Origin of the sequence: Romboutsia sp. 1001216sp1, assembly GCF_039841805.1 — a bacterium.
GTDB lineage: Bacteria > Bacillota > Clostridia > Peptostreptococcales > Peptostreptococcaceae > Romboutsia_C > Romboutsia_C hominis.
The window spans coordinates 173,015-403,700 of record NZ_JBDPHA010000001.1; the positions used below are offsets into that span (position 1 = coordinate 173,015).

The window sequence follows — 230,686 nt, forward strand, 5'->3', positions numbered from 1 at the left end:
GTCCTTTCGGGTTCAGGTTCTAACATACTCATATCTCCTTTAAATATAAATTTTTAAATGATTTTATCACAGTTAATTATATAAGTCAATTTACCTATAGTATATACTATGACTTATGTCTGTATAAGTTGTTAGACAAATATTTACTACGTCTATACTTATATCTTATAATTTTATTTTATATTAAAATTAAATATTTTAAAACCAATTTTTATAAAATTTACTTTGAACTTTTATTCATATATTTTACTTAATAAATTCACTTTAGGATTGTTTCATCCTACAAAAATAATTCATTATACATTTTTTACTTTTATACCCTAATTTACTTAGAATAAACATTTTCCTTTACAACTTTTTTAATAAATACACTTTTATTTATCTTAATTTACATACCATATTAAATAGTATAAAATTATATTAGGGGAAAATTTTAACACATTAAACTTTTTAGGGGGTATCCATGTTCATAAAAACTACTAATCCTGCCTTTAAAAATTTTGGGGAACTAGTTTGTGAAAATTTAGATAGAGATTTTTCAAAAGATATAAATATAAAAAATAAAAGTATTAAGAAATTAAAATTAACATCTGATAACTCTACCTTTTTAAAAGTAAATAAAGGTGTTGTTATGATACTAGTTTCATTAGATGGAAAAGATATAAAATCTTTTATAATAAATAGAATAATTAACTTAAAAAAAGGAATATATTTCAATTTAATATCAATTTCAGATGAAAGTGAAATAAGCATAATATCTAAAGATGAATTTAAGTCTATAAATCTAAAAGAAGAATATACTTATACTAAAATTTCATCTTCCCTTAATATTGATCAAATTTATACTAAGTTTTATCAAGAAAAGGGGACTAACTATTCTTTTGCTGGTGAATCTCACCCTTATTGGGAGCTTACATATGTTGATAAAGGAAACCTATCTACTAATGTAGATGGTAAAGAATATAATTTAAAACAAGGCGATCTCATATTTTATGCTCCATTTCAATTTCATACTCAAGCTACTTCAGATAATATTAGCTCTTACTTAACTATTAACTTTAAAATGGACTCTAATGACTATGAAGTACTTTGTAATAAAGTATTTACTTTAGAAAGAGAATCCTACAATATTATAAGTAAACTTATAGAAGAACTTTCAAACGACGATATATACTCCAATGATTTATCTATTTGTTACTTAAAACAGCTTATTATACATACTGCCAGGCTAAAAAATACCTACTTTCAATCTAAACCAACGACTCACATGCGACAAACTTATGAAAACAGCTTATTAAATGAAATACTTTCATTTATAGATGAACATATATACGAAAAATTATCTATAAATACATTATGTAGTCATTTTTGTATAAGTCCATCTATGATACACTCATTATTTAAAAAGAATATGGATAATACTGTAAAAAATTATATAAATGAATTAAAATTATCAAAAAGTAAAGAACTTATTAAAAACACTTCTTATACTATTAGTGAAATATCTGAGATGCTTGGGTTTTCTTCTATTCACTATTTTTCTAAAAAATTTAAGACATCATTTGGTATTTCTCCAACTGAATACTCAAAGTCAATATATGATTAACCTCATTTTTATTAATTCTAAACAATTTTATACTTAACATAAATTCTATATATATGAAAAAGCTGGCTTATATGCCAGCTTTTAATTTATCTATTGATTACATTTTGATCTTTTAAAATAATTTAATCCTACTCTAACTAATACTCCTATTATTCCTATAAATAAAAATAGATATCCTATAGGTATTAAGAAAAATGGCTCTACTAAAGTACCATCTGGTGCTACTTCACTTCCTATAAAATTAAAACTTACAAAACATCCTATACTTATAATAAATGGTATTAAATTTAAAATATATTTTTTCATATTTCCTCCATACACGATATATAATTATTGTTTTTCGATAAATAGATTATATAATACATAAAGATATATTCCAATACTTTTTTATTGTTTTTCGATATTTTTTTATTACATATTTGCAATTATATTATCTAAAATATTTATATAACCTTATTAAAAATTCACAAAAGTTTAATAAAAATAAATAATACCAATGACTATTAATAATCATTGGTATTATTAAAAAATATTAATTTAAGGAATATCTATTTCTATTTTTTCATCTTCAAAATATTTAGTATTATTTTCCGAATAGATTACAGGAATTATGGTAATCTTCTTTTCGCTACCTTTACGTTCAAAATTATGGTATATACCATTTCCATTTGAATTACCAATTCCCCCACCAAATAATCTATTTCCACTTTCATCTTTTACAGAGACATCTGCATTATGTATTAAGGATGTTACATTGGACTGATCTCCTTCTAATTGTGTTTTAATATTCACTGAAGTAGGAGAAATTCTTACTTGATCAATTTTAAATTTAACTCCTTTACCTATATCTATAACTTTGTTAATATCGACAATTTTTAAATCACTAGATATATTAGAACTATTTATAGTTGTGTTAAACTCCCAATTGCCAAAACTTTTACTTAATAACCTTCCTTTTTCAGTCTTTGATTCCCCTATATCAAAATCTTTAAATTTAATTTTTAAATTATAATCTTTATTTTTTTCTAGATTATCAAGTATCTCAAAGTCAGTATCCACAAGTCCATCTCCGTCAGTGTCAATACTAGTTAAATTAACAGTATATAAAAACTCTTTTTTATTTTCAGCTCTTAAATCTCTTTGCATGATTCCCCCACCTTGACCAGGGAAAGACATATTTCCTATAGTTACTATTGGTATATCTGGTATAAAATCTTTTTTATTAATGCCATACTCTTTAAAATCAAAATTAGTATAATCCATACTTAAACTTATAATTAATTGTCTATCATCAAGCATTACATCTCCTAGATTAAGAACTAATCCATTATCTTCTATTGATTGATTCCCTTCAAATTTGTACTTCTCAAATTCACCATAATCTCTATCTAGGAAAGATTCAATATGATTTACTAATCTATCAATATATGCCCATGTAGTTTCATTAGTTAGAGCCACAGAGCCTAGTATAAGTGTTGCTGATATACTTGCTGCTATTAATTTTTTATTTACTTGTTTTCTTGACTTTAACTTAGATTTCATTATATTTTTCATTTTTTCGTTATCAGTTTTTACTTCATCATATCTATCAAATTGAATTTTTTCATTATTTAATACTTTATATTTATCTATCATATTATTTTCCTCCGTCATTTAATAAAGCTTTTCTTATTTTCGCCTTACCCCTAGATAATTTACTATGTATACTTGAAATAGCTAACTTTTTATCATTTGCTATATCTACTACACTTTCATCATCTAGATAATATCGTCTAAATATTTCTTTGTCTTCTTCTGATAAGAAGTTTAATGTCTCATTTAATTCCTCTTGAATTTCTACCTTTAGTAAATTTTTGTCTATATAATATGTTTGTTCATCTAAACTAGATGTCTCTATCTTATTTAGATATTTTCTTTTGCAGTCAATTGCTTTATATTTAGCTATTGCACATATCCAGTTTTTGAAAGAGTTTTTATCTTTTTCAAATCCTTCTATATTATCCCAAATGGCTAGTAAAGTATCACTAACACATTCTTCTTCGTAATTAATAAGTGTACCTAAATGATATCTAACTACTGAAGTAATAAGAGCATTATACTGGTCTATTAAAATTTCCATTCCTTTTTGATTTTTCTTTTTGATATATTTAATCATTAATTTGTCTTGCAAGTTACTTCCTCCTAACTATAAAAGCTTTTACACTAATTAATTCGTAAATAAAATTAAAAAACTTGCATGTTTAAATATTTTTTTATTTAATTATTTATTTGTTATATAATCAAAATTTTGACACTAACTAAATTACTCTAGCAAAATCAATACATTTAACAGTGCCATAAACTATTAATTTATAGATTTTATCACAAAGAACTTTATACCAAATGATTTATAGATACGCAAGTGTAAGTAAAAAACACAAGAATGTATTATTGATTTTTATACAGATAAGTCACTTAGAAAAGAAGTTAAAAATATTTTAAATAAAAAGTTGATATTTTTGGAAGGCATTTATTTGAAGGTTATAATTAATAATATATAACTAAAAATGTACATAAATTAACACCAACTAATATCAGAATAAATTCTATGATATTACTTGGTATTACTTATCTTTAATAAAGTTTTATAGTTTTTGAAAAATATTTAATAATAGATATTTACTATAAATATTTTATAATTTTAGCAGGATTTCCACCTACTACTACATTATCCAAAACATCTTTTACAACTACAGCTCCTGCTGCAACCACTACATTATCACCAATTGTTACCCCAGGCGCTATAACTGAATTTCCACCAAGCCAAACATTATTTCCAATAGTAACTGGCTTACCATATTCTAAGCCAGATATTCTTAATTCTACATCTAATGGGTGAGTTGCAGTATATATGCATACTCTTGGAGCCATCATACAATTATCTCCTATTGTTACTTTACAAACATCTAATATAATGCAATCATAATTTGCAAAGAAATTTTCTCCTACATAAATATTGTATCCATAGTCACAACGGAAAGTAGGTTTTACACAAAAATTTTCACCTGTTTTTCCAAATAGAGATTTTAATATTTCACTTCTATTTATATCTGAAGAATTGTTAAATTCTCTAAGAATGCTTTGAGCTTTCTCATGTTCTTTTTCTAATTCACTATCTAAAGCACAATAGAGTTCTCCTGATAACATTTTTTCTTTTTCTGTTTTTTGATGTATTATTTTCTCCTTCATTACAAATATCTCCCTAACTAATTTTGATTATAAATTTATCTGTTTTTCCATTCTTATATCACTATACCAATTTTCATTGTAATACACAAAATTTTCAGATTTTCCTATTGCTTTATATCCATTTTTTTCATAAAAGTTTATAGCTTTAGTATTATATTCAAATACACCTAACTCTATTTTATTTTTACCTAACTTCATTACCTTATCTTCTAATAGCTTCATTACTTTTAGCCCTATACCTTTCCCCCTACATTTATTATCCCCTACACATATACTAATCCAAGCAGTGTCATCACTTTCATTAAATAACATTTTAAAATTTGTATTAATAGTTACAAATCCAACCTTTTTATCATTTTCAACTATCATGTATGTATGCTTGTATTCATTTATTCTAGTTCCTTCTATTAATTCCTCTAATGTTATATCTTCTATTTCTCCTTCTTTAAAATTAGGTCTAAGTAAATACTTTATACTGTTGTCATTATTCCATTTTTGTATTAATTTAAAATCATCTATATCTTTATGTGTTATCTTTTTTAGTTCTACATCCATTAATTTTTCTCCCCTTTATATAAATAAAGTATATAGATAAATCTATATACTTTTAATTCTATTCTTTATAAACATAATACAAACAATCATTTTCAAAATTAGTTAATGACCCATATTTGTTTTCTTTTAACTTACTTATTAATTCATCACTTGGATTATGTATATATATTTCAGCTTCACTAGAATTTTCTTTTAATAAATAATAATTTACACAGTCATTAATACCTTCAAAAGTATTATCTATACATATTATAGAAGGATTTCCTTTTACTTTAACTATACATCTATGACCATTTACCATTACTAAAGAATTACTTTCAACTAACTCATCATATATTTCTTTACATAAATTAAAATAAGTAAATCCATAAGTTATTCTATTTTTATTTTTCTTAAAATAATCTAAGTTTTTAAATTCTTCATATGATATGTCCCATTTTTCAATATTAATATCATTTATATCTTTATTGTAATTATCATTTTCTTTAAATACTACCATACAACTATCTTCTAAATAAAAATTCTTTGCCTTCATCATATTTATGCTAGCTACAGTATCTTTATGAGTGCACATTGCTATATTAGTTATCTTATTATTTCTTAAATCTTCTCTTGCTAAATTAAACAGCATATCGCAAATTGCATGTGCATATTGTCTCCCTCTATAATCAACATGTACTCTAAGCCCTTCAAGCCATCCTTGTCCATCTATTAGAATACTATATTTTCCTACTGCTACCACCTTATCATCTACAACTAGCCCTAAAAAACACCCATCTTTTTCATCTACCCATTTGTGAAATACACTAGGTAAATAATCATTTCCTTCCCAAATATTTCTTGATATATCTACTATATCGTCATAATCTTCATGTGTAAGTATTTTATAATTCATTTTTTCACCCTTTTTACTTCTTTGTTTTAATAAAATTGATTTATTTTAATTATACATCTTATTTACTTATTATTAATACATAAATATATTTTATCCTAGGAGGAACGTTTCGTTCCTTCTTCTTTAATCATGAAAATGTGTCCACGATTTTATAAATACTTATATATTATTTTGACTACTTCACAAGGCTTTATATATTCTTAAAATCAAATAAACAATAAAAAGAGCAGTAATTTTAATCTTACTACTCTCAATATAATAATTTTATTTAAATAGATAAATATTACTCCTCAATATTTTTATATAAAGTATATCCACTCATCAACATCCCTAATCCACCTATAAAAGAAAAAACAAATCCACCTGTTCTAAAATTATCTATATTAGATTTAACAATCATTTCATATTGAGATGTTTCCATTCCTCCACCACTAGCTTGAATTGCATCATATCCCATTTTTAGCCCTATAGATGTCGATAAAAATATTAATATCATACCGATAATAAACGAAATTACCATACACTTTAATGAACCAATTAAAAATTTATTTTTCATACTTCCCCCTTAGTTTAATATTGACTGCTAATTTAATTATAACACACAACATTTTTAACGCATATTCATTCAAACAGAGGTTTTGTATTTATATTATTTTATAATTAAAAAAGCTATAAAATTTAGTATCTTCCCTAATTTTATAGCTTTTTAACTTATTTTATTTTTTAGTTTACATAACCTAATTATATTAGATTCTACTATACTCTAATACTTCTATCTCTTTAAATAATTTTTCAACTTCATTTACATCTATAAATCCAGTTTTAATATTCATAGCATTAGACATTCCACAAGCATTAGATAATCTTAGACAGTCTTTTAATGAATAGTCATTTAATAATCCATATGCAAATCCTGCTATTGATGAATCTCCACTACCAACTGTATTTTCTATTTTTATACTTGGTATTTTTACTTCATATATACTATCCTTATTTACAAGAATCATCCCATCTTTGCCCATAGATATACATATATTTTCTATATTATATCTTAATAATTTATAAGCTTCTTTTATAGCATCTTCTTTATTATTTATATTACACTTACATAAAGCCTCTAGTTCATCTATATTAGGTTTTATCATATATATATGACTATTTATTGCACTTTCAAGGTATTTACCGCTAGTATCTAATATAAATTTTATATTTTTAATCCTACATATTTCTCCTAACAATCCATAATAATCAATTGGCAATCCTTTAGGTAAGCTTCCACTAGCTACTAGTATTTTAGTTTCTTCTAATATATTTTCTAAATGTCTTTCAAACTTTATCATGTCGTTTTCTTCTACTGTAGGACCACTTTCAAGTATTTCTGTACTTACTTTATTTTTATCTATTATATTTAAACAAACTCTAGTTTCACCATCTATTTTTATAAATTCATCTCTAAGACCAATCTTTTTTATTTCATCCTTTATATAAAGACCATTGTATCCACCTACAAAACCCATACATATAGGATTATGCCCTAATTGATTTAGTACTCTAGCTACATTTATACCTTTTCCACCTGCACTTTTTTTAACATCCCCTGCCCTTTGAACCTTTCCTATTTCAAAAGATTCTAGTTTGTAAAGTGTATCTATTGATGGATTAAATGTTATAACTGTTATCATAATCTTTATCCTCACTTTTACACATTTTAATTTTATTTACTACCACATCATACATTGCTTTCTTTGTAGTCATTCTTTTTTGTTCTCTTAGTCGCATTTGCTGTATTAAATCCACTACGTTCATTTAATATATCAATTTCTATACCTAATAAATTGCTCTTTATTTTTTCCATAATTATTTCTTCCTTTTATGATTACACTAATATTATATAAATTTACTTTATTTATGTATTTGTAATTTCATTTGATTAATTTGTTATTTTCTTCTTCATATTTAATATATTTTTCATATTGTTGTTATAAAATTTTTAAGTTCTATAAATTATTTTATTTGTCATAATTTCAAATTGATTTTTATAAATATTTGTCCTACACTTAACTTGAATACAGTTAGCAATACAATCTAAATTTTTAGGGGGAAAAGGGAATGAAAAAATTAGTTGTTACAGACAGATCTCTATGTCAAAATTGCTTAGCTTGTGAAATGACTTGCTCAAATGCATTTTATAAGCATTATGGATTAAACACTCCATGTATAAAAATAGGATTAAAGAAAGATGATTCTTTAGATGTTAAGGCATGTAATCAATGTGGTCTATGTGCTAAAAAATGTCCTCAAGGAGCAATAACTCAAAATCCTAAAGGTGTTTATATGATTAATAAGAAAAAATGTAATGGTTGCCTTACTTGTGTTGATGCCTGTCCTAAAGGCATAATAGCAAAAGTAGATGATAAGCCTGTGCCATCTAAATGTATAGCTTGTGGACTTTGTGTTGATGCTTGTCCTATGGGAATTCTTGAGATTAAAGAAGGTTAATTTTATAATAAAATACATCAATAACCCCTGTTTAATATAAAAACAGGGGTTATTGATGTATTTTATATTTAATAAATATTCTTTTTTAATATATAATAGTTATTAATAACAGATATACAATTTTATCTACCTAAAGGGGGATTTTATGAATCATTTAACAATTTTAATAAAGCCTAGTTCTAGTGCTTGTAATTTAGATTGTAAATATTGTTTTTATAAAGATATATCAAAAAATAGGGATGTTTATACTAATGATTTTATGGATATTTCTACACTAGAAAATATAGTTAAAAATGCTTTAAGTAAAAATGTAGATTATATAAACTTTATATTTCAAGGTGGAGAGCCTACTTTAGTAGGCATTGATTTTTATAAAAAGCTTATAACATTACAAAATAAATATAACAATAATAATATTAATATTGTAAATTCTATTCAAACTAATGGTATAGATATAGATGATGAATTTGCGATTTTCTTTAAAGAAAACGATTTTTTAGTTGAAATATCACTAGATGGTTTAAAAGAAACTCACGATTTATATAGGACATATAAAAATGGCTCTTCCACTTTTGATGAGGTTATATCAGCTATTAATATATTAAAAAAATATAAGGTTAATTTTAATATACTATCTGTTGTAACTAAAGAAAGCGCTAAAAATATAGATGAGATTTATGAGTATTTTAAATCTAATGATTTTCCATATATACAATTTATACCCTATATAAAAAACTTCGAGATAGATAATCAAAATAAATATATAGAAAATGAGTTTAAAAATTACTTAGACACTACTAGTTTTTATATATTTTTAGATAAATTATTTAATCTTTGGTATAAAGATATTAAAAACGGTAAGTTTGTAGAAATAAGAAACTTTATGGATTATATAACTGTTCTTAAAGGATATAATCCAACTAGCTGTGGTATGAATGGATTTTGCAGTCTTAATATAGTTATTGAATCCAATGGTGATGTTTATCCTTGTGACTTATACTGCTTTGATTATTGGAAATTAGGTAACATTAATAAAGATTCTTTAGACGAACTTATGGCTTCTTCTAAGGCATTAGAATTTTTAAATCGTTCTTTATACATACATAATACTTGTAAAAAATGTAAGTACTTTAAGCTTTGCGGTGGTGGATGTAGGCGTAATCTAGAGCCTTTTGTTGATAATATACCTTCTTTTAATTATCAATGTAAAGCCATAAAACAATTTTTAGATAAAAACTTAAATAAATTAATATCTATATCTAATATGTTTGATTGAATATCGTTTTATTTAAAAATTTTAAAATTTAAATATATAAAAATGTATCCTATGTAAGTAGATAATTTAAAAACTACTCTATAGGGTACATTTTTTTAATTTACTTATACATTAATTTTTACATATTTAATTAGGCTAATATATTTTATAGATTATTTTAATCTTCATCTTCTATTTTTATCTTTTTGCTAAGATAGTGCCAAGAGTTCCAAACAGATACCAACTTCCATCCATCACTTCCATATTTATTTAATATTTCAGCTGTCTTTTTAGCATTTTCATTTATTACTACACATTTATATTCATATGTTTTTTTGCTCATAAAAAACCCCCTTAAATATACTCTTATAATTGATATATTTAAGAGGGTTATAATATATGCTATTTTTACAAATTTTTAAGTTAATTTTGTTTGCTTAAATTGTCTATGTTATTTTATTTTTGTTATCATCACTTTGTATATAATATAAGCTATAAAAATATCCTTTAAGGTCGATTAATTCTTTAAAGCTTCCTTTTTCTATAACCCTTCCTTCTTTCATAACTATTATCTCATCATAATTTATTAATATATTTTTTATAAGCTTGTGAGTTACAACTATCATCGTTAAATCATTAAGACTTAACAGTGATGTTTCTAAGTTATAAGCAGTTTCATTATCTAATGCAGATGTAGACTCATCTAGTATAAGTATCTGTGTATTATTTATAAGGGCTCTGGCTATAGCAATTCTTTGTTTTTCTCCACCTGATAACTTATTTCCATTTTCTCCAACATGTGACTCTATTCCATTTTCAAGTTTATTTATAAGAGGTAATATCCCTGACCTTTTACAACTTTCTAACACTTGTTCATCGCTATAATTTGCAAATAATTTTATATTTTCCTTTATAGAATCATCAAACATAAATACATTTTGTTGTATCATTGATATATTTTTATATAAATCTAAACTGTATATTTCTTTTAAATCTTTATTATCAAAATTTATACTTCCTTCATAGTCTGTATAATACCTCATAAGTAATTTTATTAAAGTACTTTTACCGCATCCACTTTCTCCAACTATTGCATACTTTTTATTTTTCTCAAAAGTTAAATTTATATTATCTAAAGCTTTTCTATCACTAGTATATGAGTAATTAAGGTTTTTAACTTCTATAGAATTTTCAAACTCATTAAGCTTAACTTCTTCTATACTTTCATTGGATGTTTCAAGTATTTCTTCTATTTTATCTGCTATAAGAGATACTGATTTTATTTGATTTATGAGAGATATACTTGTTTTAACTGGAGATACTATATGAGTACTTAATTGTATTATTATTATGGCAGTACCTACTGATATACTTTTTTTATACATTAAATACCCACCTAAAATTAATACTCCTAGGTATATAGTTACACTAAAAGATAGAGAAAATCCTTTTATTATTGCTTCAAGTATTGCATATCTTCTTTTACTACTTTCTACTTTAATCGAACTCTCTTTAAATATTTTATTTATCTTATTACTTATATTAAAGCCTTTTATAACTTCAAATCCTGTAAATAAATCTTTCGTTAATGAAGTTATTTCTTCTAGATTTTTTGAGTATTCATTCTTTTCTATAACTAACTTCTTAGATAAAGCATTTGGTATTATAAATCCAAGTGCTCCAAATACTGCTATAAATACAACTATAGATGGACTTATAAAAAATAATACTCCCAATGATATTGTAAAAGATATTAATGATGATATTATTAAAAATATATTATTTAAAAAATTATCTTCTATCATTTTTACATCATTGTATAATACTGATATGTACTTACCACTGTTATCTAGTGAAAAGTCTTTTATATCTTTATTTATTACTTTAGAAAATATATCACATCTTAAGTAATTTACTGTATTTTTTATATATTTAGACATTACAAGACCATCTAAATACTCTGTTATAAACATTATAATTATTAATCCAATTGTTGCCACTATTATTGGTATAAATTTATTTACATCCCCACTTGCAAATATATCTACTATAAATCCCATCATAAAATCAAAACATATACTAGCTAATGCTACTAAAGATATCGTAGCTATTCTTGTAAAAAACTGCCCTTTGTATTTTAAAGCATATTTCAAAAGCATTTTCATAACTATTTCTCCTAATATTAACAATCACTTTTTAACTTATCTAAACTATTTTAATTTAAACTTTAATATAAAAACTGTAGTTTAGACTACAGTTTTTATATATCTATATTATTTAATAGTTCTTTACTCCATCCTGAAGTTGTACTAGATATCACTCCTATTTCTTTAACTATATCGTATTTTATACTTGCCATAATTCACATCTTTACCTTTATTATACAATGATTATACCACAAAAATGATTGTATAATACTTATACAAACAGTATATTGTTATATGGAATTTGTGTAATTTATTACTCACTACAAGATTTTAAAACTTCCTGTAATGATATTTTTTCTATTTTTTTCTTAGCTGCATATGTTCCTAGCATAAATATAAATAATATTATAATTAAGCCAACTATACCTTGCCATATTTCAAATTCAAATGGCATAACCATTCCAAACTCACTAGCTAGGTATCTAATGCCAAATCCTAACCCAAGTACAGTTATTGGTATACTTACAATATATGAAATTATAGAATAAACTAGGTAACTACTTAACATCATAGAATTAACTTCTTTTTTAGAATATCCCATTACTTTAAGTAAAGATATTGAATAATAATTATCTTCTACAGTCATAGTTGTAAGCACATATAAAACTATAACAGCTATAAATACTGCAGTAATTATCATTGAATATATAGCTACTTTTACAAATCCTTGCATTGATTTTGTTTGTTCTAATATATCATTTTTATTTATAACTGATAAATAATCACCTTTATCCAATTTATCTTTTGAATATACACCAGTATAAAAATCATCTTTATCTATATTTTTAAATGCTTCATCTTTAGTTATTATATTACTTAGATTATTTCTATCCATATATACTTTAGGCTCACCATAATCCCTAGATATCCCTACTATCTTTTCTTTATATACTTTATCATTTATAGTTATATTTATAGATTCACCATTTTTTACTCCATAAGTTAAATAAAAACTATTATTTACCACAATACCATCTTTTAATTTTTTAGTTATATCATTTTCTTTTTTATCATATATTTTATGTAATTTATTATCACTGTCTATTCCAGTAATGTTTATATTGTCTTCTTTGTATATTCCATTAGGTAAACTTATAAATTTCTCATCATCATTGTTAAGCTTTGGATATTCTTTAGACATATCGACAATTCCCTCATATATATATCCTACTGATTTATAATAATCTACACTCATTTTATCAAAGAAATCAGACATCATAAGACTCATTATTATAAGCATTGATGAAAATACTATTCCTAAGAAAAATACTATAAATTTATTAGTATTTGCAAGTATAAATGAGTATTTAAATTTTGTTTGAGGTTTAGCATTTTTTAATAATTTACTAACTAATTTATTAAGTTTTCCTACCTTTTCATTATCACTTGATTTTATAAGGTTTATTGCCTTTTTAGAAAGCATCTTATTTATAAGTATAGTTGAAAGTCCTATTATAACTACTAATGGTACTACTATTGCTACTAATAATACACTTAAATTAGTTTTTATTTCTCCACTAGGTATTAAATAAAACTCTAAGTAAAAATTACTCATATATGGTGCTGTATATACCCCTAATATATATCCAATAAGTAAAAGTGGTAAAGATATTATTGTTAGTATCATTATATATGGTTTAAGTATTTCATATTTTGAATATCCTAGTGCTTTTAAAACTCCTATTTGAGTTTTTTCATTTTTAACTATTCTATAAGTTATCATAAGTACTATTAAAACAGCTATTGTACTAATACTTACACTTATACCTATAGTCATAGCTTGACCGCCCTTTATTTCTTCATATATTGCTCCACTTTTCATTTGATTTTTTGTAAGTACTATACTAGTTATATACTTTAAATCATTTTTATCCTTATATGTTTTAATAATATCTTCATTGAAGTTTTTTAAGCTTTCTTCATTATTAGAAACTCCAGATAAATAAAAATCTTCTTTTCCCTTTATACTTTCATATTCTGTATTATTTACTAATCCTAAAGTCATTTTAGAATTATCTATATTAAAATCTGTTCCACTTATAGGCAGTGTATTATCTGCAAACAATACAAACCCTGTTATAATGTAATTCTTTCCGTTTATGTCAATACTATCGCCTATATCTAAGTTATTTTTCTTAGCATATATATTAGTTACTGCTATTTCATTATCTAATTTAGGCTTATTTCCTTTTTCTATATATGATAGGTTTATATTTTTACTATCTTTAAATAATGTTATCTTATTACTTTTACCATTATTTTTAAAGTTTACTTCTTTGTAAGATCTATTTTCTAATTTAAAACCTTTATAATCTTTTTCAAATGCATTTATTCTATTTTCTATTATCTTATTATAAATATTAATATCTGACTTTTTTATATCACTTAATGTATATATAAGCATACTACTTGCTTTCATTTTTTCTTTATCTGATAAATTATTAATATCAAATTCTGTTAAACCATTTATCATACTTATAGAAAAATCTTCTTGATTAGTTTCATTAATAAAATTTTCCAAAGGTGTTTTTAAGCTATCAATAGCATAAAACATGGTTGTATATAAAAAAGAACTAAGTGCTATTATTATACCTATGGCAAGAATTTGTAATTTCTTTTTCTTAAATGTATTTAAAGTATTTTTAAATAAAACTCTTACCCCCATTTTATTTCACTTGCCTTTCTTTTTTTGGTATTTAAGATTTCTTCGACTATTTTTCCTGAATTCATTTTTATTACTCTATCAGCCATAAATGCAATATTTGGATTATGAGTTATAACTACTGTTGTTGTTTTAAATCTTTCATTCATATTTTGTATCATTTCTAATACTTGCTTTCCGGTTTCTTCATCTAATGCACCAGTTGGTTCATCACAAAACATTATCTTTGGATTTTTAGCTATACTTCTAGCTATAGAAACTCTTTGCTGTTGCCCACCACTTAATTGGTATGGATATTTATCTTTTTCATTTTTCATACTTACTGCATCTAACACTTCATCAATATTTAATGGATTTTTTCCTATACTTGAACCTATTTCAATATTTTCTTTTACTGTAAGATTTTGAAGTAGATTATACTGTTGAAATATAAACCCTAAATTATTTCTTCTAAATTTTGTAAGCTTATCTTCATTGTAATCACTTATTTTTTCATCATTATAATAAATTTCTCCACTACTTGGTTTATCTAATCCACTTATAACATTTAACATTGTACTTTTTCCACTACCACTTGGACCTAATATAACTATAAATTCACCATCCTTAATTTCTATATTTATATCTTTTAATGCTACTGTTTCAACTTCTCCACTTTTATAAATTTTCCCTACATTCACTAATCTAATAGACATAACAAAGCCCTTTCATTTTTAAATTTTTTATAATTAATTATACTCATACATTTTTAAGTACTTTTAATAAAGTTATTATATATTCTCAAATTTTATTATATAAAACATCATGTATAACTTTAAACATTAAAATTATTAAATAATAAAAATCACATTTAATGCTTTGTTCATATGCTATATTAGACGCTAAAAATTACTAAATTTCAAAGGAGGTGTTTGGTATATCATACTACCAAGACAATGAATATAATTGCAGCTGCTTATCAAAATATAGTATAGTTGGAGCTAATTCTTTAGATATTGATGTTGACTACTGTGAGCCTGAAATAAGATCAGACATTGTTATGCCTGAGTACAAATCAGTTAGACTTTGGGGGCAAATAGTAAATCATAAAGGAGAGCCAGTAGAAAATGCCTTAGTAAAATTGTTAGGAGTTGAATGTTATGACGATCAAATTTACTATAAAGGAATAGCTCATACTATAAGCGATTGTGAAGGATTTTATCAATTTGATTTATCTGACTATGAAGATAAATATTCTAGTTTCAAATTATTAGTAAACAAAGCTACTTATGATTCAGAAAAGGTAGTATCACTTGAATCTAACAACTGTGATTCTTGTTGTAACCAAAATTACTTCGATGATTACTCTAAGTGTGATATTTCATCATTTAGTTCTCTAAACTATTACCCTAGAAAATTTTCTACTTTTTATGAAATAAAAAGTAATTTTAATTGCATGTGTAAAAAAAATCATAACTGCAAAAACAGGATAACTTGTAACAAAAAACATGATAAAAATATCTCCAAAAGCTAGTTTGCTTTTGGAGATATTTTTTGTGTATAAAATTCTATCTTAAATCCATCATAAAATAAAAACATATAAATATGCTAAGCTATCTAAGTTTTTACTTCAATATAAAAAATATATAAACTAAAATTTCTATATATCCATATTATTTAGTAATTCTTTAAGAGATTTTAATTCCTCTGCTGTTAAAGTTATTCCTTTTCCCATTTTTTCATGTTCTGCTGACCAATCTCTTAAATCATACTTAGGTTCCCTATTGTTCCAACTTATAATATTTAATTCTTTTTTCCACCCTGAAGTTGTAGTTGATATTATTCCTACCTCTTTTACTATATCATATTTTATACTTGACATGATTTCACCTCTTTATGTTTGTATATATAGTAATTATACCACGAAAAATTTTATATAAAACTTTAATAAATAATTTAACAAATGCTTTAATTTACTTAATTTTTATTAAAAATATCAATCTTTATTAATTAAAAGTTATTAAGTTACTATAAATGTATATTTTATTTATTTTGGTAAATAATCCTAATAGCAATATTTTATTAAAGGAGTATAATATGAGTTTATTAAAAGATAGTAGAACAAAAGAAAATTTAATGAGGGCTTTCGCTGGAGAAAGTCAAGCTAGAAACAGATATACATTTGGAGAAAGTTTAGCTAAAAAGCAAAATTTATATGTAGTTCAAAAAGTATTTAATTATACAGCAGAACAAGAAAAAGCTCATGCTTGGGTTTTTTATAATCATCTAAAAGAACTTTCTGGCTCTTCTATAACTATAGATGCTGGATATCCTGTTGAAGTATATGACGATTTAATTAAAACATTAAAAGATTCTCAACATAATGAATACGAAGAATGGGATAAAGTTTACAAAGAATTTGCTAAAACAGCTCGTGAAGAAGGTTTCTTAGAGGTAGCTAATAGTTTTGAGAAAATATCTGAAATAGAAAAAATTCATGGAGATAGATTTGGAAGATTTGCTAGTGACCTTGAAAACAATACTCTATTTAAAAAAGATACTGAAGAAAAGTGGATTTGCTTAAACTGTGGTCATGTTCATACAGGTACTAAAGCTCCAATGGCTTGCCCAGTTTGTTCATATCCACAAGGATATTTTATATTATATTCTAATTCACCATTTGAAAATTAATAAAAATCCCTAGTTATTCTAGGGATTTTTATTATCTACAATTACATACACATTTACAATTTAAGTTACACCCGCAGTTATGATCATTTGAATTACACCCACAGCTATGATTATTCGAGTTACATTCACAGTTATGACCATTTGAGCTACATCCATCATTCTCTTCATGACAATTTTTATGACATTCATCACTTTGTTTCATAAGTCTTCGAGCTTCACACATTAACTCTTCACCCTCATTTGATATTCTTCTACAATCATTCCATAATCTACGAGCTCTTTCACATTCTTCCATAGCTTGTCTTTTTAATTCCTCTGCTCTTCTTTCTGATTGTTGTGCTTGTTGTGCAGCTTGATTTGCTCTATTTATTCTTTCATTCGCTTCATCACATTTTCTTTGAGCTAAACATTTAAGTCTTCTACATTCTGAGCAATCAATATCATGATCACATTTACATTTATGATTTTTTTCACACTCTTTTTTATTTATATTTATGCCTTTACAACAAAAATTTTTATGACATCCACAATTATGCTTTTTATAATTTCCTTTTTTGCATACCATAATATCCACCCTTTTTTTTTATTAGACATGATATATTAAATATCATCTTCTTAATAATATATATATGCAGTCTTCTACAAAATGTGAGTTAACTTTTATAAATACTTATATTTTTTTGTACTTAATAACTAATTATATAGAGGAAACTCTATATATTATAAAGAATACTTATATAATCTTTTAATTTGGAGGTTTTTATATTATGAGAAAGTTATTTATGGCTTTTTTATTATTTTCATTAAGTATGTATTTAATAGGTTTTAATTCTTTTGATAATAATATAGACCCTAATTTGAAATTTGAATTTTTAGGTTATATAAATGATAATAATTGCACAAAAATAAATATAAGATTAAAAAATGAATCGAACGATGAATTTATAGATCCAGATATTAGCTTAATATTAAGCGATAAATACGAAAAACAATATAGCTATACTATAAAATCTAAAGATATAAATAATATTACTCCAAATAGTTATGTAGATTTAGAATTTGTTTTTGAAAATAAATTCAATTTAGAAAAGTATAACCTCAAAGATGGAAATGTAATATTTAAATCTTTTATAAAAGATAAGTCTCCTTCAAATTCTATTAATATGCTTTTTAGTATAAATTAGGTATAAAGTAAAATATGAGATAGTTATAGTATAATTTAAAACACTACTATCACTATCTCATATTTATTAAATATTTTTAATTATAATAACATCATCCCTATTGATAATATAATAGCTGATGATATATATATACAAATGATTATCTTACTTGCAAACTTAACCCATGTACTATATTCAACCTTTGCTATAGCAAGTCCCCCCATTATAACTCCAGATGTTGGTGTTATAAGATTTACAAGTCCGCATCCAGCACCAAGAGTTGATATAATTAATTCTGATGGAAATCCTAAACTTTTTGCTAATGGTCCAAATATAGGCATTGATACACTAGCTAAGCCTGATGTAGAAGGTATTAAAAATGATAAACCTATATATATTAAAAATGCTATGTTTATAAATAATATAGGTGACATTCCACTTAATGCATGTGATGCATTATTAAGAACATAAACATCAAGTCCTGTACTACTCATTATAACAGATACTCCTCTTGATATACCTATTATAAGCGCAACTCCTACCATCTCAGATGCTCCGTCTATTATAGCTGAAACTATTTCTTTTTCTTTTAATCCATATACTACACCAATTACAATAGCCATTAATGTATACCATGTAGCAAGTTCTGAAAACCACCAGTTTCCAAGTGCATTACCTGTTAAAAAGTCAGTATGCTTAAATATAGTTATTCCAAACTTTTCCCAAGGAATAACTCCACATATCATAACTACAAATGATAATCCAAATAAAGCTAATACTATTTTTCTCTTAGTTGTAAATTCTAAAGTCTCTTTTTTTGAATTTATAAATGCACTTTTAGCTGATTCTACTTCTTCTTTTGATAATAAAGTTGCATTAGGATTTTCTTTAACCTTTTTAGCATGCTTCATAACAAAGTATATAGATATTAATAGTGATGACAACCAAAGTGCTGCTCCAATTCCCATAACTACCGCTTGATTAACTTCAACTCCAACACCTTTAAGAGAATCTATACTTATTGAAACCACAAATGGGTTTACAGTTGAACCTAAAACTCCACATCCAGCACCAAATAATATAGTAGCAACTGCTGTTAAAGAATCAAATCCAGCAGCTAACATAGTAGCTGTTATTAATGCATAAAAGGCTAATGTTTCTTCTGACATACCAAAGCAAGTTCCACCTAATGAAAATGTAAACATTAGTATTGGTATTAATATAAATTCTTTCCCATTTAGCTTTTTTACTATTGAACCTATTCCTGCATCAAGTGCCCCTGTTTTTGCTACAACACCTAAAAATCCACCCATTAAAAGCACATATAAAGATACATCTATAGCATCTTTTAATCCTTTTATAGGAGACATTACAACGTCTGATATCCCTGCTTTATTAACCTGTGGTATAAACTGTGTAATTATACCTATTACTATAATTATAGAAAACAATATAGTATATGCAGTAGGCAGGTTAAACTTCTTTTTGTCAGTTTGTCTTCCCATAACTTCCTCCGTATATTTTTTTTCTAAAATAGTTATAGCATACTTAATAATAAATTAAAATACTTTACTTTTAAATTTATGTTATATTCAGTAGTTTTTTTTAATATTTTGTCATATCTAATTAGTAATAAGTTTTTATATTTTACACAACCTATATTTATATAATTTATTTAAAGGATATGGTTAATTTGGATTTTAAAAATATTTTAGAAAAATTAATAATTATTTTACAAGGTTTATCTACAATAGTAATAATATGGGGTATAGCAATTCAATTTGCTTTATGGTTAAAATCAGAAATTGTATCTAAGACTAGAAAGACTGCTGTTGAAAATGTTACTACCATCAAAAACTTTTTGGGCACATACATACTATTTGGCTTAGAAATTCTAATAGGTGCAGATATTATAGAATCAATATTAGACCCTAGCCTTAATCATATATTAGGCCTTGCTGCCATAGTTATAATAAGGACAATTATCTCTTATTTCTTAAATAAAGAAATTGAATCTATTAATAAAAACTAATATATTAATTTTTAGTATTAAAAAAAAATATTGACATAAATAAAAAATAGATTTATTATTTAAAACAATAAAGTTAATTACATAACTAAATGCAATGATAAGAAATAGTAAAAGTAAGTATCTTTAACAGAGAGTTACCGGTTGGTGAGAGGTGCAATTGATTTTACTTTGAACACATCTTTAAGCAGAGCACCGAAAAGATATCTTAGTAGGCTGTTTCCGGATTCCCTGCACCCGTTATAGTGCTAGAGTATAAACAATTTTTTGTCGTACTCAAAGAGGTTAGTGTCGTGAGGCATTAATAAATAGAGGTGGAACCACGTGAGTTAACTCCCGTCCTCTAGCAATAGCTAGAGGCGGGAGTTTTTTTAGTTTATTTCCTTATGCGCGCAAAGAAATACACTTAAAAAATTAAATTTACTATAAGGAGATATTATATGAAAAATATATTAAAAAAATTTAGTTTAATGATATTAATTATAATCCCTCTAATATTAATTGGAGGTTGTGAGAAAAAATTTACTAATTATAAAAATAATAATCAAGATAATACAGTAGTTATAGGGTATGACAATACCTTTGTACCTATGGGTTTTTTAGATGAAAATAATGAAGTTGTAGGATTTGATATAGACCTTGCTAAAGAAGTTTTCTCTAGGCTTAATATGAATGTAAAATTTCAAAATATAGATTGGAGCATGAAAGATACAGAGCTAGACTCTGGTAATATAGATGCTTTATGGAATGGTTATACGCTAACAGAAGAAAGAAAGAAAAAAGTAGAGTACTCTAATTCTTATCTAACTAACAAACAAGTTATAGTTACTTTATATAATTCTTCTATAAAAAATAAATCTGATTTAAAAGGAAAGTTACTAGGAACTCAACAAGGTAGTGCTGGCTTTGATGTTATAGAAAAAGATACTAATCTAGTTAATAACTTACAGGATAAAACACCTATACTTTATGATAGCTTTGACAATGCATTTAGAGACTTAGAGTTTGGTAGAGTTGATGCAGTTGTAGCTGATGAAGTATTAGCAAAGTATTATATAAGCAATTCAAATAAACAAAATTTTGTAATCTTAAAGGATAACTTTGGGGAGGAAAGCTTTGTCATCGGATTTAAAAAAGGAAATACTTCACTTTCCAATAAAGTAAATAAAGCTTTAACTGAAGTTAAAGAAGATAAAACTTTCGATAAAATTTATAAAAAATGGTTTAACTAGATTTAGGAGGATTTAATATGTTACAAGGATTAAAAATAGTGTTTATTGTATTTATGCTAACACTTATAATATCAATACCTCTAGGTATAATTATTTGCACATTAAGATTATCTAAAAACAATATTTTAAATGGTATTTCAAAATTTTATATATTAATCTTTAGAGGTACTCCACTTTTATTACAACTAATATTTATATTCTACGGACTTCCTCTTTTAGGAATTGTATTTGATAGATTTACAGTAGCAATACTTGCCTTTTCTCTAAACTATAGTGCATATTTTGCAGAAATATTTAGAGGAGGCATAGAGTCAATAGATAAAGGTCAATATGAAGCCTCTTTAGTACTTGGATTTGACAGATTAACAACTTATAAAAAAATAATAGTACCCCAAGTAGTAAAAAGTATTTTAGCTCCAATGTCTAATGAAGTTATAACATTAATAAAAGATACATCTTTAGTTTATATATTAGGACTTAACGATATACTAAGACTTGCTCAGATAGCTTCTAATAGAACTTTAAGTTTAATTCCCCTACTTAAGGTTGGTCTTATATATTTAGGATTAATTTTCATACTAAGTAGTGTCTTTAAAGCTTTAGAAAATAAGTATTCATATTATAGATAGGAGTTTTTATATGTTAGAAATAAAAAATTTAAATAAATCATTTGGTAAAAATAAAATATTAAATAATATATCATTTAATATAAATAAAGGTGAAATTGGAGTTTTACTTGGAAAATCCGGTGCTGGTAAAACAACTTTACTTAGATGTATATGTGGACTAGAAGATTTTGATAGTGGAAGTATTGTAATAGATAAAACCACTATGAAAAGCTCTATGGATATACTAAAGTTAAAAGGTCAAATTGGAATGGTATTTCAAAATTTTAATTTATTTCCACATATGTCTGTACTTGAAAACATTACCTGTGCATTAGTTAATGTACTAGGTCAAAGTGAGAAAGAAGCTTTAGAAAAAGCTACTAGTATTTTAGATTTAGTTAACTTAAAAGATAAACTAAATTCATATCCTTTTGAACTATCTGGTGGACAAAAACAAAGAGTAGCAATCGCTCGTGCAATAGCCATATCCCCAAAGATATTATGCTTTGATGAACCTACATCTGCACTAGACCTAGAATCTATAGAGGATATAATAAATATCATGTATAAGTTAAAAGAAAATGGTATGACTATTTTAATAATTACTCATGACTTAGATTTTGCAAATAAAATTTCCGATAAAAGCATAACTATAAAAAATGGATTAGTTGATAATTTAGCCATACTTTAATAAAAAATTTCCTTCACTTGAACTACGTATAGGCAAAGTGTTTCATATCACCGACAACTACTTCCGTTAATCAAGTTTAGCATTTAGTATTAAAAAAAGTATATCTTAACAATTGTTAAGATATACTTTCCTTAAAATGCAGTATTCGTAGCAATTATTTCGTAGCTATCAAAATCATCTTTTTCACATAATATTTCAACTTTTCTTTTTTCTCCTGGTGCTATATCACTTTCATTAGTAAAAGATTTTTCTATAACAGTACCATCTTTTCCTAATAGCTTATAATCAAACTGAACATAATCTATCATTTCATTACTTGTATTTTCAAAAACTCCAACTATTTTAGTCATGTAATCTTCTTTTTTTATTTCCCAAGTAATATTTTTAGCCATCTCTTCTATTTTCTTATTTTCTTTTTCTGATTGTGATTGTGTTTCTTCTATAGCATGGTTAACACTAGATGCACCTTGTGCAAGCATTAGAGCGCAACCTCCTATTATAACTACAAATCCTATTATAACTCCTAGTAAAACTTTTTTCATAAATAACCTCCATAATAACTATTTCATTATTTATTATAAAGTTTATTTATAGCCTATTGGTATGCTCATAGCATACAACTACCCTACAATATAAGTTAATGGTATACCTAGGCTCCAAAATATTATATTAGAATATAGTACATATCCAAGTATCTTTATATGTAATTTATTACTTTTTATAATTGGTAACTTGTTTTTTATATCTAGAAAATTAGTATATAATAAAAAATACATTAAAAGCATTATTACTACTATTAAGTTTTGTATTAATTCACCAATGCTACTTCCAACAAATAGTCCTATTATTAAAAATATATAAAATACTGTAGATAGTGTCATATTGATCCTATTTCCATTTCTAAACCCTGGTATATACTTAGATTTTAACCTAGTGTTTTTATTAATTTTTTTAGTTTTAATATTTATAGGTTTACTACTATCTTTATTTATAATTTTTTCTTTTAATTTATATCCTATTTTGTTTATATTTTTTTCTTTACTGGCTTGTGTTTTATAAATTAATTTTATTAAATCACTCTTTAGTGCTGATACATCTTGATACCTATCATCTGGAGATATCTTAGTACATTTCTTTATAACATTTTCCAATAATCCTTTATTTTCAACTTCTTTTATATGCTTTCCTGTAGTTAGCACATTCATCATAATACCCAATGAGTATATATCGCTTCTACAATCACTTTGTTCAAATCCAAATTGTTCAGGAGATGCATAACCTTTAGTTCCTAGTAAAATTGTATCCATATTTTCTCCATATTTATAATTTCTAGATATATCAAAATCAATAAGCTTTAATACATTATCATTACTTATCATTATATTAGATGGCTTAATATCTCTATGTATTATTGGTGGATTTAGATTATGTAATATATTTAATATGTCACATAAAGATATTATATAATTTATAACTTCTATTTCTTCTAAATGATCTGTTTCTTTTAATTTTTCATGAAGAGTTTTACCATTTACAAACTCCTCTATTACTACCAACTTATTGTCTATTTCAAATACTTCATATATTTTAGACATATTTTCACTTTTTATATTCTTTAAAGCATAGTATACATCTTTATTACATTCTTTTAATAATCTTTTTATATATAATTTGTTTTTTATATTATTATGAACAAGTATTACTTCACTTTTACTACTTTTATGTATTGTTTTTAATTCTTCATATAAAGACAACTCTAGTTCTGCTTCTAAATTCAAATTTAATCCCTCTTTATCTACATTTTTCAGTAAAAATTATATCATACATAAATACTATTTTGTTAAACTTCTAATTTAATGATAATATTATACTATCTATAAGGAGGTTTTATATGAACGTAAAAACTATATCCCCTTTTTCTATATTATCAAAATCTATAATTTTATTTATACTAGGACTTATTATGTTATTTAGCTCTGATTTTATAGGGCGTATAACAACTGATATGATACTAACTTTTTTATTAGTTATAGGTGCATTATCTATGCTAACTTATATTTTTAACAAAGAAAAGCGCCATATAAGTACACTAGTTGAAGGTATTCTTTGTATTTCTCTTGGGCTTTTTATTAAATATAATCCTGTTTTTTTAACGGTATCTATTATAAGAATAATAGGTCTGTATGCATTATTAAATTTTGTAGGTAGAATTACTGCAGCTATTATTTTATACAAAAACAATGTAAAAGAATGTATAAGGGGCTTTATTTTTAGCTTAATATCATTAGGATTTGGTGTTGTTTTATTATTTTATCCACTAGATTATATATCTATAGTAGATAAAATATGCAGTATATATGTAATACTAATATCTCTTACACTTTTTTCTGATTTTTTAAGGGAGATTTTAGATATTAATACCTTTAAATCTAATTTAAAAAGGAGATTTAGGATTACACTACCAATAGTTTATGCAGCATTTATACCTCAACATCTATTAGACAAAATTAATAATTTTATCAAGGTAAATCCTAATAATAAAGTTTTAGTTGAAAGTAGTGACTATGATAATCTAATAGATAACTCTTTTTCAACAATAGATATATTTATTCATCTAGCTCCTGATTGTGCTAATGGATTTGGTCATGTTGATATATCTTTTGATGGAATAACTTATTCATATGGAACTTATGATAGTAGTTCTAATAGATTATTTACACTTGTTAGCGATGGTGTTTTATTAGAAGCTGATACTAAAAAATATATTAATTTTATAAATTCTAAATGCAATCGTTCTCTAATAGGGTTTACTTTAGCATTAAATAAAATTCAACATAATGCTATTAAAGATAAAATATCATCTATTAAAAACAATTGTATTCACTGGGAATGTAATTCAAAGAAAGATCCATTTAAGGAGTATACTGATGAAACAAATCTAATGTTTTTAGATACTAATTGTAAATTTTATAAATTCAAATCTGGGTATTTTAAAACATACTTTACTCTAACAGCAAATTGCGTAAGACTTGCAGATACTATCGTAGGTTCTATAGGTTTAGATTTAATAGCAATAAATGGTATAATAACACCTGGTACTTATTATAATTATTTAGATAATTTATTTAAAAGAAAAAATACTATAGTTGTAAAAAAACAACTTTATATGAAACAATCTTCTATATAAATTGGAGGTAATAGCTTGAATAATGAAACAATAGAGTTAATGAGCGTTTTAAAAAATATAAAAGATGAAAGCTGCTTAGATGAGTATCTAGTAGATATCTATGATAAATATAAAGGCTTAGAGTTCAAAACATTTTTTGAAGATATTTTAAAACATAAACAAATTACTAAAAGTGAACTTATAAAAAATGCTCGTATAGATAGAACTTATGGTTATCAAATTTTAAATGGAAGTAAAAAACCTAGTCGCGATAAAGTTATCAAACTTTGTATCGGAGCAAGTCTAGATATTAAAGAAACTAATAAAGCTTTAAGACTTGCAGATTGCGGTGAGCTATATTCTAAAAATTTAAGAGATGCTGTAATTATATTTGGTGTAAACAAAGGAATCGATATTCTAAAATTAGATGAACTCTTATACGATAGAGGTTTGGCTTGCTTAGATGATTAATATTTTAAAAGGTAATAAGTTTATGTTAGTACATACTTATTACCTTTTTTATATTTAGGATTAAATTATATATTTTATTTATCTATACTCATTTTTATTTACATTAGCTTCTTCTTTTATTTCACTACGCATATTACTAAGAGATTCCTCTCTTCTTTTATTTTTTTCCTCTAATTTTCTTCTTTCTTCAGGATTATCTACCTTTTCAATCATTTCATTTGCTAATCTAATATTTTTTAGAGTATGATTTATATTACATTGTATTTTCTCAACATTGTCTCTTCTATCGTCTGGATTTGGTTTCATTTTATATCTCCTTTTAATTAATTTTCATTAGTTATATTGTTCAATACACATATTTTTATTCTAGTTTGATTAAGTCAAAAAATATATATTATAGAAATTATCCTAAGATTTTAAATATCTAGTTTATATAGCTAAAGTGTTTAATTTTATTTTTTTTGATTTGACATTTGATATTTTTTTTTGTACTATTATAGAAAATGCAATAACAAATCAATACCCGATTGAAGCTTTATAGAAGAGCTGTCATTTTGACACACCGAAGGAGTCGCACTCTCAGGTACTTTTATAAGTAGGACTGTAAAGCTTAGGGAACTCTGGAGAGACCTATATAGGCGCCGAAGGGGCAAGGCAATTTTGCTCAATCTCTCAGGCAAAAGGACAGGGATTATGTACTATACTTACTTTTTGTATAGTTTTATAGTTGTAGTTTATCCAGAGCTAAGTCTTAAGACTTGGCTTTTTTTATTCAAGCAATTATTATTCTTATTATTTAGAAAATTAAAAATTTCTAAATATCTTATCTTCCTGTCAATTAATTCATTTTCCTTTATTGATTTATTAAGGCATAAAATTCACTTCGCTTAAAAAATAAGCGAATATATAAGGAGTGTATTTTTATGAATTTAATTGATGTTTTATCTCAAATTAACTCATTTATATGGGGACCACCTTTACTAATACTATTAGTTGGTACTGGTATATTATTTACTTTTAAACTTGGATTTTTACAAATAACTAAATTACCTACTGCTTTAAAATTAATATTTAAATCAGAAAATAATGGTAGTGGAGATATTTCAAGCTTTAGCGCTTTATGCACTGCTCTTGCTGCTACAGTTGGTACTGGAAATATAGTTGGTGTTGCTACTGCTCTAAAAATAGGAGGTCCTGGTGCATTATTTTGGATGTGGGTTGCAGCATTTTTTGGAATGGCTACTAAATATGCTGAAGGAGTACTTGCTATAAAGTATAGAACTAAAAATGAAAAAAACGAAATTTCTGGTGGTCCTATGTACTATATAGTAAATGGTATGGGATCTAAGTATAAACCTCTTGCTATTTTCTTTGCTATAAGTGGTATTTTAGTTGCTCTTTTAGGTATAGGTACATTTACTCAAGTTAATTCCATAACTGATTCTATTAATGGAAGTGTTGGAATTAATCCTAAAATAACTGGAATTATATTAACATTAATTGTAGCCTTAGTTATATTTGGAGGTATTAAAAATATTTCAAAAGTAGCATCTACAGTAGTTCCATTTATGTCTTTTGTATATATACTAATGTGCTTTTTAATTATTTTAGGCTCATTTAATAAAATACCATCTACATTTATCTTAATACTAAAAAGTGCTTTTACACCTACATCTTCTATAGGTGGATTTATGGGAGCTAGTGTATCTATGGCTATTAGAAATGGTATTGCTCGAGGTGTATTTTCTAATGAATCTGGACTTGGTAGTGCTCCAATTGCAGCAGCTGCTGCTAAAACTAATCATCCAGCTGAGCAAGGTCTTATATCTATGACTGGGACATTTATAGATAGTTTGATAATCTGTTCTCTTACTGGATTTTCTCTTATATTATCTGGTGTATGGAAAGGAGATTTAAATGGTGCTCTTATGACTCAAAGTGCATTTGAAAGTGTTCTTCCACATATTGGACCTTTATTTTTAACTATTAGTTTAAGTTTATTTGCTTTTACTACTATACTTGGTTGGTGTTATTATGGAGAAAGATGTTTTGAGTTTTTATTTGGTATTAAGTTTATAAGCGCTTACAGGGTTGTCTTTGTTTTAATGATACTTATTGGGTCATTTTTAAAACTTGAAATGGTTTGGATAATTGCGGATATTGTTAATGCTCTTATGGCTATACCTAACCTTATAGCTCTAATTTATCTTACTCCTGTAGTTATAGCTGAAACTAATACCTATATGAATTATTTAAAATTAAAAAAAGAAGATTCTTATGCTATTAATATATAAATAAATTACATTAATAACTTATATTTTATATGTATTATTTTAAATAAAAAACCTGTATCAATATTATTGATACAGGTTTTTTATTATTATATCTAAAATTATATTATACATTCTATAAGTTCTTCTTTGTTCACTCGATAGAAATACTTATTTATATCAATATTTTCTAATATATCTAATATATCTTTTTTATTATATCTACATCCATATAGTAAATTTGATATATCCTCTATTTCGCCTTCTCCAAAAAAGTCTCCATTTATTTTACATTCTTTTATTATACCTTTATCTACATTAATCCTAAACTCTACTTTCCCACCATCTAATCTTTTTCCTTTAACAATCTCAAATTTAGGAGATTTTCCGTAGTTCCATTCCCAAGTTTCAAATTTTTCTTTAGCTATTTCTTCTACTCTCTTTATATCTTCTTTTGTTAAATTATAAACTCCACTAGATTCTTTAAGTAAACTCTCTAGCATTATATCTTTAAACTTTAAACTATCCATATCTTCCTTTAAATAGTTTTTAAGATTTGCAACCCTATCTTTAACTGATTTTATTCCTTTAGATATTATCTTATCTTCAGCTACAGTTATACTTCTTACCATTTCCTCTATGTTAGTATCAAATAGTATAGAACCATGGTGTAATTTACATCCATTTTTAACACATTGTGCATTTCCAGAGAATTTTTTGCCATCTACTAATAAATCATTCCTACTATTAAAGTATGCATCTATTCCTTGACTTTTTAATGCTTCAATAATTGGCGTTGTAAATGTTTTAAAGTCTATTCCATTTCCATTATAATTTTTAGTTATAAAGCTAAATTGCCATCCATTCATATCCGTATATATAGTTCCGCCACCTGTTATACGTCTAACTACATTTATATTATTATTTTTTACATAATCTTCATTAATTTCTTCTATTGTATTTTGGAATTTTCCTATCATAAGTGTTGGATTTGTTCTCCAAAACATAAATATAACATCATCTTTTAAGTCTTTCTCATTTATAAGATAATACTCTAGTGCAAAATTAAAGTATGGATTAGTTGAATTATTTTCTACATATATCATGGTTTTATCCCCTTTTGTCTATTTAATAGCTTCTTGTGCATTATACGAACTTCTAACTAAAGGACTACTTGCTATATACTTAAATCCTTTCTCTACTCCAACCACTCTATATTCTTCAAATTTTTCTGGTGTTACGTATTCATAAACTTCTATGTGTTTGTTTGATGGTCTTAGATATTGACCTATTGTAAATATGTCGCATCCTACCTTAAGTACATCATCCATAACCTTAAATACTTCTTCATCACTTTCACTAAGGCCAACCATTATACCAGTTTTTGTTAATATGTGAGGTGCTACTTCCTTTACATATTTTAAAACATCTATACTTCTTTCATATATTGCTTCTGGACGAACTGTATCATATAATCTTTCTACAGTTTCGACATTATGATTTATTACATCAGGATTTGCTTTTATAACTATATCTAAATTTTCTTTGATACCTTTTAAATCTGGTATTAGCACTTCTACAGTAGTATCTGGATTTAAACTCTTCACAGCTTCTATAGTTTTTGCAAAGTGACTAGCTCCACAATCCTCTAAATCATCTCTTGTTACACTTGTTATAACTGCATGAGATAATCCTAGTTCTTTTACTGCTTTTGCTACATTTTCTGGTTCATTTATATCAAGATTTTGAGGTTTACCATTAGTTACATTACAAAACCTACAATTTCTAGTGCATTGACTTCCCATTATCATAAATGTAGCTGTTCTTTTTTTATAGCATTCACCTAAATTAGGGCATTTTGCTTCTTTGCATACTGTATTTAATGATAACTGTTCCATCATAACTTCAATCTCTTTTATAGATTGACGTTCATAATTTACTCTTAGCCACTTTGGCTTTCTTCTTACTTTTGTTTTTTCCATATAATCCCCCTGATAAACGTTTGTCATATACCTTTCTTTATACAATATTAGATATTAACATATAAATTCCTTCATACTTATTCAAATTTTAAATAAAAGCCCTTAAAACATTAATATCATTTTAAGGGCTTTTATTTAAAATTTAATATAATTTTTATAATTAAAAGTTCATTACTTTTTTAATTATATATACTATATCTATTTCTTCCATTATTTTTAGACTCATACAATGCCTTGTCTGCTTTATCTATTGCTAAATATATATCTTCTTTCATATTTTTCTTTTTAGTATATATACCTATACTTGTAGTTACTATGTCATTAACTAATGAATACTTATGTTCTATTGCCTTATTTTTTATATCTTTTTGTATTTTTTCTACTATTTCTATGGCTTCATTTTCACTAGTGTCCTCTAGTATAATAACTATTTCTTCACCTCCAAATCTTATTCCTATCCCTTTCTTTCTAATATTCATAAGAACTGAATTTGATACTTCTTTTATTACTTTATCTCCTTCTATATGTCCATAATTATCATTATATTTCTTAAAGTAGTCTATATCTAGTAATACTATAGAAATTTCCTTTTCTTCTAGTTTCTTTATATTTCTCTGTTCATAATCATCTAGATATCTCCTATTATAAAGACCTGTCATACTATCTTGATAGTGTAATTTTTTTAATGCTTTCACACGAACTATTCTTGCTATTAAAATAATAATTAATATTACTACTATACATGTCATAATTAATACTTTTATTTGTTCGTTTTTCTCTTTCTCTTTTAATACTTCATTTTCATATGCCTTTATTGAATATTCAATATAATCATTTTTTATAATTTCATCTAAAGATTCTTTCTTTTCTTTTAGTATTTCATTGTATTTTTTATATGATTCTAGATCTCCTATTTTACTGTATATTTCAGCTATATCAGAATAGATATCAATTTCTATATATTTAGCACCTTCATTTTTTAGCTTTAGTATTTTATTATATATATCTAAAGCTTCTTTATAATTTCCTTCTTCTTTTAATATACTTGCATATGATAATCCTAAGAAAATATCTTTATGAATAAAATATTCTACTTTATCTTCTTTTAATAACTCTGAACCTTTTTTTATATATTTTTTAGCTTCTTCATAATTTCCTTTATGTATATTTATATTGGCTATATTATAATTTAGAAGAATTTCTACATCATCTTGTTCATTTTTATCTAGATATTTTATATATTTTTTTGTCTCATTTACTACATCACTACATTTATCGTAATCACCGATACTTAAGTATGCATGCATCTGATTTATATATGTATTTACCTTTGCTTCTGCATTGTTTAATTTATTTGGTATTTTTATATTTATTGCCATATCATACCAATCTATAGCTTCTTTATGCAGACCTAATTCATATACTATATTACCTATAAAAGTATATGCTTTAGCTTCATACACACCAGCTTTATCTATATTTGGATGTTTCTTTGCTAAATTTATAACATCTAAATAATTATATATAGCTTTGCCATACTTTCTATCCATAGTATATATTATAGCTAAATTTCCCCTTAATGCCATTTTAGTCTCTATATCTAAATTGCTAGTTTCTTCTATATATGATTTTAGTAATTTTATTGATTCATCCTTAGTTTTTGCATTATAACTTAATGGAAATATTACTTCCCAAACTACATTACTATTATTTTTATATGACTTATCTTCCTTTATATATGTAATTGCCTTCTTAGCATTAGTTATTAAATTTTCACTTTTGCCTTCTTCTAAAAGACAATTATTTAAAAGTATATAATTGTATACTTTTAAAAATGTATCCTTAGAATTTTTTATATCCTTTGTGGCTAATTCAAAATTTTTTATTGCACTTTTATAATCATGTATACTATAGTCTATATAACCTTGTATAAAGTAATATTCACTGTCTTTTACTTCACCCTTTAAATTAGCCCTAACTTTGTTTATATAGTTTTTTTCTAATTCTTTTTTATTATATGTACTCTCTATACTATCTATTATGCTATATTTACTCAAATTACTATCATTTAGTTTTTGTGCATATACACTATTATTTTTTATTGATACACAAATTATAAATAAAATAGTAAGAAGTAAAAAAATACTTTTTATATTTTTTATCATTATATTTTTTCCCCTCATTTTCTTACTTAGATATTTTTTGATATTAACAATTATTTGGTTATTAAATATATATTTAACTATTTTTTTATTAAATTGTACAAATTAAAACACATAATTAGTAACATAGTATATGTAAAAAGATTTTTTATATTGTTTTTCTTCATCTTTCCTAATAAATAACTTCCTATAAATCCTCCCATAATACCACCTACAACCATGAAAGGAAGTACCTCTAAGTTATATACACTAAATCCTTCTGATAAAAACACCGATAAAAGTTTAGACCCTTGTGAAAAAAATATTATAAATATAGAATGTATAGAGCTTTCCTTACTTCCCATACCTAATATATACATTAATGCAATTACATTTATCGGTCCTCCACCTATTCCTAAAAATGAAGAAATTATACCTAATATAATACCTATCAATGCACAAAATCCTATATTATTAACTCTAAAACCTTTAATTTTACCTTCATTAATATATAAAATTAAAACTACACCCATAAGTATAAATAATGTAGTTGATTGTATTTTTTGGCCTAGTAAATTGTTGTTTAAAGCCGCTAAAAATAAGGTAAATAAATTTTTACCTAATATCCCACCTATTATAGAACCTATTGCTAGAGATATAGTTCTCTTTCCATCTAATTTAACTTTATTTTTTATGCTTTTTAATAAAGCTACTATTGACATAGAAAACACAGTAAAGCTAGATAATATACTTATCGTACTTATATCATAATTTCCTAATGTATCAAGTACTGGCTTTATTATAACTCCTCCACCAATTCCTGATATTGCACCAATAGTCGTCGCTATTATTCCTACTAAAAAATATATGATATTCATTAATTCCCCTCCCTTATGCAAAATATCTTAATTTATGGTCTATAGTCATATTTTATCATAGTATTATTTATTTTTTATGATAAGTTTATAATACCATTTCAATGAATCCTTTGATTTTAGCCAATCTGTATTATTATTTATCTTCATCTTTTTTCATATTTTTAAATTAATCTTATCTTATTAATTCTTGCAGTTTTTACAAAAAGTACATATAGCAATTCAATCGCTTTAGCTGTATCATTTATAACCCCTCTTATTATGGGCAGCGCATTCTTCTTTTTATTTAAAGGAAGTAAATTTTGTTGTTCCTATGAAAGTAGCAATTCATTTGAAAGATAGGTAAGTTAACTTTGTGTAATATGTCTAATACATTGATGTTTAAAAAATACAAACTACAAAAACTTAATAAATTAAATAATATTGCTATATAATTATAATCATGTTTATTTACTGCATCTAAAAAAGTAGATATATCAAATATTTTTTATTACTTGATATATCTACTTTTTTTAAGATTCTATACATTACTTTTTGTAAATTAAAGCATATAAGATGTATATTTTATATTCTTTAATTATTATCAGTAAACTCCATATTCCATTTATTTTCTATCTAATTTACTATAAATACATTTATAGTCTGCGTAAGCAACTATACAAAGCATCGATAATAATAATATAATTCAAAAAAGGTTTTCACTTTAGCTAGTGAAAACCTTCATGGTTTATAATTAATTATTCATTAATTTATTATATATATTTTTAAATATTATATATATCTGAAAACTCTATATTACACTTTTCTATTTGTGAATCTCTTAAATTTTTATCTAATATAGTTACTTCTTCATCTTCAATTAAAGATACAGGTATTTCAAATATAAATTCACTTCCTATATTTAATTCACTTTCTACCCTTATAGAACCTCCATGCATTTCTACTAAAGATTTAACTAAGGATAAACCAATTCCACTACCTTCTCTTCTTTTTATTAGTGCATCATTTACTTGTCCAAATCTATCAAATATAATTCCTATTTTATCCTTAGGTATTCCAGTTCCATTATCTTTTACAGATACTATTACTTTTTTACCATCTGATTTTAAACTTACTATTATTTTTCCATATTCTCCTGTATATTTTATTGCATTTGATAATAAGTTTAGCATAACCCTCTCTATTTTATCAGGGTCACATGCTAATATTTCACACTCTGTATCAGTATCAAATATTAAATTTATATTTTTACACTCTACATAATTTACAACTGATAGAGTTATATCCTCTATTATATTAACTATATTATTATTAGAAAGTTGTAATTCATAGTATCCTGTTTCTATTTTACTTATATCTATAAGATTATTTACAAGTCTTAAAAGTCTATAAGAATTTTGCTTTATTGTACTTATATGATTAATAAGTTTTTCAGTAGTTATGCTATTTTTATATATACTTTGATTTAATAACTGCATGCTCCCAAGTATTATATTAAGTGGAGTTTTAAATTCATGTGATATATTAGAGAAAAACTCATTTTTCATACTCTCTATTTCAATAGCTTTTTCTAGTTTTTTAGTTTGTTCTTCAACATACATTTCTTTTGTTATATCTCTTCCTGTAACTAAAAAATGCTTTTCTTCCTCTACATACTTGCTACCTATATGTAACCATATATATTTGCCATTTTTGTTTAAATATCTATACTTAACATTTTTTCTAAATTTAGAACCTTTTTTAAAATCTTTAACTGGTAATACCTTTTTCATATCTTCAGGATGTAGTAAATTTTTTAAATTAATGTTTAGTAATTCTTCTTCTGTCCATCCTAGTACTTCACTCCATTTTGAGTTTGCTTTTTTAAAATATCCATCTTCATCTATAACCCCTACTAAATCAACTGCTGTTTCTAAAAACAATGCCAATTCTTTTTCTGTATTGCTTCTTTTTTTATTTTCTATTTTTATTTCATTAGTAAGTTTTAAGTTTTTGATTAATATAGCCATTTGACCACATATGGCCTTTATAAAATTACTTTGGTCATATTCTGGTGGTTTATTATTATCTTTATAATATATAGTTAATATACCTATAATATCATCTCTTAATTTTATTTTATAAGTTCCTATGTATTTTACTCCATCATTTTCCATTTTTTTATATGTACTTAGATGCTTTACTTCATTTATATCCCTTAAGCCATCTGATATATTATTAAAAACTTCCCACTCTATTGTATCTTTACCTAGCTTTATTATCCCTTCATGCTGTGATATAGTAAAATAACCTCTTCTTATATATGATTTTAATTCTTTTTTATCTTTATCATACAACCATACTGATATCCCATCACTATTTAAATATTTTGAAAATTCGTCACAAGTATCTTCTAATAATCCTTTTATATCACAGCTAGTTCTATTTAAAATATTGTGTAAAGTCGATACTTGATTATGGTTATTAAATACCTGTTTTTCTATCTTTTTTCTCAAGCTTATATCTCTTGTAGCTCCTACCGTATAAATTACATCTTCATTTTCACCAAGTATAGGTGCCTTATACGATTCAAACTCTTTGCTTATTCCATTTACTATTATAGCTTCTTCAAATAGCCTTGGCTTTTTTGTATTTATTACCTCTTCATCTACCTCTTTATATAAATGTGCATATTCATCTTTAAAATTATCTATATCATAATTTCCTATCATATTTTCTTTTTCTTTGTTGGCAAGACTTGCTAGATATCTATTTGAGTATAAATATTTACCATCTATATTCTTAATCCATAATCCTATCGGTATACTATCTAGTAGATTATCTAAGTCTTCTATTGTATATGATTTGCTTATTTCTTTACATAATATAAAAATTACTTCTTTTTCTTCAAAAAAATCTATTATTATATCACAGTTAAATTTGACAATGTCTTTTGTCTTTCTATAAAACAACAAATCTATATTTTCTTCTTTTTTTATACAATCAATATCTTCTATATTATATAAAATATTATTTATATTATTTTGTATTATATCCTCTTGTTTATACCCTAATTTTTCTAATAATACTTCATTACAAAATAATATATCTCCTTTATTATTTATAATTATTATATTCTCATTTAATTTATTAAATATCCTTTTCATCGGTATATTTCCCCCTGTTATATCTTTCCCTATTATAATTATATATAACTTATACCTAAATTTAAATAAAATTTTAACACATATATATAAAGTTTTTTATAAAAAAATAGCTATTTTTACATATAAAAATAACTATCTTTTATTTTGTATTAAGATATTTGACCTTCTAATTTAACTTCTAATTCTACAGATTTTTCTTCTTTTGGAAGTACTATATTTAAAACTACTGCTATAATTGCAACTAATACAAGTCCTGAATCTCCAAATATTAATTGTATAGATTCTGGCATATTAGAAAGAACTCCTGGAACAAATGATAATCCAACGCCAACTCCTAATGAAAGTGCTACTATTGTGCTATTTCTATTATTAAGAGGCTCACTAGTTATAAGCTTTATCCCACTAACTGCAATCATTGCAAACATCATTACACTAGCTCCACCTAATACACTTGAAGGCATTAAAGATATTATTGCTCCAAATTTTGGAAATACTGCTGCTAATATTAAAAATACTGCACCTGTTGCTACTACATTTCTATTTATAACTTTAGTCATGGCTATAATCCCTACATTTTGGCCAAACGAAGTATTTGGAAGTACACTAAACATTGCCCCTATAACACTTCCTATACCATCTGCCATAACTCCACCTGCTATTTCTTTATCAGTAGCATCTCTTCCTATCCCTGAATGGGCTATTGATGTTATATCCCCTACTGTCTCAACAGCTGAAACTATAAATACACAAGCTACTGCAAATATTGCGTCTAGATGGAATTCAAACCCGAATGTAAACGGCATTGGAACAGATATCATAGACATCTGAGATAGTTGCGAAAAATCTATCTTTCCCATTGGTATTGCTACTATATATCCAACTATAAGTCCTATAAGTATTGATGCTAAACTAGTTATCCCTTTAGTATATTGATTAAAAATTAATACAGTTAGTAAAACTACTGTTCCTAATATAAGATTTGATATTGAACCAAAGTCACTAGCTCCTACTCCACCTGCAAAATAATTTATACCTGTTGGAAGTAAAGATATACCCATAGCTAAAACTACTGTTCCTGTTACCACTGACGGGAAAAATCTCCTTAATTTTTTCATACTTTGACCAAACATTACTTCTATAAGCCCACCTACTAGACATGCTCCAAGTATCGTTTCATATCCATACTTAGCACCTATTGCTGTAAGTACTGGTACAAACCCAAAACTAGTTCCCATAACTATTGGTAACCTCGCTCCAAATGGACCAACTTTATAACATTGTATTAATGTTACTATTCCAGATACAAACATAGCACATTGTATTAAAGAAGTTTTATCAGCTAATGACAAGTTAAGTATATTAGAAATTATTATAAGTGGTGTAACATTTCCAACAAACATCGCTAGTATATGCTGAAGACCTAAGGGTATAGCTTCTGTTAATTTTGGCTTACCATCTAGTTGATAAATAACCGAACTTTGATTCTTCATTTTATATTTCCTCCCCTATAAAACCGATTATTATTCCATAAATTTATTTAATAATTCGTATTTATAGGTTAATTATAGCATAACAGGATTTTTTTTCAATAATTTATGAACTTTTTTTAAATTTTATCTATTTAAGTACGATTTAGTAAGTACTTTATTCTTAATATTCATATTAATTTCTATTTTTTATACTAGTTATTCTTCATTTATTTCTAATTTAAGTTTTTTTAATGTTAAAAGTCCGAATGCTCCTATAAAAGATGCCAACATAACTACTATCCACCCTATAGATATAGAGCTTGAATCTATAATTTTCCCCATTATCATAGGTCCCATTGCATATCCCATTCCAGTAATTAATGGTATTACAGAACTTATCCTTCCCCTATGAGATATAGGAGTATTGTTCGCTATAAAAGCCGAACTATTAATAGCTATTAAAACTTCGCCTATAGTTAATAATGTTATTGCTAGGAAAAATAATGGCATCACTTTTGAAAAACTAACCACTAAAAAACATAACCCATATAAAATTCCTCCTATAGACATAATGTTCATAGATTTATATTTTTTAGTTTTACTAGTTAATATAGGAGTTAATATAATTACTATAAATCCATTTAATCCTCCTAATAATCCATACAATCTTGCCCCATCCTCTTTAAATATTTCTCCCATTTGAAGAGGAAGAGAAAATCCCCATTGAGAATATGAAAATTGATATAATAGCATTATAATAGGAAATGCTATTAGTATAGGTCTTTTAATTAATACTTTTAAAGTAGAAAAATCTTTATATTCATCATCATATATCTCTTTTGAGTCTATTACATTGCTTTTTTTAATTTTTGTTGGCTCTTTTACATAAAATATAAATAGTGTTAGGGCTATTAAGGTAGTTATAGCATCTCCTATAAATATTAAAAATAAATAATCTTTATATAAAAATCCACCAAGTATTGGACCTATAGAAAAACCAATATTCACTCCCATATACAATAGTGAGTATGATTCTTTTCTATTTCCTTCATTAGTTAAATCTGCATTTAACGCATCATAAGCAGGTGATGATATTGAATAAAAACATGATGATAATATCATTATCTTAGCTGTTAATACAGTAGTATCCATAAGCCCACATATAATTAACATAAGTGCACCTAAAGCTTGAAATGTTATTATAACTTTTCTTCTTCCAATCGTATCACTTAACTTTCCTCCAGTTATCATACATGGAGCCTGAAATACTGCAAGCATTGTCACAAATTGACCGGCTTCAAAAGCTGACATTCCTATTTTTTGTGTAAGTATCAATGACATAAGAGGATGTACAAAAGAACCTATACTATTTACTATTTTACCTATAAACAATATGTATATCTCTTTTGGGAGTCCTTTATATGTATTAAGTAATTTATTAATAATAATCCCCCCTAAACTCTATTACCTCATTCATTAATAATTAATATTAGTATTTCTATTTATATTTTTCAATAATTTATATATCTAAATGCGCCTACTTAAATAATTTATTCAAATAAAATAGTAGGTTATTTAATATAAATATTAATTAACCTACTATTTTATAACTATATTATTGTGTTACTAATTTAATTATCACTTACTTTTTTATTATCGTCTTCTTTTTCTAATTCATTTATATTCTCAGCTATTTCTTTTATAGAGGAACTATTTGAAAGTATATATTTTGCATACTCAATTGCGTCTTTATAATGTCCATTTGAAAATTTATTCTCCATTAGTTTCCTCCTAAATTTAATTTAACATGGTGGGAAATGATGTTTTTTAGCTAATCTTTCGCCTACTATGTCACCTATTTTTTTATTAGTACTTATTTCTTTTGCAATTTCCATTCTATTTTTATTTTCTTTTAATAACTTATCCATATGTGGATTATTATCTGACCTTCCTTCATTTACTTTAACTTCTTTTTTCATAACTTTATCCTTTCTTTTAAATTGTGCTTACTTTTAAGTTATCCATATATTGAAGTTTTATTATTATAAGTTTTTTTATATTTTAGATAAATTTGTTTAAACTAATACTCTAAATATTTCATATACTATTACATAACTATAAATAATTAAAAGCGCTACTTAAAATTAAGTAGCGCTTTTAATTATTTATTTTTATAAGTCTAATTTTTTTATATTTTCTTTCATTATCTTTATAGAGTCATTTAACTTTTCTTTTTCTGTAGCATCAAGTGGTAAATGTATCACTTCTCTTACTCCATCTTTATTTACTATACTTGGAACTGCTATATACACGTCTTCATTTCCATATTCTCCATTTAAATATGATGATACTGTAAGTACTGTATTTTCATTTTCAAGTATAGCTTTAGTTATCTTAGTTAAAGCCATTCCTATACCATAATATGTCGACTTTTTACAATCAATTATTTTATAAGCTATATTTCTAACTTCATCTTCTATTTTTTCTAAATCATCAAAATCTATATTCTTATCTTTTCTAGATGCTATTTGATATATTGGTTGTAATCCACAAAGTGCATAACTCCAAGCTACAAATTGAGAATCTCCATGTTCACCCATTACATATGCATTTATATCTTTAGGATTTACATTTAATATTTCACCTAATGTATATCTAAGTCTAGCTGAATCTAGTGTCGTTCCTGATCCTATGACTTTCGATTTATCATAACCAGATAATTTCCATGATACATAAGTCATTATATCAACTGGATTTGTAGCTATTAATAATATTCCTTTAAAGCCTGTCTTTTTTATTTCTCCTATTATAGACTTCATTATTTTTGTATTTTTATGTAATAAGTCTAATCTTGTCTCTCCTTCATTTTGTATAGCACCTGCTGTTATGCATATTATGTAGGCATCACTACAATCGCTATAATCCCCTGCATATATCTTCATTTTTCTTGGTGCAAAGCTAAGTCCATGATTTAAATCAATAGCTTCTCCTTCAGCTCTTTTTTTATCTAAATCTATAAGTACTAATTCTTCGCATGTTCCTTGGTTCACCATTGAATAAGCATAGCTCATTCCCACCATTCCTGTTCCTACTATTACAACTTTACTTTTATTCATTTGGCCCCTCCTAGTTAGTCTTTTCATATTATATACCATTTTTTGCAAATTTTAAATCTTTAAAATTGTTTTTATAATAGATTTCACTTTTTTGGATATACATATTCTCATATATTAAAATAAAATATTTATTTTTTAGTAACTATAGATATACTTACTTTTAACTCAAAAAAAGGTCTTCTATTTAAATAGAAGACCTTTTTTTTTATTTCATATAATTTTTTATATTAGCATTTTCATCTATAATACCTTCTATAGTGTCATCTTTACAAGTCATTATAACTGTTACCCCTGGCCCATGACCTGATTTCACACAATCACTATGAACTACAACTCCTATACTTACAGCACCTTTTAAATATCCTACACCATATGTGTTATCACAATCTTGAAGTAATACTAAATCACCAAATTTTAACTTATCAAGCCCTAATCTCTTTATTTCTTCCATATCAGCTGTCATTATGTCATAATCACCATCTGTAGCAGCACTTTTAGAACCTATACCAGACCCCATTAAATATGCTGGAACTTTTCCTACAACATTAACTTTAAGCTTTCCATTTTCTTCTTTTATGTTTAATTTTTCAAATAAATTAGGATCTATATTCATTATGTGTACATTTTCATAATTATTTAACTTAAGCCCTTGTCCATATGCTTTTACCATTATTTTATCATCGATTGCTAAATCTTCTAAAGTTTCATCATCGAAATATATTAACACATGGTCTATACCTCCATGCATGCCTGTTACATATCCCTTTTTACCTTTAGCATCCCCTGATACTATTTTAGCTTCATTTCCAATACATGCAAATGTCATTAATGCTGCATTTTCTGAACTATTTTCATTTCTTATAGATACACCTGGCTCTACATGGTCACCTGCCCAATTAAAAACACTATCACCAACAGATACATTATATGATATTCCACCTGTTGCTGGAAGTATCATAGGTTTTCCATCATAACTTATTCTATAGTTTCCACCTATTGGATGATGAATTTTACCTTGTACTGACCATTTAACTACATGTTCTTTATTAGTATTTAACATATATCCCCCTACTATTTTTAGATAATTTTTATTTTCATTTATTTTATATTATAGCTATATTTTGGTAAAAGTTGAACAACAAAAATTGACTTTACTCATACTACCTACACTTTTTCTTAGTATTCACTAAGAAAAACCTTCGCTTAAATCTTTTAAAATTAATAGAATTTAAAATTCACTATATTATAAATAAGGATACCTAAGTTTAGATATCCTTATTATTTTCTAAGACTTTCATTTATTCCATCAGCTACGAATTCAACTTTCGTACCAACTATAACTTGAGCACTAGTCTTGTTTAATTTAACAACACCTTTTGCCCCCAATAATTTTAAACCTCTTTCATTCATTTTATCAGTATCAACTAATTCTAGTCTTAGGCGAGTTGCACAGTTTTCTACCTTAATTATATTATCATCTCCACCTAGATATTCTATATATTTTCTAGATAATTCATCTTCACTAGTTACTGCTACTTCACTATTTTGTATTGGATTTGAACTAAGTTCATCATCATCTTCTCTACCTGGAGTTGGTAAGTCTAGCTTAACTATTAAGAAGTAAAATACTACAAAGTATAAAGCACCAATTCCAAGTCCTACTAGTAATATATATATTGGATTAGTAGCTAAATTAAAGTTTAGTAAATAGTCTATCGCTCCTGCTGAAAATGTAAATCCATGAAGTACTCCTAGAGAATCTGTAATAAACATAGATATTGCTGTAAGTATTGCATGAGCTACTAATAATGCTGGTGATAAAAATATAAATAAAAATTCAAGTGGCTCTGTAACACCTGTTAATAAAGCTGTAAGTCCTAAAGAAAAAAGCATACCTGCTACTGCTTTTTTCTTTTCTTTCTTAGCTGCACAGTATATAGCAAATGCTATTGCTGGTAAACCAAACATCATTACTGGGAAAAATCCTGCCATAAAGTGTCCTGCTGTAGGATCTCCTGCAAAGAATCTGTTTAAATCTCCTGTTGTCCCATTAAAGTTTCCTAATTGGAACCAGAAGAATGAATTAAATACATGATGAAGTCCCATTGGTATTAATAGACGATTAAAGAATCCATATAATGCTGCTCCCATAGCTCCAAACCCTGCTATAGCTGCTGATATATCTCCTAAAAAAGCTTGAATACTAGGCCAAACTATAGCTAAAGGTATAGCTACTATAGCTGATATTAATCCAGACATTATAGGAACTGCTCTTCTTCCACCAAAGAATGCTAAAAATTCTGGCAGTTGAACTTTTCTATATCTATTATATGATAATCCACCTATTAAACCTGCTAGTATACCTCCTAAAAATGATATATTTAATGTTGATGCTATTTCTGGTGCAAAATTTATACCCCAGTATTTAGTAGTAACATTAGTTAAAGTTAAATAAGATATAACACCTGCTAGAGCTGATGCACCATTTTGATCATCAGATAAGCCAACTGCAACTCCTAGTGCAAATAATAATGGTAAATTATCAAATAATGCAGACCCTGCTGCTCCAAAAAATGGAAGTACTTGAGACATAAATGGCACTGCATACAATGCTTTTATTACATCAGGTTGTCCAATTCTTAGCATAATACCTGCTATTGGTAGTGCCGCTATAGGTAACATAAGTGATTTACCTATACGCTGTAAAAATTTAAGCATATAATTTCCTCCTGTTGATGTCATTATTTATTTTAATTTAATTTTATTACATATAAAAGGTCCTTAGATATATCTAAAGACCCCCCTATTTGTTAGTTATTTAACTATTTCTATTCTATTTTCTTCTTTAGCTTCTACAGCACCTGTTACAATTTTTACAGACTGTCCATCTTCTAAACTAGTAAATATTATAGGACTTATATCCGATGTTGCATTATTTTTTATAAAGTCAACATCCATTTTCATTATTTTATCTCCTGCTTTAACTTTATCTCCAACATTTGTGAATATCTCGAAACCTTCACCTTTTAAATTCACTGTATCTATTCCTAAATGTATAAGTAATTCTAAACCATCATCAGTTTTTAACCCCATAGCATGTTTAGTATCAAATATCATCTCAACTGTTGCATCTACTGGTGATACTATAACCCCATCATTTGACTTTATAGCAAATCCATCTCCCATAATCTTGTTGGAAAATACCTCATCTGGTACATATGATAACTCTAATATTTCACCATTTGTAGGCGATAATATAATACTGCTTTTATTTTTCTTTTTGAAGATATCAAATATTCCCATTGCTCTTTGCTCCTGTTCTTTTGTTAATTTAATTTTCTTTTTAGTTGTAGTTTACCATAAATACCGTCAAATTTTATACTTTTTTTATATTTTTTTTACTTTTTATGAAATATTCCCCATTGAATTTAAATTTATATTTTAATACTTATTTATTATTATATATACTAAAAAACTATAAAAATAAATTTATTTTTATAGTTTTTTAGTGTACTCTAAGTATTTTAATTTTTATTTCTTACTTTTAAATCTATTCCAAGCTTATTTGCTAACACTTTTGACATTTCTATTTCTTCTTGCGATATTTCATCTACAACGGAAAAAGCTACTTCACTTATATACTCTTTACATTCTTTTGCAAAATTTATCATATATTCAAATGATACTTCCCCGTATTTAGGTCTTGTAACCTTTGTATAAACCTCTTTATTTGGAGCATTTAAGCTAATTGATATAGAATCTATATTATCCTTTAATAGTATTGCTGTTTTCTTTTTATGAATCAAATCACTTAAACCATTGGTATTAACCCTAACTTTTACATTACTTTTTTCTTTTATAAACTTACTAATTTCTATTACTTCGTCTAGTCTAACTAAGGGTTCTCCATATCCACAAAATACAACTTCATTATAATCGCTTAAATTATAATTTTTAAAAGCTTCCTTTATTTCGTCAATACTTGGTTCATGTTCTAGCCATAAACTTCCACTTTTTTCAATTTCATCCTTCTCATCTCTTATACAAAATATACATCTACATGGACATTTATTAGTTAAGTTTACATAAAGACTATCACCTATTGTATATAATATATTCATATCTATCTCCTTTTTATTAAAATTTTTTCTTTATTTCTAATTTATCAAAAGTACTTCCAATTAATAAAAACACTATAAAGCTTCCTATTGGTTGTACAAAACCTACAAGAGACAATACAAATGCACCTACAAATGTACCTGATATAATTCCCCCTGCTATCATATATAAAAACCATCCTACAAATCCCGCAATAAAGCTTCCTATTATATTTCTTTTAGTTATTATTTTTTCGCTATTTGAGCTTATAAATAATACTAATATTGGCTTTATTATTATTGTTGGTATTAGCCATATAGCTGCACCACTAACTAAATCTGCCATTCCAGCTCCTATTGCTGCACAAATCATTGCGTAAGGAGTAGGAAGTATAGCTGCTGCTAAATATATAAATGAATCCCCTATATGAACATACCCTCCATTAGCTCCTACTGGAATATGTAATATATATGCTGTTGTTAAACAAACTAGTGCGGCAAATAAAGATGATGTCACTAAAAATTTTGTTTTAGTTTTACTTACTTCATTCATTCTATCCATAATTATTCCTCCACTTTTAATGAATCCTAATTAAATATTACTACCTAACCCATACAATTTCCATATATGGATCTTAAATATATAATAAATATAAAATGTAATGATACAATTTTATTTAAATATTAAAAGAGCTAAATAATTTAGCTCTTTTAGGTATTTATTTATGTTCTTTTTCCATTTGTTTTTTTAAATTTTTAGCAAATTTTTTTTCTTTATATCTTTCCATTCCATCTTCCACTTGATTTTCCATATTAGCCATAAATCCTAGTACATTTTCTTTTACATCTTCTGCTTTTTCTTTAGCTCCATCAAGTCTTTTTTCCATATCATTTTTCATATTATTCATATAATTTTTCATAGTAGTCATATATCCTCCTTTATTTATATTATTTTTTGCATTTTATTAAAAATTATTACTTTCTTTTTTTGTACAAAATCTAATTTATTATTTTATAAATTATACATTTTACTTACAATTAAAAATATCCCCTATATAAAATATAGGGGATATAAATAATGGCAACCCATAGGAGGATGTGAGGGAGTGTTGCCATTATTTTAGGGTATTATATTATGGTTTTTAAGCTAGTCTTTCTATACTTATATATTAACTTTTTAATATGAATTTAATATGAGTTTTAAGTGAATGAACTTTGAAAGTTTAATTAAACTCTATAGTAAATATTACTGAATTCTCTTTATTTTTTATGTTATGCTTAAATCCATGACTTTGAAGTATTTTACTAACTAAATATAACCCTAGCCCACTTCCTCCAGTTTTTCTAGATCTTGATTTTTCTACTCTAAAAAATGGCTTAAATATCTCATTTAGATATTTTTTATCTATAGTAATGCCTGTATTTTCGACTTCTAAATATATTTTTGAATCAGTTTTTCTTCTAGCAATTTTTACACTTTTAGTGTACAGCTTCACTATTATAGTTTCTTTATTTGGTGAATATTTTATAGCATTGTTTATTATATTACTTATTGCTTTTTTTATTCTATCTTCATCACATTTTACATACAAATCTTTTTCTATATCTATTACTGTATTTAAATTTTTATCTTCTATTAAAAATGCTTGTCTTTTTATTATATTTTCAACCATATTGCTTAAATTAACAGTATCTAAAGTCAAATCAGTTTCTAATATTTCACATTTTGATACTTCTATCATCTCATTTACCAATTCTTTTAACTCTTGTGTAGTATCATATGATTTTTCTAAATATAAATCTCTATCTTTATATTTCCCTATATTATAAATCATACCTTCTAGTTGTCCACTTATTATAGTTATTGGCGTTTTTAGTTCATGAGATATAGTAGCTATAAATTCTTTTCTTTTATTTTCAGCTTCTCTTTCAGTTTCTATTATATCTATCAAAGGTTTAGTTATTACTTTTGTATATATGTATGCACCTATTATAGCTATTAATATAGCTACCCCTATAATATATGGCATAAGATTTCTTATAACCTCAGTAGCTTCATCTATAGGCTGAAGCGGCATTACTATACTTAAATTATATGGGAGTATTGAATCTTTAGTATATATAGTAATATTCTTAGGGTATTCTCTACTATTATTTATTATATATTTACTATGATTAAGTATTAATAATTCTGTTCTACCATAAATTCTTCTTCCACTTTGGTTAGTTAAAAGAACAGATAGATTTTGACTCGCTTCTAGTTGATGTAGCTTCTCTTTTAATTCATCCGTTGTATAAAATACTGATTCTTTCTTAAGTCGTGCTACACTTTTTTCGAAATTCCCTATTTTATACTCATAATAATATGTTGGTAATAAAAAATATAAGATTAGGTATATTATTATAGCTAATGCTAGTAATAACCCTGTTGTTATTGTAAATAGTTTATACTTTATATTTAATTTTTCCCATTTACTAAATATCTTTTTCAAGAGTATATCCTATACCTTTTACTGTTTTTATATATGGTAATACTATTTTTTTTCTTATATTTTTTATATGTGCATCAACTATTCTTGTATCTCCATAATAGTCATATCCCCATATACTATCTAATAAACTTTCTCTAGTTACCACTTGTGGATATTTTTCTATTAAAGTCTTAAGTATATTAAATTCCTTTAAAGTAAGTTCTATAGTTTCTTCTTTTATTTGTGCTGTATACGTATTTAAATCTAATTTTAAGTCTTCAAAGATTAAACAGTCACTACTAGTTTGTGATGTCCTTCTAAGCACTGCTTCTACTCTTTTTATAAGTAACTTAAATGAAAAAGGCTTTGTTATATAATCATCACACTCTAAATCAAACCCTTTTATCTGATCTGATTCGTCAGTTAATGCTGTTAAAAATATTATAGGTACATTTGAATTTTTTCTAATCATTTTACATACTGAATGTCCATCTAAATTTGGCATCATAATATCAAGTATTATTAAATCATATTCTTTTTCCTTAAACTTTTGTATACCTTCTACTCCATCATTAGCTGAGTCTATTTTATATCCCTTAGAACCTAAAAACTCAACTATGAGTTCTTGTATATCTGAATCATCTTCAATAACTAATATAGATTCACTCATTTTATCAACTCCATTTGATCTTTATTTATATTTAATTTTATCATAATTAATTTATAACTATATGAATTTTTTATGAAGTATATAATTTTTTCCGTAATTAAAAATAAGGAACTATCAATTGATAGTTCCTTATTTTTATAATTTGTGTACATTTATAGCTGACATTCCTTTTGGAGCCTCTACCATATCAAAGCTAACTTCTTCACCTTCATGTAAATTCTTTTCATCATTTTCTTCTTTTATATTTGTAAAGTGAACAAATACGTCTTCACCAGTATCACAAGTTATAAAACCATATCCTTTTACACTATTAAACCACTTTACTACACCGTTGAACTTTGCCATTTTGTCTACTCCTTTAATATTATTTTAATTAATAATATTATTTCTTTACTTATATATTTTATACTATTAACTATTTAAAGTTCATCTTGTTTTGATTTACTAATACCAAATAATAGCTTGTCTAATTTATAAACTTTATTTTCATCACTTTGAACTATTTTAAATTAATTTTTTATATTTCTATATTTTTATAAACTAAAAAAGAGTTACTTTAAGTAACTCTTTTTTATTATTTATATGTTTTAAAATTTTTTAGTCTAAGTGCATTACTTACTACTGATACTGAACTTAAACTCATCGCTGCTGCTGCAAACATTGGATTTAGTAGCGGTCCTCCGAATATATAAAGTAGCCCTGCTGCTATTGGTATTCCTATTGTATTGTATCCAAATGCCCAGAATAAGTTTTCTTTTATATTCTTAATTGTCTCATTACTTAATTTTATTGCATTACATACATCAATTAAATCGCTTTTCATTAAAACAATATCTGCAGATTCCATAGCCACATCTGTTCCATTTCCTATAGCTATACCTACATTAGCTTGAGCTAGTGCTGGTGCATCATTTATACCATCTCCAACCATAGCTACAAACTTACCTTCATTTTGAAGATTTTTAACCACATTTGATTTATCTTGAGGTAATACTTCTGATACTACTATATCTATTCCAACTTCTCTAGCTATAGCATTGGCAGTCTTTTTATTATCTCCTGTTACCATAGCTACTTTTATTCCCATTTCATGTAGTTTTTCTACTGCTTTTTTACTATTTTCTTTAACAGTATCAGCTACTGCTATTATTCCAGCTATCTTATTTTCTATAGCTATATACATAGGTGTTTTTCCTTCTTGTGCTAACTTATCAGATTTTTTATGTAGAGATTCTAGGCTTATATCTCTACTTTCCATTAATCTTTTATTACCAAGTAATATATTTTTATTATCTATGTTTACTTCTATACCATGTCCTGGTATAGCTTTAAAGTTTTTGACTTCTACAAATTTTATTCCTATTTCTTCACCATACTTAACTATAGCTTCCCCTAATGGATGTTCTGATGTTTTTTCTGCACTTGCAGCTATTTGTATTATAGATTTTTCATCTATATCATCAGTTACTATAACATCTGTTACTTTTGGCTTACCTTCTGTTATAGTTCCTGTTTTATCAAATATTACAGTATCTACTTTATGTGCAAGTTCTAAAGCTTCTCCACCTTTTATAAGTATTCCATTTTCTGCCCCTTTTCCTGTACCAACCATTATAGCTGTTGGTGTTGCAAGTCCTAATGCACATGGACAAGCTATAACTAATACAGATATAAATATTGTTAAGACAAACTCTAAATCTTTATTTCCAAATAAAGCCCAAGCTGCTGCTGACACTATAGCTATTATTATAACAACTGGTACAAAATATCCTGACACAGTATCTGCAAGTTTTGCAATTGGTGCTTTTTTGCCCTGTGCATCTTCCACTAATTTTATAATTTGAGATAAGGCTGTATCACTACCTACTTTTTCTGCTTTAAATTTTATACTTCCATGTTTGTTTATACTAGCTCCAGTTACCTTATCACCAATATTTTTTTCAACAGGTATACTTTCTCCTGTAAGCATTGATTCATCTACTGATGTATTACCATCTACCACAACACCATCTACTGGTATTTTGCTACCTGGTTTTACTATTATTATATCTCCAACTTCAACTTCATCTATTGGTACTTCAATTTCTTTATCATCTTTTAATATAAGCGCAGTTTTTGGTTGAAGTCCCATAAGTTTTTTTATTGCTTCGCTAGTTTTTCCTTTTGATCTTGATTCTAAATATTTCCCAAGTAATATTAGAGCAATTATTATTCCCGCACTTTCATAGTATAACTGATGATGTCCGTGAGACATTTGACCATTATAAGTTGCTATTTTAAATGTTGTATATACACTATATAAAAATGCTGCTGATGTACCTATTGCAACTAGAGAATCCATATTAGGACTTTTTGTTAGTAATGCTTTAAATCCATTTACATAAAATTTGTACCCAGCTCCCATTACAGGTATAACAAGTAACATTTGAATTAGTGCATAATTTAAAGGGTTTGTGTTAGGATTTATTATGCTTGGTACTGGTAATGGACCAAAAGGTTTTGTTATCATAGGCCCCATTGCTACATAAAATAGCGGTATAGAAAATCCTACAGCTATTATAAACTTAGTAAATAAAGTTTTCATTTCTTTTTCTTTTCTTAATTTATCTTCATCTATTTGATTTTTATCTTTATTATTCTCTAATACTTCATATCCTGACTTTTTAATAGCTTCTTCTAATTTAGATAATTTAATCTTGCTTGGATCATAACTTATTGATGCTATTTCTGTAGCTATATTCACACTTGAACTTTCTACTCCATCTAATTTCTTAGTAGCTCTTTCAACAGCTTTTGCACATGCTGCACATGTCATTCCACTAATTTTTAAATCAACCTTTTTATATGTTGTATCTTCTAATATATCATATCCTGATTTTTGTATAGCTTTTTTAAAGTCTTCAAAACCAACTTTACTATCATCGTATACTATTTCTAACTTTTCTGTCACCATGTTTATACTCTGACTTTGTACTCCATCTAGCTTTTTGACGGCTCTTTCAACAGCTTTTGCACATGCTGCACAAGTCATTCCTGTGACTTTATACGTTTTTGTAATTATATTACCCATGTCATTTGGCTCCTTTATTTTTTAATTATATTTTTTCTATACCCTGTATAGGTATATTAAAACATTTTTATAAGTCTATAAATTTTTAAGTGTTATCACTTAACAAATAAAAAATATACTTTCCTAATATCATAATAATTTCCTCTTATACTTAAAATATCCATTTTATAACCTATTTTTTATCAATACTTTTATACTAAAAAATCCTTATCTGTAAAAAAATAACCTATGTATAGACTTATTATCTACCATAGGTTGTTTTTTCTTTACTAATATTAATCTCCGTCTCTTCTATTTTTTATAAAATCTATTGCTATATATAACACTACTACTATAGTTAATATAACTACTAGCTTTACTATCCACGAACTCATTGAAAAACTATAAAACATTCTTCCAAAAGGACTAAATCCTCCGCTATAATATCCTCCTCCAAATATAGGCCTACTTGATTTAGGCTCATCATAGTCATAATATTTTTTATTGGTATTAGAATTATTTTCATTACTTTCATTTTTAGGCTTTGTAGAAAAACTTCCTGAGTCTGGTTTTATAGTGCTATTTGATTTGCTATCTGTTTTACTGTCTATATTGCTGTTATCACTTGGCTTAGTCGTAAAGCCTCCTGAATCTGGCTTTATAGTACTTTGTGATTTGCTACTTTTACTGCTCTTTAAGCTACTACTTGGTTTACTAGAAAAACTACCAGAACTTGGCTTTATACTCTTTGGCTTAGAGTAACTTTTACTAGAACTACTTGAATGAAAAGAGCTCCTACTTCTTGAGTAAGCTACTTCACCTAAATCTTTCCCATAGGCCTCTGATTTTATCATTGAGAGTGAATTAAATGTAACTAAAAACGTAAATAAAGCTACTAATAATAGGGGAAATAATCTTAACTTATTTTTCTTCACTATACTGTAAGCCCTAGTTCTATAAATTTATTATTAAGTCTTATAAGTTCATCTTGACTATCATCAACTATTACAGAATCATAATTTTCTTCCCCTTTAAATTTAGAGTATCTTAATAAATGTTGATTATCATAGTCTTTTGAATCAATTAAATATACATATCTAAATATATTGCTATCACTTTTTTCTATTAAGTATCCTGCTACATTAAATATTATTTCTTTATTACCATCGTATAAAGTCACAGTTTCCTTTGTTTTAGTAAATGCATCAGTTTTTTTATCACATCCATATACATATTCTTCTTCTCTACAATTTAAACAAGAATTAACCATGCAATTTGATGCACAATTTATACACTTACATTTGCTACACTTTTGTAGTTTATCTATATCCCTTTTTTTATCTATAGTTAAATAATTATTAATTTTTGATTCTATATCATCACTTTTACTGAATAATTTTTTAAAAAAGCCTTTATCTTTTTTACTTTCACTTTCTAATCTATCTAAAAAGTCCATATAATCTTTTAATGTTTCAACTTTATTTATAAATGTTCTTTTATTTAATTCATTTTCATCTAACATTTGTCTTAAGTCATCATAAGAAAACATTATATCTGAGTAAATCTTTTTATATTTGTCTTTTTCGCTTTGTATTATTTCATTTGCCATAACTTTGCACCCCTTACATTAACTAATAAAAAAAATTTGCTTCGTCTATATAACCAACTTTTATGATTTGGTATTTAAACGAAGCATTCATCTACAAATATTTAAATAGATTAATATAATCTACTTATTTTTTCATTTGTTCTTTTATTCTTTCTAATTCTTTAGCTACTTCATCATCAACTGATGGAGAACTACTTATATATTCATCTAAAAGTTCATCTTCGTCTTTAGGTTTTAAATCTTCTAATGCTTTACCATAGCTTTCCTTTTGAGCAACTTTCTTTTCTAGTTCATCTAAGTTTATACCATGATCATCATTTAAACCAGCTAATGTCTCATTTATATCATTATTTATTTCAGCAACATCAAGTCTTGTAGCTAATTCTTGCTTTTTAGATTTCATTTTAGATATTTCTATTTCTAAGTCTGATATTTTATTTTTTACAAGTTGTATTTTTTCATCTTGTTCTTTTATTCTAGCTTCTGTTTGAGTTAATTTTCCTTGAAGTTCTAATTTTTGTTTTACAAAGTTTTGCGCTTTTTCATTGTCTTCCTTTTGTATAGCAACTTTAGTGGCTTCTTCATATTTATCTATTTTTTCTTGTATATCTTTTTTCTCATTTCTAATTCCATCTACTGATGCTATAAAGTTTGCACATTGTTTTTTAGCATCTTGTAATAACTTTTCTTTTTTAGTTATAGATAGTTCTAACATTTCAATTGGATTTTCATGCTTATCTAACGCTTTGTTAGCCTTTGCATCCACTATATTTTTTAGTTTTTTAAAAAAGCTCATTTTTCATCCCATCCTTTTATTATTGTGATTATACATTGATAATCATAACCTTATAATATATTGTATATTTATATATAACATGTGTCTATACTATAATTGGTATAAATACTGTAACCTTTTAACTTAATATATAAATATATGTTGTATTTCATTTTATAATATTTATATGAATTCTTTATGAAATATTTGTTAAAAATTAGTATAAATATACTTGGAGGTAAACATTTGAGATATGTAATAGTTAGTGTTTTAAAAAAAGATGCAGGCAAATTTAATAACACTTTAAGAAAAGATGTCTTTGATAAGTTTGGTGTTAAATCTTCTAAACTGCCTGCTCACTTTACTATAAAATCCCCTTTTGAAAGTGATGATATTTCGCAATTAGAAAAAACATTAAATATATTTTCTAATTCTAATGATGCTACACCTTATGAAATCCATGGATATGATCATTTTGATGATCGAGTTATATATATGAAAGTTTTTATGAGTAATGATGCTAAATTTGTTCATGATAAACTTATAGATGAACTTTCCTCTATAAATTATATAAACTTTGATAGCCATGATGGTAAGGATAAAATATTCCATGTTACAATAAGTTCTAAAAAAATAAGAAGTAAGTTTAATGAACTGTGGGATTATGTAAATAATATCCCTTGTGATTTCTATTGCAGTTTTGATAATATTTCAATATATAAGTGGATAGATAATAATTGGATACTTCACAAAGAATATATTCTCAAATAAATATATTTTTATATAAAATTCCCCTTTAAAAAATAAAGGGGAATTTTATAATTATATACAGTTTCTAATTTTTGGACCACCAACTCTATCTACTTCACTACTTTCGTATAAGTTTACTATCGTATTAAATCCTTTTGATATCTTAAAATATATATTATCTATTGATAGATTTATATTCATTCTTGCATTTTAATTTTGTAGTACTACAAATTGATCAACATTTGAAGTTTTAGTGGAGCTACATCCTACCAACATAAGTGACGAGATAAATGTAATTCCAAGAACTGTTTTTGCCTTCTTTGTTCATATTACCCACACTAATATTTCCCATGTTTTTGTTTTAATTTATATTGTATATTTATAGATAGATTTTTTTATCGATTTTCTGAATTATATATATTAATTAATTTATATATATCCCTTTCCTTTTATATATGATAAAAAATTTACTTCGCCTAAGCGACGTGTCAGAGAAACACTTCGTGTCGCCAATGACTTCATCAGTTGCTCAAAATATCTTTTTTTCGATCAACTAAACTTATTGGTATTACTTGACTACAATAATTATACACAGTTTTTAAAGTATCATAATTTCCTTAAGCATAAAAAATACCATGATTAATCATGGTATTTTTTTATTTTTTTATCATATCAAATAGCTCTTTTTCTGTTTGCTTTATAACAAGATTTCCATCAATCTTAGCTACAGCCTCTTTTGAATACATTCTACAAACACCTATACATCCTGTACTTACATTTTCTTCTCCAGCTATTTCTTTTAATTTATTAACATCAACGTTTGAGCAATATGGACACACTCTAATCATTTTCATTCTCCTTATTTAATTAATTATTTTAAATTATTATTACCCTATAAAAATATACAGTAAACATTTGTATATTTTTATAAATTTTATTCAATTTGAATTTTTTTGAATTTTCTCTTGCGTTTTTGTCAATAAAGATGTTATTATAGTTTAGTCTTTGTTATGAATAAAGTATATTGTATACAAAGATGAACTTATATAATTATAAATAAATTTTTTTGGAGGAAATCATGAACGAAACTAAAGTTAAAGTTGTAACTGCTGATCCTTCAGCATTAGGGCTTTTTGGATTAGCAATGATAACATTAGTTGCATCATCTCAAAAGTTAGGATTAACTTCTGGTGTATCTTTTGTTATCCCATGGGCAATATTTTTAGGAGCATCTGCCCAATTAATGGCAAGTATAAACGATTTTAAACATAACAATACATTTGGAGCTACTGCATTTGGTGGATATGCATTTTTCTGGTACTCAGTTGGATTAGTATGGTTAATTCAAAATGGAGTATTTGGACAAGCTTTAGCTTCTACTATAGATGTTAAGCAATTAGGTTTTGCATACTTAGGTTACCTAATATTTACTTTATATATGACTATAGGTGCAATGGAGACACATAAAGTATTATTTATAATATTTGTACTTATAGACTGCTTATTTATAGGGCTTACTTTAAGTTCATTCGGTATAATGTCAGAAGCAACTCATACATTTGCTGCATACTCAGAAATGCTTATAGCAGTATTCTCATTCTATGGTTCTGCTGCTTCAGTACTGAATGCTCATTTTGGAAGAGTATTTTTACCTGTTGGTAAGCCATTTGGAATATTCAAAAAATAATTTAATATTAACTAAGATTTTTAAATTTATATTATAATAATTTTTAGACATATTTTAGACATTAAAATCCTACCTATATAAATAGGTAGGATTTTTTCATTTAATTAATATTTTTTATTTGTATTTATTGATTTCCTCATTGTTATTTTCATTAAACTAAAAAATGCAATCTAAATTCTATTCAAAATTTTTAATACATATCTACCCTTTACCACAAACATTTTCCCTTAGATAAAAAAACTAACTTTTATTTTTTATCTTTAAAATTAACTTTAAATTATTTTTTTTTACATAAAATATATTCATTGTTATACTTTTATTTTAAGTTTTAGTATCTTGTATACACAGTTATACTGTGCTATACTAAATAAGTTATTTTAATGCGAAAGGAGCATATTCAATGTCAAAAAACAAAATAATAAACATAGCGGTTATAGCCCACGTTGATGCTGGTAAGTCAACTTTAGTTGATGCTTTCTTACATCAATCTGGAACATTTAGAGATAATGAAGTAGTTAAAGACTGTGTAATGGATAGTAATGACCTTGAAGCAGAAAGAGGTATAACAATATATTCTAAAAACTGTTCTATAAACTATAAGGACTACAAGATAAATATAGTAGATACACCAGGACATAGTGACTTCTCTTCTGAAGTTGAACGTGTTATAAAGACTGTTGATACAGTTATATTACTAGTTGATGCTAGTGAAGGACCAATGCCTCAAACAAGATTCGTTTTACAAAAATCTTTAGAAGCTGGACTTAGACCAATACTTTTCATAAACAAGATAGACAAGCAAGATCAAAGAGCTGAAGAAGTTGTTGATGAAGTATTTGACTTATTCGTTGACTTAAACGCAACTGATGAGCAATGTGAATTCCCAATAATATACGGTATAGCTAAACAAGGTATAGCTAAGAAAGAAATGGACGATGAAAGTACTAACTTAGCTCCATTATTTGAAACTGTTGTTGAACATGTTGAAGCATACCCTGATTACAGTGAAGAACCTCTTCAATTACAAATATCTGCACTTGCTTATGATGACTATGTAGGTAGACTTGGAATCGGTAGAGTTTACAAAGGAACTATAAAAAATGGTTCTCAAGTTTCTATATGTAAAGCTGATGGTTCAGTAGCTAAAGGAAGAATATCTAAGCTTACAGTTTATGAAGGATTAAACCAAGTTGAAAAAGATGAAGCTTATGCTGGAGATATAGTTGTTATAGCTGGTATAAGTGATATATCTATAGGTGAAACTATATGTGATAGTGACAATCCAATTCCAATGGAAATGATACACATAGAAGAACCTACTTTATCTATGAACTTCTTAGTTAATGACTCTCCATTCTGCGGAAAAAGTGGTAAGTTCGTAACTACAAGACACTTAAAAGATAGATTAGACAAAGAATTAGAAGTTAATGTTGGTCTTAAAGTTGAGCCATTAGACACAACTGATGGATACAGAGTATCAGGACGTGGAGAGCTTCACTTATCTATCCTTTTAGAAAACATGAGACGTGAAGGATACGAAATAGGTGTTTCTAAACCAGAAGTTTTATTTATAAAAGAAGATGGTAAGTTATTAGAGCCAATGGAAAGAGTTATAGTTAACTGTCCAGAAGTTTACTCAGGAACTGTAATAAATAAATTAAACCTAAGAAAAGCAATGATGGAAGCTATGGAAATAGAAGGTGACTATGTTAAAATAACATTCATCGCTCCAACAAGAGGATTACTTGGATACAGAAGTGAATTCATAAACGATACTCGTGGAGAAGGTTCTTTAGTTAGATCATTTGAGAGATATGAAGAACATAAAGGTGAAATACCTGGAAGAACTAACGGAGTTTTAATAGCTCAAACAGCTGGTACTACTATGGCTTATGCTCTTAATGCATTAAGCGAAAGAGCTCAAATGTTTGTTGACCCTGCTGTTGAAGTTTACGAAGGTATGATAATAGGTATGAACTCTAGAAAAGATGACATGACTGTTAACCCTTGTAAAAATAAGAAATTAACTAACGTTCGTGCTTCTGGTACTGATGAAGCAGTTAAGTTACAAGCTGCTAGAACATTCACATTAGAAGAAGCTTTAGAATTTATAGAAGATGATGAGTTAGTTGAAATAACTCCAGATGCTATAAGACTTAGAAAGAAATTCTTAAATGAGCATGATAGATTAAAATACAACAAATCTAGACAAGCTAATAAATAGTTTATAAAAAGAACACTTTAGTAATTCTCTAAAGTGTTCTTTTTTATATTTCTAAAATATTAATTCTAGATACTATTTATTATTCAACATTTTTAACTTTATACACTTTAGTCATATAGAAATAGAATGGTACAGCTATTAGTAATCCACCTAGTCCCCATACTATCTTCATAGGGTCACTAATTCCTGCTTCTATTAATAGCCATAAACTAATTAATACTGCAAATATTGGTACAAATGCTCCACCTGGTATTCTAAATCTTACTTGCTTATCTTTATATTTCTTTCTAAATACTAATACTGCTATACATGTTGGTATATATTGTATAAATCTAGATATAACACTTATTTGTAATAAAAATTTAAATGAACCTGACCAAGCTATTAAAAGAGTTCCAACAACTGTTATTATTATTGCTATATATGGAGCACCTTTTTTATTATTTTTAGCTATGCACTTTGGAACTAATCCTTGTTCAGCTAATGCAACCCCTGATCTTGGTGTTAAGAAAGATGCTGCTATATTTATACCACCAACAGATATTACTGTTCCTATTGTTATTATATAAGTTCCAATATTACCTACCATTGATTTAGCTGCATCTGCTACAGGTGTTGCTGCTCCACTTAACTTAGGACCTAATACACCAACACTTATAGCTAAAACAAACACATATACAATTGATACTATTGCCATCACTGTAATTAAAGCTTTTGGAACGTTTTCCCTAGGATTTTCCATATCCTTTGCTGCAACTGCCAAAGATTCAAATCCTGTAAATGCATAAAATAATGATATTGCAGCTGCAACAAATGCTGTTGTTGTAGCTTCACCAGATGGTACAATTACAAACGGTTTAAAGTTACCACCTTTTACAAAGAAAATTCCTACAACTATAAAGAATATTAATGGAACAAGTTTACCTATAGTTATTATATCATTTAAAACTTTTGATGCTTGTACACCCATTATGTTTACTATTCCAAGACCTATTAATACTACACCTATTATAACATTTTTAGTAAATGGATCTGCTGCTTGAGGCCAAACAGTAGAAATCGTTATTGCAAAAAAGTTTGCCATAGCTGCCCAAGCTATCATACCTATAGCCCACTTCATAAATCCAACTTCAAAACCTATAAATTGACCAAACGCTTCCTTAGCATAAAGATATGGTCCACCATTTTCATCAAACCAACTTCCTGCCTCAGCAAAACAAAGCGCTATAGATACTGCAAGTACTGTACAAAATACTAGTACAACAATACTTGCAGGTCCTATCATTTTATATGCCTCTCCTGGCAATCCAAATATACCTGAACCTATGATTGAGTTAATGCCTAGAAGTACTATACTCCAAAAACCTAATTTTTTACTACTTTCCATAGTCTTCCTCCACCAAAATATATATTTATAATTATTTAGTTGCTTCTGTTATTAATGCCTTAAATAGCTTTTGCATGATAGGATAATCCTTTGTCATCATTTCTGGATGCCATTGAATTCCTAATACAAATTCTTCTCCTTCTTTTTCTATAGCTTCAATTACTCCATCTTTAGATTCTGCACAAACTATATATCCATTAGCTAACTCATTTACAGATAAATGGTGAAAACTATTAACATGTATCTCACTTTCTCCTAATATATTATGTAACTTCGTACCTTCTCTTATTATGGCTGTATGTGTAGCTACATTTGATAAATGACCTTGATTATGCTTTATATAACATCCATCTATTAGAGATAAGTCTTGATATAAGCTACCTCCTTCACATACATTTATAACTTGTTCTCCTCTACATATACCTAAAATTGGCTTCTTCATTTCTAAGGCATATTTTAATAATTTAAAATCATAAGCATCTCTTTTAGGTAGTATTCCACCTAATTTTTGATGTGGTTCTTCTCCCCAATTTAAGGGATTTACATCATGCCCTCCAGATAAAATAAGAGCATCTATATTTTTTACTTGTTCTCTTATTATTTCATCATTATAAACCATTGGAACTATGTAAGGTACACCCCCACACATAGCGACTGATTGAACATAGTCATTATTTACATATGCTCTTTCGTATCCTGGAAACATTCCTCCTTCATCTATTATAAGGCTACCTGATATACCTACTATAGGCTTTTTGTTTGTCATAAATTAATGCACTCCAATTCTTCTATTATTTTTAGATTATAACTATAATCTTTTGTACATCAATTACTTTAAGCAAACACTATGCCAAATTTGTATTTTATTTTTTTATATTTAGATATTTTGTATAATTTTTAAGTCCATTAACTTAATATATTTTTTAATTTTATACATTTTCAGATGTTCTTCTAATAAAGGTATACACTCATTTTATGAGTTAATTTAGTCTAGTTTCATGAATATTTTCAATAGAAAAATAGCAATAATCATAAAAATTTTTTCAATATTTGTTTTAGGAAAACTTTTACTTTACTTATTAAATAATACATAATGTTAAAATATATTTATAGGTTAAATAGGCAGTTAAATCTGCCTACTTAACTGCCTATTTTAATAACTTAAGCACCTCTATTCCCTTTTGACTTAATTCGCTTCCTTTCCTACCACTTTTTGATACTACAATATTTCTTCCTTTTAATACTTCTAATATATGTCTAATTTCACCTTCACTTATTAGTATATCTTCTTTTATAAGTTCTTTAAGTATAGCACTTCTTCCTAATGATTTATTTAAGTCATTATGATTTTTGATACATTTCATTACCTTTACTGTCTTTTCTAAAGATGTTCTATTTTTTATATAATCTATATCTTTTTTATAATCCTTTTTTATATTAGTTAGATTATGAGGTAAATCATTTGTAGTAACTTCATCTTTTGATGCCATAGTATCTATATACATAGCTGTATTTCTTAACTCTCTTATATTACCTGGCCAATCATAATCATTTATTATAATTTTTACATCTTCACTTACCTTAATTTTTCTTTTTATAAAATGTTTAAGCATCATATCTATATCTTCTTTTCTCTCTCTAAGTGGAGGTATGTGTATAGGTAATACATTTATTCTATAATATAAATCTGCCCTAAACTTTTCTTCTTTTATCATTTTAAGCAAATCTCTATTTGTTGCTGCTATTACTCTAACATCAATATCTATTACGCTTTGTCCTCCAACTGGCATAATTTGATTTTCTTGAAGTACTCTAAGTAACTTTGTTTGAAGATACATAGGCATATCCCCTATTTCATCTAAAAATATAGTTCCATTATGAGCTTGTTCAAATAGTCCTTTTTTACCACCTTTTAATGCACCAGTAAATGCTCCTTCTTCGTATCCAAATAACTCACTTTCTAATAAATTTTCAGGCATAGCAGCACAGTTTATAGCTATAAAAGGTTGTTTACTTCTATTTGAATCATTATGTATAGACTGAGCTAACAACTCTTTTCCAGTTCCACTTTCACCAGTTATTAAAACTGTATAATCTGATTTAGATATCTTTCTGGCTAACTTTTTTGTATTTTCCATATTTATAGAATTAGTTTTAATATCATCAAAAGTATATCTAGCTACTTGACCTTTATCTTTAAGAACTTTACTTAAATTTTGTTCTAATTTTTTTATATAAGTTACCTCTTGTATACAAAAATATGACCCTATATTTTTACCAAAGCTATTTATTGTGTGCTTGTTTATTGTTATATACTTATCTTTATATTTAATAACATTATCATCTTTTGTCTTATCTTTATTTAATATATCTTTTAATTCTTTATCATCTAAATTTTTAATGTTTTTACCTATTATATCTTCTTTTATATCTAAAATATTTTTCACACTTTCATTAAGGACTTTTATAATACCTTCATTTGAAAGTAATATCATACCATTTTTAGATAACTTTATAATAGATTTTAGCTCATCATTTTCTACTGTAAGATTTTTATAGGTATGATTTATTCCTGAATGTATACTAATAACTTCTTCAGAGTATTTTATTAGTCTTTGTGTTACTTCTTTTTCATCGATTTTTAGTTTGGTTATTATTTGTAGAAATGTAGATATGTCTATAAATCTATGCCCTATATCAATTACTTCTTCTATATAATCAGGAACTAAGTGTGTTTCACCAGGAGTTACACAAACTTTAATATCCTTGTATTCTTTTTCTTTATCATAGGGAATTAAATTTAAGTGATTTATACCTATGTGGTATAGCATGGATATAGTTTCAAGTATTGTTTCCTTGTTATCGTTTACAACTAACACATCTATATTTTTAGGTAGTGAAAACAGTCTGTATATATCTTTTTGCTTTACACTTCTATTTATTATTATTATTTTCTTGCTATCATCTATATAATTTTTTAGTTTTATAGACCTATCTCTAAGCATGACAAGAATTATATCATCATCGATTTTTTGACCTTTTTGTAGATTATTAAAAAAATAATTGTTTATTTTTAATTTGTCTTTGAATATCATCTTTATATTGTTGTTTAAAAAGACCTCTAATGTGGATAATCCATCTGTAACTATACCTATTGTTTTCATATTAAGTCTCCCTTTTTACTTTGTATTATATATTTTTTAATTTTTGTTATCTAATTATCCACTATTATATCTAATTTATACTTAATTTGTCTTTTATAAAAAAGAAGTTTGCTATTTTTATAGCAAACTTCTTTTTTATGTTTATTCTATATCTATTTAATATTTTATTTTATGTCGTCTATTGGTTTATATCATCTAGTATGTGATTCTCGCTTAAACATGATAAGAATGTTAATCCATACATAACACAAACTATTACTGCTGTTATAAGTATTATACCCATATCTATCACTCCTTTGCTTATATTATATCTTTAATATATGAAGTATTTATGAATTTATTTTGAAATTTCATGTATATTCATTAGTTTTTCCTATTTTTTACTATGTATACATTATAGTACTTTTTTATTATTTATTTATAGTTTAAATATTGTAACCTTTTTAAATTTTTATAATATATCATTATACAATATCTTTATTTTTCTAAAAATTTACTTGTTATTTTCTTACAATTTATTATATAATATTATTAGTACCTGGTATTAATATTTGATATAATTTTTTTATATTAAGGAGGCGTTTTTTATTAAAGCATTAAAAATTGGAGATTTAATAGCTAAAGTTCCTATAATACAAGGTGGAATGGGTATAGGAGTATCTAGATCTTCCCTTGCAGCTGCTGTAAGTCGTGCTGGTGGTATAGGAGTTATATCTGGCGTACAAATTGGCTATGATGAAAAAGATTTTGAATATAACCCTCTAAGAGCTAACTTATCGGCCCTTAGAAGTCATATAATAAAAGCTAAAGAAAATTCTAATAAAGGAATAATAGGTGTTAATCTAATGGTAGCTATGAACTACTACGAAGAACATGTAAAGGAAGCTATTTCCTCTGGTGTTGACCTTATAATATCTGGGGCTGGTCTTCCTATTAAATTACCTTCTTTAATTAAAGGCTCTAAAGTAAAAATTGCACCAATAGTCTCAACTGCTAAAGCTTGTAGTGTTATCCTAAAAATGTGGGACAAAAAAGACAAAACTACAGCTGATTTAATAATAGTTGAAGGTCCAAAAGCTGGAGGTCATTTAGGTTACAAAAAAAGTGAACTAGAAAATATAGATAGCATTAATTATGATAAAGAATTTGTAGATATACTAAAAATTACCAAAGCTTATAGTGTTAAATATAATAAAGAAATACCAGTGGTAGCCGCTGGCGGCATATTCAGTGCTGATGATGTTTTAAAATATATAAATCTAGGTGCTAGTGGTGTACAAGTAGGTACAAAATTTGTTGCAACTTATGAGTGTGATGCATCTTATGAATTTAAACAAACCTATATAAATTCTACTAAAGACAATATAAATTTAGTTGTAAGTCCAGTTGGAATGCCTGGTCGTGCAATACACAATAAATTTATAGAACGTAATTCTATATCATCACCTAAAATAACTAAATGCTATAATTGTTTAATTCCTTGTAATCCTAAAACTACTCCTTATTGTATATCAGAAGCTCTTATAAATGCAGTAAAAGGAGATGTTGATAATGGATTGCTATTTTGTGGTGAAAATGCCTACAAAGTAGATAAATTATCTTCTGTTGATGAGGTTATAAGAGAATTAACTTCTAAGTTATAGATAATTAAATTTTAGCTTTAATTGTATTTAAATGCTCTTACACTCCTAAATCTAGGGCTATTTCCTAATTCTAAAGCTAAAAATTTAAAATAAAAATAGACTAACATATGTTAGTCTATTTTTATTTTCTAAAACTAATATATTTTTATCATTTAAATGTATCTTTAACTTCTTTTAACTTTTCTATTATATTTATATGTTGAGGACATTTCTCTTCACATAATCCACATTCTACACATTTTTTTGCATCATTTCCCGACCCTACTAAAAACATATTGTATTGTTCTTTATTTTTTCCTATATCATTAAACATGAATGCATTATTTAATAATTCAAAGCAGTTTGGTATTTTAACACTGTTTGGACATGGTATACAATATTTACATCCAGTACAATTTACTCTTATTTTGGATTTAAACATATCTCTAAGCTCTTTTATCGTTTCTTTTTCATATTTACTCATAGATTCTTTTATACCTTCCTTAGAAGCTATATTTATATTCTCTACAACTTGTTCTAAACTTGACATTCCACTTAAAACTACATCTATCTCTTTCTTATCATATAAAAACTTAAAAGCCCATCCTACAGCATTTCTACTAGTTAAGCTATTATTAATTATATTTGTTATATCACTAGATAAATTATTTACTAATGCTCCTCCTCGAAGCGGTTCCATTATAACTATACCTAATCCTTTTTCTCGAGCATACATAAGTCCATCTGTACCTGCCTGATAATCTTCATCTATGTAATTATACTGTATCTGGGCAAATTCCCAGTCATAGTCATCTACTATTTCTTTAAATACATCTAATGTATCATGAAATGAAAAACCAATATGTTTTACTATTCCTCTTTCTTTTATATCTTTTATAAAATCAAATAACCCATTTTCCTTTAATCTAGTATAATCTTTCTTATTTAGATTATGTATTAAATAAAAGTCTATATAGTCAGTTTGTAATTTTTCTAATTGTTCATATATATATTTATACATATCTTCTCTTTTATTTACTAGCCATGAAGGTAGCTTTGTCGCTAATTTAACCTTTTCTCTATATCCATCTTTTAATACTTCTCCTACAAATATTTCACTTTCTCCATTATGATATGGGTATGCTGTATCTATATAATTTATACCGTTATCTATTGCATATATAAGCATTTCCCTTGATTTTTTCTTGTCTATTTTATTATCCTTTAATGGAAACCTCATACACCCAAATCCTAATATAGACACTTTTTCACCAGTATTTCCGATTTCTCTATATCTCATATTACTTCCTCCCCCTCTAAAAATATTATCTACTTATATTATATTTAATAATTTTTCCTATATATTACAATTTTTTATTATTAATCAAATAAATCATGCTATATTCTTTATTTTTTTAATATATTTTTAACTGAAAACTTGATTTATGTTTGATAACAAGGTATCCTATTTAAAGGATATAAAATTTTTAATATTATTTTTAATAGGAGAGTGATGGAAAATGGATCAAAGTCCTTTGGGGGATATTGATTTAAAAAGCATCACTTATTATTATCTTTTAAATGGCTAATTTACTTATCTTCTTATATAAATCAGTCATTTAATTAATAATACTAAGTGATAAGATTTATATAAAATTGAATAAAGGATGTGTTGCCATGATAAGATACTATAAGACTATTGACAACAAATTAGAAAAGTTAAATTCATTTGAAAATGGCTGTTGGATAAATCTTGTTGAACCTAATCAAAATGAAATAAGTGAGATAGTTGATTTATTAAATATAGATGAAGATAGTGTAAGATCTGCTCTTGATGAGGAGGAACGCTCTAGAATAGATGTCGAAGATAATCATACACTTATACTTATTGATATCCCAGTTGATGAAAGTGATGTAAATTCAACTCATTATACTACTATTCCTATTGGTATAATAATGTGTGAAAATGCAATACTTACTGTATGTTCTGCTCAAACTAAAATTATAAATGATTTTATTGTAGGCCATATAAAAGAATTTTACACTTATAAAAAAACTAGGTTTATACTTCAAATTCTTCATAAAAATGCTAGTTATTATTTATATTATCTAAGAAAAATAAATAAAATAACTACCGTTATAGAAAAAGAAGTTACTAAATCTATGAAAAATAAAGAACTTATACAGCTTCTAGAACTTGAAAAATCATTAGTTTATTTTTCTACTTCTTTAAAAGCTATAGAACTAGTTTTAAATAAAATGGTTCGTACTACTAGTATAAAAAAATACTCTGACGATGAAGATTTGCTAGAAGATGTTATAGTTGAAAATAAACAGGCTTTAGAGATGGCCACTATATATGGAGATATATTAAGTAGAATTATGGATGCTTTTAGTGCTATTATTAGTAATAATCAAAATAATGTTATGCAGTTTTTAACATCTGTTACTCTTATAACTACTATACCTACTATTGTATCTGGTTTCTTTGGAATGAACGTTGGAGGTATTCCTTATGCAAATCATATTAATGGATTTTGGATTGTAATGGTTATTACTGCTTTAATTTGCTTAGTTGTTACATTCTTTATGTCTAGAAATAAGCTATTATAATATAACAATTAATTTTAATATATTCTATAATATAATTTTCATATATTATAGAACCCTTGTAAAATAACTTGATTAACAAGTTTTTTATAAATCAAGACCTTCGAGGCAGACATGCTCTACCTTGGAGGTTTTTTATTATAAAGTTGCGTGAACTTATATTTACTTATTTATTTTTGGGAGGTAATTGTATGAATTACATATTACTAATTTTCGGTTTTTTACTGCTTATAAAAGGGGCTATCTACTTTGTTGACGGTTCATCAGATATTGCCACTATACTAAAAATTCCTCCAATTTTAATTGGACTTACTATTGTAGCTTTTGGTACATCATTACCTGAAGTTTCAGTTAGTATAATAGCTTCTATAGATAATCAAAATGGTTTATCTCTAGGAAATATTATTGGCTCTAATATATTTAATATATTGATGGTTTTAGGTACAACTGCTTTTATTAAAAATTTACAGGTTAGAAAATCAATAGTAAAAAAGGAGATGCCAATACTTATAATTACCTCTATGATAGCTTTATACTTGTCAATAGACTTAACTATAAGTCGTATTGATGGTATGATACTTTTATTGTTATTTTTACTATTTTTATATGATATGATAAAAGAAGCATTAAGAAATAGAAACTTGTCACTAAAAGAAAGTTATGAATTTTTAGAAGCAAATACAAATATAGCCTCTATATCTATAGATAATTCTTTAGCTAAGTCTTTATTAATTTCAGGAGTTGGTCTTATAGCTATTATAATTGGTGGGAAAATGGTTGTAAGTTGTGCAACTAATATAGCTTATTCCTTTGGCGTAAGTGATCACTTAATTGGTATCTCAGTTGTAGCACTTGGTACTTCTTTACCAGAATTTATTACATCTGTTATTGCAGCCACTAAAGGTGAAAACGATATTGCTGTTGGGAATGTAATTGGTTCTAATATATTTAATATTTTATTTATTTTAGGTGCATCAGCATTTATCTCTCCTTTATCTCTAGAGCCTGCACTAATATTGGATAGTATATTTATGATATGCGCTATAATACTTTCTTATATATTTGTTGTTCAAGATAAAGAAATAACAAAGTACGAAAGTTTATTTTTAATAACTACATATTTTATATATATGATATATTTAGTTTCAAGGTAAAAATACCTCAAAGTAATATATTTTACTTTGAGGTATTTTCTTCTATTATTTATCTATTATCATTTCTTCTAATGGTTTTTCAAATTGTAATTTTAAATTCTCATCTTTTTCTAATATATATATTGGTACATATTCTTCTTCTTCCTCATTTAAATCAATTTCTTTAAATGGCGGAGTAAGTACTTCATCAAAGTTTATGCTCAGATCTGGCATTGTCTTTAATATTTGCTTAGAATTATCATATTCTTCTTCTGCTAGACTTTTATACATATCTAAACTTTTCTTATAATATATACCAGCTAGCATGTATTCACATTTTTTATTTCCTAAATTAAAACCTTCTTTATAGTATTTTTTAGCTTCTTCATCTTCATTTAATTTTAAACTTAATTGCCCTAAGTTATATATAGATTCTTCGCACTTTTGGTTTCTAGCCTTTTCGTACCAATACTTTGAATTTGTATAGTCTTTATAGAAAATATCATATATAAGACCTAGCATGTGTTGTGAATATATATTTGAATCATTCGCTGGTGTTTCAAACATTTTCTTTGCTTCTTCATAATTTTCTTCTGCAAAGTATATTCTACCTAAATGTATTCTTGAATTTATGTGATTTTTTAATATGGCAATATTAAAATACTTCTTAGCATTTTCTATATCATTATTAGCTTCATATATACATCCTGCTTTATAGCTAGATTCTACATCTTGATTTTCACTAGCTCTTTTATACCACATTAAAGCTTTCTCAAAATCACACTTATCTTCATATATCTTCCCAAGCTTAACTTGACATGATAACTTATTTTCTATTTTTCTATAACAAGATATGGCACTGTCTATATCATTTATCTTATGATATAAATCACCCATATTCTCAATAGATTCTATTAATCCTACTTCTATACATTCCTCATAATACTTTTTCGCTGTTTCATAATCCTCTTCTTCAAAATATAAACCTGCTAAATTATTTTTAGCTTCTATTATATCTGAATTTGATGCTATCTCATAATACTTTTTAGCATTTTCTATATCATTATTTCTATTATATAAGTTTCCTAATCTATAGCTTGCTAAAGCACATCCATTTTTTATACTTTCTTCATAATACTCTATAGCATTTTTATCATCTTCATCTCTATCATATATATATGCCAATCTATATTGAGACTTTGTACAACCTTTGTCAGCACTTTTTATATAATATCTTTCGGCCTCTTCAAATTCTTCATTAATCTCCATTATAAGGCCTATATTAAAACATCCTTTTAAATTTCCTACTTTATGTAAATGTTTATATAAGCTTATTGCTGACTTATCATCACCATCTATATAGTTTATTATCGCTAAATTATACTTAGATTCTTCATTTAATAATACTGAACCCTTCTTATAATATTCAATAGATTCTTCTTTTTTTCCTAATTTTTCATAAAGTATACCTAGATTAAAGCAAGCTAAACCAAAATTACCTTTAGCTGCTTCTTTTAACCACTTTTCACATCTTATATAATCTTTAAGCTTATAATGAACAACTCCTAAATTGTTTTGAGCTTGTAAATCTCCTAAAGTAGCCAATTTTTCATACCAATAAAGTGAATATTCATAAGCATTAGATATAAAATATATATTGCCTAGATTAAGAGCAGCTTCTTCTTGTCCATTCCTAAATGCCATAGAATACCACTTTTCTGCTTCATTGTATTGACCTCTAGATTCAAATATATTACCTAATGCATATTGAGATTTTACATATCCTTCTTCTGCAGATTTTATATATACTTCTATAGCTTTATCTATTTTACCCATTTTCTCAAGCAAACTTGCTTTAGTATGATGTATTGCTGGGTCTTTTGGAATATTTTTTATATTTTGTATTGAAAATTTTGTACTTCTCATATTTAACTCCCTATTTAAACTTTACTTTTATTTTAGTAATCTGTTTTAATAATTATATATTATATAACAAACTTACAATTTTTAGCTAATTTTTTGTCTTTCTGTAATAATATTGTAATAGTAGATATATTTAATTAATTTTTATGTAGTATATAGCCATGCATACTAATATCTTATCTAATTTATGTATAAATGATATTTATTATGAGTTTAAGTGGCTTGTTCATTTATGTATTAACATTATAATGCTTTTTAATAAATATTTATAACTTAGTAAGTAGGAGTGATTTTATGAATATAGATTTAATTTTTAAAATAGTTATGGCTATTGTATTAATTGGTATTACTATAAAAGCAATTAAGTTTTTAGGTGGATTAGTCTTTAAGATAGCACTTGTGATATTTATAATACTTTTAGTTTATAGAATGTTTATCTAAAATAGAAAATACCCCACTTGATTTACTTTAAGTGGGGTATTTTCTATTTTAATGTTTTTAAATCTATATATGCTTCAATTTGAGGTATATACAACATATGATTTACTTTTATATGTGTATTACCAAATTCCTTAAGTTCTTTTCCTTCTTTATCTTTAGTTATTTTGTATCTTACAACTTCATTACCTTCATTTATACTTGCATTAAAAAACATTCCTTCATACTGCTTAAATCTAAAATTAAAATTATCTCTTGTAAGTTTTATAGTTATTTCTGCCATAACTCTTCCTTTCTTTATATATTTTAATTTTGTCTTATTATATCATAATTATAAATCATAAAAAAGAGCCATCTAATATTAGATAGCTCTTTTTTATATTAAAAATATAGCTCTTTAATCTTCATAGCATCATTTGTCCAACCATTGTTTTTACGTATTAATTTTAAATTTTTACCTTTACTTACTAATATTGTAACTAACTCTTCTTTCCCCTTTTCTTCTACAATAAAATCCTCAACATTTTTTAAGGGTATCTTTGATAAATTGTTTACCTCGGATAATCCCCCTAATGGTACATGATATATTCCTTCTAAGTATAAATTTTTATCTGTTAATGTAACTATGTATTCATTAACGATTTCTCCTGCTGCAACTAGTGATTGACTCGCTACAAACATATTGGTTAAAAAATTTAATACTAATTCAGTATTGCTTACTTTCCTATAACACTTCATACTAGCTCTTACTATTTCGTTGTCTTCTAATTCTAACTCCCTACTCATAAGACTTTTCCTCCTAATGATGTGATTATTATGATTAATAATTTATAGCTAAGTACTCTTATATAAAATAAGCTTTTCCTCCATTATACAATGTATAATTGACTCAATCAAGTAAATTATTTTTTTATGTATATTTATATTCTTTTTGTCAATAATATAAATGTTATTACGTTACTCTCAGAATTTATAACATTTAAGAGGCTGTTGCAAAATGATTAGATTTAATCATTCTACAACAGCCTCTTTGCATTACATATATTTTTCTGTATCTTCTGGCAGCCCTTTTTTCTTTAATCTATATTCCACTATCTCTTTTACTATAGAGTATAGCCAAGCAAATAAAGGAACGCCTATTATCATTCCAACTAATCCTAATAACTTTCCTGCTACTAATAATGAGAATAATATCCAAAATGCTGATATTCCTATTGAATCTCCTAATATCTTAGGTCCTATTACATTACCATCTAATTGTTGTATAATAATTATTATTAATATAAACCATAATGCTTTAATTGGAGATACAAACATTATTATTATAACTGAAGGTATAGCTCCAAAGAACGGCCCAAAGAATGGTATTATGTTAGTTATACCTATTATTACTGATATAAGTAATGTATATGGCATTTTAAATATTGTAAGTACAATGAAAGTTAATACACCTATTATAGCTGAATCTATTATCTTTCCACTTAAAAACTTACCAAATGTATCATTAGCTCTATTTGTTAACTCAATAGCTTTGTCAGCACGTGCTTTATTAAATATCGCATAAGTTACTTTTTTGCTAAGTCCACAGAACTTTTCCTTATCTATTAACATATAAATAGATATTATTAAGCCTAATACTATATTCCAAACACCTGATGCAGTAGTTTTTAACATGCCTCCAAGTACCGGAATTAAATTAGATATTATTTTTATAGTATAGTCTATAAATTCGTTCCACTTACCTACAGCTATAGTCATATATTCATTGTTTAAATCTATATTTTTAGTTAGACTTTCTATGAATACAGTTACATTATTTACATATGTTGGTATGTCATTAACAAGTCCTACCACACTGTCTACTAACTGTGGTAACACAAATTGTATAAATAAATAAAGTATTATAAAAGCTGTTGTGTAAGTTAATAATAAACTTATAGCTCTTTTACCTTTTTGTTTCATGTTTTTAATTGAATCAAACACTAAAATTTTTTCTTCAAAAAATACTAGTATAAAGTTAAGTAAATATGCTATTACAAATCCTATAACAAAAGGTTGTAATGTTGACATAACCCAACTTAAGTTTTCAGTAAATGCTGGTAGTTTGTCTAATATATTAAAAAACAATAAACTACAGCATATAACTATAATCGCATACACCGATATAGTAGTATATTTGTTATTCCATTCAACTTTCATTTACTTTGTGATTCCTCCTAATTAAATTTACCTTCTAATAGATGATTATTTTTTACCTATCATATAATTATAACCAATATAACATATTTATTGTCAATAAATTGATATATTTAATATGAATTTATCTTCATATTAAAATTTAATCTTAACTACATAGTGTTTCATCTTTGTCTGTTTTAGTAAGACCACTTATATATTTTAATATTATTGATTTACCCACATCATTTATTCCAAGTAATGCTGTTATCTTTCCTTTTTATATATTTTCGTTTTATGTTGAAATACAATAAATTCGACTTTTGCTTTTTTACTAAGCTTAATTTATATATTAGTAATTTGTTAAATACTTTTTGTATAATTTTAAATATTTTTGTCGAAATTAGTAACTTTTTCTGTATTTAGTACATATTATTTATTAGATATATGAAAATATATCTTTTGATTTAAATCTTAAATAATAAAAATATAGTGGAGGTTTTAATATGTTTGGAAACGACTTTAATGGATTTGGAAGAAATAATGGTTTTTGTGATGATAACTTTTTAATAATATTACTTTTATTACTTTGTAACGATGGATTTGGCTGCGGTCACGGTAGAGGCCATGATGGAGACAATTGTGAAGATAACAATAGAAGATGTAATAATAACGAATTCTTTATATTTATAATAATCATTTTATTCTTCTGTAATAAAAAAGGACATGGTAATTGCTTAAGATAATGTAAGTTATAATATATATTAATTAACAAAAGGCACCTATTATAGGTGCCTCATTTATATATATATTTATTTTTTATTTAAATTAATTACATAATTCATTAATTTACTCCAATCACTTTGTCGAAATTAGTAACTTTTTCTGTGTTTTATACATATTATTTATTAGATATATGAAAATATATCTTTTAATTTAAATCTTAAGTAAAAATATAATGGAGGTTTTAATATGTTTGGAAATAATATTTTTTGTAATGATAATTTTTTAATAATATTACTTTTATTACTTTGTAACGATGGATTGGACTGCGATCATCATAATGAATGTAATCACCATAATGAATGTGATCACCATGATAAATGCAACGATAGAAATGTATTCTTTATATTTATAATAATAATTCTTTTATTCTGCTGTAACAAAAAAAGACATGATCATTGTTAAGATAATATAACTTATAATATCTATTAATTAAAAAAAGGCTCCTATTATATCATAGGTGCCTTTTATATACAATTTTTTATATTTTTAATTGATTTAATTACATAACTAATTCACTCTATTTTTTTGTCGAAATTAGTAACTTTTCCTGTATTTAGTACATATTATTTATTAGATATAAAAAATTATATCTTTTAATTTAAATCTTAAGTAAAAATATAATGGAGGTTTTAATATGTTTGGAAAAAATAATTGTTTTTGTGATGATAACTTTTTAATAATATTACTTTTATTACTTTGTAACAATGGATTTAACTGCGACTTCGACTGCGATGATAATAATAAATGCTTTATATTTATAATAATAATCCTTTTATTCTTCTGTAACAAAAAAGGACATGATCATTGCTAAGATAATATAACTTATAATATATATTAATTAATAAAAGACACCTATAATATTATAGGTGTCTTATTTATATATGCAATTATTTTTTAGATATCTTTTTTATCATTCCCATAATTTCTTCCATAGACTTTCCTTCTACTTCTTGCTTTAGTTTATTTATATCTATGTCTTCTAATATATTACTTATATCATTATTCATATTTGGTTTGCTTTTATCATTTTGTACATCATCAAAATCTATATTTGATGCTATTTTTTTAGCCATTTCTACAATTTCTTCCATAGACTTTCCTTCTACTTCTTGCTTTAGTTTATTTATATCTGCATCTTCTAATATATCACTTACATCATTATTCACATTTGATTTATTTTCTTCATTTTGTCTATTATCGAAGTTTATACTTGATGATACTTTTTTAGCCATTTCTATAATTTCTTCCATAGATTTTCCTTCTACTTCTTGTTTTAATTCATCTATATTTACGCTTTCTAGTATTCTTTTTAAATTTTCATTTATATCTTCATTATTTTTATTACTTTTTTCATTTCCATAATCTGGTTCCATTTTTGATATTCCTCCATTCATTAGTTTTATAATTTCGCCAATTGAATTATTATTACTTTCGTTTAGTTTATAATCACTCATTAACATATTTGATAATAAACCATCTAATACATTTACACCTTCTAAATTAGATTTTGAATATATATTTTCATCTAAACTCATTATGGTTAATGGATTAATTTTATTATTATTAATATATTGTAGTAATAATTCTACCAACTTGTTTGTGTTAATTTTCTTGCCTGACTTTTTGTTGTGCTCTTCTCCTTTATGATTTTTATTACCATTAATTCTAGTATTGTTATGCAAGCCTGTTGCTTTATATCTATTGCTACTCTCGATTGACTTTTTATTGTTCTCTTTTTCTTCTTTATCATTTTGATTTACATTACTTTTAGTACTGTTATTTGATTCGGTTACTTCGCAGTTATCACTACTCTCGTCTGACTTTTTATTATATTTTTCTTCTTCTTTACAATTTTTGTTGTACTTTCTTTCAACACTCTTGTTCAAATTGTAAAAAGGAGATCTTTTAGAAATGCTATCCATTAACATATAATCTTCATAGTCTTCATAACCTTCTATTCTATTATTTTTCTCTTCAGAGTTCACAAAATAAGCCTCCTTTTATTAATTAAAGTATCTATACGACACCTTACATCATTATATGTATTAAATTTCTTAAGGGTGACTTATTTAAAATGCTTGATAAAATGAATATCTCTTATATTTTCCCATCACTTATTGTATATATATTTTACTTATTTTGGTGACTTATTGTTTCCTTTTAAATGTTTTTATCATATATGTATATTATGTAGTATTACTACTAAATTAAAATATTTGACATGGGGTGTTTGTATGCATAAAGATTGTATGAATAAAACTAAGAAGTGTAAAAAGTACTATGATTTAGATGATTGCCATTGTGAAAAAGAATATAAAAAAGATAAGGGTGCAAATTTAAAAATGTCCCCTATGTTTGTATATCCTGTCGATTTGTGCAACTGTGAAATATTTCATATATTATGTAATTGTATAGGAAGGATTGTTGGATTAAAGTTAGTAGATAATAATTGTATATTAAGACTTTGTATATGTGATGTAAATAGTTGCGGAGTTGTTGGTAAAACTCCATCCGGTAAGGGACCTATATACGTAAAACTTAATGCCATTCAATATATAGATTTTGGTAAAGAAACCTATGTTAATCCTCTATGTGGTACAAATTTGAGTATAGGTGTACAAGTACCTAAGGGTGAAATGGGACCTATGGGGCCTGCTGGTCCTAAAGGTGAAATGGGACCTATGGGACCTTCTGGACCTAAAGGTGAGATGGGACCTATGGGACCTTCTGGATCTAAAGGTGAAATGGGATCTATGGGACCTGCTGGACTTAAAGGTGAAATGGGATCTATGGGACCTGCTGGTCCTAAAGGTGAAATGGGATCTATGGGACCTGCTGGACTTAAAGGTGAAATGGGATCTATGGGACCTGCTGGTCCTAAAGGTGAAATGGGATCTATGGGACCTGCTGGTCCTAAAGGTGAAATGGGTCCTATGGGACCTGCTGGTCCTAAAGGTGAAATGGGACCTAAAGGATATGAAGCTCCTGGTAAAAAAGTAAAAGAAAAATATATGCCTCCTAAGAAGATCCCTTATAAAAATTAATATAAAATATATAAAGAGGAAGCTTGATTATTTTAAAGCTTCCTCTTTATATATTTTATATTCTTCTTTATCTTCTAATTCATTTACAAACTCTTCATTATTTTCTATTAGCCAAAGCTTTTTATTTCTCGAAAGTTTTTTTATATAACTTTCTAATTTCATAGCTTTACTTTTCGTATCACTTACAAAACATACTTCTAGTTTTAAAAAACCCCTTGACCGTGTATATTTAGAATTTATACCTTTTTCATGTTCTTTTATACGTCTTATTATATCGGTTGTATACCCTGTGTATAAAGAATTATCTCTACATCTTATTATATATGTAAAATGCATAAAATCATCCATCCTTAATTTTTAACTTTATAATATATAATAACATGTTTTAGATATATTATGTTACTTTTTAAAATTTTTTTATCTTCACTACTTTACCAGGTATTCCAACAACTGTAGCTCCATTTGGTACATCTTTTAAAACAACTGCATTTGATCCTATTTTTGAATTTGATCCTATATTGATAGGACCTAAAACTTTGGCTCCTGCCCCAATTATTACATTATCACCAACAGTTGGATGTCTTTTTCCCTTTTCTTTTCCTGTTCCACCTAAAGTTGTTCCATGATATATAGTTACTCTACTTCCAACCTCAGCAGTTTCTCCAATAACTACCCCCATACCATGATCTATAAGTATTCCTCCACCTAATTTAGCCCCAGGATGTATTTCTATACCTGTTAAAAATCTTGAGATTTGTGATACTAACCTTGCTAAAAAAAATCTCTTATGACTATATAAAAAATGAGAAATACTATGCCCTATCCTTGCATGTATAGATGGATAAAGTAAAAATACCTCTGTTTTGCTTCTTGCTGCTGGATCATTCTCCATTATATACTCAATATCTGCTTTAATTTTCTCAAACATATAATCATCCCTCTATGATTTAATTAAATATATTCAAAGACATATATTTATCTAACCCATCTGGTGATACTGTAACTATTTTCTTATTAGGAAATCTCTTTGATAATTCTAGTGCACCATAAACATTTGCACCTGATGATATTCCTACTAATATCCCTTCTTTTTTAGCCATTAATCTTACTCCTTCATAAGCCTCTTCATCACTTACTGTAATAACCTCATCTACTATACTATCGTCATAATTTTTAGGTATAAATCCTGCTCCTATACCTTGAATTTTATGAGGTCCTTTAATATTTTTAGATATTACAGGTGAACTTTTTGGCTCTAATGCTACCACCTTAATGTCTTTATTTTTTTCTTTTAGGTATCTTCCTATTCCTGTCAATGTTCCTCCTGTCCCTACACCACAAGCAAAAATGTCTATATCTTTAACATCATTTAATATTTCAACTGCTGTTGTATTGTAATGAGCATATGGATTATCTTCATTTTCAAATTGATTTAAACTTATATAGTTTTCATTATTTTCTATTAACTCTTTAGCTTTATTTATAGCACCATCCATACCTAGCTTGCCATCTGTTAATATTAATTTGGCACCATAACATTTCATAAGTGTCCTTCTTTCTTCACTCATAGTGTCTGGCATTACTATTATAACTTCGTATCCTTTTAAAGCTCCTACCATTGATAGAGCTATACCTGTATTCCCACTTGTAGCTTCTACCAATACACTTCCATTTTTTAATATATTTCTTTCTTCTAGCCCTTTTATCATATTTAAAACAGCTCTATCTTTTATACTTCCTCCTGGGTTGTATTTTTCTAGTTTTACATATATATTTTTATTACCTATATTGTTAAGTTTTATCATAGGAGTATTTCCTATTGTAGATAGTATATTTTCATTAATCATAATTTGCTCCTTATATTTTAGTATTTATTTCTATTATTTTATAATATATAAATATAAATCCCATAAATATATATATTTATACTATAAAAAAAATCACTTACTTAATCTTAAGAATATCTGCCTATAAAATAAGTTAAGCTATATCATAAACTTATGATACATCTTAACTTATTTTATAGGTAATTAATTCTATGGTCTTCTGGCTCCTCTATAGTGTTTTTCGTAATAACCTGTTAGTTTAGATTTTTTAACTCCATCTTTTGGATTAGATGCATGTATAAATTCACCATTTCCTACATACATTCCCACATGACTAACTCTGCCTTTATTCATAGTATCGAAAAATATTAAATCTCCGACTTGTAAATCCTTTTTGTCAATAGCTTTGCCAAACTTACTTTGTTCATAGGATACTCGAGGTATATCTTTACCTAGTGCATTTTTATAAACATATTGAACTAGCCCAGAACAATCAAAAGATTTTGGTCCTGTTGCCCCCCATACATATGGCTTTCCTATTTGGCTTTCTAGCAATTTTATTGCATCATCCATCTTATTATTACTTTTTTGAGCATTATTTATATTACTACTATTATTAACTTTACTTACGTTAACATTACTTAAAAGTGTATCTAAACCATTAAGTTTATTTTGATTCTCATTACTACAGCTACAACTACAGCTACATGTTGGACTATCATTAAGTATACTATTAAATGTACTTTGTAATACAAAATCAAATACATTTGAATTATTGTTTGTACAAGCTTTATTTTTTGAATTAGATTTGCTTATAGCATTTAAAAGCTCTATCATAACTATTTGGTTAACATTCATACTAAATCTCCCTACTTACTTATATATAAAAAACCGTACATTAAATAATACGGTTATCATATATATATATTTAGTATTTATATAATATAATTAATGAAATAGTTTTTCACCTAAGTTTATAAACATTTGAAGTAGTAGATATGATTTTATATCTATTTTTTCTCTTCCGTTTATTATTTCTTTAGCTTCTTCCTTTGATACTAAAAATGCTTCTATATCTTCATCTTCTTCTAAAAATTCTTTACTTAAATTGCCATCACATAAACAATATACAAATGCTACTGATTCATCAGTCATTCCTGGAGATAAATATAATTTATCATTACTATTTATATTATTTATACTTATAAGTTCTAGACCTGTTTCCTCTTTTAATTCTCTTTTTACCGCTTTTTCTATACCCTCTTCATTATCCACAAGTCCTGCTGGAAGTTCATATATATAACTATTTATAGGTACTCTAAATTGTTTTATAAGTACTAACTTCTTTTCGCTTTTATGATATGCTGCTATTACTACTGCATCTATTTTATCTTCTTTATCGTTTATATATATTTCCTTTAAATTATTTTCATCTTTTCTTGATGCTACCATCCAGTGTCTTATGTCATTATTTTTATTTTCATATTCAACATCATAAAGCCCTACAAATTTAGTTTTAACTAATGTGGTTACATCTTTTATTTTAGTCATGTTTTACACTTCCTTTTTATTTATTCTATGTTAATATTATACTAATGTATAATATATTTTTATAGTATATAAGTTATTATATTCATTTACGATTATTAATATTTTAATTAAAAAGAAAGGATTATATATGGAAAATTTATTTTTATTTTATATGTTAATTATAAATATAGCTTCTTTTTATTCAATGTATATAGATAAGAAAAAGGCCATAAATCATGAATATAGAATAAGCGAAAATACTCTTATGATGCTATCATTAGTAGGTGGCAGTTTAGGTATATTAATTGGAATGTATAGATTCCACCATAAAACGCAAAAAAACAAGTTTAAAATAGGAGTTCCAATAATTTTAATTATTCAGATGCTAATTTTAACATAATAAAAAAGCCTACAAGGTAATAAATACCTGTAGGCTTTTTATAAAATTAAGATAATGTTTTAAATTCATATCCATTTGATTTGAAATATTCTATTATTTGAGGTAATGCTTTTGCAGTAGCTTCTTTTCCATATGTATCATGCATTAATACAACTACCATTTCTTTACCTTGTGCTGTCTTTTTAGCATATTCTACTAATTGAGCTGGAGTTTTTCTTCCACCTTCTGCATCTCCACTTAAAGCATTCCAGTCTATAGATGCCATTTTATTTTCGTTTAAATACTGATCTAATGGTTCCATACCTTTCCATGACATATGTCCACCTGGACATCTTATAACTCTTGTTGAGAAGTTTGGACCTAAAGTATCCTTTAATATCTTATCAGTTTTTGCAAAGTCACCTTTAAAATTATCTAAATTTAAAACTCTATTAGGATAAAGTATTTTATAATCATGGCTATAAGAGTGATTAGCTATTGCATGACCCTTATCAAATTCTTCTTTTATAAGTTCTTTAGCTTTTGATCCACCACGTTCAATATTTTCTCCTGTCAAGAAAAATGTTGCTTTAACTCCGTACTCATCTAATATTTTTAATATTTGTGGAGTAACTGTTGTTGATGTTCCATCATCAAAAGTTAAAAATACTACTTTTTCTCCATTGTTGCTATAATCGTATTTCTTTAATTTGTCAGCCACTTTTAATGCATCATAAGTATATTTTTTACCTTCATGATTAACTCCGACCATTCTCTTTTTAGCTTCTTCTTCTTCTTTACGCTTCTTCTCAGCTGCTAATCTTTCTGCCTCAGCCTTTTTTTGCATTTCAATTTTTTCTTGCTTTTGTTCAGCTATAAATGATGCTGTCGCTCCGACTAACTTATAGCCTCCAAATATTATGACTATTGATGCTACTGAAACTAATGCTACTTTTTTAACATCAACGCGACCTTTTTTCTTAGAACCAAAGTTTATATTGTTCTTTTTCGGCATAAAAAATTCCCCCGTTCTGTCTTTTATTGTCTATAATTGTTCTACATTTAATTATATAGCACTTATTTGTAAAAAACCACATGATAAAATTTACAATTTTGTATCCAACTATTTTATACTAATGGTTTTTAATTTATCAAATAATGGTATCAAATTTCTTTAATTTTCATTATATCTAAATATTTTAAATTATAGAAATCTTACTATTTTATTCCATATTGTTTACAAAAATTTTTTTTAGTGTTATATTGATGTTGAAAACTTAACAAAACGTTTTCAAGAAAATTGTAAGACACTACTATTTAATCAAATTTAGGAGGGAATTACTATGGAAAACTTAAGAGGGAAAAAATTTGCTACAAAAGCTATTCACGGAGGACATCATAAAGATCCAGTATCTGGTGCTTTAACTACACCAATATTCCAAACATCAACTTTTGTATTTGATAGTGCTGAACAAGGTGGTAGAAGATTTGCTCTTGAAGAAGGTGGATACATATATTCTAGATTAGGAAATCCTACAAATTCTCAATTAGAAGAGAAAATGGCTTTACTTGAAAATGGAGAAGCTTGTATGTCAACAGCTTCTGGAATAGGTGCTATAAGTTCTGCTCTTTGGACTGCTTTAAAAGCAGGAGATCATGTTGTTGCTTCAAAAACATTATACGGTTGTACATTTGCATTACTAAATCATGGTATAAGTAGATATGGTGTAGATGTAACTTTCGTAGATGCATCTAATATAGACGAAGTTAAATCTGCTATGAGAGAAAATACTAGAGTTGTTTATTTAGAAACTCCAGCAAATCCAGATTTAAAGATAATGGATATTGAAACTATATCTAATATTGCACATGAAGTTAAAAATTGTATAGTCATAGTAGATAATACATTCTGTACTCCATACATACAAAGACCTCTAGAATTAGGTGCAGATGTAGTTGTTCATTCAGCTACTAAATACTTAAACGGTCACGGAGATGTTATAGCTGGTTTTGTAGTTGGTAAACAAGACTTTATAAATCAAGTAAGATTATTTGGAGTTAAAGATATGACTGGTGCTGTTTTAAGCCCATTCGATGCTTATTTAATACTTAGAGGTATGAAAACTTTACAAATTAGAATGGATAGACATACTCAAAATGCTATGAAAGTTGCAGAATTTTTAGAAACTCATGAAAATGTTATAAAAGTAAATTATCCAGGACTTAAAAGCTTCCCTCAATATGAACTAGCTAAAAAACAAATGGATATGCCTGGTGGTATGATAGCCTTTGAAGTTAAGGGTGGATTAGAAGCAGGTAAGAAATTATTAAATTCTTTAGAATTATGCACTCTTGCTGTTAGTTTAGGGGACTGTGAAACATTAATTCAACATCCAGCTTCAATGACTCATTCTCCATATACTCCAGAAGAAAGAGCTGCAGCAGGAATTTCAGATGGATTAATTAGAATATCTGTTGGGTTAGAAGATTGTGATGATATAATAGCAGATTTAAAACAAGGTCTTGATAGACTATAGTAATTTTTCTTTAATATAACTAGAGAGGTAAACGCCCTCTCTAGTTTTTATTTAGATAACTTTTATAATTTAAATACTAGTTGCTTACCATTATCTATATAATTTTTATTACCATTTTCTATTTTTTCTTTAAGCTTATTTATATCACATTCATCATTTATAACTATACAATTTTTATTATCTATAATCTCTACATTTCGCTTAATATTTATACAAGATAAAATCCTATTTTGATTTATGCAAAAATTAATGGTATGATTTGTACCAGAATTTTCATTTGTCTCACATACTATTAAAGCATTGCTTAATCCACTTTGAAGTCTATTCCTTCTTATAAAATTGCTTTTATGTATATTACTTCCTAATGGATATTCGCTTACTAAGCACCCTTTATTATCTACTATATCATTTGCTAACTTTACATTACTTTTAGGATATATATTATCTAAAGGACATGGTAAAACCGCTACTGTACTTCCAAATGCATCTAAGCAACCTTTATGTGCTTGTTCATCACAACCTTTAGCTAGTCCACTTATAATACTATATCCATCTTTCCCTAGTAAATAGGCCATATTGTAAGATGACTTTAGCCCTTTTACACTAGCTTTTCTACTTCCTATTATAGCTATTGATTTATTATTTGTCATAGCACTATAATTTCCTTTATAAAAAAGTAATAATGGTCTATCATTTATGTGTCTTAACTTTTCAGGATAGCTACTTTCTAGTATGCTTACAATTTTTATATTTTGTTTTATACAAGATTCTTTAATTTTATATGTTTTATTAATAGCTATTTTTATATCATCTAACGTATATATTCGTTTTGTTTTACCTTTCAAATTTGCCTCTTCCAGTAAATGTAAAATCTCTTTTTCATTATGTTTTGTACTTTTGCTAATATGTAGTATGTATTCTATTGTTTTATTTCCTATGTATTTTAAATTAAGCAGCGTAAGAATTAAATCATTCATATCTTTCTCCTGATTTATCGTTTTAATTAGTTTAACCAATCTAAATAGTAATTTTTGCTTTTCAGCAAATTTTTTTGCATAGTTGCTTATTTTTTTGCAATAACGCGTTTTATATTTTTATAATTTTTTTAATTTTTAGATAATTTTCTAATTAATTACATATATAATACTTTTTTATTTATTATCATATACATCTGGCATATTATTTGCTTTATTTAATTGTAATCATATTTTTATTTACTTCTAGTGAAAATTATAAATTTCTAAGGGGGACTTTTATTTTATGAGTAAAAGAGAAAAAAAGCAAGCTACCTTAGTTGATGCATTAATACCAATTGTATGTTTAGCTTTATTTCTAGGTATATCTATATTTAAATACGGAGCTTCTCCTCATGTTCCTTTAATCGGTGGAGCTATAGTCGCTGGCTTAGTAGCTGTTTACAGACTTGGATTTGAGTGGAGCGAATTAGAGGAAAGCATGTTTTCTTCTATAAAAATGGCCATGCAGGCTATTCTTATCATAATGATAATAGGTGTGCTTATTGGAACTTGGATAATTAGTGGTGTTGTTCCATCTATGATTTATTGGGGATTAAAAATCTTATCTCCAGGAATATTCTTAGCAGCTACTACTATTATCTGTGGTATAGTTTCTTTAGCTACTGGTTCATCATGGAGTACTATGGGAACTGTTGGAGTTGCTCTTTTAGGTATTGGGCAAGGTCTTCAAATTCCAGCACCTATAGTTGCAGGAGCAATAATATCAGGTGCTTATTTTGGAGATAAACTTTCTCCTCTATCAGATACAACAAACTTAGCTCCTGCTATGGCTGGTGCTACTTTATTTGAACATATAAATTATATGCTTTATTCAACTATACCTTCTCTTTTAATATGCCTTGTACTTTACAGTATAATAGGTATGAGATATGGAGGACAAGAATTAGACATGTCTAATATTAATTTAATAAGAGATACTTTGGCTAGTTCATTTAATACTCTATCACCTATATTATTTATACCTCCAATAGTGGTTATTGGTCTGGTAATATTTAAAGTTCCTGCTATACCTGGGCTTATATTTGGTGCTATTTTAGGATTTGTATTTGCTATAGTATTTCAAGGTGCATCAGTTGGAGATATAATAAGTGCAGCTCATACTGGTTTTGTTTCTAATACTGGTGTTGCAGAAGTTGATGAATTATTATCTAAAGGCGGATTAATGAATATGATGAGTACTGTTTCTTTAACAATATCTGCTCTAGCTTTAGGTGGAATACTTGAAAAAACTGGTATGTTAGAGGCTTTAGCTTCAGCTTTACTTAAATTTGCAAAAGGTACATTTGGAGTTGTTTTTTCAACTATGGTTACATGTGTAATGACTAATACAGTAGCTGGTGAACAGTATTTATCTATAGTTATACCTGGAAGAATGTTTAAAGATGAATACGCAAAAAGAGGTCTTCATCCTAAAATGCTATCAAGAGCGCTTGAAGATAGTGGGACTATGAGTTCTGCCTTAGTTCCTTGGAATACATGTGGAGCTTACATCTATGGTACATTAGGAGTTAGTACTTTTGCCTATCTTCCATATGCATTCTTAAACTTAATAAATCCTATTGTTTCACTATTTTTGATAGCAATTAAATTTAAAATAGCTACAATCCCTAAAAAAGAAGTAAATAAATAAAATACTAAAAAATAAAAGCATCCATATGGATGCTTTTATCTATATATATCAGAAAATTCTATATTACACATTTCAATCTTACTATTTTCTGATATAAATTTCTTTATATTTGTTTTGCTTTTTACTAACTTGCTTGGTAAATAAAATTCAAACTTACTACCTTTTCCTACCTCACTTTTTACACTTATATCTCCGCCATGAAGATTTACTAAAGATTTAACTAGTGATAAACCTATTCCACTACCTTCATAACTACTTGCTATATTACTCTTTACCTGTGTAAATCTTTCAAATATACTTTGTAATTTATTACTATCTATACCTTCTCCATTATCACAAACAGATATATACACTCTATCTCCTTTGCTTTCTACATTCACATAAATACATCCATTAATACTTGTATGTTTAATAGAATTAGATAATAAATTTAAAAGTATTCTTTCTATTTTTTCTGGATCAAATGCAAGTATCATTTCCTCACAGTTTGTATCAAATACCAAATCAATTTGTTTATTTTTAGCATAAGGAGTTACAGATAAACTTATCTCTTCTACTACATTTACTATATTATAGTTTCCAAGCTCTAATTCATAATATCCTGCATCTATTTTTGTTATATCTATGATATTATTTACCAATCTTAGTATCCTATATAGGTTTTGCTTAAATAATTTAATATAATTTTCTAAATCTATCTTATCATTAAATTTTATATTTTCTTTTACTATATTAATATCTATTAACTGTATTATTCCAAGCATAATATTAAGCGGTGTCTTAAATTCATGGGATATATTTGCGAAAAATTCATTTTTCATTGACTCTAAATATATATTTTGCTCTAATTTTTGCCTAGCTTCTACATCTTCTTTTTCTTTATCTATATCTCTTACAGAAAATGCTATGATATCTCTTTCTTTTATATATTTTAAGTGCCATCTCACCCATTTATAGCTATTATCTTTACATATCATTTTATTTTCTATTACCTTTACATTTCCATCCTTTAAACTTAAGATATTTAAAAATTCTTCTTTATGATCATCATATATTTTATCTATTATACTAGTTGATGTTAATTCTTCTTCATTAAATCCTGTTATTTTATTACATTCTTTTGTAAAAAGTTTAATGTAAGCATTTCTATCTATAGCTCCTATTACATCTGCAGATATACTTAAGAATACCTCCAAATCCTTTTTTATAAATTCTACTTTTTTTATTTCATCTATAAAGTTAATTATAGTACCTTCTAAATCTATATTTTCTAAGATTTTATATATATCGCTGTCTTTTTTTATTTCATCTAAGATAGCACTCATATCATATATTAATTTCTCTGAATTTTTAAACTCCCTTTTTCTATTGTTATCTATATTAATTACCATATTATCTATATTATTGTCAGTTATATCTCTTACTAATATATATGTACCATTATCTTTCGTTTTAGTTATATTAGTGCTTAATTCAAATTCTCCATTTGATGTATTTAGTTTTATACCTATATCGAAGTAGTTTTTAAACTCTAATTTTTCTATTTTTACTTTACTACTTATATCTATGTTTAAGGAATTAATGTCTTTTTCATTTATATACTCTAATAACTTATTGTTACAAAATATTATATTAAAATCTTTATCTAATATAAATATACTATCACTCAAATTATTAAAAAACTCTTTCATTCTTATCTCCCCCAAATATAACCCTTAATAAGTATTCTACACTTTTAGGCAATTTCCTTGAATTGTATTACCTTTTTAGAATTTAATTTATAATAAAAAAGAAGATACTTTTAAAAGCATCTTCTTTTTTTATATTATATTACATCCATAAATTTTTTAGTTTGACCATATATATCATCATATTTTAATATCTCTGATACTATTGCATATCCATCTATATTTTCATTTTTTAAAGCAGATATATTAGATAGATTTATACCACCAATACATACTATTGGTATATCTATATTTTCTTTTATACTTCTTAATTCTTCTATACTCACATGTTTTGCATCCAATTTAGTAGTTGTAGTAAACATTGATCCTACACCTATATAATCTGCACCATCATTTTTTGCCTTAAGTGATAATTCTAAATTTTGAGTAGATACCCCAATTATCTTATCATTCCCTATTAAATGTCTAACTTCACTACATGGTATATCACTTTGTCCTATATGAACACCGTCTGCACCTACTAACATTGCTATATCTACTCTATCATTTATTATAAAAATTGCATTATATTTTTTTGTAAGTTCTCTTAATTTATAAGCTTTTTCTAAAAATTCTTTTCCTGATGCTTTTTTCTCTCTTAATTGAACTGTTTTTACACCTGCTTTTAATGCTTCTTCTATAGACTCATAAAAATCTCTACCTTTTAAAATATCTGAGTCTGTAACTAAATATAATTTTAATTTTTCTCTCATCTTTATCTCCTATATTAATTTTTTAGTATTTATTGGCTAATTGATATATTTAAAACCTTACTAAACCTCTTTATAGGTATAGATAATATTAATATGCTAGTTAATAATCCTTCTACACCTGCACTTGATATATTATATACACATGAATATACTATAGGATTCATTCCTTTAGGTGCATATTGTGCAAAATATAATACTCCTGATATTATATACATTAAAACACTAAGGCTAGTTGCTAATATGCATCCTGCAAATATATTAAGTTTTTTATCTCTTCCAAATATTCCTGCTAACCCTAGTACCATCATTGGAAGTATATAATCTAATAAAAACTGAGCTGGATGTATTATTGTTGGTCCACTTATTAACTTTATTAAAGCAAAAACTAAACCTGCAGTTATCCCAACTTCTTTACCGTAAAGTATAGCAAGTAGCATTGTAGGTAACATTGAAAATAAAGTTATTCCCCCGCCTTGAGGATATTTTATAAATTGAATCATAGAAAGTATATAAGACATTGCTGAAAACATACCGATTAGTACTATTTCTTTTGTGCTTAATTTTCTATTTTTCATATCTTTTAGATACAAGCAAAACCATCCTATACTAACGATTAATATAACTATTCCTAATATATTATTTAAACTAGACATAAGTCTCCCTCCTTAGTTTCTTTATAGGCCATATTCCAAAATTCTAATTCATGTAAACTTGATTTTATAAATATTTCTTTTAAGTTTTCTCTTTCTTCATTACTTATATCTCTACATAAATAGTTAACATAATCTAACCACTCCCTTAGATTCTCGTCAAATTTTCCTTCAGAGTACATATCTATCCATTCTTTGTAGTAATTTCCTTCTAATGTCTCTTTGTAATTATCTAGTAGATAGTGTCCTATATAATTATAGCTCCAGTTACAAGGCATTGTAGAGATTACAATTTCTCTTAAATTTCCTTTTAAGGCTATAGCTTGCATATAACTAGTATAATTATCTGTTGTTATTTCATATTTACATGTTTCTGCTATTTTTGGTGGTACTCCTAATTTGTTCATATAACTAACATGTACTGCTGTTTCATATTCTATCGATGCACTTATGGCTCTACTGAAAAAGTTCATTTCCTCTATAGTCTTTGACTTTATTAAGCACATTGCAAATACTTTACCAAATTCTTTAAGGTATAAATAATCTTGTACTAAATAATTTTTAAATTTCTCTTTAGGTAAAGTACCTTCTCCTAGTTCTTTTATAAATGGATGTTCTAAGTATTCTTGCCATATATTTTTAACTTCTTCAAATAAATAATCTGTAAATTTCATTATATAACCTCAACCTTTCCAAATTTATTTAGCTTTTCTTCATCTAGGTCATATATATTATTCATAAGCTCAACTTTGAAGTCTCCTATAGATATATTTTCTTTATCAGCTAGCTGTCCGCATAAACTCATCGTCATTATCCCCATAGAGATAGCCTCTAAAGTTTTATCACTACTCCCAAGATATGATCCCATTAAGCTAGCACACATACACCCTGTACCAGTTATATACTTTAACTTAGGTGTTCCATTATATATTTTAATTATTCTATTTCCATCAGTTACACTATCTACTTTTCCAGTTGCACAAACTACACATTCTAATTTGTTAGCAATCTTTTTTATAGCTTCATCAATATTTTTGTCATCATCAAAAGAGTCAACACCCTTGCCTTTAACATCAAATCCACCTATATATTTAATCTCAGCTACATTTCCTTTTATTGCAGTAAATCTTACTTCATTTAATAATCTTTTTACAAAATTTGCCCTAGTTTTTGTAGCAAATACTCCTACTGGGTCAAGTACAACAGGTTTATTGTACTTATTGGCCATTTTACCTGCTTGTAAAAATAATTCTAAGTTAGAAGATTTCATAGTACCTATATTTATAACCACTGCACTTGCTACCTGAACAATCTCTTCTACTTCTTCATATGAAAAACTCATTAAAGGACTCGCTCCTAGTGCCAATGTTATATTAGCACAATCATTTATAGTTACTTCATTAGTATAATGAAGTACTAATGGATTAATTTCTTTAACTTTATTTATTAAACTATACATATTCTCTACCCCAATACTATATTTTCTTATTTTCTATTTCATAGAAATGATGAACAGGTCCTACTCCACTTCCTATATCAAAACTATATCTTATTGCGTTTGTTATATACTCCTTACTTCTTTTTACGCTTTCACATATATCATATCCTAATGCTAAGTGTGCAGCTATTGCTGAAGATAGTGTACATCCTGTTCCATGCGTATTTTTTCTATATAGCCTTTCACTCTTATATACTTTAAATATATCTTTGCCTATAAGTATATCTACAGCATCACCGTCTAAGTGTCCCCCCTTCATAAGTACAAACTTCGGACCTAATTCTAATATTTTTTGACCTGCTAATTTCATATCCTCAACATTGTCTATTTTAATACCTGTTATTTCTTCTGCTTCTGGTGTATTTGGTGTTATTATGTAGGCCATTGGTATAAGATACTCTATCATACTTTGCTTAGCTTCTGGCTTAAGTAGTGAATATCCACTCTTTGATATCATTACCGGATCAATAACTAGATTTTCTGGTTTGTATTTATCTAGAGTTTTTGCTATTTCTTTTATTATTTCTTCACTAGATACCATACCTATTTTTAAAGATTTTGGACGTATATCATCAAATACAACTTCTATTTGTTTTTTAATTATCTCTTTGCTTAAATCTTCTACCATAAATACACCTTTAGTATTTTGGGCTGTTATAGCTGTTATAACACTCATCCCATAAGTTCCTATTGCACTAAATGTTTTTAAATCAGCTTGTACACCTGCTCCACCAGACGAGTCTGAACCTGCTATTGTCAGTGTAGGTATTTTGTAGTTTTTCATATGGTCTTCTCCCTTTTATTTATTAAATATTTAATTTGCTAAAGCTTGTTATCTCCTCAATTAACTTCAATATCATATATTTTTGCAATTAAAAAGCTATACCCCAACATTGGAATATAGCCTTAATTTCTAATTTAATATATAATATAATAATATATTATCAAGCTTTCCTACGCTGGTATTATCCAGATCAGGTACAAGGGTTAACGTTTCGTCTCTCAGCCTTTCGGCACCCCTAGCAAATATTTTATTTTATACTTATAGTATATTTCTATAATCTAAATAAATCAACTTTAATTATAATTTATAAAATCTTCTGTATATTTATAAATACTAACATTTACTTAATACCCATTAATATATAAAACTAACATTAATATTTTATATTAATAAATAATATTATTAGTATTAATTATAACTATATGATATTATTTATTAATACGGAAAATATAAATAAAAAGTTTACTTCGTTTAAGCGACATTCAGGATAACTATTTCTATGTTGCAACGATATAACGTTCACTAATGCTTTAAGCAACGTGTTGGCAAACTATTTCGGTCAAATCCGTTGCTCAAATTATAAAGATATTAAGAGGTAATATATAATGAATTTTGAAGAACTTGGAATTAGTAAAGATTTAGTAAATGTACTAAAAAATAGGGGAATTAACTCTCCTACACCTATACAAAAAGAAAGTATTGGATTTATAAAGTCTGGAAAAGATGTTATAGCAGAAGCTCAAACTGGTACGGGAAAAACTCTAGCATTTTTACTTCCTATATTTGAAAATATTAATCCAAATGCTAATTATGTTCAAGCACTTATATTGTCACCAACAAGAGAGTTAGCTATTCAAATAACTGAACAAGCCATTGAACTTTCAAAAGGTAAGAATATAAATGTATTATCAGCTTATGGTGGAAAAGATATAGCAGGTCAATTAAAAAAGTTAAAGGGAAATATACACCTTATAGTAGCTACACCAGGAAGACTTTTAGATCACTTAGATAGAAAAACTGTAAATCTTAGTAAGTTAAAAACTTTTGTACTAGATGAAGCTGACCAAATGTTATTTATGGGATTTAAAAATGAAGTTGAAGCTATATTAAAGGAAGTTCCTAAAAAGCGTCAAACATTGTGTTTCTCCGCTACTATGAACTCACAAGTTAAAAAATTAGCTTATAGATATATGACTGATCCTGTTGTTGTATCTATAGAAAAAGAAGAAATAACACTTGAAAATATAAATCAAGAAGTTGTAGAAACTACAGATAGAAGAAAACAAGATGCACTATGTTCTGTACTTGATAAAGATAATCCTTTTTTAGCTATAATCTTCTGTAGAACCAAAAGAAGAGCAGATGCTTTAGATGAATCACTTTGTCAAAGAGGGTATAATTGTGCTAAACTTCACAGCGACATCCCTCAATCAAAACGTGAAAGAATTATGAAATCTTTTAGAAATGCAGATATACAATATCTTATAGCTACTGATGTTGCATCTAGAGGTATTGATGTTACTGGTGTTACTCATGTATATAACTATGATATACCAGAAACTTCAGAAGACTACATACATCGTATTGGTAGAACTGGTAGAGCTGGTGAAAAAGGTTATACTTGTCTATTTGTTGCCCCAAAAGATGAAAGATATTTAGAGCAAATTGAAAATGCTATTCAATATACTATCCCAAGAAGAGAAATAGATAATAACTAATAGTAATGTTAATAAAAATACCTAAAGGAATTATTCCTTTAGGTATTTTTATTTTCTATATCAATATTCTCTAATTCTTCTTTAGTCAATATCCTCTTTCTAGATATAAGCATATTGCACTCCATGCAATAATAATTAATAGTACCTCATCCATCTAGTACATCTAATTTAGATTTACAGTATGGGCAATAATAATCCTTGTTCATATTGTCACTTCCTTAATGTTTATTATGATTATTATTTTACTAGTCATGGAAATGCTATTCAATATTTATTTGTTAAATAATTACCATTATTTATAACTATAAACCAGACTCCTTAAACTTATCATTCATAAATTCAGTTATATTATGGAAAGTTTTCTTAAATATGACTAATGATATAAATATTACAAAGAATATTGCTAACATAGATAAATCATAATATACAGCACTCATGCTAGGTCCTGCTATAGCTTCTCTAAATCCATCTATAGCATAAGTAAATGGCCAATATGGTTGTAATATTTCAAATATCTTAGGGTTAGTTTGTATAGGATATATCCCTCCAGAACCTGCTATTTGGAAGACCATAATAACTATAGCTATAGCTTTACCTAAGTTCCCAAATAAAGAAACTAATGTAAATATAATTGTAGTAAATAGTATAGAAGATACTATAGTAAATAAATACATTAAAGGTATACTAACAGGCTTATCAAATATAAATATATTGCCTGTTGCAATTATTAAAGACTGTATTAATGATACTGTCATAAATGTAAGCATTTTACCAAAATGTTTTTGAACTAAATTAGTCTTTTCTCCCGCTAATTCTTCACACTCTGTTGTAAGTAGTGATGTAGATAAAAGTGCCCCTACCCATATTGCAAGTACTGAGTAAAATGGCATTAAAGCGACTCCAAATATACCTGCCTTATATAACTCTTCTGTCTTAACATTAACAGGTGATGATATAAAAGATGCTATCTCTTTTGAATTTTTATCTAATATTGAAATTAACTTGTCTAAATTTTTATCTGTTAATATCTTAGTTTTCTCTACTAACTTATCTAAGTCATCTTCAAACTTATTAAGTTCTTTTGATATATTACCTGCTTGTTTTACAAAAACATCACTACTTGATATTCCATAAGTAGAAAGTGCATCTATTTGAGGTATTATAACATTTATACTTTCTAATATGTTGTTTATATCAGAAGAGCTAGAAATCATAGCATCTCCTACACTATCTAAAACATTAGATACATCAGAAGTAAATATAGTATTTGTTAAATTTAACTTATTGTTAAATGAATTTTCTAATCCTGATAAAGAATTAAGTTGTTCATCTATTTGTTCTTTAGTTCCACCACTTTCAATTACTGATTTTAACTCACTTAATTTATCTTTTTCTGAAGAAAGTATAGTTTTTAAAGTATTAAGTGAATCTATTATATTTTGTGTCTTAGAACTTTCATGTTTGCTATTTATATTTTCAAGATCACTTATAACTTTATCTATCGTATTTTCCATAGTTGATATCAATTTTAATACCGACTCTATCGTATTTTCTACATTTTCAATTGAAGAACCATCATTTATATTTTTTAAATTATCAATTTCATTTTGTAATTTAGTATTTATATTATTTATAGTATTCATATTATTATTCATATTTTCTGATGCATTATTCACACTATCCTTTGTAGCTAATACTAAATTTTTGCTATTTTTTACTACATCTTGAAGACTATTTATTTCTTTTTTTATCTGAGGAAGATTTCCCTTTGTATTATTTAAATACTTTTTAAGTGTATTTGCATGAGAATTTGCTTCTTTTACATAATTATTTATTTTCTCTAAATTATTATATGTACTATCTAAAGCATTTTTTAATTCTATTATCTGCGGTTTATTGTCTTCTAACTTAACTCCTAATGTTGATAAAAATGAAAAAGCTTCTTTATTTAAAGTATCAACAAAATTAGCTTTTATTTCTTCTACTAACTTATTTTTAGCAACATCTGTTATTTTAGTAGCTATTGCATTAACTTTTTCATTAGCCTTATATATAATATTTGGCTTTTGAGGGTCTTTCGTTGTAAGTGTTGACAAATCTTTAGAAAAATCAGGTGGTATTTCAATTAATGCATAAAATTTTCCTTCATTTAACTGATAATTTCCTTGCCACTCATCTACAAACTGCCACCCTATGTCTTTATTCTTTTTAAGCTCTTTAACTATTTCATCACCTACATTTATAAACTTTCCATCAACGGAAGTTCCCTCATCTTGATTTACTATAGCTACTGGAATATTTCCCGTGTTTGAATAAGGATTCCAGCAAGCCTCTATATTAACCCACGCATATAACGATGGTATCAAACAAAGCCCTCCGATTATTATAAAGGCTGACTTAATAGTTAATATATTTTTTAAATCTCTTAAATAAATTTCAAAAATCTTTTTCATATGTTCACCTCTATAATTATTCTGATAAACCAGATTCTTTAAATTCTTTTTCAAATTTTCTAACTGATTTATTAAGCTTTTCTTTAAGTAAATATCCTATAAGTATAGTTACTACTCCAAACACTATAAGTATAGACACATTAAACATAACTGTACTTAAAAGTGGACCTGCTATAGCTTCTCTTAAGTTGCTTAGTGTATATGTAAATGGGAAAAATGGTTGCATTATTCTAAATATTAAAGGGTCTACTTGTATAGGATAAGTTCCTCCAGATCCAGCAATTTGTATAACCATAAGCACTATACCTATTGCTTTTCCTATATTCCCAAATAGAGAAACCAATGTATATAAAATAATTGCAAATGCTGCTGATGAAAGTACTGTAGTAAATATAAATAGTCCTAGATTTTCAGTTTGAACGCCAAGTACAAATTTATCTCCAAGACCTACTATAAAACCTTGTATCATTGCTAAAAATACAAATGTAATCATTTTTCCAATGTATTTTTCTTTTATACTTAATTCTTTAAATTTATCCACTTCAGTTGTAAGAAGTGATGTAAGTACTAATCCTCCAACCCATAGTGAAAGTGTTGTATATATAGGTGCCATACCAGATCCATAATTTTCAATAGGATATATTGGTTCTGATTTTAAATTAAATGGATTAGATATATAATTTCCCATAAGTTGTGGCTTACTTTGAAGTATTGATATTATAGAATTTAAATCATTATCACTAACTTTTTTTAATTCTGTACTTAATATATGTATAGTATCTTTAAATTGATTTAATTTAGAGTCTAAATCCTTAGACATTTCTGCAGTTAAACTACTCCCTTTAGATACATACCCTAGCATATCATTTAAAGCTTGAACTAATCCCTTTGAGCTATCTACTAATGTAGCTGCATTTTTAGCTGCATTTACTAAACTATCCGCAGTATTGTTTAGTGCTGGTCTAACCTTAGAATCATAGGAATTTATTGCATTATTTACATTACTTGATAAATTACTTGCAGTTGAATTTATAGAGTTTAATGTATCTTTCATAGATTCTATTGATCCATTTAGTTGATTTTTAAGATTCCCTATGTTTTCTTGCTGTTTACTTAATTCATCTTTTATTATATTTAATTCATTAATTAATTTATTTATATTTTTATTAGATTTAACTTCATTAAATTCTTCTAAATATTTAATAATTGAATCTATTTGGTTTTTAGTACTATTAATTTGATTATTTATCTGCGATATCGCTGATGCAACATCTGCTTTTGAAATATTACCAGAATTATGACTAATACTATTTACTATATCCTTTGTCTGATTATTTTCATTATTAATCTGGTTTAAAGTTGATTTAATACCATTAAATGAGCTATTTAAATTATCTTTTATGTTTTCTATATTTTTACTTGTATTCATATTATTATTAGATACTGCATCTAGCCCACCTGTAACTTGTGGTAGTGTACTTTGTATACTTTTTAAATATGTAGCTAAGTTCTCAGAATTATTATTGACACTATCAAGTATAAAATTAATAATATCCATGTGTTCATCTAAACCTATCACAGCTTTTTTTAATTCTAATATTTTATCTTTACTATCTTCAATATCTTTTCCATATGTATTTAATGAAGAGAATAAAGTTTTATTTACAGTGGCTATAAAATTTGAATTAATCTCATTTACAAGTGTTTCCTCAGCAACCTCTGTTATTTTACCTGCTACTGGATTTGATTTAGTGTTTACTTTATAAATAATGGTTGGCTTTATAGGTTTTCCACTTGTAACACTAGTTAAGTCCTTTGAAAAATCGCTAGGTATTTCTATCATTGCATAATAGCTTCCATCTAATACACCCATATTACCCTTTTTAGAGTCAACGAATTTCCATCCAATGTCCTTATTTTTCTTAAGTTCACTTATGACATCGTCTCCAACATTTAATTTTTTGCCATCTAGAGTCGTTCCCTTATCATTATTTACTATAGCAATTGGAACTGTACTAGTATTTTCATAAGGGTTCCAACAAGCTTTTATATTTACCCATGCATATAACGATGGTATGAAGCATAATCCTATCACTATTATTAGAGCTATAGGATTTTTAATTAGATTCTTCATATCTGTTTTAAAAATTTTAATGGAATTTTTCATATTTACCTCCATTTTAGTTTGATTCCTAAACATACTTCATGTAGTATTATATCACTTTTCACGTTATAATTAAATTTTTTTAAAATCATAAATATACTTATTCTATAAACTTAAAAGCCATTTTTATATAAAATATTATAAAAAAAGCTATCTTTAAAGATAGCTTTTTACCTATACAAGTTGTATTTGAGTACTTAAGTTATATACTACTTTTTTTTCTACATAATTACTTGTGCAAGCTGTTAATATTCCACCATAGCTAGTAACTACAAACCCTAGTATATCTCCTATATTATATATACTTTCACTATTTGTTATATCTAGTATCATATGGTCAGAACTTGCACCTATTATCTGTATATTTTCATCAGTTGGAAATATTGATTCAATATCTATATCTTGCTTTCCTATGCCAACTATTGCTCTTTTCATTATACCCTTATCCTCATAATGAGGCACTTTTCCAAAGGCATCTTTACCTATTTCTCCTATTGGCATTGACGGTTTATCTTTTATTTCTATAATTTCACAATATAATTTAAAACTATCATGATATGTTTCTTCTATGAAGTTTCCATATGCAGTTTCTTTTCCAAGAAGTATGGCTTCTCCTAGTCTTAGATTTGTTATACCTTTTGGCAGTTTTCCTTCTTGAAGTAAATATATAGAACTTGAATTTCCACCAGATATAAATTCTAATTTTATATTATGTTTATCTTCTATATTTTTAGCTATTTTTACTAACCCTCCTAAATTTTCCTGTGATGGAAGTATAGCTCCATAGCAAGTTAAATTAGTGCCTATCCCTATAAGTTTTATATTTTTTAGGTTTAATACGTTATCTACTACATTATATAGCTCTTCTTCATTAAAATATCCTTCTCTTAAATCCCCTAAATCGACCATTAAAACTATATTATGAACTTTATTAATGTTTTTAGCTTCTTCATTTAATCTATATATAGTTTCTATTTCAGAATTAAAACTTATATCTGAGTATTTAACAACTTCTTTTGATTCACTTATCATTGGTATTCTAAGTAATATTTTAGGAAGTTTTAGACTTTGAAGTTTCTTTAAATTTTTAATTCTTGAGTCAGCTATATAATCTACATATTCGTTACTTATTTCTTCTACGACTTCAGGAATTGCACAATATGCTTTTGTTACTATAGCCATTTTTAAGTTCTCTTCATTTAATATACTTTTAAGCCTACATACATTGTGTTTAAGTTTAGTTATATTTATTTCTAATCTTGGATACACAAAGTTTCCTCCTTAAAATTTAAACTCTTTAACATAAGCTTAAGAGCTGCATCTTCGTATTTTTTAGATAATACTCCAAGAGATGCCATTATATAGTCATTATCTACTAATACCTTTACAGTTTCTTTTGGAAACAATAAGTCCTTATTTTTGTTGTTTTTAGGTATTTCTTTCATTATTTCAACTCTGTTAGGAAGCCTAGTTAAAGCACCACCAGTTCCTACAATATATCTAACTTCTGTTAAGTCCTTACCTTCAGCTATCCTACTTTTACCACTAGTAGAATATATACTCCTTATAATTCCTGAATGTCTTTTAGTGGCACGAAGAGCTGCTTCTTTAGTAAGTCTTTCTACTAAAATTATTTGTTCTTTAGTTTTCGGTATTGGTAAATAATTTTCTATAACTTCATCTAAGTTTATATCACTTAATTCTTCCTGTAGATTTTCTTTTCCTATGGTATTTACTATATTTCTCATATTAACGTAAACTCCTAAGTCACCTTCAACACTTCTTTTAGCTATTGGTTCTGGATTTACAAGTATTCTACTTATTCCATCATTTCCTTCTGTTACAGAATGTATATCAGTAGTTGCCCCTCCTACATCTATAACCATCAAATCTCCTATATTTTTTCTAAGTAGCTTTGATGCCTCCATAACAGCCCCTGGTGTTGGTGTTATGTGAGAATTGACTAATTCTTTTATATGTTCCATACCCGGCGCATTAGTTATATGTTCTTCAAATACATTTTGTATGACGCATCTAGTTGGTTCTATATTTAGATAATCAATTTTAGGATATACGTTGTCAACTATATATAGCTTATAGTTTGTATCTTCAAATATTAATTTTATTTCTTCTATATTTTCAATATTTCCAGCATATATAACAGGTATTCCTAGATTAAGTCCTGCTATTAATTCTGCATTATAAATTGCAGTATCTCGCTCTCCATAGTCTACCCCACCAGCTATAAGTATTATATTAGGACTTATCTCTTTTATTTCTTTTAAATCTGTTCTTCTTAGTTTTCCCGCTGTTACTTTATGTATAACAGCTCCCGCTCCAAGTGCTGCTTCTTTAGCAGCTTTAGCCGTCATATCATATACAAGTCCATGAACAGTCATTTTAAGACCGCCTGCTGCACTAGATGTAGCAAAAAAGTCATTATATTCTATACTGTCTACTCCTAACTTCTTAGCTAAATCATCTATTGCTCCATTTAGTCCATTTCTTACATCTCCACCTTCAAATACAGTTGTTGGTGCTTGACCTTGACCAATAAATTTTGGACTGTCTGTATGTATGCCGAAAAAGGCATTTACAACAGTTGTTGTAGAGCCTATTTCAGCAACTAATACATCTACTTTCATGTTTAATTATTTCCTTCTAGTGCTAATTTTTCTCTTCTTTTTTCAACTAAGAACGTAGCTACGTTAACCCCTCTATCACTTCTTCCAAATCCAGCATCCATTCCATTTTCAACTGCTATATCAGGCGTTACTTGAGTTCCTCCTGCTGCTACCATTACCTTATCTCTTATTCCCTTTTCTACACAATATTCATGTAGTTTTTTCATATTTTTGTAGTGTATATCATCATGACTTATTATAGTTGATGCAAGTATAGCATCTGCATTTAACTCTATCGCTGCATTTACTAATTTTTCAACTGGCACTGATGTTCCTAAGTAGTGGCATTCTATACCATATTTTTCTATACCACCATGTTTTATGTCTATAACTTCTCTAAGTCCAACAGAGTGTTCATCTTCTCCTATTGTTGCACAAACGATTTTCATAGGCATTTTTTCTATATCTTCTCTTATTTCATCATCTGTCATTACCTTTTGCTCTTCTGGTATATCAAGTTTAGCTATATCTATGCTAAATGGAACTTTACCTTTCAACTCTATTCTAGTTCCTTCTGCACTATGCATAACTTCTCTGTGGATAACTTCTACTTCTTCTAGATTCATTTTCTTAGCAAATTCTATAGCTGCAAATTCAGCAGTTCTCTTATCTGTTGGTAGCATCATAGTAAGCATTACTGTACCATCTGCACACCATTCCATTTCTGGCTTTATATTAGTAGAATTTCTAAATTCTTCTACCTCTTTAAGTCTTACGTTTACATTATCCATATCATCTAGTTCATCTATATATATTATTTTATCTGGTTCTTCAAAAGTACATCCATCTATCAACTTAGAAGGATTATCTACTAAAGTTTCATCATATTGAGCTACATTATTGTATCCAAAGTGAGCTGTAACTGGAGCTAGATAATCTTCATCTCTTTCATATACACTTCCTGCTCCTACTCCTTCTCTTATCTTTCTACTTATTCCGTCTCCATTTCTTTCTGGGTAGTTACCAGAATCAACAAAGAATCCTTTTTCAACAGCTTCGAAATATCCACCTTCTTCTAATATTTCTTCCATATATAATACTGCTCTTTCTTTTAACTCTCTTGCTTTATCTCTAAGTGGACCTGTTTTTTTAAGTTCTATCATATCCATAAGTCCATCCATACCAACAAGTGCTTGTTTTGCAGTATCACAAGCTTCTATGTTGTACATATGCCAAGGAACGTTTCTTCCTTCGTCTGGAGTTATAGTAGATTGTATATCAGCTCTTGTTAAAACTGAAGTCAATAAGTTAAGTACATGAGTTACTGTTGCTTCTCTAGTTGATGAATCCATATATTTAGTATTCATTTGTGCTCTCATTTTATAGTCACTAAATAACTCTCTTAAAGCTACTGCATAAGGTAGGTCTAGTGTTAAACATGGTGCTGGAGGTGCTGTTGGTGGTACTGTTGATAGGCATATATTGTCTTTATTAATTCCTACTTTTTCTGAGAATACTGAGTTTAGTGCATGTTGAACCATAAGTTCAGGCATAACCTTCCAAGCTTCTCTAGCTGTTGCATTTGCATTGTGTGCTCCATCTATTTGAGCCATATTAGCAAAAGCCATTATATTTTTTGCTTCACAAGCATCAACAAATGATCTTATCATATTTATATTTCTATATAATACGTTGTATTGTGGGTCTTGATGAGCTCCGTTTATTCCTTCTTCTGCAAACATTACAGCAACCTCAGGTCCTGCAACTCCACTTACATAAGAATGATAGTTTATTGGTCTTCCAACTTCTTCTTCTATAAAATCAAGAGCTTTTCTTTGTGCTCTAACTTGCTTTCTTGTTATAGGAACTCCTCCTATTCCCTGTGGTGTTCCTTCTATTAATCCATCAAAGTGAGATTGACCAGCCGTTCTTATAACCATTAAATGGTCTGCTCCATGATGTGCTGCCATTCTCATTCTTCTTATATCATCTTCAAATCTTCCTGATGCTATTTCTGTTGTTATAACTGCATTAGGTTGAGGGTCTATATTATTAAAGTATTTAGCTGAAGGAAGTGCTACACTTTCTTTTAAAGGTGCTGAACAATCCTTATATTTAAAAGGTCCCATTTCTAAATCTTTTTCATTTTCTCTCCATGTCCAGCCTCTTCTTTTTGGTCTATAATTTTCTAGATCTTTTAATATATATTCTATATCTAATTTTTTATTTTCTTTTAACATTGTGCTCCCTCCTTCGCAAATAAACTAACTGCTTCATCCCAATACTTATTTTCTATAAGCATAAGACCAGCTTCGCGAACACTTATATTTTTTTCTTTGGAAAATTTATAAACAACATGCCCCGCACCTTTTCCTATAAGTCCATTTTCAAGTACACCATTTACTATTTCTTTAGCTTCTAAAGAAGAAAATCCCATTCTTAGTAGTACTGATCTTTCTATTGATGGTGTGGTATTTTTTCTTCCTAGTTCTATCATCGGTTCAACTATTTCACTTGCTAAGCTCCAAAATCTATTCTTTAATTCTTCATCACTTAAATTTGCTAGATGAACTCTTCTTTCATTAAAATCATCATTTCTCTTTTTCATACGTCTCCCCCTATTCTCTATTACTTTCTATTTATGAATCTCTATATTATAATTTTAAACCCTAATTTTTAGTTTTTTATACTCTATACTAACTAATCATGATAAGTGAAATAATTAGTATGTAAGGCTATTTCCCTTTAACTAGTATTTCATTAGCAACATTTTTTACAAACTCTATATCGCACTTACAATCTTTAGCTAAAAATTCTATATCTTCATTATTTAACTTACTTACATTATTATTTTTTATTGCATTTTTTATATAAGATTTTTTTATCTTATTCATGTCTAAATCAACTGCTTTTATCATACTTGGATGTGATGGTAATATTAAATTTTCTCCACAAACTTCATCTTGTGGATTTCCGAACTTAATTTCTATCCCATTTTCACGCGCAAATGTAAGTTGTGGATTTATATGTTTTCCAGCTCCTGTATACTCTGTTTCTTGAACTACTATTATTTGGTCTTCATCTAGTTCTCTAGCTAAACTAAATGCTACTGCCAAAGATGTATTTCCAGCTGGACCTCTCTCTATACCTTCAAGTTGTGCTAGTAGTTCTGTCATATAAAATACTTCCCCTTGACTTACTGTTAAGTATCTATCCATATATCTTAGTGGTCTTGCAGCTGATCTTGGTACATCTGAACGGTCTGGCCAAGTACAAAATGGTATTCCAAACCCAGTGTGCCCTGTAGTAAATGATTTTTTATTAAATTGAGTATCACTAGCCATATGAAGTCCTTTTAGGTTGACGCTTGCACCTACTACTTTAACATCTGTAGCCCCAGCTTTTTTTAGTCCTCTAGCTGTTCCCGTTAAATTTCCTCCCCCTGCATTAGTGCATACTACTACATCTGGATCTTTTCCTAATTTTTCTCTACACTGCATAGCTATTTCATATCCTAATGTCTCAACACCAGCTATCCCAAATGGAGAATAAAGTGATGCATTAAAATATCCTGTTTCTTCTAATAATGTTAAAAATGTATAAAATAACTCAGGTCCTACAGTTAATTGAACAACTTCTGCACCATAGGCTTCACATTTTCTTGCTTTTTCTATTATTTCAGGCTGACCTATTCCATTACTGTCATAACACTCCTGAACTATTATACATTTAAGGCCTTGTATAGCTGCTTGAGATGCAACTGCTGCTCCATAATTTCCACTAGTTGCTGCAATTACTCCCTTATATCCCATCTTTTTAGCATGATATACTGCTGTTGCTGCACGTCTTGCTTTAAAACTTCCAGATGCATTACATGCTTCATCTTTTACAAATATCTTTGCACCTTTTCCCTTTGGCGATACTTTTCTAGCAAGTTTAGTTATATTTTTAAGCTCTATTAATGGAGTATTTCCTACTGCGAAATTTCCTTGGATTTTTTCTATTTCGCTTAAAGAATATCCTGTTTCTTTCATCATTTTTTCATAATCAAAGGATATTCCTTCGTTTTCAAACTTTGTATAGTCTATCCCTATTGCATTTTTCATTATTTCATTTTTTCTACTCATTACAGCACTATAACTATTATCTTTCATTTTCTTCACCTCCAAATAGTATATTTCTTGCCTGTAAACCTATTTGAAGTAATTCTGGTATACACTTTCCATAATCATGTTCATAATATGGTTCTACTTTTAGTAATTTTCCACTTACATTTCTTCCTGTTATAGTTTTTATATTGACTAGTTCCCCAATATTAGCATCTTCTTCTATAAATCCTTTAACCCACATTTCAAGAGGATGTAATTTTGTATCATCTGGAACTTGTGGCGCCCTTTGGCTAGATTCTAATACTATGTTGTGAATTATTACCCAATTTCCACGCTTAGCATCCATAAATCTACTCTCCTTTTTTTCCAATACTAGTAAAATTAATTTACTAGTATTGGTTTGTTATATTCTTTATTTATAAATTTATATTTAAGCCTTAACAGTTTCTTTTAAATTAACTAATTCTCTCATATCGCCCATTATTGCTCTTGGAACAGGTATATCAAGCATTGTTCTAAGTCCTGGTATTGCATTTATAACATGTGGTATAGAATTTACACACATTGCTATAGTACCTATCCCTCCTGGTATCTCTGGAGTTATTTGTAAATTTATATTTGGAGTACCTTTTATAGTTACATAATCTCCTGTTGATTGCCCTTCTAAGTGAGGTAATATTTGTTGTGGATGTTCCATTTCTATTTTAACTTTTCCATCAACATATCCATATCCACATTGTCTACAACCTGCAACATTTCCTGCTTCTACCTCAGCGTACTCGCTCTTTCTATATACACTACTCATTATTGGTTCTCTAGTTTCCTCTACTTTTTCTAAATTCCATCCTATACCATGTGTTATCATGTTTATAGATTCAGGAAAACCTACATGACCTGCTATTGATCCATCTTTAACTCCATTTTCAAATTCATCTTTTGTAACTCCAACCCCCTGTTCTATCATAACTGCTTTACCAAATGGAGATAAGTCATTTACTCTAGCAGCCTTTATATACTCTACTTCTTCGCAAGTTCCAGTTAAAGCAAGTATTAGTAAATCAAGTACAAATCCTGGGTTTATTCCTGTACCAAGTACACTTACTCCATTTTCTTTAGCTATCCTATTTAATTCTTCAGCTAATTCTGGTTCTTGTGCTTTTGGATAAGACATTTCTTCTGCTGTTGATATAACGTTTATTTTTCTTTCTAATATGTATTTTATCTTATCAAATGCTCCTTTAGTGAATGAGTCAGTTGCAAGTAACACAACATCTGCACATTCATCAGTGAAAGCTTCTTTATAATCAGGCTTTATTATAACTTCTGGCCTTTCTCCTCTTTCACACCCTAGTACATCATATACACTTTTATTTACTCTTTCTGGATGCATATCACAAACTGCAACTATATCTACTCCATTTTTTTTAAGTAACATTTTTGCCATTCCACTTCCCATTGCTCCAAATCCCCATATTCCAACTTTTATATTTCTCATATATACTTCCCCCTTATATTTATTTTTTATGCTTTATATATAAAGCAAGAGTAATGCCAATTTTTTAATTTTTCCTATTTTTTAAAAATTTATCTATTTTTCCCCTCGTAATTTTTTATACATAGGGTATCTTTCCTTTTTTACATGCAAGAATTTTATATTAATCATAAAACTGTTGATACCTTATACAAATGATATATATCAATAGGTTTGAAAATAAAAAAAAAGAGCATTAAATTTTGCATGTACTGCAAAATTTTTTGCTCTTATACTATCTATTAATTCTTATATTATATTTTTTCATTTTATACTGAAGGTTTTGCCTTGTTATTCCAAGTATAGCAGCTGCTTTTGTTACATTTTCTCCCGATTTTTCTAAAGCTTCATGTATATATCGTTCTTCTATATCTCCTATTATCCAATCTAAAGGCTTTGAGCCTATATCTATTATATATGTATTTTCTGATAAATTGGTTTTATATTCATTTATATTTATCATATCTTCATCTAAAACATCTTCATTTTCCATAAGGCTCATACTAGAGTATATAGTATTTTCTAATTCTCTTACATTTCCTTGCCAAAAGTGATTTTTAAGTACCTTAGCTCCCTTTTCAGATATACCAATTAAGTTTTTATTTAATTTATAATTATATTTTTTTATAAATTTATTTGCAAGCAATATAATGTCTTCACCTCTTTCTCTAAGAGGTGGTATTTCTATATAAATTACATTTAATCTGTAATATAAATCTTTCCTAAGTTTTCCTTCATTTAATATATCTACAGGATTTTCATTAGTTGTAGCTATTACCCTTACGTCAACTGGTATATCCTTTGTTCCTCCAACTCTTCTTACATATCCTTCTTGAAGCACCCTAAGTAGCTTTGCTTGAAGTTGAAGTGGCATAGAATTTATTTCATCTAAAAGTATTGTACCCTTATTAGCTTGTTCAAATAAACCTGGCCTATCTATTGCACCTGTGAATCCTCCTTTTACAGTTCCAAATAGTATTCCTTCTAATAAGCTTTCGGGAAGTGCCGCACAATTTTGTGCTATAAATGGTTTGTCTCTTCTTTTACTTTCATAGTGTATAGATTGACTTATAAGTTCTTTTCCTGTTCCTGTTTCCCCATATATAAATACTGTTGCATCACTTTTAGTTGCTTTTTTTGATATGTTAATTGCTTTTTTTATACATTCACTTTCACCTATTATATCGCTAAAATTATATCCTTCTTTTGTCTTATTTTTTCTATTATTTTCCTTAATATCATTTAATTTTATAATCTGTTCTGATAATGTTTGAATTTGAGTCATATCTTTTGAAACTTCTAATGCGCCAATTAGCTCCCCATTAATTTTAACTGGTATTGTCGTATTTATAGTAGTTATTTCTTTTCCATCTTTGTTTAAGTATTTTTGTACATTATCTTTTATCTCTTTTTTATTTCTAATAACCTTAAGTAGCGTACTATTTTTTATTTCCATATTTTTTAATACGTCTTTGAAAGATTTATTTAATACATCTTCTTTATTCATATGTTCTAATTTTGCCATAGCATTATTATATATTAATGTTTTTCCATTTTTATCTATAAAATGTATACCTTCATCTATGCTTTCTATTATTTTTTCTATAACTTCTTTATATATATTATTTTGCATAGCCCCTCCACCTAAATATCTATTTTATAATATAAAAATTTTTTGTATCAAACTTTTTCTTAAAATTACAACATACTTTTAAGAATTTAACTTTTGCACCCTATTTTCCTTTTTTATCAAATATATTTATTAGATATATAATTTTATATTATTTCAATTATTTATATATGTGTTATAAAATATCTTTCTATTTTTGATGTAGGTATTTATACTTTTTTCTGCTATAATTTCTATATAATTACAATTTTTTTCAAAAGGGTGTATAAAAATGTTGAATAAAGTTAAAAATAATTTTAGGTATTTAATATTACCTACATTAATAGTTTTATTTTGTCTAAATACTACAAATACAAATGCAATTTCAACAAAAAATGTATTATTCATCAGTTCATACTCTCCAAGTTTTATAACATTTGATGACCAATTAAATGGTATCTGTGATTCTATCGATAGTAACTACGAAGTTCAAATAGAATATATGGATATAAAAAAATTTAATGATGAAGAATTCAGAAAAAATTTCTATAATTTAATAAAATTTAAAACTAAAAATTATAGAAAATATGATGGCATTATTCTCGGGGACGATGCTGCTTTAGATTTTGCACTAAATAATTTAGAGTTATTTAAAAATACTGCTGTGGTATTTCTTGGTATTTCAGATGAAGATAATATAAAAAGGGCAATGGAGAGTAATATAAATGGGGGTGTTATAGAAAATCCATCTATATCAGAAAATTTAAATCTAATACATAATTTATTTAATGAAAATAAAAACTTAATCTTAATAAGTGGTGATGAAAGTAAGTATAAAAAAGAGATTGATGAATTTTATAGCTTTAAATCTAAATACAAAAATTTTAATTATAAAAATATTGTAATACCCGATAAAATTGATGAATCCTTTTTATCTAAGCTATCTAATATAGATAAAAATAAAGATGTTGTTTTGTATCTACATCCATATATAATTAACTCACCTAAAGACTTATATATATATGAATCAGTTGAAACAATCTCTAAGTATATAGATGCACCTATGTTTACAACCTTAAACTATAATCTTTATGATAATATGGTTGGTGGGAAAGTAGTAAGTCATTATGAACAATCTACTCTTGCAAGTAAATTACTTAAATCGATATTAGATGATAAAGTAAATACAAAACAACTTATAACCAGTGATGAGGCTAATGTATGGTGTTTTAATTATGATAATTTAGTTAAATATAATATACCAAAAAATAAGCTTCCAAAAAACTCAATAATAATAAATAAACCCATTCCATTTTTTGAAAAACATAAGGAACTTATTTTTCCTGTTACTTTGACTTTAATTGGACTAGTATGTATAATAATTGCTTTACTTATACATGCCCATAAAACTTCAAAACATAAAGAGGAATTAAATAAATCTAAAAAGATTGCTGAGGATGCTAATATTGCAAAAAGTAATTTTATAGCTAATATAAGTCATGAACTTAGGACACCAGTTACTGTTATTTCATCAGCTAATCAACTTTTAAGTATATTATTATCTAAAGAAACTTTACATAATGATGATAAAATACTTAGCAACTTAAATATTATTTCTCAAAATTCAAATAGACTCATTAGACTTATAAATAATGTTATCGACGTAGCTAAGTTTGACTGTGGGTTTTATAACTTAAAACTTAAAAATATCGATATAATATCATTTATAGAAAATACTGTTTTATCTGTAATTCCTTATGCTAAATCTAAGAAACTAAATATAATATTTGACACTAATGTAGAAGAACTTAACATGTGTGTTGATCCTGAAAAAATTGAAAGGATAGTACTAAACCTTCTTTCAAATGCTATCAAATTTTCAAGTGAAGGAGAAGATATATTTGCAACAATAATTTCAGATGAAAATAATTTTAATTTTATAGTTCAAGATAATGGTGTTGGTATAGATGAAGCTAACTTAAATAAAATATTTGAAAAGTTTACTCAAATAGATAGTGTATTTACCCGACAAAATGAAGGAAGTGGAATAGGACTTTCTATTGTTAAATCATTTGTAAAACTTCACCAAGGTACTATAAGTGTTAACTCAAAATTAGGTGAAGGATCCTCTTTTATAGTATCATTACCTATAAATTCTACATTAACTACTTGTGATGATTTAGAAATACCTTCTAACTTAGATGGTGCTAGCATTGAACTATCTGATATATTTAAATAAAAAGATACAAGTTAAAACTTGTATCTTTTATTATATTAAAATTTCATCTATATCTCTTATAAGCTCTAATTTCTTAGTGTCACTTATTTCTTTATTAACTTCTATTTTCTTTTTTAGTGCTAACAATTTCTCTTTTTTTATATCTAGTCTAGATTTTCTTATGTCCATTTCATCAAAACTTTTACTTAACATATTTATAAGAGACGCCATTTCATCAGAACTTCCTGCTATTCTATTTAATAACATTAAATTTTGTTCTAATAACTCTGGTATTTCGCTTAATGAATATCTAAGTTGATGATCTATTTCTCCATATCCTTCTTCAAATATAGTTCTAACTTGTATCTCAGATATAACTTTTTGCGTCGTAGGGTAAGATTCTATAAGATAATGTACTGACCTATACCCTGATATTCTTGAACACACTTCTATACCCAATTCTTCAAATTGCTTAGTATTATCCCCTTCTCTAACATTTGCTACTATTTCATTAACACGCCACATAAGGCTTATAAAATCATGTATTTCTTTCCAATCTTCCTTAAATATATGTATAACTCTTATTCCTAATAAATCTGTTATTTCTTGTTTATAGTTTGATACAGTAAAATTAAAATCTTCTCCATACTTTTTTCTTCTGTCTGGTGTTTTTCTTATTACTTTTTCTAATAAGTGCTCTTCATCTTTAACCCTAGTTTTAACTGAGTGTACTTTTTTATGTGCCCTTAATATATTTGCTATTAATTCAGCTTGCGTTTCATAACTTTTTCTATAATTTTTAAAATCCTCATATATATCTACTAGATCATTCCAATTTATATTATTTTCAATTAAAAAATCTTCACTTATATTGTAACTATTTAAAAAGTCTGTTTTATTAATCATTTCAGCCTCCACTTAAGTTCGTATAAATAATATTATAACCTATAAAAAACTTTATTTGTAAGCAATCTTTCTATAGGCTAATAGATATATTATTTTGATTGTCTATAATAAATCCATATTTTTTATATAAATTTCTTAAATCCTTTTCACTTATAATATTCTCATCTGCTACTAATAGACCTTCTATAATTTTTATTTCCTTTAGATTATTCTCTTTAAGTACCTTATTAATATCTCTAATTATATCTTTTAAATTAATAAGTATCTTTCTACCATATCCTTTTTTTGATTTAATAGCTCTAAAATTATTTATGTATAAACTAGATCTTTCTTTGTATTGATAGTATACACATTCCATATATGCCTTATTTTTACTGCCACTTAATGTTTGTATATTCACAGGTATACCTACAGATATAGTATTTATATCTATACTAATAATAATATACATTAGTCTATCTAAATTATCTTTATATTCTTTAATTATTATATTTTTTTTATCATTTGATTTTATATACCTTTTTAAATTTCTTAAAAATTTAACATAGTAATTATACTCATCAATATATTTAAAATCATCTTCATTTAAATTGTATTTATTATTATCTTTAATCACACTAAGTTTTAGTTTGTTTATAGCACTTATATCTTTAGTATTTATATATTGTTTCATTTTATTTATCTTAATATCTAAAGTTTCCATATGCTCCCCCCCTAAAAATAGTATTTTTACAATTTTATAGGAGTATAAAACAAAAAAGAACTTACTCATATGAGTAAGTCCTTTAATTTATTTAATACTATTTATATTTTTGAGCTACTATAATATGCTTATAAGTATTGCACCTTTTGAAGTATATGTTCCCATAACTGATCCAACTTCACTTATAGTTATATTTTTAAAATCATATTTATCTTTCATTATCTCTTTTATTTTTTCTGCTTTTTCTATACAATTTGAATGTGCTATTGCTAATGATTTTTTATCATCATTTATATATTTACTTACACTATCTATTACTTTTTTTATACAATTATTATCTCCTCTTGCTTTATCTACTGGTTTAACTACACCATCTATTACCTGTATTATCACCTTAAAATTAAGCACATTTATTATTTTTCCAGCTAAAGGATTTACTCTTCCTCCCTTTATAGCATTTTCTAGAGTATCTAGTGCTCCAAAAAATATAACTTCATTTTTTAATTTTTCAATTTCACTAACTATTTCCTCAAGAGATTTCCCTTCCTCTGCTAATTCACATGCTTTAACAACTAATAATCCTTGACCAATTGAGCCATTTAATGTATCTATTATTTCAATCTTTTTGTTATTTTCTTCTAAAAACATATTTTTAGCAAGCAATGCTGTTGAGTATGTAGCTGATAATTTAGATGTTAATGTAAGTACTAAAATTTCCTCTTCCTTGCAGTCATAATGCTTTACAAACTTTTCAGGAGATGGACAAGAAGTTTTTGGAAGTTCATTAGAATTGTCCATCCTTTTATAAAATTCACTTTTTTCTATATCTCCATCTTCATAAACATCTTCTCCAAAAGAAACATTAAGTTTTACTATGCCTATATCATATTTTTCTATTGTATCTTTATTTAAATCACATGAGCTATCTGTTATTATTTTTACCCTTTTCATAGATCTTTCCTCACTTTATTATTTTTAAATTCACCATAATATTAGAAATATAAATCAGTCGGTCGGTTGACTGATTTATATTTTCATTGTATATTTACTATATATAAAAGTCAATAGTTAAAATATATTATTGAGATCTTCTCAATTATATGATTTATTGACAATAAAATTTTATGATATTATAATTTACTTGTTATAATAGTAGTATTTGAAAGGGATATCACATGAAACCAAATAATATGAAAGAAAATATTTTGCTTACTGCAACAGATTTGATGATTAAAAATGGTATTAAAAATACAAGTCTAGCAGATATAGCAAAAGCTGTTGATATAAGTAAAGGAACTTTGTATTATCATTATTCTTCTAAAGATGATTTAATATCAGATATAGCCAACATGCATTTAATGGCTATTACAAATGCTGCTCTTGATTGCGTATGTAATATAGATTCTGATGCTTCTAACGAGCAAATGATAAATCTTATAATGGATAAAATATCAACTATTGAAGGAAGAGGCAGAATTCACATGTATATACTTTGTGAGGCTATAACTAGTAATGATAATTTAAGAGAAGAAATAAAACTTAAATATATTGAATGGAGAAATACTATTAAATCAGAACTTATAAAAACTAATAAAAAAGATGCAGAAGCCCTTTCTTTTTTACTAGTATCTATAATAGATGGTTTAGTTGTACAAGGTTTATTAAAAACTGAAAAAATACCATATGAATCTATAGCTAACTTTTTAGTTAGTCGTTTTATATAAAAGACATCTTAAATTTAAGATGTCTTTTTTATATAATAGTGATTTTCCTATATTTAAAATACTATTTTTATATTAAGAAAATAATCTTACATTATAGTATAATAGTACTCTCGTCTTCAAATACTATAAGCTTGTCTAGATTTTTTATATCACTCACTAATCTTTGTAGTGCTAAATCTTTTTTCTTAGCCTCTATCATTACATCTACATCCTTATTTACATTATCTTTTATTAAATATATAAACTTTAAGAATTCTTTAGCATCTATATAATCAGAATGTCTTCTATCATTTTCAAATTCTCTAGGCGTAGAAAAATGTATCTTAGGTTGCAATTTTTCATTTTTCCACGTATTAAATATATCATTTAACAATCTATCTATATTTTCGCCATTATTGTTACAATTATGATGATGTATGTCTAAAACCATAGGTAAATTCAGTATTTTACATATATACAAAACATCTTTTACAGTAAATATTTTATCGTCATTTTCTAAGATTAACTTATTTTTAACTATAACTGGAAGTTTATTAAAATTTTCTATAAATCTTTCTATAGCTTTTTCTTTTCCTCCCTTTGCTCCACCAATATGAATAACCATCTTAGCATCCTTACAATTTATATCTTCTAAAAAATTAGCTTGCATAGTTAAATTCTTAGATGTATTTAAAAATACACTTTCTCTATCAGTATTTATTACATTAAATTGGTCTGGATGAATATCAATTCTTAAGTTATTATCATTTATGATCTTACCTATATATTCAAAATCTTTTTTAAAATACTTTCTATAGTCCCACATAACTTCTGGATGAGTTGCTAATGGTATAAGATTTGAAGTTATTCTATAAAAGTGTATATTGTTTTTTATATTATATTTTAATATTTTCTCTAAATCAATTATATTTGAATATGTTACTTTTTTTAATTTGTTCAATCTTTCTTCATCACTATTCATACTAGAATATCTTTTAAATGTAAGAGTACTTGACGAAGTTACTTTTGGTAAATTAAGTGCTATAGCAACATATCCTAGCCTTATTCTCATATCTATTCTCCTTATCACCTTTTATATTTACTATTAATTTTTGCTTTTTTTTTAATTTTATTAATAGATAATATTTACTATTAATTTTTCATATATATATACATGTCTATATTAATATAATTATTTTTATAGACTATATATTAACTTAATGAGGAGATAAATTTTATGAACATAGTTAAAAGAAGAAAACTTTTAATAAATGCGTTTATTTTAACGTTTACCACCGTTACACTGGGGTTTATAAATACTGGATTTCGAGTGTATATTTCTAATGAAATTGGTGCTGAAGGTATGGGGTTATATCAACTTATAATGAGTATTCATATAATGACTTCTACTTTTGCCATATCTGGTATTAGAGTAACTACCACTAGGCTTATAGCTGAAGAACTTGGAAAAAATAACAGAGCTAATATAAAAAAAATTATGAATAGAGCCTTTGTATATAGTCTTTTCTTTAGTTCTTTAACTACATTTATAATTTACAATAGTTCAGAGTTTATAGCTATAAAATTTATCGGAGATGAAAGAACTATATTCCCTCTAAAAATATTAGCTTTAAGTTTACCTTTTATCGGTATTTGCTCTTGTCTTCATGGATATTTCTATGGAATGAGAAAAATTGTAAAAAGTATAACTTCAGATATTCTTGAAGTATCTTCATCAATGATAATAATAATAACTTTTTTAGGTTTATATTTGCCTAAAGGTCTTGATTATACTTGTATTTTAGTAGCTATAGCTATGACTGTGGCTAATATACTAGCAGCTGTTTATTCTTACATTCTATATTTATTTGAAAAAAAATCCGGATTTAGGCGCATTGATAGTACTAGTTCTAATTGTAGTTTATTGACTATTTCCAAAATAGCTTTTCCTATTGCTTGTAGCGCTTATATACAAACAGGCCTTAGGACTTTAGAAGATATTTTAATACCAAATGCTCTTAGACAATTTGGTTCTACTACTTCTGCTTCTTTATCTATATTTGGTATGATTAAGGGTATGGTACTTCCTATTCTCTGCTTTCCATCTATATTTTTAGCTTCATTTTCTACGCTAATAATACCTGAAATAGCCGAAGCTAAAGCACTTAATCAAACTAATCGAGTAAATAGTATAATATCTAGAGTTTTTAAATTTACACTTATGATAGCAGTGTTTGCATCAGGACTTTTTATTATATACTCTAAAGAAATGGGCATTACTATATATAATAGCGCTAAAGTTGGAGATATGATGAGAATTCTTGCTCCTTTGATACCTTTTATGTATCTAGATAGAGTTGTTGATGGTAGTTTAAATGCTCTTGACCAACAAGTTAGTACATTAAAATATAACCTTATAGATATGAGTGTTAGAATTGCATTAATATTTTTTGTAATCCCTAAAAAGGGTATTGAAGGTTTTATATTAGTATTATTTGTTGGTACTTTACTAAATGCAACTTTAAGTATAAATAAACTATTAAAAGTTACAAAACTTGATTTTCTTATAGGTGATTGGATTTTAAAACCAGCCATATCCGTTACTTTATCTGCTACTATAGTAAAATATATTTTTGATGTTACAAATATAAAGACTCTAATTATACCACAAGTATTGTTAGTTATTTTGTTTTATTTTATATTTTTAATATTGTTTAAATCTATAAGAAAAAATGATGTTATGTGGTTTATAAATGCTTTTAGAAAGGATATAAATCCTACTAAAATTAGTGACGTAGGTTTTTATAAATTTTACAATAATATGTAAAAATAAAAATACTATAGGATTCCTATAGTATTTTTTGTTTAATTTATCTCTTTTAAGAATTTAATTATACTCTTAGCAGTTTTGTTAATTTGCTCTTTTTCACTTATTAATGCTTCATTATCTCCATTTTGAAGTCCATAATCTCCAAAATAGGAATGATTAGCACCTTCTATTTCTACATAAGTAGTATTGTTAGGTAAATCTTTTTTAGAATCTATTAGTGATTCAAAGTTTACTACACCATCCTTACTTCCCCATATAGACACTACGTCTTTTGTCATATTTTTTAACTTATCAGTCATAGGATATGATGAAAGTAATACAACTCCATCTACTAAGTTGTTTTCAGCTGCAAAGCTTGAAGCAACCACTCCCCCTAAAGAATGTCCTCCTACTACCCAATGTGTTATATTTTTATATTCCTTCATTACTTTACTAGCTTCATTTTCTCCCAGAAAAGCTATATTAAGTGGCATTTTTAATATAACTACTTCATACCCAGCCTCTGCTATCTCTTTGCATATTGGTGCATAAGCTTCTGGATTTATTTTAGCTCCTGGATAAAATATAAACCCTTTAGTTACATCCTTATTTTTTGGAGTAAACACTATATTTTTATCTATTTTAACTTCTACATTCTTATCACTTATTAACGCTTCTTTTGCCAATGTTCCTGGTTCATATGTATTTCCTATCCATATAAAAAATCCTAAAAATGATATGCCTAATATTATAGCGATTGTTATAAGTATTTTTCTTTTGATATTTTTTCTTCTTAATTCTTTTTCCTTTTGTTCAGTATGCTTATTTATCTGATCTATTATTAGTGGTCTTTCTAATTCCATAGTTATGCTAAAAGTATCGTCTGATATTCTTTCTTTTCTGTCTTTTCCCATATGCTCCCTCCATAACTCAAAATACTATTATAGTTTATCATATATAAAGTATATTTTCATTAAATTAAGTAACTATTTTTTATTAAATTATCCAGTAAAATCTTTTATCCACTCTTTTATAGACCTATCCATTTCTATTGAAAATTCTGAACTAATTTTATTTTTGTATATTAATTCGCCAAAGTTTTTAGCATTTTTGGGGTTATTTTTTATCATTTTTTCTTCTTTATATTTATACATTTTATTTAAATCATCTTCATTTAATCTTTGGTATTTTTCTTCAAAAACAACATATTCTTTTTCAAATCTATCTCTATAAATCTTTTTAAAATTATCAGGATAATAGCCTAGTGTTATCATACAAGCTGGGAATGTATAGCTTGGTAAATCTAATATTTCTTTATGCTTTTCATAATTTTCCATAATATCTCCTATATAGCAACTTCCTATACCTAGGCTTTCAGCCGCTAAAACTGCATTTTGACATGCTATTATAGCATCATTTACTCCTAACATAAAATCATTTATTCCAGGTGATTTTATATCTTTAACATCACATATATTAAAATAGTCAAACCATTTTCTCATATCTGCTAAAAATAATAATATTACTTGTGCATTTTTTATAAATAGCTGATTATCACAAGTTTTACTTAATAATTCTTTAGTATTTTTATTTGTTATCTTTATAATAGAATACATCATCATATTTCCTGCTGTTGGCGCTTTTATTGCACTATTTATTATTAAATCTAAATGTTCTTTCTCTATCATTTTATCCTTGTATCTTCTTAATGACACTCTTTTATTTATAGTATTTATTACTTCATTCATAATATCCCCTCCCTATATAATTATATATCTATATGCAATTTATATTAATAAAAAATAAGCACCACGTAAAATTTACGTGATGCTTATTTTTTAATTTATTTTATTTCCACAACATGTACAATATATGGAATCTATATCTATATTCATATTACATATTTCACAAGTTATATATTCTTTTTCTTCTAGCTTAAGTTCTACTTTTTTGCCACATTCTGCACAGAATTTAGCACCTTTACTTATTGTGTTTCCACATTCACATATACTCTCTTCCATAGATTTATTTAAAGCTTCTATTATTTTCATATTTTCATATATTATTTTATCTATTTTTACTATCTCATTACTTATCTCATCAAAATCAGTATCTACGATTTCATTTTTTCTTATTTTATCATAAATTAATATCCCCATATCTAAAAATAGCCTTGATTTTAATTCTTGATTTTCATTTATAATCTTATTTATACTATTTTTTTCTTTTATTAAGTCTACTTTATTTTTACTCTTTTCTATTTTATCTTTAATCTTTGATACTTCACCTTCTATTTTCTCTTGTATATTTTCCATATTTATCCTCCAACTATACTTATTCAAAGTTATAAAGTTTATATCCTATAAAGGCTAATATATAGCTATATATAAATGAACTTATAATTGTAATTATAATAGGTAGTCCAAATGTAATAACATTATGATTATTTGCATTTGTAGTTAACATTCCCATACCAACATCAATTTTACTTAACATAGATATTAATGCCATAACAAAAGAATACATTATACTAAATATAAGTAATACATTTTTATCATTATTTTTAAAATGTTTCTTTAAATTACATCCAGCTATTAATATTATAAGACTTACTAATATAAATACTATTATAAATATAAGCTTAGTATCAAAAAATAAATTAGAATTTAATATATTAAATATAGATATTGTATAATCACCTATAACCATAGGAATTAAATTTGCAAATCCCCACATATAAACAGATAATTGACTTACAATTATTCCTGTGTTTATATATTTCATATATTCAGATATACCAAACTCGTATAAATATGTACTATCGGATATAGTAAGTATACCAACAATTATAAATACTAATATGTAACCTATTATAAATATATTTATAACTTTTTTAAATATATTTATATATATGTTTTCTTTGCCTATTCTTTTTTTATATCCTATAGTAAATGTAGATAAAAATCCTATTAAAAAACTATTTATAAATATACTTGTTGTAGCAAACTTTACTTTAAGTAAAGTAGCTATGTTCATCATATCATATGAGTTTAATTCAATTTTTGATATCATACTTATAACTGCCATAAATAAAGCGTAAACTATTCCAACCCCTATAGAATTTATAATGAGTTCATTAGGTGTGTTACTTTTATTTTTCATAAATAATATATTACTTATAACTAAGGATATTATAGGTGCTATTAATAAAGATATTACTCCTAAATGTACGCTTACTTCACCTACACCTATTAAAGATGATGATGTTATATTAATACTACCTAAATTCATACCTAGCATTGTATGAAGTGGACTTATACTAATCCCTAATTTTCCTAAACTTATATCCATCATACCATTAAAAATTACAGATAAAATAAATAAAATCAATATAGATGATACAGAGGTTATAAATATATTAGTGCTACTAGCATAGCTTTTTATATTATTAATATTAAATTTACTTTTTTCTCCTATATTAAATAAGTTTTTATCTACTACTTTAAAAAGCTCATTGCCGCATTGTTTACAATAATTACTTCCATATTTACTTTCAGTATGGCACTTAGAACAATTCATTTCATTATTTATTTCTAGTCTATAATAATTTGAAATTTTATTTAAGATTTTCCCATCCTCTTTTGAATAATTACTATATTTTTCTTCTGTATTCATTATTACCTCCAATACAAGCATTTAACTTATTTATTGCTATATTCATATTATCAAGTATACTATAAAACTCTAGCTAAAAGCTAGAGTTTACAATCCAATTATTCCCTTTTCTAAATTATATAATTTGTTGAATCCTTCCATATGAAGTAGATTACATGCTGTTATACTTCTATGTCCACTTCTACAGTAAACAATAACATTTTTTTCTTTGTATTCTTCTAATTCATCTATCTCAAATAATAAATTATTTAATGGTATATTTATAGAGTTTTCTATATTATTATCTTCATATTCTTCCCTTGTCCTTATATCAATTAATATAGTATCCTCTTTTTTCATTAATTCTTTTAATTTTTTATTATCTATATTTATATAAGCCATATTATCCTCCTTAAATCTTTAATCTATCTATTTAATACCCTGAATATTTTGTTAAAAACATTGTATTAATTAACTTTTCTAGATTTCATAAGCTTAATATGTCTTATTATAAATGATATTTCCATAGTTATAGCTGCACAACTTATAAGCCTTTGAACTATATCTGTTGTATCAACTGCATAGTTATAAAAATATATAATTAATAAAATATCTATTATCAACATTATATTGTCAAGTATCTTTATCATTTTGCCTCCAATTTTTATTATGATTAATAATTATAACATAAAATATAATCTATTTTTCTATATTTTATTAAATTAGGACTTATACTACTCATATATTATTTAGATAATTTGTTAAATTTTTCTGTATATAAAGTTCGCTTATATTTAGTAACGTTTAGATAATTCGATTTAAAGCCGAATAATAAAATTAAAAGCTTAGGATATTCCCTAAGCTTTTAATTTTATTATTCAATTGTTATTGCACTTACTGGACATCCTTCACATGCTTCTTGTGCACTTTCTTGTAAATCCTCACTTATTTCTCCTTCTATAGCTACTGCTAATCCATCATTATCCATATCAAATACTTCTGGGCATATTCCTACACATGCTCCACATCCTATACATACGTCTTTATCTACAAATGCTTTCATTTTAAAGCCTCCTATTTAATTTGTTTACATTATGTATATATCCATATTGTGATGGTCTAAACAGATTTTTTTATATAACTAATTTTTTATTTATTTTTTAAATATTATTATAATATAAAAAGCACTAAACATAAGTCTAGTGCTTTAATATATAAATATTAGAATTCAGCATTTTTAGGAGTTCTTGGGAATGGTATTACGTCTCTTATATTAGACATTCCTGTCATGTACATTATTATTCTTTCAAATCCTAGTCCAAATCCTGAGTGAGTAGCTGTTCCGAACTTTCTAAGTTCTAAGTACCACCAGTAATCTTCCTTGTTTAATCCCATTTCTTCTATTCTTTCTAATAGTTTTTCTTCTCTTTCTTCTCTTTGAGAACCTCCAACTATTTCTCCTACTCCTGGAACTAATAAGTCCATTGCTCTAACAGTCTTTCCATCTTCATTCATTCTCATATAGAATGCTTTTATGTCCTTTGGATAATCAGTAACAAATACTGGAGCTTTAAATATTTGTTCTGTTAAATACCTTTCATGTTCGGTTTGAAGATCATCTCCCCAATTAACTGGGTATTCAAATTCATGTCCGCTTTCTTGTAATATTTTAACAGCATCTGTATAAGTAAGTCTCTTAAATTCAGAGTTTACTACGTTGTTTAATCTATCTAATAATCCTTTGTCTATAAAGTTATTGAAGAATTCCATTTCTTCTGGAGCATTTTCCATTACGTAGTTTATTACGTATTTTATCATGTCTTCAGCAAGTTCCATATTGTCTTCTAAGTCTGCAAAACATATTTCAGGTTCTATCATCCAGAATTCTGATGCATGTCTTTGAGTAAATGAGTTTTCAGCTCTAAAAGTTGGTCCAAATGTATAAACATTTCTAAATGCAAGTGCCATTATTTCTGCATTTAATTGACCACTAACTGTTAAGTTAGCTTCTTTCCCAAAGAAGTCTTTAGAATAGTCTATATTTCCTTCTTCATTCTTAGGTATGTTGTTTAAATCCATAGTAGTTATTCTAAACATTTCTCCTGCACCCTCACAGTCACTTCCTGTTATGATTGGAGAATGTGCATACACGAAGTTTCTATCTTGGAAGAACTTATGTATAGCGTATGCTGCTAAACTTCTTACTCTAAATACAGCAGAGAAAGTGTTACTTCTTGGTCTTAAGTGAGCTATTGTTCTTAGATACTCTAATGTATGTCTTTTCTTTTGTAATGGATATGAAGAATCTGATTCTCCTTCTACTACTACTTTAGTAGCATGTATTTCAACTGGTTGCTTAGCACCTTCTGTTGATACTAATTCTCCTTCTACAAGTATTGATGAACTTATTGGTAATTTAGATATTTCTTTGAAATTCTCTAATTTATCTTCTGCTATTACTATTTGCATGTTCTTAAAGAAACTTCCATCATTTAACTCTATAAATCCAAAGTTTTTAGATGCTCTAGATAATCTTATCCATCCAGCTACATTTACAGTTTTACCTACATACTCTTCTTTTTTTCTGTACAAGTCTTTAATTTCTATAAATTCTTTTTGCATTTTGTTTCCTCCATATTTTATTTTTTATATTACTTATTTTATTTATTACTAAAATATTTATTATTTTGTATTAAAAAAGCCCTTCATCCCTATAAAAAGGGACGAAAGGCTGTTGCTCTCGCGGTACCACCCTAATTGCCAAAACTGGCCTCTTAGTAAGCATTGCTTATAGTCTGTAACGGGACTTCCCGTCTAAGTCTACTCTCTTTCAAGATTTCGGTTAGAAACTCCGAGATGTTCTTCAATATAAACTTCGTATTGAGCTTTCACCATCCTCAACTCGCTATGACTACCTTTTATATTTACTCTTCTCTTCACAGTCTATTATTGTTATATTATTTCAACTATTTAAAAAGATTATACCAACTTATATTTTTTTAGTCAATAATTTATTTTCTAAATAATTATCACAAATGTTTAATACTATATTTATTTATCAATAATATTAGCTAGGAGGTGCATTGCTTGAAATATCTATTTATATTTTTATTTATAATAACATTTATATCACCATCAGTTGATAAAGGATATTCTTCTAATATCATACGCTCATCTGTTTATAATTATATAACTTCTCTAGATAGAGCTAAAGATTATTTTGTAGAAAATGTTTCATTTTTTTCAAAGCTATCTAAATTAAGCTATAAAAAAGCATACGATAATGTCATGAAAGATAGAATATTAGTTAAACACTTAGTTTTATCCGGCGAGACTTTAGACGATATAATAAAAATTTATAATTCTGATATTGAGAATATTGAATATTTTAGATTAGTAGCTCTTAATGAAAATCCTGATACCATTTCCAAAGATTATCAAATATCTTATGGTGATTATATACTCGTTCCTAGTGAATAATTTATATTTTATGTAGACCTATTAAAATAGGTCTACTCATCTTAATATTTTAGCTAATTGTATAAATGTGTTTTTTAAATCAAGTACCCCATAACCTCTTGTTACATTTGGATATATATATAGATCTTTTTTTCTTGCTCCAAGCATTAAGTAAGTTTTTAAAACTTCTGTGAATAATAAATTTCGGCTAAATGCACTTTGACTTGTTATATATTCCATAAGTATAGCTACAACTCCACTTACCATAGAACTGCTTACTCCTGTACCCGTTGATGTGGTATAGCTTCCATTTTTAGATGGAGATATTATATCAACCCCTGGTGCTAATAAATCTGGCTTTATAGGTCTACCTCTTACTGGGCCTTTTGATGAACCTATCCATACACTATCAATCTTATCATCATATGCTCCTATAGTTATTGCATTTGAAATTGCACCAAACAAAGTTATGGTTACAAATGAATTTGGATCTGTAAATCTAGTATCGTTAGAGATTAAGTTTTTATTGGGTAAATACACATCGTACAATCCATCTATAATAAATTCTGGAAATAACCTTAAAGTCCATACTCCTGGTTTAACATTATTTAATTTTATTGTTAATTCTTGAGTCGCTGATTTTATCCAAGGATATAGATATCTAATTTCATAAGATGTATCTTCTATATTAAATTTACCTTTATATGTATAATCATCTGGAGCATATACAACTTTATAGCTTATTTCACCTGATGGTGATATTATTGAAGCTGCTATTTTATCAGGACCTGCAACACTTAATGTTATATCTAAATTTTTTTGCTCTCCAACTTGAATTGGTATATCTTGAATATCATCTATACTATTTATTTTTCCTTGGTAGTGTATATCAGTATTTCCTTCGTTTCCTGCCCCACTAACTACTATTACACCCCTTCCTCTTAAATCATTAAAAGTATCTAGTAATGTAGCTACTACTACAGACCTTGATCTTTCCCCTAAAGTTAAATTAATGATCATGTTTTTTTCTTCTTTTCTAGCTATATCTATAGCATATTTTACTCCTGCTAAGAAGTCTGATAGTTCATAATTAATTTTTCCTTCTTTATAAGTATCTTTATATGATTTTAACTTTATTACTAATAATTCACTATCTACTGCTACCCCTTTGTATTCTCTATTTAAGTTTCCCCTGCCACATGCTATTCCTGAAGCCACAGTACCAGTTCCAATATTATCTTTACTTAAACTTGGATCACTATTTCTTATATACTCATTTATAATATCTTTTTTAAACTCGCTTCCAAATAATAATCCTATTGGAGGGTTCCCCATTTGACTTTCTTGATCCCATATAGATACTATTTTTGTAGTACCATCTGAGTTTATAAAATCAGGATGTAGATAGTCTATGCCAGAGTCTATAATTGTAATTATACATCCTTTTCCTGATGTTTTTATATATGGGTTTTTATCAACATAATCAATACCTGATGCTATTTTTACACTTATTCCACTTTCTAAATTATCAGTTATATCAATTAATGAACTCATAGGTACTGATGGTATCCAATCTGATATGCTTTTTATACTTTTTAATGTCTCTTCTTCAAAACTTTCATCAACATAAATTGATGCTATTTGATTATTTAATATAATATATTTATCTATGTTATATAAATTTAAATCAGTCTCTAAACGTTCTAAATTATCATAAACAATCACATATGATTTTTCCATATAAATATATTCTCCCTAAAATTACCTTAATTGTTCAAACAATCCTCTTATATCTAACTCTCCATATCCATAACTATAATTAGGATATACAACATCTTGATTTCTTCTAGCTCCTGCAGTTAGATATGTTCTTATCTTTTGTACGAATGCTTTATTTTCATAATTCCCATTTACTTGTATATATTGAAGAAATAATGCGACTGCTCCTGATGTGTATGCCGATGCTATGCCAGTTCCTGTCCCTGTTGCATATGTTTTATTTATATATGGACCTATTATATTTACGCCAGGTGCTACTATATCTGGCTTTAACAATGATTCTATGGTAGGTCCTCTTGATGATGGTGCCCATAGACTATTATTTATAGTATCATATGCTCCTACACTTATTACATCATCTAATGTAGATGGATAGTTTATTGTACTTGATGGGTCACTCTTTGAAAATTTAGTTCCTGGTTTGATGAATTTTCTATTTTCTAGGTACATATTATATATTCCATTTGTTATATATGCTCCTATTAATCTAATTTTCCAAATTCCTCTTTTAACATCAGTTAAATTTATTACTGTTCTTTGCTGGCCTGAGTAAGAAAATGGATACGAAAAAGATATTGTGTATCTAGTATTTTCTAAGTTAAATAATCCACTTATAATATTGTAATCAGAAACAAAAGCAACCTTACTTTCATCTCCACTTGGAGATATTATATATAAATCGATTTTATCTGGTCTATTTACCCATAACTCTATATTTAAAATTTCCTCATCTTCCTCTACGTCTATCTCTACATCTTGTATTTCTCCATTAAATCCTAATTTTCCTGATGCATGCGTCTGTGTATTACCTTCATTTCCTACTCCTATTACTTGGCATAATCCATGCTCAAAAAATAACTTATCTGTAGAAAGCCTAGAGCTCATCCCTACTAAACTATTATTTCCCAAAGAAACATTATTAACAAGAGGTTTTCTTTCTTGTCTCGCTTTTTGATACATATATTCCATGGCCGCTATTAAATAGCCATTATTATAATCATTTTCTATTTTCTTTAATTTTACTATTATTAGATCTGATTCTTCTGCTACTCCTTTATACTTAGGGTTTATATTTCCTAATCCTGTGCATATTCCACTTATCATGGTTCCTGTACCTTCTTCATCTACTGATAAAGAAGCATCTTCTTCTAAAATTGCTTTATTTATATCTTCTCTGTTATATTCTGTACCTATATAAAATCCATTTGGTGCTTTTCCTTCTTTTGTTTGATCCCATAGATATAAAATTTTAGATGTTTTATCTGGATATATAAAATCTGGATGTAGATAATCAATCCCAGAATCTGCAATACCAATTATAACTCCTTTGCCACTTATTGATATATTAGGGTTATCTTTAATAAAATTTGCACCTATATCTTCGTTAGCCACAACACCATTAAAAGTTCCTAGATTTATATTTATTAATGATGCTAATCGAATACTAGGTTCTAATCTATATAACGATTTTATATCAATAACATCACTAATATCACTAATATCACTAATACCATTAAGTTCATTATTCTCCGCGAATAATATTCCAAAGTTTTCTGAAATTTTTTCAAACTTAAATTTATCTCCAAATTTTTTTAAATCATCTTCAAAACCTTCTCCATAAATCACATTTCCTACTAAAGTGTAATTTGCTCTAAATTCTTTTTTCATAGTATTTATATCACCCCCATATATGTCAATATTTTATTATTAAAAGTTTCTAAATAAAATTTTTTAATCATCTTTATAAAAAAGTATGCTTTAAATTCTTAAAGCATACTTTTTTTATTATAATCTACTTCCATTATCAACCCACTCTTTAGCATTTTCTACATTATTTAAAGATGGGATTGATACATTAGTTACTTCTTGTAGTTCCTGTGTATTTGCCCAAGCAGCTGTGCTCTCTTGATTTGTTGGCCTATTTGATTTTAATCTTTTGTTATTTTCTCCACTTAATGCTTTACTTTTTTCATTTTGCAAAACTATCACCTCTTTTCATTTTTAGTTTTTGCATTATTTCTTATAAAATACGCTTTATTCAAAGTTATTTGAAATAGAAATAATGGTATCTTTGAGATTTAAAACTCCATATCCTTGAGATACATTTGGGAATGTATATATCTCATTCTTAGTCGCACCAAGCATTAAATATGTTTTTAACTGTTGAGTATATAATGCTTCTTCATACTCATTAGTTTGTTCTTTTATAAACTCCATCATTAATGCTAATACTCCACTTACTACTGATGAACTTACTCCAGTACCTGTCGCTGTATTATATGACTTGTCTTTGTATGTGGAAATTATATCAACACATGGCGCTATTATATCTGGTTTTATCCCCCCATTTTTTACAGGTCCTTTTGATGAACCTATCCATAGGCTATCAGTCCTTCCATTGTATCCACCTATTGTTATTACACTTTCTTGTGTTGCATACATAGTTAGAGTTGCTACTGAATCTGGATCTAGAAATCTAGTATTTTCAGACATTAAATTTTTATTTGGCAAATATAAATCATACTCACCTCTAATTATAAATTCAGGTGCAAGTCTTACATTCCATATACCAGGCTTAACGTCTAGTAGTCTTATTATTAATTCTTGATGTCCTGATTCTAGCCATGGATAAGTAAATTTCATTTCATAGGCTGTGTCTTCTAAGTTAAACTTTCCTCTATATACGTAAAAATCTGGAGAATACATTATTTGATAGCTTACTTCTCCGCCTGGAGATATTATTGATGCCCCAATCTTATCTGGACCAACTGCCACTATTGTTATGTCTAAATTTAACTGTTCTCCTACTTGAATTGTTATATCATTTTTTTCTTCTAAAGATGTAATTATTCCTTGATAATGTATATCTGTATTTCCTTCATTTCCTGCACCACTTACTACTATAATTCCTGGTTTATCTATATCCGAAAATGTTTCTAACATAGTAAGATTTACTATTGATTTTGACATAAGACCTACTGTAAGATTTATTATTAATTCTTTTTTCTCTTTTTTAGCTATATCTAAAACATACTTTATTGCAGCTAAAAAATCTGTTTTTTCATAATTTGTTGTACCTTTTTTGTATCTATCTTTGTATTCTCTAAGTTTTACTATTATTAGTTCACTATCTACGGCCACACCTTTATATTCTCTATTTAACCTTCCATTACCTGATGCAATTCCAGCTGCCATTGTTCCTGTACCCATATTATCTTTAGTTAACGTATCATCATTTTCTTTTATAGCTTGATTTATTTCATCTCTTGTAAATTCACTTCCATATAATAATCCTTTTGGAGGATTTTTTTTCATACTTTCTTGGTCCCATATCGATACTATCCTTGTTGTACCATCTAAATTTATAAAATCTGGGTGTAAGTAATCTATTCCAGAGTCTATTATAGCTATTAATATACCTTTTCCTGTAATATTTATATACGGATTTTTATAAATATAATCAGTTCCAGCAGCGCTAGTAGTACTTTCTCCTTCACTCATATTATTTGTTATATCTATTAATGAACTCATTGGAGCTGAATTTTGCCACCATGCAATAGTATCTATTTTAGTTAATTTTAATTCATCAAAATCTATAGGAACATATATTACTAATATAGTATCATTTAATATTATATATTTTTCTATTTGATTTTTTAATAAATCATTTATTACTTCATCTAAACTACCTTGATACACTATAATATAAGATTTTTCCACAGTGATTTTACTCCCTATCTAACTTTATTTTAATTGATTAAACATTCCAATTATATCTAGCTCTCCATATCCATAACTTTCATTTGGATAAATTATTTCCTTATTTCTTTTTGCACCTGCCTGAAGAAAAGTTCTTATCATTGTTGTGAATGATTTTTGTTTATAATAGCCTTCAACTAATGTGTACTGTAAGTAAAAACTAACAGCTCCAGATACATACGCAGCTGATGCTGCAGTTCCAGTTATAGTGGCATACTTATTATCTGGGTATGTTGATATTATGTTTACCCCTGGAGCTATTATGTCTGGCCTTAACAAACCATTTATAGTTGGTCCTCTTGAAGTAGGTGGCCATAAACTATTATTTATTATGTTATATGCTCCTACTGATATAACATCACTATATGTAGAAGGATAATTTATAGTATTATTTGGACTTGAATCTCTAAACTGAGTCCCTGGTTTTATAAGCACTCTATTTGGTAGATATATATTATAGATTCCATTACTTATGTATTCTCCTCTTAATCTAATCTTCCATACACCTTTTGTTACATTCTTTAGTCTTATTATAGTTTTTTGCTGACCTGAAAACGATGTTGGATATATATAAGTTATTGCATACCATGTACCTTCAAAATCAAATATTCCCGTTACTTCATTAAAATTTTCAACTTCAATGAACTTACTTACTTCTCCACTTGGTGATATTACTGCTACACTAGCCTTATCTGGTTTATTTATCCATAAATTAATATCAAGAAATTCTTCATCTTCAGCAAGTTCCAATTCTATATCTTGCTCATCTCCATTAAAATTAATCACTCCTGTAGCATGAGTTCTAGTATTGCCTTCATTTCCAACTGCAGATACAAGGCATACTCCTCTACTAAATAATGGTGTATCTGATAATATCCTCTGTGTAGCTCCTACTACGTCATTACTTCCTAAAGATATATTTATTACCAAAGGCATTTTCGCTTCTGCTGCTTTTTTATAGGCATAATCCATCGCAGCTTCTACAAGTGCATTATTATAATTTCCATCAATTTTTTTTAGTTTTACGATTATCAACTCTGCATCTGGAGCTACACCTTCATATCGTTTATCTATATTTCCAAGTCCTGCACATATACCACTTAACATTGTACCTGTTCCCTCTTCATCTACTGACAAAGACTTATCATTTTCTAAAATTGCTTTATTTATTTCTTCTCTTGTATATTCTGTACCTATATAAAACTCATTTGGTGGTCTACCATCTTTAGTTTGATCCCATAAATATAATATTTTAGATGTTCTGTCTGGATATATAAAATCTTCATGTAAGTAATCTATTCCAGAATCGATTATAGCTATTAATACACCTTTACCGGTTAAATTTATATTTATATTATCTTTAAAAAAATTTGCACCAATTTCCTCTGTGGCTACAACTCCGTTCTCTATCCCTCTAGTTATAGTTCCTAGTGAGTTCATTGTTATTATAGGTTCTGAGGTTTTATAAGAGCTTAAACGTTTTATTGTACTAATCTTATTTTGTTCTCCTAAAGGTATCATTAATATTCCATTTTTATCACTTATAGGATAAAACTTATAATCTAAATTTGTTTTTTTTAATTCTTCTTCAAATCCAGGTCCATGAAAAATTTGAATATATGTTTTTATATCGTCTGGAATTTCTAGTCTTCTAAGCTTTTTCGCTTTTTTTTTATTACTTCTATATAAAAAATCGTATTCATTATTCATTTGAGACATACTACTCAAATCTACATTTGATAAATCAAAAAGGCCGTATCCCATAGAGTTATTTGGGTATCTATATACAGGGTTTCTTCTAGCTTCCTTTATAAGAAATGCTCTTAACTTTTGACCATAAAAAAATAAATCATTTCTATTTACAATTCCCCATTCCATTAAGAGCGCTGCCGAGCCAGTCACATGTGGAGTAGCCATACTCGTTCCTGTTAAAGCACCTAAACTCCCACCTGGTAATACTGATAGTATATCTTCTCCTGGAGCTAGTAAGTCTGGCTTAATTACATTTCTTTCTATATCCCCTTCTCCTGAGAATACAGATACATTGTCAGTTCTTGAGTTAAAACTTCCAACAGTTATTACCTTACTTGCAGTTCCTGGAACAGTTACAGTCAAATTTTTATCTGCACCTAAAAATCTAGTATCTTTGCTTATTCCTTCTGACGTTGGTAGGTATATATTTACATTTCCTACGACTACATCTATAGGCGTAAATACCAATTTCCATATTCCCGCATTTATAAATGTATTCGATGTCATTTGAAGAGTAACCCTTCTTATAAGAGAATATGGTGCTATAGGGTAAAAGTATCCTTTTATTCTAGTTGCACCTATTATATTTCTTATTTCTCCTGATGTTAATGATATTTCTTGCGTTTTAGCGTTAGATGGACTTACCAACCTAACACTAAAATTATCAATAAAGTCAGGCCATATATTTATATTTAGTATCTTTTCTGAATCACCTACTACAAATTCAACTTCAACTTCTCTATCTTGCTTTATGTTTATATTTCTATGTCCGCCTTTGTCTGCATTATTTCCAGCTGCAACAACTATATTATTCTTCCAAAATGAACACATATCATCTATATATTGTTCAAATAACGATAATCCTCTATGAGATCCTTCATTACTACCATAGCTTATATTTATAACAATTGGCATTAATAGTTCTAATGCTTTATTTAATACAAATTTTATAGCCCTCATAAACTCTGTACTTCTAGAAAAAACATCAGTTGATCTATTTCCAACTCTTACAACTATTAATTTAGCTTCATTTGCAATTTGAGCGCATATCCCTGCTACATGAGTTCCATGGGCACTAGTTGCAGATACCGGTATTATCTTTTCTCCTCTTATTGCACTATTTATATCTTCATTTGTATAAAGAGTACCATTTCTAAATCCTTCTGGAGGGTTTCCCTGTATTGATTGGTCCCAATAATAAAGTATTTTTGAATTTCCCTGATTATCTTTAAATACATCTAAATTGTAATCTATCCCCGAATCAATGATACCTATTATTGTTCCTTTTCCACTTAGATTATTTAAATTCTTAAACCTAGTTATTCCAGTTCTCGAAAAACTTTGTACATCTTGAGTGGTTAATATAAATGGTTTTTCTATAAATACTATTTGAGGATAATTAAGTAGCGCATCAATTTTTTCTGCACTATCAGCTGTTATTATGGCGTAATTATATTCTAAAATTTCTACGAATACCCCTAATTCTTGTTGTATAAACGAAATATCTCCATTATATCTGACAATTACTTCAAATTCGATAAAAACACCCCCTATGCTTATACCTATATTTATTTTTGCTATTTCTAATATTTATAATATATATGTATGTATTTATGCTAAATTTATTGTATAATACATATATTGATTTATTTTAAATCAATTAAGATAAAATATTAGATTAGAAAGGATGTATTAATTTGAAAAATAAAAAAATTAATCTAAGTCTCGTACTTACATTAGTAGTTTCTTATATAATAATAAAACTTATAGATAATTATCAGTACTTCTTAGGTATTTTGAAAGTTTTATTTTCGCTTTTAACTCCATTTGTTATAGCATTTGTATTAGCATATATATTCACTCCTATTGTTAGTTTCTTAGAAAATAAGTTTAAGATTAAAAGGATATTTGCTTTATGTATAACATATGGATTTTTACTTCTTATAATAGGTTCTTTCATATTCATTACAGTACCTATATTAATAAGTAGTTTAGCAGATATAATAAGTCAAGTTCCTTTATATGCTGAAAAGACTCAAACTTTTCTTATACAGATTGGTGATAGCTTAAAAAATGTTGATCCAAATACTTTAAAATCAGTAGGAGATAAACTATTTTCTGCTATGCCACAAATAAGTAATTTACTAATAGGATATTTAGGACAAGTATTTTCAACTACATTCTCAATATCTAAATTTATTGTACAATTTGTATTAGCGTTTATAATATGCTTTTACATTATTCTCGAAAAAGAAGATTTCTTTTCATTTTATAAAAAGACTCTAAACGTAATATTTGGTCAAAAGTTTTGTAATTTAACTTTAGATATTGGAAGTACCTTAAACGAAAATATAGGTAAATATTTCACAGGAAAAATAATAGATTCTGCTATAGTTGGTTTAATATCAGGTATAGGTCTTCAGCTTATTGGGTCTCCATATTCTTTATTATTTGGAGTTTTAATGGGAGTTACAAACTTAATTCCTTATTTTGGACCTGTTATTGGTATGACACCAGTCGTATTAATAAATATATTTTATAACCCTAGTATAGCAATATTTTCATTAGTATATTTAATGCTGGTTCAACAAGTTGAGATTGCCTTTATAGAACCTAAAATAGTCGGTGGTCAGCTAGGGCTTAGTCCATTTTTAACTATACTTGCTGTAACAATTGGTGGCGGTTTTTTTGGTATACCAGGTATGATTTTATCAGTTCCTATAATGGGTGTTATAAAGATATATCTTAATAAATTTTTTGATTATAAACAAAATCAACTAAATATATAAAAAATGAGTAGCATATGCTACTCATTTTTTATATATTTACTGTTTATGTATAAATTAATTACGATATTGTAATCATAAGTAACAGGGGTGTAACTATTATATTTTGATAATTATGTTAATATTTAATTATAGAAATAATATTTATATAATTAAAATAATTTATGAAAGTTGGTGTATTATGAAAAAGGCAATTATAGTTTTATCTATCTTATGTGGTTGTTTAATTATTCAACAACCTTTACAAAAAGTTGTTTTTGCTCAACCTGCTATCACAATTTCAAATAATCAACATGAACTTACTAAAGAAGATGCTAAAAACCTTCTTATAAAATATAATGATAAAGTAGATTATATATATCAAGGAGATGCTAGTAAATTCGAATATCTAAAATCTAAAAATCTTGAAGGATATGTATTCTTACCAGATGTAGAAACAGATATTGGATATTTTGTTGATAAAAATACTAGTGATATATACTATTTCCATCCAAGTGGATATTTAGAACTAGTAAATGATATAAAAAAATAAAAGGAGTGGATACCCACTCCTTTTATTTTATGAATTTTCTTCGATTTTTTTACTAAGCCTAGATAACATCTTCTTAGAAAAGTCTGATATATCTTTTGGGATACATGTATACGTAGATAATATTGAATAGATTTCAATGGCTCTTTTGTAGTCTCTTTTGCCTGCATATGACTTAAAAGCTTCTTCTGCTAAGTCTTTTGAAGCACTGCTTATTTGTTCATATCTTCTTCTCAAAACCATCTCTCCTCTAATAAAGTATATCTACTTATATGTTTTTTATTGATGATTTATTACTGGTTCTTCTATATCCACATCTTCATCGCTAACTTTTCTTTTTATAATTTCAATATTACTATGTTTTGAATATTTGTCATCTTTATTAGCTTTTACATAAACTTCTAGGTCTACATTTTCATCAGAAAGTTTTATTGTATATTTATTACTTTCTATATTGCTTTCAAAAAGCACAAATCCTTCATCTTGATTTAAGTTGTTTTTAACGTAAATACTGTATTTAACATTTTTTATATCTAATTTATCCCAAGTAAGTGTTGCTAAATTATTATTATTATCTATAGATGCTTTTAGATTTTTAACTTCTACATTCTGTATATCTTCATCTATTGGTTTTATATTTATAGTGTTACTTGGATTTGTCATACCATATTTAGTCTTACCAGCTACGTATATGCTTATATTTGGTATTTTACCATCTATTAAATCTATTTCTATATTTTTGTGTACAGTATTTGAATCTAATTTATCCTTTTGTACTTTTATTGAATCATATAAATTAAAATCTGGATCATTTAATGAATTATTTTTTAAGTATATATAATATTCATTTACATCATCTATATAATCCCAAGATAATTTAACTAAAAGTTTACCATCTACTATCTCATATAAAGCTTTTATATTCTCTACTTTGTTGCTTGTAACTGACTCCTTACTAACATTTATAGTTACTATTTTTTCTTTTTCACCACAGATTATTCTTATCTTTTCTTTTCCTTCTTTTATTCCAGTTATAACTCCTGTGTTTTTATCAAGACTTATATTTCTGTCTACTCCTAATTTATTTTCAACTAGTTCATATCTTATCTTAGGATGTTTAAGTCCAACAGGCATAGTTATTATATCTGGTTTTAACTTTTTACTTTTTTCAAGTCCTACTTCTATAGTACTACTTATAGATATTTCTGCAATCTTTGCTTGTATATTATACTTTAAAGTTTCTACCATATCTTTAGACTTTATATACACCTTAGCACTACCTACACCCACAGCTTCTATTTTATTGTCCTCTATTTTTATAACATCTTCATTACTACTTTCATAAAATACTTTCTCTTTTTCCTTAAATTTGTCATAGTCTACTTTAACTTCTGATGTTATAGTAGCAATATCTCCTACATACTTTAAATTATTATCAACATCATACGTTATATCCTCAACTTTCGGATCTATAACTCTTACATTAACTTTCCTTAGTACTCTTTGATTTTTCATAACACCTATAGTTGATATTCCTTCTTTTTTACCTATTAATTCATTTCCTTTTATCTCTAGAATATTCTTACTATCTAATACATTAAACCAAATATCAGGTTTTTTTGCATAAGATGGTATACAAATATAATCTCCACTAGATAGTTTAACTTTATCATTTAATTTTATAGTATATTCATCTATATCTGTAACATAATCTCCATTTACTACTTTAAGTTCTATACCTCTTACAATAGGACTTAAAACTCCAAATTTAAAAAGAAAGTACTGCAAAAATACTAATATAGGTAAAGATACTAATATGAATAACCACTTGCTGTTTTTACTAACTTTCTTCATTTAACCACATCCTTTATGACAATTCATTTTACCTATGATTAAATCTTAGTGTACTAATATCTATATTAATTCCATATGTTTACTAAAATTCCTTTAAAACACCTTTTATTATCATATTTGATTATTATCCATAAAGTTAAACTCTAATCATTCTTGCATTTAAGTATAACTTTATAGTTAAATAAAAAAATTTTACAATAAATAAAAGCTACAGATTTAGGAATACCTATATCTGTAGCAAAATATTATCTATCTTTTACTTGGACATTATACTTTTCTATTAAATTATCGACAACATTACTTTGTTTTTCATATGATAGTTTATACTTTAATTCTTCTTTTATATCATCAAAGTTTTCTTGCTTTTCATCAGTCTTTTTTATTATGTGATATCCAAATTGAGTTTCTACAGGTTCTTTGCTTATTTCACCTACTTTTAAAGCAAATGCTTCTTTTTCAAATGGCTCAACCATTTGACCTTTTGTAAAGAAATCAAGGTCTCCTCCATTGTCTTTACTACTATCTTCAGAATATTCTTTTGCTAATGTAGCAAAATCTTCTCCAGCTTGAGCCTTTTTAAGTATTTTATCTATTTCTTCTTTAATCTTTTTCTTTTCATCTTCACTTACATCATTTCCATCTTTATCTGTAGTTTTAAGAAGTATGTGAGATGCTCTAACCTTTAAGAATTCATCTTTGTTTTTATCATAATAGTTTTTAGCTTCTTTATCACTTACTTCTGAAGCCTTTTTTATATATTTAGTAGCTATAATTTCTTTTTCTAAATCTTTTTCAGAATCTTTCTTGCTTATTCCAAATTTATTTATATATTCTTCTTCTGATATTCCAAATTGTTTACTAATACTTTCCATTAAAGATTTATATTCAGCATCTATTTCTTCTTGTGTAGCTTTTATACCATCCTTTTTACCTTCTAAATATAATACTTCTGTTGTAGTCATATAATCTATCATGCTATCTTCATAAGCTTTTATTTGTTCATCCGTCATTTCTGTTTTACCATTTATATAAAATAAAGGTTCCATCTTTTTTTCAAGTTCTTTTCCCGTTATTTTAGTATCTCCAATTGTTGCTATTACCTTATTATCGCTATAATTTTTGTGTGTTGCTGGTAACTTTCTTCCAACATTTTTTCCTGTAGTAAATCCTACTCCTATGCATAATATACCTACTAATGAAGTTATCATAGCAGTTTTTACTATTCCTTTATTTTTTTTAGCTGGCTTTACTTCTTTTTTTTCTCCCTTTTCATTTTCAATTTCATGTTCATCTAAACTATTTATTTTCTTATCTTCAGACATTTACATCCTCCCTAATACCTATTTTTTATAACTATTTATATTTTACATTATTTGAAATGTAAATAAAATTAAAATTTAATAAAGTAATATACTCTTATTTCTGTCATTAATTATTTTAGTATATATAAGTGAATGGTAATTGAAGTGCTTATGAATTTATTATGAATTTAAATATTTCTTAAACTATATCTTATTTCATATCTACCTACTTTTGTATTTTTTTCTTTTAGCATTTTAACAACTTCTTTTTTATCTTTTTTTAAATGATTCGCACATTCATCTAAAGACTTAAATATCTCTATTACTTCTCCTTTTGTGTCTATAAGTTCTACTTTCTTTTTCCCCCCTCTTTTAATTATTGATTTATATTTATTAAAATACTCATCATACTCTTCATCTATACACTCAAATATATAGTGCATTTTCACAGGGTCTAATTTATCACTACATAATATTTCTTCTCTTTTTTCCTTTGATATTTTTGAAGTAAATATTTTATTATTTAATATCGTTAAAATCTGAGAGGGCTTTTTATTACTATCCAAATAACTTTCATACTCTTTTTCAAGATTTAACTCTTTACTTAAATACTTTATAGCTCCTCCTAGATAATCAGTATATCCATACTTTAGGTTTTCCTTTATATACTCAATAGGAATTCCTAGATTTTTAGCACACTCTTTATGTGTCTTAAAAACTCTCTCTTCTTTTGTATATACATCTATAGCTTTAATAGACATACCTCTTTTTATTTTTATATCTTTTATATAACATTTATCGTCTTCACTAACAATTTCTATACTTTTATTTTCAATTTTTTCTTTTTTATGTTCTTTACTTTCATTATAAGTCCTATCTTCATTATGTATTCCATCTTTTTTAACTTCTTTTATTTCACTTATTTTATTATTTTTATCTGGTTTTACAATCTCTTCTTTATATACTACTTTATCTTTTTTATGTATTTTTGAGTTATCTTTATTTTGTTCTACTAAATGTTTTACCTTATTTATAAATTTCTTTAACAACACTTTTCCTCCCTAAAATTGTCGATATTATATGTATTATGCCTTATAATATATTACTAAAATATACGTTATTAGTAAACTAATTCTATAATTTTATTAATTAATTATTTAACACAGATTTTTGGGTATCATGTAATAATTTCTGTATATAATTATCCTTTTTTCTGTTATAATATAACATAATATAACTTATTTCGAGTTAATTAGTGTACTTTATATTTATATATAATATACCTTTAATATAATTTAGTACATCATATTTTATATCATAATATAATAAAGGGTGGTAATATAATGCTTAAAAACTTAAATGAAGCCAACAAATGTATTAATTGTAAAAATGCAAGATGTCAAAATAATTGTCCTATAAATACTCCAATCCCTCAAATTATTGAGCTATACAAGGATGGTAAAATAAAAGAAGCTGGTAAAATACTATTTGAAAATAATCCTTTATCAGCAATATGTGCCATAGTATGTCCACATGAAAACCAATGTAGAGGTAATTGTATAAAAGGCATAAAAGGTGAACCTGTACGTTTTCATGATATTGAACATGAAATATCTAGCGAATATTTAGAAGATATAACTCTAAAAAAACCAAAACAAAATGGTGTTAAAGTTGCTGTTGTAGGTTCTGGTCCTGCTGGTATTACAGTTGCACTTAACTTAGCTTTAAGAGGCTACGATGTTACTATATTTGAAAAAAATGAAAAAATAGGTGGAGTATTAACTTATGGTATACCATCTTTTAGACTGCCAAGAACTAATATTGATTTATTAGAAAAAAGACTAAAAGAATTAGGCGTTAAAATAAAAATAAACTCGCTTATAGGTCCTGTAGTTACTTTATCTAAACTATTTGAGGATGGATATAAATCTATATTTATCGGTACTGGTGTTTGGAATCCAAGAAGACTTGATATAAAAGGTGAATCTCTTGGACATGTTCACTATGCTATTAACTATCTAAGATCCCCTGAAAGTTATGACCTTGGAAATAAGGTTATAGTAATAGGTGCTGGTAATGTAGCAATGGATGCTTCTAGAAGTGCAAAATACTTTGGCTCAGATTGTGTAGAAATATTCTATAGAAGAGACTTTGATAGTATGAGTGCTACAAAGCATGAAATACATGAAGCTCAAAATGAAGGTGTTTTATTTAAAACTTTCAAGGCCCCTGTTGAAATAGTTGATGAAGGTATAATATTTGAAGATACTGAAGTTGTATTAAATGAAGATGGCACTGAGTCTTTAGTTTCTATAGAAGGAAGTCAAAAGCTATATGAATGTGATAGCATATTAATAGCTATTAGTCAAATTCCTAAAAACAATATAGTTATAAACAATAAAGGTCTTGATACTAAAAATAATGGACTTTTAATGACTAACGAGTTTGGCCAAACTACAAGAGAAGGTGTATTTGCCTGTGGGGATGTTACAAATGGAGCTAAGACTGTTATAGAAGCTGTTGTAGATGCTAAAAAAGTTTGTGATTCTATGGATAACTACCTTAAGCAATTTATTAAATAAAAAAAAATTCCTAGATATCTAGGAATTTTTTTTTATTTAATAAGATTTAATTTCTTATAACTACTCATTATTATAGGGATCATAACTAAAGAACCAATTAGAGCATCTATCATATCTATAACTGTATCCTTAAGCCCACCTACTTGCATATTAGTTCCTATAAAAGTATCTAATAAAAATTCAATTATTTCCCATAAGCTCGCTACCCCCATGCTAAACATAAATAGGTATATAATTATAAATATTTTGCTTATAGATTTTATTTTGTTATCATTAAAAAATAACAATAATGAATATGCTACACTACAACTTATAAGACCTGACCAAACATGTAAAAAATCATCATAATGATTTATGTCGTAAAAATCATAGCAAGAACCTAATAAAGAAGATATCATTATAAATAAGGCTAATACTAAATATAAATTGTCATTTATAAGCCTTTTATTCTTTTGATTTATCTTATGAAGCGCTATTGTAGCTATCAAGCAAAAAGATGCTATACCTATGTTTCTTATTTCACCATTTTTAAAAAATAATATAAGAGATATTGAGTATAAAATATATAAAGCATATGTTGTATATTTCGTTGATTTTTTATTACCCATAATAATCACTCTTTTCCTATTATTGTATTATTTATATATTAATTTTAATATGTGTTTATAACTTACTATTTTAACATTTTTTATTATCCATTATTAATTACATTTTTATCTATAAAGTTAAATATTCTATTAAAATATTCATCTCCTAATATTTCATATCCGTTTACATGCCCAACATTATCTATAAGCCATAATTCTTTTTTATCATGCGGTATATTTTCATATATTATCTTACTACTTTGTGGTGAGCATACCTTATCTTCTTTTCCATGTATTAAGAACATTGGAGTAGTTATATTTTGAACTTCTTTATAAGGTTTTACATCTTCATAGGAAAATCCTGATTTTACTTGTGTGTATATATCTCCCATAAATTTTGCATATCCTACAGGAAGTAGTGGTATATTTTCAGCCTCTATTCCAAGTCTTATTGCATCAGCCATTTCATGATATGGTGAATCTACTATATAAAAGTCTACATATTTATTTTTTTCATTTAAACTAGAGTGCATAAGTGCAGTACCTGCTCCCATTGAATGTCCATGTACCCCAAGTAAACCATTAGGGTATCTTTCATGTATAAATTTAGCTACATTTTCTAAATCATATCTTTCATATAGTCCAAAAGTATAATCATCTCCTCCAGTATTTCCTGTATGTCTTTGATTATATATAACTGCATTGTATCCTTTTTCTAAGTACTCATATGCCTTATCTAAATATTCATAATAATAACTTTCTATACCATGAACTAATATAACAGTCTTATCTGTTTTTATGTTTGACTTTATAAGCTTAGCTTCTATTTTATAACCATTTTCTGGTGAATCTATAAATACATCTTCATTTTCATAATTTTTAAGTCTTTCTAGTGGCTTATTTTCTCTACTTGAAAATACTTCTACAACATCTTCATTTTTTATTTTCTGACTAGAACCTACCGAACCATCATAAACTAAATATCCTATAAATGTAGATACTCCTATAAATACTGTCAAAGACAATCCTATTACTTTTAATCTTATTTTATTGCTTTTATTCATATTTTTCTCCTTTGTTACCTAGTACTAAAACCTAGTATACAATATTTTTTATTATTTTTCTACATGTTTACAAGTTTTTTATTTTAAATTAAAATAAAGCATCTTACTATGTTTAGTAAGATGCTTTATTTACTATAGGTAATAATTTATAAATTCTTTAATATCTACACTTAGTATACTATTTCTTTAACTTAGCTAAAGCCTCTGCAAATGGATTATTAAATACTTCCTCATTTTTGTTTTGATTTTTTAGATACTTATTAATATCTTTTTTAGATGCTTTATTTTTTTCTTCACTTTTTCTTTTGTTAAAGGCACTTAACTTTTCTCTATGCCCACAGCTACAAACAAAAGTCTTTCCTTCTCCTTCTCCACGAAGTTCTAATCTCTTATGGCATACTGGACATCTTGCATTAGTAGTTTGGGATATAGTCTTTCTAGTATTACATTCTCTATCTTCACATACTAACATCTTTCCTCTTTTACCTTTAACTTCAAGCATATATTTTCCACATTCTGGGCATTTATTTTTGGTTAAATTATCATGCTTAAATTTACTATCACTATCCTTTATTTCTCTAACTATATCTTTTGAGTATTCTTTCATTTCATTTATAAATACATTTTTATTAAGCTTTCCTTTTGATATATCTGTAAGCTTAGTTTCCCATGTTGCTGTTAATTCTGGTGTTTTTAATTCATTTGGTACTAATTCTAATAATTGTTTACCCTTTGATGTAATATGTATTTCTTTTCCTTTTTTCTCTACTACAAACGTATTAAATAATTTTTCTATTATATCTGCTCTAGTGGCTACTGTTCCAAGATTACTTTTTTCCATAAGAGTAAGAAGGCTTCCTTCATTTAGATATGATGGAGGATTAGTTTTTCCAATAGTTTTATTAATATTTGATATACTTAAAATTTCGCCTTCTTTTACTACTATTACATTACCATAATCTTCATCATCATCTAAGTCTTTATAGTTTTCTCTATATCCTAGATTTATCACTCTATTTCCTTTAAATATAAAGTGCTCATCTTCAATACTAGCATTTATTAACGTTTGTTCATACTCAAATGGAGGGCAAAGTACTGATAAGAACCTTTTAACAACAAGGTCATATATTTTTCTTTCTTTGTCGCTTAACTCACCTAAAAATACTCTTTCTTCTGTAGGTATTATTGCATGGTGGTCTGTTACTTTTTTATCATCTACAAATGATTTATTTGCCTTTATATTAGACTTTAGTATTTTATTACATACTCTAGAGTAATCACTTATACTAACGGCCTTAACTCTATCTCTTAAGGTTTCTACTATATCAGATGTTAAATATCTAGAATCTGTTCTTGGATATGTAAGTACTTTATGGTGTTCATATAGCTTTTGCATTATAGATAGCGTTTCTTTAGCAGAATATCCATATATTTTATTTGCATCTCTTTGTAATTGAGTTAAATCATATAATCCTTGCGAATATTTTTTATTTAAAGTTTTATCTACCTTTATTATCTTTAAATTTTTTCCTTTTATTTTGTTTATTATTTTATCTATCTTTTCTTCATTAAAACTACTACTTTGATTATTTTTATCTATCCAAGTAAATAAAATATCTGAATTTCCTTTATTGGATTTTAGATTTATTCCATAATAATTTCTTGGCTTAAACTCTATTATTTCTTTTTCTCTTTTATATATCATTCCTAATGTTGGTGTTTGTACTCTACCACAAGAAAGCTGTGCATTATACTTTGTTGTGAGTGCTCTAGTTGCATTTATACCAACTATCCAATCAGCTTCTGCTCTAGCTATTGCTGAGTAGTATAAATTGTCATATTCTTTTGCATCTTTTAATTTGTTAAATCCATCTTTTATAGCTTTATCTGTATTTGACGATATCCATAAACGCTTTAAAGGCTTTTTGACTTGTATTTTATCTATTATCCATCTAGCTACAAGTTCTCCTTCACGCCCTGCGTCTGTAGCTATTACTATCTCACCTACATCGTCTCTTATCATTTGAGATTTTACTGTATTAAATTGTTTGCTAGTCTTTTTTATAACTACTGTTTTCAAATATTTTGGAAGTATTGGTAAGTCATCTATATTCCATGATTTATACTTTTGACCATAGCTTTCTGTATCTGCTAGCGTTACTAAGTGTCCTAGCGCCCATGTTACTATATATTTACTTCCTTCTATATATCCATTTTTATCTTTATTGCATCCTAATACCCTAGCTATATCTCTTCCTACTGAAGGCTTTTCTGCTAGTACCAATGTTTTTTTCATATTTATTTCCTTTCTTCTAGGCTAAATTTAAATAAGCCTCTACGTTGTTCTATTTATAATATTACCATATTTTATACATAAATAATAAAAATAAGTAAAGGATAGTTAACTTCTAGCTAACTATCCTCTATATTATATTTTTAGTTTATCTATAAAAAATTTCTTCAAATGATGCATGATCAAAAACTTCTTGTTTTTTACCATCTATTAAAACATTCACACCCTTTATCCACTCACCATCATAATCTCTTTGTAGTAGTGTTTCTACTATTGTCTTTTGATTTATATATCCACCTGTTGAACCCTGGAAGTGTTGTCTCCAAGAATTTTCATCTACTAGGTTTATTGTAGCTATCCCATCATTTATTGACTCTAATTGTATATTTGCTTTTTCATCTTTAAAATAGTCTTTCTTTAAAGATGATAATAAAGCATTTATTTTGTTTTCTAGCGTATCGTCTTTATCTATATTATGTATGTCTTTTAGTACTATCCTTTTATCATTATCTTCAGAGTCAAATGTGTATAATTTAAAATCTATTACTCCTTTAGAATTTTCAATATTTATATTTTCCTTATTGATTTCTTCTAGATTTTCAATAGATTCTTCTTTTTCTGTATTTATACTATTATCATTTTTATCACTATTTTCTATTCCTTCTTTATTAATTTCTTGTTCTTTATTATCTTTATATGTATCTTTATTTTCCTCTATACTAAGTTTGTTTGTACTATCATTATTTTCTATTGTTGCGTCTGAACATCCTACTAATGTTATACTAAGTGCTAATGCTAGTAACCCTATTTTGATTTTCATATGTATCTCCCCTTTTGGTTATATTATTTATACTATCATACCAAATTTTATGCATAATATGATTACAATAAAAAAACAAAATAAAAGACAATGGATTTAATGGTGTAACCATCAAATCTATTGCCTTTTACAAAGCTATATGCTTTTCCCTCTTTTTGACTTTTATTAGATAATACTTGCTTCTTAGCATTTAGCCATCTATTGGTTTTGACCTTATTAGCTAACAGCCATAGATTAAAATGAGGTAGTTTTAGCCTAGGTGAACTATCTAATATGATAAAATATCTCGTCTTCTAAACACCCAATAGGTACTAGTAAAAGGTTCGGCAATCCGAGCTTTTATCTAGTGTGCTTAGATACACAATTAATTGTGTAGTTATATATTAACCATTTTTAAAAAAATAATTCATATTTTTTTAAATTTTTATTAATATTTATAAAAATTTAAAAACGAATAATCATAATAAGAAAATTTTCTTTTATTATAAAAGTTAAATACTCTTTTTAATGGTGATACATTTTATTTAAACCTAATATCAAATCCTTAAGCGCACTAATCCTATTAGATTTAACAACTTATTATATTAATCATATAAAGTTTAAGATTTTAACTACTAATAATAATGAATAACTCCACATGCCCATCGCTTTCCTGAATTTCCTGCAGGTTGTGAAGTAAAATCATCATATCCTTCATGAAGTATAAAAGATTTTCCTATAACTTCATCTACAGTAAACCTATTGGTAAATACAGAAAGTATCCCTATTCCATTAGCAGATAGTATTGGCGGTAAATCTCCTGCATGCATAGGGTGTTCTGTGTTGGTTGAATTATAATGAGATTTTGCAGAAGTAAATGGATTATTTTTATCTTCTATTGAACAATCGCCTACTTCATGGATATGAAATCCATGAAACGAACTAGTTTGATTATTTATACTAGGTATTCCTGTTATATATGCCTTTACATATACCCCCTCTTCTAATTGATACAGGTATACTATTCCTTTTATACAAGATGCTAATGGTCCTCCATTTATTTGAGCATATGCATTTGGTTTAGATGGTTTGTATCCAGAAAATATTTTTTGAATATCATATTTTGGGCAAGAATTATCCATGATGCACCTCCTTATAATGAAATACATTTCTATCGCTATATATCTTATGATTTACATTAATAGAATGTTAATATTTATTTCATATAATTTTAGATGCTTTTTATGAGATTTTGACGTAATTAATTTTTAATGATTTAAAAATAAAAAATCTCCATCTTATTTTGATGGAGATTTTTTAATTAAAAGTGTAATAGTCCAATGTCACATTCTATAGAGAACTTATCTCTACTCATTAGCCCGCCATAAGATATATTCATAAAAAATATTTGGCAATCCAATCTTTTATTTATTATTATCTTATATCCATCAACTTCATGAAGTACATCATCTTCCTTCATTTCGTCTAACATAAAGTCTAATTTTGCATCTTCATATATAGATGGACGATTTTTATATATTCTTATATATTTATGCTTGCTATTTTCTAATATTTTATCAAATTGTTTTTTAGCTTCTTGAGTTATTAATATATCCATATTATCAGTCTCTCCTATCCTTATGTCTCTTTAATATTATACCATATTTATAAAAATAATTATTTCTAATAGTTTAAAATTTATTAATTGAATATAATTTTTATATTTTGAGAAAAATATTTTCAATTACGTATATATATGGAGGTTTTTTATGGAATCAAATCATAAACATTTACTAGACCCACAAGCTGCAAATTTCAATGATACTGTAGTCCCTAAGACGCCAGTATTTTCTGGTAACGATATCACTTGTGAAGTTTATTATTTTAAGCCAAATCAAGATTTGGCAATGCATAGACATCCAAATGGAGAGCAAATATTTTTCTTTTTAAAAGGCTCTGGAGTTATGACTGTTGAAGAAAAAGAACATAATGTTCATACTGGATGTACAGTTTTTGTAAAAGCAAATGAATGGCATGGCATTAAAAACTCTGATAAAGAAGATATGATTGCTGTTCAAGTTACTAAAGTTAATGCTGGTGCTGAATATAAAGATAAATAAAATTTTTATTAAAAGTTGTAAATAATTTTATACTTAATATAAAATCCTTACAAACAAAAAAGCTTGATTGTTAAAATCAAGCTTTTTGTATACTTACAATTTATATTTAGGTTTTATTGAATTACTTTTTTACTAACTTTAATTCGACTGGTATATATTTATCTATTTTCTCACCTTTTATAACCTTATTGGCAGCTTCAACAGCTGTTTCTCCTATAAGTATCGGTTGTTGTGCCACTGTTGCATCCATTTTCCCACTTTTAACAGATTCAACTGCATCATCTGTTGCATCAAATCCAACTACTAATACATCTTTCATATTAGCATCTTCTAATGCTTTTTGAGCACCTAAAGCCATTTCATCATTTTGTGCAAATACAGCATTTATATTATCCTTTGATTGAATGATATTTTCCATAACAGTAAGTCCTTTACTTCTATCAAAATCTGCACTTTGTTTAGCAATTAACTTAAACTCACTATTTTTTATACCATCTTCAAATCCTTTACCTCTATCTCTTGTAGCTGAAGAACCTGCTATACCTTCAAGTTCTACTACATTTCCTTTTCCACCAAGTTTTTCTATTAAAAAGTCTGCTGCCATTTTTCCTCCAGCAACATTATCAGATGCAACATGAGATATAACTTCTCCTCCATTTGCTGCTCTGTCAACTGTTATTACTGGTAACTTTAAATTATTAGCGACCATAACAGATGCTATTGCTGAATCTGAATCAACTGGGTTTAAAAGTACTATATCTACATCTCTAACACTTATATCTTCCATATTAGATACTTCTTTAGCTGGGTCATTTTGTGAATCAAGAACTACTACTTCATATCCTAATTCTTTTGCTTTTTCTTCTACTCCAGCTTTTAGATCTACGAAAAATGGATTGTTTAATGTTGATACTATAAGTCCTATCTTTTTTACTCCATTATCTTTAGAACTACATCCTACTAGTAGGCTTGATGATAATATTATAGTTATTATTATAGAAAGAAATTTTTTCATTTTATTTCCTCCTAGTTACTTCTTCTGTCTAAAAGTACAGCTATTAATATAACTACACCTTTTACCATCATTTGATAATATGATGATACATCTAATATATTAAGTGCGTTACTTAATACACCTATTATTAATGCACCTATTATAGTTCCAGTTATTTTACCTTTTCCACCTGTTAAACTAGTTCCACCAAGTACTACTGCTGCTATTGCATCTAACTCATATCCAGTACCTGCTGTTGGTTGTGCAGAATATAATCTAGAAGTTATTATAACTCCAGCTAGTGCTGATAATATACCACTTATTGTGTATACCCATATTTTTATTTTATCTGTATTAAGTCCTGATAGCTTTGTTGCTTCTTCATTAGAACCTAATGCATAAGTATATCTTCCCATTTTAGTACTATTTAGTATATAAGCACATACTAAAAATACTACTATCATTATTATTGCTGGAGTTGGTATAGAGAATATTTCTCCTCCACCTATTTTACCAAAGTTTATTGCTAAATCTCCACTCCCTAATGTTATAGGCTTTCCATCTGTAAATACTAAAGTTAAACCTCTAAGTATTGTCATAGTTGCAAGTGTTGCTATAAATGGTTGAAGTTTTCCTTTTGAGATTACAAATCCATTAAAAAAACCAACAACAGCTCCTATTAATATAGATATTACTATAGCTATTACTATATTTTGTCCTGATACAAGTAAACTCGCACAAATTGCTCCACTTATAGCAAGTATTGAACCTACAGATAAATCTATTCCTCCTGTTAATATAACAAAAGTCATACCAGCTGCTATTATTGCATTTACTGATGTTTGTCTTAATATATTAAAAATATTTTTAGTGCTTAAAAATGATGGACTTAATATTGAAACTATACCTACTAACAATAATAATCCTACTAAACTTTTATACTTTATTAATATATTTTTTATATCTAATTTACTATCTTTCGTATTTTGTATACATTGTGATGACATAACTATACTGCCTCCCTAGTTTCTACTGCACATTTTAATATTGCTTCTTGGCTTACTTCTTCTTTCTCAAACTCTCCAGTTATTCTTCCTTGGCTAAGTACTAATATTCTATCACTTAATCCAAGTATTTCTGGCATTTCTGAAGATATCATTATAACCGCTTTTCCCTTTGACTTAAAATCATTTATTAAGTCATATATCTCTTTTTTAGCTCCTACATCAACACCTCTAGTAGGTTCATCAAGAATTAAAACATCTGGATTTGTAAGTAGTGCTTTTGCTATTGCTACTTTTTGCTGATTACCACCACTTAAATTTCTTATAAGTTGTTCTTGGCTTGGTGTTTTTATATTTATCTTATCTATATAGCTATTTACTATCTCTTTTTCTTTTTGCTTATTTATTTTAAATAAAGATGATATAGTATTTAATGAAGATATGGTCATATTTTCTCTTATAGATAAATCTAAGATTAATCCATCCCCTTTTCTATCTTCACTAACATAAGCTATTTTATTTTTTAAACCGTCTTTTGAGCTTCTGTTAAATATCTCTTTTTTATTTACATATATACTTCCACTTTCTTTTTTTATATGTCCATATATAGTTTTTGCAAGTTCCGTTCTACCTGCCCCCATAAGTCCTGATATACCGACTATTTCTCCACCTTTTACATCAAAACTTACATTATCTACAAATTTATTTTTTAGATTTTTAACCTCTAGTATAGGCTCTCCTTTTTCACATTCAATTCTAGGGAATTGGTCTGTAAGCTTTCTACCTACCATCATCTCTATCATTTTATCTTCGTCTATATCTTTTATTTCTTCTTGACCTACATATTTTCCATCTCTTAGTACAGTTATATAATCACATATTTCAAATATTTCTTTTAGTCTATGTGATATATATACAATTGCTTTTCCTTCTTCTTTTAACTCATTTATAACCTTAAATAAACTCTCAGTTTCCTTATCTGTTAGTGCATCTGTTGGCTCGTCCATTATTATTATCTTTGCATCTAATGATAAAGCTTTTGCAATTTCGATCATTTGCTTTTGACCTATGCTTAAGTTTTTTACAAGACATTTTGAACTAGTCTCTACATTTAACTTTTGAAGTAACTTTTGACTATCACTATGTAGTTTATTAAAGTCTATTTTAAGTCCATTTTTAGGTTCTCTTCCTAAAAATATATTTTCGCCTATGCTTAAATCATTTACTAAGTTAAGCTCTTGATGTATTATTGCAATTCCTTTATCAGCTGCATCTTTAGGCCCTTTTATATCTTCTTCTTTTCCATTATAGTAAATTTGGCCTTTTGTCTTTTTATATACACCACTTAATATTTTCATAAGTGTAGATTTTCCCGCTCCATTTTCTCCCATCAAAGCCATAACTTTTCCTTCATAAAGCTCTAGATTAACCCCGTCTAGTGCCTTAACTCCTGGAAATTCTTTTACTATATTTGTCATTTTCAAAATAGGTGTTTTCATGTTAAAATACAACTCCTGATTTTAATATTATATTAGCATAAGGACTGCACTCCCCAGTTCTAACAAAAGCTTTACTGTTATTAGTCATCATTTTAAATTCTTCATGACTAACTTCCGTAACTTTTACATTTTCAAATCGTTTTAATATTTCTTTATATATTTTTTCGTTTCTTTCTTTAATTTCACTAGCTATTATTATCTCCTCAACACATAATTCTTCTAGTACTACATCTAAAGTATCTATAAAACTTGGTACTCCATGAGTTAATGCTAGATCTATCTTTTTAACATCATCACTTATCGGAAGTCCACAATCTCCTATAGTTAAACTATCAGTATGACCCATTTTAGATATAGTATATGATATTTCACTATTTATCAGTTTAGTTTTTTTCATAATTTACCCCCTAAAGTTCTCAACTTCTATTAATGTTGGTAGGCTACTTTGAGCACCTTCTTTCATAACTGATAATGCTCCAACCTTTGAAGCAAAATCCATAGCATATTCCATATCTTTGCCAATTGATATTGCCACAGCTAAAGCTCCAGTATAGCTATCACCTGCTGCTGTAGTATCTATAGCTTCAACTTTATATGCCTTTTTAAACATTGATGTTTCTTTATTTATATATAAACTCCCCTTAGAACCTAAAGTTACTATAAGTTCTTTTACACCTTTGTTTATCATTATTTGTGCACATTCATTTATATCATCTTCATTACTTATTGATTTTTGGCTTATTATTTCAAGTTCAGTTTCATTTGGAGTTAATAAATCTACATTTTCTATTATCTCATCTTCTAAAACTACTGCTGGTGCTGGGTTTAATATAGTATACTTACCTAATTCCTTAGCTTTTTTAAGAGCATATTTTATAGTTTCTAATGGAGTTTCAAGTTGAACTACTACTATATCACTATTCTTTATCGCATCTATATTTTTATCTATATCTTCTTTAGTTAATTTATAATTAGCTCCTGGTGCTACTACTATAGAGTTTTGTGCATTCTTATCTACCGTTATAAGTGCTACACCACTTGGACCTTTTTCTACTTGTATGTAATCAGTATTTACATTATCTTTTTTTAATGAGTTTACTAAAGTTTCTCCAAAGCTATCATTTCCAACTTTACCAATCATAGTTACATTTCCATTTAACCTAGCCATAGCTACCGCTTGGTTAGCTCCTTTTCCGCCTGGAACTTCTTTGAAATTACTTCCTAATAAAGTTTGTCCTGCTTTTGGCATCTTTTCTACATTTACAACTAAATCCATATTTAGACTACCTATAACGCATATATTCTTCACAATGTTCCTCCTAATTTTTATAATATATATATCATTTCTATTTTAATATTCATTTTATCTTTCCTATAGAGTATCATATTTATTTATTAAGTGCAACATATTTATATATTTATATATATTTTTTTACATTTTATATCAATTACAACTCTAATTTTATATAAAAGTATATAATTATATTTTAATAATATACTCTTATATAAAAAATTCGCTTAGCTTATGTCCGCCAACAAATTTGTCCGTTACTCAAAATATCATTTTTTACATTTTAAACTTATTAGTATATCTTACTTATTATCAATAGTTTTATAACTAATATAATTTCCTTGTATGTAAAAAATTCGCTGCGCTCATGTCGCCAACGACTTCGTCCGTTGCTCAAAATGTCTTTTTTACGCTCATAAAACTAATTAGTATTACTTAATTTCAATAGTTATCCACAATTTATGAAGTATCATAATTCCCTTAAGCGAAAAAAATGAACTAAAACAATTATGTTTTAGTTCATTTTTACTATCACTATATACTTATTTAAAGCTTTATGCCTTTATTAATCTCTAAATATCCCTTTAATATTTCTTTATTTTACTACTATATTCATGAGTTTAGTTAATTCTAAAGCTTGAATAGGTGTAAAAATTCCACCTGAAACATCTTTTATACTTACTTCTAAACTATCTATATTACAAGTAGTTAAATCTACTTTATCAAGAGAACTTCCTCTAAAAACTGATTTTGTTAAATCTGTAGATTCTAAAATTAAACCTTTACTTTCTATTTCCTGAAATACTGAATTTCTAAAATTAGAATCTTTAAAACATATATTTTTTAATTTAGCATATGAAAAATTTGAATATATCCCTATAGTATCCTTAAATACTACATTTTTCATTAAAGAATCATCGAATCTACTGCCTATTAATTTACAGTTTATAAACTCTGTTCTGTATATACTACTATCTGATATATCTATATTAGATAAATCACAGTTTTCAAATATACAATCTACTATATCTATTTTTTTTAAATCGCACTCCTCAAATATTATATTCTTAAAAACACAGGAATTAAAACTAATTCTTATATTATAGATATCACTTATTACAGTATCCTCTATTATTTTATTTTCTATACTTTCCTCATTTATTATAAGTTCTACTATATTGCTACACTCTTGTAGATCACTATATGTTTTTGGCTTTTCTATTTTATACACAACAGACATTTATATCTCCTTTATATCCTCTAATTCTTTTTCTTTCTTATTGTATTTTTTATTTTTACTACAATACCCATATATATTTTTATATTTATTTATAAATAATATAGATATTATTACCGTCAATAGTTCTGCTAATGGGACTGCTAACCACACTCCATTTACATTTAAATATTTAGGTAAAAAAGTTATTCCACATACTATAAATACAAAGGTTCTTAAAAAAGATATAGCTGCAGATATTTTTCCATTTGAAAAAGCTGTAAACATTGCAGAAGTAAATATATTAGTTCCCATAATTAAAAAACCTATAGCAAATAGCCTAAATCCATTATAAGCAATATTAAAAACATTACTTTTAGATTCTGAGAATAATCCTACTATTATTGGAGATGCTAATATCGCTACTGTAAATAATATCACAGAACTTAACAATATAAATATTATACTATACTTTATTATCTTTTTAAGCTCATGCTCATTTTTATTCCCATAATTGTAGCTTATAATAGGTGCAACCCCTGATGAAAATCCTATATATGCAGATGTTATTAAAAACTCACCATATAAAACTATAGTTATAGCGGCTACTCCATCTGATCCTAAAAGTTTCATCATAACTATGTTAAATAACATTGTAGTTACCCCTGCCGATAAATTCGTAACCATTTCAGATGAACCATTTGTTATTGTAGTTAATATAACGTTAATGTCTAGGCTAGGCTTTACAAAATATAAAGAAGCTTTTTTTCTGCTAAAATATATTATTCCAAGTATTGCTGGTATTAAATTTCCCATACCTGTTGCATATGCCGCTCCTGATATTCCCATATCCATAGGAACTATAAATAAATAATCTAATATTATGTTACTAAATCCGCCTATTAAGGTAAATAATAATCCTATATTTGGCTTCCCTGCAGTTATTGTAAGATATTGAAATAATAAATTAATTATAAACGCTGGAACAAATATTAAAGTTGCTGTTAGATAATCTCTACAATACCCATATAATTTATTATTGCCACCAAGTGTATATATTATCTTTTCCAAAAATGTATATCCAATAAATGATATTAAGATTCCTAAAGTAGCCCCTAAAAGTATTATTAATGTAAAATTCTTTTTAGCTTCTTCAGTTTTCCCTTCACCAATTTTTTTAGCTATAACTGCGCTACTTCCAGTTGCTAACATTACACCAACTGCTATTACCACATTTATAAATGGATATACTATATTTACAGATGATAATGCGTCAGTATTTACAAATCTAGATACAAATATTCCATCTATTATTGTATATAAAGACATAAATACAAGCATTACCACCGATGGTATAGTAAATTTTATAAGTGATAAAAAGCTAAAGCTTTTTGCTATTGAATTATCCATTTTATCCTCCTAAATTTTGTATCTTATCATATTATACAATAAAGTATATGGTTACAATACAGTCAATAGATATTTTAGTAATGAATATAATAAAAAACTACTTAGCATAAATTTATACTAAGTAGACTTTTATTATAATATATTTAATTTTATAGCTTCTAAAACTCCATTATCATCATTACTTTTTGCAATAAATCTAGATACTTTCTTTAAATCATCATGAGCATTTTCCATAGCATAACTGTGATAAGCTGCTTCCATCATCTCCAAATCATTTAGATAATCTCCAAATACCATAGTTTCATTAAAATCTATACCCATTTTCTCTTGAAGTGCTTTAATTGCCATTCCTTTATTGGCGCCTTTATTCGTTATATCTAACCATATCTTCCCAGATATAGATACTTGTAAATCATCTCTATAGTCGTCGTAATATTTATTGCTATTTTCTTGAGCCCCATTAAAGTCACATATAGTAACCTTTAATATATCATCTTCTATTTCATTTACATCTTTTACTACTTCATACTTTTCATAGTATTTTTCTACTTCTTTTATAAATTCTTCATCAGTAGATTCTATATATGCAGAATTTTTACCACAAAGTATTACATTTGAATTTTCTATATTTCTTCCTATATTAACTAATTCTTTAGCTATATTTCTATCTAATGAGTTTATAAATATCTCTTCTCCCTTATAAACTACAATTGTTCCATTCTCAGCTATAAACATCATCTTATCTTTAACATCTTCAAATCTTTTTAACAAATTAAAGTATTGTCTTCCACTAGCAGCTGCAAATATTATATCTTTTTCTTGTAGTTTTTCAAATACATCTATAAAATCATGGTGTATTTCATTATTATTATTTAATAGTGTTCCATCCATATCTGTTGCAATAAGCTTTATCATCTGACTCCTCCTTTGATGCTTTATGTATATTATATCAAATGTATTTGCTTATTTTAATTATAAAATCTAGGTTAATAAATGTGAACACTATTATATAATTTATAGGTTATCTAATTCTTCATATATTCTTATAAATGGTATATCGCCAATTACTGCAATATCCTCTGCATTAAAATAGTGCTTTATATTTGAGTCAAATAATATATTAGATGCTGATTCTATTTCATCATCCCCACTCCATAAAATATATATAATATATGTATCATTTAAAAATCTAATTTTATAGGCACTATCTCCCATATTTATTTTACTTGCTCCAATATTTTTCATTACAGATTTAAATTTTTCTACATTTCCTCCAAATTCTTTAGTTAATCTATTTATACTAGTTCTTAAAAATGCCGGATAATATACATGTCCTCCATCAATTTCTTTAAATGTTATATATTTATTAGTTGGTGGTATTGGATTAGCATTGACTAAAAATCTTATTACTAAAATTTCTAAAGCTATTTTATCTAATTTTTCTCCATTTTCTTTATATATATCTCCACTAGGATATTCTACATATAAAGTAAAATCCATACACTTTACATGAAATATACTGGTGCTTTTATCATAGTATGAATTTGATAGCTTTGCCATAAGAATAGGATCTTTTTTACTAAATTCATTTTTAGCATAGTCTAACGGTATATTATAATTTCCAACTTTATTAAATTTCTCCATGATAATTCCCCCAAAATAATTTATATTACTACTTTCTACATAAAGTAGTTTAAAACCTTTTAATTATACTAACATTTCATACTATATTTAATATATTATTAATAATTAGTGTCTACCTAGTAAATTTGATGTTGTTATTTGTATATATTTTTTACTTATGCTAATATTATTAATTATCAATAAAGTTTTATTTTAATTTGGAGGTTAAGTATGAAAATACTTTTAATACTAACTCTAATTTCATTTTCTATCTTTTTAATCTCTTATAATCTAGATAAAAGAAAACTTTATAATGGCTTTTTATTTAATATTTCATTATTTATGTTTTTATTAACTGCAACATACATAACCTTCTCTACTTCTAATATATTATTGATGGTTATATTTTTTATATTTTTTATTATAGCAATTTTTATTTTAATATTTGGGATTTATATACTCATAATTGGATTATTTATAAATGCACGAATTGTAATAAAAAGGGAGAGTAGAAGCTTATCTAATCTATTAACATTTTTCTTAGGCTTAGCTTTACTTTTTCATGTAATACTAACTATAATTAATCCTGAAAGATTTTTACCTAGTGATATTAATGCATTTATTGGTGGATTTATTCTTATAGAAATATATTTCTTATTTAGTGTTTTTAACTTCTTAATGATTTCACTATTATATCAACTTAATAGACCTAAGTTAAATCAAGATTTTATAATTGTTTTGGGTAGTAGGGTAATTGGAGATAAGGTTCCTCCTTTACTTGCTAGCAGAATAAAAAAAGCAATTGAATTTTATAACAAGCAAGCTAAAGCATCGACACCACCTAAAATAATATTTTCTGGTGGTCAAGGTAAAGATGAGAAAGTTTCTGAAGCATCTGCTATGCAAAAGTATGCTATAGAAAATGGTATACCTATTTCTGATACAATACTTGAAGATAAATCAACAACAACATTTGAAAATATGAGTTTTTCTAAAAATATAATGGATAAAATTAAGCCAAGTGGATACAAAAGTATTTTTATTACTAATAATTATCACCTATTTAGAGCTGGACTTTATGCCAAAAAAGCTAATTTAAAAAGTGATGGCATTGGTGCAAAAACTGCACTTTACTTTATTCCAAATGCTTTAATAAGAGAATATATTGCTATTGTAGTAATGAATAAAAAACGTCATTTTATAGTTATATCATTTATATTAATCTGTAGCTTTATATTAGCCTTAATAAATTATTTTTTAATAGGTTAAAAATAAATAAATAAAAAAGCAGTATACATAAATTTATGTATACTGCTTTTTTATTTATTTTAATACGTCTAAAACCTTATCATAATTTGGTTCTTCAGTTATTTCTTCTAGATATTCTACATATATAATTTTATCATCTTCATCAACTACAAACACTGCTCTTGATAAAAGACCTAATTCATTTATGTATACTCCATAATTTTGCCCAAATTCTCTATCTTTATAATCTGATATAGTCTTTACATTTTCTATACCAGCTGCACCACACCATCTAGCTTGTGCAAATGGTAAATCCATTGATACTGTATATACCGTAACATTATTTAATTTTGAGGCCTCTGTATTAAATCTTCTTACTTCCATATCACAAACTGGTGTATCTATTGATGGAACAGATAAAAATACTCTTTTTCCTTTAGTATCATCTAATTTTAATGGGTTTAATTCATTGTCTATAACTGTAAAGTCAGGAGCTTTATCTCCAACTTTTAATTGTTTTCCTTTTAATGTTAATGGTGCTCCTTGAAATGTTACTTTCATTATAATTACCTCCTAATTATTTATATAAACCTATATTATTTTTAGTATTTGTTAATATATTTATACCTTTATATTAACTATATAAACAACAAAATATAGCTTTTTATAAATATTAAAGTAATACTTATTTATCTATCTTAGGAAAGACTAATATAGATTTAAATAAATCACCATCTATTTCTACACTAAACTTACCACCTTGAAGATTTACTAAATCTTTGCTTATAGCAAGTCCCAGTCCACTACCTTCTGTGTTTCTTGACTCATCTGCTCTTTTAAATCTTTCTGTTATCTCTGTGGCATCAAAGTTAAGTTCATATGAAGATATATTTTTCATAGTAATGATTACACTTTCATCAGACTCTAATAAATCTATATATACTCTTGTACTAGGTAGTGAGTACTTTGATATATTTGATAATAAGTTTTCAAATACTCTATACATTCTTCTACCATCTGCATATATATTAATTTTTTCACTACTCAATTTTAATCTTATATCTAAGTTAGAATTTGTTAATTTTTCTTCCATTTCTCCTATACTTTGTCTAAGTAGCTGTACTATATCTATATTTTCCATATTAAGCTCTAAATTTCCACTACTTGCTTTACTAGCTTCAAACAAATCTTCGATTAATATTTTTAACCTCTTAGACTTTTGGTCTAATACTTTTATATAATCATTTACATGTTCTGGGGTTACGTCTTCTTTTTTTATTAGCTCTATATAATTTATTATAGATGTAAGTGGGGTCTTTAAATCATGACTTACATTAGTTATAAGTTCTGATTTCATTCTCTCACTTCTTAATTGAGTTTCTATTGATTTTTCTAGTCCTTCTCCAATATTATTAATATTTTCTGCTAAATTAGTGAAACTATCATTTCCCAATAAATCTATTTTGTAATCTAATTCTCCATTTTTTATTCTAGAAGTTCCTTCTATTATATCGCTTAAATAAGCTAATTTTTTAACTATATATAAGGTAAATAAAATCATAGACATAGGTATTCCAAATAAAAGCATAACCTCATTATAGATAAGTTCATACAATAAGACTGACACTACCCCACCTATAAATGTTATACCTATTGATACTATTATTATTCTTTTTATTAAAGGTATTTCTTTAGATGCTTTTAACGCACTGATAACAGTATTTTTTAATATTTTATATAGTTTATATACAATAGTTTCTTTTAATATATATATTTTTTTATCATATTTTTTGCTTCTTCTATTTATAGTGTAAGCTGCATATATAAGTAGATATGCTCCTATTACTGCACATATTTTTTCTATCATATACCTATAACCTTGATAATAAGAAAGTGAAAATGGTACATATAATAAAAAGTCTATAGCCATTAACCATAGTATAATATCTATTGGTACTTTGTTTGATAACTTAGTTAATATACCTTCATCATGGTCTTCATTTATTTTTATTTTTTTATATGTAACTGCTGATATAATAAATACAATTATATTTACAATCATTAAAATTAAACATATATACACTTCTTTTATAGTTTGTGTATATTGGTGATACTCATTATATACCTTATCTGAAATTTCTACATTAGATAATAATTTAGGAAAAGACATATGTACTTCTAAATTTTCTTCTGGTGTAGCATCTAATAACTTACCCTCTATATAATGGGTTGGATTTTCTGATACTTTTTTATTTATTGTTTTTATGTAACTTCTATTTGAATTATTTTTGTCTATTTTTATATTTGTATATTCATCTATATTTTTATCAAATTCATCAAATGTTTTATATTCTGTATTAGTATAATACTCATTAGTTTTAGTATTTTTAACCATAAATTTAATATTTTGTATTTGATTTAGCTGGTTTCTACCATAATTAACCTTATTTAAAAGATCATTTTTAGCTTCTTCTTTAGTAGGCTTTCTTTCCTTAGTTTCTATTATTTCATTTCCATATTCATTTAAACCCTTACTGACATCTTCATAATATGTATTTTCATTTATATAATTACTTATATTTGAATCTACATCTGATACACTTTCCCCCATCCAATACAAAATAGGTCTAAGTACATTAAATTCAAATACATTACTTTTATAAAAATCTGTTTCTAGTATTTGCTTATCCTTATGCATATAACTTGTCCATAGTCCCATATTTTGACTATAGATTGAATACGTTGTTGGTATTACTGTAAGTAGTATTGATAATGAAATCATAGATAACATTAAGAATACATTCTTTAATCTATTTTTTTTCAATTTTATCCCTCATCTCAATTTATTTAAATTATTGCCTATAATATAGATAGTTTTCTCATTATTTTGTATATAACAAAATTTATCAGTGATAAATTAGCTAATATCATAAATAAATTTTGGCTAAAAAATTTAAAACATGTTATTATTCCTATTATTTGTGTAACCATAAATATAGTTAGTATAAGTATTAAATTAAACACTAAACTTTTATTTTTTATAATTTTACCTCTACAATTTTTCAACTTTATATCCAACTCCCCACACCACCTTTAAATATTTTGGCTCTCTAGGATTTATTTCTATTTTTTCCCTTATTCTCCTTATATGAACTGCTACGGTATTTTCCGCATTAAAACTTTGTTCCTTCCATACTTTCTCGTATATTTCATCAATTGAAAATACTATTCCCTTATTAGATAATAAAAGCCTTAATATATTAAATTCAATTGGTGTTAGTTTAACATTCTCTCCTTCTACTAAAACTTCCTTTGTCAATAGATTCATAGAAAGTTCTCCGCTTTTTATTACTTCTTTATCTTCATTTTTATAAGTTCCTAAATTAACATACCTTCTAAGACTTGACTTTACTCTAGCTACAAGCTCTAGTAAATTAAATGGTTTTGTTATGTAATCATCTGCACCAATATTAAGTCCAAGTATCTTATCTGTATCTTCACTTTTTGCTGATATTAATATTATAGGTATATTTTTTTCTTCTCTTATTTTTATAGTAGCTTTTATGCCATCTAATTTTGGCATCATTATATCCATTAAAATAAGATGTATTTTTTCATTTGCTATAATATCTAATGCATCTAATCCATTATAAGCTTTGTATATTTTATATCCTTCATTTTTTAGGTATATATCTATTGACTCAACTATTTCTTTATCATCATCCACTACTAATATATTGTACATATAAATTTTCACCTTCTTTATTATTTTCTTTAATATTATACAATAATTTCACATCCTTTAAATATTAATAATATAAATTCATTTCCTATCCTACAAATATATAATAGAGTATAAATCTTAAAAATTTCTTAACCTAATTCTTAAGATTTTATTACAAAATATGTAAACATAGAGATATTCGGCAAATGCTATTTTACTTTGAAGATATAAACATGTAATCTTTGGTTAATATCTACGGTGTCGCTTCTATGGCAGATTTTGATACTTGTTCTAAGGTAGAATCATTTATATTATTTAGTGCTATAAAGTGAGATGGTTACTCTTATAAGCTATACGATATCTTATAGATCGTAAGGATACCTGCTTGATATTTATTTTCTAATTTCTTTGGTGTAAATGTTATATTGATGGGAATTCCTGTTGGTTAGATAATTGAATTTTTTATAAAGCTTGAAACTAGAAGAAAAGACAGTTATTTATAATCAGTATAAATCCATATTAAATTTTGAAATAGTAAATACTTATAATGAAGAATAAATTGAATTTTTGCTCAAATAATATTATTATAAGTTTATGTCTTTCATCTTAGGAGTGTATATATGTCAACAATATTAAAAAAGTACAGACATAAAATAATCGAATATATAAAGTTCAATATAATAGGTATAAGCAATTTTGTAATATCTCAAGGTATATATCTTACTTTGTTTATTTACTTTAAACTTCACTACCTATTAGCCTATACTATAACTAGTGTTATTAGTATAACAGCATCTTATATATTAAATAGTAAATATACTTTTAAAGAAAAGAAATATTCTTATAAAAAATTTTTCTATTCAATCTTAATATATATATTTGAGTATATATTAAATATGGGAGTTATAGTAATACTTGTAAATGTATTTAAACTTGGAGAAATATTATCACCAATAATTGCTCCAACTTTTACTACTCCCCCAATATTTCTTCTTATGAGGAAAGTAATAAAAAAATAGTTAGCAATATTGCTAACTATTTTTTATCCTTCTATATTTTCATATAAATTAAATTATATTTTAGATAAAGCAGATACTATAATCTCTTCCTTAAAAGGCTTTACTATAAACCCTTTTGCTCCATATATTATAGCTTCTTTCATTCTTGCCTCTTGTCCTAATGCAGATACCATTACAACTGAGGCAGATGGATCAATTTTCTTTATTTCTCTTAGTGCTTCTAATCCATCCATTTCAGGCATAGTTATATCCATAGTAACAACTTCTGGCTGTAATTCTTTATATTTTTCAATTGCCATTACTCCATTTTCAGCTTCTCCAACTATCTCAAATCCATTATTTTCAAGCATATTACGTATAGACATACGCATAAATGCTGCATCATCAACTATTAATACTCTTTTCATATTTTTTCCTCCAATTACTTGTTATAAATTTTTTCTATATACAGATGGTCTCACTCTTTCAAAGTCAGTTTGTAGATTAGATAAATTTTCTGACATACCTATTATCAGGTATCCTCCTGGTTTTAATGAATCATATAATTTCTTACATAATTTTTGCTTTGTAGGATTATCAAAATAAATCATAACATTTCTACAAAATATGACATCATACTTAGAATGATTCCAGCCTATATTGTCATTTAAGTTAAAGTATTTAAATTCTACTATGTTTCTTACATTATCTGTAATTTTATAATTTCTATCATTTAATTTCCTAAAAAAGCTCTTAATCCATGCTGGTGGTAGTTTAGCTATTTTGTCTTGTGAATAAATCCCCATTTTAGCTTGATTTAAGACATTATTTGATATATCAGATGCAGTTACAGAAACTTTTAACCTAGGATTTTTAGACATCATTTGTTGAGCTAACATGGCTATACAATAAGGTTCTTCTCCAGTAGATGAAGCTGCTGACCAAATTTTAACTCCTCCTATTGGAGGTTTTTTTAAAGCATGTGTTAAAACTTCATCCCTTAAAAATTCATAATGTTGTTCCTCACGCATAAAATATGTAAAGTTTGTAGTTAACTTTTCTACTAAAACTGCTGCTTGTTCTCCACTTTTATCTTGCATTAAATTGTCTATGTAACTCTTAAAATCTCTAAAGCCTAATCTTTTTACCATAAGACCTAATCTAGTTTCTATCAGGGTCCTTTTTTTGTCAAGATTTATCCCATAATTATTATACATAAAGTTCTTTAGTCTTATGAAATCTTTATCTGTTAAGTGCATAATCTATATCCTCTACAATTTTTACTAATGAATCACAATCTAGTATTAATTGAACTTCATTATTTATTTCGCTAACTCCCTTTATAAAATTAGGCTTATCATCACTATCATTTGAATCCATTTTCATACTTTGACCATCAGGAATATGAATAACCTCATTTACTGCATCTACAATTAAACCTATTTTTTCATCATTATTTTCAATTATTATTATGCAAGTTCTCTCATCATATTCTTTTGGACTAATTCCAAATCTCATTCTTGCATCCATAACAGGTATTATATTACTTCTTAAGTTTATAATTCCTTTTATATATTCAGGTATAAATGGAACTTTAGTTATAGGTAGCATTTCAATAATTTCTGTAATATATTTTGATGATAAAGCATATTTTTGATTATCTATAATAAATACCATACATAAATCATCAATTTTATTATCTATTATTTCATCATTTGTGCTCATATATAAGGCATCCTCCTTTTTAAATGACTTTTTCACCTTTTCCTACACTTTTGATTTTTAGTTTACTTGTTAATACATCAAAAGTAATAGTTCTACCACATGTTCCTAAAACATCTTCAGATACAATAGGTATATGTAATTTTTTTAATGTTTCTTTACATGCCTTTACATTTTTTTCTCCAATAGTAAATATACTACTATCTGCGTTTTTAAAAGTAAACATGTGAGCTCCACCCGCTATTTTAGCTTTTATAAACATTGGATTTGCTCCTGATTTTTTCATTTCTTCATACAGTAAACTTATTCCAGTATCTGCATATTTAGCTTTATTTACAACTTGTCTCTCATTCTTTGAATCTGATAATAAAATATGAACTAAACCTGCTATCTTTTTTGTTTCGTCATATAATACTATTCCACAACATGATCCTAATCCAATAGTCGTAATTTGGTCTGGAGCCTTAACAATATTAAAATCGGCTATACCAACCGTTATATTTTTCATTTTTTATCTCCTAAACATTAAATCCTAGTGATGCTAATAATTTATCACATGATTCAGCCTTTGGTAGGAAATAATATTTTCCTTCTATTTCATGATCTTCCGTGAAAAAGTCTGTTTCTATACAAAGTATAGAATCAAATACAGGCCCATATAATGACATTGGTAAATTCATAATAGCCATGACCATATCTACACTAAAATATGGAATAGAAGGAGTTACATTTAAATTTGTCATATCCGAAATTGCTGTTAAATACGTTCCACAAAGTATATTACAAACTTCACCAATAGAAGATAATGTTTCACAAACTTTATTATAATCATTTCTATCGCAATCTATTTTACTTCCTGTAAGTCTAGATAATAAATTGAATGCAGAATCTACCTTCATTATCACCATAATAAAACCTTCCATATCTCCTGATAGTTGAAGTACCGTTCCAACAACTAACTCCTCTGGTGATTCATAGCTATCTGTTATATCAGAAAAACCTACCATATCACTTTTAGGAATACCTATATCTACTAACTCATTTAACATAACTGCCAATGAATTAGATGCATTTCCTGATCCTATATTACTTATCTCTCGAAATACATTTAATTTATCACATTCAAATTTCATATATATTATCCTCCAACTATCCTTTTACTTTCGATGTTAATTGTCTTCTTTTTAACTGATTTAATATAATATTTGGCATCATATCTAAAGATGCTTCTTTTAGCACTGCTCCAATTTTCTTAGCAACCATAGGCATACCATATACAACACAAGAGTTTTTATCTTGTCCTATGGTATATCCGCCTTCATTTTTTATACTTAAAAGTCCTCTTGCTCCATCTGACCCCATACCCGTTAAAATAACTCCTATTGAATTATCCTTTGCTTGCTTTGCAACGGACATAAATAAATAATCTACTGACGGACAATGACCACTAATCTTTTGGCCTTTTTTTATATCTAAGATATATTTTCCATTTCTTTTTATAATTCCCATCTGTAATGCTCCTGGGGCAATATAAGCATGTCCACTTAATAGTTCTTCTCCATCTTCACCTTCTTTTACTTTTAATACGCACCCTCTATCTAATCTTTCTGCATATTTTTTTGTAAATATTGGTGGCATATGTTGTGTTATTACAATTGGTGGCAATCCTAGTGGTAGTTGTTTTAATAACTTTTCTACTGCCTCAACACCTCCCATAGAAGCTCCTATGGCAATTATATCTTTATCATTTTTTCTTACTATATTATTTTCTAATAACTTACGTTTATTTTGTATAATACTAGATTGAACTTTTGTTTTCTTGTCTAATTTTGCAATAGATGCTTCCTTTATTTTTGTCGATAAATCATCAAAAAACTGGTTCATCGTATCTGCAGTAGGCTTTCCAACAAATCCTACTGCTCCTGCATCTATAGCTTCGAAGCATCTTCCATCTGCTCCACTTATTACAATAGTTGGTACTGGATGTTGTTCCATTAGTATTTTTAAAAACTCAATACCATTTATACCTGGCATTTCTATATCTAAAGTTAATACATCTGGCTTAAGTTGTATTACTTTGTCTTTTGCTTCAAAAGAATCTTTAGCTGTTCCTACAACTTCTATACCTGAATATTCTCGTAATCTAGTTGACACTACTCTTCTAAATACCATAGAGTCATCTATTACTAAAACTTTTATTTTTTTACTACCTTCCATAGATATCTCTCCTTAGATAACTAAATTACTTGTGTATTATTGCATTTACATCAAGTATTAAACTAATTGAGCCATCTTCTAAAATAGAGCATCCTGACATATAAGATTGAACTTTGTCAAATTGAGTAAGTAAAGTCGGTATTGGCTTTATAACCACTTGTTGTTGACCTAAAATTCCATCTACTATGATACACACATTTCCCATTTCAGACTCTACTAATATCATAATACCTTCATCATTTTTCTCAGAGTTAATACCTAATACATTAGAAACCCTTACTATTTCATAGCAATTTCCTCTTATAATGCTATGTTCTTGCCCATTAGGATTTTTAACTATTTCATAGTCTCCTTGTCTAAATACTTCTTTTATACTTAGAGCTGGTATAATATAAATTTGATCCCCTATATTTACCTTCATTCCATCTACTATCGCTAATGTTAAAGGAATTCTAAGTATAAATGTTGTACCATTTCCTGGCTCGCTATCAATACTTATTGAGCCTCTTAACTTACGTATATTGGTATATACAACATCCATACCTACTCCTCTTCCAGAGTATTCACTTACTGCTTCTTTTGTTGAAAAGCCTGGTGCCATTATAAAGTTATATGCTTCTTTGTCACTTATTTCATCTATACTTTTAGTTGTTATTCCTTTTTCAATAGCTTTTTTTACTATAGTTTCTTTATTTAAACCTCTACCATCATCTTTAATTATTATTACAACATCTCCACCAGTATTTTTAGCTTCTAATGTTACAGTAGCTCTTTCTGGCTTAGTTGTATTTTTACGTTCTTCCAAAGTTTCAATACCATGATCCATACTATTTCTAATCATGTGCATTAAAGGATCTGAAATATTTTCTAATATGTTTCTATCTACTTCTGTTTGCTCTCCTATTAAAACTAAGTCTACTAATTTTCCAGTTTTTCTACTCATATCTCTTACAACTCTTTGCATTTTAGTAAAGGTTGAAGATATTGGAACCATACGCATAGACATTACAACATCTTGTAATTCATTAGTTAATTGGTGAAGCCTTCTAGCTTGTTTTTCAAAGCTATCTCTGTCAAAGTTTTCTACTTGAGATTGCTTTTCTACCATTGACTCTGTAGTAACTATTTCTCCAACAAGGTTCATTAATGTATCTATTTTATTAATATTTACTGTTAGATAGCTATTTTTACTATGTGCATGACCTTGATTTTGTTCTTCTTTTTTATCTTTCTTTTGAACTTGTGCTTGTTTTTCCTCTATTATATTTGTACTTTGTTCTTTTGACTCTTCTACTACCTCTGCACTTTCTTCTTTTGGAGCTTCTATTATTTCTTCATTAATATCACAATTTTTTTCTTCCTTTATTTCTTCTTTTGGAGCAATTATTCCAAATACACTTTCTAACTCTTCATCATTTAGTCTATGTATTTCGTATTTATCTAAAAACATTGTATCTTTTATAGCTTCTTCTATTAATGATTGTTCCTGAACTGTTCTCATATATAATACAAATCCGTCTTTAATTATTACATCATCACAGTCTGAATCTAAATCTTGTGGTATATGCTTTACTTCAGAGCATAGACTTTGTAATATTGTTAGTACACCTAAAGCCCTTATGCTTTCCATTGCACATCCTTTTTCAAAGAATACTTTTGCACATAAATAATTTTCATTACTATTTTTAGCTGTAATTTTTTCTTCTTTATTTTCCGCTAACTCTTGTATATTTTCATTTGATTTATTATCTATATCATCTTCTTTATTTGTTGCACTTTTTAAAAAATTAATTGCCTTATCATGTAGTTCTTCAATACTTGCTTCTGGAAGAAGACCATCTTGAATATTTAACATTTCTTCTTTCAAGAAATCTATACTCGCTAAAACAAGATCAACAACTTCATCCCACTGATTACTTGAAAGTTCTAACCCATTACGTATTGCATCAAATATGTCTTCTACACTATGAGTTAGTTTTGTTAAACTATCATACCCCATCATTGCAGACGAACCTTTAATAGTATGCATCGCTCGGAAAATTTCTTCTATATGCTCTTTATCTAACTTCCCATTTTCTGATTGACCTGCAAGTAAAATCTCTTCCAATTGTTCTAATAACTGCATATTTTCATGCACATAAAATTCATTTAAAGAATCTACTCCACTCATATTTCTCTCCTTTATTAAATAAGATAACTCCTTTAAAACTAACTTTTAAAAATGGAAGCTAAAAGCTTCCATTTTTTAAATCATAATTTATGATATATTATTTTTTACTAAAACTCATTCATTTCAAAATAGCTAGCTTCGTCAGTATTAAAGTTTATTGATCTATTTGAACCATTTACATCTTTTAATCTAAAGTTTTCAATAAGTGATTTTAACATTTGTGCTTGACCACTTAATTCTTCACTTGCTGCAGCACTTTCTTCTGAAGTTGCTGAATTTGTTTGCACCACTTCAGAAATTTGTTCAACACCTAATGTAACTTGAGCTATAGCAACAGCTTCTTCTTCTGATGTTTTAGCTATATCATTTACTATAACAGTAGTTCTGTTTGTTGTATCTATTATCTTTTGAAGAGATTGTGCTGTATTATCAACTATTTCAGTTCCTTTATTTACAGCTTCCATAGAATTTTCAATTAATGTAGCTGTGTTCTTTGCAGCTTCTGCTGATTTAGCAGCTAGATTTCTTACTTCATCTGCAACTACAGCAAATCCTTTACCTGCAGAACCTGCTCTAGCAGCCTCAACAGCAGCATTAAGTGCTAGTATATTTGTTTGGAATGCTATATCGTCTATAGTTTTTATAATTCTGCTTATTTCGTTAGACGTAAATGATATTTCTTCCATAGCATTTACCATTTGTTTCATTTGTTCATTACCTTCTTGAACTTGTTTTGCAGAACTGTTAGTTAATGAGTTAGCATTTCTTGCATTGTCAGCTGTTTCTTTTATCTTATCTGATATTTCTATTATTGTTGCTGATAATTCTTGTATAGCACTTGCTTGTTCTGTAGCACCTTGAGCTAACATTTGTGATCCACTTGAAACTTGATTTGATGCTGCTTCAACTTCTTCTGCAGCTGCATTTATTTGTGCTATTGTTTCACTTAAATCATTACTTATTCTTGTAACAGACTTTTCTATATCTTTAAATACGCCTATATATTCAACATTAGTTTCAACATTAAAGTTACCTTTAGCAAGTTCTCCTAGTACACAAACAGTGTCATCTACTATTGATTTTACTTCTTTACTCATATGACGCATACTTTCAGATAATAAACCTAATTCATCTTTTGATTCGTATTCTATATTTATATCAAAATCTCCATTTGCCATTTTATTTGAAGCTTCTTCTATTTCTTCAATTGGCTTTGTTAAAGATTTTGTTATATAAATTGATATAGCAAGACCGACAACTATAGTTAATACACTTACGGCTACAGATGCAATTATTGCATTTTTTACTGTTTCATGGATGTTTTTATTAAATTCAATACCTCTTTGGTTAGATCCTTCGTTTAACTTTACAGCAAGATCTACAGCTTTGTTATAATCATTATAAAATGGAGTATTTTCATCACTCATTTCCATAGCTTTTTTGTAATCACCAGTTCTTGCCACATCATAAATATTTTGACACTCTAATTTATAATTATTTACAGCAGTTCTAACCTCTTCAAGATCACTTTTATCTCCTGTAAATGTTTTAGATATTTTATCTATTCTATTGTTTATACTGTCAAAATTTTCTTTTGCCTTTTGGAAGTAAACATCAGGCTTTTGTCTAAGTACGATATTAACTGTATTTCTTCCGGCAGAAACTAAATCCCTACGTATACCCATAGTTTCATTAGTTCCTACATACGGTCCATTAAATAGCTGAGAATTTAACTCTTCCGCTTCTTTTAATTTCGATATTGTATATATACTTGAAAATGTAGCAAGTAGTAATACAATTATAAATGATATTGCAAGTTTTCTACCTATTTTTAAATCTTTAAACTTTCTCATAATCGTCTCCCTATAATTCATATTAGATAATATAGATTTTAAAATTATACATAAGTATATAAACTATTTTAATTCCTTATAAAATTTTGAGCTTTGATTATATTAATATATGATTCTATGTTATTAGTTTATATTTCATTAATATTAATTCTTGAAGTTCGTGCACGCTAAATCCTAAATATACCTTTAATAAACATACCAAATATATTAAATACATTTAACATATATTTTATACGGATACTTAATTTAATACTTTAGATTTTATATATTATGTTTTTAATAATTACATAATATGAATAAATTTTATATTCTATTTATACGGATAAAAAACAAATACTTTATATATTAAATATTTTTTTATATTTAATATATAAAAATAAAGCATATGAAGCTATTTAATATATTTATAATAGACTCATATGCTTTATTTTTATATTTTTTTTATACTGTAGTCTTTAGATCTCTTACTTTTATGTTCATTTAAAAGTAAAGTAAGGGTTTGAATTATTTCATATTCACTAGGTAATATTATTACACGTCTTGAATCTAATACAAACTTAGTTTCCTTGGTTACAAGAGTATTACTAGATACTTTCTTATTTACACTCCCCTTCATATCCATAAGAAGTTTAGTAACTTCACCCTTTGTAATGTTTTTTAGTATAAGTTTTACTTCTTTTTCAGTCAATAAATTTTCATAGCTAACTTTTTCTAATTCTTCATCGAATAATTCCATTATGGATGATGTACTATTTTTTACATATTTTTTCGTGATAAAGTTTATACTTTTTATCATAATAAAAGCAACTATAGACATTGTAATAGCATTTAATAATAAATATACTATTTCATTTGAAATATTTTCTCCAAAATTAGTAGCAATCTGTACAATCATAAACCCTAGTAATCCACCTAAAAAACCTAGTGGTAAATCTAAACTTTTAAAAATCTTATGTTTTGGATTTAAATCATTTTCTTCAATTTCATTATCTATACTATAGTTTTTAGATTTATATAATTCTACATCCATTAGATTTTCTATTGAAAATATACTCTTTGCAAATTTTAAGTACTCAACTTCATCTGAGTCTTCATCTAGAGTTATCCCATATATAAAGTCTTCACCATAAACTTTTATAGACCTAATTACTGCTTTTTCTAAAGCTTCAATCTTACTTTCTCCATTCCAAATAGATAGTGCATACTCTATACTTCCTGATATGCCAAGTATGTGTTCACATTCTACACTTCCATCTATCTCAAAAAAATCTAAACCTTTAATTTTTCCATCTATAGCTAATTCTTTAGCTTGATTATAACTTATAGTACCTCTTTTTAATATTGCTTTAGGATTCATATCCTTTTGAGCTATACCTTCTTTAATCCTATCTTGAAAATCACTTATAGCTTCCTCATATTTATCAAAAGGTATCTCTATATTAACTGGTGATCCATCTTCATTTACATATCTTAGCATCCCATAATTTAAACAAGCATCTACACACCTTTCCCCCGTACTGCTGTATTTACTTTTTAATATTTTTGCCATGTGCTGCTAACCATCCTTTACTATATAGGTTCTTAGCTTAAAGTTTTTACTAATTCTTCTTCTCCTAATATACTTGTTATTCTTATACCGAAATTTCTATCTACTACTACAACTTGTCCATAACCTATTTTTCTTCCATTTACATATATTTCTACTTCTTGATCTTCGAATGTATCTAATTCTATTAAAGATCCTTTAGATAACTCAAATATATCTTTTAAAGACATCTTAGTTCTTCCAAGTATAGCACTAACTTTTAATTCTATATCTAATACTCTATCAAATTTTTCACTCATATTCTACCCTTCCTTTCTTATAGAGTTTGTTATTATAACACCTTTTTTATTTTTTATAAGTCCAGGTTTACACTTAAATGCTTTAGCCCCTGCAACATACAAATCTAAATCTCCTGCTACTTTTGTATCTAGTGATAAAATATCACCAACTTGTAAGTTTAATAAATCCTCAACACTTATATTTGTTTCACCTAGTCTAGCTACTATATCTACATTTGCACCACAAACATTGTTATAAATTGCATTTGTAAATTCAAAATCATACTCTATATTCTTATTTCTAAATAATATCTTCGTTTCTAGTTGATCTAATATTGGTTCCATGCAACTATAAGGGTTGCAAAAGCGCATTTTTCCGATTTCTTTGTCTCCATACATCATTTTCATATGAGCTATAAGTACTGATTCACTTACTGGATACTTTTTACTAGCACCTGCATTTGAATGTACTCTTAATACTTCTCTTGATTTACAAGTCTCAACTATATATAACCTAGTTAACAATTTTGTGCATAAATGAAAAATTAATTGCTTATCAATTTCTGTTAAATCTCTTTCATAATTTTCAAATACTCCATCTCCACCTAGCATTAAATCTATGTATGTTAATGCTACAGATTTATCAATTTGATAAATAAGATCCTTTACTAGTGGTTGTATTGCATGTTCTACGATAACTGATTTTGGACTTATTGAGTTAATAAATTCTTCATAATTTGTTTGTTCTACTTTTTCAACCTTGCAAGTTATATTAGGTCTTTTTAACTCATATGCTAAAAATAAATTTGTATTTTTGCAATAGTCTTCAGATATAACAGATAAAAATCTCATGTTATCAGTTGAATATCTTTGTGGTTTTTTAAAATCATATGTTTTTACATTTTGTTCCATAAACTGTATATATCTAAAATATATAATTATACATTTTAGAATACTAACTCCTTTCTATAAAAATTTATCTACTTTGTAGATTATTTATCATACTCCACATATCATCAGTAGCTTGTAGCCCCTTACTATTAAATTGGAAACTTCTCTGAGCTATGATTAAGTCTGTCATTTCAGTTTCCATATTTACATTAGACATTTCCACATATCCTTGTAGTATATTTGAATTAGTTACTAACTCAATTTTAGCGCCATCTCTTAAATTAAATAAATTATCACCTGCAGGAATAAAATCTTTATCGCCTTGTACTTTATATAAATTTATCTTACCAACTTCTTCTTTATCTACAAATATTTCTCCCAACTTATTTATGCTTACTTCTCCTTTTGATAAATCAACATCATTTCCATTTATAACTTGTATATCTAATTTATTTCCCTTATCATCAACTAAATCACCATTTGAATCTACATTAAATTCTCCATTTCTAGTATAACTAAATGTACCATTTGGATTTATAACTCTAAAAAATCCATCTCCATCTATAGCTAAATTACTTTTTATTCCTGTATCCTTTATTGCTCCTTGGGATAAGTTTCTAAAAGATTGAGATACTTTTACTCCAGTACCAGTATTGTTATTATTATTGTGTGGATAGTAGCTTCTATCTAATGTTTCATTATACAAATCTAAAAAACCAATGTCTAATTTCTTATACCCTGTAGTCTGCACATTCACCATATTATTTGAAGTTACCTCTATTTTCCCTTGACTTGCAGACATTGCAGATACGCTATTTTTCATTATATTGTACATATTTTATCTCCCTTATCTTACTGTTCCAATTTCATTTGCGACTTTACTAAGAGTAGAATCTATCGTTTGAATAACTTTTTGATTTGCTTCAAATAGTTTTACAGTCTCCATTAATGATGACATTGTACCTATACTATCAACATTTGAACCTTCTAAATACCCTTGTTTGATCTTTATATTATTGGTTTTTATTTCATTTTTACCATTATATAGATTATTTCCACTCTTTGTTAAATCATGTTTATTATCAAACTTAACTATATTAAAATCATACATTTTATTACCATCTATGCTTATACTATTATCTGGATTTATAACTAGCTTTCCATGTCCGACATATATAGGCTCTGAATTATTTGTATTTCTGTTTGTTCCAAGTACATAATCCCCTGATTTTGTTACTAAATACCCTTGATTATCAATATTAAAAGATCCGTTTCTCGTATAAAATGTTTTATTATTATGATCTAATACCTTGAAAAATCCATCACCATCTATAGCAAAGTCAGTATTGTTTTCAGTTGAAATATGTGCACCTTGTTTATGATTTGTAGCATTCTCATCTATTCTTGTACCAAAGCTTAATCCACCTAGCTTTTGTTTATGAGCAATTCCATTTATGTAATTGTCATTATTTGATAGCATAATTTCATCAAAACTTTTCTCAACTAAAGTATCTTCTTTATAACCTACAGTATTTACATTGGCTAAATTATTTGTAACAATACTTTGTTTAGCTTCTAATGCCATCATGGCAGATACAGACGTATATAATCCTCTTATCATTTTTTCTCCCTCCAATTAGTCTATATATTTTAACTTTTTCATAGCTAACTTTAAATTCTTTATGGCTCTACTATTTAATTGGGATACTCTAGACTCAGAAACCCCTAATATTAATCCTATTTCTTTTAATGTTAATTCCTCATAATAGTATAAAGATAAAACAAGCCTATCTTTTTCATTAAGGGTATCTATAGCCTTTGCCATTATTTCTTGTAGCTCATCTTTTTCAACTAAATGTGTCGGAGATAACTCTTCTTTTTCTTTTAAAGTATCTATAAGCTTAACTTCATTTTCATCATCAAAAATTACATTATCAAGATATACGTTGTTTAAATCTAACATTTTTACATTTATATCATTAATTTCATTTTTACTAACACCCATATGATTTGCTATTTCATCTATAGTTGGTTTTCTAAAAAATTTATTTTGCAAAATTTCTACAGCCTTATTATATTCTTTTATTTTGCTCATATACATTCTAGATATAGGTGAGTATTTTCTTATTTCATCAATTATATAAGATGATATTCTTATAGATGCATAAGTTGAAAATTTCACTCCTCTACTTTCATCAAACTTATTAGTTGCGTCTATAAGTCCCATGACTCCATAACTAACTAAATCTTCATATTCCATTCCCATTTTGCTCGTATAGTATTTTGATGCAATATGCTTAACAAGAGGCATATTACTAATTATAAGTTCTTCTTGTTGATGTGACTTCATTATTACATTCCTCCATATTATATATTTACTACACCTTGAGCTTTTATCTGAATATCACTTGGAACTTCATTAAGAGATAGTACTGAGACATTTGGAAATACAATCTCAACTAATTTTCTAAAAGGTGCTCTTATCTTTGGTGATACCAGTAATACTGGTCTGTTATTCGTAAAGTTAATTTCTTCTATTGTCATTTGTATACTATTAAATATTTTATTAGTAGTGTCTGGGTCTATAGCTGGATATGTTCCATTTACTGACCTTTGAAGATTATTTCCGATTAAATTTTCTATTTCCATAGATAATGTAGCTACTGTAATAGAGTTATCCTCATCTATTAATTCCGAGCATATGCTTCTACTCATTGCCATTCTTACATATTCGGTTAAAAGTTCTATATCTTTAGTATTTCTTGCATTATCTGCCAAAGTTTCTAAAATAGTTACTCTATCTTTTATAGCAATTTTTTCTTTAAGAAGGTTTTTAAATACCTTTTGAATTTCACCTAATGTCATTAAATCCGGAATTAGCTCTTCAACAACAGCACTATATCTTTCTTTTGTTTCATCTATTATTTCTTTAACTTCTTGTCGTCCTAAAAGTTCATGAGACTTCGACTTTATAACTTCTAATAGATGTGTTACTAAAATTGTAGTAGGATCTACAACTGTAAACCCATATAATTCTGCTTCTTCTGCTTTATCTTTATTTATCCATAAAGCATCAAGGCCAAATGTAGGTTCTTTTGTTTGTATACCTTCTATACTTGAATCTATTCCCATTGGATTCATACAAAGTAACATAGATGGCATTAAATCATATGTTGCTACTGCAATTCCTTTTATTTTTATACTATATTGATTTGAATTTAGCTGTAAATTATCTCTTATTCTTATTGGTTGAACTATTATACCCATATCAATAGCACATTGTCTTCTTACTGATACAATTCTTTGTAGTAAGTCTCCTCCATTACTTTCATCTACTAGGGGAATTAGACCATATCCTATTTCTACTTCTATAGGTTCTACATTTATTAACTTAGATACATCTTCTGCGTTTTCTAAACTAGCTTGAGCATCTTCTTCTTTATATTCTAAGTCATAAGATTCTGCTTCTTTTTCTTTTTCTGCTTTATTTAATAAAAACGAAATTCCTACTGCTCCTATACCTAATGAGAAAAATGATAGTTTTGGAAGCCCTGGTAAAAAACCTAATACTATAAGAACTATTCCTGTCATTCCTATAGCTTTTGGTATAGATATTAATTGTTTTCCTAGTAAATTTCCAAAACTTTCATCTGAGTCTGATCTAGTTACTAATATACCTGCTGATGTAGATATTAATAGTGCTGGTATTTGACTAACTAGACCATCTCCTATTGTAAGTCTAATATATGTTTGCACAGATTCTGAAAAACTCATCCCAAGCATTATAACACCTATAATAATTCCACCTAATACATTTATAGTTGTTATTATTATACCTGCTATAGCATCTCCCTTTACGAATTTAGATGCTCCATCCATAGCTCCATAGAAATCTGCTTCTTGTTGTAATTCTCTTCTTCTAATTCTTGCCGTTTTTTCATCTATTGTACCTGAGTTTAAATCAGCATCTATACTCATTTGTTTACCTGGCATGGCATCAAGAGTAAATCTTGCTGAAACTTCAGAGACTCTACTTGAACCATTTGTTATGACTATAAACTGAATAATTATTATAATTAAAAATATTATTACTCCAACTACATAATTGCCACCTACAACGAAACTTCCAAATGATTCTATTACATTTCCTGCATAACCTTGCCCTAATATAAGTCTTGTAGATGATATATTTAGAGCTAGTCTAAATAAGGTTGTAACAAGCAATATAGTAGGAAATATTGATAGTTGTAATATATTAGTTGAAAAAAGTGTAAGTAATAATATTAGTAATGAAAATGCTATATTTAATGTTAGCATTACATCCAATAGAAATGGAGGTAGTGGTATTATTATCATTAAAACAATGCCGATTATTCCAAATCCTACTATTATATCAAATCTTTTCTTCAAATCTAGTTTTTCCATCTATGACCTCTTTTTAACTATTTGTATTTATTTTTAATTTTATAAACAGCCACTAATACTTCTGCTACTGCTTGATACATTTCTTCTGGTATTTCTTGATCTATTTCTACCTCTTTATATATAAGTCTTGCTAGAGGTTTATTTTCTAAAATAGGTATATCATGTTCCTTGGCTATTTCTCTTATTTTAAATGCTACTACATCAGCTCCTTTTGCAACAACTATAGGAGTTGTATCTTTTCCTCTTTCATACCTTATTGCTATAGATATGTGTGTTGGATTTGTTACTATTACGGTAGCTGATGGAACAGCTTGCATCATTCTCTTACTAGCCATTTCTCTTTGTCTTTGTTTTATCTTTCCTTTTATATGAGGATCTCCTTCAACTTGCTTAAATTCCTCTTTTACTTCCTGTTTAGTCATTTTTAGACTTTTTCTGTAACTATACTTTTGATATACAAAATCAATTACTGCTATTATTACTACTGCTAAAACTATATTTATTAGTAAATCTTTTATTATATTTACTATAGTGTATATAAGGTATGGAAGATGTATGTCTCCACTGTTCATTATTAATTCGAAATTTTTTTTCATAAAACTGTATCCTATTTCAAAAAGTAAAGCTATTACAACTATACTTTTTATCAACATTCCTACAGATTTCATAGAAAACATATTTTTAAATCCATTTATTGGATTAAGTTTTGAAAATTTTGGCTTAATGCTCTCAAAGTTAAACATAAACCCTGTTTGCATAACATTTCCTATTACAGAAAATACAATTATTATCAATCCTATTGGTAAAAATAACTTCATAAATGAAATTATTAAATTTACTGTCAAAGTGTGTAATATGTTATAATCCATATTAAATTTAAAATTATTACTTAAATAATGTATTATATTATTTTTAAAATCTGATATCATATAATTTGACATTGTACCAATTATAAATAATATGGCTATTAGGGTTATTGCAGTTGTTACTTCTTTACTTTTAGCTACATTACCCTTTTTTCTAGCGTCTTTCTTTTTCTTTGATGTAGGTTCTTCTGTTTTATCACCACTAGAAGATAAAATCATACCTACAGGTCCAATAGAGCTTAACACTCCATGCTTTACTTTTAAAGTTCCATCTAGTATAGATGGTAATTGATTAAATAAGTTATGAATTTCTTTTAGTATAAATGGCATTCCTATAATAAAAACTGCTATTCCTACTAAAAGTTTAATTGGCATTCCTATAACCATTACATTAAATTGTGGAACACTTCTTGATATTAATCCCATTATTATCTCAGTTATTATTAAGCAAAGTACAATAGGAACTGCTATTTTAAAACCAATTGCAAAATATTCAATAAATACATTTATTACGTAATCGAAATTTCCAATTAGTATAGATTTTCCTACAGGTATTATCTCAAAGCTATGTTGTATTCCTTCTATTAAACTATGATGTCCGTTCATAGTAAAAAATACCAAAATACCTATCCAATACATTATATTTTCTATAAGTGTTGATTGATTTTTACAGTTAGGATCATATATGTTTATCATAGATAATCCTAACTGTTGATCTATTAAGCTACCTACAATTTTTAAGCTATTAAAACACAAACTTGTTATAAATCCTAATACTAATCCTGTTACTATTTCAACTACACTATAATTTATTAATTGTAAAACTGTAGTAATGTGTACATTTACATGTACCGAAAAAGCTATTATTGTAGACATAAATAATGAAAATACTACTTTAAATATATTTGGTGTTCCTGCAGGAAATATTACATTTATGATAGCAAAAAAGGTTATTATTCTAATAAATATAAATATCAATTTTTTATCCTTTTATATTAGCTATTATACTCATTATTTTTGTTGTAAATTTTATAAGTTCCTGCAACATCCAATTTCCACCTAAAGCTAATGTTAATGCTATAACTATCAACTTAGGTACAAAAGTTAATGTTTGTTCTTGAATCTGAGTAGTTGCTTGAAATACACTTACTAGTAGTCCAACAACTAAAGATAGTATAAGAATTGGGCCTCCCACCAACATACTTGTATATAATGCTTCTTTTACTATACTCATTACCATAGTTTCATTCATAATATTCTCCTCATTATTTAAAGCTTAAAAGTAAAGATTTTATTAATAAATTCCATCCATCTACCATAATAAATAATAGTAATTTAAAAGGTAATGAAATCATAACCGGAGGGAGCATAAACATCCCCATAGACATAAGTGTGCTTGATACCACTAAATCTATTAATAAAAATGGTAAATATATTAAAAATCCTATTTGAAAAGCTGTTTTTAATTCACTTATAGCAAATGCTGGGACTAATATATATAATGGAATATCATCTCTTGTGACTTTTTTTCCATCCATATTAGACATTTCTAAAAATAATTTTATATCTTTTTCTCTTGTCTGCTTTAATAAAAATTTTCTTACAGGTACTTCAGCTTTTTCTATAGCTTCTTTAAATTCAACCTTTTTTTCCATATAAGGTTTTATTGCAGTTTTATTTATATCACTTATAGTAGGTGCCATTATAAATATGGTAAGTGCCATGGCTATACCAATTAAAATCTGATTAGGTATAGATTGCTGTGCTCCTAATGCTGATTTTAAAAATGAGAGTGTAATAATTATTCTAACAAAGCTTGTCATCATAAATATTACAGTTGGCAAAAACATTAAAAATGTTAAAACTATAAATAATTTTATTAAAGGAGCTAAATGTTGCTGATTTTTTAACATCATACTAGCGAAATCTTCCATATTTATTCCTCTTTAAGTTTAATTTATCTATCTTGTATTTACTAAGATTTAAATTATTATAATCTGATTTATTTACTTTAAGGCTTTTATATTTTGATTTATTTCCAAAAAAATTAAATTTCTTATATCTTGGAGTAAACTGCCCTAAGTTTATTTCAGAATCATCTTTTATTTTTTCTATTGAATTTATTTCTTCTTTAGTTAAATCCTTAATTTTATCTACTTTAGAAGGTGATGATACTAATACACATCCCTCATCACCTATCTTTAAAACAAATAAATCTATGTCTTTTTTTAAATTTGTAACTTCTAAAACTTTAGTATATTTTTTGCCTGCAATAGTTGACATACTTGCTTTACTTAATCTTAAAGAAACTACTATTAAGATTAAAATTAGTGGTACAAATATCAATAAATTTATTATATATTGCAACATATTATCCATGATGTTTATTATCACTTCTCCTTTTGCTCAACAATTAAAATATCTACCCTCCTATTTGTTGCCCTGTGTTCTGGTGTATCATTTTTAACTAATGGTTTAAATTCTCCATATCCTTTTGCAGAGAATCTAATAGGATCTAGTTTTTGCTCATCTACGAAATATTCAACTACACCTACAGCTCTTGCAGTTGATAGTTCCCAGTTAGAAGCAAACTCTTTATTATGCATAGGAACATCATCTGTATGACCTTCAACTAAAACGTCATTATCAGTGCTTTTTATTATACTCGTTATTCCATCTAACACTTTTTTTCTATCTTCTTTTAAATTTGCTTTTCCTGGGTCAAATAATATATTTTCTCCTAATTGTAATACTATACCCCTATCTTCTTCTCTAACTTTTATGTCATCTTTAAGACCTTTTTCATCTATTATTTTATTTAATTTTTTAGATAAATCTTCGTATTTTGATGCTAATTTATCTCCATCTTTTTCTATAGCTACCTTTAGCTGGTCTATATTTTTTAAATCAGTTACTTTTGTACTTCCTTGAAGTGAATTTTTTAATGCAGCAGTTAACTCATTAAGTTTTTGAGTATCTACTGCAGACATTGAATATAGCAATATAAAAAATGTAAGAAGTAAAGTTATTGTATCGGCATATGTGTCCATCCACGCATTTGTATTGACATCATCGCCTTTCTTTTTTTTACGCGCCATCTAAATCTGCTACCTTTTCATTTCCTTCTCTTTTATAATATTTTGCTCTTTCTTTTTCATCTAAGAATGCTATTAATTTTTCTTCTATTACTCTTGTACTTTCTCCATTTTGTATACTGCTAATTCCACAAATCATCATTTCCATAAATACAACTTCTTTTTCACCTTTTCCCTCTATATTAAATCCTATAGGGTTTAATACTGCATTTGAGAATAATGCACCGTAAAAAGTAGTTATTAATGCTTTTGACATACCACTTGCTATTACTTCAGGAGAACCCATGTCTGTAAGCATTTGTATTAGACCTATTAGTGTCCCAACCATACCAAATGCTGGTGCATAAGATCCCCATACTTTAAACATTTTAGATCCACCCGAATAAAGTACTTCTTTTTCTGCTATTTCTGTTTCTAATATTTCTTTTATACTTTCAGTGTCCACACCGTCTATTACTAATTCTAATCCTTTTTTTAAAAATTCATCTTCTATCTGCGAAACTTCCTCTTCTATAGCTAGTACTCCATCTTTTCTTATCTTTTTAGAAATTTCTTTAAACTGGTCTACTAAATCCATCTTGTATAAATTGTTTGATGTTGTACATAACTTAAAGTACTTAGGAATCTTTTTTATATCAGCAACCGAAAATGTTACTAATACTGCAGAAAATGATCCTCCTAATGTTATTGCTAAAGAAGGCATATCTATAAATGGTTTGATTCCAGTCCCACCCATAGATATTCCAAACATTACAAGAGCAAAAGCTAGCACTAGTCCTATTGGTGTTAAAATATCAAGCTTTTTCATTTCTTTATCTTTCTCCTCTTTTATCTCTTAAGGTTTATTATCTCTTGTAATAATTCATCACTAGTTGTTATAACTTTACTAGAAGCTTGGAATGCTCTTGTTGTAACTATCATTTCTGTAAATTCTTCTGATAAATCTACGTTAGACATTTCTATGGCTCCTTGGTTAATTTGACCATGAACAGCTGTCTTTAACGGTTGTCCTGAGTTTGCAGATTCTGAATAAAGATTTCCACCTAATAACTTTAATCCTTCTGGATTTTGAAAAACTGCTATTTTAAGTTTTTGCTGTGTTCCTTTAACTATATTTCCATTTTTATCAACTAATGGCATTTTTGTACCATCCTCTAATAAATAAGATATTTTACCTTCCTTATCTATATTAAAAGATAATACCTTTTTAACATTCTTAGCTCCATCTGGTGCTGGATTTCCATTTGCATCTACTGCCTTTGGTATTTCTATAGGATTTCCATCCTCTCCTAATACTTTATAACCATCAGCTGTTACTAAATTACCATTTAAATCTAGACTAAATGATCCATCTCTTGTATATGCATATTGATTAACTCCTGTTTGAACTGTAAAAAAACCATCTCCATCCATAGCTAAATCTGTTGGTCTTCCTGTTGGTTGTATTGGTCCCTGTATCATATTTTTAAAGATACCACTAACTTTAGTACCTATACCAACTTGTCCAGGGTTTACTCCACCAATTACTCCACCTGGAGCACTTGCATATAAAAATGTTTGGTTTAAAGCATCAGAAAATCTTGCAGATTCTTTTTTAAATGCACTTGTTCCAACATTCGCGACATTATTACCAACAACATCCATCTTAGTTTGGTTTGCTTTCATACCGCTTATTCCTGAGTACATTGATCTTAACATAAAACTAATCTCCCTTAACTTCTAATTTTTTTCATTTATTTTCATTAAAGCTGCATATTCAATAGATGCAACTTCGCCTGTATCTTTATCTTTTACGTCCATATATACAGTCCCATCTTTTATATGAACACCTTCTACCATACCTTTTATAGTTTTATTTTCTGACTTTGTGTTATTTGAACTTTCATCTAATTTTGTGGCATTCATTTCGACTTCCTTACCTATTAAAGATGTCGCAGAATTTAATGCTGAATTAGTTAATAACCCACTAGTCATTCCCATCATTTGTTCCATATTATGATTAAGAGTCATTGTCTGTTCTAGCATAGTAAATTGAGATAATTGTGTTACATATTGAGTGGGATCTTGAGGATTAAAAGGATCTTGATTTTGCATTTGAGCAACTAGCATTTTTAAAAATAATTCTTTGTTATTTTCTTCCCCCGGCATTATTATAGGAGTGTTATTTTCTGTTTTTTGACTTTTTTGATTTTTAGGTACTTTTTGACTTCCTATTATATCTGGTTTATTCATACTTACTAATCCACTCATTTTTTATTCTCCTATACTAATATATTTAGATTATCTTCTTCTATATTAGAGATTTCATTTATATCTTCTAGCATAATATCTCTTATACGTCTTTGGTTATTTTTCTGTCTTTCTTGCTGGCTATTTTTATTATTAAAATTTTGGTTTAGATTGTCTGAAAATACATTTTGGTTTTCTGAATTTATATTTATTGATACATCTTTTACTTTTATGTTCATATCATTCAAATGTTTAGTTATATCATTTATATTTTTATTTACCAAGTCAAATATATTATTTTTACTAACAGTTATAGATAAACTATTTTCTTCTCCATGCTTTACAAGTTTTATAGTCATCTCTCCTAATTCTATTGGATTAACTTTAATTTTTATTTCTTCATTACCACTTCTTTTTAAGTAGTTTACTGTTTTTATAATATCTTCATTTATAAATATTTTTCTAATCTCTTTAACTGAGCTATCATTTAAATTATATGTATTTTCATTTTTTAAAATATTATTTGTATTTAGATTTCCTATGCTTCCTTTATTAAGGATGTCTTCTAACTTACTTATTTGTAGATCATTGTTATCTAAACTACTACTTTTATTTAAGTTTTTTTTATTTATTAATGAATTAATTTCTAATTCTCTATACTTAGTTTCCTTTATTAAGTCATTTTTTTTATAATTTTTAGTATCTTCAAAATCATTATTTAATAATTCATTGCTATTTGAAGTTGGTTTTGATTTGATATTATTACTACTTTTGTTTTCGTTTATATCAAATTTTTTTATTATATTTTCTGTATCATTATTTATTTTCTCTAATAAATCATTTAATTTATCTTTATCATTGTTACTTAATAAATTAGACTTAAATTCAATTTCACCTAAAGTATTTTCTAAAGTTTCTAATCCTTCTTTATTATTTATATTTATTTCTAAATTATTTTTATCTATATTCATAGAATCAAAAATAACTTGTATATTATTGATACTTTCATTTAACCCTTCTACATCTTTACCTTCTTTTAACTCATCATTTACAAAATTATATATGTATTTAAGGTTAAATATTATATTTTGAAGGAGATTAAAATCAATGTCTTTTTTATTAGATTCATCTGTATTGAAATTTAAACTCATATCTTCAAGCTTTGATTCTATTTCGCCAAAAAAACAATTGACTATATCTTTACTTCCCTCTGTTTTTTTTAAAATATTTTCTTTTGCATTAGTCATTGCTTTTATAGACATATTTAAATTCATATTAATTCACCTTTATGATATATTTGTTCTATTTCTTATATATGCATATAATGCAAATTCGTCATTTTTTAATTGTTCTAATCTATCTTCTTCTTTTTTTAATCTATTAAGTTCGTTTTCTTTAAGGGTTTCTAAAGATTTCCTATCTATTTGTTTTTCTATAAAATCTTTTTTTGCTTTAGAAACATTAATTTCTTCTTTTCTCAAATCTTCACTAGTTAATTTTATAGATTGAGTAAGTGCTGCTAAATAATTAATAGTAATTTTTTGACTAATTATATCTTTAGACATTCCTATATCTGAGTATTTTTTATAAGAATTTTCTAAATTCCTTAAATTATTCTCTATTATTCTTTTTTGATTTTGAGCTTGTGTATATCTTAATTTACTTTCTTCCTCATCTTTTACTTTTATATCTAGCAGTTTTTGAAGTTTGAATTTGAACTTACTCACTTACATCAGTCTCCTTTAGTTGAACATATTAATTAATAACTCTTTGCTTTCATTAAATGGTGTACTATCATTAACACCTTGTTTTAAATAATCATTTACTCTGTCTATATATTTAATAGACATATCTATATTTTTATTTGAACCTTCTTCATAAGCTCCAATATTTATTAAATCTTCAGCTTCTTTATAAGTAGCAAGTATATCTCTAGCAAATGATGCAGCTTTATTATGATTATCATCTGCAATTTCTTTCATAAGTCTACTTACACTGTTTAATATATCTATAGCTGGATAATGATTTTTATGTGCTAATTGCCTAGATAAAACAATGTGTCCATCTAGTATTCCTCTTACAGTATCTGCTATTGGTTCATTAAAATCGTCTCCATCAACTAAAACAGTATAAAAAGCTGTTATAGATCCTTTTTCAGACATTCCTGTCCTTTCCATAAGCTTTGGTAACATAGCAAATACGGAAGGAGTATATCCTTTTTGTGCTGGCGGTTCTCCTATAGCTAATCCAACTTCTCTTTGAGCCATAGCAAATCTTGTTACAGAATCCATCATTAATATTACTTTTTTACCTTTATCTCTAAAGTACTCGGCAATAGATGTAGCTGTTAGTGCTCCCTTTAATCTTACTAAAGGTGATTTATCTGATGTAGCACAAACAACTACCGACTTCTTCATGCCTTCTTCACCTAAATCTCTCTCAATGAAGTCTAAAACTTCCCTTCCTCTTTCTCCAATAAGGGCTATAACATTTACATCTGCTTCTGCCGTTCTTGCCATCATTCCTAAAGTTGTACTTTTACCAACTCCACTACCTGCAAATATTCCTATTCTCTGTCCTTCTCCACAAGTTAAAAATCCATCTATTGCTCTTATTCCTGTTGGCATTATATTTGTTATTCGAGGTCTTCTCATTGGATCTGGTGGTTCATTAAATAAACTATATCTCTCACCTTGTAAAATCATATTTTCATCTATTGGATTACCTATGCCATCAAGTACTTTTCCTAAAAGTTCATCACTACATTTAACACTAAGTGGTACTCCTTGTGCAATTACTTTGCAACCAGGTCCAATCCCTGTTAACTCACCAAGAGGCATAAGTATTACATCTCCATCTCTAAAACCTACAACTTCACAATTTATAGGGGTATTTAAATTATTGTATACAGAGCATAACTCACCTACAAATCCTTTTATACCTTCGACTTCTATTGTAAGACCTATAACTTTTTTTACTTTTCCTTCAGATATAACAGTAGGCATATCCTTTATCCTACTAAGTATTCTTTCAAAATCTATGTCTATCATAATAGCTCCTCTTTAACCTTATCTATTACAGCATCTACACCTACTATTATTCTTCCTTTTACGTTCTCTATAATAGCATTTCCAATATCTATAGATTCATCTTCTAAAACGAATACGTCGCCTTTAAGTTTATTACATTCTTTTAAACTTAATATTTCATTATTTAAGCTATCTTTATATAAAGGATTTACTTTTATTACTATATTTTCCTTGAGTTCATACTCTTCAATTATCTTAGTTAATAAAGTATTCATAGATGATTCTGATTTGAATTCATCCCTTAGAACTTGTTGAGCTATACTTATACTAATTTTTAGTATTTCTTCTTTATTTAAATTCATATACTCAGCTACTTTATCCTTAGCTTGTATCAATAATTTACTGGCATTATTTACAATTTCTTCAGACTCTTTTTTTGCCTTTTCTATATTTTCTTCATATGATTCTTTGTATCCATCTTCATATCCGTTTTTAAGCCCTTGATTGTATCCTTCTTCATAAGCTTTTTTTTCTATATTTTCTCTTTCTAACTTACTTTCTTCAATTATCTGACTTGCCTCAGCTTTAGCTTGATTTATAATGTCATCATATTCTTTTTGAGCTTCTTGTAACTTAATATTTATTTCTTCTTTTTTTTCGCTTAATTTTTTTTCTAAGTCTTCTCTAAGCTTTCTTTCTTCTTCACTTTCAATTTGAGAGAGGTTATTTATTGTTTTTACGCCTTTTAAATTAACATTTTTAGCTTTTATTATGTTACTACATGATAAACTCATCATCTGATCCTCTTGTTAAAGTTATTTCACCCATATCTTCAAGTCGTCTTATAACATTAACTATATTTTGTTGTGCTTCCTCTACTTGAGATATTTTTATTTTTCCTAATAAATCAATTTCCTCTTTAAGAGCTTGTGATGCCCTTTGAGATTGATTTCTAAATATGACATTTGATACTTCCTTAGATGCCCCCTTAAGAGCAAATGCAATATCTTTAACATTAACCTCTTTAAGAATTCTCTGAATAGTAGAATTTTCAAGCCTTACAATGTCGTCAAATATAAACATATTTGCCTTTATATCCTCAGCTAATTCATTGTTTCTTTCTTCTATGTAACTTATAATGCTTTTTTCTGTTTTTCTATCTACATTACCAAGTATTTCAACCAAGCTATCAACACCACCAGAACTTTCCATTTCTCTTTGTCCAAGTTTTGATAGTTTCATTTCTACAGCTTCATCAATGGCCTTTATTACACTTGGTGATACTGATGATGTTGATCCTATTTTTAGTGAAACTTCATTTTTAATCTTAGGTGGTAACTCACTTAATATCAAAGCTGCTTTGTCTGATTGTATGTGAGATAAGATTATAGCTATAGTTTGTGTACTTTCACCTTGTATACATGCTAATATCTGCTCTGGTTCAGCTTTTCTCGCTGCCATAAACAGTTTTGTATAAGCATCATATCTAATTCCTTCTATTAATTTATTAGCTCTTTGGTTTCCTAAAGCTCCATTAAGCAGTGATTTTGCATAGTCTATACCACCTTTTAACACAAATTCTTTTCCTTTATTTAGTTCTATAAATTCTTGGAGAATTTCTCTTCTTTCTCTTGCGTTGACAGTGTGTATATTAGCTATTTCTACACCGATTCTTTGTATTTTCTTATCAGATAGATTTTTAACTATATCCGCTGAAACGTCAGTCCCTAATGTCATTAAGAGTACTGCTGCCTTTCTAGCACCAGTAACTCTTCTCACTTTAGGTATATCACCTAAATCAAATGCATTTCCTGATTTAGTACTCTCTACTGATTTAGTAACTTCATTTTCCAAAACAAACTACCACCCTTTACTCATTTAACCAATTATTTATTAATTCTGTAACTTCTTCTATATTTTCTGAAGCGTATATCTTAACTTCTTCCTCTAAAGTCATATTATCTTCATCATCTTCTAAATTGTGTAGCCTATGTTTTTCCATTTCTTCTAGCTTTTGATTTATCATATCTATTTCATTAGATTCATCTATTTCATCAATTTCTTTAGATTTATTCTTTTTCTTAATAACAAATATAGCTATAAGTGCTATTACTATAACTAGTAATAATCCGGCTACTATATATCCTGTTGTTTTTAATAACTTAGCCACTTCATCTTCATCACCTAATGCATTTTTTAGATTCTTTTTAGCATTTGCTTCAAAGTCCATAGCAACAACTACTACATCATCGCCTCTATTTTTTTCTACACCAATGGTATTAGATACCATATCTTTAACGTCTTTAATATCTCCCGCATCTAATTTGCCATCTATAGCAACCGAAGCAGTTATTCTATTTAATTCACCTTGAGCCTTAACAGTTTTAATTTCTGTCTTTCCTACTTCATACTTTATATCTTCACTTTTACTTTCAGTAGTTCCATCATTTACATTGCCTTTATTATTCATATTGTTATCAACAGTACCACCTGTATTTACTGGCTCTGTAGATTTATTTTCACTTTTTGACTCACTTACTATAACCTTGTTAGGATCTATTATCGTTTGAGTTTTTTCATTAGTGTCAAAATTCAAATCAGCATTAACAGTTGCTCTTACTTTTCCCTCTCCAAATATAGGTTCAAGTAATCTAACTATATCTCTTTCTAATCCTTTATCTAGATCTCTTTCTGCCTTAGTTGCAATATCAATCCCATTAGAATTATCGCTAGAATTTGATTTTCCATTTTCATCAAATATTCCTTCTGATAATAAGACCATATTTTGGTTGATTACCTCAACATTTTGTTTCGGTATATTTGGTGTACTTGCGGATACTAAAGATATTATAGATTTAACTTGTTCTTGACTTAATTGTTCTCCTACATTTAAATCTACATAAACGGCTGCTTTTCCAGGTATGCTCTCTTTAGCAAATACAGATTCTTCACCTTCTGTTATATGAACTCTTGCATCTTGTACTTGCGGAAAAGTTTTTATAGTTTTTTCTAGTTCACCTTGAATCATTCTTTGTTTTTTTACCTCAAATTCTTCATCTGTAAGACCTAACGATGATCCTTCATCCATAAGTTCAAATCCTTTAGAACCATTTGAAACTTTTCCAGATAGTTCAAGTCTTAACTTATCTACCTGATCTTTAGGTACATATATACTATCGCCCTCTATTTTCGTTTCAATTTTTTCTTTTTCTAGTTCTTTAGTTATAACAGATGCATCATTTGAATCTAAACCCGAGAAAAGAACATCATATTTATTATCATTTTTATACTTAATTCCAAATATTATAGCTAATATAATTGCAATCACTCCAACTATAATGGCTATTTTCTTTTCTTTTCTCATTTCCTTAAATTTTTCTTTTCTTGTTTTTATAAAATCTTTTATTTTTTCTATTATCTCTTTAAAATTCATCTATCTGCTCCTTATTAAGGAATTACAATTGCACTCTATTAATTTCTTGGTAAGCATCATATAACTTATTTCTAATCTCAATCATAAGTTGCACTGACATTTGAGATTCTTGTGCTGATAGCATAACATCATGCATAGAAACATCTTCACCTTTTATAAGCGCTTCTATCTTTTCATTTGAATTTATAATACTATCATTTACCTTACCTATAGCATTCTTTATAACATCTTCAAATTGCTTGTCTGGCTTTTCATTTCCTTTAACTTTATATGTAGTCTTATTATTAATAGCATTAGAGAATATATCAGAATTAATATTTATATTGCTTATTCCTGTCATTTAACCACCTACTTTCTATCTACCTATCTCTAAAGCTTTAGATATCATATTTTTTTGAGCATTTAAAGTATCTACATTAGATTCGTAAGCTCTCGATGCACTTATAAGATCTGACATTTCAGCTAATAAATCTACATTTGGATATTCTACATATCCATCTTTGTCTGCATCAGGATGATTTGGTTCATATATTTTTCTGAGAGGAGATTTATCTTCTTCAATCTTTTTTGTTTTAACACCTAACATCCCTAATTTTTCATCATAATTTTCTTCAAAGCTAGCTACTTTTCTCCTATATGCTCCTCCATTTTTAGTTCTTGTAGTCTGCATATTAGCAACATTCGAAGATATTATATCCATTCTCATACGTTCTGCTGTCAGACCACTTGCACTAATTCTCATACCACTAAAAACACTCATTTATTTACCTCCCAGATATTATACTTTTTGTCATAGCGATTTTTATATTTGTAAGACTTACTAACGCATTATATTCTAATGTCGTAGCTGCTTGATTAACCTTCTCATGTTCAATATCAACGTTATTACCATCTTCTCTGACCACAGATTCCTTATCAACCTTTAACTTTATACTAGGAATTTCTAGTTTATTCTTTAAAGTATCTTCGAAACTAACATACTTTCTTTTATACCCTGGAGTATTTATGTTAGCAATATTTTCTGCAATGGCATTACTCCTTAAATGTGTAGCATCTAATCCCATTTTCATTAAATTATAGATTTCCATATTACTCTCCTCCATTAATTTTATAAATCAAAAAACCACTCTATAAAGAGTAATTTTGTATACTACATAGCATACTATCATTGCTAGAATTTGATTATTTTAGATATAAAATTAAATCAATATATTTATTATTCGTTTTCTTATATTTAATTTTCTTATCATTTTAATTATAAACTTTTACTTATTTTTTTCTATATAATTTATACTATTACATAATTTTTCCTATAATAAAAAATGTAAGATACATAATGAACTTTGATAATATAATTGAATTATTAGATTTATTAAAATATTATTTCTTCAAAAAAAAATAACTCTAAAGAGAGTTATATAATATCAGCGTCGATAAATAGAGATGCATAATTTGGACACAAACAATCAAAATAATTTATATATTATTCATAATTCTCCAAAATTATAAACCTTATATATCGAAAACAAAAACACACAGTTTTTTGCAACTGGCTAGCATAGTTTCTACTTTAGCTCCTATAGTTTTGCGTCACTAGATTTCTCTAGCTTGCCTATTTTGTTTTTCGTTCTTTTTTTACACTTTTCGACATTTTTTTCCATACACTAAATATTATAGTATAATTACCATTTAATCAAGTTTTTATTTGTATTTTCTTACTATTTTTTTTCAAACTAATATTAAAAATACATTTAAACTTATTTGTTAAATCACAAAGTGTAATTTTATTTTATATTATACGGCTGATATAATTAGAACTTTATATTTTTTATTAAAATAATACAAATTATGTATTAGACAATAAATTCTACATCACTAAAAATTTTTAACTTAAACATCCTTATTCAGATTAATTCATAAATATTATAAATTTAGATAATATTCCTATTTTTTTCAATTATGACTGTAATTTTATTTATAAATTCAAAATATTAAAACCAGAAAATTAAATACATTTATATCTATATTAGTTCCTAAAGATATTTTTGATATAAATATTGATTTAACACTCAATTATATTAATAAAATTTCTTATGATACTTATCTACCTTATTAATAAATCAAAGCTTATTATACTAACAAAATGTATAGTAAAGTTAGTTTTTACTTAGATAAATTTTATAACATTTGCAATATTAAAATTTATTCTTTCTTTAAAGAAAATTTAATATTGTGTTCATATAATATTATAAAAATTCATGATTTTGAAAAATGATTAAAGACTTTAGTAGTAATTTAACTACTTTTAATTTAGATTTATTTTATGAACTTATCGGGATATGTATAAAACTATTAATTATTATAAATACTCTTATAGTTAAAATTATATACCTGTTTTAATTAATACTTAATATTTTTAATAATAAAATACAAAAAGTCTTGTAAAAATAGTTACTTAATATAATAAGTTATTCATGACTTTTTGTATTTAATATCATTGTGAAATTTTAAAAATAATTATTTTCAATACACTGCTTTATATGTTTGTGAACTTGTTCTCCACAACTACCATCAATATTTGAAAGAACAGTATTTAGTGCATTAATTCTATTATCTTTTTTGTAATCTTTTTTATTGACTACTAAATCTATAAATTTATCTACAGTCATTTCATCTTCACCAACTATATAATTAGAAAATATATCAAATACTTTTTCATGATAGTATTCTCTGTTTAATTCTATGTCATATATTAAAACAGGTTTTCCTGTAGCCATATATTCAATTAATACAGAAGACCTATCTGTTATTAGTGCATCAGATATTTGAAAAGCTTCGTAATAACTAGGTGAATTATCAATAATTATATTTTCTGTATTTTTTGCTGAGCTTAATAACTCTTTATATCTTTTATAGCATTCTGGGGCTCTTGATTTAACATATGACAGCTCCAGTGGGTGAGGTCTATATATTAATCCATAGTTTAAATCATTTCTAATTTTATTAAAGACTTCTTCAACTTCATCTAATACTTTATCTCTTCCATTTATAACTTTCATTAAGTTTGTAGTCCATAAAAATACCTTTTTACCTTTAAATTTATTTTTATAATAGTCATTTGTAGTATTTGATTTTAGACTACTAACTAAAGCATCAAATTTAGGTGACCCAAGAGGCAATAATTTCTCTCTAGCTACCCCACTATATTCTGCAATGTCTGCAAATGCATGAGATTGTACAACAACTTTATCAAATTCTCTTGTTCCTATAAATGAGTAAAAATCTTTATAAAATGAAATTGGATAAGTACCTAATATTCCATAAGTAACATATACTAGCATATCTGTATATTTTTTTAAATTATAAGAAAAATAGTTGCTATCTACTCTAGTAGCATTATTATATTCATCATATTGATTGTGTATATATATAACATCTGGACTAATTTTTTCTAAATCAAATGTTTTATAATCAGTAATAGGTACATATTTAGGCAACATATCACCTTCATATGTAAATATAGCGTCCATATTCCCATTTCTATTATAAATTAACTTATAATATGGAATTGGTACTACATAACAATTACAATTTTCATCTTCTTTAGCTTCTTTCCAAATACTTTCAAGGCTATTCCACATAGATGCATTGTATGGCATAAAAACAATATTATATTTTTCCTTAATATTTTTATTTATAATATCTATCATATCATTTATCATATTAATAATTTCTTGGCAATCATAAAGTGTATCTGTATCTTTTGTTTTATTTAAATCTTTTAATTTTTCTAATATACTATTTGATAGATTATAAAGTCTACCGTCACATTTTTTAGCATTTTCAAAGCTATTTTTAACTGTATTAATAGCTTGTATACAAATTTCAGACATAAACTCATAGTCTGTATTTAAATTTTTAATTATATAAGAAATCCCTTCTATTGAGGTTTTTAAAATTTCTATTATTCTTTGTTTTTCATTCATTTTTAATCACACTACTTTCTATAAATCCAAGATTTAAATTGTAACTTTAGTTATAAGTTTATTGTTTAACCTCTATTTAAAATAAAATAGTGTCTCTCAGTTTCTTTGTATTGTTTTTTATCAGTTAGAAACATTTCATTTTCTATAATCTTAAATCCATTATTTATAAGAACTTTAAAAACATCTATGTATTCATCAATTGTTCTATATATAACATTATATTCACTATTTAATTCATTAGAGTAAAAATCACCTAGGGTTAATCTTTCTTTTGTAGCAATTGGTGATGCTATATATATCATAGCCTCTTTATCTAAGACTTTAAGTAAATTTTCAAAGCATATGTTAAATTCTTCATCATTTATATACATTATAAGACCTGCTAAAATTACTTTATTAAACGGGGCATTACTTTTTACAACCTCATTATCATATATATTTATAAAATCACATATTTGAAAATCATAACTATTATTACAACCTATTCTTTTTCTCGCTATATTAAGTAAATCTTCTGCAAAATCAGTACCTAAATAGTATTTACTATTTAATACTATCATTTCTGCTAATCTTCCTACTCCACAACCTATATCTAAAACTTTAGAATTTTTATCTATTTTTAATTTAGGTATTATAACCTCTTTTTCATACTCATCTAATAATTTTGCATATTCAGAATCATTATCGTTACATTTTACAGTTTTATAAGGATTATCTTCTGTGTACTTTTCTGCTCTTTTATCCCAAAATAGTTTTACACTTTTTTATTTATATTTATGTTTTCTTTATATACCCTTGTATTTTTTTTCGTCATCCCATTTCTCCTAGTTAAGGTTTGATTATAAATTCATATTTAACCGATTTTATTTGTATCCATTTTTATACCAATCTAAAGCTTTTTTATATTCATTCATATTATCTATTTCCTTTAAATTTACATGAACTACTTTTAAAGGTAAATTAGGTGTTATCATTTTATATACATGGTCATTTCCGCTATTAAGTTTATGTGCATATATTTTAAACAACCCAGTCCATTCATACTTTCCATGTTGTCTTGAAAAACTAACTGCATGTTCAGTTCCATCTATAAATTCAGTATCTATATATACTGGTTCATTAGTATATGGAGAACAAACACCTATTGCTTCTTCATCATCTTCTAATATAAATCTTTCGAGGTCTTCAGGTTTAAATAATACATCTCCATCTAATGATATAATCATCTCATTAGAATGTTTTTTCCCTAGTGATAAACTAGCAGCAGTTTTTGTATTAGTATAATCATGATTAAACACAAAAGTAATATCTTTTCTATATGAACAAACTACGTCAATAACTTCTTGGGCTTGATATCCTACAACAATTCTTATATCATCAAACTTGTCTAAACATTCTAATTGTCTTATTATTAATGGTTTTCCATCAATATCAATTAATGATTTATTAGTATTTAGACCTAATCTAGTTCCCATTCCTGCGCAACTTATAATAATCGTTTTAGAAACTGACATAATTTCTCCTCCTCATAAAACGCATAGTCACAAACATTTAATACACTCGGAGCTATTGGTCTAACAGCACCAAATCCAATTCCTATATCAGCATACTCTATCATTTTTGAGTCATTACTTCCATCTCCAATAGCTACTACTGGTCCATCTATTTCTTTTATTATATCTTCCTTTTTTATAACATTTACAACTGATTTAATATATTGACCATCCGTTAAAGCCTTTGATGAATAATATATATCATTTAAACCTAACATATCCATGAGTTCACAAATCCAGATATCTAGATTACCAGTTATTATAATACATCTATCTATATTCTCTAAAATAAATTTAATTAATTCTTCATTTAATGTTATATTTTTAACTATATTACGTACTTTTTTTATAGGTATCTCTTTTAATATTTCAATTCGTTTTAGAAAACTTTCTTCAAAAGACAACTTACCTAACATAGTATCTTCTGTTATTTTGCTAATACTTTCATGACATCCAATATACTTTGCCATTTCAGGAAGTATTTCCTGTTTTGTTAATGTTGAATCTAGGTCAAATACAAATTTATATTTACTCAAATTTGAGCCTCCTCTTATGACATAATTTTTGTATATTTTAATTTATAATCATAATTTTTTCTTTTGATTCTAGAACTATGTTTTCGTCTTCACAGTTTTTTACTATTAATTCAAAATATTTAGTGGCATCTTCATATTGTCCTAATATTTCTTTTATGCACCCTATATTAAAAACCACATTATAATTGTATCTATCTAATAAATATGAATTTTTAAACATTTTATCAGATTCTTCGAACTTTCCTTCTAACATTTTTATAATTGCTTTTAAATTTAGTATCTCTGCCTCTTCTTCTTCAAATATACTTTCATATTCATATATATTTTCTTTAGCTCCAATAATATTTCCTACCTCTATGTCATTTTGAATTATCGATTTATATTGTTTTTTAAGACCATTTAGCTCTTCATTTATATCAAATTCATTTTTAAATTTCTCTATTAATATTTCTATTCCCTTTTTGTATTTTTGATTTTTTATTAATAAGTCTTTCATTTTTTTTACATACTCTAATTTATCAGTTTTACTAAGTTTTTGAGCTCTATTTATACTTATAATGAATATTTCATCTTCATTTTTCAATAAATTTAGTAAATCATCATCTTCTAAGTCTGTATTATATAATTGCTTCAAATAATCATAAGTATAAGTTATATACATTAAAAATAAATTTTCATACTTTTTACCAACTAAACCACCATATGTTAACAATGATTTAGATACACAACTATAAATTTGAAGTTTCTTTATGTCTAAAGTATTTAAAGTATTGTCTAAGTAATCATATAAATCAAATATAAAATCTCTTTTATTTGAAACTAAATAATCTATATAACCTTGCATTTTTAAGTTACTTATATTTTTTAATATATCTTCTAATTGTAGATTTTCTTTCATAGCATAATATATTATATCTGCATAATATATTTCTTGCTCTTTTGTTAGTATCTCATTATATTGTTCAATCGTTAATTTTTCACCTAATCTTATTTTATTTAAAGTACCGTAATTTCCATCTATTTTAGAAAGCATTTTATACATTTTAGGCAAATCTTCTTCTTTTATTCTTTTTAGTATACTTTCTAACGCAACTTTAAATTTATTTTGCTGTACTATACAAGATGAAAGATTTTTATATATTTCAATGATTTTTTCTTCTTGATTTAATTTATATAAACTCATAAATATAACTAAGTAAGCTTGTTCTAAAATATTAATATTTATATCATCTATATTATTTATTATCTCTTGATACATCTCTAATTTGTAATAAATATCAATAATGTTAACTTTAGCTTTATCTTGGTGTATTAATGTATCTGCATTACACTCAACAGCATTAGCTTGTGTAGATATATCATAATTTTCTATAAGATATAAATACCTTTTATAATTTTCTAAGCTTCGCTTATATTTTCTTAAATATTTTTGACTTGTCGCTAGGTAATAATATATATCTATATTTTTATTATCATTTTTTATATACTTAGTGCATAAACTTTCACATTTGTCAAACTCATTCATTTCTAAATAAAGCATAGCTAAATCTAATGTTACAAATATTGGTATATATTTAATTTTTGTATACAAATCATACCCTTTTTCCATATAATATATTGCATCTTCATAGTTTTTAGATATAGAATAAGTTTTTCCTAATTGATAGTTAATATATGGGTTATTCGGTTCTTTCTTTATTTCTTTTAATAAAATATTTTTATTTCTATTATCTTTTAATTGTTTGATTTCTTCATTTTCAAATAAATATCCATAGTGATCAAATAAAGCTACATTGTTATATATAGGATGTTTAAATTTTGGTTGTTCGTGTATTGCTCCTTCATATCTAAAATCTTTTGAGTTTTTAAACATTCTAATTAAAGGAGTCATACTATAACTTTTTTTATCTAGCGAAAGTATATTTTTTAGATTTATACTTGCACTATTATATTTATTGAATAAGCTTTTATCAAAGAATTCTTTTAATTTCTCATAATTAATTAACTCTTCATCTGCATCTAATATAAGTATCCAGTCTCCCTTTGCATAACTTATTGATATATTTCTCATATCTGAAAAGTTATCATTCCACTTTGCAAAAAATACTTTATCAGTATATTTTCTTGCAATATCAACAGTCGAGTCAGTTGATCCAGTATCTAGTATTACTAATTCAGAATTTATTTCTTCCATTAAAGGACGTAGTGCGTTCAATGTTTTATCTAAATTTCTCTCTTCATTTTTTACCATCATTACAATACTTAGTAGCATATATTTAATACTCCTTTTAAGTGATTAAATTTAAAAATAAAGAGTAAAGCACATGCTTTACTCTTTATTTTTTAACTTAATAAAGCTATCTTAATAACTGAGTTACACTTTGAGGTTGTTGGTTAGCTTGTCCAACCATAGCTTGTGCTGCTTGATTTAATATGTTTAACTTAGATAAATTAACCATTTCTTTAGCAACATCAACATCTCTTATTCTTGATTCTGCTGCACTTAAGTTTTCTGTAGAAGTTGTTAAGTTAGCAGAAGTATACTCTAATCTATTTTGAGTTGCTCCTAATTTAGCTCTTCCTGTGTTTATGTTTTCTAATGCTGCATCTACCGTACTTACGAAAGCTTGAGCCTTTGTATTATCAGATACATCTATAGTTAAACTTCCTGCAGTCTTAACTAAATCTATTGTATTTATAGTTCTAGTTTCATTATTAGCTCCTGATTGTATTGTAAATGTACCTGCTCCACTTAATAAGTTTTTACCATTAAATTTAGTTTCTTTACCTATTTGGCTCATTTCTTGTTGTAATTGAGTTAATTCTTCTTTTATCTTATCTCTATCAGTTGTAGTTAATGTATCATTTCCTGCTTGAACTCCTAGTTCTCTCATTCTTTGAGCTATATTTCCTGCTTCTTCTAATGCACCTTCTGCTGTTTGTACCATTGATATACCATCTTGTACGTTTCTATCTGCTTGTTGCATTCCTCTTATTTGAGATCTCATTTTTTCTGAAACAGCAAGTCCTGCAGCGTCATCTCCTGCTTTATTTATTCTTAGCCCTGTTGATAATTTTTCCATAGACTTTCCTGATAATGCAGTATTTTTTGCCATTTGGTTAGTCGCTATCATAGCATTCATATTAGTATTTATTCTCATTGTTTTTTCTCTCCTTAGAACTTTACGACATCCTTGTCTTTTATTTATAAAAGTATATCTATATTATATATATCGGCATAATATAGATATACTTTATATTTTTTAATATATTTATAATTTATTTACTTATTTTAAAACTATCTTAATAACTGAGTTACACTTTGAGGTTGTTGATTAGCTTGTCCAACCATAGCTTGTGCTGCTTGATTTAATATGTTTAACTTAGATAAGTTAACCATTTCTTTAGCAACATCAACGTCTCTTATTCTTGATTCTGCTGCACTTAAGTTTTCTGTAGAAGTTGTTAAGTTAGCAGAAGTATACTCTAATCTATTTTGAGTTGCTCCTAATTTAGCTCTTCCTGTATTTATTTGTTCTAATGCTGCATCTACTTTACTTACGTAAGCTTGTGCTTTTGAACTACTAGAAACGTCCATACTAGCTAAAGTTTTAGCTTGTCCTACTAAATCTATAGTATTTATAGTTCTAGTTTCATTATTAGCTCCAGCTTGTATTGTAAATGCTCCTGCTCCACTTAATAAGTTTTTACCATTGAACTTAGTTTCTTTACCTATTTGATTCATTTCTTGTTGTAATTGAGTTAATTCTTCTTTTACCTTGTCTCTATCAGTTGCAGATAATGTGTCATTTCCTGCTTGAACTCCAAGTTCTCTCATTCTTTGAGCTATATTTCCTGCTTCTTCTAATGCACCTTCTGCTGTTTGTACCATTGATATACCATCTTGTACGTTTCTATCTGCTTGTTGCATCCCTCTTATTTGCGATCTCATTTTTTCTGAAACAGCAAGACCTGCAGCGTCATCTCCTGCTTTATTTATTCTTAGTCCTGTTGATAATTTCTCCATAGACTTTCCTGATAATGCAGTATTTTTTGCCATTTGATTAGTCGCTATCATAGCGTTCATATTAGTGTTTATTCTCATTGTTTTTTCCTCTCCTTAGGACTTTACGACATCCTTGTCTTTTGCCTTTTGTATTGTGTATTTTGTACTTGGCCAAGTACCTTACATATATATATATCGTTATAATTTATATTAACTTTATACTTTTTTGTTAAAAATATTTAAATTTTCTTTTTTCGTACTTAGATATGAGGTATTTACTCTATTTGATAGTTTGTGATTTTTTATCTCATCTTTAGTTTTTTCTATACTATCACTAAGTAATATATGTATCTCTCTATCAATTTCTAATATTCCTTCATCGATCATCTGGCTTTTAAATGCTTCAAAGTCAAGTACATTACTTAATATTTCTTGTCTTTTATCAAATAAATCACCTATATTAATTAAACTACTACTTTTTAATTTATTTACTATATCTAATGATAAACTTTTATATAATTTGATACTTTCCTTCATTTTTAACCACCTAGCCTTAAGCCTGCATAAAATAACTCATCTGTGAATTTAGCTTATTCATACTAGCTTCTAGGTCTGCAAATTTTTTATACAAAGCATTTTCCTTAGTATCCATTTTTCTTTGAAGATTTTTTATCATATCCTCTTGTCGTTTTATTTGTTCTGAGTAAAAATTCTTCACAACAGAAGATGTTCTCTCTAGCCCAGCTTTTCTAGCAAATATAGATGATGATCCTCCTATATTCTTGTTAAGAATATCATTCATTTTTCCCATTATACTAGATTTATCTTTTGCAAATAATTTATAGACTTTATCCGAATTATATTCTAAAGATTTAGTAAATTTATCCTCATTTAATGATATCTGACCTTTTTTATTATAGTCTTGTGGACTAGTTACACCCATTTCACTTAAAACTTTTATATTATCACCAAATATAGCATTTTGCATATCATTTATAAATCTTCTCATCTCAGAATCATTTCGAAGTATACCTTTTTTAGCATTAGCTTCCCATTTCTTTACTTCTTCTTCACTCATATCCTTTTTCTGTTCTTCTGTAAGCGGTTGATAATCTTTCTTAGATTTTTCAGTTATAAGACTATACATTTTATCCATTATTTTATTATAATCTTGTACAAAACCTTTCATGTTATCTAGGGCTTTGGTTGTATCCTTTTTTGAGGTTATCTCAGAAGTTCCTTTATTATAAATACTATAATCTATTCCATCTATTGAGAAATTATTTTTTTGCTCATTTATTACTTTACTAAATCCGTCATCTCCTGAGACTTTGATATAAGAATTACTTCCACTTGCTATACCTGAAAAATCAACCATATCAAAATCTGGTTCATTCTTTGAATTTAATACAAAACTTCCATCTGCATTTGTCTTGTATTTTTTTGTTTTTAGTCCTAAAAATTCTAGAGAATTAGATTTGCTTCCATCTTCAGAAATGATTTCAATATTACTGTTTGATCCTGTGTCAAAAGATTCAATACTAAAACTTCCAGTCATCTTGCTATATGATGCCTTTATTTTTCCATTTCCATTACTGTTAATTTTATCAACTAAACTCTCTATAGTATCACTTGATTCTATTGTTATAGGATTTGAGTATAAAGTATTCCCTTTGTCATCTTTTCCAACAGAAATTTTAAATGATTCTCCTATTTTAGCTCCTAAATCCGCTAATTTACTTGACTTGTCTAAATTGTCTTTTGAAGATACAATTTTAGCTGGTTCTGCTATTTTATTAACTTCAAAATTATAATGTATATTATCTGCTCCCGCTCTTGATGTAGCTGACATTACACTACTATTAGAACTTTGAACTGATAATGTATTCCAAGCTTTACTACTGACTATTGAATCTTTAGATGTTACTGAAAAATATTTATCATTTATATTTTTCAAATCTTTCATTACGTCTCTATAAATTTCCTGCTGCCACTTTACTATTTGCTCTTTTTGCTTGACTTTATCAATTTTATTTTGTTCACCAACAAGCATTTGCTTTACAACTGTGTCGGTGTCCATTCCCGTTGCAAGACCTGGTATTCTTATTGTATTTACTCTTGTCATATAAAATTCACCTACTTACCTGTCTTTATTTTTTTGTCTACCTCATACCACATATCTCTAACATCTTCTATTACAGGAAGTACTTCATCTATTATCTTAATATCCTTTTTCATATTGGCTTTAGCAAGTTCGCTCTTTATAAAATCATATATATTATATAAATCTTCCATATATTTCCCAGCACTTTTATCCATAGTTATCATAAGTTCTAAAAATATATCTTGAACTCTAACCAATTCATTGTGAGCTCTAGAAATATTTTTTTCTAATATTGCCATTCTTGCTATTTTTGTATATTTAACTGCTCCATCTAACAACATCAACAATAGTTGTTCTTTAGAAGCCATATTTACTGAATTTTGCTTATATGTATTATATGGATTTGTTGTATACATTATTTTCCCTCTCTTACTTAAATAACTTTGTAATATCTTTAGTATTAATTATAGCCTTAGAATTTTCTTCTTTTATACTTTCGTAAACTTCTCTTCTTAGTATAACCTTATCTTTTGGCGCCTCTATGGCTATCTTTACGCTTCCATCCTCAATTTTTATAATTTTAACTTCTATATCATCTCCGATTAATATAGATTGATCTTTTTTTCTACTAATTACTAGCATTATTTTCACTTCCTGTTAAAGGTTCTTTTATATTATATTTAGTATCCTCTAGTATTAATTGCTTTCCTCTGTTATTATTTATGTTAATAATAATAGGAGCTCTTAAATTAACTGTACTTGTATCTATACTATTACCTAATGTTATTAGGCTTAATACTAGTACATCTTTATAATCTTTTATATTTAATTCATTTATTGTATCCTCATTTAATTCTATTTCATAATCTTTTTTTATCTCAAATGGAGATACACAAACAAATCCTACATTTAAGTCATCCTTAGATATCATGCTAATAAAATTTTTATTTTCCTTAATTTCTTCAAATAGAAAAGTATTATAATTTTCAAATCCAGGTATCCCTTTTTCAAATAAAATGTCCATATGATCCTCCTAGCTATTTTAAGTAATCCATTATACTCGGTTGAATCAATCTACTTCCAACTTGAACTGACATTTGGTATATTAATTCAGCTGATTTTAATTCTATATATGCACTAACTTTATCTGTATCTTGAGTTAATGATAATACATCCTTCATGTTCATAATATTTTCATCATTTAGCTCTTTTATTTTTTCTGCAGTATTAACTTTTACACCAAATGATGTTCTTATATCTACTGAATGATTAAACAATGTATCAATATCATCTTTTATAGTGCCTAACACTTGAGCTTTATTAGTTTCTACATCTTTACCATTAACTATATCATTCATAGCAGTAGATAATTTATTTATAGATTCTAATAAATTTTTACCATCTTTGTTTAATAATTCTTTTGCTGATACATTATAATCTATATCTATTCCTTCAGATATAATTGCTTTTAAGTCTTGTGAATTTGATTTAGAATTTAGGGTAAGTTTAGCTACTCCGTCTTTTTCCTCGATAATTATAGGTAAATCTTCTACGTCACTTCCTCCAAACATATGATTACCACCATGACTTGTATTTAATGTTTCACCTAGTTCTTTTATTTTTTCATTCATTTCAGCCCTTATAGATTTCATCTCTTCTGCCGAATAAGTTCCATTACCTAACTTTATTATTTCATCTTTTATATCTCCTAATACAGTTCCTACTTCTTCTAAAGATGAATCTGTATTATTCATCCATCCTACTGCTTCGTCAATATTGTAATTATATTTTTCAGTATATTTTATTTCATTTTTTAAGTTCATTATTCTTATAGCTTTGTATGGATCATCTGATACTTTGTTTATAACCTTCCCTGTACTGATTTGTCTATTAAGCTTGTCCGTTCTTTGAAGATTTTCTTGATTATCATACATATTATTTCTTATCATTGAAGAATTGGCTATTCTCATACTATCCTCCTATCTTTTTAACCCATTTATTACTACGTCTAGTAAAGAATCTATAGTAGATATAACTTTTGCACTGGCATTATATGCATGCTGAAATTGGACAAGATTTACCATTTCTTCATCTAATAATACTCCAGATACATTAGCTCTAGAATTTTCTATTTCATTTATTATTTTATTTTGATTCTTTTCATTTCTTATAGCTTCCTGCGCCTCATTACCTAGCTTTTGAACTATATTATTATAAAATTTATCTATGGTAATTTCTGGTTCATTACCAATTTTCATTTTTTTATCTTTAAATCTAAATATTTCACCTGCAACTTTAGATGAAACTAATAATTTATTTGAGTCTGTTAGATAATCATCATTAACTTTAAGTGATGGGCTGCCTTTTTTGTCAAATTCAAAAAAATTAATTCCTAAAACATCATTTATACCATTAGAAATGCCTTCTGATAGATCATCTATACTAGATGTATATTCATTAATTTTATCTACCATATCAATAGAACCTTGTATTTCACCTGAGACATCTCCTATTGCTTTTATATCCTCTAATGTAATACTTGTTCCATCATTTATTTTTTTTTCAATTAAATTCTTAACATTATTATCTTCTATATTAAATTTATAACTTAATTTATCTAACACTTTATCTTTTTCATCTAGTAAGTCATTTGGTGTTTTTCCACTACCTTCGACAATTCTTATATTTTTATTTAATCCTCTTAATTGGTCAACCATATCGTTTATTTCATTTAAATTTTTATTTATTTTATCATTTGCCTGACTTGATAGTTTTTCCAATTTATTTTTAAGATTACTTATATTAGTCGCTAAATATTTTGCATTTTGAACTACGGTGTTCTTTGATCCACTATCATTAGGATTTTTTGAAATTTCATTCCAACTGCTAAAAAAGTTGCTTAGTGATGATGAAATAGAAGTGTCTGATGGTTCATTAAATATAGTCTCCATATTAGTATAATACTCACTTTTTGTACTTACTTTACCATAATTATGAGACTCATTTCTAAATTGAAAATCAAAGAATGTATTTCTAATCCTTATAATATCTGTTGCTTCAACTCCTGTACCTAGTTGACCTGCACCCATACTACTGTTATATCCAGGGTAACTATAAGCACTTCTTGCACTTTGTTGTACTCTTTGTCTAGAGTACCCTGGTGTATTCATGTTATTTATATTATGAGACGTAGTCTGTATAGAAGTTTGACTTACACTCATACCAGACTTTGCTGTCTGTAAACTTCCTAGTAATCCTGACATAATTTTCCTCCAAACAATTACTTCCCTACTTGGCCATAAGCATTATATGTTCCAATACTTTTTCCTGGCTTTATGCAGTTTATCATCTTCTTTGTAAAAAATAATCTCTGCTTTATAAGAGTTTCATTTGCTTTTTTTTGTAATTCTATCATATTTAATATTTCTTTTATTTCTTTATAAGCTTGTTTTATATTTTCATCATTGCAATCTTCTATATACTGCTTTACACTAGGCTTAGACTCCATTAAATTTCTTCTCTTTATTTCTAATCTAGCTAATTTTTTAGCAGCTTCATCTAATTCCTTAGCTATTTTATCTATCTTAATAAGATCTTTATTAATTATAAATTCATATTGATTATCTAAAAGATCTAGCATATTTTTTAGGACATTTTTTTCTTCAAAGATTACTATTTTCACCTCTGGAATCAATTATGCTCCCCCCTCATTTTTTCTATTATCTTCTTAGCTAATTCATTAGAATCTATTCTATATTGACCAGATTCTATCTTACTTTTTATTTCATTTACTCTATCTATGTTAACTTCTTCCTTAGATGAATTTACTTTATTTAAATACTTTCCCATTTGTGATATTTCAACTGTGTCACCTTTTTTCGTATTCTTTACATAACTAACATCTACTTTATTATTATTATATACTCTTTCTAAATTTCTAAATTTAACCAAATTTATATTCACAATATTCCTCCTTAGTATTTAGATTAATTAATATTAATCTTCATCTGCACTTTTTATTTTAGCTAGTCTAACAGCTAGTCTATTGTCCATTATTATACTTTCTCCACTAGCTATCATTTTACCATTTACATTTATATCCAAATTTTCTTCTACCTGCTTATCTAGTTCTATTATATCTCCAACTTTATAGTTTATAATTCTCCCTATTTTTTCACTAGCACTTCCCATAGATACAGTTATATCTAATAGTGCTCCAAATATATCCGTAGCACTATTTAATGGAGTTTTCTCGCCTTCTTTTAGCTGCTCAAACTCTATTTCATATACGTCTACATTATCTACTTCATTTTTCATGGTTATCCTCCTTACATGTATATATCTACTAAAAGTCCATTTATTTCATCTATTTTTGAAGCTATACTAATATTTTCTTTTTGCTCATAAATAAGTTCTCTAGTTATAGCCTCTAGCTTTTCATTTATAGTCCTTACCGTAGTAAAATAATTTCTATCCCAAAAGCTATTATCTTTATTTAAACTATATACATAGTCTACGGCTGATTTCAAATAATTCTTTATAGCTTTTTTATAATCTATAATATCACTATAATTTTTAGTAACTACCAATTTTTCTCCTATATTTTTAATCTCTTTCATATATACTTCGAGTTCTTCTTTGTTTTTCAGTCTATTTCTTTGATTAAAATTTTCTTCAAAATCTAGCTTTTCTTTTTTACCCTTACTTTCTATATTAATACTTTTATTTAATCCAATATTCCTTACCTTCATTTTGAAACCTCAATTTTTGTAATTTATATTATCTTGCTTTTGTAATAATACGGATATCCTTATTTTTTCTTAAGTTTTATATAACAATATATATTATATATCCTCTTGATTCAATATTTTTACCAAACTTTCATGCTCCATTGGTTTATGGAAATAGTACCCTTGAATAAAATCACACTCCATATCTTTGAGTAGTTTATATTCAAAATATTCTTCTACTCCTTCTGCTACTACTAAAGTATTGGTTGTATGTATCATATCTATCAAATTTTTTATGAATAAAGGATTATCACTTAAATACTTAACCAAAGACTTATCTATTTTTATTTCATCAACATTATAATTTTTTATATAATCAATAGAATTATATCCTTTTCCAAAATCATCTATGGAAACTTTTATGTCCATGTCTTTCATTTCACCTAGAATTTTTTGTATATTATCTATATTCTCTATATCATCGCTTTCTGTGATTTCGATTGTTAATAAATCTCTTCTAAAATTAGTTTCTTCTAGTGCTTCTTTAATATCTTTTATGAAATCTTTATGTTCTAATTGATAAGGAGAAGTATTCACAGAAAGATGTATTTCTTTATCCAAATTTGTATTTACATAATTTATATCTTCACAAGCTTTTCTCATAACCCATTTCCATAAGGTATTTATATATCCTGAACTTTCTGCAAATTGTATGATTTTATTTGGTTCAATATATCCGTGTTCTTTGCTAAACCATCTTATTAATGCTTCGACTCCATTTATTTTCTTTGTTTTTATATCTATTTTTGGTTGATAATAAAGTGTAATTTCTTCATTTAAGATAGCACTCTCTATAGTGTCTATATTTATGCGTAAATCATGCCTTTCATTATATATTTCAAACTTATTTACACCCTTTTTTATAGAATTTGACATAGATATTGATAATTTAGAAATCGCATCTTTTGTATCAAAATCACCATTTTTATAAATAACAGATGATATATTTGTAGAAATTTTTACAGTTTCAATTCCTATATTTACATTGGAGATCTTATTAATCATCTCTTCAATTATATTTTTAACGTAATTTATATCTGTTTGTTCTATATATACCCCAAAAGTAGATCCAGATAGTCGACATACTATACTACTTGTTTTCATATTCATTAAAATTTTAGCTATTAATTTTAATGCTTCATCCCCATATTTTATGCCAATATTTGAATTTAAAAATTTAATTGACATAACCTTAATGTTTATAAGAGTTCCATTTACCTTTTTTTCTATATAATTAAAAAAATAATTTCTATTATAAGCTTTAGTTAAATGATCATGCTTATTTAAGGAAATTCTCTCCCTACGTCTACATTTATTTAATAAAGTTTTATCTAATTTCAATATCTTTCTGCTTGTTTTCATTTTTATCTCCCAATTAATTTAACATTTAATTTATTAATCAAATCCCTAAATTATATTCGATTAACTATAACTTAATTTATATAGACTTTTGATAGATATTTATAAATTATAAATAAAAAGACTGTTTAAAAACTAACTTTGAACCTTCAATTTTTATATTTCATATATGTTTTAATTTTTTATGCTCTGTAATATTTCATAACTTTAGGTACATAATTTTGAGTTTCTTTTGGCATCTTATAAATATCATTTACAGATCTAACTCCTCTTTTTACCATTCTTGTTGGTCCTCCATTATATGCCATAAGACCCATTTCGATATTTCCATGGTATTTATCTATATATTCTTTTAAATGTCTTGTCCCAGCATCTATATTTTCTTTTATATCAAATGGATTTTTAACACCTAAATCCTTTATATTACAAGGCATAAGTTGCATAAGCCCTTTTGCTCCAGCCGATGATACACAGTTTGGATTAAAATCAGATTCTACTTTTATTACAGCTTTTATTAAATTTTCATCTATACCATATTTGCTCGAAGCAATTTTTACTGCACTTTCTATTTCACTTTTAGTATCTTTATCACTTGCTGTTACACTTACTTTTTTTAAATTTTGAGAACTATTAATGGTTTCTAAACCTAAATTTCTCTCTTCAACTATGCTATTCTCTTGTTGCTTTTTTCTTACTGCATCACTTAAATTACTTACTAAATTATAATTTTCTTCATCTAACAAAGTTAATACTAAATTTAGCATTAACTCATCAAAGGAACTATTTTTTTCGCAGCAACACCCACACTTATTTTGAGTATTAATACTACTATTAGCTATATTGCTAAATAAATTTATACCATTAACCATAATGCCTCCCTGTATTTTTTTATTTTTAATAATACGGTATTTTTTATCAATTCTTTATATATTAATTATCTGTATAAAAATTAAAGAGTTAGATTTTATAAATCTAACTCTTACTAATTTAAATTTTAATTTTTTCTTATATCATCTTTTCCAACAGGAAATATTATTCTTATTTCTGTTCCTTCTTGCTGTTTTGATACTATATTTATCCCTAAACCTAACTTATCACAAAGTTTTTTGCATAGATAAAGTCCTATACCAGTTGACTTTCCAAATATTCTTCCATTTTCACCTGTAAATCCTTTTTCAAAAACTCTATCTATATCCTTTTCATTTATCCCTACTCCATTGTCTTTTATACTTAATATTATATTATTTTTATTTTTTACTGCGTTTATTGATACTTTTCCTTCACTTTCTTTTGAATACTTTATAGCATTATTTATAATTTGATTTAATATAAATTCAACCCATTTTTCATCACTGTATACATTAAAATTAATTTCTTTTATATCTATCCCTATTCTTTTATTTATAAAATCACTTGCATTTTTCCTTATTGCGCACCTAATTATTCTTTCAAGATTAAATTTTTTTATTATATAGTCTTTACTAACATCATTACTTCTTGAGTAATATAGAACTTGATCTATATAATTTTCTATTTTTTTTACTTCATACTTCATACTATTTGGTATATTGTCTTCATGATTTTCCACTATAAGCATTAACGATGCTATAGGTGTTTTTATTTCATGTACCCATGTTTCTATGTATTCTTGATACTCACTTTGCATATTTTTAAAATACTTAACATGTTCTTGCATATTGCGATTGCTTGATTTTAAAATATTATATACCAATTTACCCTCTATAAATTCTGGCTCACTTATTACTTCAGATATTAAATATTTCTTATCTAAGTTTTCACTTATACTTACAAGTTCATCATAATATTTTTTATGCTTTATCATCTCCATTAATATATATATACTAATTGGTGTAAACCATATTAAAAACACCATAGTTATAATGCTTATATTAACTTTAACAAATAACATTATACTTGCTGTGATTAAAAATAGTACTATATTCACTATAAAAAATAATGTCCTCTGCTTTAAATATTCATATACACTCATTTTGCTCTCCTAACATATTGTTATTTATTATTTTGTCCTATCTTTTATATTATATATCAACTTAAGCCTCTTAATATATTTTAATAAGTAAGTTATCTAATCATATAAATTAATAAATTTAAATCAATACATAAAAATAGCATCTTTTTAATTAAAAAAGATGCTATTTCTTTAAGTTTTAATTTGGAGTTTTATATTAATTATCTTATATAGCTAATTTAAGGTATCCACTTGGATGGAAGTAGTATATATTTGATGTATTCTTATCAACAAAAAATCCTAAATCAGTATCATAATCTGGGAAGAATACATATCCACTTAAACCTTTTTCTTTTAACGCATTAAAGTTATTTTCATCACCTTCGTAAGTATAGTTTACACCTTGATTATACATTTGTATTAATTCTTTAGCTTGTTCTTTGTTTAATACTTCTATAACTTCAACTTTACTTTCTTCTTTTATATCTGATTGTACTTTATCATTTGAAACTACTTTGTTTTCTTCTTGAACTTTATTGTCCTCAATTTTATTATCTTCAACTTTTTTATCTTCAGATACTTGTGGTTTTTCTACTACTTGATTATTTTCAGTAGTTTTAGTTTCTTCTTTAGTTACTACATTTTCTTTGTTATCTATTTTACTTTGTTTTTTATCTATGTAATCATTTTGATTGTTTAATTTATTATTTGTAACTATTTCTTGTTTTTCAACTTTTTTTACTTCCTTTTGTAAATTATCTTTATTTTCTTGCTTTGTTACTTCTTCTTTAGCATTGTTATTTATATTTTCAACTACTTCTGTAGTAGGTTTTTTATTAGAATTTTGTGCAAATATTATGTTGTTTATTGGACTCATAAATAACATTCCTCCACATAATACTGATAATGCTGTTATAGCTCTTTTCATTTAGATCACATCCTTTTCCTTTATATAAATTTATGTAAATTTTTGTTTTATTTCTTTCTATGTATTTATATTACCATAGTAAAATAATATATAACAGTTACACCGCTGTTACTTTAGATTACAAATTCGTAATTAAAGTTACAGCGGTGTAACCTTTGTTAAAACATGTTTTTAAATAATTAAAAAGGGTATGCAAATTTGCATACCCTTTATATATTATAATTTTAATGAAGCACCTTCCCAGTCTTTTATAAAGCTCTCTATTCCTTTATCTGTTAAAGGATGTTTAGTCATTTGCTTTATAACTTTAAGTGGAACTGTTGCTATATCTGCTCCTAATCTTGCAGCTTGTGATACGTGTATTGGATTTCTAACACTTGCAACTATTATTTGTGTATCTATATCATTTTGTGCAAATATATCCACTACTTCTTCTATTAATTCAAGTCCATTTTGACCTATGTCATCAAGTCTTCCAACGAATGGGCTTACATATGTAGCTCCTGCTCTAGCTGCTAAAAGAGCTTGAACAGAACTAAATATTAAAGTTACATTAGTTTTTATCCCTTTTTGAGATAATATTTTAGTAGCTTTTAGTCCTTCTTCTGTCATAGGTAATTTTATTACTATATTTTTATGTATTTTAGATAGTTTATCAGCTTCTTCTACCATTCCTTTTGCATCTAAGCTTATAACCTCTGCACTTATAGGCCCGTCTACTATTTCTGTTATTTCTTTTACTACTTCTATAAAGTCTCTTCCTTCTTTAGCTATTAATGATGGGTTTGTTGTAACACCACATATTACACCTAAATCATTTGCTTCTCTTATTTCTTCTACATTGGCTGTATCTACGAAAAATTTCATATTAGCCCTCCTAAAACTTATTTATATATTTATATTATTTTTTGTTTATATATTATAGTTAATATTATTTACTAGTCATAATTAAATATTCTAATAAGTAATATCATTTATATAATATACCATATTATACATATTTTTTCACGTTAATTAATTATTTAACTTCTTATATTTTATTATATAAATCTAAAAATCCTACATATTATATATTCTCTAATTGTAAGTAATAAAAAAGTATAGGACAAATAACATATTAAATACTTTATCCTATACTTTTATATTATAATCTAAATTAAATTTCTATTTTATTTTAAATATTATATTATCTAAATTTTATAACTCCATTTTCTATAGAATCAAGTATTGCTAATGATTCAAGTCTTATACCTTTACTTAATAAAAGTTCTCTTCCTTCTTGGAATCCTTTTTCTATAGCTATACCAACTCCTACTAAATTAGCTCCTGCTTGATCTACTAAATCTTTAAGACCAATTGCTGCTCTCCCATTTGCTAAAAAATCATCTAGAACTAGTATATTTTCACCTTCATTTAAATATCTTTTAGATACTTTTACACTATATTCTTTTCCTTTTGTAAATGAATATACTTTTGTTTCATATACTTCTTTATCTAAGTTCTTAGATTCTACTTTTTTAGCAAAAACCACAGGCACATTTCCAAAATGTTGTGATGCTATTGAAGCTATTGCTATTCCTGAAGCTTCTATTGTTAATATTTTATCTATTTTTTCATCTTTAAATCTATTTTTAAACTCTTTTCCCATTTCATTTAAAAAAGCTATATCTAATTGATGATTTAAAAAGTTATCAACTTTTAATATATCATTTCCTTCTATTCTTCCATCTTTTAATATTTTCTCTTGTAGTAATTCCATATTTATCCTCCAAACATTATGTTTAACTCTGATCTAATAAAAAACTCCTCTCTATTTATAGACAGGAGTTAATAATCTAGTTAAATATATAGAAATAGTCATTATGTAAATATTAAAATTACTAACAATGATTATATTACTAAATAAAACTATACTTTATATTAAGCTCCTGTAGTCAAGCTATTTACGGTAGCTATGTAGAAACATTTGAACCATATCTTCAAAAATATACAGGTAGTTTTTTATGTATCTATTTATTTATATAATTATATTATATATATTTACTTTATTCAATATAGTTTTATTTAAATTAAACACTTTCACTAGCATCTAAGCTATATTCTAATTTTAATAGTATAAATATTTTTACTTCTCCTTTTCTTTCAAAAGTATTGTAATCTTTTAATAATTATCCATTAACTTCTTTATATAAGGTTCTTCGTTCAATTTATTTAAAAGTCACCACTTTTCTCCAATTTTGATTTAGAACTTGAGTTATAGTACCTTCTTCATATCTAGTTAATGTGTTTGTAGTTTTTATTTTATATGTTAATTCTATATTGCCTACTTTTTCATTAAATATTAATATAAACTATAAAATTATATTAATTAAAACTATAGGTCCTGTACAACCCATACCACTTTCTGCATATATATCATTTTCCCATAAATCTATGATTGCATCATCTAAATCCATAATATCTATTCCACTTATTTGTTCTGTAACTATTTCTTTTTTAGGCATTTTAACTTCTTGTTTTGCCTTTATTTCTTTTTTTGTAGATTTAGATATTATATCATTTAATTTAGCTTTTTTAGTATTTCAAATTCATTTTTAGTTAATTCACTTATACTTCCTTTTACTATATCATAAGCATACTTTATTGCGTTTTTTACTACTAGAATTCCTGATGCTCTAGATAATATAAGCATCTTTCAACTTGTCTAGCACCATCAACATTAAGTATACCTACCTTTGGATTTCTTATCCCTATGCTTTTTGCAGTAGCTATACCACATATTGCATTTCTAACCATAGACTCTATTCTATTAGTTGCACTAGTTCCTGTTGTTGCAAGTATCATTTCTTTTCCTTTGCCTGGTGTTATAACTCTACCTACTGTGGATACCCCTATAGGAAAGTTATAATGCATTGTAACACAAGCATCTATATATCAGCTATCTAATAACTCTTCCATTTTTTATGCATTTCTTTTTCACAACTTACTTCTACAACTTCAAAGTTAGTATCTACTTTTTTACCTATTAAAACTATATAAAATAAGCTAGACTTAGCTAAATTAGCTCCATTTACTAAATTATCTATTCCATGTTCACTTCCTAATGTAGTCAGTCCTATTCTTATTTTTTTACCAAATTCTCCACTTTCTATTGCATCAGCTATCTCTAGAAGAGTTTGCCCTATTATCTTTTTAGCCATAATATTACTTCCTATTCTTCTATCATATCTAATGCTAATTTTCTTAGGGACTCTGCTATTACCTTTTTAACTTCTTCTTTAGATACTCCATTATTTTATTCACTTATTCCTATATTTATCTCAGCGCATCAACACCATATACATACGTATCATGAAGCAATCCTTGAGTTTGAAGCATATAAACATATGCTACTTTTGGAAGGTGTGGATACTCTTTTATTGATTCTAAAAGTGGCTTAGTTTCATAAACCTTAACTTCATCAGGAGTTAAATTTCTAGCAGTTTTCCCTAAATATGCTGCAACTTTAAATCCTATCATTCTTATTGCTTTTTCATGGTCATGTTGTTTTAATTCATCTACTGGTTCTGCTATAGCAACTATATTGTTAAGATTAGAGAAAGGGCAATATTTTGCCCCAGGTCCTGTCATATCGATAATACCTTCTTAGAATCCTACTATTTTACCAGTAGTAACAACAGCACACCCATAAATTGCATGAGTTTTTTCACTTCCAACAATTCAATCTTAGATATTATTCCTGGGAATATTCCTCCATTACCTTCTACTTTAACTCTTGGTTCTATAACATCTTTTACTGGTACTATTCTTACACTTTCACCTGAATGAGCTAGTTCTAGATCTATAGACTTTATATGCTCGTCCCCACCAATTTCTTTAAGCATCTCTTCCTTATTGATGTATAATGTAGCATCTTTAACTTTAGTTACTTCCCAAACTGAATATCTCTTATAAAAATTTTACCTAACTCAAGACGCATGCTTGCACCCCCTAATTATTTAAGTTTTAAAAAACTAAAATTTATATTTCTCAACTAACTCAATATATAACCTTTAATATTTATTAAACTAGTTGTAAGTAACTATTTTATATAAATATTAAAGGTATTTCTTTATCATTTCTTCTATATTGATCTTAGTTGCATCATATTTTGTAACCTCATCTATTTTTTGGCCATCTTTGTATATAGCTATTGTTGGAAGTCCTAATATTTTTTCTTTTATAGCCAATCTTCTAGCTTCTGTTGTATCTAGTTTACAGAATTTAAAATTTTCCTTATATTTATTAGCAAGTTCTTCAACCTCTGGAAGCAATGCTTTACACGGTTCACACCCTTCACTTCAAAAATCTACAACAACTATACCTTCATGTTTTAAAACTTCTTCTTCAAAGGTGTTTTTATCTAAAATTATCATTCAAATTCCTCCTTTATAATTAAATAGTTGATTTTTCTAAATTCCATTCTTTACTTTCTATATATTTTTCAGCACTTATTGTAGCTATAGCTCCATCATTAGTAGCTGTTACTACCTGTCTTAAGGCTTTAACTCTGCAATCTCCTGCTGCAAATACCCCTTCTATATTAGTCTTCATATCTTCATCTGTTATTATATAGCCATTTTGGTCTGTATATATTTTATCTCTAAATATCTCTGTTTCTGGTTTTAGTCCTATGAATACAAATACCCCCATTGTTCCATCTTCTTCATCTGCTTCATATTCACTTAATTCACCTGTTAGAATATTTTCAAATACAACTTTTTTTAATATTCCATCACCACATAATTCTTTCACAGTCGTATTGTGTACAAATTCTATATTAGGATTGTTTTGTGCTTTTTCTGCTATTGATTTGGCACAAGTTAGCTTTTCATTTCTGCCCCAAAACTTTTGCATTGTTCCACCATTCTTGCTATTAACTTAGGTCCACTAGCATTTTCTACTGAACCTGGATAGTTAGCAACATCATGAGTTGTTACTATTTGTCCTCCAGTTTTTCCTTTTTCAAGTATAAGAGTTTTTAACTTTGCTCTTGCACCATAAAGTCCTGCCGAAAGCCCTGCAGGCCCTGAGCCTATTATTATTAAATCATATATATTTCCCATAAATTTCTCCTTTATATTTATTTTTTTAACATTTTTATAAAAAAATATTTTATTATTTTGTCACATACAAATATTATTTTTAATTTCTATAATATATATTGAATTCTTTCTAATGTATTACTTAAGATATCTAAGTCTATGACTCTAAAGTCATCTATTACATTATCTGTCCAATTAGGTGTTTGTTTATTATTTTGAAATTTATTAGAAATGTATATTGCTTCTTCAATCAATAGTACTGAATTTGTATCTAACTTGTTTGATTTTTTTAATATTATACTTCTGTATGGAGTTTCATTTAGCTTTATACTGGAATACATCGGATGTGATAAAAGTTCGTAACCTTTGTGAATTAGATTTCTACTTTCTTTTAAAATTTCTAGATATGTGTCTTTATATATTTTACATTTTTATGCTTTATTTTGTTTTTGACAATAGTATTATTGGTTATTATTATTATAAAAATCCTCTCCTTTTTAAGTCTATTTAATAAAAAACAGAGAAAACAAATCCCATTTGTTTTCTCTGTTAATATAATCTTCAGAGTTCCATCTGAATATAATATTTTTACCTGAGAATTTCATTTGATTAAATTAGGATTTAATCAAACTTGTACCTTCGGTCACTTCTTTTTAGAAGTAATCTCCTATATCCTTCAACCGGAATGTTTAATTTTTTTATACTTTCTAAGTTAAGAAAAGAAACTTTCTATTTAAATTTCAATATATTTTTCTGTAAATATTGCTACATATTTCTACAGTATATATATTATAAAGCTTTATCATCTATACTATCTAAATAATTTTTAATAACATCTATAATACTTTCTACACATCCATCTTCAAATGGAGATTTTAAATCACCTATCTTTACTATTTCTAAGAACGACTTTGTTCCTCCAACTCTACATATGTCTAAATAATTTTCCCATCCATTGATTCTGTCCACCCTCATTTTTTTCCAAAACTGTAATGCACATATCTGAGCTAATGTATAATCTATATAATAAAATGGATTTTTAAATATATGTCCTTGCTTAAACCACCAAGTTCCTTTTTCTAAAAAATCATTATCTTCAAATATTCTATGTGGTAAATATTTTTTCTCTAGTTCTCTCCAAATATTTTTTCTTTCTTCTTTAGTCATATTAGGCTGTTCATATATATAGTGCTGGAATTCATCTACTACTATTCCATATGGTATAAACTTAATAGCTGATGATAGATGAGTAAATTTATATTTCTCTGTATCTTCTTTAAAGAATAATTTCATCCAAGGCCAAGTTATAAATTCCATACTCATAGAATGTATTTCACAACTTTCATAAGTTGGGAAGTTTATTTCTGGCATATCAATCCAAGTTGACATATAAAGCTGAAAAGCATGACCTGCTTCATGAGTTAATACATCTATATCATCTAATGTTTGATTAAAGTTCGAGAATATAAATGGAGATTTATAATCTGGTATATATGTACAGTATCCACCTGCTGCTTTACCTTTTTTAGTTACTAAGTCCATAAGTTCATTTTCTAGCATGAAATTAAAGAATTCTTTAGTTTCATTTGATAGCTCAGAATACATTTTTCTTCCATTTTCTATTATGTATTCGTCACTTCCCTTAGGTGTTGCATTCCCACTTAAAAACTCAAGGTTTTCATCTACATATGTAAGTCTATCTACACCTATCCTTTTAGATTGTCTTTCGTAAAGACTATTTGCTACAGGTACAATATAATCTAAAACTTGTTTTCTAAAGTTTTTTACCATGTCTTTGTTGTAATCAGTTCTCATCATTCTTATATATCCTAATTCTACAAAGTTGTCAAAACCAAGTTTTATAGCCATATTATTTCTTACTTTAACTAATTTATCAAATACTTCATCAAATTCATTTTCTTTTTCTTCAAAGTAATTGTAATATGCCTTAGATGCCTTTATCCTCATATCTCTATCTTCACTTGACATAAATTTTAAAAGTCCAGATAGGTTTCTTTCTTCTCCTTCAAAATGAATTTTAGCAGATGCTAATAGTTTTGTATATTTAGAACAAAGCTTATTTTCCTCTTGAAGGTCTTTTATTATTTCGCTACTAAAAGACTTTAAATTAAAGCTTGCTATATTTATAAACTGTCTTCCAAAATCTTTTTGAATATCTTCTTTAAATTTTGAGTTTACTACTGATTTATAAAAAAGTGAATTAAGTTCTTCATATAATGGAGAATATTCGTCCCAATACACTTTTTCCCTTTCATAAAACTCATCTTCAACATTTATACTATGTCTTATAGAACATAATGTACTCATAGTTTCTATATTATTTCTAATGCTATTTAGTTTATCAATATTTTGTCTTTGCTCTTTGTAAGTTTTTGAATTTTCTATATTATTTATTATTTCTATTATTTGATTTTTACTTTTTTCATAATTTGGTCTTTCATATTCAAAATCTGAAAACTTCATTGAAATATCTCCTTTATTTATATTTATTTTTAATATTTATATTATAGCATACACTCTTTTTTAATTTTCTCTATATAAATTCTGCATATATTGATATAATTATAACTATCTTTATGTAAATATCATAGGAGGATTATATGTATAAATTAATAGCACTAGATATTGATGGCACTTTATTAAATACCGAAAAAAAAATAACAAAGGAGGTTTTTGACTCTATCCAAGAAGCTAAACAAAATGGGAATAAAGTAGTTTTATCTACTGGTAGACCACTACCTGGTGTAACTCCACTACTTGAAGAACTTAATTTGACTGATGAAGGGGACTATGTTATATGCTTTAACGGAGCTGTTGTTCAAGAAGTTAAAACTAAAAAAGTTATATCTAATATAGAAATGAATTACGATGATTTTAAATCTATATATGAACTTTCTAAAAAACTTAATACTTATCTTCATATAAGTACACCAATTGACGTTGTAACACCTAACGAAAAACCTAGTAAATATACTGTTTTAGAATCTAATTTAAATAAAATACCTTTAGTTTATAAACCAGAAGAAGAAATAGATGAAACCATGACATTTTGTAAGATTATGATTGTTGACGAACCTGAAAAATTAGAAGAAATAATAAAAAATGTACCTCAAGAATTTTTTGATAAATACACAGTTGTCAGATCTGCTCCATTTTTCCTAGAATTTTTAAATAAAAAAGCTAATAAAGGAAATGCGCTTAAAGCTTTATGTAAAAATATAGATTTATCTATAAATAAAGCTATAGCTGTAGGTGATGAAGAAAATGACAAGCATATGATAGAGTATGCAGGGCTTGGTGTAGCAATGGGTAATGCTCGCGATAGCATAAAAAATATTGCAAACTATGTAACTAAAACAAATAATGAACATGGCGTTGCACATGTTATAGATAAATTTTTACTAAATAAATATTAATAATGTAATATTAATAATGTAATATAATTCTTTCTTTATGGATATAAGTTGCTTTATGTAAACTAACTTATATCCATTTTTTATATACATATACGTTTAAATTTCCTCTATTTTGTTATCTTTCTAGACAATGTAGCTGTCCAAATACCAACCATAGTAACACCTAAAAGCATTTCTATTGCAGATAATAAAGTACTAAAAAATCCTACTGGCGTTATATCTCCGTATCCAACTGTTGTAAAAGTTACTATACTAAAATACAATGAGTTAATGAAGTCTTTATTTATAGAAGCTACATCTACATTTCCCCTTAATGCACTTTTATAATTTACTAATTCCCCACCTATATTAAGACCTGTTATCATATATAATATAGCAAATACTAATACAATTTCTAAAGATGTTATAAGCGCATATGTTGGACGTTCTCCATAGCCACAAAGTGCCCAGTATATCATGGATTTTAACTTCGCTATTCCTTTTAAACCATTTTTCTCTATTAACTTAGCTATATAATAATATTCTCCACCTATATTTGATAATCTATTAGCTTCAAATTTTGTTGATATATCCTTATATACTTTGCATATATCTATATACTCATTTTTATCTTTTTTCTTTAGGTCAACTTTATCTATAAATGTATGCTCATCAAATTTACTTAAATAATAATCTTCAAAAGATATATCTAAATGCTTAGGACGTAATATTTTAATAGAACTTAAATCACTGTCACAAATTATAACCTCTTTCATTATACATTTATTAAATATAGAACCATTTAGATTACTTTCTTTTATATATACATTTTTTAAACTCATGCTTTCAAATTTTGTTTTTTCTATATTACTATTAGTAAATCTAACATCTCTAAACTTACATTCATCTTTAAATATATTTATATCATCTTTTTCATTATAGAATTTACAATCTTTAAATATTACATTTTCAAAATCACATTTAAAAAACACATTTCCTATAAATATACAACTTATAAATTCTATATTTTCAAACCTACATTCTTCAAATTCACAATACAATACTCTTAAGTTTTTTAACTTTTTTTCATTTCTTTCTTTACTAGAAAATTTACCAATACTTTTTTTGTGTATTCTTAAATTATATAGCTTTTCTTCATCATATATATTATATAAATCACTATAATCTTTATTTTGAGTTTCTATTGTATATATTTGTTCTTTTTCTATTTTAAAATTTAACTTATTTATATATTTCATTTCTTTCTTCATTTTTTCAAGTTCGTTGTATGAATCTTCTCTTACTTTCTCAAAATTATAAGTTCTCATTTCATCACCCTAGTTTTAATTAATATAACATAATTACTTTATTTTTTTATAAAACCCTTTATTTATAGAATATATATCACTATTTTTTAATATATCTTATAAAGAGTGTTTATCAATGAATTCTAAGTTTCACTATATATTGTTTATTAAAGTATATAAATTATTGGAGGTTACATATGAATAAAAGTGTTGAGAAACTTAAAGAAGTATTACCAAAGAAATGTTGTTCTTATTGTACTCATCTTTCTCTATATGGTCCTGATGAAAATTACAAATATAATATAAAATGTATATTGCTAGATTCACTACCTAACCTATATAATGATTGTGATTATTTTGAATGTGAATATTCTAATCTAACTAGCTTTGACTTAGATAATCTGTATAGTGAATATTTAGAGGCATGCCTTAAAGTTAAGTATAAGGAATACTTAAATAGCATACATTGGCAAATATTTAAAGATTATGCGCTTAGAGAAAATGATTATACTTGTTCTATTTGTGGACAAGAACACAACTTAGATGTGTATCATATTAATAAAAATTTAGGCAGAGAGACTCTAGAGGATGTTGCAGTTTTATGTGACAATTGCCTAGAATAAATATATACCTTAAATGGATTAAATCTTTAATTTTTTCACATACTAAATTAGATAAAATTCTAGGAGGTATATTAATTATGAATGGAAATTTAGTATGTTTAGCATCTACATGTTTTTATAATAAATGCAGTAGTTGTTATGCTAACGGTATAAATATCTCAGGTTCTATAGCATCAAATACAAATGGTACCCACTGTCTAACTTTTGAAGATAGAAAAAATGCAACTTTGACTAACTCAACTAGTAATGAAGACTATGCTAAAACTCACAATATAGCTTGCCAGGCCAAAGAATGCAAACATAATGACGAAAGCTCTTGTGTTGCATTAAATGTTCAAATAAACAACGAAAATCAAAGTTGTGAAACATTTTGTCCTAGATAATAGCTATAAATAGATTAACTATAATTATTAAGTTGTAATATATAAGTTATATTTTCTTTTATTTTTCACATACTAACCTAGAAGATAATTTTAGGAGGAATGTAATTATGAATGAAAATTTAAATTGTTCTGCAACTAACTGTGTGTATAATAATAGCAAAAAATGCTATGCTGGAGGCATAAATGTTGCTGGTAGTAGAGCAGATTCTACATCTCAAACTACTTGTTCAACTTTTGTCGAGGGTTCTTTTGGATCTTTTACAAATAGTACTAATGATGAATATATAACACCTGAAAATATAATATGTCAGGCTGAGAAGTGTAAATATAATGTTAGTAAAGCATGCAAAGCTGAAAAGGTTCATATAAACTCACAGGATGCAAGTTGCGAAACTTTCATATCTAAATAATTATATTTTAATATTTACTTAAATTAAAATCACTGGATAAGTATCCAGTGATTTTATCTTAATTTCAGTAAAAACTCATAATATGTATTATAATTAAAATTTACTTAAGTTTATAACACATTTATGCATTAGCTAATATTTCTTCTTTATATTCCCTCGCAGTTTCTTCATTATTTAAAACTCTTAATGTACCAAGTGCTAATGAATCTAATTCATTTTCTCCTGGCATTATTTCTACATGAGATATAAACTCTACTCTTCTCTTTATATGTTTTGTTACAAGCTTTGAGTAAGCTATTCCACCTGTCAATATTATTGAATCTACTTTTCCTTCTACAACTGTAGCTAATTCACCTATTGCTTTAGATACTTGATAACACATAGCATCATGTACTAATTTAGCTTCTTTATTTCCTTCTTCCATCATTTTTTCCACTTCTCTAACATCTACTGTATCTAAATAAGAAACTATTCCACCTTTTCCTCTTATCATCTTTAACATTTCTTTATGTGTGTAATTCCCAGAAAAACATGTATTTATTAATTTTTTACAAGGAACCCTACCTGATCTTTCTGGTGAAAATGGTCCTTCATCATCTGATACAATGTCAATCATTTTTCCTTTTTCATGAACACTTACAGTTATGCCCCCACCTAAATGAGCAACGATTATATTAAGTTCATTATATTTTTTATTATTGTCTTTTGCAAACTTTATAGCCATAGCTCTAGAGTTAAGTGCATGACTTAGACTTTCTCTATCCATATTTTTAATTCCCGATAATCTAGCTATATCATTTAACTCATCAACGGCTACTGAGTCATATATGTATGCATTTACTCCTATAGATTTTGCTATTTCATAAGAAATTATAGCTCCTAAATTAGATGCATGTTCAATAACAGGTCTATTAACTAGTCTATCTATCATTTCATCATTTACTAAATATGCTCCTGATTTTACTGGAGGAAGTAGTCCCCCTCTTCCTACAACAGCACTTAAAGTATTTATATCTATATTATTTTCAGCTAGTACTTTTAATACTTCTTGTTTTCTCATTTCAAATTGGTCTTGTATTCTTTCATAATTTGCTATTTCTTCTGCTTTATGATCTATTCCTTTTACTAACAATTGCTCTTCATTGTCATATACTGCTATCTTAGTTGATGTAGACCCCGGATTTATAGCTAATATTCTATAGTTCATAATAATCCCCTTTTCCTTTATTTAAGTTATATATTAAATAATTCTAATTTCTATTTATAATTTTTCCCCATAAGTTATAAATAAAATTAATATAATTATTCTTAATTTTAATGTATATTTAAATTAAGCTACTATAAGTATTAACTTATAATAGCTTAATTTTTATTTATATAAATTTGTGTGTTTTATGATTTTTAAGCTAAAGCTTCATTACTTACTAGTTTCATCCCCTCATTAAATGCTTTTATATTTATATCTACAAATTTTTCTTTTACATTGTCTTTTATTATTTTTTCCCAATTTATGTCTTCTAAGTTCATAGATTTAACTAATGCACCTAAAAGGATTATATTCATTACTTTAGCATTCCCAAGTTCTAGTGCTTTTTCTGCTGCATTTAACAAGCTTCCATTTAATCTTTCTAATTCTTTTTCTATTTCTTCTTCTTTGTATTCGGCCTTTCCTGTAAGTATTGGCATAGAATCCATTCTATAGTTATTGTATATTATTTTTCCCCCTGGCTTTAAATACTCTAACCATCTTAAAGCTTCCATTTTTTCAAAAGAAACTAATATGTCAGCTCCACCTATTTCTATAACTGGAGAATATACTTCAGATCCATATCTAACTTGAGAGGAAACAGAACCTCCTCTTTGGCTCATTCCATGTATCTCACTCATTTTTACATCATATCCAGCTTCCATAAGCCCTGTAGTTAATAATTTACTAGCAAGTATAGTTCCTTGCCCACCTACTCCAACTAAAAGTATACTTTTTGTCATATTAGTTTACCTCCTTAGCTAATCCATTATTAGATATTGCATCTTTAGGACATACTTGAGAACATACATTACATCCTACACATTGATTTTTATCTATATTTACTTTCTTTTCATCCTTGTCAAATGATATAGCAGGACAACCTGTTTTCATACATATCTTACATCCTATGCAAACATCTTTATCTATATCACATTTATTTGTAAATGGATTGTTAAATTCTTCTATGTCTTCTTTAGAGAATCTCTTAAGTACACATGGCCATCTAGTTATTATTACTGAAGGTTCATCTAATTCAAATGCCCAATCTAGCGTCTCTTTTACTTCTTTTAAGTTATTTGGATCTATTGTTCTAACTTGCTTAACACCACAAGCTCTAACTAAACCTTCTATATCAACTATTTCAGTAACCTCTCCTTGTAATGTATATCCTGTTCCTGGGTTTTGTTGATGCCCTGTCATTCCAGTTATTCTATTATCTAATATTACAGATATTGAATTACCTTTGTTGTATACTACATCTAATAATGAGTTTATTCCTGTATGGAAGAAAGTGGAGTCACCAAGTACACCAACTACTCTCATTTCGTTATCTTTTTTCATATTAAATACTTTTTGAGCTCCATGACCTGCACTTAAACTAGCTCCCATACATACTACTGTATCCATAGCATTATATGGAGGTGCAAATCCTAATGTATAACATCCTATATCTCCTGATACTAATACATTTTTTCTCTTTCCTAACTCATAGAAAAATCCCCTGTGTGGACATCCTGCACATAGACCTGGAGGTCTTGGCACTACTAATTCCTTATTATATTTTATTGTATCGTTTGTTTTCCCAAATACAGCTTTTCTAAGAACATCTGGAGTCATTTCTCCCATTTTAGGGAATAAGTCTTTACCTATACAATCTATACCAGCTGCTTTTAGTTGATCTTCTATAAATGGATCATTCTCTTCTATTACATATATTTTTTCAACATTAGATGCAAACTCTTTTATTCTTTCTATAGGTAATGGATTTGTAAATCCTAGCTTCATATATGATGCATCATTTTTAAATACTTCTTTAGCAAACATATAACACATTCCTGATGCTATTACACCTACTTTGCTATCATTCATTTCACAATAATTTAAAGAAGTATTATTAGAATATTCTTCTAGTTTTTCTAATCTTTCTTCTACTGAATGTCTAAGTACTCTTGCATGTGCTGGTACTGTTAATGTTTTTTGAGGATTTTTAACATAATCTTTTATTCCAACTTCCACTCTATCACTGCACTCTACTATTCCCTTTGAGTGACATAATCTAGTTGTAACTCTATATAATACTGGAGTATCAAATTCTTCACTTACTCTATATGCTTCTTTTATCATATCCTTAGCTTCTTGGCTATTTGATGGCTCAAATAAGGCAATTTTTGCAAATTTAGCATAATTTCTGTTATCTTGTTCATTTTGAGAAGAATGCATTCCTGGTTCATCAGCAGAAACTAATATCATTCCCCCATTTACTCCAGTATATGCAAATGTAAATAATGGGTCTGCTGCAACGTTAAGTCCAACATGTTTCATAGATGCTATTGTTCTAGCACCTGCAATAGATCCTCCTATTGCAGCTTCAAGTGCAACCTTTTCATTTGGTGCCCACTCAGCTACTATTGAATCTTTATATGTAGCTATATTTTCTAATATTTCTGTACTTGGAGTTCCAGGATAAGCAGATGCATATTTTACACCAGCTTCATACGCTCCACGAGCTATGGCTTCATTACCAGTCATTAGTTTTATCATATTAAATTCCCCCATATATCTTAGTTTTAAATCTATTTCCCTTATATTTTTAACTAATTTATATATAATACATTTAGTATTATTATCTATTTTCTACCAACTTTTGACTTTTTACATATTCAAGCGCATTTTTGATTATACTTGGTGCTATCTTACATTTATTTTCATTTACTGCACAAACAGCAAATCTAAGCCCTGCTTTTAAAGGTACCATATATACATTATCTTTAGTTAATTCCTCGCATACTTCTCTTGAATTTTCACAAGGTATACTTACAAAAAATCCATCTCTATATGGAAGTATATCAAGCCCTACTTTTTCAGCTTCTTCTACAAATGCATTAGCTCTTCTTTTTAGCATTTCCTTATACGTATTTTTTTCCTCATTGTATTTCTTAAACTTCTCTGAATTATTTACTATATTGGAAAGAATTGCCATAGCTCCTCTATTGCAATTTGACCAATTTGCTCTGCAAGAGTGTACACAAGCATAGTAGAATTCTTCTGCTACATTTTCACTTGAAGTTATACAAACTGCTGCTCCCATTCTCATACCATAAGCTGTAAATCCTTTAGACATACTAAATCCTACTATAACCAATACATTTTCTGGTAGATTTGAGAACTTTTCAAAGAACATTCTACTAGCATTATCATCACTAGCAAAATCAATATATGCTATATCAACAAACAATATTATTTTCTTTTCTTTATTTTGAGCTACTTCTTTTGATAATCCTATTATTTTATCCCATTCATTATCTGATATGCTGTATCCTGTTGGGTTATGTGCTGGTGTGTTTAGAATTGTAAATATTCTTTCTTGTTTATCTGCTATTCTTAAAAATTCTTTTTTAAATGATTTGAAGTTGAAATTATTATTTTCATCAAATAACTCATAAGTTCCTACCGTTCTTCCTATTTCTTCTGTAATGCTTACATATGGACTCCAAAACCAATCTGATGTTAATACTTCATCACCTGGATTTGTATAATTCCAAGTAGCTAATTTTATAGCTCCACTTCCTCCTGGAGATGCTACTGCTCTTATATAACTATTTGGCATGTAATCTTTAAAAACTACTTTTTTAACAGCTTCAAGATAATCTGGCTGACCTTCAAGTGCTGCATAAGCAGATATTTCTGCATTTTCTAAGTTTTTATACTCACTATAAACTGTATCTAAAGTTATTAATCTTCCATAGTCATCCATTAATGCTCCTATAGTAGCATTTATAACATTTTCTCTTCCTATATTCTTTTCAGCTCTTTGAGCTCTCCCTGATAAATCAAATATTATATCTTTCTCTCTTGGCCATATAGAATGCTTAGCCGCCATACTTTGCATAATATTCCCACCACCCTATAATTATTTACTTTCACCCTTAATATAAAGCAACACTTGTGCCAAATATTCAAATATTTGAATTAATTTACTATAATAAACTAATAATTAATATAAACTAATAAAAAACAATTTTTTTTAAGTAGGCTTGTTTTTTATTAGTTTCATATTTATGTGAATCTTATTATTTATAATGACTTACCTTCGATGATAATTTTTTATGTTAATAAATCTTAACATTAGTTACTATTTTTTAACACATTAATCATTACCTTTATATTTTTTCCAAAGAGCTGTTCTGCTTATCCCTAAGATACTTGCCACCTGTGTTTTGTTTAATCCTTGAGATAATAATATATTTATAATCTTTGTTTCAACATATTTATTTATCTCTTTTATATCAATACCTATTTTTTCGTAATTTATATTTTCAAATTGACTATTACATGTATTCAAGTTATATTCATCCACTTTATTATCTTCATCTTCCACATATAATATTTCTATTTTACCTGTTAATACATATTTTTGTGCTACATTCTTTAGCTCTCTAATATTTCCCAACCAATTGTGATTATTTAATAGATTAACCTCTTCTTGCTTTAGCTGAAAGTTATCACTGATAGAAGATAGATTTGAAAAACCACCTTCTTCTATCATTTTTCTCACAAAATATTCAAACAAAAATACTATGTCTTTTTTTCTTTTTCTAAGTGGAGGTATATTTATCTCTAGGCTACTTAATCTATAAAATAAATCAGCTCTAAAAGTTTTATCTTTTATTTTTTGTCTTAGATTTTCATTAGTAGCAGCCATTATCCTTATATCTAGAGGTATCACCCGATCTGACCCCATTCTCATTATCTTTTTTTCTTCTATAACCCTAAGTAATTTAGTTTGTATATTTATAGGTAAGCTATTTATTTCATCTAAAAATATACTCCCTCCATGAGCAAGCTCAAAAAGCCCTGGCTTCCCACCTTTTTTTGCTCCTGTAAATGCTCCTTCTTCATATCCAAATAATTCACTTTCTAATAAACTTTCTGATATAGTGGCGCAATTTATAGCCACAAAAGGTTTATCTTTTCTTTGACTAATATTGTGCATACTTTGTGCTAACACTTCTTTTCCACAACCACTTTCTCCATATAATAAGGTCGTAAATTCTGTTTTACCAATCTTTTTAGCCATTTCTACAAGTTCTTTACTTATTTCATCTTTGAATATATAATCATCAAATGTATATTTAGCACAGAGCCCCTTATTATTTAAATCCATACGTATTTTTCTTTCTAAACTTTGTATATTAGTTATATCTTGAAGTATTCCAATTATTCCTTGAACTTGTCCATCAACTATTATGGGTACTGACCTTGTGTTTACTGTCAATTTATTTATATTTCTTATCTTACGCTTATGACTCTCATTTTTAATCATAGCTTCTACTAACCAATCCATACAAGGAAATACATCTTTTATATTTTTCTTATATACTTCTTCCTTTTTTGTATTTAATATTTTCTTTGCACTTTCATTAAATAGTATTATTTTGCCTTTTGTATCTATAGCTATTATTCCATCTTTTACTCCATCTAGTATATTTATAAGCATTTGATTGTTAAATTTCTCATTTGATAATGAACTTATTATATTTTTAGCGTATTCTATAGCCTCTGTTATAGATTCTTCACTAGCATTTATAAATACATTATCTATGTTATACTGTCTAGCAAAAGAACAAGCTATTCCACTTCCAACTATAACTATACCTTCTTTTTTATCGATGTATTTTAATACCTTGCTTCTTATTTCATATTTAGATTTGAACCATTCTTCCTTTATACGTATATTTATTACATCCTTTAAACTTATATAATCAAAATCTACTTCATCATACCCTAATATAAGAACTATTTCCTTTTTATATGTACTAGCTAATTTTATAGCTTTTAGTAAATCTATAGATTTCATATTTAAAGGTATTATGGGTACATTTACAGTATCTAATATAAGCTTATATCCTCCACCTCTACCTATTATTACTTGAGCTCCTTTGTCAACTAATATCTTTCCTTGTTCTTCTAATAAATCTAATTCTATAATATCTATTATAATTTCTTTATTTTTTATTTCCCTTGGGTAAAGTGTTTCTATTTTTTCTTTTAACTCTATATTTGACGCTATAACCCCTATTACATTTTCCACCTTTAGTTCCCCTTTTATCTCATTTTAAAAATTTATATTAATTATATCATATTAAATTTCTATTAATTAATATAATTTAAAGTATACTTATTTAAATATATAAACTTAGTAATAAACTATAAAGTATGGAGGTTTTGTTTATGCAATATAAAAATAGCCTATTTAATATGCCCTCTAACAAGGGCTCGTTAACAGTTAGAGGTGTAAGTTCTTTAAATATAGAATCTGATATGGCAAAAATTAATGTTAGAATCTCTTCTCAAGATAAGAGCTTAGAAATAGCAAAAGATAAAAATAGCGAAATTTTAAACAGACTTTTATATAGTCTTTCTGATTATGGTGTTTCAAAGGATGATATTTTTAGTAAAGACATTTCTGCTACTCAAAATTATGATTATGAAAAAAATACATTAATTTCTTATACTGTAACTCAACTTATAACTATAATAGTTCATGATTTAAGTAAAGTTAATGATATTTACTCTTTAGTAGTTGAAAATGGTGCAAATGATGAAATATATATAGATTTTTCTTTATCTAATCCTAATGAATACTATAATAAAGCATTAAAAAAAGCTACTCAAGATGCTAAAGATAAAGCTAGTATTTTAGCTAAAAGTTTTTCTCTTAATTATAATCCCATACCTTGTAAAGTTACTGAAATAAGTTCTCAGCTAAATAATATTAATTATTCATCTAAATCATCTATCACAAATGTAGTACCTGGTATAGTTAAGATAACAGCACAAGTAGATGCATCCTTTTTAACTTATTGTATGTAATAAAAAAAGTCTACCAGATCAATGGTAGACTTTTTTTATTTATACTATACAGTTTTCTATTTGTATTATATAATCTTGGCAGTTTTCACATATTATTATACTAACTATATAACTGTCATCAACTTTACCTGCTCTTAATAATTTGTTAAAACTTAATCCTTCATAACTTTTATCTATATCACTTATAACAAACTTTCCATTTTTAGTGAATATATAAAAATGATATTCTAAAAAAACAAAAAACTTTTGCTTTTCCTTAACTCCTTTTAGACATTCTGGGCAAGCTTCTTGGTAATATTCCATATCAAAATCTATTTCACTGCCATTAGATAACATTTCTAATATATTTTCTAATTTTATGCCATCTACGGGCTTTTCTTCATCATTTAATAAACCACTACAGTTATCTAAACTTAATACATATTCTTTATCTTCATAATTAAACTTATACTCTTTCATATTACACCTCTTATTTACCTATTTCAGATACAAAAGTTACTTCTTTAGTTAATGCATCTTCATATTCTGCATCATTTATATATCCAAGTTCATGCATTTTATAAAGTATTGTTTCTTGTCTTTTCTTTGCTTGTACAAATTGA

Annotated in this window: 225 protein-coding genes, 4 pseudogenes, 5 riboswitches and 2 other annotated features (2 of these 236 cut by a window edge); of the genes and pseudogenes, 43 read left to right on the forward strand and 186 right to left on the reverse strand. The window is 26.7% G+C overall.

Going from position 1 to position 230,686, the window contains the following annotated elements; translation table 11 throughout:
• Window positions 1-26, reverse strand: partial view of a transporter associated domain-containing protein gene (locus ABHC41_RS00940; RefSeq protein WP_166505108.1) — the 5' end (the start) only. The gene continues 784 nt to the left of window position 1, outside the view; only the first 26 of its 810 coding nucleotides appear in the window; the start codon lies at window positions 24-26; its stop codon lies beyond the left edge, outside the window.
• A gap of 437 nt (window positions 27-463) precedes the next feature.
• Between ABHC41_RS00940 and ABHC41_RS00945 the strand changes: the two genes are divergently transcribed.
• Window positions 464-1,606 (forward strand): AraC family transcriptional regulator, encoded by a 1,143-nt coding sequence (locus ABHC41_RS00945; RefSeq protein WP_092926564.1) that lies wholly within the window; start codon window positions 464-466, stop codon window positions 1,604-1,606.
• A 90-nt stretch (window positions 1,607-1,696) separates the two neighbouring features.
• On the opposite strand, the gene ABHC41_RS00950 is transcribed toward ABHC41_RS00945, so the two are convergent.
• The 9 genes from ABHC41_RS00950 to ABHC41_RS00990 form a co-directional block, all read right to left on the reverse strand.
• Window positions 1,697-1,912 carry a DUF3955 domain-containing protein gene (locus ABHC41_RS00950; RefSeq protein ID WP_092926566.1) on the reverse strand — a complete coding sequence of 72 codons (216 nt, stop codon included), beginning with the start codon at window positions 1,910-1,912 and terminating at the stop codon, window positions 1,697-1,699.
• A gap of 231 nt (window positions 1,913-2,143) precedes the next feature.
• A complete protein-coding gene (locus ABHC41_RS00955) occupies window positions 2,144-3,241 on the reverse strand; it encodes a DUF4179 domain-containing protein (RefSeq protein ID WP_195580953.1) in 1,098 nt (365 codons plus the stop codon).
• 1 nt (window position 3,242) lies between these two features.
• Entirely contained in the window at window positions 3,243-3,776 is a 534-nt protein-coding gene (locus tag ABHC41_RS00960; protein WP_195580952.1) for a sigma-70 family RNA polymerase sigma factor, read from the reverse strand.
• A gap of 491 nt (window positions 3,777-4,267) precedes the next feature.
• Window positions 4,268-4,834 carry a maltose acetyltransferase domain-containing protein gene (locus ABHC41_RS00965; RefSeq protein WP_330677980.1) on the reverse strand — a complete coding sequence of 189 codons (567 nt, stop codon included), beginning with the start codon at window positions 4,832-4,834 and terminating at the stop codon, window positions 4,268-4,270.
• 27 nt (window positions 4,835-4,861) lie between these two features.
• Window positions 4,862-5,389 (reverse strand): GNAT family N-acetyltransferase, encoded by a 528-nt coding sequence (locus ABHC41_RS00970; RefSeq protein ID WP_271891972.1) that lies wholly within the window; start codon window positions 5,387-5,389, stop codon window positions 4,862-4,864.
• Between the two features lie 58 nt (window positions 5,390-5,447).
• Window positions 5,448-6,284: a GNAT family N-acetyltransferase gene (locus ABHC41_RS00975; protein ID WP_271891973.1), complete on the reverse strand. Its 837-nt coding sequence runs from the start codon at window positions 6,282-6,284 to the stop codon at window positions 5,448-5,450.
• A 283-nt stretch (window positions 6,285-6,567) separates the two neighbouring features.
• Window positions 6,568-6,840 carry a hypothetical protein gene (locus tag ABHC41_RS00980; protein ID WP_092926576.1) on the reverse strand — a complete coding sequence of 91 codons (273 nt, stop codon included), beginning with the start codon at window positions 6,838-6,840 and terminating at the stop codon, window positions 6,568-6,570.
• 190 nt (window positions 6,841-7,030) lie between these two features.
• Window positions 7,031-7,966, reverse strand: coding sequence for a 1-phosphofructokinase (gene pfkB, locus ABHC41_RS00985; RefSeq protein ID WP_271891974.1), 936 nt, complete (start codon window positions 7,964-7,966; stop codon window positions 7,031-7,033).
• A 47-nt stretch (window positions 7,967-8,013) separates the two neighbouring features.
• The gene (locus ABHC41_RS00990; protein WP_271891976.1) at window positions 8,014-8,139 is read right to left on the reverse strand and encodes a hypothetical protein; all 126 of its coding nucleotides are present in this window, start codon (window positions 8,137-8,139) and stop codon (window positions 8,014-8,016) included.
• A gap of 254 nt (window positions 8,140-8,393) precedes the next feature.
• Here ABHC41_RS00990 and ABHC41_RS00995 point away from each other — a divergent pair, with 254 nt between their 5' ends.
• Together ABHC41_RS00995 and ABHC41_RS01000 are read left to right on the forward strand one after the other, a co-directional pair.
• Entirely contained in the window at window positions 8,394-8,783 is a 390-nt protein-coding gene (locus tag ABHC41_RS00995; protein ID WP_092926580.1) for a 4Fe-4S binding protein, read from the forward strand.
• A 145-nt stretch (window positions 8,784-8,928) separates the two neighbouring features.
• Window positions 8,929-10,059 carry an anaerobic sulfatase maturase gene (locus ABHC41_RS01000; RefSeq protein WP_271891977.1) on the forward strand — a complete coding sequence of 377 codons (1,131 nt, stop codon included), beginning with the start codon at window positions 8,929-8,931 and terminating at the stop codon, window positions 10,057-10,059.
• Window positions 10,060-10,216: 157 nt separating this feature from the next.
• Here the strand turns inward: ABHC41_RS01000 and ABHC41_RS01005 are convergent, their stop codons facing one another.
• From ABHC41_RS01005 to ABHC41_RS01020, 4 genes are all read right to left on the reverse strand, one after another.
• Window positions 10,217-10,381 carry a DUF4177 domain-containing protein gene (locus tag ABHC41_RS01005; protein ID WP_141664391.1) on the reverse strand — a complete coding sequence of 55 codons (165 nt, stop codon included), beginning with the start codon at window positions 10,379-10,381 and terminating at the stop codon, window positions 10,217-10,219.
• Between the two features lie 103 nt (window positions 10,382-10,484).
• The gene (locus tag ABHC41_RS01010; RefSeq protein ID WP_092926584.1) at window positions 10,485-12,203 is read right to left on the reverse strand and encodes an ABC transporter ATP-binding protein; all 1,719 of its coding nucleotides are present in this window, start codon (window positions 12,201-12,203) and stop codon (window positions 10,485-10,487) included.
• 295 nt (window positions 12,204-12,498) lie between these two features.
• On the reverse strand, window positions 12,499-14,910 hold the full coding sequence (locus tag ABHC41_RS01015; protein WP_271891980.1) for an ABC transporter permease: 2,412 nt from the start codon (window positions 14,908-14,910) through the stop codon (window positions 12,499-12,501).
• Window positions 14,901-15,602, reverse strand: a complete 702-nt coding sequence (locus ABHC41_RS01020; protein ID WP_271891981.1) for an ABC transporter ATP-binding protein — start codon at window positions 15,600-15,602, stop codon at window positions 14,901-14,903. Before ABHC41_RS01020 ends, ABHC41_RS01015 begins: the two co-directional genes overlap by 10 nt.
• A 212-nt stretch (window positions 15,603-15,814) precedes the next feature.
• Here ABHC41_RS01020 and ABHC41_RS01025 point away from each other — a divergent pair, with 212 nt between their 5' ends.
• Window positions 15,815-16,420 (forward strand): hypothetical protein, encoded by a 606-nt coding sequence (locus ABHC41_RS01025; RefSeq protein WP_271891982.1) that lies wholly within the window; start codon window positions 15,815-15,817, stop codon window positions 16,418-16,420.
• Between the two features lie 126 nt (window positions 16,421-16,546).
• Here ABHC41_RS01025 and ABHC41_RS01030 read toward each other — a convergent pair whose 3' ends face one another.
• The gene (locus ABHC41_RS01030; RefSeq protein WP_271891983.1) at window positions 16,547-16,768 is read right to left on the reverse strand and encodes a PC4/YdbC family ssDNA-binding protein; all 222 of its coding nucleotides are present in this window, start codon (window positions 16,766-16,768) and stop codon (window positions 16,547-16,549) included.
• Window positions 16,769-16,983: 215 nt separating this feature from the next.
• Between ABHC41_RS01030 and rbr the strand changes: the two genes are divergently transcribed.
• Entirely contained in the window at window positions 16,984-17,577 is a 594-nt protein-coding gene (rbr, locus tag ABHC41_RS01035) for a rubrerythrin (protein ID WP_092926594.1), read from the forward strand.
• A 31-nt stretch (window positions 17,578-17,608) separates the two neighbouring features.
• On the opposite strand, the gene ABHC41_RS01040 is transcribed toward rbr, so the two are convergent.
• The gene (locus ABHC41_RS01040; RefSeq protein WP_166505099.1) at window positions 17,609-18,142 is read right to left on the reverse strand and encodes a solute carrier organic anion transporter; all 534 of its coding nucleotides are present in this window, start codon (window positions 18,140-18,142) and stop codon (window positions 17,609-17,611) included.
• Between the two features lie 202 nt (window positions 18,143-18,344).
• Between ABHC41_RS01040 and ABHC41_RS01045 the strand changes: the two genes are divergently transcribed.
• Window positions 18,345-18,761, forward strand: coding sequence for a hypothetical protein (locus ABHC41_RS01045; protein WP_166505098.1), 417 nt, complete (start codon window positions 18,345-18,347; stop codon window positions 18,759-18,761).
• Window positions 18,762-18,841: 80 nt separating this feature from the next.
• Here the strand turns inward: ABHC41_RS01045 and ABHC41_RS01050 are convergent, their stop codons facing one another.
• Window positions 18,842-20,245, reverse strand: coding sequence for a YfcC family protein (locus tag ABHC41_RS01050; protein ID WP_092926600.1), 1,404 nt, complete (start codon window positions 20,243-20,245; stop codon window positions 18,842-18,844).
• A gap of 188 nt (window positions 20,246-20,433) precedes the next feature.
• Between ABHC41_RS01050 and ABHC41_RS01055 the strand changes: the two genes are divergently transcribed.
• The 4 genes from ABHC41_RS01055 to ABHC41_RS01070 all read left to right on the forward strand — a co-directional run bounded on the left by ABHC41_RS01055 (window position 20,434) and on the right by ABHC41_RS01070 (window position 23,300).
• Complete coding sequence (locus tag ABHC41_RS01055; RefSeq protein WP_242871339.1) at window positions 20,434-20,772, forward strand: DUF1622 domain-containing protein; 339 nt, start codon at window positions 20,434-20,436, stop codon at window positions 20,770-20,772.
• 85 nt (window positions 20,773-20,857) lie between these two features.
• Window positions 20,858-21,116, forward strand: a binding site (T-box leader).
• A 93-nt stretch (window positions 21,117-21,209) separates the two neighbouring features.
• Window positions 21,210-22,001: an amino acid ABC transporter substrate-binding protein gene (locus ABHC41_RS01060; protein WP_271891984.1), complete on the forward strand. Its 792-nt coding sequence runs from the start codon at window positions 21,210-21,212 to the stop codon at window positions 21,999-22,001.
• Between the two features lie 17 nt (window positions 22,002-22,018).
• Complete coding sequence (locus ABHC41_RS01065) at window positions 22,019-22,630, forward strand: amino acid ABC transporter permease (protein WP_092926606.1); 612 nt, start codon at window positions 22,019-22,021, stop codon at window positions 22,628-22,630.
• Window positions 22,631-22,640: 10 nt separating this feature from the next.
• A complete protein-coding gene (locus tag ABHC41_RS01070; RefSeq protein ID WP_271891985.1) occupies window positions 22,641-23,300 on the forward strand; it encodes an amino acid ABC transporter ATP-binding protein in 660 nt (219 codons plus the stop codon).
• A gap of 131 nt (window positions 23,301-23,431) precedes the next feature.
• On the opposite strand, the gene ABHC41_RS01075 is transcribed toward ABHC41_RS01070, so the two are convergent.
• Both ABHC41_RS01075 and ABHC41_RS01080 read right to left on the reverse strand, forming a co-directional pair.
• Window positions 23,432-23,842: an FxLYD domain-containing protein gene (locus ABHC41_RS01075; RefSeq protein WP_166505093.1), complete on the reverse strand. Its 411-nt coding sequence runs from the start codon at window positions 23,840-23,842 to the stop codon at window positions 23,432-23,434.
• A 78-nt stretch (window positions 23,843-23,920) separates the two neighbouring features.
• Window positions 23,921-25,078 (reverse strand): serine/threonine-protein kinase, encoded by a 1,158-nt coding sequence (locus tag ABHC41_RS01080; protein WP_271891986.1) that lies wholly within the window; start codon window positions 25,076-25,078, stop codon window positions 23,921-23,923.
• A gap of 113 nt (window positions 25,079-25,191) precedes the next feature.
• On the opposite strand from ABHC41_RS01080, the gene ABHC41_RS01085 reads away from it, so the two are divergent.
• Window positions 25,192-26,487 (forward strand): DUF308 domain-containing protein, encoded by a 1,296-nt coding sequence (locus tag ABHC41_RS01085; protein WP_271891987.1) that lies wholly within the window; start codon window positions 25,192-25,194, stop codon window positions 26,485-26,487.
• 15 nt (window positions 26,488-26,502) lie between these two features.
• On the forward strand, window positions 26,503-26,937 hold the full coding sequence (locus tag ABHC41_RS01090; protein WP_271891988.1) for an XRE family transcriptional regulator: 435 nt from the start codon (window positions 26,503-26,505) through the stop codon (window positions 26,935-26,937).
• Window positions 26,938-27,015: 78 nt separating this feature from the next.
• Here ABHC41_RS01090 and tlp read toward each other — a convergent pair whose 3' ends face one another.
• Window positions 27,016-27,243, reverse strand: coding sequence for a small acid-soluble spore protein Tlp (gene tlp / locus ABHC41_RS01095; RefSeq protein ID WP_166505089.1), 228 nt, complete (start codon window positions 27,241-27,243; stop codon window positions 27,016-27,018).
• A gap of 304 nt (window positions 27,244-27,547) precedes the next feature.
• Window positions 27,548-27,635: riboswitch (glycine riboswitch) on the forward strand.
• 225 nt (window positions 27,636-27,860) lie between these two features.
• Between tlp and ABHC41_RS01100 the strand changes: the two genes are divergently transcribed.
• A complete protein-coding gene (locus tag ABHC41_RS01100) occupies window positions 27,861-29,231 on the forward strand; it encodes a sodium:alanine symporter family protein (protein WP_271891989.1) in 1,371 nt (456 codons plus the stop codon).
• Between the two features lie 98 nt (window positions 29,232-29,329).
• On the opposite strand, the gene ABHC41_RS01105 is transcribed toward ABHC41_RS01100, so the two are convergent.
• The 23 genes from ABHC41_RS01105 to ABHC41_RS01215 all read right to left on the reverse strand — a co-directional run bounded on the left by ABHC41_RS01105 (window position 29,330) and on the right by ABHC41_RS01215 (window position 54,628).
• Complete coding sequence (locus ABHC41_RS01105) at window positions 29,330-30,313, reverse strand: lipoate--protein ligase (protein ID WP_195928354.1); 984 nt, start codon at window positions 30,311-30,313, stop codon at window positions 29,330-29,332.
• 18 nt (window positions 30,314-30,331) lie between these two features.
• Window positions 30,332-31,189, reverse strand: coding sequence for a lipoyl synthase (gene lipA, locus ABHC41_RS01110; protein WP_092926624.1), 858 nt, complete (start codon window positions 31,187-31,189; stop codon window positions 30,332-30,334).
• Window positions 31,190-31,368: 179 nt separating this feature from the next.
• Complete coding sequence (locus ABHC41_RS01115) at window positions 31,369-33,354, reverse strand: tetratricopeptide repeat-containing diguanylate cyclase (protein ID WP_271891990.1); 1,986 nt, start codon at window positions 33,352-33,354, stop codon at window positions 31,369-31,371.
• A gap of 77 nt (window positions 33,355-33,431) precedes the next feature.
• Window positions 33,432-34,208 (reverse strand): sulfite exporter TauE/SafE family protein, encoded by a 777-nt coding sequence (locus ABHC41_RS01120; RefSeq protein ID WP_195580931.1) that lies wholly within the window; start codon window positions 34,206-34,208, stop codon window positions 33,432-33,434.
• Window positions 34,209-34,969: 761 nt separating this feature from the next.
• Window positions 34,970-37,351, reverse strand: a complete 2,382-nt coding sequence (locus ABHC41_RS01125) for a PAS domain-containing sensor histidine kinase (RefSeq protein ID WP_195580930.1) — start codon at window positions 37,349-37,351, stop codon at window positions 34,970-34,972.
• 149 nt (window positions 37,352-37,500) lie between these two features.
• Window positions 37,501-38,841, reverse strand: coding sequence for a nucleobase:cation symporter-2 family protein (locus ABHC41_RS01130; RefSeq protein ID WP_195236937.1), 1,341 nt, complete (start codon window positions 38,839-38,841; stop codon window positions 37,501-37,503).
• Window positions 38,842-39,036: 195 nt separating this feature from the next.
• Window positions 39,037-40,212, reverse strand: a complete 1,176-nt coding sequence (locus ABHC41_RS01135) for an MFS transporter (RefSeq protein ID WP_092926634.1) — start codon at window positions 40,210-40,212, stop codon at window positions 39,037-39,039.
• Between the two features lie 239 nt (window positions 40,213-40,451).
• A complete protein-coding gene (locus ABHC41_RS01140; RefSeq protein ID WP_176698697.1) occupies window positions 40,452-40,601 on the reverse strand; it encodes a hypothetical protein in 150 nt (49 codons plus the stop codon).
• Between the two features lie 21 nt (window positions 40,602-40,622).
• Window positions 40,623-40,799: a hypothetical protein gene (locus tag ABHC41_RS01145; RefSeq protein WP_176698698.1), complete on the reverse strand. Its 177-nt coding sequence runs from the start codon at window positions 40,797-40,799 to the stop codon at window positions 40,623-40,625.
• Between the two features lie 192 nt (window positions 40,800-40,991).
• Window positions 40,992-41,936 carry an L-lactate dehydrogenase gene (locus ABHC41_RS01150; RefSeq protein WP_195236934.1) on the reverse strand — a complete coding sequence of 315 codons (945 nt, stop codon included), beginning with the start codon at window positions 41,934-41,936 and terminating at the stop codon, window positions 40,992-40,994.
• A 205-nt stretch (window positions 41,937-42,141) separates the two neighbouring features.
• Window positions 42,142-42,996: a DUF4438 domain-containing protein gene (locus tag ABHC41_RS01155; protein WP_092926638.1), complete on the reverse strand. Its 855-nt coding sequence runs from the start codon at window positions 42,994-42,996 to the stop codon at window positions 42,142-42,144.
• A 218-nt stretch (window positions 42,997-43,214) separates the two neighbouring features.
• Window positions 43,215-44,654: an N-acetylglucosamine-specific PTS transporter subunit IIBC gene (nagE, locus tag ABHC41_RS01160; RefSeq protein ID WP_195236933.1), complete on the reverse strand. Its 1,440-nt coding sequence runs from the start codon at window positions 44,652-44,654 to the stop codon at window positions 43,215-43,217.
• 96 nt (window positions 44,655-44,750) lie between these two features.
• Window positions 44,751-45,239 carry a PTS glucose transporter subunit IIA gene (locus ABHC41_RS01165; protein WP_092926642.1) on the reverse strand — a complete coding sequence of 163 codons (489 nt, stop codon included), beginning with the start codon at window positions 45,237-45,239 and terminating at the stop codon, window positions 44,751-44,753.
• A gap of 221 nt (window positions 45,240-45,460) precedes the next feature.
• The gene (locus tag ABHC41_RS01170) at window positions 45,461-46,057 is read right to left on the reverse strand and encodes a TIGR04100 family radical SAM protein (protein ID WP_092926644.1); all 597 of its coding nucleotides are present in this window, start codon (window positions 46,055-46,057) and stop codon (window positions 45,461-45,463) included.
• A gap of 16 nt (window positions 46,058-46,073) precedes the next feature.
• Entirely contained in the window at window positions 46,074-46,595 is a 522-nt protein-coding gene (locus tag ABHC41_RS01175) for a TIGR04002 family protein (RefSeq protein ID WP_092926646.1), read from the reverse strand.
• Between the two features lie 157 nt (window positions 46,596-46,752).
• Window positions 46,753-46,962: a hypothetical protein gene (locus ABHC41_RS01180; RefSeq protein ID WP_092926648.1), complete on the reverse strand. Its 210-nt coding sequence runs from the start codon at window positions 46,960-46,962 to the stop codon at window positions 46,753-46,755.
• Window positions 46,963-47,256: 294 nt separating this feature from the next.
• Window positions 47,257-48,525, reverse strand: a complete 1,269-nt coding sequence (locus tag ABHC41_RS01185) for a HAMP domain-containing sensor histidine kinase (RefSeq protein ID WP_092926650.1) — start codon at window positions 48,523-48,525, stop codon at window positions 47,257-47,259.
• Window positions 48,509-49,174 (reverse strand): response regulator transcription factor, encoded by a 666-nt coding sequence (locus tag ABHC41_RS01190; RefSeq protein ID WP_092926652.1) that lies wholly within the window; start codon window positions 49,172-49,174, stop codon window positions 48,509-48,511. Before ABHC41_RS01190 ends, ABHC41_RS01185 begins: the two co-directional genes overlap by 17 nt.
• A gap of 135 nt (window positions 49,175-49,309) precedes the next feature.
• Window positions 49,310-49,519, reverse strand: a complete 210-nt coding sequence (locus ABHC41_RS01195) for a cold-shock protein (RefSeq protein ID WP_092926654.1) — start codon at window positions 49,517-49,519, stop codon at window positions 49,310-49,312.
• Between the two features lie 229 nt (window positions 49,520-49,748).
• Window positions 49,749-52,244, reverse strand: coding sequence for a heavy metal translocating P-type ATPase (locus ABHC41_RS01200; RefSeq protein WP_195236932.1), 2,496 nt, complete (start codon window positions 52,242-52,244; stop codon window positions 49,749-49,751).
• 275 nt (window positions 52,245-52,519) lie between these two features.
• On the reverse strand, window positions 52,520-53,077 hold the full coding sequence (locus tag ABHC41_RS01205; protein ID WP_195236931.1) for a hypothetical protein: 558 nt from the start codon (window positions 53,075-53,077) through the stop codon (window positions 52,520-52,522).
• Window positions 53,078-53,157: 80 nt separating this feature from the next.
• Window positions 53,158-53,832 carry a hypothetical protein gene (locus ABHC41_RS01210; RefSeq protein ID WP_092926660.1) on the reverse strand — a complete coding sequence of 225 codons (675 nt, stop codon included), beginning with the start codon at window positions 53,830-53,832 and terminating at the stop codon, window positions 53,158-53,160.
• A 124-nt stretch (window positions 53,833-53,956) separates the two neighbouring features.
• On the reverse strand, window positions 53,957-54,628 hold the full coding sequence (locus tag ABHC41_RS01215) for a PspA/IM30 family protein (protein ID WP_271891991.1): 672 nt from the start codon (window positions 54,626-54,628) through the stop codon (window positions 53,957-53,959).
• A gap of 225 nt (window positions 54,629-54,853) precedes the next feature.
• Here ABHC41_RS01215 and ABHC41_RS01220 point away from each other — a divergent pair, with 225 nt between their 5' ends.
• Window positions 54,854-55,378: a 2'-5' RNA ligase family protein gene (locus ABHC41_RS01220; RefSeq protein ID WP_092926664.1), complete on the forward strand. Its 525-nt coding sequence runs from the start codon at window positions 54,854-54,856 to the stop codon at window positions 55,376-55,378.
• Window positions 55,379-55,429: 51 nt separating this feature from the next.
• Here the strand turns inward: ABHC41_RS01220 and ABHC41_RS01225 are convergent, their stop codons facing one another.
• Together ABHC41_RS01225 and ABHC41_RS01230 are read right to left on the reverse strand one after the other, a co-directional pair.
• Entirely contained in the window at window positions 55,430-55,558 is a 129-nt protein-coding gene (locus ABHC41_RS01225) for a hypothetical protein (RefSeq protein WP_271891992.1), read from the reverse strand.
• Between the two features lie 455 nt (window positions 55,559-56,013).
• On the reverse strand, window positions 56,014-56,205 hold the full coding sequence (locus tag ABHC41_RS01230) for a DUF1450 domain-containing protein (RefSeq protein WP_092926666.1): 192 nt from the start codon (window positions 56,203-56,205) through the stop codon (window positions 56,014-56,016).
• 230 nt (window positions 56,206-56,435) lie between these two features.
• Here ABHC41_RS01230 and ABHC41_RS01235 point away from each other — a divergent pair, with 230 nt between their 5' ends.
• Both ABHC41_RS01235 and typA read left to right on the forward strand, forming a co-directional pair.
• Window positions 56,436-57,044 (forward strand): GPR1/FUN34/YaaH family transporter, encoded by a 609-nt coding sequence (locus tag ABHC41_RS01235; protein ID WP_092926668.1) that lies wholly within the window; start codon window positions 56,436-56,438, stop codon window positions 57,042-57,044.
• 400 nt (window positions 57,045-57,444) lie between these two features.
• Entirely contained in the window at window positions 57,445-59,268 is a 1,824-nt protein-coding gene (gene typA, locus ABHC41_RS01240; RefSeq protein WP_092926670.1) for a translational GTPase TypA, read from the forward strand.
• A gap of 79 nt (window positions 59,269-59,347) precedes the next feature.
• Here the strand turns inward: typA and ABHC41_RS01245 are convergent, their stop codons facing one another.
• The 3 genes from ABHC41_RS01245 to ABHC41_RS01255 all read right to left on the reverse strand — a co-directional run bounded on the left by ABHC41_RS01245 (window position 59,348) and on the right by ABHC41_RS01255 (window position 63,819).
• On the reverse strand, window positions 59,348-60,655 hold the full coding sequence (locus tag ABHC41_RS01245) for an APC family permease (protein ID WP_092926672.1): 1,308 nt from the start codon (window positions 60,653-60,655) through the stop codon (window positions 59,348-59,350).
• Between the two features lie 31 nt (window positions 60,656-60,686).
• The gene (locus ABHC41_RS01250; protein WP_195236930.1) at window positions 60,687-61,421 is read right to left on the reverse strand and encodes a gamma-glutamyl-gamma-aminobutyrate hydrolase family protein; all 735 of its coding nucleotides are present in this window, start codon (window positions 61,419-61,421) and stop codon (window positions 60,687-60,689) included.
• 382 nt (window positions 61,422-61,803) lie between these two features.
• Window positions 61,804-63,819, reverse strand: coding sequence for a sigma 54-interacting transcriptional regulator (locus ABHC41_RS01255; protein WP_092926676.1), 2,016 nt, complete (start codon window positions 63,817-63,819; stop codon window positions 61,804-61,806).
• A 587-nt stretch (window positions 63,820-64,406) separates the two neighbouring features.
• Here ABHC41_RS01255 and ABHC41_RS01260 point away from each other — a divergent pair.
• A complete protein-coding gene (locus ABHC41_RS01260) occupies window positions 64,407-65,462 on the forward strand; it encodes a nitronate monooxygenase family protein (RefSeq protein WP_166506228.1) in 1,056 nt (351 codons plus the stop codon).
• A 148-nt stretch (window positions 65,463-65,610) separates the two neighbouring features.
• On the opposite strand, the gene ABHC41_RS01265 is transcribed toward ABHC41_RS01260, so the two are convergent.
• Window positions 65,611-66,741: an aldo/keto reductase gene (locus tag ABHC41_RS01265; RefSeq protein ID WP_092926680.1), complete on the reverse strand. Its 1,131-nt coding sequence runs from the start codon at window positions 66,739-66,741 to the stop codon at window positions 65,611-65,613.
• Window positions 66,742-67,118: 377 nt separating this feature from the next.
• Between ABHC41_RS01265 and ABHC41_RS01270 the strand changes: the two genes are divergently transcribed.
• Both ABHC41_RS01270 and ABHC41_RS01275 read left to right on the forward strand, forming a co-directional pair.
• On the forward strand, window positions 67,119-68,054 hold the full coding sequence (locus ABHC41_RS01270) for a magnesium transporter CorA family protein (RefSeq protein ID WP_092926682.1): 936 nt from the start codon (window positions 67,119-67,121) through the stop codon (window positions 68,052-68,054).
• A gap of 188 nt (window positions 68,055-68,242) precedes the next feature.
• On the forward strand, window positions 68,243-69,205 hold the full coding sequence (locus tag ABHC41_RS01275) for a calcium/sodium antiporter (RefSeq protein ID WP_166505075.1): 963 nt from the start codon (window positions 68,243-68,245) through the stop codon (window positions 69,203-69,205).
• A gap of 45 nt (window positions 69,206-69,250) precedes the next feature.
• Here the strand turns inward: ABHC41_RS01275 and ABHC41_RS01280 are convergent, their stop codons facing one another.
• Window positions 69,251-71,110, reverse strand: a complete 1,860-nt coding sequence (locus ABHC41_RS01280) for a sel1 repeat family protein (RefSeq protein WP_195236928.1) — start codon at window positions 71,108-71,110, stop codon at window positions 69,251-69,253.
• Window positions 71,111-71,401: 291 nt separating this feature from the next.
• Here ABHC41_RS01280 and ABHC41_RS01285 point away from each other — a divergent pair, with 291 nt between their 5' ends.
• Window positions 71,402-71,548 (forward strand): hypothetical protein, encoded by a 147-nt coding sequence (locus ABHC41_RS01285; protein WP_347553573.1) that lies wholly within the window; start codon window positions 71,402-71,404, stop codon window positions 71,546-71,548.
• Window positions 71,549-71,591: 43 nt separating this feature from the next.
• Here ABHC41_RS01285 and ABHC41_RS01290 read toward each other — a convergent pair whose 3' ends face one another.
• The 3 genes from ABHC41_RS01290 to ABHC41_RS01300 form a co-directional block, all read right to left on the reverse strand.
• Complete coding sequence (locus tag ABHC41_RS01290; protein ID WP_195237128.1) at window positions 71,592-71,819, reverse strand: hypothetical protein; 228 nt, start codon at window positions 71,817-71,819, stop codon at window positions 71,592-71,594.
• Between the two features lie 107 nt (window positions 71,820-71,926).
• Complete coding sequence (locus ABHC41_RS01295) at window positions 71,927-72,331, reverse strand: hypothetical protein (RefSeq protein WP_092926688.1); 405 nt, start codon at window positions 72,329-72,331, stop codon at window positions 71,927-71,929.
• Between the two features lie 249 nt (window positions 72,332-72,580).
• Window positions 72,581-73,744, reverse strand: coding sequence for an AI-2E family transporter (locus ABHC41_RS01300; protein ID WP_092926690.1), 1,164 nt, complete (start codon window positions 73,742-73,744; stop codon window positions 72,581-72,583).
• A 482-nt stretch (window positions 73,745-74,226) separates the two neighbouring features.
• Here ABHC41_RS01300 and ABHC41_RS01305 point away from each other — a divergent pair, with 482 nt between their 5' ends.
• The 3 genes from ABHC41_RS01305 to ABHC41_RS01315 all read left to right on the forward strand — a co-directional run bounded on the left by ABHC41_RS01305 (window position 74,227) and on the right by ABHC41_RS01315 (window position 75,317).
• Window positions 74,227-74,466, forward strand: coding sequence for a hypothetical protein (locus ABHC41_RS01305; protein WP_092926692.1), 240 nt, complete (start codon window positions 74,227-74,229; stop codon window positions 74,464-74,466).
• Window positions 74,467-74,692: 226 nt separating this feature from the next.
• Entirely contained in the window at window positions 74,693-74,908 is a 216-nt protein-coding gene (locus ABHC41_RS01310; RefSeq protein WP_092926694.1) for a hypothetical protein, read from the forward strand.
• Window positions 74,909-75,140: 232 nt separating this feature from the next.
• A complete protein-coding gene (locus ABHC41_RS01315; RefSeq protein WP_176698699.1) occupies window positions 75,141-75,317 on the forward strand; it encodes a hypothetical protein in 177 nt (58 codons plus the stop codon).
• Window positions 75,318-75,393: 76 nt separating this feature from the next.
• Here ABHC41_RS01315 and ABHC41_RS01320 read toward each other — a convergent pair whose 3' ends face one another.
• A complete protein-coding gene (locus tag ABHC41_RS01320) occupies window positions 75,394-76,491 on the reverse strand; it encodes a hypothetical protein (RefSeq protein ID WP_271891993.1) in 1,098 nt (365 codons plus the stop codon).
• A 249-nt stretch (window positions 76,492-76,740) separates the two neighbouring features.
• On the opposite strand from ABHC41_RS01320, the gene ABHC41_RS01325 reads away from it, so the two are divergent.
• Window positions 76,741-77,550, forward strand: a complete 810-nt coding sequence (locus ABHC41_RS01325) for a hypothetical protein (RefSeq protein WP_272013375.1) — start codon at window positions 76,741-76,743, stop codon at window positions 77,548-77,550.
• 27 nt (window positions 77,551-77,577) lie between these two features.
• Here the strand turns inward: ABHC41_RS01325 and ABHC41_RS01330 are convergent, their stop codons facing one another.
• From ABHC41_RS01330 to ABHC41_RS01350, 5 genes are all read right to left on the reverse strand, one after another.
• Window positions 77,578-77,886 carry a GIY-YIG nuclease family protein gene (locus ABHC41_RS01330; RefSeq protein ID WP_271891995.1) on the reverse strand — a complete coding sequence of 103 codons (309 nt, stop codon included), beginning with the start codon at window positions 77,884-77,886 and terminating at the stop codon, window positions 77,578-77,580.
• Between the two features lie 70 nt (window positions 77,887-77,956).
• Window positions 77,957-78,478 carry a serine O-acetyltransferase EpsC gene (gene epsC, locus ABHC41_RS01335; protein WP_271891996.1) on the reverse strand — a complete coding sequence of 174 codons (522 nt, stop codon included), beginning with the start codon at window positions 78,476-78,478 and terminating at the stop codon, window positions 77,957-77,959.
• A gap of 19 nt (window positions 78,479-78,497) precedes the next feature.
• Window positions 78,498-79,397, reverse strand: coding sequence for a cysteine synthase A (gene cysK / locus ABHC41_RS01340; protein WP_271891997.1), 900 nt, complete (start codon window positions 79,395-79,397; stop codon window positions 78,498-78,500).
• A gap of 189 nt (window positions 79,398-79,586) precedes the next feature.
• Complete coding sequence (locus ABHC41_RS01345) at window positions 79,587-80,234, reverse strand: C40 family peptidase (protein ID WP_166505064.1); 648 nt, start codon at window positions 80,232-80,234, stop codon at window positions 79,587-79,589.
• Between the two features lie 90 nt (window positions 80,235-80,324).
• Window positions 80,325-80,927 carry an NUDIX hydrolase gene (locus ABHC41_RS01350; RefSeq protein WP_092926709.1) on the reverse strand — a complete coding sequence of 201 codons (603 nt, stop codon included), beginning with the start codon at window positions 80,925-80,927 and terminating at the stop codon, window positions 80,325-80,327.
• A 127-nt stretch (window positions 80,928-81,054) separates the two neighbouring features.
• On the opposite strand from ABHC41_RS01350, the gene ABHC41_RS01355 reads away from it, so the two are divergent.
• Window positions 81,055-81,306 carry a DUF1294 domain-containing protein gene (locus ABHC41_RS01355; RefSeq protein WP_092926711.1) on the forward strand — a complete coding sequence of 84 codons (252 nt, stop codon included), beginning with the start codon at window positions 81,055-81,057 and terminating at the stop codon, window positions 81,304-81,306.
• 46 nt (window positions 81,307-81,352) lie between these two features.
• Here the strand turns inward: ABHC41_RS01355 and ABHC41_RS01360 are convergent, their stop codons facing one another.
• Window positions 81,353-82,300: a polysaccharide deacetylase family protein gene (locus ABHC41_RS01360; protein WP_092926713.1), complete on the reverse strand. Its 948-nt coding sequence runs from the start codon at window positions 82,298-82,300 to the stop codon at window positions 81,353-81,355.
• 328 nt (window positions 82,301-82,628) lie between these two features.
• On the opposite strand from ABHC41_RS01360, the gene megL reads away from it, so the two are divergent.
• Entirely contained in the window at window positions 82,629-83,822 is a 1,194-nt protein-coding gene (gene megL / locus ABHC41_RS01365) for a methionine gamma-lyase (protein WP_166505063.1), read from the forward strand.
• 62 nt (window positions 83,823-83,884) lie between these two features.
• On the opposite strand, the gene ABHC41_RS01370 is transcribed toward megL, so the two are convergent.
• The gene (locus ABHC41_RS01370) at window positions 83,885-84,799 is read right to left on the reverse strand and encodes a DNA-processing protein DprA (protein ID WP_166505062.1); all 915 of its coding nucleotides are present in this window, start codon (window positions 84,797-84,799) and stop codon (window positions 83,885-83,887) included.
• A 283-nt stretch (window positions 84,800-85,082) separates the two neighbouring features.
• Here ABHC41_RS01370 and nhaC point away from each other — a divergent pair, with 283 nt between their 5' ends.
• Complete coding sequence (gene nhaC, locus ABHC41_RS01375; RefSeq protein ID WP_092926719.1) at window positions 85,083-86,489, forward strand: Na+/H+ antiporter NhaC; 1,407 nt, start codon at window positions 85,083-85,085, stop codon at window positions 86,487-86,489.
• A 35-nt stretch (window positions 86,490-86,524) separates the two neighbouring features.
• Here nhaC and ABHC41_RS01380 read toward each other — a convergent pair whose 3' ends face one another.
• From ABHC41_RS01380 to thiD, 6 genes are all read right to left on the reverse strand, one after another.
• Complete coding sequence (locus ABHC41_RS01380; RefSeq protein ID WP_271891998.1) at window positions 86,525-88,180, reverse strand: PAS domain-containing sensor histidine kinase; 1,656 nt, start codon at window positions 88,178-88,180, stop codon at window positions 86,525-86,527.
• Between the two features lie 134 nt (window positions 88,181-88,314).
• On the reverse strand, window positions 88,315-88,929 hold the full coding sequence (gene thiE, locus ABHC41_RS01385; protein ID WP_092926723.1) for a thiamine phosphate synthase: 615 nt from the start codon (window positions 88,927-88,929) through the stop codon (window positions 88,315-88,317).
• Between the two features lie 29 nt (window positions 88,930-88,958).
• Complete coding sequence (gene thiT, locus ABHC41_RS01390) at window positions 88,959-89,582, reverse strand: energy-coupled thiamine transporter ThiT (RefSeq protein ID WP_330677981.1); 624 nt, start codon at window positions 89,580-89,582, stop codon at window positions 88,959-88,961.
• A complete protein-coding gene (gene tenA, locus ABHC41_RS01395; RefSeq protein WP_166505059.1) occupies window positions 89,570-90,253 on the reverse strand; it encodes a thiaminase II in 684 nt (227 codons plus the stop codon). The genes thiT and tenA overlap by 13 nt, the downstream gene beginning before the upstream one ends.
• Window positions 90,253-91,038, reverse strand: a complete 786-nt coding sequence (gene thiM / locus ABHC41_RS01400; RefSeq protein WP_195236924.1) for a hydroxyethylthiazole kinase — start codon at window positions 91,036-91,038, stop codon at window positions 90,253-90,255. Before thiM ends, tenA begins: the two co-directional genes overlap by 1 nt.
• Before the next feature lie 16 nt (window positions 91,039-91,054).
• Window positions 91,055-91,861: a bifunctional hydroxymethylpyrimidine kinase/phosphomethylpyrimidine kinase gene (thiD, locus tag ABHC41_RS01405; protein WP_092926731.1), complete on the reverse strand. Its 807-nt coding sequence runs from the start codon at window positions 91,859-91,861 to the stop codon at window positions 91,055-91,057.
• Window positions 91,862-92,011: 150 nt separating this feature from the next.
• A riboswitch (TPP riboswitch) is annotated at window positions 92,012-92,108 on the reverse strand.
• 358 nt (window positions 92,109-92,466) lie between these two features.
• On the opposite strand from thiD, the gene ABHC41_RS01410 reads away from it, so the two are divergent.
• Window positions 92,467-93,579: a DEAD/DEAH box helicase gene (locus tag ABHC41_RS01410; RefSeq protein WP_271891999.1), complete on the forward strand. Its 1,113-nt coding sequence runs from the start codon at window positions 92,467-92,469 to the stop codon at window positions 93,577-93,579.
• A 302-nt stretch (window positions 93,580-93,881) separates the two neighbouring features.
• On the opposite strand, the gene ABHC41_RS01415 is transcribed toward ABHC41_RS01410, so the two are convergent.
• The 10 genes from ABHC41_RS01415 to ABHC41_RS01460 all read right to left on the reverse strand — a co-directional run bounded on the left by ABHC41_RS01415 (window position 93,882) and on the right by ABHC41_RS01460 (window position 108,093).
• On the reverse strand, window positions 93,882-96,032 hold the full coding sequence (locus ABHC41_RS01415; RefSeq protein WP_195580920.1) for a YhgE/Pip domain-containing protein: 2,151 nt from the start codon (window positions 96,030-96,032) through the stop codon (window positions 93,882-93,884).
• A 16-nt stretch (window positions 96,033-96,048) separates the two neighbouring features.
• Window positions 96,049-98,199, reverse strand: a complete 2,151-nt coding sequence (locus ABHC41_RS01420) for a YhgE/Pip domain-containing protein (RefSeq protein ID WP_166505055.1) — start codon at window positions 98,197-98,199, stop codon at window positions 96,049-96,051.
• Window positions 98,200-98,370: 171 nt separating this feature from the next.
• The gene (orr, locus tag ABHC41_RS01425) at window positions 98,371-99,465 is read right to left on the reverse strand and encodes an ornithine racemase Orr (RefSeq protein ID WP_195236921.1); all 1,095 of its coding nucleotides are present in this window, start codon (window positions 99,463-99,465) and stop codon (window positions 98,371-98,373) included.
• Window positions 99,450-100,841 carry a GlmL-related ornithine degradation protein gene (locus ABHC41_RS01430; protein ID WP_166505053.1) on the reverse strand — a complete coding sequence of 464 codons (1,392 nt, stop codon included), beginning with the start codon at window positions 100,839-100,841 and terminating at the stop codon, window positions 99,450-99,452. Before ABHC41_RS01430 ends, orr begins: the two co-directional genes overlap by 16 nt.
• Window positions 100,842-100,843: 2 nt before the next feature.
• A complete protein-coding gene (oraE, locus tag ABHC41_RS01435; RefSeq protein WP_166505052.1) occupies window positions 100,844-103,060 on the reverse strand; it encodes a D-ornithine 4,5-aminomutase subunit OraE in 2,217 nt (738 codons plus the stop codon).
• Complete coding sequence (locus ABHC41_RS01440; protein WP_092926745.1) at window positions 103,054-103,428, reverse strand: ornithine aminomutase subunit alpha; 375 nt, start codon at window positions 103,426-103,428, stop codon at window positions 103,054-103,056. Before ABHC41_RS01440 ends, oraE begins: the two co-directional genes overlap by 7 nt.
• A gap of 127 nt (window positions 103,429-103,555) precedes the next feature.
• Window positions 103,556-104,974, reverse strand: coding sequence for a 2-amino-4-oxopentanoate thiolase subunit OrtB (gene ortB, locus ABHC41_RS01445; RefSeq protein ID WP_271892000.1), 1,419 nt, complete (start codon window positions 104,972-104,974; stop codon window positions 103,556-103,558).
• Window positions 104,964-105,275 (reverse strand): 2-amino-4-oxopentanoate thiolase subunit OrtA, encoded by a 312-nt coding sequence (gene ortA / locus ABHC41_RS01450; protein ID WP_092926749.1) that lies wholly within the window; start codon window positions 105,273-105,275, stop codon window positions 104,964-104,966. The genes ortB and ortA overlap by 11 nt, the downstream gene beginning before the upstream one ends.
• Window positions 105,276-105,359: 84 nt before the next feature.
• Window positions 105,360-106,424 (reverse strand): 2,4-diaminopentanoate dehydrogenase, encoded by a 1,065-nt coding sequence (ord, locus tag ABHC41_RS01455; RefSeq protein WP_092926751.1) that lies wholly within the window; start codon window positions 106,422-106,424, stop codon window positions 105,360-105,362.
• A 271-nt stretch (window positions 106,425-106,695) separates the two neighbouring features.
• Window positions 106,696-108,093, reverse strand: a complete 1,398-nt coding sequence (locus ABHC41_RS01460) for a sigma 54-interacting transcriptional regulator (protein ID WP_166505049.1) — start codon at window positions 108,091-108,093, stop codon at window positions 106,696-106,698.
• Between the two features lie 268 nt (window positions 108,094-108,361).
• Between ABHC41_RS01460 and ABHC41_RS01465 the strand changes: the two genes are divergently transcribed.
• A complete protein-coding gene (locus ABHC41_RS01465) occupies window positions 108,362-110,308 on the forward strand; it encodes a HAMP domain-containing sensor histidine kinase (protein ID WP_195236920.1) in 1,947 nt (648 codons plus the stop codon).
• A gap of 30 nt (window positions 110,309-110,338) precedes the next feature.
• Here the strand turns inward: ABHC41_RS01465 and ABHC41_RS01470 are convergent, their stop codons facing one another.
• From ABHC41_RS01470 to ABHC41_RS01480, 3 genes are all read right to left on the reverse strand, one after another.
• A complete protein-coding gene (locus tag ABHC41_RS01470; protein WP_207733503.1) occupies window positions 110,339-111,193 on the reverse strand; it encodes a RelA/SpoT domain-containing protein in 855 nt (284 codons plus the stop codon).
• 70 nt (window positions 111,194-111,263) lie between these two features.
• Window positions 111,264-111,896: a hypothetical protein gene (locus tag ABHC41_RS01475; RefSeq protein WP_092926759.1), complete on the reverse strand. Its 633-nt coding sequence runs from the start codon at window positions 111,894-111,896 to the stop codon at window positions 111,264-111,266.
• Window positions 111,897-112,013: 117 nt separating this feature from the next.
• Window positions 112,014-112,847 carry a DegV family protein gene (locus tag ABHC41_RS01480; RefSeq protein WP_195236919.1) on the reverse strand — a complete coding sequence of 278 codons (834 nt, stop codon included), beginning with the start codon at window positions 112,845-112,847 and terminating at the stop codon, window positions 112,014-112,016.
• 224 nt (window positions 112,848-113,071) lie between these two features.
• Here ABHC41_RS01480 and ABHC41_RS01485 point away from each other — a divergent pair, with 224 nt between their 5' ends.
• Window positions 113,072-113,620 (forward strand): TetR/AcrR family transcriptional regulator, encoded by a 549-nt coding sequence (locus tag ABHC41_RS01485; RefSeq protein ID WP_195236918.1) that lies wholly within the window; start codon window positions 113,072-113,074, stop codon window positions 113,618-113,620.
• Window positions 113,621-113,711: 91 nt separating this feature from the next.
• Here the strand turns inward: ABHC41_RS01485 and uvsE are convergent, their stop codons facing one another.
• Window positions 113,712-114,671 carry a UV DNA damage repair endonuclease UvsE gene (uvsE, locus tag ABHC41_RS01490; RefSeq protein ID WP_195236917.1) on the reverse strand — a complete coding sequence of 320 codons (960 nt, stop codon included), beginning with the start codon at window positions 114,669-114,671 and terminating at the stop codon, window positions 113,712-113,714.
• Window positions 114,672-114,836: 165 nt separating this feature from the next.
• Between uvsE and ABHC41_RS01495 the strand changes: the two genes are divergently transcribed.
• Window positions 114,837-116,426, forward strand: a complete 1,590-nt coding sequence (locus ABHC41_RS01495; protein WP_195236916.1) for a polysaccharide biosynthesis C-terminal domain-containing protein — start codon at window positions 114,837-114,839, stop codon at window positions 116,424-116,426.
• A 38-nt stretch (window positions 116,427-116,464) separates the two neighbouring features.
• Here the strand turns inward: ABHC41_RS01495 and ABHC41_RS01500 are convergent, their stop codons facing one another.
• From ABHC41_RS01500 to asnS, 8 genes are all read right to left on the reverse strand, one after another.
• Window positions 116,465-117,322 (reverse strand): alpha/beta hydrolase, encoded by an 858-nt coding sequence (locus ABHC41_RS01500; RefSeq protein ID WP_166505040.1) that lies wholly within the window; start codon window positions 117,320-117,322, stop codon window positions 116,465-116,467.
• 87 nt (window positions 117,323-117,409) lie between these two features.
• Window positions 117,410-118,156 (reverse strand): nitroreductase family protein, encoded by a 747-nt coding sequence (locus ABHC41_RS01505; protein WP_207733502.1) that lies wholly within the window; start codon window positions 118,154-118,156, stop codon window positions 117,410-117,412.
• A gap of 90 nt (window positions 118,157-118,246) precedes the next feature.
• Complete coding sequence (locus ABHC41_RS01510; protein ID WP_166505039.1) at window positions 118,247-118,723, reverse strand: zinc ribbon domain-containing protein; 477 nt, start codon at window positions 118,721-118,723, stop codon at window positions 118,247-118,249.
• A gap of 19 nt (window positions 118,724-118,742) precedes the next feature.
• Complete coding sequence (locus ABHC41_RS01515) at window positions 118,743-120,083, reverse strand: hypothetical protein (RefSeq protein ID WP_195236915.1); 1,341 nt, start codon at window positions 120,081-120,083, stop codon at window positions 118,743-118,745.
• Between the two features lie 87 nt (window positions 120,084-120,170).
• Window positions 120,171-120,464 carry a rhodanese-like domain-containing protein gene (locus tag ABHC41_RS01520; RefSeq protein ID WP_195236914.1) on the reverse strand — a complete coding sequence of 98 codons (294 nt, stop codon included), beginning with the start codon at window positions 120,462-120,464 and terminating at the stop codon, window positions 120,171-120,173.
• A 65-nt stretch (window positions 120,465-120,529) separates the two neighbouring features.
• A complete protein-coding gene (locus ABHC41_RS01525) occupies window positions 120,530-120,712 on the reverse strand; it encodes a hypothetical protein (RefSeq protein ID WP_092926777.1) in 183 nt (60 codons plus the stop codon).
• A gap of 224 nt (window positions 120,713-120,936) precedes the next feature.
• Window positions 120,937-121,125, reverse strand: coding sequence for a ferredoxin (locus ABHC41_RS01530; RefSeq protein ID WP_092926779.1), 189 nt, complete (start codon window positions 121,123-121,125; stop codon window positions 120,937-120,939).
• Window positions 121,126-121,283: 158 nt separating this feature from the next.
• Window positions 121,284-122,684: an asparagine--tRNA ligase gene (gene asnS / locus ABHC41_RS01535; RefSeq protein WP_166505037.1), complete on the reverse strand. Its 1,401-nt coding sequence runs from the start codon at window positions 122,682-122,684 to the stop codon at window positions 121,284-121,286.
• A 94-nt stretch (window positions 122,685-122,778) separates the two neighbouring features.
• Window positions 122,779-123,011 (reverse strand) — a binding site (T-box leader).
• Between the two features lie 138 nt (window positions 123,012-123,149).
• On the opposite strand from asnS, the gene ABHC41_RS01540 reads away from it, so the two are divergent.
• Window positions 123,150-123,542: a hypothetical protein gene (locus tag ABHC41_RS01540; RefSeq protein WP_166505036.1), complete on the forward strand. Its 393-nt coding sequence runs from the start codon at window positions 123,150-123,152 to the stop codon at window positions 123,540-123,542.
• A 36-nt stretch (window positions 123,543-123,578) separates the two neighbouring features.
• Here ABHC41_RS01540 and cspC (ABHC41_RS01545) read toward each other — a convergent pair whose 3' ends face one another.
• The 5 genes from cspC (ABHC41_RS01545) to cspBA all read right to left on the reverse strand — a co-directional run bounded on the left by cspC (ABHC41_RS01545) (window position 123,579) and on the right by cspBA (window position 132,401).
• Window positions 123,579-125,261: a bile acid germinant receptor pseudoprotease CspC gene (gene cspC, locus ABHC41_RS01545; RefSeq protein WP_195236913.1), complete on the reverse strand. Its 1,683-nt coding sequence runs from the start codon at window positions 125,259-125,261 to the stop codon at window positions 123,579-123,581.
• A 21-nt stretch (window positions 125,262-125,282) separates the two neighbouring features.
• On the reverse strand, window positions 125,283-126,968 hold the full coding sequence (locus ABHC41_RS01550; protein ID WP_195236912.1) for a S8 family peptidase: 1,686 nt from the start codon (window positions 126,966-126,968) through the stop codon (window positions 125,283-125,285).
• 117 nt (window positions 126,969-127,085) lie between these two features.
• Window positions 127,086-127,289, reverse strand: a complete 204-nt coding sequence (locus ABHC41_RS01555; protein WP_334292232.1) for a DUF3787 domain-containing protein — start codon at window positions 127,287-127,289, stop codon at window positions 127,086-127,088.
• A gap of 45 nt (window positions 127,290-127,334) precedes the next feature.
• Window positions 127,335-129,020 carry a bile acid germinant receptor pseudoprotease CspC gene (gene cspC / locus ABHC41_RS01560; protein WP_195236911.1) on the reverse strand — a complete coding sequence of 562 codons (1,686 nt, stop codon included), beginning with the start codon at window positions 129,018-129,020 and terminating at the stop codon, window positions 127,335-127,337.
• A 24-nt stretch (window positions 129,021-129,044) separates the two neighbouring features.
• Window positions 129,045-132,401: a bifunctional germination protease/germinant receptor pseudoprotease CspBA gene (cspBA, locus tag ABHC41_RS01565; RefSeq protein ID WP_330677993.1), complete on the reverse strand. Its 3,357-nt coding sequence runs from the start codon at window positions 132,399-132,401 to the stop codon at window positions 129,045-129,047.
• Between the two features lie 107 nt (window positions 132,402-132,508).
• Here cspBA and ABHC41_RS01570 point away from each other — a divergent pair, with 107 nt between their 5' ends.
• Window positions 132,509-133,600: an AI-2E family transporter gene (locus ABHC41_RS01570; protein ID WP_092926793.1), complete on the forward strand. Its 1,092-nt coding sequence runs from the start codon at window positions 132,509-132,511 to the stop codon at window positions 133,598-133,600.
• A gap of 178 nt (window positions 133,601-133,778) precedes the next feature.
• Complete coding sequence (locus ABHC41_RS01575) at window positions 133,779-134,129, forward strand: hypothetical protein (protein WP_166505029.1); 351 nt, start codon at window positions 133,779-133,781, stop codon at window positions 134,127-134,129.
• A gap of 27 nt (window positions 134,130-134,156) precedes the next feature.
• On the opposite strand, the gene ABHC41_RS01580 is transcribed toward ABHC41_RS01575, so the two are convergent.
• The 4 genes from ABHC41_RS01580 to ABHC41_RS01595 form a co-directional block, all read right to left on the reverse strand.
• Entirely contained in the window at window positions 134,157-134,363 is a 207-nt protein-coding gene (locus ABHC41_RS01580) for a hypothetical protein (protein ID WP_195236910.1), read from the reverse strand.
• A 42-nt stretch (window positions 134,364-134,405) separates the two neighbouring features.
• The gene (locus tag ABHC41_RS01585) at window positions 134,406-135,980 is read right to left on the reverse strand and encodes a hypothetical protein (protein WP_195236909.1); all 1,575 of its coding nucleotides are present in this window, start codon (window positions 135,978-135,980) and stop codon (window positions 134,406-134,408) included.
• Window positions 135,981-136,225: 245 nt separating this feature from the next.
• Window positions 136,226-137,302, reverse strand: a complete 1,077-nt coding sequence (locus tag ABHC41_RS01590) for a peptidylprolyl isomerase (RefSeq protein ID WP_195236908.1) — start codon at window positions 137,300-137,302, stop codon at window positions 136,226-136,228.
• A 167-nt stretch (window positions 137,303-137,469) separates the two neighbouring features.
• The gene (locus ABHC41_RS01595) at window positions 137,470-138,330 is read right to left on the reverse strand and encodes a hypothetical protein (RefSeq protein ID WP_166505026.1); all 861 of its coding nucleotides are present in this window, start codon (window positions 138,328-138,330) and stop codon (window positions 137,470-137,472) included.
• A gap of 294 nt (window positions 138,331-138,624) precedes the next feature.
• On the opposite strand from ABHC41_RS01595, the gene ABHC41_RS01600 reads away from it, so the two are divergent.
• Complete coding sequence (locus tag ABHC41_RS01600) at window positions 138,625-139,863, forward strand: NAD(P)-dependent oxidoreductase (RefSeq protein ID WP_092926802.1); 1,239 nt, start codon at window positions 138,625-138,627, stop codon at window positions 139,861-139,863.
• 32 nt (window positions 139,864-139,895) lie between these two features.
• Here the strand turns inward: ABHC41_RS01600 and ABHC41_RS01605 are convergent, their stop codons facing one another.
• From ABHC41_RS01605 to ABHC41_RS01630, 6 genes are all read right to left on the reverse strand, one after another.
• The gene (locus ABHC41_RS01605; protein WP_195236907.1) at window positions 139,896-140,471 is read right to left on the reverse strand and encodes a hypothetical protein; all 576 of its coding nucleotides are present in this window, start codon (window positions 140,469-140,471) and stop codon (window positions 139,896-139,898) included.
• Window positions 140,472-140,554: 83 nt separating this feature from the next.
• Window positions 140,555-141,514 carry an alpha/beta hydrolase gene (locus ABHC41_RS01610; protein ID WP_195236906.1) on the reverse strand — a complete coding sequence of 320 codons (960 nt, stop codon included), beginning with the start codon at window positions 141,512-141,514 and terminating at the stop codon, window positions 140,555-140,557.
• 178 nt (window positions 141,515-141,692) lie between these two features.
• Window positions 141,693-143,810 carry a DNA topoisomerase III gene (locus ABHC41_RS01615; RefSeq protein ID WP_195580909.1) on the reverse strand — a complete coding sequence of 706 codons (2,118 nt, stop codon included), beginning with the start codon at window positions 143,808-143,810 and terminating at the stop codon, window positions 141,693-141,695.
• A gap of 145 nt (window positions 143,811-143,955) precedes the next feature.
• The gene (locus ABHC41_RS01620) at window positions 143,956-144,627 is read right to left on the reverse strand and encodes a hypothetical protein (RefSeq protein WP_195580908.1); all 672 of its coding nucleotides are present in this window, start codon (window positions 144,625-144,627) and stop codon (window positions 143,956-143,958) included.
• Window positions 144,628-145,241: 614 nt separating this feature from the next.
• Window positions 145,242-145,748: a superoxide dismutase family protein gene (locus tag ABHC41_RS01625; RefSeq protein WP_092926812.1), complete on the reverse strand. Its 507-nt coding sequence runs from the start codon at window positions 145,746-145,748 to the stop codon at window positions 145,242-145,244.
• 179 nt (window positions 145,749-145,927) lie between these two features.
• Window positions 145,928-146,224: a hypothetical protein gene (locus ABHC41_RS01630; protein WP_195236902.1), complete on the reverse strand. Its 297-nt coding sequence runs from the start codon at window positions 146,222-146,224 to the stop codon at window positions 145,928-145,930.
• 151 nt (window positions 146,225-146,375) lie between these two features.
• On the opposite strand from ABHC41_RS01630, the gene ABHC41_RS01635 reads away from it, so the two are divergent.
• A complete protein-coding gene (locus tag ABHC41_RS01635; RefSeq protein WP_195236901.1) occupies window positions 146,376-146,726 on the forward strand; it encodes a cupin domain-containing protein in 351 nt (116 codons plus the stop codon).
• Between the two features lie 121 nt (window positions 146,727-146,847).
• Here the strand turns inward: ABHC41_RS01635 and rbsB are convergent, their stop codons facing one another.
• The 9 genes from rbsB to ABHC41_RS01680 form a co-directional block, all read right to left on the reverse strand.
• On the reverse strand, window positions 146,848-147,741 hold the full coding sequence (gene rbsB, locus ABHC41_RS01640) for a ribose ABC transporter substrate-binding protein RbsB (protein ID WP_195580907.1): 894 nt from the start codon (window positions 147,739-147,741) through the stop codon (window positions 146,848-146,850).
• 11 nt (window positions 147,742-147,752) lie between these two features.
• Window positions 147,753-148,727 carry a ribose ABC transporter permease gene (gene rbsC, locus ABHC41_RS01645; RefSeq protein ID WP_271892001.1) on the reverse strand — a complete coding sequence of 325 codons (975 nt, stop codon included), beginning with the start codon at window positions 148,725-148,727 and terminating at the stop codon, window positions 147,753-147,755.
• A 2-nt stretch (window positions 148,728-148,729) separates the two neighbouring features.
• The gene (gene rbsA / locus ABHC41_RS01650) at window positions 148,730-150,223 is read right to left on the reverse strand and encodes a ribose ABC transporter ATP-binding protein RbsA (protein WP_166505020.1); all 1,494 of its coding nucleotides are present in this window, start codon (window positions 150,221-150,223) and stop codon (window positions 148,730-148,732) included.
• Between the two features lies 1 nt (window position 150,224).
• Window positions 150,225-150,620, reverse strand: a complete 396-nt coding sequence (gene rbsD, locus ABHC41_RS01655) for a D-ribose pyranase (RefSeq protein WP_166505019.1) — start codon at window positions 150,618-150,620, stop codon at window positions 150,225-150,227.
• Window positions 150,621-150,623: 3 nt separating this feature from the next.
• Entirely contained in the window at window positions 150,624-151,532 is a 909-nt protein-coding gene (rbsK, locus tag ABHC41_RS01660) for a ribokinase (protein ID WP_195580906.1), read from the reverse strand.
• Window positions 151,533-152,109: 577 nt separating this feature from the next.
• Complete coding sequence (locus ABHC41_RS01665) at window positions 152,110-152,754, reverse strand: pentapeptide repeat-containing protein (protein WP_195580905.1); 645 nt, start codon at window positions 152,752-152,754, stop codon at window positions 152,110-152,112.
• Entirely contained in the window at window positions 152,755-154,140 is a 1,386-nt protein-coding gene (locus ABHC41_RS01670; protein ID WP_195580904.1) for an MATE family efflux transporter, read from the reverse strand. It lies immediately after the preceding gene.
• 132 nt (window positions 154,141-154,272) lie between these two features.
• Window positions 154,273-155,055, reverse strand: a complete 783-nt coding sequence (locus ABHC41_RS01675; protein ID WP_195236897.1) for an HAD family hydrolase — start codon at window positions 155,053-155,055, stop codon at window positions 154,273-154,275.
• Between the two features lie 99 nt (window positions 155,056-155,154).
• Entirely contained in the window at window positions 155,155-155,784 is a 630-nt protein-coding gene (locus ABHC41_RS01680) for a DUF3786 domain-containing protein (protein WP_166505015.1), read from the reverse strand.
• A gap of 210 nt (window positions 155,785-155,994) precedes the next feature.
• Here ABHC41_RS01680 and ABHC41_RS01685 point away from each other — a divergent pair, with 210 nt between their 5' ends.
• Window positions 155,995-157,032 carry a YdcF family protein gene (locus ABHC41_RS01685; RefSeq protein ID WP_195580903.1) on the forward strand — a complete coding sequence of 346 codons (1,038 nt, stop codon included), beginning with the start codon at window positions 155,995-155,997 and terminating at the stop codon, window positions 157,030-157,032.
• A 54-nt stretch (window positions 157,033-157,086) separates the two neighbouring features.
• Here ABHC41_RS01685 and tpx read toward each other — a convergent pair whose 3' ends face one another.
• The 3 genes from tpx to ABHC41_RS01700 all read right to left on the reverse strand — a co-directional run bounded on the left by tpx (window position 157,087) and on the right by ABHC41_RS01700 (window position 160,756).
• Entirely contained in the window at window positions 157,087-157,572 is a 486-nt protein-coding gene (tpx, locus tag ABHC41_RS01690; protein WP_195580902.1) for a thiol peroxidase, read from the reverse strand.
• 124 nt (window positions 157,573-157,696) lie between these two features.
• Window positions 157,697-159,835 (reverse strand): sensor histidine kinase, encoded by a 2,139-nt coding sequence (locus tag ABHC41_RS01695; RefSeq protein ID WP_243248167.1) that lies wholly within the window; start codon window positions 159,833-159,835, stop codon window positions 157,697-157,699.
• Window positions 159,836-160,063: 228 nt separating this feature from the next.
• The gene (locus ABHC41_RS01700; RefSeq protein ID WP_195236892.1) at window positions 160,064-160,756 is read right to left on the reverse strand and encodes a response regulator transcription factor; all 693 of its coding nucleotides are present in this window, start codon (window positions 160,754-160,756) and stop codon (window positions 160,064-160,066) included.
• A gap of 599 nt (window positions 160,757-161,355) precedes the next feature.
• On the opposite strand from ABHC41_RS01700, the gene ABHC41_RS01705 reads away from it, so the two are divergent.
• Complete coding sequence (locus ABHC41_RS01705) at window positions 161,356-161,754, forward strand: GtrA family protein (protein WP_271892002.1); 399 nt, start codon at window positions 161,356-161,358, stop codon at window positions 161,752-161,754.
• A gap of 53 nt (window positions 161,755-161,807) precedes the next feature.
• Here ABHC41_RS01705 and ABHC41_RS01710 read toward each other — a convergent pair whose 3' ends face one another.
• The 62 genes and pseudogenes from ABHC41_RS01710 to ABHC41_RS02015 form a co-directional block, all read right to left on the reverse strand.
• Window positions 161,808-162,161 carry a response regulator gene (locus ABHC41_RS01710; RefSeq protein WP_092926840.1) on the reverse strand — a complete coding sequence of 118 codons (354 nt, stop codon included), beginning with the start codon at window positions 162,159-162,161 and terminating at the stop codon, window positions 161,808-161,810.
• Between the two features lie 21 nt (window positions 162,162-162,182).
• Complete coding sequence (locus tag ABHC41_RS01715; RefSeq protein ID WP_195928332.1) at window positions 162,183-162,992, reverse strand: protein-glutamate O-methyltransferase CheR; 810 nt, start codon at window positions 162,990-162,992, stop codon at window positions 162,183-162,185.
• A complete protein-coding gene (locus ABHC41_RS01720) occupies window positions 162,976-163,458 on the reverse strand; it encodes a chemotaxis protein CheW (RefSeq protein WP_092926842.1) in 483 nt (160 codons plus the stop codon). The genes ABHC41_RS01715 and ABHC41_RS01720 overlap by 17 nt, the downstream gene beginning before the upstream one ends.
• A 19-nt stretch (window positions 163,459-163,477) precedes the next feature.
• On the reverse strand, window positions 163,478-163,963 hold the full coding sequence (locus ABHC41_RS01725) for a chemotaxis protein CheD (RefSeq protein WP_166505011.1): 486 nt from the start codon (window positions 163,961-163,963) through the stop codon (window positions 163,478-163,480).
• 10 nt (window positions 163,964-163,973) lie between these two features.
• A complete protein-coding gene (locus ABHC41_RS01730; RefSeq protein ID WP_195236889.1) occupies window positions 163,974-164,588 on the reverse strand; it encodes a chemotaxis protein CheC in 615 nt (204 codons plus the stop codon).
• A 16-nt stretch (window positions 164,589-164,604) separates the two neighbouring features.
• Window positions 164,605-165,672 carry a chemotaxis response regulator protein-glutamate methylesterase gene (locus ABHC41_RS01735; RefSeq protein ID WP_166505010.1) on the reverse strand — a complete coding sequence of 356 codons (1,068 nt, stop codon included), beginning with the start codon at window positions 165,670-165,672 and terminating at the stop codon, window positions 164,605-164,607.
• A gap of 25 nt (window positions 165,673-165,697) precedes the next feature.
• Window positions 165,698-167,842: a chemotaxis protein CheA gene (locus tag ABHC41_RS01740; RefSeq protein ID WP_166505009.1), complete on the reverse strand. Its 2,145-nt coding sequence runs from the start codon at window positions 167,840-167,842 to the stop codon at window positions 165,698-165,700.
• A 107-nt stretch (window positions 167,843-167,949) separates the two neighbouring features.
• Window positions 167,950-169,695 carry a methyl-accepting chemotaxis protein gene (locus ABHC41_RS01745; protein WP_243239963.1) on the reverse strand — a complete coding sequence of 582 codons (1,746 nt, stop codon included), beginning with the start codon at window positions 169,693-169,695 and terminating at the stop codon, window positions 167,950-167,952.
• 430 nt (window positions 169,696-170,125) lie between these two features.
• Window positions 170,126-171,244, reverse strand: a complete 1,119-nt coding sequence (locus ABHC41_RS01750) for a hypothetical protein (protein ID WP_195236888.1) — start codon at window positions 171,242-171,244, stop codon at window positions 170,126-170,128.
• 32 nt (window positions 171,245-171,276) lie between these two features.
• Window positions 171,277-171,540, reverse strand: a complete 264-nt coding sequence (gene fliN, locus ABHC41_RS01755; protein ID WP_092926849.1) for a flagellar motor switch protein FliN — start codon at window positions 171,538-171,540, stop codon at window positions 171,277-171,279.
• A 3-nt stretch (window positions 171,541-171,543) separates the two neighbouring features.
• The gene (locus ABHC41_RS01760; RefSeq protein WP_092926851.1) at window positions 171,544-172,431 is read right to left on the reverse strand and encodes a FliM/FliN family flagellar motor switch protein; all 888 of its coding nucleotides are present in this window, start codon (window positions 172,429-172,431) and stop codon (window positions 171,544-171,546) included.
• Between the two features lie 64 nt (window positions 172,432-172,495).
• On the reverse strand, window positions 172,496-173,245 hold the full coding sequence (locus tag ABHC41_RS01765) for a flagellar hook-basal body complex protein (RefSeq protein ID WP_092926853.1): 750 nt from the start codon (window positions 173,243-173,245) through the stop codon (window positions 172,496-172,498).
• 12 nt (window positions 173,246-173,257) lie between these two features.
• Window positions 173,258-174,031: a flagellar hook-basal body complex protein gene (locus ABHC41_RS01770; protein ID WP_166505006.1), complete on the reverse strand. Its 774-nt coding sequence runs from the start codon at window positions 174,029-174,031 to the stop codon at window positions 173,258-173,260.
• A 15-nt stretch (window positions 174,032-174,046) separates the two neighbouring features.
• Window positions 174,047-174,760: a FliA/WhiG family RNA polymerase sigma factor gene (locus tag ABHC41_RS01775; RefSeq protein WP_092926857.1), complete on the reverse strand. Its 714-nt coding sequence runs from the start codon at window positions 174,758-174,760 to the stop codon at window positions 174,047-174,049.
• Window positions 174,761-174,777: 17 nt separating this feature from the next.
• Window positions 174,778-176,835, reverse strand: coding sequence for a flagellar biosynthesis protein FlhA (gene flhA, locus ABHC41_RS01780; protein ID WP_092926859.1), 2,058 nt, complete (start codon window positions 176,833-176,835; stop codon window positions 174,778-174,780).
• Between the two features lie 17 nt (window positions 176,836-176,852).
• On the reverse strand, window positions 176,853-178,679 hold the full coding sequence (locus ABHC41_RS01785; protein WP_271892003.1) for a fused FliR family export protein/FlhB family type III secretion system protein: 1,827 nt from the start codon (window positions 178,677-178,679) through the stop codon (window positions 176,853-176,855).
• A gap of 4 nt (window positions 178,680-178,683) precedes the next feature.
• On the reverse strand, window positions 178,684-178,953 hold the full coding sequence (gene fliQ, locus ABHC41_RS01790; protein ID WP_092926863.1) for a flagellar biosynthesis protein FliQ: 270 nt from the start codon (window positions 178,951-178,953) through the stop codon (window positions 178,684-178,686).
• Between the two features lie 13 nt (window positions 178,954-178,966).
• Complete coding sequence (gene fliP / locus ABHC41_RS01795) at window positions 178,967-179,635, reverse strand: flagellar type III secretion system pore protein FliP (RefSeq protein WP_092926865.1); 669 nt, start codon at window positions 179,633-179,635, stop codon at window positions 178,967-178,969.
• Window positions 179,619-180,071, reverse strand: a complete 453-nt coding sequence (locus ABHC41_RS01800) for a flagellar biosynthesis protein FliZ (protein WP_166505003.1) — start codon at window positions 180,069-180,071, stop codon at window positions 179,619-179,621. Before ABHC41_RS01800 ends, fliP begins: the two co-directional genes overlap by 17 nt.
• A gap of 20 nt (window positions 180,072-180,091) precedes the next feature.
• Entirely contained in the window at window positions 180,092-180,799 is a 708-nt protein-coding gene (locus tag ABHC41_RS01805; protein WP_195236884.1) for an OmpA family protein, read from the reverse strand.
• Window positions 180,789-181,604, reverse strand: a complete 816-nt coding sequence (locus ABHC41_RS01810; RefSeq protein ID WP_092926871.1) for a motility protein A — start codon at window positions 181,602-181,604, stop codon at window positions 180,789-180,791. The genes ABHC41_RS01805 and ABHC41_RS01810 overlap by 11 nt, the downstream gene beginning before the upstream one ends.
• Before the next feature lie 20 nt (window positions 181,605-181,624).
• Window positions 181,625-182,494, reverse strand: coding sequence for a flagellar hook-basal body complex protein (locus tag ABHC41_RS01815; protein WP_166505001.1), 870 nt, complete (start codon window positions 182,492-182,494; stop codon window positions 181,625-181,627).
• Window positions 182,495-182,515: 21 nt separating this feature from the next.
• Window positions 182,516-183,046: a flagellar hook capping FlgD N-terminal domain-containing protein gene (locus ABHC41_RS01820; protein WP_195236883.1), complete on the reverse strand. Its 531-nt coding sequence runs from the start codon at window positions 183,044-183,046 to the stop codon at window positions 182,516-182,518.
• Window positions 183,047-183,057: 11 nt separating this feature from the next.
• Window positions 183,058-184,299 (reverse strand): flagellar hook-length control protein FliK, encoded by a 1,242-nt coding sequence (locus ABHC41_RS01825; protein ID WP_195236882.1) that lies wholly within the window; start codon window positions 184,297-184,299, stop codon window positions 183,058-183,060.
• A 12-nt stretch (window positions 184,300-184,311) separates the two neighbouring features.
• Window positions 184,312-184,752, reverse strand: coding sequence for a flagellar export protein FliJ (gene fliJ, locus ABHC41_RS01830; RefSeq protein WP_166504998.1), 441 nt, complete (start codon window positions 184,750-184,752; stop codon window positions 184,312-184,314).
• A gap of 15 nt (window positions 184,753-184,767) precedes the next feature.
• Window positions 184,768-186,075: a flagellar protein export ATPase FliI gene (gene fliI, locus ABHC41_RS01835; protein ID WP_092926881.1), complete on the reverse strand. Its 1,308-nt coding sequence runs from the start codon at window positions 186,073-186,075 to the stop codon at window positions 184,768-184,770.
• Window positions 186,072-186,848 (reverse strand): FliH/SctL family protein, encoded by a 777-nt coding sequence (locus ABHC41_RS01840; protein ID WP_240276107.1) that lies wholly within the window; start codon window positions 186,846-186,848, stop codon window positions 186,072-186,074. The genes fliI and ABHC41_RS01840 overlap by 4 nt, the downstream gene beginning before the upstream one ends.
• Window positions 186,832-187,908, reverse strand: coding sequence for a flagellar motor switch protein FliG (fliG, locus tag ABHC41_RS01845; RefSeq protein ID WP_092926885.1), 1,077 nt, complete (start codon window positions 187,906-187,908; stop codon window positions 186,832-186,834). Before fliG ends, ABHC41_RS01840 begins: the two co-directional genes overlap by 17 nt.
• Before the next feature lie 16 nt (window positions 187,909-187,924).
• Window positions 187,925-189,487 carry a flagellar basal-body MS-ring/collar protein FliF gene (gene fliF / locus ABHC41_RS01850; protein ID WP_166504997.1) on the reverse strand — a complete coding sequence of 521 codons (1,563 nt, stop codon included), beginning with the start codon at window positions 189,485-189,487 and terminating at the stop codon, window positions 187,925-187,927.
• A gap of 22 nt (window positions 189,488-189,509) precedes the next feature.
• On the reverse strand, window positions 189,510-189,827 hold the full coding sequence (gene fliE / locus ABHC41_RS01855; protein WP_166504996.1) for a flagellar hook-basal body complex protein FliE: 318 nt from the start codon (window positions 189,825-189,827) through the stop codon (window positions 189,510-189,512).
• Window positions 189,828-189,842: 15 nt separating this feature from the next.
• A complete protein-coding gene (flgC, locus tag ABHC41_RS01860; protein ID WP_166504995.1) occupies window positions 189,843-190,247 on the reverse strand; it encodes a flagellar basal body rod protein FlgC in 405 nt (134 codons plus the stop codon).
• Window positions 190,248-190,251: 4 nt separating this feature from the next.
• Window positions 190,252-190,575 (reverse strand): flagellar basal body protein, encoded by a 324-nt coding sequence (locus tag ABHC41_RS01865; protein WP_166504994.1) that lies wholly within the window; start codon window positions 190,573-190,575, stop codon window positions 190,252-190,254.
• A 453-nt stretch (window positions 190,576-191,028) separates the two neighbouring features.
• Window positions 191,029-191,110, reverse strand: a riboswitch (cyclic di-GMP riboswitch).
• 884 nt (window positions 191,111-191,994) lie between these two features.
• Window positions 191,995-193,473 (reverse strand): CDP-glycerol glycerophosphotransferase family protein, encoded by a 1,479-nt coding sequence (locus tag ABHC41_RS01870; RefSeq protein ID WP_166504993.1) that lies wholly within the window; start codon window positions 193,471-193,473, stop codon window positions 191,995-191,997.
• Between the two features lie 65 nt (window positions 193,474-193,538).
• Window positions 193,539-194,108, reverse strand: a complete 570-nt coding sequence (locus ABHC41_RS01875) for a class I SAM-dependent methyltransferase (RefSeq protein ID WP_330638728.1) — start codon at window positions 194,106-194,108, stop codon at window positions 193,539-193,541.
• 228 nt (window positions 194,109-194,336) lie between these two features.
• Window positions 194,337-194,987, reverse strand: a complete 651-nt coding sequence (locus tag ABHC41_RS01880; RefSeq protein WP_166504992.1) for an NTP transferase domain-containing protein — start codon at window positions 194,985-194,987, stop codon at window positions 194,337-194,339.
• Window positions 194,960-195,562: an HAD-IB family phosphatase gene (locus ABHC41_RS01885; protein WP_166504991.1), complete on the reverse strand. Its 603-nt coding sequence runs from the start codon at window positions 195,560-195,562 to the stop codon at window positions 194,960-194,962. The genes ABHC41_RS01880 and ABHC41_RS01885 overlap by 28 nt, the downstream gene beginning before the upstream one ends.
• A 37-nt stretch (window positions 195,563-195,599) precedes the next feature.
• A complete protein-coding gene (locus tag ABHC41_RS01890; RefSeq protein WP_166504990.1) occupies window positions 195,600-197,834 on the reverse strand; it encodes a glycosyltransferase in 2,235 nt (744 codons plus the stop codon).
• A gap of 85 nt (window positions 197,835-197,919) precedes the next feature.
• Window positions 197,920-198,723 carry a flagellin gene (locus ABHC41_RS01895; protein WP_166504989.1) on the reverse strand — a complete coding sequence of 268 codons (804 nt, stop codon included), beginning with the start codon at window positions 198,721-198,723 and terminating at the stop codon, window positions 197,920-197,922.
• A gap of 137 nt (window positions 198,724-198,860) precedes the next feature.
• Entirely contained in the window at window positions 198,861-199,667 is an 807-nt protein-coding gene (locus ABHC41_RS01900) for a flagellin (protein WP_166504988.1), read from the reverse strand.
• A gap of 117 nt (window positions 199,668-199,784) precedes the next feature.
• Window positions 199,785-200,105, reverse strand: coding sequence for a hypothetical protein (locus ABHC41_RS01905; RefSeq protein ID WP_166504987.1), 321 nt, complete (start codon window positions 200,103-200,105; stop codon window positions 199,785-199,787).
• Between the two features lie 16 nt (window positions 200,106-200,121).
• Window positions 200,122-201,693, reverse strand: a complete 1,572-nt coding sequence (fliD, locus tag ABHC41_RS01910; RefSeq protein ID WP_195236874.1) for a flagellar filament capping protein FliD — start codon at window positions 201,691-201,693, stop codon at window positions 200,122-200,124.
• Between the two features lie 11 nt (window positions 201,694-201,704).
• Entirely contained in the window at window positions 201,705-202,088 is a 384-nt protein-coding gene (gene fliS, locus ABHC41_RS01915) for a flagellar export chaperone FliS (RefSeq protein WP_195236873.1), read from the reverse strand.
• 13 nt (window positions 202,089-202,101) lie between these two features.
• Window positions 202,102-202,314 carry a carbon storage regulator CsrA gene (gene csrA / locus ABHC41_RS01920; protein ID WP_092926915.1) on the reverse strand — a complete coding sequence of 71 codons (213 nt, stop codon included), beginning with the start codon at window positions 202,312-202,314 and terminating at the stop codon, window positions 202,102-202,104.
• Complete coding sequence (fliW, locus tag ABHC41_RS01925) at window positions 202,301-202,696, reverse strand: flagellar assembly protein FliW (protein ID WP_195580889.1); 396 nt, start codon at window positions 202,694-202,696, stop codon at window positions 202,301-202,303. The genes csrA and fliW overlap by 14 nt, the downstream gene beginning before the upstream one ends.
• 13 nt (window positions 202,697-202,709) lie before the next feature.
• Entirely contained in the window at window positions 202,710-203,642 is a 933-nt protein-coding gene (locus ABHC41_RS01930) for a hypothetical protein (RefSeq protein ID WP_271892004.1), read from the reverse strand.
• A 9-nt stretch (window positions 203,643-203,651) separates the two neighbouring features.
• On the reverse strand, window positions 203,652-204,935 hold the full coding sequence (gene flgK, locus ABHC41_RS01935; RefSeq protein WP_271892005.1) for a flagellar hook-associated protein FlgK: 1,284 nt from the start codon (window positions 204,933-204,935) through the stop codon (window positions 203,652-203,654).
• Window positions 204,936-204,952: 17 nt separating this feature from the next.
• Entirely contained in the window at window positions 204,953-205,366 is a 414-nt protein-coding gene (locus ABHC41_RS01940; RefSeq protein ID WP_195928324.1) for a flagellar protein FlgN, read from the reverse strand.
• Entirely contained in the window at window positions 205,363-205,635 is a 273-nt protein-coding gene (flgM, locus tag ABHC41_RS01945; RefSeq protein WP_092926926.1) for a flagellar biosynthesis anti-sigma factor FlgM, read from the reverse strand. Before flgM ends, ABHC41_RS01940 begins: the two co-directional genes overlap by 4 nt.
• A 33-nt stretch (window positions 205,636-205,668) precedes the next feature.
• Window positions 205,669-205,989 (reverse strand): FliM/FliN family flagellar motor switch protein, encoded by a 321-nt coding sequence (locus tag ABHC41_RS01950; RefSeq protein ID WP_092926928.1) that lies wholly within the window; start codon window positions 205,987-205,989, stop codon window positions 205,669-205,671.
• Between the two features lie 11 nt (window positions 205,990-206,000).
• Window positions 206,001-206,423: a YaaR family protein gene (locus tag ABHC41_RS01955; protein ID WP_092926930.1), complete on the reverse strand. Its 423-nt coding sequence runs from the start codon at window positions 206,421-206,423 to the stop codon at window positions 206,001-206,003.
• A gap of 93 nt (window positions 206,424-206,516) precedes the next feature.
• Window positions 206,517-207,824 carry a GGDEF domain-containing phosphodiesterase gene (locus tag ABHC41_RS01960; RefSeq protein WP_271892006.1) on the reverse strand — a complete coding sequence of 436 codons (1,308 nt, stop codon included), beginning with the start codon at window positions 207,822-207,824 and terminating at the stop codon, window positions 206,517-206,519.
• Window positions 207,825-208,003: 179 nt separating this feature from the next.
• Window positions 208,004-208,690, reverse strand: coding sequence for a lytic transglycosylase domain-containing protein (locus tag ABHC41_RS01965; RefSeq protein WP_195928323.1), 687 nt, complete (start codon window positions 208,688-208,690; stop codon window positions 208,004-208,006).
• Window positions 208,691-208,815: 125 nt separating this feature from the next.
• A complete protein-coding gene (locus ABHC41_RS01970; protein WP_271892007.1) occupies window positions 208,816-209,832 on the reverse strand; it encodes a sensor histidine kinase in 1,017 nt (338 codons plus the stop codon).
• Between the two features lie 205 nt (window positions 209,833-210,037).
• Entirely contained in the window at window positions 210,038-210,739 is a 702-nt protein-coding gene (locus ABHC41_RS01975; protein ID WP_195928321.1) for a hypothetical protein, read from the reverse strand.
• Window positions 210,740-210,955: 216 nt separating this feature from the next.
• A complete protein-coding gene (gene fsa, locus ABHC41_RS01980; RefSeq protein WP_092926940.1) occupies window positions 210,956-211,606 on the reverse strand; it encodes a fructose-6-phosphate aldolase in 651 nt (216 codons plus the stop codon).
• A 319-nt stretch (window positions 211,607-211,925) separates the two neighbouring features.
• Window positions 211,926-212,498, reverse strand: a complete 573-nt coding sequence (locus tag ABHC41_RS01985) for a xanthine phosphoribosyltransferase (RefSeq protein WP_092926942.1) — start codon at window positions 212,496-212,498, stop codon at window positions 211,926-211,928.
• Window positions 212,499-212,650: 152 nt separating this feature from the next.
• Window positions 212,651-212,752, reverse strand: a riboswitch (purine riboswitch).
• Between the two features lie 338 nt (window positions 212,753-213,090).
• Window positions 213,091-213,939, reverse strand: a pseudogene (locus tag ABHC41_RS01990) (glycine reductase).
• Between the two features lie 124 nt (window positions 213,940-214,063).
• A pseudogene (locus ABHC41_RS01995) lies at window positions 214,064-214,718 on the reverse strand (glycine/sarcosine/betaine reductase component B subunit); the annotation flags it as partial.
• 118 nt (window positions 214,719-214,836) lie between these two features.
• A pseudogene (locus tag ABHC41_RS02000) lies at window positions 214,837-215,154 on the reverse strand (thioredoxin domain-containing protein).
• A 19-nt stretch (window positions 215,155-215,173) separates the two neighbouring features.
• Window positions 215,174-215,844, reverse strand: a pseudogene (locus tag ABHC41_RS02005) (FAD-dependent oxidoreductase).
• Between the two features lie 86 nt (window positions 215,845-215,930).
• A complete protein-coding gene (locus ABHC41_RS02010) occupies window positions 215,931-216,245 on the reverse strand; it encodes a GrdX family protein (protein ID WP_330615157.1) in 315 nt (104 codons plus the stop codon).
• A 148-nt stretch (window positions 216,246-216,393) separates the two neighbouring features.
• Window positions 216,394-216,503: riboswitch (glycine riboswitch) on the reverse strand.
• Between the two features lie 109 nt (window positions 216,504-216,612).
• On the reverse strand, window positions 216,613-218,307 hold the full coding sequence (locus ABHC41_RS02015; protein ID WP_271892008.1) for a M3 family oligoendopeptidase: 1,695 nt from the start codon (window positions 218,305-218,307) through the stop codon (window positions 216,613-216,615).
• 137 nt (window positions 218,308-218,444) lie between these two features.
• On the opposite strand from ABHC41_RS02015, the gene yidA reads away from it, so the two are divergent.
• The gene (gene yidA / locus ABHC41_RS02020; protein WP_166504976.1) at window positions 218,445-219,260 is read left to right on the forward strand and encodes a sugar-phosphatase; all 816 of its coding nucleotides are present in this window, start codon (window positions 218,445-218,447) and stop codon (window positions 219,258-219,260) included.
• A gap of 107 nt (window positions 219,261-219,367) precedes the next feature.
• Here yidA and ABHC41_RS02025 read toward each other — a convergent pair whose 3' ends face one another.
• On the reverse strand, window positions 219,368-220,567 hold the full coding sequence (locus ABHC41_RS02025) for an ion channel (RefSeq protein WP_271892009.1): 1,200 nt from the start codon (window positions 220,565-220,567) through the stop codon (window positions 219,368-219,370).
• A 176-nt stretch (window positions 220,568-220,743) separates the two neighbouring features.
• Between ABHC41_RS02025 and ABHC41_RS02030 the strand changes: the two genes are divergently transcribed.
• From ABHC41_RS02030 to ABHC41_RS02040, 3 genes are all read left to right on the forward strand, one after another.
• Entirely contained in the window at window positions 220,744-221,169 is a 426-nt protein-coding gene (locus tag ABHC41_RS02030) for a hypothetical protein (protein ID WP_092926953.1), read from the forward strand.
• 77 nt (window positions 221,170-221,246) lie between these two features.
• The gene (locus ABHC41_RS02035; protein WP_092926955.1) at window positions 221,247-221,552 is read left to right on the forward strand and encodes a DUF1540 domain-containing protein; all 306 of its coding nucleotides are present in this window, start codon (window positions 221,247-221,249) and stop codon (window positions 221,550-221,552) included.
• A 107-nt stretch (window positions 221,553-221,659) separates the two neighbouring features.
• Window positions 221,660-221,962, forward strand: a complete 303-nt coding sequence (locus ABHC41_RS02040) for a DUF1540 domain-containing protein (protein WP_207741678.1) — start codon at window positions 221,660-221,662, stop codon at window positions 221,960-221,962.
• A 121-nt stretch (window positions 221,963-222,083) separates the two neighbouring features.
• Here the strand turns inward: ABHC41_RS02040 and buk are convergent, their stop codons facing one another.
• The 5 genes from buk to ABHC41_RS02065 all read right to left on the reverse strand — a co-directional run bounded on the left by buk (window position 222,084) and on the right by ABHC41_RS02065 (window position 229,302).
• Window positions 222,084-223,169, reverse strand: coding sequence for a butyrate kinase (gene buk / locus ABHC41_RS02045; RefSeq protein ID WP_271892010.1), 1,086 nt, complete (start codon window positions 223,167-223,169; stop codon window positions 222,084-222,086).
• Between the two features lie 194 nt (window positions 223,170-223,363).
• Window positions 223,364-223,951 carry an indolepyruvate oxidoreductase subunit beta gene (locus ABHC41_RS02050; RefSeq protein WP_092926961.1) on the reverse strand — a complete coding sequence of 196 codons (588 nt, stop codon included), beginning with the start codon at window positions 223,949-223,951 and terminating at the stop codon, window positions 223,364-223,366.
• A gap of 1 nt (window position 223,952) precedes the next feature.
• A complete protein-coding gene (gene iorA, locus ABHC41_RS02055; protein WP_240276119.1) occupies window positions 223,953-225,752 on the reverse strand; it encodes an indolepyruvate ferredoxin oxidoreductase subunit alpha in 1,800 nt (599 codons plus the stop codon).
• An 82-nt stretch (window positions 225,753-225,834) separates the two neighbouring features.
• Window positions 225,835-227,100, reverse strand: a complete 1,266-nt coding sequence (locus tag ABHC41_RS02060; protein WP_207741677.1) for an aminotransferase class I/II-fold pyridoxal phosphate-dependent enzyme — start codon at window positions 227,098-227,100, stop codon at window positions 225,835-225,837.
• A 258-nt stretch (window positions 227,101-227,358) separates the two neighbouring features.
• Window positions 227,359-229,302 carry a sigma 54-interacting transcriptional regulator gene (locus ABHC41_RS02065; RefSeq protein WP_195236863.1) on the reverse strand — a complete coding sequence of 648 codons (1,944 nt, stop codon included), beginning with the start codon at window positions 229,300-229,302 and terminating at the stop codon, window positions 227,359-227,361.
• A 140-nt stretch (window positions 229,303-229,442) separates the two neighbouring features.
• On the opposite strand from ABHC41_RS02065, the gene ABHC41_RS02070 reads away from it, so the two are divergent.
• Window positions 229,443-230,084, forward strand: coding sequence for an SIMPL domain-containing protein (locus tag ABHC41_RS02070; protein ID WP_195236862.1), 642 nt, complete (start codon window positions 229,443-229,445; stop codon window positions 230,082-230,084).
• A 39-nt stretch (window positions 230,085-230,123) separates the two neighbouring features.
• Here the strand turns inward: ABHC41_RS02070 and ABHC41_RS02075 are convergent, their stop codons facing one another.
• Both ABHC41_RS02075 and ABHC41_RS02080 read right to left on the reverse strand, forming a co-directional pair.
• Window positions 230,124-230,543 carry a DUF3785 domain-containing protein gene (locus ABHC41_RS02075; RefSeq protein WP_271892011.1) on the reverse strand — a complete coding sequence of 140 codons (420 nt, stop codon included), beginning with the start codon at window positions 230,541-230,543 and terminating at the stop codon, window positions 230,124-230,126.
• A 10-nt stretch (window positions 230,544-230,553) separates the two neighbouring features.
• On the reverse strand, window positions 230,554-230,686 hold the end of the coding sequence (locus tag ABHC41_RS02080) for a biosynthetic peptidoglycan transglycosylase (RefSeq protein ID WP_195236861.1). The gene runs 788 nt beyond the window's last position; 133 of the gene's 921 nt are visible here — the last part of the coding sequence; the start codon falls outside the window, past its right edge; it ends in the stop codon at window positions 230,554-230,556.

Bases quoted from the DNA above. Each gene is read 5' to 3' on its own strand.
- fliS (WP_195236873.1), bottom strand. From the start codon at position 202,088: ATGTATACAACAAATCCATATAATACATATAAGCAAAATTCAGTAAAT.
- flgC (WP_166504995.1), bottom strand. From the start codon at position 190,247: ATGAGTGTTTTTAGTGGTATGAGAATTAGTGCAAGTGGTCTGACAGCA.
- ABHC41_RS01470 (WP_207733503.1), bottom strand. From the start codon at position 111,193: ATGATTAATAAAACAGACTTTTTAAATAGTTACAATATAAGTGAAGAT.
- ABHC41_RS01195 (WP_092926654.1), bottom strand. From the start codon at position 49,519: ATGGCAAAGTTCAACGGTGTAGTAAAGTGGTTTAATAGTGTAAAAGGA.
- ABHC41_RS01125 (WP_195580930.1), bottom strand. From the start codon at position 37,351: ATGAAAAGGATATTTAATAAATTAAATGAGAATATAATAATTATAAAT.
- ABHC41_RS01085 (WP_271891987.1), top strand. From the start codon at position 25,192: ATGAACGTAAAAACTATATCCCCTTTTTCTATATTATCAAAATCTATA.
- ABHC41_RS01625 (WP_092926812.1), bottom strand. From the start codon at position 145,748: ATGGATAATTCTTGCCCAAAATATGATATTCAAAAAATATTTTCTGGA.
- cysK (WP_271891997.1), bottom strand. From the start codon at position 79,397: ATGATTAATGAAAATATACTATCTACAATAGGAAATACTCCTATGATA.
- ABHC41_RS01865 (WP_166504994.1), bottom strand. From the start codon at position 190,575: ATGGAAATCTATAATTTAATGAAAATGGGATTAGATGCTACACATTTA.
- ABHC41_RS00980 (WP_092926576.1), bottom strand. From the start codon at position 6,840: ATGAAAAATAAATTTTTAATTGGTTCATTAAAGTGTATGGTAATTTCG.
- ortA (WP_092926749.1), bottom strand. From the start codon at position 105,275: ATGGATGCTAAGCGTGGAAATTGGGTAATAATTCACAACATAGTATTA.
- ABHC41_RS01710 (WP_092926840.1), bottom strand. From the start codon at position 162,161: ATGAAAAGAGTATTAATAGTTGATGATGCAGCATTTATGCGTATGTCT.
- ABHC41_RS01010 (WP_092926584.1), bottom strand. From the start codon at position 12,203: ATGAAAATGCTTTTGAAATATGCTTTAAAATACAAAGGGCAGTTTTTT.
- ABHC41_RS01985 (WP_092926942.1), bottom strand. From the start codon at position 212,498: ATGGAATTACTACAAGAGAAAATATTAAAAGATGGAAGAATAGAAGGA.
- ABHC41_RS01380 (WP_271891998.1), bottom strand. From the start codon at position 88,180: ATGAAAGAGTTTTTTAATAATTTGAGTGATAGTATATTTATATTAGAT.
- ABHC41_RS00995 (WP_092926580.1), top strand. From the start codon at position 8,394: ATGAAAAAATTAGTTGTTACAGACAGATCTCTATGTCAAAATTGCTTA.
- fliQ (WP_092926863.1), bottom strand. From the start codon at position 178,953: ATGAATGAAACTATGGTAATGAGTATAGTAAAAGAAGCATTATATACA.
- rbsC (WP_271892001.1), bottom strand. From the start codon at position 148,727: ATGTCATCACAATGTATACAAAATACGAAAGATAGTAAATTAGATATA.
- ABHC41_RS01975 (WP_195928321.1), bottom strand. From the start codon at position 210,739: ATGAAAAGAGCTATAACAGCATTATCAGTATTATGTGGAGGAATGTTA.
- ABHC41_RS01620 (WP_195580908.1), bottom strand. From the start codon at position 144,627: ATGAAAATCAAAATAGGGTTACTAGCATTAGCACTTAGTATAACATTA.
- fliI (WP_092926881.1), bottom strand. From the start codon at position 186,075: ATGATAGACATAGATTTTGAAAGAATACTTAGTAGGATAAAGGATATG.
- ABHC41_RS01880 (WP_166504992.1), bottom strand. From the start codon at position 194,987: ATGTCAGTTTCTAAAACGATTATTATAAGTTGCGCAGGAATGGGAACT.
- ABHC41_RS01175 (WP_092926646.1), bottom strand. From the start codon at position 46,595: ATGGATAGAATGAATGAAGTAAGTAAAACTAAAACAAAATTTTTAGTG.
- ABHC41_RS01575 (WP_166505029.1), top strand. From the start codon at position 133,779: ATGAAAAAGGCAATTATAGTTTTATCTATCTTATGTGGTTGTTTAATT.
- ABHC41_RS01510 (WP_166505039.1), bottom strand. From the start codon at position 118,723: ATGGAAAATATACAAGAGAAAATAGAAGGTGAAGTATCAAAGATTAAA.
- ABHC41_RS01275 (WP_166505075.1), top strand. From the start codon at position 68,243: ATGAATTACATATTACTAATTTTCGGTTTTTTACTGCTTATAAAAGGG.
- ABHC41_RS01060 (WP_271891984.1), top strand. From the start codon at position 21,210: ATGAAAAATATATTAAAAAAATTTAGTTTAATGATATTAATTATAATC.
- ABHC41_RS01520 (WP_195236914.1), bottom strand. From the start codon at position 120,464: ATGGCTTATATAAATATAGATAATAAAAAATTAAAAGAATTAATGAAA.
- thiM (WP_195236924.1), bottom strand. From the start codon at position 91,038: ATGTATAGTTTAATAAATAAAGTTAAAGAAATTAATCCATTAGTACTT.
- ABHC41_RS01245 (WP_092926672.1), bottom strand. From the start codon at position 60,655: ATGGAAAGTAGTAAAAAATTAGGTTTTTGGAGTATAGTACTTCTAGGC.
- ABHC41_RS01900 (WP_166504988.1), bottom strand. From the start codon at position 199,667: ATGAGAATAAACACTAATATGAACGCTATGATAGCGACTAATCAAATG.
- ABHC41_RS01225 (WP_271891992.1), bottom strand. From the start codon at position 55,558: ATGAATATAAATCTATCAATAGATAATATATATTTTAAGATATCAAAA.
- ABHC41_RS00965 (WP_330677980.1), bottom strand. From the start codon at position 4,834: ATGAAGGAGAAAATAATACATCAAAAAACAGAAAAAGAAAAAATGTTA.
- ABHC41_RS01725 (WP_166505011.1), bottom strand. From the start codon at position 163,963: ATGAAAAATATAACGGTTGGTATAGCCGATTTTAATATTGTTAAGGCT.
- ABHC41_RS00950 (WP_092926566.1), bottom strand. From the start codon at position 1,912: ATGAAAAAATATATTTTAAATTTAATACCATTTATTATAAGTATAGGA.
- ABHC41_RS01050 (WP_092926600.1), bottom strand. From the start codon at position 20,245: ATGGGAAGACAAACTGACAAAAAGAAGTTTAACCTGCCTACTGCATAT.
- ABHC41_RS01165 (WP_092926642.1), bottom strand. From the start codon at position 45,239: ATGGGAATATTTGATATCTTCAAAAAGAAAAATAAAAGCAGTATTATA.
- ABHC41_RS01895 (WP_166504989.1), bottom strand. From the start codon at position 198,723: ATGAGAATAAATACTAATATGAATGCTATGATAGCGACTAACCAAATG.
- ABHC41_RS01410 (WP_271891999.1), top strand. From the start codon at position 92,467: ATGAATTTTGAAGAACTTGGAATTAGTAAAGATTTAGTAAATGTACTA.
- thiE (WP_092926723.1), bottom strand. From the start codon at position 88,929: ATGAGAGAAAAATTAAAATTATATTTAGTTACAGACTCAGATATTTTA.
- ABHC41_RS01075 (WP_166505093.1), bottom strand. From the start codon at position 23,842: ATGAAAAAAGTTTTACTAGGAGTTATAATAGGATTTGTAGTTATAATA.
- fliW (WP_195580889.1), bottom strand. From the start codon at position 202,696: ATGGACATTTTATTTGAAAAAGGGATACCTGGATTTGAAAATTATAAT.
- ABHC41_RS01530 (WP_092926779.1), bottom strand. From the start codon at position 121,125: ATGAAAGCATTTGTAGATAAAGACGTATGTATAGGATGTGGAGCATGT.
- ABHC41_RS01280 (WP_195236928.1), bottom strand. From the start codon at position 71,110: ATGAGAAGTACAAAATTTTCAATACAAAATATAAAAAATATTCCAAAA.
- ABHC41_RS01430 (WP_166505053.1), bottom strand. From the start codon at position 100,841: ATGAAAGTAGATGTATTAGTTGCTGAAATAGGCTCTACAACAACTGTT.
- ABHC41_RS01720 (WP_092926842.1), bottom strand. From the start codon at position 163,458: ATGAGCACAAATGATGAAATAATAGATAATAAAATTGATGATTTATGT.
- ABHC41_RS01420 (WP_166505055.1), bottom strand. From the start codon at position 98,199: ATGAAAAATTCCATTAAAATTTTTAAAACAGATATGAAGAATCTAATT.
- ABHC41_RS01745 (WP_243239963.1), bottom strand. From the start codon at position 169,695: ATGAGAAAGTTTAAAGATTTAAAAATAGGTAGAAAACTTGCAATATCA.
- ABHC41_RS01765 (WP_092926853.1), bottom strand. From the start codon at position 173,245: ATGTACAATATAATGAAAAATAGCGTATCTGCAATGTCTGCAAGTCAA.
- ABHC41_RS01815 (WP_166505001.1), bottom strand. From the start codon at position 182,494: ATGTTAAGATCAATGTACTCAGGAATAAGCGGTATGAAAGCAAACCAA.
- ABHC41_RS01665 (WP_195580905.1), bottom strand. From the start codon at position 152,754: ATGTCTGTTGTGTATAAAATAGAAAAGCCAAAAACATATAGTGATCTA.
- ABHC41_RS01820 (WP_195236883.1), bottom strand. From the start codon at position 183,046: ATGAGTGGATTAGTAAGTATGAATAAACCAGATATAATAGGAAGTCAA.
- ABHC41_RS01300 (WP_092926690.1), bottom strand. From the start codon at position 73,744: ATGAAAGTTGAATGGAATAACAAATATACTACTATATCGGTGTATGCG.
- ABHC41_RS01190 (WP_092926652.1), bottom strand. From the start codon at position 49,174: ATGAGTGAATCTATATTAGTTATTGAAGATGATTCAGATATACAAGAA.
- rbsD (WP_166505019.1), bottom strand. From the start codon at position 150,620: ATGAAAAAAACTAAACTGATAAATAGTGAAATATCATATACTATATCT.
- ABHC41_RS01715 (WP_195928332.1), bottom strand. From the start codon at position 162,992: ATGCACTTAACAGATAAAGATTTCATAAGACTAAAGAACTTTATGTAT.
- ABHC41_RS01235 (WP_092926668.1), top strand. From the start codon at position 56,436: ATGAACGAAACTAAAGTTAAAGTTGTAACTGCTGATCCTTCAGCATTA.
- ABHC41_RS00945 (WP_092926564.1), top strand. From the start codon at position 464: ATGTTCATAAAAACTACTAATCCTGCCTTTAAAAATTTTGGGGAACTA.
- ABHC41_RS01330 (WP_271891995.1), bottom strand. From the start codon at position 77,886: ATGCATTTTACATATATAATAAGATGTAGAGATAATTCTTTATACACA.
- ABHC41_RS02050 (WP_092926961.1), bottom strand. From the start codon at position 223,951: ATGACAAAAAGTATACTTTTAGTTGGAGTAGGTGGGCAAGGAACTATA.
- tpx (WP_195580902.1), bottom strand. From the start codon at position 157,572: ATGAAAGTAACATTTCAAGGAGCACCATTAACATTAAAAGGAAAACAA.
- ABHC41_RS01065 (WP_092926606.1), top strand. From the start codon at position 22,019: ATGTTACAAGGATTAAAAATAGTGTTTATTGTATTTATGCTAACACTT.
- rbsB (WP_195580907.1), bottom strand. From the start codon at position 147,741: ATGAAAAAATTTCTTTCTATAATAATAACTATAATATTATCATCAAGC.
- csrA (WP_092926915.1), bottom strand. From the start codon at position 202,314: ATGCTAGTAATTAGTAGAAAAAAAGATCAATCTATATTAATCGGAGAT.
- ABHC41_RS01810 (WP_092926871.1), bottom strand. From the start codon at position 181,604: ATGAAAAAGCTTGATATTTTAACACCAATAGGACTAGTGCTAGCTTTT.
- ABHC41_RS01590 (WP_195236908.1), bottom strand. From the start codon at position 137,302: ATGTCTGAAGATAAGAAAATAAATAGTTTAGATGAACATGAAATTGAA.
- rbsA (WP_166505020.1), bottom strand. From the start codon at position 150,223: ATGAAAACACCTATTTTGAAAATGACAAATATAGTAAAAGAATTTCCA.
- rbr (WP_092926594.1), top strand. From the start codon at position 16,984: ATGAGTTTATTAAAAGATAGTAGAACAAAAGAAAATTTAATGAGGGCT.
- fliE (WP_166504996.1), bottom strand. From the start codon at position 189,827: ATGACAGGAATAAGCAATATAAATATTAATTCTGATATATTCTCTAAT.
- ABHC41_RS02015 (WP_271892008.1), bottom strand. From the start codon at position 218,307: ATGAAGTTTTCAGATTTTGAATATGAAAGACCAAATTATGAAAAAAGT.
- ABHC41_RS00975 (WP_271891973.1), bottom strand. From the start codon at position 6,284: ATGAATTATAAAATACTTACACATGAAGATTATGACGATATAGTAGAT.
- ABHC41_RS01250 (WP_195236930.1), bottom strand. From the start codon at position 61,421: ATGACAAACAAAAAGCCTATAGTAGGTATATCAGGTAGCCTTATAATA.
- ABHC41_RS02025 (WP_271892009.1), bottom strand. From the start codon at position 220,567: ATGAGAACTTATAATTTTGAGAAAGTAAGAGAAGATTCATACAACGAA.
- nhaC (WP_092926719.1), top strand. From the start codon at position 85,083: ATGAGTAAAAGAGAAAAAAAGCAAGCTACCTTAGTTGATGCATTAATA.
- ABHC41_RS01170 (WP_092926644.1), bottom strand. From the start codon at position 46,057: ATGAATATATTATATACAATAGGTGATAGTCTTTATGTAAACTTAACT.
- flgK (WP_271892005.1), bottom strand. From the start codon at position 204,935: ATGTCAGGATTACTAGGAAGTTTACAGACAGCAAAGTCTGGTATGAGT.
- ABHC41_RS01305 (WP_092926692.1), top strand. From the start codon at position 74,227: ATGTTTGGAAACGACTTTAATGGATTTGGAAGAAATAATGGTTTTTGT.
- ABHC41_RS01200 (WP_195236932.1), bottom strand. From the start codon at position 52,244: ATGGGTAATATAATTACAAAAACGTATAAAGTCACAGGAATGACTTGT.
- uvsE (WP_195236917.1), bottom strand. From the start codon at position 114,671: ATGAGAATAAGGCTAGGATATGTTGCTATAGCACTTAATTTACCAAAA.
- ABHC41_RS01465 (WP_195236920.1), top strand. From the start codon at position 108,362: ATGTTGAATAAAGTTAAAAATAATTTTAGGTATTTAATATTACCTACA.
- ABHC41_RS01310 (WP_092926694.1), top strand. From the start codon at position 74,693: ATGTTTGGAAATAATATTTTTTGTAATGATAATTTTTTAATAATATTA.
- ABHC41_RS00990 (WP_271891976.1), bottom strand. From the start codon at position 8,139: ATGGAAAAAATAAAGAGCAATTTATTAGGTATAGAAATTGATATATTA.
- cspC (WP_195236913.1), bottom strand. From the start codon at position 125,261: ATGGAAAAATCATATGTGATTGTTTATGATAATTTAGAACGTTTAGAG.
- ABHC41_RS01215 (WP_271891991.1), bottom strand. From the start codon at position 54,628: ATGAGCTTTTTTAAAAAACTAAAAAATATAGTGGATGCAAAGGCTAAC.
- ABHC41_RS01965 (WP_195928323.1), bottom strand. From the start codon at position 208,690: ATGGTTAATGGTATAAATTTATTTAGCAATATAGCTAATAGTAGTATT.
- ABHC41_RS01255 (WP_092926676.1), bottom strand. From the start codon at position 63,819: ATGAAAACAATAGGTATAGTTACAGATGGATTATCCACATTAGAGGTC.
- ABHC41_RS01270 (WP_092926682.1), top strand. From the start codon at position 67,119: ATGATAAGATACTATAAGACTATTGACAACAAATTAGAAAAGTTAAAT.
- nagE (WP_195236933.1), bottom strand. From the start codon at position 44,654: ATGCTTAAATTTTTACAGCGTATAGGTAAATCACTTATGTTACCTATA.
- ABHC41_RS01030 (WP_271891983.1), bottom strand. From the start codon at position 16,768: ATGTCAAGTATAAAATATGATATAGTAAAAGAGGTAGGAATAATATCA.
- fliD (WP_195236874.1), bottom strand. From the start codon at position 201,693: ATGACAAGAGTAAATACAATAAGAATACCAGGTCTTGCAACGGGAATG.
- ABHC41_RS01180 (WP_092926648.1), bottom strand. From the start codon at position 46,962: ATGACTACTATGAAAAATTATATGAATAATATGAAAAATGATATGGAA.
- thiT (WP_330677981.1), bottom strand. From the start codon at position 89,582: ATGTCTAGTTTAAATAATATATTAGGAATAGTTATATTAATCGTTAGT.
- thiD (WP_092926731.1), bottom strand. From the start codon at position 91,861: ATGAAAAACTACAAAATACCTACACTGACAATAGCAGGTTCAGACTCG.
- ABHC41_RS01115 (WP_271891990.1), bottom strand. From the start codon at position 33,354: ATGATAAAAAATATAAAAAGTATTTTTTTACTTCTTACTATTTTATTT.
- ABHC41_RS01480 (WP_195236919.1), bottom strand. From the start codon at position 112,847: ATGAAAAGGGTAAAAATAATAACAGATAGCTCATGTGATTTAAATAAA.
- ABHC41_RS01750 (WP_195236888.1), bottom strand. From the start codon at position 171,244: ATGGCAAAAATATTAAAAAGTAAATACAGCAGTACGGGGGAAAGGTGT.
- ABHC41_RS01680 (WP_166505015.1), bottom strand. From the start codon at position 155,784: ATGGAGAAATTTAATAAAGTTGGAAATTATAATATACCGTTAGACTAT.
- ABHC41_RS01685 (WP_195580903.1), top strand. From the start codon at position 155,995: ATGAAAATACTTTTAATACTAACTCTAATTTCATTTTCTATCTTTTTA.
- ABHC41_RS01635 (WP_195236901.1), top strand. From the start codon at position 146,376: ATGGAATCAAATCATAAACATTTACTAGACCCACAAGCTGCAAATTTC.
- ABHC41_RS01800 (WP_166505003.1), bottom strand. From the start codon at position 180,071: ATGTTGCAATATATAATAAATTTATTGATATTTGTACCACTAATTTTA.
- ABHC41_RS01495 (WP_195236916.1), top strand. From the start codon at position 114,837: ATGAACATAGTTAAAAGAAGAAAACTTTTAATAAATGCGTTTATTTTA.
- ABHC41_RS01020 (WP_271891981.1), bottom strand. From the start codon at position 15,602: ATGTCTATTAGATTAGTGAATGTAGGGAAAATTTATAAAAGTGGAGAA.
- ABHC41_RS01150 (WP_195236934.1), bottom strand. From the start codon at position 41,936: ATGAATAAAAGTAAAGTTGTAATAGTAGGAACAGGAATGGTGGGAATG.
- ABHC41_RS01205 (WP_195236931.1), bottom strand. From the start codon at position 53,077: ATGATAAAATCAGAGGCCTATGGGAAAGATTTAGGTGAAGTAGCTTAC.
- typA (WP_092926670.1), top strand. From the start codon at position 57,445: ATGTCAAAAAACAAAATAATAAACATAGCGGTTATAGCCCACGTTGAT.
- ABHC41_RS01315 (WP_176698699.1), top strand. From the start codon at position 75,141: ATGTTTGGAAAAAATAATTGTTTTTGTGATGATAACTTTTTAATAATA.
- ABHC41_RS01760 (WP_092926851.1), bottom strand. From the start codon at position 172,431: ATGGAACAAAATGTAAAAACATATGATTTTAAAAAACCACAAAGATAT.
- ABHC41_RS01740 (WP_166505009.1), bottom strand. From the start codon at position 167,842: ATGAGTGGAGTAGATTCTTTAAATGAATTTTATGTGCATGAAAATATG.
- ABHC41_RS01770 (WP_166505006.1), bottom strand. From the start codon at position 174,031: ATGATAAGAGGATTATATACGTCTGTATCTGCCATGATGGCATTAGAA.
- ABHC41_RS01285 (WP_347553573.1), top strand. From the start codon at position 71,402: ATGAATATAGATTTAATTTTTAAAATAGTTATGGCTATTGTATTAATT.
- ABHC41_RS01840 (WP_240276107.1), bottom strand. From the start codon at position 186,848: ATGAGTTTATCATGTAGTAACATAATAAAAGCTAAAAATGTTAATTTA.
- ABHC41_RS01415 (WP_195580920.1), bottom strand. From the start codon at position 96,032: ATGAAAAAGATTTTTGAAATTTATTTAAGAGATTTAAAAAATATATTA.
- ABHC41_RS01045 (WP_166505098.1), top strand. From the start codon at position 18,345: ATGAGAAAGTTATTTATGGCTTTTTTATTATTTTCATTAAGTATGTAT.
- ABHC41_RS01610 (WP_195236906.1), bottom strand. From the start codon at position 141,514: ATGAATAAAAGCAATAAAATAAGATTAAAAGTAATAGGATTGTCTTTG.
- ortB (WP_271892000.1), bottom strand. From the start codon at position 104,974: ATGAAAGATAATAGTTATAGTGCTGTAATGAGTAGAAAAAATGAAATA.
- ABHC41_RS01630 (WP_195236902.1), bottom strand. From the start codon at position 146,224: ATGGATATATTAATAACTCAAGAAGCTAAAAAACAATTTGATAAAATA.
- ABHC41_RS01600 (WP_092926802.1), top strand. From the start codon at position 138,625: ATGCTTAAAAACTTAAATGAAGCCAACAAATGTATTAATTGTAAAAAT.
- ABHC41_RS01505 (WP_207733502.1), bottom strand. From the start codon at position 118,156: ATGAATGAAGTAATAAATACTATAAATAAAAGAGTGTCATTAAGAAGA.
- tenA (WP_166505059.1), bottom strand. From the start codon at position 90,253: ATGAAATTTACAGATTATTTATTTGAAGAAGTTAAAAATATATGGCAA.
- ABHC41_RS01805 (WP_195236884.1), bottom strand. From the start codon at position 180,799: ATGGCGCGTAAAAAAAAGAAAGGCGATGATGTCAATACAAATGCGTGG.
- ABHC41_RS01515 (WP_195236915.1), bottom strand. From the start codon at position 120,083: ATGAATACAGAAGAAAAATATAGTAATTATTCAAAAGAGGATGGGAAA.
- ABHC41_RS02060 (WP_207741677.1), bottom strand. From the start codon at position 227,100: ATGCAAAGTATGGCGGCTAAGCATTCTATATGGCCAAGAGAGAAAGAT.
- ABHC41_RS01930 (WP_271892004.1), bottom strand. From the start codon at position 203,642: ATGAGAATAGCCAATTCTTCAATGATAAGAAATAATATGTATGATAAT.
- ABHC41_RS01775 (WP_092926857.1), bottom strand. From the start codon at position 174,760: ATGAAGTCACATCAACAAGAAGAACTTATAATTAGTAATATGCCTCTT.
- yidA (WP_166504976.1), top strand. From the start codon at position 218,445: ATGTATAAATTAATAGCACTAGATATTGATGGCACTTTATTAAATACC.
- flhA (WP_092926859.1), bottom strand. From the start codon at position 176,835: ATGGAAAAACTAGATTTGAAGAAAAGATTTGATATAATAGTAGGATTT.
- ABHC41_RS01005 (WP_141664391.1), bottom strand. From the start codon at position 10,381: ATGAGCAAAAAAACATATGAATATAAATGTGTAGTAATAAATGAAAAT.
- ABHC41_RS02035 (WP_092926955.1), top strand. From the start codon at position 221,247: ATGAATGGAAATTTAGTATGTTTAGCATCTACATGTTTTTATAATAAA.
- ABHC41_RS02075 (WP_271892011.1), bottom strand. From the start codon at position 230,543: ATGAAAGAGTATAAGTTTAATTATGAAGATAAAGAATATGTATTAAGT.
- ABHC41_RS01295 (WP_092926688.1), bottom strand. From the start codon at position 72,331: ATGAGTAGGGAGTTAGAATTAGAAGACAACGAAATAGTAAGAGCTAGT.
- ABHC41_RS01585 (WP_195236909.1), bottom strand. From the start codon at position 135,980: ATGAAGAAAGTTAGTAAAAACAGCAAGTGGTTATTCATATTAGTATCT.
- ABHC41_RS01970 (WP_271892007.1), bottom strand. From the start codon at position 209,832: ATGAGTGTATATGAATATTTAAAGCAGAGGACATTATTTTTTATAGTG.
- oraE (WP_166505052.1), bottom strand. From the start codon at position 103,060: ATGTTAAAAGAAAATAAAAAATTAGATATAGAATATATATTAAAAGAT.
- ABHC41_RS01905 (WP_166504987.1), bottom strand. From the start codon at position 200,105: ATGAAGGAAAGTATCAAATTATATAAAAGTTTATCATTAGATATAGTA.
- ABHC41_RS01730 (WP_195236889.1), bottom strand. From the start codon at position 164,588: ATGAAATTTGAATGTGATAAATTAAATGTATTTCGAGAGATAAGTAAT.
- megL (WP_166505063.1), top strand. From the start codon at position 82,629: ATGGAAAACTTAAGAGGGAAAAAATTTGCTACAAAAGCTATTCACGGA.
- ABHC41_RS01605 (WP_195236907.1), bottom strand. From the start codon at position 140,471: ATGGGTAATAAAAAATCAACGAAATATACAACATATGCTTTATATATT.
- ABHC41_RS01210 (WP_092926660.1), bottom strand. From the start codon at position 53,832: ATGGCAAATGAAATAATACAAAGCGAAAAAGACAAATATAAAAAGATT.
- ABHC41_RS01460 (WP_166505049.1), bottom strand. From the start codon at position 108,093: ATGCAAAATAATATATATAAAGAAGTTATAGAAAAAATAATAGAAAGC.
- ABHC41_RS01960 (WP_271892006.1), bottom strand. From the start codon at position 207,824: ATGAAAACAAGCAGAAAGATATTGAAATTAGATAAAACTTTATTAAAT.
- ABHC41_RS01265 (WP_092926680.1), bottom strand. From the start codon at position 66,741: ATGAGATATAGAGAAATCGGAAATACTGGTGAAAAAGTGTCTATATTA.
- ABHC41_RS01890 (WP_166504990.1), bottom strand. From the start codon at position 197,834: ATGCTACTAAGTATTGTAATGATGGTAAAAAATGAAGAGAGAAATTTA.
- ABHC41_RS01705 (WP_271892002.1), top strand. From the start codon at position 161,356: ATGTCAACAATATTAAAAAAGTACAGACATAAAATAATCGAATATATA.
- ABHC41_RS02040 (WP_207741678.1), top strand. From the start codon at position 221,660: ATGAATGAAAATTTAAATTGTTCTGCAACTAACTGTGTGTATAATAAT.
- ABHC41_RS01670 (WP_195580904.1), bottom strand. From the start codon at position 154,140: ATGGATAATTCAATAGCAAAAAGCTTTAGCTTTTTATCACTTATAAAA.
- ABHC41_RS01825 (WP_195236882.1), bottom strand. From the start codon at position 184,299: ATGAATTTAAATATGTCTATAAAAGCAATGACTAATGCAAAAGAAAAT.
- ABHC41_RS01040 (WP_166505099.1), bottom strand. From the start codon at position 18,142: ATGGTATGCAAAAAAGGAAATTATAAAAAGCATAATTGTGGATGTCAT.
- ABHC41_RS01100 (WP_271891989.1), top strand. From the start codon at position 27,861: ATGAATTTAATTGATGTTTTATCTCAAATTAACTCATTTATATGGGGA.
- tlp (WP_166505089.1), bottom strand. From the start codon at position 27,243: ATGAAACCAAATCCAGACGATAGAAGAGACAATGTTGAGAAAATACAA.
- ABHC41_RS01145 (WP_176698698.1), bottom strand. From the start codon at position 40,799: ATGAAAAAAGAAGTTAAAGTAAATGAAGGAAGGTCAGATAATAATCCA.
- ABHC41_RS01440 (WP_092926745.1), bottom strand. From the start codon at position 103,428: ATGAAAAAGAGAAATGATGATTTTAATGAAAGAAGAGTTCATCTAGCA.
- epsC (WP_271891996.1), bottom strand. From the start codon at position 78,478: ATGTTTGAGAAAATTAAAGCAGATATTGAGTATATAATGGAGAATGAT.
- buk (WP_271892010.1), bottom strand. From the start codon at position 223,169: ATGAACTATAGAATATTAGCTATAAATCCGGGGTCTACATCAACTAAG.
- ABHC41_RS01015 (WP_271891980.1), bottom strand. From the start codon at position 14,910: ATGGGGGTAAGAGTTTTATTTAAAAATACTTTAAATACATTTAAGAAA.
- ABHC41_RS01120 (WP_195580931.1), bottom strand. From the start codon at position 34,208: ATGAATATCATATATTTTTTAGTAGGAATAATAGCGACGACTATTGGT.
- ABHC41_RS01155 (WP_092926638.1), bottom strand. From the start codon at position 42,996: ATGTTAAATACTAATAAAGAACATGTAGTTAAATGGTCAGTACAAGGT.
- asnS (WP_166505037.1), bottom strand. From the start codon at position 122,684: ATGCAAAAAGAATTTATAGAAATTAAAGACTTGTACAGAAAAAAAGAA.
- ABHC41_RS01360 (WP_092926713.1), bottom strand. From the start codon at position 82,300: ATGCCGAAAAAGAACAATATAAACTTTGGTTCTAAGAAAAAAGGTCGC.
- ABHC41_RS01615 (WP_195580909.1), bottom strand. From the start codon at position 143,810: ATGAAAAAAACATTGGTACTAGCAGAAAAGCCTTCAGTAGGAAGAGAT.
- fliP (WP_092926865.1), bottom strand. From the start codon at position 179,635: ATGGAAGATTTCGCTAGTATGATGTTAAAAAATCAGCAACATTTAGCT.
- lipA (WP_092926624.1), bottom strand. From the start codon at position 31,189: ATGGAAAAAACAAAAGTAAGAAGAAAGCCAAAGTGGCTAAGAGTAAAT.
- ABHC41_RS01700 (WP_195236892.1), bottom strand. From the start codon at position 160,756: ATGTACAATATATTAGTAGTGGATGATGATAAAGAAATAGTTGAGTCA.
- ABHC41_RS00970 (WP_271891972.1), bottom strand. From the start codon at position 5,389: ATGGATGTAGAACTAAAAAAGATAACACATAAAGATATAGATGATTTT.
- ABHC41_RS02030 (WP_092926953.1), top strand. From the start codon at position 220,744: ATGAATAAAAGTGTTGAGAAACTTAAAGAAGTATTACCAAAGAAATGT.
- ABHC41_RS01230 (WP_092926666.1), bottom strand. From the start codon at position 56,205: ATGATTAGAGTGTGTCCATATTGCTCAAACGTTGATGTTAATAAATTA.
- ABHC41_RS01355 (WP_092926711.1), top strand. From the start codon at position 81,055: ATGGAAAATTTATTTTTATTTTATATGTTAATTATAAATATAGCTTCT.
- ABHC41_RS01070 (WP_271891985.1), top strand. From the start codon at position 22,641: ATGTTAGAAATAAAAAATTTAAATAAATCATTTGGTAAAAATAAAATA.
- ABHC41_RS01140 (WP_176698697.1), bottom strand. From the start codon at position 40,601: ATGGAGAATAAATTTTCAAATGGACATTATAAAGACGCAATTGAGTAT.
- ABHC41_RS01105 (WP_195928354.1), bottom strand. From the start codon at position 30,313: ATGATATATGTAGAAAATAATTCAACTAATCCATACTTTAATTTTGCA.
- fliF (WP_166504997.1), bottom strand. From the start codon at position 189,487: ATGAATTTTAAAGAGATAATAGAAAAAATAAAAGATTTTATAAAAACA.
- iorA (WP_240276119.1), bottom strand. From the start codon at position 225,752: ATGATAAAACTAATGACTGGTAATGAAGCCATAGCTCGTGGAGCGTAT.
- ABHC41_RS01370 (WP_166505062.1), bottom strand. From the start codon at position 84,799: ATGAATGATTTAATTCTTACGCTGCTTAATTTAAAATACATAGGAAAT.
- ABHC41_RS01000 (WP_271891977.1), top strand. From the start codon at position 8,929: ATGAATCATTTAACAATTTTAATAAAGCCTAGTTCTAGTGCTTGTAAT.
- ABHC41_RS01675 (WP_195236897.1), bottom strand. From the start codon at position 155,055: ATGATAAAGCTTATTGCAACAGATATGGATGGAACACTATTAAATAAT.
- ABHC41_RS01550 (WP_195236912.1), bottom strand. From the start codon at position 126,968: ATGAAAAAAGAATTTAGAGCAAATTACACTTTAGTAGGAAATGTGATT.
- ABHC41_RS01500 (WP_166505040.1), bottom strand. From the start codon at position 117,322: ATGGGAAAAGACAGAAAAGAAAGAATATCAGACGATACTTTTAGCATA.
- fsa (WP_092926940.1), bottom strand. From the start codon at position 211,606: ATGAAATTTTTCGTAGATACAGCCAATGTAGAAGAAATAAGAGAAGCA.
- pfkB (WP_271891974.1), bottom strand. From the start codon at position 7,966: ATGATAACAGTTATAACATTTAATCCATCAATAGATACACTTTACAAA.
- ABHC41_RS01325 (WP_272013375.1), top strand. From the start codon at position 76,741: ATGCATAAAGATTGTATGAATAAAACTAAGAAGTGTAAAAAGTACTAT.
- ABHC41_RS01525 (WP_092926777.1), bottom strand. From the start codon at position 120,712: ATGATAAAGATACTTGACAATATAATGTTGATAATAGATATTTTATTA.
- ABHC41_RS01950 (WP_092926928.1), bottom strand. From the start codon at position 205,989: ATGAAAAATGAAGTAGATAATGTAGACGTATATGAAATAGAGTTTGAG.
- ABHC41_RS01485 (WP_195236918.1), top strand. From the start codon at position 113,072: ATGAAACCAAATAATATGAAAGAAAATATTTTGCTTACTGCAACAGAT.
- ABHC41_RS01735 (WP_166505010.1), bottom strand. From the start codon at position 165,672: ATGGAAGGTAGTAAAAAAATAAAAGTTTTAGTAATAGATGACTCTATG.
- ABHC41_RS00955 (WP_195580953.1), bottom strand. From the start codon at position 3,241: ATGATAGATAAATATAAAGTATTAAATAATGAAAAAATTCAATTTGAT.
- ABHC41_RS01475 (WP_092926759.1), bottom strand. From the start codon at position 111,896: ATGGAAACTTTAGATATTAAGATAAATAAAATGAAACAATATATAAAT.
- ABHC41_RS01130 (WP_195236937.1), bottom strand. From the start codon at position 38,841: ATGAAGAATCAAAGTTCGGTTATTTATCAACTAGATGGTAAGCCAAAA.
- ord (WP_092926751.1), bottom strand. From the start codon at position 106,424: ATGAGAAATATAAAAGTTGGAATATGGGGATTTGGAGCAATGGGAAGT.
- ABHC41_RS02070 (WP_195236862.1), top strand. From the start codon at position 229,443: ATGCAATATAAAAATAGCCTATTTAATATGCCCTCTAACAAGGGCTCG.
- ABHC41_RS01955 (WP_092926930.1), bottom strand. From the start codon at position 206,423: ATGAAGGTAAGGAATATTGGATTAAATAAAAGTATTAATATAGAAAGT.
- ABHC41_RS01345 (WP_166505064.1), bottom strand. From the start codon at position 80,234: ATGAATGTTAACCAAATAGTTATGATAGAGCTTTTAAATGCTATAAGC.
- ABHC41_RS01350 (WP_092926709.1), bottom strand. From the start codon at position 80,927: ATGACTAAAATAAAAGATGTAACCACATTAGTTAAAACTAAATTTGTA.
- ABHC41_RS01870 (WP_166504993.1), bottom strand. From the start codon at position 193,473: ATGAATGAAAAACAAAGAATAATAGAAATTTTAAAAACCTCAATAGAA.
- fliN (WP_092926849.1), bottom strand. From the start codon at position 171,540: ATGAGTGAAAAATTTGATAGAGTATTAGATATAGAATTAAAAGTTAGT.